Here is a 230,686-nt window from a genome sequence, read left to right as displayed (position 1 = left end):
CTCCGAAATTTACGTATAGAAGATTATAAAGAGTTGAAAAACTCTATGATGGAAGCCTACCATGAACTAGAAAACTCCTATTGGAAAGAACATCATATCGAAAAATTATTGACTATTTTCCCCGAAGGTCAGTTGGTAATTTTAGTAGATGATAAGGTTGTGGGTTCTGCACTCTCATTAATAGTAAATGAAGATACTGCCAATAGTAATCACAATTATGCTGAAATCACAGGAAATTATACTTTTTCTACTCATGATCCTTTGGGTGATGTTTTGTATGGCATTGACGTTTTTATTCACCCAAAATACAGAGGTTTACGTCTTGGAAGACGATTATACGATACTCGAAAAGAATTATGTGAACAATTAAATCTTAAGGCCATAGTGTTTGCAGGAAGAATTCCGAATTATACCCAATATCATAATGAAATTTCACCAAAAATATACATAGATAAAGTTCGTCAGAAAGAAATTTACGATCCTGTACTTTCTTTTCAATTGAGCAATGATTTTCACGTGATAAAAGTGATGCAAAATTATCTTGAAGGCGACAAAAGTTCAAAAGAATATGCTGTTTTATTGGAGTGGAATAATATTTACTACGATAAAAGTCCAAAGTTAATTAACGCCCGAAAATCAGTAATCCGAATAGGTTTAGTGCAATGGCAAATGCGTCCATTGGCTAATTTGGAAGCGCTTTTTGAACAATCCGAATTTTTTATTGATGTGGTTTCGGGTTACGGTAGCGATTTTGCTCTTTTTCCAGAATTATTTATAGCGCCATTAATGGCCGATTTCAACCATCTTTCCGAAGCAAATGCCATAAGAGAAATTGCCAATTACAGCGAACCTATTCGGAAAAAATTTCTTGAATTTGCCATTTCCTATAACATCAATATCATTACGGGAAGTATGCCACATCTTGAAAATGGCGTTTTATACAACGTGGGATATTTGTGCAAACGAGATGGAACTTTTGAGATGTATACCAAAATTCACATTACACCAAATGAAGTTCAATATTGGGGAATGAAAGGCGGATCTGAAATTAAAACCTTTGATACCGATTGTGGGAAAATTGGAATTATGATTTGCTACGATGTCGAATTCCCTGAACTTTCCAGATTAATGTCTGATCAAGGCATGGAGATTTTATTTGTGCCTTTTCTAACCGATACACAAAACGGTTACACTCGAGTAAAACTTTGTGCGCAAGCTCGCGCTATTGAAAACGAATGTTATGTTGCTATTGCAGGATGTGTTGGTAATTTACCAAAAGTAAATAATATGGATATCCAATATGCACAAACTGCTGTTTTTACACCATCCGATTTTGCTTTTCCTAGTAATGGTGTAAAGGCTGAAGCAACGCCCAATACAGAGATGACATTGATTGTTGATGTTGATTTGGATTTATTAAAAAAACTTCACGAACATGGTAGTGTCCGAATTCTAAAAGACCGAAGACACGATTTGTATCAAATAAAAAAACTGAAATAAATTACTAATTTAAGGACTGTAATTATGGATAAATCCTGTTTAGAATGTGGCGAAAAAATTGTGGGTCGCGAAGACAAAAAGTTCTGTAGCGATGGTTGTCGCAATGCCTACAACAACAAAATCAATAAAGACAGTACCAATTATATGCGTAATGTGAACAACAAGTTGCGCAAAAATTATCGAATTTTATCAGAATTGAACACGGAAGGAAAATCAAAAACAACCAAAGCCAAACTCTTGAGCAAAGGGTTTGATTTTGAATTTTTCACCAATATTTTGAATACAAATACGGGAAACACTTATCATTTTATTTACGATCAAGGATATCGTTTTTTGGAAAATGATTATTATATGTTAGTAAAAAAAGAATAGTAACTTTATGGTCATGAAAAACAACAACACTTCTTTATATTCTATTTTAGTTTTGATTGCCATTCTTTTTGGTGTTTTCTATTTCATGATGCCTCAAAGTTATGACGAAACCGAAGCACCACTTTCTGAATTTTCTACTAAACGAGCTTTGGAAAAGGTAAAAGAAATTACAAAAAAACCACATTTTGTAGGTTCAAAAAATCACGAAGTCGTAGCACAATTTCTTAAAAAGGAATTAGAAAACTTAGGTTTAGAAACTTCATTTCAAGAAGGTTTTACCATGACTGAAAAAGGAACTCTGGTGTATTCTAAAAATATTATAGCACGTATAAAAGGTTCGGCAAATACTAAAGCATTGCTTTTGCTTTCTCATTATGATAGTGCGCCTCATTCATCGTCACTTGGTGCCAGCGATGATGCTTCGGGCGTAGCGACAATTCTAGAAAGTGTTAGAGCTTTTTTACACAATAAAACAGCTCATAAAAATGACATCATTATTCTTTTTACTGATGCCGAAGAATTGGGATTAAACGGTGCAACACTTTTTGTGACACAACACAAATGGGCAAAAGAAATAGGTTTGGCACTCAATTTTGAAGCTCGCGGAACTTCTGGACCAAGTTATATGCTGATGGAAACCAATGAAGGTAATGCCAAAATGGTGGATGCTTATAGTAATGGAAATGTACAATATCCAGTTTCAAATTCATTGATGTATAGTATATACAAGATGTTGCCCAATGATACCGATTTGACAGTTTTTAGAGTAAATGGAAAAATTCAAGGATTTAATTTTGCTTTTATCGACAGCCATTATAATTATCACACTGCCCAAGATAATTTTCAAAACCTAGACCCAAAATCTTTGGCACATCAAGGTTCGTATTTATTTCCGTTGTTGAATTATTATTCTAATGCCGATTTAAAAAACCTGAATTCCAAAGAAGACAAAGTGTATTTCAATGTGCCATTTGCATTTTTGAGTTATCCTTTTGGTTGGATTGTTCCGATGATTTTAATTGGTTTCGGATTACTTTTCTTGTTCCTTTTTATCGGAATGGGAAAACACGTTTTACGAATGGATGAAGTTATTAAAGGATTTATTCCATTATTTGGTTCGCTCATCACCGCTGGTTTGGCAACCTACATTGGTTGGAAATTACTATTGAACTTTTATCCTCAATATCAAGATATCCTTCACGGATTTACCTATAATGGACATGATTATATTTATGCGTTTGTGAGTTTGTCCTTGGCAATTTGTTTTTTGTTTTACAAAAATAAATTAAAACACAATCCCGAAATGAACCAAACGATAGCGCCATTATTGATTTGGTTGTTACTCAATATTGGGATTGCTTTAAAATTAAAAGGCGCTGGTTTTTTAATAATTCCTGTAATTTCTAGCACATTAATGCTTGGATTTTTTGTGCTTACGCAAAAATCAAACTGGTTTATCAATTGTTTACTAGCCATTCCAACTTTAATTATTCTAGTACCATTTATTCAAATGTTTCCTGTTGGATTAGGGTTGAAAATCTTATTTGGAAGTGCCGTTTTAACCGTATTAACTTTTGCATTATTGTTTCCTATTTTTGGTACTTTCAAAAGAAAAGGGATTTGGTCATTGTTGTTCTTTATTATATCTATTGGCTTTTTTGTTAAAGCACACTTGACCTCTGATTATTCGAATTCAAAAGCAAAACCAAATAGTTTAATTTATATTTTGGATGGTGACACTAACAAAGCCAATTGGACAACCTATGATGTCAATTTGGATGAATGGACAAAAGGATATTTAGGTGATAATCCAAAAAGTGGTACTACTTTAAACACTAATAAATTATATAGTAAATATGGTTCTTCCTATACTTTTATGAGTGACGCACCAGTTAAGAATATTGCTAAACCAACTATCGAGTTTTTGCGCGATACCATTAAGGGAAACCAACATTTGTATCGCATAAAAATTAGCCCAAATAGAAGGGTAAATCGTTACGATATTTTTAATACTAATGATGTTCAAATTAATAATTTTAGCGCTAATGGCGTAAAATCATTAAATTTTGAAAGTAATATTTCCTCCAAAACCGTTGGAAAATTATTGACGTATTATGTGGTGGACAATCAACCTTTGGAAATGGATTTTTCTATTCCTGCTAATCAAAAATTAGACTTGAACCTAGTTGAAAGTTCTTTTGATTTGATGAGTAATCCACTATTTACTATAACGAAAAGAAAATCTTGGATGATTCCTACACCATTTGTTTTAAACGATGCTGTAATTCTTCGTCAAAAAATAAAACCTTCGCCAAAGGTTATTGAAGCCAAACCAACTTACAGAAGATTTTCTACAAAAGACACCCTAACTGTTGCTATTGATAGTTTACGATAATGAAAAAAATTAGCCTATTAGGTTGTGGTTGGTTGGGTTTACCATTAGCAAAATCTTTGATAGAAAAAGGATTTTTGGTTAAAGGTTCCACAACTTCTTCAGCGAAAATTTCAATACTGGAAAAAGCAGGAATTGAACCTTTTTTATTGGAACTTTCAGAAACTGGAATTAATGGAGACATAAGTTCATTTCTTGAAAATTCTGAATTCTTAATACTCGACATTCCTCCGAAATTACGTGGCTTACAAAAAGAAAACTTTGTTACTAAAATTGAAAATCTAATTCCATATATCGAAAAATCATCCATTGGAAAAGTCCTTTTCGTAAGTTCAACCTCGGTTTATTCAGATACTAATTCTGTAAAATTGATAACCGAAGAAACCATACCATATCCTGAAACAGAGAGTGGAAAACAACTTTTGGAAGCAGAACAACTTTTGCAGAACAATACAAGCTTCAAAACTACCGTAGTTCGCTTTGGTGGATTAATTGGTGAAAATCGTCATCCTATTCACTTTTTAGTGGGAAGGCAACATATTGAAAATCCCGATTCACCAATTAATTTAATTCATCAATTGGATTGTATTGTAATAATCCAAGCAATTTTGATGAAAAATTATTTTGGTGAAATTGTAAATGCTGTTGCTCCTTTTCATCCAAACAGAGCAACATATTACACACAAAAAGCTATCGAATTAAATTTACCTTTACCAGAGTTTGACCAAAGCAAACCTTCTTTTGGGAAAACAATATCTTCTGAAAAAATAGAACGTGTTTTAAATTATACGTTTCAAAAACCACAACTATGAATTATAACGATACCATAGCAACAATAGGAGTTGGATTAATTCTCTTGGCCTATTTCTTCAATATTTTTTCCATCATCAAAAAAGATGGAAGTTTATATTTTACACTCAATATTTTGGGTGCAGGTTTGGCTGGTTATGCTTCTTATTTAATAGATTTCATTCCGTTTGTAATTCTTGAAACTACTTGGGTATTGGTGAGTGTAATTGGCTTATTAAAAAGCATAAAAAAACCTCAGAATAACTGAGGTTTTTGAAGTTTATTACCAAATAATAACTCGCTTGTCTGGAGTAACATACATTCCGTCTCCTGGTTTGATATCAAATGCTTGGTAGAACGTTTCCAAGTTTAATAAAGGAACATAAGCACGATACATTCCTGGTGAATGTGGATCGGTTTTCACTTGATTTTTCAATGCTTCATCACGCATTTTACTTCTCCAAATGGTTGCCCATGAAATAAACAAACGTTGCTCTGGTGTGTAACCATCAATCAATCCTGGGTTTTTATTTTCTTTCAAATACAACTGCAATCCATCATAAGCAGCGTTTATTCCGCCTAAATCTCCAATGTTTTCTCCTAAAGTAAATTTACCATCTACTTTAACTCCTGGTAATGGTTCCAATGCGGAATATTGATCGGCCAATGCACCACCAAGTGCTGTAAATTGTTTCAAATCTTCAGCTGTCCACCAATCAACAAGATTTCCATCGCCATTGTATCGTGCTCCAGAGTCGTCAAAACCATGTGAAATTTCATGACCAATGACAGCGCCTATTCCACCATAATTCACCGCTTCATCGGCTTGATAATTGTAAAAAGGTGGTTGCAAAATAGCCGCAGGGAAAACAATTTCATTATAAGAAGGACTGTAATACGCATTCACCGTTTGTGGTGACATTCCCCACTCTGTTTTGTCTACTGGTTTTTGAAGTTTGTCAATATCTTTTTTGAAATTCCATTTTGAAATAGCCAAAGAATTTTCAAAATAACTTCCGCCTTCGGCTGGACTTTTAATCGTCAGTGCCGAATAATCTTTCCATTTATCAGGATAGCCAATTTTAACATTCATTTTTTTCAATTTTTGAATGGCACTTTTTTTAGTTTCTGGTGACATCCAAGTCAAATTGTTTATTCTGTTTTCATAAGCTCTTACCACATTTTTTATCATGTTTTCTGCTTTGGTTTTAGCTTCGGCTGGAAATTTTTTCTCCACATACAATTTACCCAATGCTTCTCCAGTTGCACCGTTTATCGTTTGCAACGCTCTTTCATCTAAAGGTCTTTGTTTTACTGCTCCAGTCAAAGTTTTGCCATAAAAATCAAAATTAGCTGCGCCAATTTCTGTACTCAACATTCCTGCAGAGCGATTTAATAATGTCCATCTCATATAGGCTTTCCAATCGGCTACTTTATTTTCTGAGAAAATAGTTTGCAATGCCTCCATGTATCTTGGTTGAGAAACAATTACGGTATCTTGATTTGGCAATCCAATTTCTGATAAATAGTTTTCCCAATTAATGGTAGGCGTCAATTTTTGAAGTTGAGCAACCGTCATCGGATTGTAAGTTTTACGTCTGTCTCTTCGCTCTACTCTATCCAATCTTGGTTTTGACATAGCAATTTCTAATGCCAATATTTTTTCCGCATCAATTTTTGCTTGCTCTGGTTTAATCTTCAAAAATGAAAACATTCGGGCAACGTGTGCTACATATTTTGCTCTTTTCTCTTTTGAGTCTGCATCTTCAGAAACATAATAATCTCTATCTGGTAATCCTAAAGAACCTAACCCAACATTCACAATATTTCGGTTACTGTTTTTAGAATCTGTTCCAACGCCAACGCCCATAAAACCAATTCCGCCTATTGGCTCCATTTCAATCATCAATTTTTGTAAATCTTTGATGTTTTTTACAGCATCAATTTTGGCCAAATAAGGTTTGATTGGATTAATCCCTTGTTTGTTTCTCGACACCGTATCCATAATGGATTTGTAAAGATTGATAGCTTTACCTTGATCGGTATTTGATTGGTATTTTGGATTATTTGCTGCTTCATTTAAAATGGCCAAAGCATCTTTATCAGTTCTTTGACGCAACTCATCAAAACTTCCCCAACGAGTCTTGTCGGCAGGAATTTCGGTGTTTTTTAACCAAGTTCCATTCACAAATTGGAAGAAATTGTCTTTGGGACTTACTGATTTATCCATTAAGGAAGTATCTATTCCGGGTGTTTTTTGTTGTGCGTTTGCTTGGAAAATTCCAGCAAATACAAACGCTACGAGTAGCGATTTGGAGTTAGTAATCTTCTTCATTTTTAATTTTTATTTTGTTAGTTATTACAAATTTATTGATTAAACCGAAAGATATGTTTTTTTAACAAAAATATAAGTCTTTATGAAGTTGTTTGTCATACAAGTAAAAGGTTGCTTTTGTATTTTTGCAAAAAAAGAATGAATCCCTTTATAAAAAAATATAGAATTTTCATTGGAACTTTTATCGTATTTTCCATCGTTACGGTTTCGTTGTTTTATAATGTTTTAAAACCTGCTAAAACATTACCCATTTATAATCCTGCTGACGTAAATCCAGAATTGGTTGATAGTACTGTTCAATATATTGCCAGAGAACATAAAATTGCAGACTTCTCTTTTGTAAACCAAAACGGAAAAACAATTACCCAAAAAGACTATGAAGGGAAGATTTATGTTGCCGATTTCTTCTTTACAACTTGTGGTTCTATTTGTCCCATAATGACCACTAACATGGTGGACATTCAAAAAGCATTTTTAAACAATCCGAAAGTAATGCTGCTTTCTCACACCGTAACTCCTGAAATTGACATTGTACCGATTTTAAAAAAATATGCCATAGAAAAAGGTGTTGTAGACTCAAAATGGAATTTGGTAACTGGCGATAAAAAAGAAATTTATAGCATGGCCAGAAAATCTTATTTGGCAGTAAAACTTGGCAAACCATCCGAACTGTATGATATGGTTCATACCGAAAATTTTGTGCTTATTGACTCTCAAAAAAGAGTTCGTGGATTTTATGACGGAACGAATAAAGAGGAAATAAAAAAACTTATTGAAGATATCAATTGGTTGTGTGAAAACGATAAAAATTAGTTAAACTGATAATTGTCATCTTACTTTCTTTTTTTATCGCTATTTTTGCAATCTTAATTCAATCTAAATAAGCATTGAAAACCACCGTTGATTTATTACAAATTGGAGACAAAGCCACTATTACCTATGTCGATTTGGATAAAATTCCTCTGAAGCTACTAGAAATGGGCTGTTTACCTGGAAACGAATTGGAAGTAATTCAAATTGCTCCTTTTGGTGATCCTATTTATTTGAATGTAAATAATGGTTCTCATTTAGCTATTAGGATGGAAACTGCTCACGAGATTGAAGTTGAATTCCTTTCTAAATAATCAAAACTGAGCATGCAAAATATTAATGTTGCTTTAATAGGAAACCCAAATACAGGAAAAACGTCGGTGTTCAACCAGCTTACGGGATTGAACCAACAAGTGGGAAACTATCCTGGAATTACGGTTGAAAAAAAGATGGGTTTTTGCAAACTGCCTAATAATTTTAAAGCCAACATTCTCGATTTGCCAGGAACATATAGCTTAAACGCTAGTTCTATTGATGAAAATGTGGTTATTGAATTGTTGCTCAATAAAAACGATAAACTGTATCCTGATGTTGTCCTTTTAATCACTGATGTCGAAAATCTAAAAAGAAATCTTCTCCTTTTTACACAAATAAAAGATTTAGAAATTCCAACCATTTTGGTGATTAACATGTCGGACAGGATGAAATCAAAAGGTATTTCTCTCGACATTCCGTATCTTGAAGAACATCTCAAAACAAAAATAGCTCTTGTTAGTTCTCGTAAAAGTTTAGGAATAAATGAACTGAAAAATCTAATTGTAAATTACAAATCCATTTCTACTGAACCGTGTTTAAATGCCTCTTCTATTGATGTAGAATATTTCGATAAACTGCGCGCTACTTTCCCAAACCAATTATTGTATAAGCTGTGGTTGGTGATTACTCAAGATGTGAATTTTTTAAATCTGGAACGAAACGAAATTTTGAATTCTTTTACCAAATCGCATTCCGATTTGAAAAGATTACAGCAAAAAGAAACTATAAAACGCTATCAATTTATTAATGACGTTTTAAAGAATGGTTTAAAAATTGACACCACAATTGCCACCGATTTTAGAAGTAAATTAGACAAGGTTTTAACCCATAAAATTTGGGGTTACGTCATCTTTTTTATCATCTTATTTGCCATATTTCAATCTATTTTTGAATGGTCAAAAGTCCCGATGGATTTTATTGACAGCTCTTTTGCTACTTTCAGTGCCTTGGCCGATGAAAATCTTCCTGCTGGTGTTTTAACCAATTTAATTTCTCAAGGAATCATTCCAGGAATTGGCGGCATTCTGATTTTTATTCCTCAAATAGCTTTTCTGTTCCTTTTCATTTCCATTCTTGAAGAAAGTGGCTACATGAGCCGTGTTGTTTTTTTGATGGACAAAATCATGCGAAAATTTGGGCTTTCGGGGAAAAGTGTTGTGCCTTTAATTTCTGGAACTGCCTGCGCTATTCCGGCTATTATGGCAACAAGAAATATCGAAAACTGGAAAGAAAGATTAATTACTATATTGGTAACTCCTTTTACCACTTGTTCCGCTCGACTTCCCGTTTATGCTATAATAATTGGACTAGTAATTCCTGACGAACGCATTTTTGGAATTTTAAATATGCAAGGTTTAACCTTGATGTTTTTGTATCTTTTAGGTTTTAGTTCTGCTATTTTCTCAGCTTATCTTTTAAATATAATTCTAAAGGTAAAAGGCAAATCATACTTTGTGGTAGAAATGCCCAATTATAAATTACCACTGTTTAAAAACGTAGCGATAAATGTTATTGAAAAGACAAAATCGTTTGTTTTTGGAGCTGGTAAAATAATCTTAGCGATATCTATTGTATTATGGTTTTTAGCTTCAAATGGTCCAGGACAAAATTTTGAAAATGCTGAAGCAATAATAACTCAAAAAAACAATGTTACTTCTCAAAAAAATGGGAGCGAAAATTTAGAAAACCAAATCAATGCCTATAAATTAGAGAATTCTTATATAGGTATTTTAGGAAAAACTATTGAGCCAGTAATTCAACCTTTAGGTTATGATTGGAAAATTGGCATAGCAGTTATCAGTTCATTTGCAGCAAGAGAAGTTTTTGTGGGAACATTGGCCACCATTTACAGCGTTGGTGGAAGCGACAATGAAAATACCATTAAAAACAAAATGAAAGCTGAAATTAACCCGATAACTGGAGAAAAAGTTTTCAATTTTGCCTCTGGTATTTCATTATTACTGTTTTATGCATTTGCCATGCAGTGTGCTAGTACATTGGCAATTACAAAAAAAGAAACCAACACTTGGAAATGGCCAATAGCTCAATTAATCTTTATGAGTAGCTTGGCCTATTTCGTGGCATTGATTGCTTATCAAGCATTTAAATAATTCATTTTATTAGATTTTAAATTTTTTCAAAATTTCTTTATTTATAATTTGTCTAAATAAAAATAAAGATTATTTTTGCTGCGTAGAATTAATCTAAATAAGAAATGAAATACCTCTTTATTGCCCCATTATTCTTCTTTTTTTCTAACTCCATTATTGCTCAAGATAAATTTGATGTAGAAGAAAATGATACTATCAAAAAATTGAGAACTGTTGTTATTACTGCCAAACAACAAAGTCCTGAAAGAATGCCTGAGACTAAAGACAATGTCTTATTTTCGGGAAAAAAGAATGAGGTTTTAAAATTGTCCAATATCAATGGAAATTTAACCAATAACAATGCGCGAGAAATTTTTGCAAGAATTCCAGGAGTAACGGTTTGGGAAAATGAAGGTTCTGGTTTGCAAATCAATGTCGGAGTAAGAGGTTTAAGTCCAAACAGAAGTTGGGAATTAAATACCCGACAAAATGGTGTTGATATTTCTGCCGATGTTTTTGGTTATCCTGAAGCATATTATAATCCACCATTAGAAGCCGTAGAAACTATTCAAATGGTTCGTGGTGGTGCTTCATTGCAATTTGGCCCACAATTTGGTGGTATGCTAAACTACGTTTTAAAATGCGAAAAAGAAAAACCGTTTACATTTGAAACTCAAAACACCGTTGGTAGTTATGGATTGTTAAGTTCGTTTAATGCTATTGGTGGAAAATATAAAAAATGGTCCTACTATTTATATAATCATTCCCGTAGTGCAAAAGGTTGGAGAGAAAACAACCGTTTTAATGCTAGAAACACGCATGCTTTTATTGAATATAGATTTACAGAGAATACAAAAATTAGCGCTGAATACACCAACTCTGATTATGAAATGCAACAACCTGGCGGTTTAACCGATGAACAATTTGCTGCAAACCCAAGACAATCTTTTAGAGAACGAAACTGGTTTGGTGTGCCGTGGAATATTTTTTCGGTAAATTTTGATACCAAAGTCAATGCAAATTTTGATATGAATGTAAAAGCATTTGGACTTATCGGTGAACGAAATAGCGTAGGTTTTACTGCAGCTGCTAATGTTGAAGATGCTATAAATCCTGTAACAAATCAATATACAAACAGAAGAGTTGATAGTGATCACTATAAAAATTTAGGTGTTGAAAACCGCAATTTATACCGATACAAATTGGGAAAGACTACACAGAACCTTGCTTTTGGTTTACGATTATATCTAGCCAATACGGAACGTTACCAAAAAGGCAAAGGCACAACAGGAAGTGATTTTGACATGTCAACAGACGGAAAGTACCCAACTTCATTAGAATATACCACAAAAAATGTAGCGCTATTTGCTGAAAATCAATTTAAAGTTACGGATAGATTCAGCGTAACACCTGGAGTTCGTTACGAATACATAAATTCAACCGCCGAAGGAAGAATGGATATTATTTCTGGTAATGACATCCTAATCGAAAATCAAAATATTGTTAGAAACCAACCTCTTTTTGGACTAGGTTTAGAATACAAATGGATGAAAACAAACTTTTATGCGAATATTTCGCAGGCGTTTCGCCCAGTTTTGTTTAGTGATTTAACTCCTTCGGCGGTAATAGATGTAGTTGATCCAAATTTAAAAGATGCTAGTGGTTACAATGCCGATTTGGGTTATCGAGGTGTTTACAAAGGATTTATAAACTTTGATGTTAGTGTTTTCTATTTGAGCTACAATAATCGTGTTGGCGGAATTAGACAATATATTAATAACGACCCAACACAAGGCACTTATTTGTTTAGAACTAATTTGGGAGAAACACGTAACAAAGGAATTGAAAGTTTTGTTGATGTAAACATTACTAAAATGTTTGGTGTTGAAAAACCATATGGCAATTTAAACCTTTTTGCCTCGATGTCATTTATAGACAGTCGCTATGTAGATTTTACTACAACTACTGTATCAGGAACTGCTCCGAATATTGTGATAACAGAAACAAACTTATCTGGAAACAGAGTTGAAAATGCACCACGCTACATTCACAATTTTGGAATGTCTTGGAGTAATAATGAGTTTTCGGCAACAGTACAATACAAAATGTCTGGTGAGATTTTTACAGATGCTAATAATACTGTTGAGCCTTCTGCCAATGGACAAACTGGAATTTTAGAAGGTTATGAATTATTTGATTTTTCTTCTGAATACAAGTTTTTGAAAAACTTTAATGTTCGTGCGGGAATTAACAATTTACTAGATAAAAGTTATGCTACTCGCCGTTCCGGAGGATATCCTGGACCAGGAATTTTACCAGGAGAAGGCAGAACTTTTTACATTTCTATCGGTGCCAAATTTTAATAAAAATTTCATAAAAGGTTCTTAAAAACAAGAGAACCTTTTTACTTTTGTACTATGAACTTTCAAGAAATATTGGTTTATGTCCTTGTAATTGTTGCGCTTGGTTTCCTTGCTCGAAAATTTATTTGGAAGCCCAAGTCAAAGAAAAATTGTGGTAAAGATGATTGTGGTTGTCATTAACCCAAAGCCACATCTAATGTCATCATCACTATAAATCCTCCAATTAATCCTAGAGTGGCAATATCCGTATTTTTGTCTTGTTGGGTTTCAGGAATTACTTCTTCCACTACTACAAATATCATAGCACCAGCAGCAAATGCCAATGCATATGGTAAAATAGGTATAAAAAATATTACGGCAACAGCTCCTAAAACTCCTGCGATAGGTTCTACCAAAGCCGATGATTGTCCGTACATAAAACTTTTCCAGCGACTCATTCCCATTCTGCGCAATGGCATAGAAACAGCAATTCCCTCTGGGAAATTCTGAATACCAATTCCGATAGCCAATGTTACTGCGCCAGCAATCGATGCCTCGGGAATTCCTGCAGCAACACCACCAAAAAGTACTCCAACCGCCAAACCTTCTGGAATATTATGCAATGTTATCGCTAAAACTAATAATGTCGTTCGTTGCCAAGGCGATTTTACTCCTTCAGTTTCTTTAAAATTAATATGTAAATGGGGAAGAAGTTTATCCAACCCAAAAATAAATAAAGCGCCCAAAGCAAATCCAACAGCCGCTGGAATTACTTTTACAAAACCTTCGCCTTCACTCATTTCAATTGCTGGCGATAATAAACTCCAAAAACTAGCCGCAATCATGACGCCACCAGTAAAACCTAACATTCCATCAAGAACTACTCGATTCATATTCTTAAAAAAGAAGACAAATGAAGCCCCAAATGCTGTTAAAAACCAGGTAAATAATGTGGCATATAAAGCCGCCAAAATAGGGTTAATACTTTCGAAATAATCTATAATAAATTGAAACATAATTATTGAACGTATAAATTAGTAGCTATTTTATTTGATATGGTTATCTCTTTGTAATTGACTTCTACCAATAAAGTATCATCAAAGCTTTCTTTTTCTTTGACCAAAAAAGTAGAACCCAAAGCAATTTTTTGTTTATCCAAATACTTTAAAAAATCTGAAGACGAATCTTTAACACCAATACACCGATATTCTTTGTTTAATTCAGCTTCCGAAAGCAATAATTTATTGATTTTTTTCATTTCGCCATCAGCATTGGGAATTGGATCACCATGTGGGTCAAAATCGGGAAATCCTAAAAAACTATCCAACTTATTAATTAAAGATTCTGATTTAATATGTTCTAATTCTTCGGCAATATCATGCACTTCATCCCAAGAAAATTGCAACTTTTCGACCAAAAAAACTTCCCACAAACGGTGTTTTCTAACAATCATTTTTGCTGAATGAAATCCTTTAGGCGTCAACGTTACACCTTGATACTTTTGATAAGAAACTAGTTCTTTTTCTGAAAGCTTCTTCAACATATCAGTAACCGAAGATGCTTTAGTGTCCAACATTCCAGCAATAGCATTAGTATTTACTCCTTTGGGAGAAACAAGTGATAAATGATAGATAACTTTTAGATAATTTTCTTCAGAGGTTGTCATTAATAGAAAGTTAATTTTCACAAAGAAAAGAAATTATTACTTAGTAATTAAAATTTATTTTTAGTTTTGTCTAAATTTTTATTTTATAAATGAAAAAAATAATACTCTTACTATTCTGTTTCGTTCAATATACTATCGCTCAAACAAAAACCGACACGCTATCTGAAACAGAAAAAAAAGAATTGCAACTAGATGAAGTAGTTGTTTCGGGAACTTTAAAAGCAGTAAAACGATTAGAAACGCCAGTTCCTGTTGAGGTAATTACGTCTACTTTTTTAAAACAAAATCCTACCAGTAATGTTTTTGATGCTCTGCAAAATGTAAATGGCTTGCGTCCTCAAAATAACTGTAATGTTTGCAACACAGGCGACATCAGAATAAATGGCCTTGACGGACCATATACTATGGTAACCATTGATGGAATGCCTATTGTTAGTGCGCTCGGAACTGTATATGGTTTGTCGGGAATTCCCAATTCGATGATTGATAGAATAGAAGTAGTAAAAGGTGCAGCTTCCACGCTTTATGGTAGCGAAGCTGTTGGCGGATTGATTAACATTATTACAAAAAAAACAAAAACCGCCTATTTATTTACTGCCGATATGTTTTCTACTTCTTGGCTAGAAAATAATATTGATCTGGGTTATAAAGCAACCTTTGGTAAAAAAGTGGATGCGCTTTTTGGTGTCAATTATTTCTATTACAATAATCCTATCGACAACAATAACGATAATTTTACTGATATGGCGCTACAAAACCGAATTTCTGTTTTTAGTAAATGGAATATCAACCGGAAATCGGAAAAAGAATTTAGCATTGTAACTCGCTATTTGTATGAAGATCGTTGGGGTGGCGAAATGCAATGGAACAAGAGTTTTCGCGGTGGCGAAGAAGTGTATGGAGAAAGTATTTACACCTCGCGATATGAACTTTTAGGAAAATACCAATTACCTGTTGAAGAAAAAATGTACCTCCAATTTTCTTTGATTAGCCATGAACAAAATTCGGTTTATGGCAATTCTTTTTATTTAGCCAATCAAAAAATTGGGTTCGGACAATTCCTTTGGGATAAGAATATAAAAAATCATTCGCTCCTTTTTGGAAGTGCTTTTAGGTATCAATTTTATAACGACAACACACCAGCAACTGCAACTTCTGACCATTCCAAAATTTATAGCCTTTTTGTGCAAGACGATATAAAATTCTCAGAAAAAACAGGCCTTCTTCTGGGTTCACGCTACGATTATAACTCTGCTCATGGTTCAATTTTTACGCCACGAGTTGCATTTAAATGGAAGCCAACACAAAATGATATTTTGCGATTGAATTTTGGAACTGGTTTTAGAGTTGTCAATCTTTTTACTGAAGACCATCAAGCATTATCTGGTGCAAGAGAAGTTGTTTTAGTCGATAATTTAGAACCGGAAACATCGTATAATATCAATTTAAATTACTTGAAAAAATATAAGTTAGAGAATTTAGGAATAATAAATTTAGAAATGTCCTCTTGGTATACGTATTTTACCAATCGCATATTTGCGAATTATGACCTCAACCCCAATCAGATTGTTTATGATAATTTGAATGGTTATTCCAAAATCTTTGGATTGAGTGCCAATGCCGATTGGATATCGCCTTTTGGTTTAAAAGCTACGATTGGCGCCAGTTATTTTGACCCATTCACTGAGCAAGATGGCGTATCTTTTATCCCTTTGTTTACTGAAAAATATTCCTTGAATTGGGCAATTAATTATGAAATTCCTGAATGGTTTTTGTCTTTTGATTATACCGGAAATCTTACTGGTCCAATGCGTTTGCCTTTGTTAAGTGAACTTGACCCACGACGCGAATATTCGCTTCCTTTTAGTATTCAAAATATTCAGTTTACCTATAAAAAATTTCATAATCTTGAAATCTATTCGGGCGTAAAAAATCTTTTTAACTGGACACCAAATAAAGGCAATCCCTTTTTGATTGCACGTGCCAATGATCCATTTGATCAAAATGTGCAGTTTGATGGAAATGGAAACGCAATTCCAACTGCCGAAAATCCATATGGTTTAACATTTGACCCAACATATGCTTATGGACCAAATCAAGGAATTCGCTTTTTCTTAGGATTGAGATACCATATTGATTAACATCTGTTTGGTTTTTTATAAGGTATAGAATCATTACTTTTGAACCATGCAACACTATGATTACATTTTTACTGGCTCAGGTTTATCAGCATTGATGACGGTTTATGAGATGATTTTATCTGGAAAATTTAATGATAAAACCATTTTGTTATTGGATGAAAACCCAAAAAAAAGTAACGACAGAACTTGGTGTTTTTGGGATGACGGAGATTTAATGGAACCAATTATTTCAAAAAAATGGAACTCAGCACTTTTTGCAGATAAAAATTTTAGAAGAAATTTAGATTTAAAGCCGTATCAATATAAAATGATTGAAGGTTTAGATTTTTATAATCAAGTTTTTGATTTAATTTCTAAACATTCAACTATTCGTTTTGTAAATCAAAAAGTAATTTATTTTTCAGCATTAGAAAATCATTGTGTTGTTAAAACTGAAACTGAAAGTTATACTTGCAACCAAATTTTCAACTCTATATTCAACCCTGATTTAGTTAAAAATCAATCAAAATATCCTTTTTTACATCAGCATTTCATCGGTTGGTTTATCAAAAGTAAGGAAGCTGTTTTCAATCCTGATTCTGCTACTTTCATGGATTTTTCAGTAGAACAAAAAGGAAACACCAGATTCATGTATGTTTTGCCAACGTCGAAAACCGAAGCTTTACTAGAATATACTTTATTTTCGAAGGATTTACTTTCCAAAGATGAATATGAAAACGAAATTCAAAAATACATCCAAAAACTTGGAATTACAGAATACGAAATCATCAAAAAAGAACAAGGTAATATTCCTATGACCTGTTATCCTTTCTGGAAACACAACTCAAAAAACATTCTTAATATTGGTTCTGCTGGAGGTTGGACAAAAGCTAGTACAGGTTTTACTTTTGCAAATACTATCAAGAAATCAAAAGCTTTGGTTCAATTTCTTTTAAAAGAAACAGACCTGAGAAAATTCCATAAATCGGACAAATTTTGGTTCTATGATTTATTACTGCTAGATATTTTGGATAAAAAAAATGAATTGGGCTCAACCATTTTTTCATCCATGTTTGAAAAAGGAAATACAACCGTAATCTTTAAATTTCTAGATGAAGAAACCTCCTTTTGGGAAGATTTACATGTCATTTGGAAATGTCCAACACTTCCTTTTGTAAAAGCATTATTCCTTAGATTGTTTAAATAAATCTACTTACACAAATGTTAAACTTTGTAAAAAGTAACTAAATAGTTAAAAGTTATGTCTAAGTTTGCCTCAACAAAATAAAACAATGAACACATTTTTTTCACAAATCCATCATCATCATTCTTGCAAACAGGCGAGTTAATGATGTATTGTATATACTTATAATTAAAAACCGTCTGAGTGTACTTAGACGGTTTTTTGTTTTTCAGCCATCCGCAGTACATTCAGATTTTATCCAAATCTAAAATGAATACTTTAAAAATTGCGGTTCAAAAAAGTGGCCGACTGAGTGAAAAATCACTCCAACTTCTAGAAGAATGTGGTATCAAAATTTCTAACGGTGAGCGAAAATTAAAAGCGGTTGCTCAAAATTTCCCTATTGAAATTCTATTCCTACGCGATGATGATATCCCGCAATATGTAGAACAAGGTGTTGCCGATATTGGAATTCTCGGTGAAAACGAAGTTTGGGAAAAAGACAAACTCGTTACAATTATCCAACAATTGGGTTTTGCGGGTTGCAGAATGTCTTTGGCAATTCCAAAAGATGAAAATTATACCGATTTAAATTATTTTCAAGGAAAACGTATCGCTACAAGTTATCCTAAAATTCTAACCGATTTTTTTACTAAAAACAACATTACTGTTTTCGTTGAAGAAATTAGCGGAAGCGTTGAAATCGCAACCAGTATTGGTTTAGCCGATGCCGTTTTTGACATCGTCAGCACTGGAAGTACACTATTAATGAACGGTTTGAAAGAAGTGGCAACCGTAACAAAAAGCGAAGCTGTTTTAATCTCCAATCCCAATCTGACGGCAGAAAATCAAGCTATTTTAAATAAATTATTATTCAGAATGCAAGCCGTTCGGGAAGGAAAACAAAACAAATATATTTTGTTAAACGCACCAAATTCTGCTATCGAACGCATTTGTTCATTACTACCCGGAATGAAATCGCCAACTATTCTTCCTCTTGTAGATAAAGATTGGAGCAGTTTACACTCGGTAATTCAGGAAGACGATTATTGGGAAATTATAGAACAACTCAAAAATCTTGGTGCAGAGGGAATTTTGATTATTCCGATAGAAAAAATGATACGATAAAATAGAAGAAAACATGAAAACATACCTAAATCCAAACCCTGAACAATGGACTGAATTGGCACAACGCAAAACCGTTGCAACAGCCGATTTGAACGAAACAATGAGAGCTATTTTTAATGATATCCAAAAAAACGGAAGCAATGCGGTGAAAAAATACACTAATTATTTTAATGGTGTTTCCATCGAAAATTGCGCAGTTTCACCAATTGAAATTGAAAAAGCTATGGCATCAATTTCAGCTGAATTAAAAAAAGCCATACAAATGGCAGCCGAAAATATTTCCAAATTTCACAGTGCTCAAAAAGAAATTCCAACTAAAATTGAAACCACCTCGGGCGTATTTTGTTGGAGAGAAAACCGTGCTATTGATACCATCGGGATTTATATTCCTGGCGGAACAGCACCGCTTTTTTCAACGGTTTTGATGTTGGCAATTCCAGCAAAAATTGCGGGTTGCAAGAACATTATTTTATGTTCGCCACCAGACAAAAACGGCAACATCAATCCTGCCATTTTATATGCTGCACAATTGACTGGCGTAACACAAATGTATAAAGTTGGAGGCATTCAAGCCATAGCTGCTATGACTTTTGGAACTGATGAAATTCCAAAAGTTCTAAAAATCTTCGGGCCAGGAAATCAATACGTAACAGCTGCTAAACAATATGCACAACAACTAGGAGTAGCCATTGATATGCCTGCTGGACCAAGTGAATTATTAGTAATTGCCGATGCAACTTGTGACCCAGAATTCGTGGCTTCCGACTTGCTTTCCCAAGCCGAACACGGCGATGACAGCCAAGTGATTCTAGTTACCAATTCCGAAGAAATTGTAACGAAAGTTGTTGCTACAATCGAAAGTCAAAAAGCCATTTTACCAAGACAATCGGTTGTAGAAAAAGCACTAGAAAACAGTCGCGCTTTGGTTTTTGAAAACATTCAAACCGGAATTAAATTCAGTAATTTTTACGCCCCAGAACATTTGATTTTAGCTATCGAAAATGCAGAAGATAAAATCAAATTCATTGAAAACGCAGGTTCCGTTTTCATTGGAAATTACAGTTGCGAAAGTGCTGGAGATTATGCCAGCGGAACCAATCATACGTTGCCAACTAATGGGTATGCGAAGAATTACAGTGGCGTTTCGTTAGACAGTTTTGTGAAAAAAATTACTTTCCAAAAACTCACATCACAAGGCATTCAAAACCTTGGACCAACTATAGAAATTATGGCGGCAGCAGAACAGTTAGACGCACACAAAAACGCGGTTTCCATCCGATTAAAAAAATTACAAAATGGTTAATATCACTAATTTAATTCGAAAAAATATTCTCTCACTCACACCTTATTCGAGTGCGCGCGATGAGTACAAAAGCAATCTGGGTATTTTTTTAGATGCCAATGAAAATCCGTTTGGGAATCTAAACCGCTATCCTGATCCTTACCAATGGCGTTTGAAACAAATGGTAAGCAGTCAGAAGAAAGTTGGAATTGAAAATATCTTAATTGGCAACGGAAGCGATGAAATCATCGATTTGGTACAACGTGTTTTTTGTGAACCCAATGAAGATAAAATAATCATTTGTCCGCCAACGTATGGTATGTATGAAGTTTATGGAAATATTAATAACCTAGAAATTATTTCAATTCCATTAACCGAAGATTTTCAGTTGAATACCGAAACCATTTTAGCTACAAAGGCCAAAATTTTATATTTGTGTTCACCTAACAATCCGACTGGAAATTCGTTAGAAAATCTAGAATATATTATCGAAAATTTCAAGGGAATTGTGTTTTTAGACGAAGCTTATATCGACTTTAGTGAGCAACCTTCGTTGGTTTCAAAAATCAAGCAATTTCCTAATTTAATTGTGTCACAAACGTTCAGCAAAGCGAGAGGTTTAGCGGCAGTTCGAGTTGGAGTTGCTTTTGCCAATGAAACTATTATTTCTGTCATGAATAAAGTAAAACCACCTTATAATATTAGCCAGTTAAACCAAGAAGCCGCGGTGCAATCGCTTGCCGACGAAGCCAATTTCAAATCGAATGTGCAACTTATAAAATCGGAACGGGAATTGCTGAAACAATCACTTTTAACATTGGATTTTGTTACTAAAATTTATCCTTCAGAAGCCAATTTTTTATTGGTGGAAATGGAAAATGCCAACGCCATTTATAACAGTTTGATTGAACAACAAATCATCACACGCAACCGTAGTTCGGTGGTCGAAAATTCCATTCGAATTACTATTGGAACACCTAGAGAAAATCAACAATTATTGTATGCTTTAAATTTAGTTATGTCATGAAAAAAGTATTATTTATAGACCGTGACGGCACGTTAATTATCGAACCGCCAACAGATTTTCAAGTCGATAGTTTGGAAAAATTGGAGTTTTATCCAGAAGTTTTTCAGTATTTATCACGCATTGCCAAAGAACTCGATTATGAATTGGTGATGGTGACCAATCAAGACGGAATGGGAACGGATTCGTTTCCAGAAAACACCTTTTGGCCAGCACAAAATAAGATGCTAAAAGCGTTTGAAAACGAAGGCATTCGATTTTCGGATGTGATTATTGATGTGTCGTTTGCGGCACAAAATTTGCCTACACGAAAACCCGGAACAGCTCTATTGCAACAATACATCAAAGGTAATTATGATTTGAAAAACTCTTTCGTAATAGGCGATAGAGTTACCGATATACAGCTAGCAGAAAATTTAGGAAGTCAGGCGATATTTATTTCGGCTACAACCAATGAACGAGCAATTTTATCGACTACTTCTTGGGAAACAATTTATCTATTTCTGAAGGAACAACCTCGTACTGCTCAATTAATTCGCAAGACAAAAGAAACCGAAATTGCTATCGAAATCAATTTGGATGGCAGCGGAAAAAGCAATATCAACACTGGTTTAGGCTTTTTTGACCACATGCTCGACCAAATTGCCAAACACGGAAATATCGATTTAAACATCAATGTAAAAGGCGATTTATATGTGGACGAACACCACACAATTGAAGATGTAGGTATTGCATTGGGCGATGTTTTTTCACAAGCTTTGGGTTCAAAAAAAGGAATTACACGTTATGGTTTTTTATTGCCAATGGACGATTGTTTATCGCAAGTGGCAATTGATTTTGGCGGTCGTTCTTGGTTGGTTTTTGATGCTAAATTCAACAGAGAAAAAATTGGTGAAATGCCAACTGAAATGTTCTCTCACTTTTTTAAATCGTTTTGTGATGGTGCCAAATGCAATTTGAACATCAAAAGTGAAGGCGAAAACGAACACCACAAAATAGAATCCATTTTTAAAGCATTTGCGAAAGCAATAAAAATGGCAGTTCAAAAAGATGGTACCAATGGCATTCCAAGCACTAAAGGAATTTTATGATAGCAATAGTGAAATATAACGCAGGCAACATCACTTCGGTGAAAAATGCCGTCGAACGATTGGGTTATTCTTGTATCGTGACCGATGATGAAACGATTTTGAAACAAGCCCAAAAAGTAATTTTTCCAGGTGTTGGCGAAGCTAGTTCGGCGATGCAATATTTGAAAGAAAAAGGGTTGGATGAGGTGATTAAAAACCTAACGCAACCCGTTTTGGGAATTTGCCTTGGTCAACAGTTGATGTGTCAATTTTCGGAGGAAGGAAATACAAACTGTTTAGGAATTTTTGACGCAACGGTAAAGAAATTTGAACCCAAATTGAAAGTACCACACATGGGTTGGAATACTATTTCAAAATTGAATTCTGAATTGTATAACGGAATCTCATCCGACGAAGATTTCTATTTTGTACACAGCTATTATGCCGAAATAAGCAACGAAACTTCAGCAATTTGTGATTATATCGTTCCGTTTAGTGCATCCATGCAAAAGGATAATTTCTATGCCACACAATTTCATCCCGAAAAATCATCTAATGTTGGCGAGCAACTTTTATTAAATTTTTTGAAATTATGAGAATCATTCCAGCTATAGACATCATCAACGGAAAATGCGTCCGATTGACAAAAGGCGATTATGCCACACAAAAAATATATAACGAAAATCCGTTGGAAGTTGCTAAATATTTTGAAGACAACGGTATCGAATATTTGCATTTAGTAGATTTAGACGGAGCCAAATCACAGCAAATTGTCAACCATAAAGTGTTGTATCAAATTGCTAGCAAAACCAAATTGAAAATCGATTTTGGCGGCGGATTAAAACAACGGAAAGACCTCGAAATAGCTTTTGAAAATGGAGCCAATCAAATTACTGGAGGAAGCATTGCGGCAAAAACCCCAAGTGAGTTTTTAAACTGGCTAACTGAATTTGGAAGCGAAAAAATAATTTTGGGTGCTGATTGTTTGAACCGAAAAATTGCTACTCAAGGTTGGCTCGAAAATTCAGAATTGGATGTTATTGATTTCATTTCTGACTATGTTTCAAAAGGAATTTCAACTGTAATTTGTACGGATATTGCAAAAGACGGCATGCTACAAGGAACTTCTAATGAATTATATGCTACAATTTTAGAAAAAACAAAAGTCAATTTAATTGCCAGCGGTGGCGTGACTACAATTTCCGATTTGGAACTATTGAAAACCATCGGATGTGAAGGTGCCATCATCGGGAAAGCATTGTATGAAGGCACTATAAAAATCGAAAATCTACGCGAATTATGTTAAAGAAAAGAATTATTCCGTGTTTGGATATTAAAGACGGACGCGTGGTAAAAGGCGTTCAATTTTTGGAACTAAAAGACGCCGGAAATCCAGTGGAGTTAGCTTCATTCTACTCTAAAAACGGAGCAGACGAACTAGTGTTTTTAGACATCAGTGCAACTTTAGAAAAAAGAAAAACGTTAGCCGAAATGGTGACGCAATTATCCAAAGAAATCAACATTCCGTTTACGGTTGGCGGTGGTATTCAATCGGTTGATGATGCTAGACTGTTGTTGCAATCTGGTGCCGATAAAGTGAGTATTAATTCGGCAGCAGTTTTGAATCCAGAATTGATTTCGAAAATTTCAGACGCTTTTGGAAGTCAGAGTTTGGTTGTTGCTATTGATATCAAAAAAGTTGAAAATGAATGGTTTGTTTTTATCAAAGGCGGAACAGAATCAACTGGAATTTTAGCTATTGATTGGGCAAAAAAAGTGGAACAACTTGGTGCTGGAGAAATTTTATTGACTTCAATGAACAATGATGGATCAAAAAACGGATTTGCAGTAAAAATAACCGATGCGATTTGCAAATCAGTTTCTATACCAGTAATTGCTTCTGGTGGCGCAGGAAACGCGCAGCATTTTATAGAATTATTCACCCAAACAGAAGTCAGTGCTGGATTAGCAGCGAGTATTTTCCATTTTAATGAAGTGCCGATTACCCAATTAAAAAACGTTTTAAAAAATAAAAATATTCCTATCAGATGAATGTAGATTTCTCAAAAAACAACGGATTACTTCCTGTAATTATTCAAAATAACGAAACGCAACAAGTTTTAATGTTGGGTTATATGAACGAAGAAGCGTTGCAAAAAACGCAAGATGAACACGTTGTGACTTTTTTCAGTAGAAGTAAAAATAGGTTGTGGACCAAAGGTGAATCTTCGGGGAATTTCTTAAAAGTAGTTTCTATAAAAGAAGACTGCGACCAAGATGCATTGTTGATTCAAGTCAATCCCAACGGACCAACATGCCACAACGGAACGACTTCTTGTTTTGCCAATGAAGCCAAAATTTCATTTCTAAATGAACTAGAGAATATTATCGATGATCGCATTTCAAATCCAAATTCAGAATCTTATGTAGCGTCTTTATTTCAAAAAGGAATTAATAAAATCGCCCAAAAGGTAGGGGAAGAAGCGGTTGAATTAGTTATTGAAGCCAAAGATGATGACCAAGATTTATTTTTGGGCGAAGCTGCCGATTTGCTGTTTCATTATTTGATTTTACTGAAAGCCAAAGGATTATGTTTGAAAGATGTTGAAAATGTATTGAAAAGTCGAATGAAGAACAGAAAATAAGACTTATTCCACCGAATCATCTATTTTAAAATGCTTTATTATTTTACTGATAATTGTAGTGAACATTATAAAAGTTAAAAAAGCCATATCACGAAAAGCTTCTGTCATTTGAGCAAGTGCTTCGTTGTTTTTTTGCAAATGGTATAGCAATCTTTTTTTATTTTCTAAATCTGAAATTTCATAAGGATATCCTGGGAAAATATGTATAATAGAAGTGGAAATCAATAAAATACCAATACCATAGGAAAGTAATAAGTACTGCAACGTAAATTTTAAATCTTTTTTACGTTGAATAATTAAATACCCAATAAAAAAAATAATCAACAATCCTATTTTCAAATAAAAACTATCTAGTCCTTCTAAAAAATCCATAAAATTAATTTTTGAAATGTAAACATAACAAATCTTTATGAACTCTTTAAAAGTTCCCTCTAGATTTCTCATTATCTTTGCAATGGATTTTTTAAATCTAAAATTTTATATCTAAAATCTAATATTTGTAATTATGTATCCAGAAGAAATGGTATTACCAATGCGTGCCGAGTTGGCGGAAGTTGGTTTTCAAGAGTTATACACTGCGGCTGACGTAGAAAATGCAATTAAAGCAGAAGGAACAACGCTTGTAGTTGTTAACTCGGTTTGTGGTTGTGCGGCAAGAAATGCACGTCCAGGAGCAAGAATGAGTTTGGATGGCGCTAAAAAACCAGACCATTTAGTAACTGTTTTTGCAGGTGTCGATAAAGATGCAGTTGATGCAGCGCGTCAACATATGTTTCCTTTTCCTCCTTCATCGCCTAGTATGGCTTTGTTCAAAAACGGCGAATTGGTTCACATGCTAGAACGTCACCACATTGAAGGTCGTCCAGCAGAAATGATTGCAGAAAACTTGAAAGATGCTTACGCTGAATTTTGTTAAATAAAAAACCACCAAAAGGTGGTTTTTTTATGTCTTCTTTTATATTTCAATTACTACCAACCTCCACCTAAAGCTTTGTAAAGTTGCATTACTGAAGATAATTTCTTTTCTGATAAAAGAGATAAATTCAACTCAGAATCAAATAAAGAGCGTTCAGCATCTAATACTTCTAAGTAGGAAGTATATCCGTTATCATATCTTGATTGAGATAATTTTAAATACGTTCTAGCAGATTCAGTTTGTCTGTAAGCCGCATTCCATTCTTCATTATAAGTATCTACTGCTACCAAGGAATTTTCAACTTCGGCAACGGCAGCCAAGATGGCCTTTTTATAATTTAATTTAGTTTCCTCAGCAATTTGTTTGTTCAAAACCACTCTTTGTTTGTTTTTTCCAAAATTGAAAATTGGACCAAATACACCTCCGCCAACATTTTGAATATAGGAACCGCTGTCAAAAACTTTAGAAATTTCAGGACTTGCAAATCCAGCAAAAGCAGCAATATTAAAAGACGGAAATCTCATTGCTTGAGCCACTCCAATACGCTCATTTGCGGCGATATAATCTAGCTCTGAACGTTTGACATCTGGTCTGTTTTCAAGTAATGTTGAAGGTAAAGCTACTGGAATTTGAGTATTAACTGTTTGTTCATAATTCCATTTTCCGCGTGGAATTGTTCCTGGCATTTGACCCGTTAAAACATTTAATGAATTTTCTAATAGCGTAATTGCTCTTTTAATTTGTTGTAGTGTTCCTTCAGCGATAGCCACTTGTTGTTCCACTTGTACTTTATCCAGTTGAGAAACATATCCCTTTTCAAAGCGTTGCCCTATAATTTCATCTGATTTCTTTCTTGATTCAATAGTTCTTTGAACAATGATTAATCGATTATCATAATCTCTGAGCTGAAAATAAGTAGCCGCTATTTCTGCTACTAAATTAGACACAATTACTTTTCTGGATTCTTCTGATGCCAATAATTCACTTCTTAAAGCACCTGTTTCATGTCTTATTTTGCCCCAAAAATCAAGTTCCCAAGACATCGTAGCCACCAAACTTGTATTTAAAGCTACTGTTTCCTTACTGTTAATTTGGCCACTGTATCCAACATTTGGAAGCAAATCGGCTTTCGTTATTCCAAGAACGGCTTTTGATTGCTCAATTCTAGCTAGTGCAATTTTCAAATCGTAATTATTATCAAGTCCGCTTTGAATTAAATCTTTTAAAACTGGATCATCAAAAATATCAAACCATTTTACATTGGCAACAGAGTCATTTATTTTAGCATTAGCTCCTTGATTTTGATATTTTAAAGGGTTATTCGCCATGTCTGGGCGATCATACTTGGGTCCAACTTTACAACCCATAGGAAGTAAAGCGAGAATCAATATGACAATTAGTATTTTATAATTCTTAATCATGATTTGTAGTATTAGATTCTATACTATTTTCGGCTTCAATTATTTCATTTTTCTTGCTTCCAATTTTTTCAATCATTACATATAAACCAGGAACAATTAATACTCCTAAAACTGTAGCGATTAACATCCCACTAAATACTGCCATTCCCATTACAATACGAGCTTGAGAACCAGCACCAGTAGCAGTTAATAAAGGAACTACTCCTAATATAAAGGCAAAAGCAGTCATTAATATTGGACGAAAACGAAGTTTAGCGGCAACCATTGCAGCTTCGTATAATGGTTTTCCTTTTTCATATTCTTCTTTAGCAAACTCAACAATAAGGATGGCATTTTTTGCCACCAATCCAATGAGTAATACCAATCCAATTTGGGCAAACACATTATTTACATAAGCATCACTTGTAAATCGTGCTAAAAATAATCCTAAAAACGCTCCAAAAACAGCTAGTGGCGCACCCAATAATACACTAAATGGTAATTTCCAACTTTCATATTGTGCAGCAAGAATTAAAAATACAAATACTAACGCCATTAAAAACACCGTACCGCCACTTGGAGAATTTTTTTCTTGGTAAGAAAGGTTTATATAATCATAACTCATATCGGCAGGTAAAGTTGCAGCAGCTACTTCTTCTAAGGCATCTAAAGCTTGTGCGCTACTGTAGCCATCATTTGGACTTCCTCCAATTTCTGCTGCCCTAAATAAATTAAGTCGATTAGTAAAATCTGGTCCGGCAACTTTTGTCGCAGTAACCAAAGTGGATATAGGCAACATTTCGCCTTTGTTATTTTTTATATAAATCAAATTTAGGTTTTCTGGTTTAACACGATCTGTCGCTTCACCTTGTAAATACACTTTATACTGTCGTCCAAAACGATTAAAATCATTTACATAAGTTCCACCCAAAAAAGCACCTAATGCTTCGGTAACTTTTGAAACTGGAACGCCTAATTTCATCGCTTTATCATTATCAATCTCTAATTTTATTTGAGGTGATCCAGCATTGAAAGTAGTATAAATTCTTTTTATCTCGGGTCTTTTTTGTGCCGCGGCAATAAAAGCTTGTGTTTGTTGAGCTAAATACTGTGGAGAATTTCCTCCTCTATCTTGTAACATTAAACTAAACCCAGCAGAAGCACCTAAACCTTGAATTGCTGGTGGGCCAAAAGCAAAAGCGGTTGCGTTTGTTATTTGGGTTGCTAGTTTTTTATTTAACCTATCCACTAATTGTTTCGCTGTTTCAGTTCTTTCTTCCCATGGTTTTAAAGAGATAAATATAAACGCATTATTAGGCTGATACGAATTTGTCAACATACTAAATCCATTGATTGTAGTATACGAAAGTATGGACTCTTCTTCTTTTAAAAAACCATCCACTTTTCTTGAAATTTCGTCAGTACGTTGTAATGAAGATGCTGGTGGCAATGCAATATTAATCAAAACATAACCTTGATCTTCTTCTGGAATAAATCCTAATGGAATTTTTTTACCTAACAAAGCAACAGCACTAATTACTACTGCTAATAAAACCACAATTCGAAATCCTTTTTTAGCAAAAAAAGTAGCTCCTTTTAAATAACCTCCTGTTACTTTCTCAAAAATTCTATTGAATCCTGCAAAAAATTTAGACAACCAACCCGTTTGTTCTTCAACAGGTTTTGTTGGTTTTAATAACATGGCACAGAGAGCAGGACTCAAGGACAAAGCACTAAATGCAGAGAATGCCACCGATACCGCAATCGTTATGGCGAATTGTTGGTAAAAACGGCCTGTAATTCCTGGTGTCATCGCTACTGGAATAAATACCGCACACAAAATCAATGCGATAGCAATTACAGGTCCTGAAACTTCTTTCATGGCTTGTATAGTTGCTTCTTTTGGTGTTTTCCCTTTTTCAATATGATGCACCACAGCTTCAACCACCACAATCGCATCATCAACCACAATTCCAATGGCTAACACTAATCCTAATAAAGATAAAGTGTTAATTGAAAATCCTAATAATGGGAAAACAGCAATAGTTCCTATCAATGAAACAGGAACTGTTATCAACGGAATTAATGTTGCACGCCAGTTTTGAAGGAATATAAAAACAACTAAAATAACGAGAATAATCGCTTCAAAAAGTGTGTGTACTATATCATCAACTCCAGCAGTAATAGCAAGTGTAGTATCTAATGATTCTTGGTAAGCAATGTCTTTAGGAAATTTTTTTGACATTTCTTTCATGGCTTTCTTTGCGGTTTCTGCCACTTCCAATGCATTACTTCCCGGCATTTGATACATCGTGATTGCAGCACTTGCCGAACCATTTCTTCGGGCAGAGGAACTATAATTCTCTGTTCCTAATTCAATTCGAGAGATGTCACTTAACAAAACTTGAGCTCCATCTTCTTTGCTTCGAACAACTATACTTGAAAATTGTTTTTCAGTAACCAAACGATCTTGAAGTGTAACTCCATAGGTGAATTCGGTTCCAAGTGGCGCGGGTTCTGCTCCAAATTTTCCTCCAGGACTGATCATGTTTTGAGCGTTCAATGCATTCTTTACATCTTCAACTGTAACACCAAGCTTACTCATTACATCGGCTTTCAACCAAATCCTCATGGAGTAATCACTTCCTCCAAATAGGGCAACTTCTCCAACTCCTTTTATACGAGCTAATTGATCTACAATATTGATACTCGCATAGTTATTCAAAAACTTGGCATCATATTTTGGATTGGATGATGTGAGGGTAAATAACATCATTGGAAAAGACAATGATTTTTTAACTACTACACCTTGTTGTTTTACACTCGAAGGCATAAAAGGTGAGGATTGATTTTGCCGGTTTTGCGTAAGCATGTTGGCATTATCTAAATTAGTTCCTACATCAAAAGTTACTTCAATAGTACAAGCTCCATCAGATGTATTGATAGACTTCATGTACAACATATTCTCTACACCATTCACTTTTTGTTCAATAGGAGTTGCAACTGCTTGCTCTACGTTCAAAGCATTAGCTCCTGTAAAACTAGTGGTGATTTTTACAACTGGAGGATTAATATCTGGATATTGTGATATTGGTGTTTTCTGAAGCGCTAACAATCCTAATATCACAATAATGATACTGATTACCATCGCTACAATCGGTCTTCTAACAAAAAATTCTCCCATGATAATGTTTCTAAATTATTTAGTTAGCGCTGATTATTTTTCTATTTTTCCTGGAGACCATTCTGTCAACTTCGGTGTAATGACACTTCCGTTTTTCAATAAGGAAGTTCCTCCCATTGCCACTTTATCATCAGCAGTTAATCCATCAATAACAACATACGAATCTTTGTATGCTGGACCAACTTGTATAATTTTCATTTCAACTTTATTATCTTTATCTAAAACATAAACCTGAAATATTCCTTGCATTTCAATTACAGAACGCTGAGGAATTAGCAGTGCATTTTTTCGGATATCTGTCACTACTCCTATTTTTACATATTGACCTGGTCTAATTAATCTGTCAGGATTTGCAAATCCAGCTTCAAAAGTAACAGCACCAGTTGTGGGATCTATTTGTCTATCGGCAAAACTAATTTTACCCGTTTCTGAATAAAGTGAACCGTCTGACAATGTTAAGGAAACGGTTTTTCCAGCACCTTTTAGACTAGAGTCTTTTTTACTAACTTCTCTAAATATTCGAAGATATTCTTGTTCGCTCATAGTAAAACGAACCCTAACATCTCCCAAATCTGAAATTGTATTTAAAACGGATGTTGCTCCTGGTCGAACATAATCACCTTGTCTAACTTTAGATATTCCTATCAATCCAGAAATTGGTGCTACAATTCTACAATATCCTAATTCAATCCTTGCGTTATCTAAATTTGCTTTGGATGCTTTTAAAGACGCTAACGAAGCATTGTATGACGATTTTGCCGCTATTAATTCTCTTTGACTTACCGCATTCATTTTGGCTAAAGGAACCATCATATCATAATCTGACTTGGTTTTTGCCAATCTTGCTTCTACCTCAGCCAAAGCTCCTTCAGCTTGGCTTAATTTGGCTTGATAAGGTAATGGATCAATCGTGTATAACAACTCTCCTTTAGTGACGACACTTCCCTCTTTAAAATTCAAGCTTTCAATCACTCCGTCAACTCGAGGATTAATTTGTATATCCGATTGTCCAAAAGTTTGTCCCGTATACTCTGACTCAAGATTTACATCTTGTTGCAAAACTTGTACAACTGAAACTTCTAGGGGTTTTGCTTCTGGGGCAACTTCCTTTTTGCATGAAACAAAGAAAGCGGAGAAAGCGGTAACAAAAAATAAAATCTTAATATTGTTTATTGTATTCATAGGGTTGGTGTTGTTAAAATTATAGTATAAAGTTAATAAATTAATTTTAAGATTTTATTAAGATTTTAAAAAAATACTTAAGAAAAATAATACTTGGCACTTAGTTGCTCACACCAGTATTAATTTCATTTTTCATTACATTTGTTTTGTTTGTCAGTTCTTTACGCTATTTTTTCTCATAGAAAAATAAATATCAATCAAAGTGGTAACAACATTTAATTTTAAAATTTATGACGAAAACTAATATTTAGATTTAGCTTCCCATCATTAATGTAAGTTTTCAAAAACTATTATTGAAACCGAAACAAAAAAACCCAGTACTGTAAATACACCAGCCAATTTTCCTCCGTGTTCATAGGACTCTGGTATCATAGAATTGGCAAGCATCATCAGAATTGCTCCACCAGCAAAAGCTTGAATAAAAGAAAGCCATTCGTTTGATGCACCACTGAAAAGAGAGAAACCTGCAACTGTAGACAAGGCACAAAACAATGAAATAAATAACCACAAAAACAATATTTTTTTCTTGCTCCATCCACCTTCTTTCATCCCTTTTGATCCTGCAATAGCTTCTGGTAAATTCGAAATAAAAACCGCTACAAGCATAGCCATACTTACTTTTCCTCCTTCAAAAATTCCTAAACCAATAACAATAGACTCAGGAATTCCATCAAGAATAATAGCTAACACCATGGGAATTATTAAACTCGAACTATTGGAATGTACATCCTTGTTATTGTTTTTGTTTCCTAAATTTCCAATTAATTTATCCGCCAAAAAAAATGTTGCTGCTCCAGCAAAAAAACCATAAGCAGTATATCCTGAACCGACACTCATTTTTACTGCTTCAAAAATTAATTCATAGGATACGGCAGAAATTAATGTTCCTGCACCAAAACCCAAAATCATTCCAATGGCACGATTACTTAATGAAAAACGAATGGCTATTATTCCTCCTAAGACTAGTGATGAAGTGGCTAATAGTCCTATTAAAAAAGCATTTAACATAGTAACACTTTTAAGTTGTTTACATACAAATTTAACCTTATTTATGTTAAAATAAATAGTTACTAATCTCTATTTTTAATCCATTTGGAAGAAGCCGTAATCTAAATTGATTGAGGTGGTTTTTTAAAAGAGATATATTTTCCAACCAACATGGATATAATAACCGCAACATAAAGTTGTCCAGAAACACTAATGAGAACTGCCAATGATTTTGATAATGGATGAGTTGGTGTAATATCACCATATCCTGTAGTAGTATATGTCGAAAAAGTGTAATAAATGTTATTTTGTATAGTCAATACAAATCCAGAATTAAAATCACTAACATGACTAATATTATAAGCATTTGGAATGTTTAATGAAATAAATGTTACCATTAAAGAGAAAGCAAATCCTAATAATAAATACGCAGTTATTGAGTCAACTAACACCTTAAATGTAACAGTGCCCGTTGATGACACTTGTTTTATTAAACTAAAAACAAGAAATAAAAAGAAAAAGAAATTCACAAATCGAAAACCTGTTCTGATAAACTCAAGATCAACAAAATAAGCAACCCAAATAAAAGTTGTAGTAAAAACAGCAAAGCCCTTAATTATTTTACTGTTTTTTTTAAGAGATAAAACAGAAAAGATAATAATTCCCATCACTGAACAAGTATACAGTAAATTGAAGTGTTCATTAGGTAAAACTGGAATGACAAAAATACTAATCACAGTCATTAATAAAAGCATTCCATCTGCAATTGCAGACTTGGTTTTTCTTCCATCTGATGAAAACATGGTTCTAAACTTGTATAAAAATGATTGCTTCATTTATTAATCACAATTTTGTATTTTATTTCAAATATAATTAAATCTACTTTGAATTTTCGTTTTTCTAAAAGATAAAAATATATTCTCGCTGTTTTAAATCCTAAAAATAAAGGCTAAATTTGCACCGAATTCTTCCATTTAGAATTCAAAAAATATTTCTCACTTAAACGTTTATAGCATGCAACTGTATAACACCTTAAGCGCAGAAGAAAGAGCCGAGCTGATTGACCAAGCCGGCAAACAAAGACTGACTTTATCTTTCTATGCGTATGCCAAAATTGAAGATCCCAAAAAATTTCGCGACGATTTATTTATCGAATGGAACAAACTCGATGCTCTTGGTCGAACCTATGTTGCCAAAGAAGGGATTAATGCTCAAATGAGTATTCCTGCCGAAAATATGGAAGCTTTTCGTGACACTTTAGAAGCCTACGATTTTATGCGAGGCATTCGATTAAATGTAGCCGTTGAACAAGATGACCATTCTTTTTTGAAATTGACTATAAAAGTGCGTGACAAAATTGTAGCCGATGGTTTGAACGACGAAACCTTTGATGTAACCAACATTGGCGTTCATTTGAAGGCCAACGAATTCAATCAGATTTTAGAAGATCCAAACACGATTGTAGTCGATTTTAGAAATCATTACGAAAGTGAAATTGGGCATTTCAAAGGAGCGATAACTCCCGATGTGGAAACTTTTAGAGAAAGTTTGCCCATTATCAACGAACAATTAAAAGATTTTAAAGAAGATAAAAACTTGGTAATGTATTGCACCGGAGGAATTCGTTGTGAGAAAGCGTCAGCCTATTTTAAACATCAAGGTTTTAAAAATGTATTCCAATTAGAAGGTGGAATTATCAATTATGCCAAACAAATCAAGGAAGAAAATATCGAAAGTAAATTCATTGGAAAGAACTTCGTTTTCGACCATCGTTTAGGGGAAAGAATTACTGATGATATTGTTTCGCAATGCCATCAATGCGGAAAACCTTGCGATAATCACACCAATTGTTTGAATGACGGTTGTCATTTATTATTTATTCAATGTGATGATTGCAAAGCAGCAATGGAAAATTGTTGCTCAACAGAATGTTTAGAAATTACGCATTTACCATTAGCCGAACAGGTTAAACTTCGTAGAGGAAAACAAGTTGGAAATAAGGTATTCAGAAAAGGAAAATCAGATAAGTTACTGTTCAAACATTCGGGTGAATTGGGCGATAAATCATTGGCTACAGCCAAAAAAACAACCGATATCCGTCAAAAAATAAAAATTAAAAAAGTCCTTATTGGTAAAGCCGAACATTACTACGTGAAAGCTGAAGTGGGTCTTTTTATCATAGAAAATAACGAATTGAATGTTGGTGATAAAATCTTAATTTCTGGACCAACAACAGGAAATGAAGAAATATTGATTGAAAAAATGTTTGTCAACGGGAAAGAGTCAAATCATGCCACCATTGGAGATAAAGTCACGATGCATTTGCCTTTCAGAATTCGATTATCGGATAAATTATTCAAAATAATAGCTTAGTAAATTTCTAAAACTTTTTTCAAAACCTATTTCAATCGGAATAGGTTTTTTTATTTAACATTAGTTGCAAAAAATCCTCTTGAAACTTTAAATGAAAAAATACTATCTTTACGCTCTAAACGTTTTGTCTAGTAGTTCTAATTAAAAGTTGGGACGATCAATATATACTCAAATTATGGCATGTGGAAGTTGTTCAACATCTGATGGTAGCGCACCAAAAGGATGCAAAAATAATGGGACTTGCGGCACCGATAGCTGCAACAAATTAACGGTTTTCGATTGGCTTTCCAATATGAGTTTGCCCAATGGTGAAACTCCTTTTGACTGTGTTGAAGTACGCTTCAAAAACGGTAGAAAAGAATTTTATCGCAACACCGAAAAACTTACCTTAAGTATTGGCGATGTAGTGGCTACAGAAGCTTCTCCAGGTCATGATGTTGGAATTGTTACCCTTACAGGTGAATTGGTAAAAATTCAAATGAAGAAAAAAGGAGTAAATCATACTAGCAATGAAATTCCAAAAATATACCGAAAAGCGTCTCAAAGAGACATTGATATTTGGAGCGACTCTCGAGATAAAGAAGAGCCTATGAAGGTCAAAGCCCGCGAACTGGCTATTGCTCACAAACTCGAAATGAAAATTTCTGATATTGAATTTCAAGGTGATGGTTCAAAAGTAACGTTCTATTACACGGCAAACGATAGAGTAGATTTTAGATTGTTAATCAAAGATTACGCTCGCGAATTCAGCACTAGAATCGAGATGAAACAAGTAGGTTTCCGTCAAGAAGCATCACGTCTTGGTGGAATTGGTTCTTGCGGAAGAGAATTGTGTTGTTCTACCTGGTTAACTGATTTTAGAAGTGTGAATACCTCTGCAGCTCGATACCAACAATTGTCTTTAAATCCACAAAAATTAGCAGGACAATGTGGTAAATTAAAGTGTTGTTTAAACTATGAGTTAGACACTTATATGGATGCTTTAAAAGGTTTTCCAGATTTTGAAACCAAATTAAAAACCGAGAAAGGCGATGCTGTTTGTCAAAAACAAGATATTTTCAAAGGGCTAATGTGGTTTGCTTATTTTGATAATTTTGCCAATTGGCATGTATTAAAAATAGAGCAAGTAAAAGAAATTGTAGCCCAAAACAAGCAAGGCATAAAAGTGAGTTCTCTGGAAGATTTTGCTATTGAAATTGTTGCTGAACCTGAAAAAGATTTCAATAATGCGATGGGACAAGAGAGTTTAACTCGATTCGACCAACCAAGAAAAAGCAAAAATAAAAACAGAAATAAAAATAAGGCTAAAACCCATAATCAGAATTCTGAACAAAATAAAGGTCAGAACCAAAAGCCTCAAGATAAAAGACCTATAATTGTTAAAAAGAATGAAAATAACAAATAGCATCCTTCTTGTTTTACTATTGCTTTTGGTTACCTCTTGTGACAAAAAGAGAGTTTTTGACGAATACAAATCTGTTGGGAAATCTTGGCACAAAGACAGTATTGTTACCTTTGAATTGCCAAAATTAGACCCCAAAAAAATGTATAATTTGTATGTTAATATAAGAGATAATGATGATTATCCGTTTAACAATTTGTTTCTAATTGTTTCTTTAGAACAACCCAATAAAAAAATAAAAGTAGATACTTTAGAATACCAAATGACCAATCCTGATGGCACGCTTCTTGGAGATGGATTTACAGACATCAAAGAAAGTAAACTGTTTTATAAAGATAAAGTGAGTTTCACTCAAAAAGGAATTTATAAAATTCACATTAAACACGCAGTGAGACAAACCGGCAAAATAGCAGGTGTAGCATCATTAGATGGTGTTTCTGATGTAGGTTTCAGAATAGAATCTGTAGAATAAAAATTATGGCACATAAAAAGAATACAACCATCAAAGATATCAACTACTACAAAAATAAATTTTGGAAGTTGTTTTTGTATGGATTTGGAATAATGATTTTATTTTTCACTTTAGCTTCATGGGGATTTTTTGGCAGTATGCCTTCCTTTGAAGATTTAGAAAATCCTGAATCAAATTTGGCCACCGAAGTTATTTCTTCTGATGGTGTAACGATTGGGAAATTCTATAACGAAAATAGAACCCCAATTAAATTTGAAGATTTACCACCAAGTATTATAAAAGCATTAGTAGCCACAGAAGACGAGCGCTTTTACGAACACTCAGGAATTGATGCACGAAGAACTTTTGGTGCTGCTTTAAGATTAGGCGCTAATGGTGGTGCAAGTACCTTGACCCAACAATTAGCTAAATTATTGTTTCATGGCGAAGGTTCTAGTTTCAAGCCTTTTCGTATTATTCAAAAAGTTAAAGAGTGGATTATTGCTATCAAACTAGAGAGACAATATACCAAAAACGAAATCATAGCTATGTACCTCAACAAAGCTGATTTTGTAAATACGGCTGTTGGAATTCGTTCTGCAGCCAAAGTCTATTTTGGTAAAGAGCCACGCGATTTATCCATTGATGAAGCAGCTATGTTTGTTGGTATGCTAAAAAATCCATCGCTTTACAATCCTTTGCGTCGATTAGAAAAAGTTCGTTTAAGAAGAAATACGGTTTTAGGTCAAATGGTTAGAAACGGTGCTTTGAGCGAAGAAGCAAAAGACACTTTAGAAAAACAACCCATTATTTTACACTTTCATCCCGAGAGTCATAAAGAAGGAACGGCAACCTATTTTCGGGAATTTCTTCGAGAATACATGAAGAATTGGGTAAAAGAAAATAAAAAATCAGATGGTGGTGATTATGATATATACAGTGATGGATTGAAAATCTACACGACCATAGATTCTAAAATTCAAGAACATGCTGAAGAAGCAGTTCAAGCGCACATGAAAAATTTACAGCAAGAGTTTTTCAATGAACAAAAAACCAATAAGAACGCGCCATTTGTCAATATTACCGATGCTGAAACAAAAAGCATTATGGACAAAGCCATGAAAAACTCTGAAAGATGGAGAGTAATGAAAGATTTGGACAAAACGGATGAAGAAATTATAGCTTCGTTTAGTGTAAAAACCAAAATGAAAATCTTCTCATGGAAAGGTGAAATAGATACTACAATGACACCGATTGACTCAATAAGGTATTACAAACACTTCTTGCAAGCCGGATTAATGTCAATGGAACCACAAACAGGACACATCAAAGCTTGGGTTGGTGGAATTGATTATAAATACTTTCAGTATGACCACGTTGGACAAGGTGCACGACAAGTAGGTTCTACTTTTAAACCATTTGTTTACGCTACAGCAATAGAACAATTAGGAATGTCTCCATGCGACTCAATTATCGATAGTCCGTTTATGATTCACAAAGGAAGACATAATGTAACCGAAGATTGGGAACCAAAAAACTCTGATAGACAATACAGAGGAATGGTAACTTTAAAACGTGCCTTAGCACTTTCCATCAACACGGTTTCGGCTAAATTAATTGATAAAACTGGTCCAGAAGCCGTGGTTACTATGACCAAAAAATTGGGTGTGAAATCTGAAATTCCAGCACAGCCATCAATAGCATTAGGTGCCGTTGATATTACGGTTGAAGATATGGTTGCCGCCTACAGTACATTTGCCAATCAAGGCGTGTATATCAAACCACAGTTTATTAGCAGAATTGAAGATAAAAATGGCGTTGTGCTCTATGAACCCGTTCCAGAGTCGCATGATGTGTTAAATAAAGATATTGCCTATGCGGTGATTAAATTATTAGAAGGAGTAACCGAAACTGGTTCTGGTGTAAGACTACGAACACAAGGTGGTGGAAGTGGTGATAACCGATGGACAGGTTATCCTTATATGTTTACCAATCCAATTGCGGGTAAAACAGGAACTTCTCAAAATCAATCCGATGGATGGTTTATAGGGATGGTTCCAAATCTTGTAACTGGCGTTTGGGTTGGTTGTGAGGATCGTTCTGCACGTTTCAAAGGAATAACTTATGGTCAAGGTGCAACAGCCGCTTTACCAATTTGGGGTTATATGATGAAGAAATGTTATGAAGACAAGGACTTGCAAGTTTCCAAAGATCCATTCCAAAGACCCGATAATCTTTCTATAAAAGTAGACTGCTACGAGCGCAAAAGAGATACCATTCCAGATTCAACTGCTGTTCCTATAGAAGAAGAACAAAACACCGAAGAATTTGGATTATAAAATTTAGAGCTGATTCCCGTCTCGTCCAAAAGACGAGAGGCTAAAAATTAACTAATGATAAACAAAAAAGTAAACTCTGTACAAGAAGCATTGCAAGGCATAGAGGACAACATGACCATTATGCTTGGTGGTTTTGGGCTTTGTGGTATTCCCGAAAATAGCATTGCCGAATTGGTAAAAAAAGGGACAACTGGCTTAACCTGTATTTCAAATAATGCTGGTGTTGATGATTTTGGATTGGGCTTATTACTCCAAAAAAGACAAATTAAGAAAATGATTTCATCTTATGTGGGTGAAAACGCTGAATTCGAACGTCAAATGCTTTCGGGCGAATTGGATGTAGAATTAACACCTCAAGGAACTTTAGCAGAAAAATGTAGAGCGGCGCAAGCTGGAATTCCAGCTTTTTTTACACCTGCAGGTTATGGAACTGAAGTTGCCGAAGGCAAAGAAGTACGCGAATTCAATGGAAAAATGCACATCATGGAATTGGCCTACAAAGCTGATTTTTCCATAGTAAAAGCTTGGAAAGGTGACGAAGCAGGGAATCTTATTTTCAAAGGAACCGCTCGAAATTTTAACGCATGTATGGCTGGCGCTGGAAAAATAACTATAGCCGAAGTAGAAGAATTATTACCAGTTGGTTCACTTGATCCCAATCAAATTCATATTCCGGGAATTATGGTGCAACGCATCTTCAAAGGAGAGAAATTTGAGAAAAGAATTGAGCAACGAACTACTAGAAAAAGAGAATAATCATGGCTTTAGATAAAAATGACATTGCAAAACGAATAGCCAAAGAAGTAAAAGATGGTTATTATGTTAATCTTGGAATAGGAATTCCAACCTTAGTGGCCAACTATGTTCGTAACGATATTTCAGTTGAATTTCAAAGTGAAAATGGAGTTCTCGGAATGGGACCATTCCCTTTTGAAGGTGAAGAAGATGCCGATATTATTAACGCTGGAAAACAAACTATAACTACTTTACCTGGAGCTAGTTTTTTCGATTCGGCATTTAGTTTTGGCATGATACGAAGTCAAAAAGTAGATTTAACAATTCTTGGCGCTATGGAAGTTTCTGAAAACGGTGATATTGCCAATTGGAAAATTCCAGGAAAAATGGTAAAAGGAATGGGCGGCGCGATGGATTTAGTAGCATCAGCTGAAAACATTATCGTTGCCATGATGCATGTTAACAAAGCAGGAGAAAGTAAAATTTTAAAAAAATGCAGTTTACCTTTAACTGGAGTTGGCTGCGTTAAAAAAGTGGTTACTGAATTAGCTGTACTTGAAATCACTCCAAAAGGATTTAAACTACTAGAGCGCGCACCAGGAGTTTCTGTGGAACATATCATTGCTTCTACAGAAGCTGATTTAATTGTTGAAGGAGAAATTCCAGAGATGGTTATTGATTAAGATATTCTAACAAAACTTCCGAAGCATTCCCGAAGGTATTTACTTTCTCTGTAATACTTACTGCTCGTTTTTTATTCAGTTTATAGGTCAAATCAAATTCAGTGGTAAATAAAATTGCAGACAGGAACGGATTATTGATATAATTCACCAAAACATCTCTAGCGTTATCAATAGTATGGATTTCAACTTTTTCTTCTTGTTGAAATTTATATTTAAGCTCCAGTTGCAAAATACCATTTTCCACTATAGGACGAACATAAATATTCATCAAATCAGTATTTCCAATGGTTTTTGCCAAGGTTAATTTAGCAAAAGTACCGTCAGCTAAGCTAGCTTTAACTTGGTTATAAAAATCGGTAAAGGTTTCAGTGAAAGACATATCTATTTGGTATTAAAGCCAAGAATTATTAATAGTATAAAGATTATTATTATAAATCCTAGTTTGGAATTATCTTTTTCAGCAATCTCATCAATAGATTTTTTGCCGAAATTGCACAGCCACAAAAAGCTATTCCCAACAAAATGACATATTAAATTTTCAAATAACATTTTTCTATTTTAAAAAAACCAACTAGCCACAAAAATCGCTGTAATCACACAAATCACATCAACTAAAAGCATCGTTCCCAAAGCGTATCGGGTGTTTTTTATATTAACTGACCCAAAGTAAACCGCAATCACATAAAAAGTGCTTTCGGCGCTACATTGAAAAATACTACTTAATCTTCCTGTCATGGAATCGGCTCCAAAAGTATTCATTGAATCAATCAAAAACCCACGTGATCCTGCAGAACTAAAAGGTCTAAGTAATGCAACTGGCAAAGCATCGGTGATTTGTTTACTGACTCCCATATTTGAGAAAGCAAAAGCAATCCAATTGCTGATAATTTCAAATAAACCACTATTGCGGAACAAGGAAATTGCCACTAACATCCCCAAAACATAGGGAAAAATAGTAACTCCTGTTTTTACTCCATTATTGGCGCCAGCCACAAAGGCTTCGTAAACTGTAGTGTTTGCTTCTCCAAATTTCTTCTCTTTAATAAATGAAAAAATCAAAGTAAAAATAATAATCCCTACTAATATTAAAGCTGAAAGATTCGTAGTAAAATAGTTTTTGCCAATTAAATCTAAATGGTTGACGTACATCAACAGTCCAACAATAGCAGCAATTAAAACCATTAATCCCACAACTAAAGAGGTGCTTTTGAAATTAATTTTTTGTTTTACACCAACTATCAAAAAAGCAGCAATTGTACCAATAAAAGAGGTAATAATACAAGGCAACATAACATCTGCTGGATTGCTGGCATTAGCAGCGGCTCTATAACCAATAATTGAAGTGGCAATTAAGGTAAGTCCCGAAGCATGCAGACACATAAACATGATTTGCGCATCACTTGCCTTGTCTTTATCGGGATTTATTTCTTGTAAACTCTGCATTGCCTTTAATCCAAATGGAGTAGCCGCTGAATCCAATCCTAAAAAATTTGCTGAAAAGTTTAAGGTCATATAAGAAATCGAAGGGTGATTTTGGGGAATACTTGGAAACACTTTTACAAATACTGGACTCAACACTTTTGCTAATTTATCTGATGCTCCAGATATGATTAAAAGTTCCATTAAGCCACAGAAAAAAGCTAAATAAGCTATAAGTGGTAAAATCAAATCCAATAATGTATTTTTGCAAGTTGGCAATAATCCATCCGATTTTTGAACACCACTATATATTTTTACCGTTTTGTTTTTATAAACATAGGTTGTGTCGGCATTTGTAGTGTTGCGATTAATAACAAAAGTTTTCTCATCGTTTTTAGTAATACTATCTTGGATAAACTTTGGAACTTCATTTATGTATTTCTCAGAAATTAAAATTGGATCATCTTTTTTTCCGTTCAATACATTGTCAATAGTATAGCTATTTCCAGAAAACAAACTAAAGAGTACAAAAGCAATAGAGGAAATAAAAATAACGAGCCAAAATCTACTTAACACCATAATCAGTTTTTTTGTAAATATACTATTTATCAAATTTGATTAGAAATATTTTTTTGTTTGAACTTATTAAAAAATTTACTGGCTCAATTAAAATAAATCTCACGTTATTTATTTGACTGCCAGAAATTAAACAAATTATAAAATTTAGTGTTAAATTGTTAACATATCATCCAAATTAACTCAGTATTTATATATTTGCTTCCTATTGATTTAAAAAACTATTTACACACACAAACCAACATGAAAAAGAACTCCTTATTCCTTTTTTTTATAACACTTGTTTCATTTTCCTTGTTTGCACAAACACAAGAGGATATTAAAAAAATCACTGCCAATTATGATTTAGTGAAACTTAAAGAAAAAGAAAACTATTACAAAACAAAATCACAAGCAGATAAACAAAAAGCAATTGCTAAAGCATTACAAAATAACTGGCCTATTCGCATTGAAAAACCAGATGGAACTATTACGGAATTAATGAGAATTTCACGTGAAGGTTTCCCTATTTATTACACAACTGATAACGTAAATGCTGCTCGTAGTACAAGGGTAAATCATTTAAATAGTGGTGGTTCACTTGGTTTGAACTTGAACGGTCAAGGCATGACTGCCAGAGTTTGGGATGGCGGAAATGTTAGAACTACTCACAATGCATTTGGTGGTAGAGTTCAAGTAGTTGATGATCCAACCAATACGACATCTATACTTCATGGAACACACGTAACAGGAACCATGGTTGCAAGTGCAAATCCAGCAACTGTAAAAGGAATGGCACCAGAAGCAAATGCTAGAACATTTAACTGGACGGATGATTTAGGAGAAGTTTATGCAGAGACACAATTAGGAATGTTGATTTCTAATCATTCATATGGTGTGCCTATTTCTGGTTCGGGAACGCCTTTACCATCTTGGTACATAGGTGGCTATTTTAATGAGTCTTATGAATGGGACGAAGTTGCTTATAATGCCCCTTATTATCTAGCTGTAATGTCAGCAGGTAACGAAGGAGATAATAATGCTAACACAGACCCAATAGCATTTGGCTATGACAAACTAACAGGAGAAAAAGGAGCAAAAAATAATCTGACTGTTGCTAATTGTCAAGATGTAACCATTGCTACTAACGGCACTGTTAGTGGAACAATTACTATTAATTCTTCAAGTAGTCAAGGACCAACTGATGATTTCAGAGTAAAACCAGATATTACAGGAAACGGAACAAATCTAACCTCAACAAGTAATGCTAGTAATACTGCAACAGCGGCGCTTACTGGAACATCAATGGCATCACCTAATGTGGCTGGAAGTTTGCTTTTGTTACAACAACATTATAAAAATTTGACAAATAGTTTTATGCGTGCCGCTACACTTAAAGGATTGGCATGTCATACGGCTGATGATGCAGGACTTATTGGTCCTGATGCTGTTTTTGGTTGGGGATTATTAAACACTAAAGCTGCTGCTGAAGCCATTACAAATAATGGTTTAGCATCATGGGTTTCAGAAGAAAATTTAAATAATAATCAAACCTTTAGTATGACTGTTAATGCTAGTGGAACATCTCCTTTAATAGCTTCTATCACTTGGACAGATTTACCTGGTGCGATAACTACTGATATTACTTCCCCAAATAATCCAACACCCGCATTAGTAAATGATTTAGATATAAGAATAACTAGAAACTCAACTATATATTCCCCATGGAAATTAACTAACGATCCTGCAAGTCCTGCTGTTAGAACTGGCGACAATAATGTTGATAATGTTGAACAAGTAAAGTTAGACAATCCTACTGCTGGACAATATACAATTACAGTTAAACACAAAGGAACTTTAGTTACTGGAAGTCAAAAATATTCTTTGGTGGTAACAGGTTTAAGTTCGTCTTTCTCTATAAATTCTACTTCAGACAACTTAACTGTTTGTTCTAATCAAAATGCTGTTTATACCTTTAATTATGTTCAAATAGGATCAGGAACAACTACATTTTCGGCTGTAGATTTACCAACAGGTGCTACGGCAACATTTTCTCCTGCATCGATGAGTTCAAACGGCGTTGTTACAATGACAATATCAAATTTGGGTAATATTACCCCAAATGAATATTTTGTAGGTATAAAAGGAACTAGTCCATCAGAAACTGAAACACGATATAAATCTTTAAGAGTTTTCAATGGTACTTTTCAACCTGTTACACTTCAAACACCAACTAATGGACAATCGGGATTATCAACAAGTACTACTTTAAAATGGAACAGCCAACCAAATGCTTTAACATATAAAGTTGAAGTGTCTGAAAATCCTAATTTCTCAAATTTATTGTTTGACGCACAAGTTAGTAATACACAATATAGTATTTCTGGATTGGGAGAAGCAACAAGATATTATTGGAGAGTTATACCTCAAAACAATTGTGGAACTGCAATTGCAAATAATGCAATAGTTTATTCCTTCGCAACAGGAAATTTAGTTTGTGATTTGACTTTTACGGCGGAAGATTATTCCAATGCTGTAATCGCTGATGTACCAAACTCAGAAGCTTCTGTTCCATTAACTATTTCTGGAGGATATAATATTGGCGACTTAAATGTCAATTTAGCAATTACCCACACATGGATTGGCGACATGATAATTACTCTTATTGGACCAGTTGCTATTGGAAGTCCGGTAATCACACTATTTGAAAATCCTTGTGGTGATAATCAAAATATAAATTGTACTATGGATGATGACGGAGTTTCACCAAGTTGTTCAGGCATTCCTGCAATCACAGGGCCAATTGCTCCTGTAACAGCTTTAAGCTCGTTAAACTCGTTACCAGCAGATGGAGTATGGACATTAAAAGTTGTTGACCCTTATAATCAAGATGGTGGAACTATTGATAGTTTTAGTATTGATTTGTGTAGAGTAGAACAAGCTTTGGCTGTAGTTACAAACCCAATCCTAAAAAGTAGTGTTTATCCAAACCCCACAAAAGGAATTGTAAATATTGATATACCGTCTTTAACAGATACGGCAACTATTAAATTATTTGATATTCAAGGAAGACAAATTTTATCAAAAGAAACCAATCAAGTGAGCACTAGTTTTAGTATAGAAAATCTTCAAGATGGAATATATTTAGTCAATATTGGAAATGACCAAGGGTCAATAACCAAGAAAATAATTTTAAGAAGAAACTAAAAAAATGGAGGTCAATTGACCTCCATTTTTTTATACATGTATAATTTCATCTTCTACTAATAAATCTTCTCTTCGCAATCGCAAGAAAATTTGTGCTACCGCTATTACATCCTTTTCACAATAGGTCACAATGCGGTCTATATCTTTATCCACATAATAAACTTGTGCCACTTGACTACCATCAATATCTCCTTTTGAGGAAGGAATATCTAAAATTTTAGTCAATAATTTTAATGAAGTGAAATGTTTATAATCACCAAATTTCCATAATTCCAAAGTGTCCAAATGTGGAATTTCCCATGGTTTTTTCCCAAATAAGTTTAATTTATTTGGAATGGCTATTTGATTAATTATCATTCTTCGAGCAATAAAAGGAATATCAAATTCTTTGGCATTATGACCACACAAAACATGCGATGCCAAATTAAAATGATTGTTTAATAAATTAGAAAAATCTTTTAAAATCTTTTTTTCTTCCCCAAAAAAGGATGTCACTCTGAAATTTCGAATATCGCCTTTATTGACAAAATAACCCACAGAAATGCACACAATTTTTCCAAACTCTGCCCAAATTCCGGCACGTTCATAAAAATCCTCAGGTGTATAATCATCCTTTCTTTGGTATTGCGTTTTGTGCTGCCAAAGTTCCTTCATTTCATCGTCTAACTCGTTATAATGTTCTTCTTGAGGAACAGTTTCAATATCGAGAAAAAGAATGTTATTGAGATTTATTTTTTCAATCATGGTAATTAATTTAAAATTACTGCTGTGAAAATTATAAAATCTATTTCAAATATGAAAGAAAAACTTTAAAAAAGTGTTTGTTGAGATGTTGGGCTTTCGTGTTCTAGTAACCATTTTTTTCGCCACAATCCTCCAGCGTATCCAGTCAAGGAACCATCTGTTCCAATAACGCGATGACAAGGAACTACTATCCAAAGTGGATTTTTACCATTGGCTGAAGCTACTGCACGAATGGCTTTTACATCGCCTAATTTTTTAGACAAATCTAGATACGATATAGTTTTTCCAAATGGAATGTTGAGCAATTCTTTCCAAACCCGTTGTTGAAATTCTGTTCCTTTTGGATTGAGTTTAAAATCGAAAGTGCTTCTTTTATTTAGAAAATACTCTTGAAGTTGTTGAACCACAACTTGCAAAATGGGTGGAATTGTTTTGGAAACTTCACCTTCATCGAGTACTGAAATTTCAGTTATTCCGTTTTCATCTCCAACAATTTTGGCAATGCCAATTGGCGTTTTGATGAAAGCAATTTCCATTTGTTTTAATTTGAAAAACTTAAAATATAAGCTTCTAATGCCTTTAATTGATCATCAGTCATTTCTTCGGTAATCGCAAAATTAGTTTTCATAATATCATACTTGCTTGGATCAATAATGGGTTCGCTTTCTTCTCTTAGAAATGAAACAATACTAGCATTCTTATCTTTATATATTTTTGCGATTTCTTGAATACTTGGGCCAATAATTTTTTGCTCGGCTTGATGACAAGCAATACAATTGCCTTCCCCTTCAAAAAGAGTTTTTCCATACTCAATAGCACTCTTATTCTTAACAAGACCTTGATTTTCTGGAATATTATTTTCCTCTTTTTTGCAGGAGATAAAAATTACAGCAGTAATAATTAAAATAATTTTTTTCATACTCTATGAAATTAATTTGATTACATCTTTGGCAAAATAACTCGCAATTAAATCCGCACCAGCGCGTTTTATAGCGGTAACTTGTTCCATCATCACGGCATCATGATCAATCCAACCTCTTTCTGCCGCAGCTTTTATCATGCAATATTCACCAGAAACTTGGTAAACAGCCACTGGAACTTCAGACATGTTTTTGATTTCGCGAACAATATCAAGATAAGCAATTCCTGGTTTTACCATCACAATATCGGCACCTTCTTCAATATCCATTCGAGTTTCACGAATGGATTCTAGGCGATTGTGATAATCCATTTGATATGTTTTTTTGTCTTTTGGAATATCCATCAAATCAACTGGTGCTGAGTCTAAAGCATCGCGAAACGGACCATAATGCGCCGAGGCGTATTTTGCAGAATATGCCAAAATCCCAGTATTAGTAAATCCTTCTTCTTCCAATGCTTCTCTGATTTCTAGAATTCTTCCGTCCATCATATCGCTTGGCGCGACAAAATCGGCTCCAGCTTGCGCGTGAGAAACACTCATTTCAGCCAAAAATAAACTTGTTTTATCATTCAGGATTTGTCCGTTTTCAATGATTCCGTCGTGACCATAAACTGAATAAGGGTCGAGAGCAACATCAGTCATAACAATCATTTCGGGAGCAATATTTTTTACCGTTTTGATAGCACGTTGCATCAAACCATTTGGATTAAGCGCTTCTTTTCCGGCATTATCTTTTAAATTATCTGGAACTTTTACAAATAACAAAACCGATTTTAAGTTTAGCTTTTGAAGTTCTTTAATCTCTTTTTCGAGATTGTCTAAACTCAAACGGAAGTAGTTTTGCATGGAAGGAATTTCTTCTCTAACGCCTTTTCCTTCTACAATGAAAAGTGGCACAATAAAATCATTCGGAGATAAAATTGTTTCACGAACTAAGGAACGGATGCTTTCGTTGGTTCTTAATCTTCGGTTTCTTCTTAGTGGGAACATAATATTTTATTTTTTTAACCATTAAGAGATTAAGTTTCATTAAGAGTTTGACTTAATTTTTCTTAATTTCTTAATGGTTTAATTTATATCCAATTTTTTGGTTTTTCTAATACTTTAATTAATTTTTCTTCTTCACTTCCTTTTTCTGGATGATGGTCATAAACCCATTGCACGTGTGGCGGTAAACTCATCAAAATACTTTCAATTCTTCCGTTGGTTTTTAAGCCAAATAAAGTGCCTTTATCGTGTACTAAATTAAACTCAACATAACGACCACGACGGATTTCTTGCCAAGTTTTTTGTTCAGCTGAATAGGGTAAACTTTTTCTTCTTTCCACGATTGGAACATACGCTTCGAGGAAACTATTCCCAACTTCAGTGACGAAATTGAACCAATCTTCCATTGACATTTGTTCATCTGCTTTGCAATAATCAAAGAACAATCCGCCAATTCCACGAGCTTCGTTGCGATGTGCATTCCAAAAATAATTGTCACATTGTTTTTTATATTTTGGATAAAATTCTGGATTGTGTTTGTCGCAAGCGGTTTTACACGTTTGATGAAAATGTTTTCCGTCTTCTTCAAATAAATAATAAGGTGTTAAATCTTGTCCACCACCAAACCAACTATTAATTATATTTCCGTTATCATCATACATTTCAAAATACCGCCAATTGGCATGAACCGTTGGCGCCATTGGGCTTTTTGGATGAATAACCAAACTCAATCCGCACGCAAAAAAATCAGCTTCACCAACGTTGAATAGTTTCTGCATCGAATCGGGTAATTTGCCATGAACGGCTGAAATATTTACACCGCCTTTTTCAAAAACTTTTCCGTTTTCTATAACTCTAGTTCTTCCACCACCACCTTCTGGTCGTTCCCAAATGTCCTCGCGGAATTTGGCAACTCCATCAACTTCTTCTAGTTTGGAAGTGATTTGGTTTTGGAGGTTTTGGATGTAGGTGTAGAATTTATTTCTCATTTTTCTCTTTGTACATTTTTGTTAAAATCCATACTATAAAAGTCAGACTGATAACATTTGGTAATATTCCGATAAGCCATTCTCCTATATTTCCATCGCCAAAAAGAACTCTTTCCCAAGCACCTTTTGTTCCAACGTAAGAAATAAATAAAATATTACCAAGTAATCCAGATCCTAATAACATTAAATTTAACTTGTAATAACGCTTTTGTAATCCTCGTAACATTGATAACAAACCCAAATAGCCACAAATACCTAAAGAAAAACAAAATAATATTGGAATTTCATCTAACAAATTGGATAGATTTATTTCCGATAAAGTAAGCCAACCAAAAAGTAAAGTTAAAAATAACCAATACGTTGCGGGAATAAGTCCCAATAAAACAAACAATATATAGAACTTTTTATTCATCATTTTTGGTACTCTTTCACCGCTTCTACAAAAGCCTTCGCGTGATCTACTGGAATGTTTGGTAAAATTCCGTGACCAAGGTTTACGATGTAATTGTCTTTGCCAAATTCATTTATCATTTGGTGTACCATTTTTTTAATGGTTGGAATTGGGGAAAGTAAACGACTTGGGTCGAAGTTTCCTTGTAAGGTGATTTTTCCGCCTGTTAGATATCTTGCATTTCTTGCTGAACATGTCCAATCTACTCCAATTGCTGATGCTTTTGATTTTGCCATGTCGCCAAGAGCAAACCAACATCCTTTTCCGAATAAAATTACTTTGGTGTCTTCGGCTAATGCTTCCACTATTTGGTTAATGTATTGCCATGAAAATTCTTGATAATCAACTGGCGAAAGCATTCCTCCCCAAGAATCGAAAATCTGAATGGCATTACAGCCTGCTTTTACTTTTTCTTTTAAATATAAGATTGTTGTATCGGTGATTTTTTGTAATAAGGTGTGCGCTGCCACTGGATTAGAGAAACAAAATCCTTTGGCGGTATCAAAACTTTTTGACCCTTTTCCTTCCACTACGTAGCAAAAAATTGTCCATGGTGAACCCGCAAAACCAATTAAAGGAACCTCATCGTTTAGCATTTCTTTAGTTAATTTGATGGCATCAAAAACATAGCCTAACGTTTCATGAACATCGGGAACAATAACTTGATTTACTTGTTCCATCGTACGGATTGGGTTTGGGATTATTGGTCCCAAATTGTCTTTTAATTCCACATGAATTCCCATAGCTCTTGGCACTACTAAAATATCAGAAAATAAAATAGCCGCATCTGGTTTTACAATTCTTATGGGTTGAACTGTAATTTCTGCTGCTAATTCAGGAGTTTCGCAACGCGTGAAGAAATCATATTTATCGCGCAACGCTCTGAATTCTGGTAAATATCTTCCCGCTTGACGCATCATCCAAACTGGTGGACGTTCAACGGTTTCATTATTTAAGGCTCTTAAAAATAGGTCGTTCTTTAACATTGTTTATCTTTTTTGCCACGAATTTCACGAATTATCACGAATTATTTCTCGCAAAGTCGCAAAGCCGCGAAGTTTTAATTGTTGTAATATTCTATGACTTCATCAATCACATTTTCAACTGATGGTTTGTCTGCAATTATGATGTTTTTTATTTTCTTATTTTCTAATGCTTCTGCTGTGGTTTCGCCTATGCAAAAACAAGTTTCGTCTTTTATGGTATTCAATTTCAAATAACTTTCGACAGCTGATGGACTGAAAAATAATATTCCATCTACTTTACTTTTTATTTTTTTTGAAGTTATGTTGGTTTCATAAACTTCGATTTCATTAAAAGTGATGCCGTTTTCTTTTAATGTGTTTGGTAAAACATCTCTACGCAAATTTCCGCTAAAAAAGGTATAACTTTCTTTGTTGTAAATCAATGAAATTATCTCAGCCAAATCAGCTGCATAACCTGTGTAGGCAATAACATTAAACCCATTTTCAGTTAATAAATCCTTAGTTTTCATTCCAACTGCAAAAACATTTTTGCTTTTTAATTCATTCCATTTTGGGTGTTGTAAAATACTTTGAACAGCGTTTTGACTTGTGAAAATTAGAGCCTCCCCTAACCCCTCCAAAGGAGGGGAAAGAAATGTAGTTTTTATAAAATCTTCTTCAATAAGATGAATATTGGCGTCGAATAAATATTGCTTTTGATTGGGTAAAAGCTTTTTGGTGGATAGTATGTTGATTTGTTTTGTCATTGTTTGTTTTTAAACCATTTAGATAGTTAAGAAAATTAAGTGTAAAAACTTAATGAAACTTAATCTCTTGATGGTTTATTTTACTTCTTCAACTGTTGTTTAATTTCTTTCATTAATTCTGTTCCGCCATTGTTTAAAATTTCTTGAGCAACATTGAAACCTAGTTTTTTCCATTCAGATATGTCAACTGTTTTTTCAATTTCTAATTTTTGTTTGCCGTCGATTGATAGTAAAACTCCATTAAAATTTATGGTGTCCTCATTCTCGTTATATTTTGCTAAAGCTCCAATTGGTGCTGTACAACCGCCTTCTAGAGTTTTTAAAAATTGTCTTTCGATGTAAGTACAAATCTCGGTTTCAATATCATTTAATTGAGCAACTGCATCTATAGTATAATTATCATTTCCCATCGCTAAAACTACCATTGCACCTTGTGCTGGCGCTGGAATCATCCAATCGAGATTGATAAAATTTTCGGGTTTTAAATTAATTCGTTCTAATCCTGCTGCTGCAAAAACAGCTCCATTCCAATTGTTATCGTTTAGTTTATGCATTCTGGTATTCACGTTTCCACGTAAATCAACCACAGTATGATTGGGATATTTATTCCACCATTGTGCTTGACGGCGCAAACTTCCTGTAGCAATTGTAGCTTCTTTTTCTAGAAAACCGGTGTTTCCTTTGTGAACTAAAATGTCTAAAACATTGGCTCTTTCTAAAACGGCCGCTTGGATAATTCCTTGTGGCAAAGCTGTTGGCACGTCTTTCATAGAATGCACTGCAATATCCACTTGACCGTTAATCATGGCAATGTCTAATGTTTTGGTAAAAATTCCGGTGATTCCAAGTTCGTAAAGTGGCTTGTCAAGAATAATATCGCCTTGAGATTTTACGGCAATAATTTCGGTTTTATGTCCTAAATCGTTTAGTTTTTTTTCAACGGTTTTAGCTTGCCAAAGTGCTAGTTCGCTATCGCGAGTTCCTATTCTGATTGTTTTGGCCATTCTATTTTGAAGTGGTTTGTATCTGAAAAACTTTCTCAATCCATTCAATACTTTCATCCACCATGGTGTTATCATCTTTTAAATGATTGGCAAAATGATTAGTAATTTTTTGAATAATTCTGGCGCTTATTAGTTCGGCTTGTTCTTCATCAAAATTGGATATTTTTTTGCGTTGAACATTTAATTCACCTTCTTTGATGGTATTCAGTTTTTGTTTTAGCGCATGAATAGTTGGGGCAAATTTTCTTTGTTTGGTCCAAGCTATAAACTCATCTTTAATTTCCTCGATGATGGCTTCAGCAGCTGGAATATGTTTTTTTCGGTTTTCCAATGTTTCATCGGTCATTTGTGATAAATGATCCATGTGAATTAATGTTACACCTTCGATATCCTGAACATTTTCGTTTACATTTTTTGGAATCGATAAATCCAAAATCAATAATGGTTTTTTTAGATTTAAAATGGTTTTATCTACTGTTGGATTATGCGCTCCAGTTGCCACAACTAAAACATCAGCTTTTTGAATTTCGAGTTGCAAGTCGGAGTAATCTTTTACCACTACATCTAGTTTTCGTGCTAATTTTTCCGCTTTGTCTTTGGTGCGATTGATTAAGGTAATTTGCTCGTGTTTGGTATGTTTTACTAAATTTTCACAAGTGTTTCTTCCAATTTTTCCAGTGCCAAAAAGTAAAATATTTTTGTTGGCAATGTCTTCAACATTATTAAATATATAACGAACGGAAGCGAAGGAAACGGAGGTTGCGCCAGAAGAAATTTCGGTTTCATTTTTAATTTTTTTGCTTGTTTGGATCACGGCATTTACCAATCGCTCCATAAAAGCATTCACCAAATTCATCGATTTACTCTCAACAAAAGCCGATTTTATTTGGCTAATAATTTCAAAATCTCCTAAAATTTGACTGTCTAAACCGGTTCCAACACGAAACATATAAGTAACCGCTTCTTGGTTTTTATAAATGTAAGCCACTTTTTGGAAATCTTCCACAGTGCCGTTACTATTATCGCAAAGTAATTTGATTAATTGAAAAGGATGTTGAGCAAAACCATAGATTTCAGTACGGTTACACGTTGAAGTTACGATTAAGGATTCGATGCCTTCGCTTTGTGCTTGCGCCAAAACATTCCTTTTTCCGTTATCATCCAAGCTAAATTTGCCTCTTATATCGGCATCGGCTTTCTTGTAACTTAAGCCAACAGCGTAAAAAGTACTATGTTTTGAAATGTTTCCGTTTTCCATATTATGCTCTTTCCCTAAAAGACGAGCAAAGTTATTGTTAAGCTTATTACAAAAGTAACGCTAAAAGAACTTTTTGTGTCGCTGTGAGATATTTTTTAAGTCAATCGTATTTATATCGTTATTTCTTTTAATTTTGTGCTAAAATCAAGTAACTGATTTATTCTAATATAGATTTGTTCTAAATAATAACGAGTATTATTTGCTTTTTCTTTTTCAAAAAATATCGCTATGGGTTCTAAAGAAATAATAACAATTGAAAATGATTTTACCCTAATTCGTTTTCAAAATGATACTGATGAAGTTTCTACATTCCAAAGTCCTGTGACAATGGGGTTAATCCAATTTCATTTTGGATTAAAGGGATGTGCCAAGTTTATTTTTAATAATGGTAATTACACTTTAGATTTGAATGAGGAAAAATGTCTTCTGTTTTATAATCCAGAAAAAGAGTTGCCACTGAATGTTGAAATTGCTCCAAAATCGTGGTTGATTACCATATTGGTTTCTATCAAAAAATTTCATGGCCTTTTCACTACCGATGCCGAACATATTCCGTTTTTGAGTAAGGAAAATAAAGATAAAAAATATTATAACGAAAGTGATATCAGTCCATCGATGGCGATTGTTTTGAACCAAATGTTCCATTACAACCTAAATCCGTCGATAAAAAATTTGTATTACAAAGGCAAAGGATATGAGTTGCTGAGTTTATTTTTTAATAGAAATGAAGACCCAAATGCAGAACAATGCCCTTTTTTGATTGACGAAGAAAATGTATTGAAAATCAAAAAAGCGAAAGAAATTATTATTGCCAATATGGCTGAACCACCAAGTTTAGAGTCGTTAGCGAACCAAGTTGGGCTTACTTTGAAAAAACTTAAAATGGGTTTCAAACAAATATATGGCGATACCGTTTATGGTTTTCTTTTTGATTACAAAATGGATTACGCCCGACAATTATTAGACTCTGGTTCTTATAACGTGAATGAAGTAGGATTAAAAATTGGTTACAGCACAGGAAGTCATTTTATTGCCGCTTTCAAAAAGAAATTTGCTACAACACCAAAGAAATATTTGATGTCATTAAGTCAAAATAATTAAATAGATTAAAAATATCAGAATGATAAAAATATCTCTGCCAAAATTTAAATCTTTGACAGAGAGAAATCAAAAAAATGAAAACTATGAAAGGAGTATTATTAGTTAATTTAGGTTCACCCGAAAGTCCAACTGCTAAGGATGTTAAACCCTATTTAGACGAATTTTTAATGGACAAATACGTGATTGACGTGCCATTTTTACTTCGTGCATTATTAGTTCGGGGTATTATTTTGCAAACAAGACCAAAAAAATCAGCAGAAGCTTACAGTAGAATTTGGACCGATGAAGGTTCTCCTTTGATTGTGATTTCAAAAAAAATGCATCAAAAGGTTCAAAAACTAGTTAATATTCCAGTGGCTTTAGCGATGCGTTACGGAACGATGACTATCCAAAAAGGATTGCAAGAGTTAAAAGATAAAGGCGTAACCGAGGTAATGCTTTTCCCGTTGTATCCTCAACACGCTATGGCTTCAACAACGACTATTTTAGTTTTAGCAGAAGAATTGCGCCAGAAGTTTTTTCCTGAAATGAAGTTTACCATTGTTCCAGCATTTTATAATAAACCCGATTATATTCAGGCATTAGCCAATTCAATAAAAAAACATTTGGAAGGATTTGACTATGATCATTTATTGTTTTCCTATCATGGAATCCCAAAACGCCATATTCGCAAAACTGATGTTACCAAATCGCATTGTAAAATGGATCGCACTTGCTGTAACACACCTTCGCCAGCACACGAATTTTGTTATAGTCACCAATGTTATGAAACCACAAAACAAGTAGTCAAATTATTGGGAATACCAGAAGGAAAATACAGCCAAACCTTTCAATCACGCTTAGCCGGCGATAAATGGTTAACGCCTTACACTGATTTTGAAATCAACAAAATGCCAGAAAAAGGTATTAAAAAATTAGCTGTTGTAACGCCAGCTTTTGTTGCTGATTGTTTGGAAACTTTGGAGGAAATTGCCATGGAAGCCAACGAACAATTTTTGCACCATGGTGGTGAAGAATTTCTGGCCATTCCGTGTATGAATGATGAAGACGAATGGTGTGGTGTGGTTGCGAATTGGATTGAGGATTGGAAAAAATAAATTTCATATCGCTTTTAAATGATAAGATTTCTTGAAAAAATGACCGAAATAATTGGTTGGATGCAAATTATGATTTCGCCTTCATTAATTGGATTGGTGATTGGTTTTCTAGTGTATTATAATATTCCAAATACTATTGGATTTATAATATGCTGTTCAATAGCTTTATTAGGTATTTTTATAGGTGTTAAATTAGCTACTAAAAAATTCAAGACATCAGGTACCGTTGATTTTGTGTCAAGAGTTCATGCTTCACCAGAACTTGATGATATATCCGATATTCATAATAAATAATAAATGGAACTCTATAATTACATAAAATCACTTCACTTAATTTTTGTCATCACTTGGTTTGCGGGTTTGTTTTATATTGTTCGCCTATTTGTATATCAAATTGAAGCCAACGATAAACCTTCTCCTGAAAAAGAAATTCTGCAAAAGCAATACAAAATAATGACCTATAGATTGTGGTATATCATCACTTGGCCAAGTGCTATTTTAGCAACACTTTTCGCTATTTGGTTACTAATCTTGATGCCTGCTTGGTTACAAATGCCATGGATGCACGTGAAACTTGGGTTTGTCGTGTTGTTAATTGCTTATCAAATAAAATGTCATTTGATTTATACAGAATTGCAAAATGATGTGTTTAAGTATTCTTCAAATTTTATGCGACTGTGGAATGAAGGCGCAACGATTATCTTGTTTGCAGTGGTTTTTTTAGTAATTTTAAAAAATGCTTTCAACTGGATTTATGGTGTAGTAGGTATTGTTTTATTTTCAGTTTTAATAATGCTGGGATTCAAATTTTACAAAAGAATAAGAGAAAAAAACAAATCCTAAACTATGTTCAACGGATTTAAAATGTCAATGTTATCACTTCGAATTAGGATTTTCCTATCGATGATTATATTGATATTAATTGCTTCTATTTTGATGGCTTCCATTTCGATTATTCAATTTAAAAACGAAGCCAAAGATTACCATCAAGAGCGTTTAGACCGAAAAGAGTTTGCCATAAAAGAACACATTAATTATGTACTTTCTACCACAACTTATCCATTAACTCCAGATAATCTTCCGCTGATTTTCAAAGACAAAATTCACGAGTTAGCTGATATTCACAATCTCGAAATCAATATTTATTCACTTGAAGGAAAACTTGTTAAATCTTCTAAAGCTAAATTTTCGGTGGATAAAGTGGCACCGCCAATCCCAAATTACATATTGAAACTCGTTCAATCTTCGGTTGAAAAAAGATATGTCGATATTAAAAATATTGACGGTGTAAAAAACCGTTCTTCCTACAGTCAAATCAAAGACGACAAGTTCAAACCATTAGGTATTTTGAACATTCCTTATGTAGAAGACGATGGTTTTTATGAAACCGAATTGCGTCAATTTTTGCTGCGATTAAGTCAAGTGTACTCTTTCATGTTGATTATTGCCTTTGCTTTAGCCTATTTTCTTTCGAGCTATATCACCAAATCCTTAAAAACCATTTCCGACAAAATCAATGAAACGAGTTTGAACCAAAAGAATGAAAAAATCGTTATTGAAGCCAATAGTCGTGAAATAAATTCCTTGATTAATGCCTACAATCAAATGGTGGACAAACTTGAGGAAAGTGCCACCATGTTAGCACAAAGTGAACGTGAACAAGCTTGGCGCGAAATGGCAAAACAAGTAGCGCATGAAATCAAAAATCCACTAACACCAATGCGATTAACGGTTCAAAGTTTTCAGCGAAAATTTGACCCCAACGATCCAAATTTGAAACAAAAACTCGACGATTATTCTAAGACATTAATACAGCAAATTGATACTATGAGTGCTGTGGCTTCTGCGTTTTCCAACTTTGCTTCGATGCCAGCACAACAAAATGAAAACCTCAACGTAGTAGATGTTGTAGAATTGGCATTAGATATTTTTAATGAAGATTTCATCATTTTTGAAAGTAATAAAGAAGAAATTATTTCAAAATTGGACAGAACACAATTGATTAGAATCATCACCAACTTGGTGAAAAATGCTATTCAATCAATTCCTGAAGAGCAAGACGAAAAAGAAATTTTAGTTTCTGTACAAGAGATGGATGACAATGTTATTATTAAGGTAAAAGACAATGGTATTGGGATTGAAACCGCAAATATTGAACACGTTTTTGAACCAAAATTCACCACCAAAACTAGCGGTATGGGATTGGGATTGGGAATAATAAAAAATATTATAGAAAATTATAAAGGAACCATTACTTTTGAAACAGAACTTGGAAAAGGTTCCACTTTCATTGTGTCGCTTCCTATTGTGAAATAAAAATTTAAACTATGAACTTCGAAAACATACTCGTAGCCGTTGAAAACGGCATTGGACAAATCACCATCAATCGCCCATCAAAATTGAATGCACTCAATGTAAAAACGATTCAAGAATTACATGATGCCTTTGAAAACCTTGAAAACACTAATGAGGTAAGAGTGATAATAATTACAGGCGAAGGTGAAAAAGCGTTTGTTGCTGGCGCAGATATTTCGGAATTTGCCAATTTTTCAGTAGAAGAAGGAGCACAATTAGCCGCACAAGGACAAGAATTATTATTTGATTTTGTCGAAAATTTGAAAACTCCAGTAATTGCCGCAGTCAATGGTTTTGCTCTTGGCGGTGGATTAGAATTAGCGATGTCATGCCATTTCCGAATTGCTTCAGATAACGCTAAAATGGGTTTGCCTGAGGTTTCTCTTGGGGTAATTCCGGGTTATGGTGGAACGCAACGTTTACCTCAATTAATTGGAAAAGGTCGCGCCATGGAAATGATTATGACTGCTGGAATGATTGATGCCGAAACCGCCAAAAACTATGGCTTAGTAAATCACGTTGTCCCTCAAGCTGAATTATTAGAATTTACTAAAAGCATTGCTGCTAAAATCATGCGAAATTCACCAATGGCAATAGGAAAAGCAATAAAAGCGGTAAATGCTAACTTCAAAGATGGTATAAACGGTTTTGAAACCGAAATTAGAAACTTTGGAAAATGCTTTGGTACGGAAGATTTTAAAGAAGGTACAACTGCATTTTTAGAAAAAAGAAAAGCTAGTTTTAATGGTAAATAAATACTAAAAAGAGATCCCGATTGGTTCTCTTTTTTATTTTTCACCTTCCCACTCAGCATAAAACTGCGAAAGGAAATTTTCCATATACTTATGTCGCTCTAAGGCGATTTTCTGTCCTGTTTCAGTATTCATTTTGTCTTTTAACAACAGTAGTTTTTCATAAAAATGGTTAAGCGTAGGCGAATCACTATTTTTATATTCTTCTTTGGTCATGTTCAAATTGGGAGCAATCGCAGGATTATAAAGTGCTCTATTCTTAAACCCACCATAATTGAATGTTCTAGCAATGCCAATAGCGCCAATCGCATCTAATCGGTCAGCATCTTGCACGATTTTTAATTCTTTTGTCCCGAAGTCTCGGGATAATTTTTTCTCGAAATTTCCTCCTTTAAAAGAAATGTTTTCAATGATATTGATAACATGATTAATGATTTTTTGATCAAGATTTTCATTTTCTAGAAAAGCACGAGCGGTTTTTGGTCCAATAGTTTCATCGCCATCGTGAAATTTACTATCGGCTATATCATGAAGTAAAGCGCTAAGTTTTACAACTGTCAAATCACAAACTTCCTCACGAGCAATTAGTAAAGCATTTTTATAAACACGTTCAATGTGAAACCAATCATGTCCACCTTCTGCATTTTCTAACTGTTGTTTTACAAAAAGAATGGTTTTATCTATTATTGACATTTATTATGATTTAAAAAATCCTTTCTTTTCGGAAAGGATTTAAAATTTGTCTTATTATGCAGGAACAACCCATTTGAATTTATAATTTTCCTCTGGAAGTACTAACCGTTCAGAAATCTTTGCCATTCTTCCAGGCAATTTCATTAAATAATCACGTGCTTTTTCGGCTTCATCATTTAGACCTGCAATTTTGTCTATTTCCCATTTGTCTAATAATTTTTGAAGAATTTCAACATAATCATTAGCGGTATAAACGCCTAATTTTTGAGCTGAATCTGAAAAATGATTAAAAGCGGAGCTGATTGTTTGTCCAGACTCTCTCAAGAAATGTGCTGGCATTGTAATTTTTTGTTTCATCATATATTGAAACGCCAACATCATTTCAGAAGGGTCAACTTTGAAAATCTGATTAATAAATTCTGAATAGGCATGATGATGACGCATTTCATCGCCTGCAATCATTTTACAAGCTTTTGATAATTTGGTGTCACCGTATTGTTTTGCTATTTGAGAAACTCTATTGTGAGAAACATAAGTAGCTAGTTCTTGAAAACTCGTGTAAACAAAGTTCTTATAAGGATCTTTTCCTGTACCAATATCAAAACCATCGTTAATTAAATGTTGTGTCGTAATTTCTACTTCACGCATGTTAATTCTTCCCGATAAGTACAAATATTTATTCAATAAATCGCCATGACGGTTCTCTTCTCCAGTCCATTGACGCACCCATTTTGACCAACCATTTCTACCTTCATTATTAACACCTTCCACTTCCATTAACCACGACTCGTAGGTAGGCAAAGCTTCTTCGGTTATAGTATCGCCAACCATCGCTACCCAAAAATCATAGGGTAAATCTTTGGCAATTTCTTGTAATTCTTTTACTTCTTCAAAGAAATTTTCACTTTGAGAATCGGGTAAAAAATCTGACGGTTGCCAAATTTTCTCCACAGGAATTAAAAATTGATCAACAAAACCATCAACCTTGTTTTCTAGAAATTGCATTACTTCTAGACGGATATTTTTTATAGACATTTTTATTTTAAAATTTTAGAATTGGGGTTTAGGATTAAATCTAAACACAAATTTTATTATACTTTAACTGAGTTTACTACTGCACTTTCTGTTTTTTGCATGATTTCTTCAAACGAAAAGTCGGCAACTGCAATTGGCTCATGAATGATAAATTGCAAATGATTTCCTAAACCCATCGGAAACGCACCAAATTTAACCATTTTCCATGAATTATTAATAGTTATTGGCACAACATAAGCAGATGGCGCATATTTACATAGAATTTTTAAACCACTTTGAGCAAACTCTTTCGGTTTCCCGTCTTTACTTCGTGTTCCTTCTGGAAAAATAACTGCCGAACGGTTGTGTTTTTCTATGTATTCTGACAATCCTTTGATTAACGGAATGGCTTGTTTTGGATCTTTTCTATCGATTAAAATTGAACCACCATGACGCAAATTATAAGAAACACTTGGAATGCCTTTTCCTAATTCTTTTTTGCTAACAAACTTAGCATGAAATCGTCGTAAATACCAAATAATTCCTATGATATCATACAAACTCTGATGATTGGCCACAAAAATTATTGGAGCATCTTTTGGAATTAATTCTTTGTTTTCAAAAGTATAAGTAGTTCCTAAAATATTAGTGCATTTGGTTAGAAAGAAATTCAAATAATCGACACTTTTTTTATGTGCTTGATACCCAAAAACGTTGAAACAAACCCATTGTATAGGATGAAAAATAACCAATGTCAATCCGAAACACAAATAATATAGGATCGAAATTGGATAGGATAGAAGTTTTTCCATGACTTGAAAATTGAAAGCAAAAATAGAAAATATATTTGTCTTATAGATTGTTTATAATTCTTAAAAAATTGAGTGAATACACATCAAAAAAAGCATTATTTTTATGCCACTAAATTTTAAAAAAATGAGTTCAGAAAAAGAAGCCAAATTAAAAGCATTACAACTTACGCTTGATAAATTAGACAAAGCTTACGGAAAAGGAACCGTAATGAAAATGGGTGATAAAGCGGTGGAAGAAGTAGAAGTTATACCTTCTGGTTCGCTTGGTCTCGATTTAGCATTAGGCGTAAACGGTTATCCAAGAGGAAGAGTTATAGAAATATATGGTCCAGAATCGTCTGGTAAAACAACGCTAACCTTACACGCCATTGCCGAAGCACAAAAAGCAGGTGGCATTGCTGCTTTTATTGATGCAGAACATGCTTTCGATAGAAATTATGCTCAAAAATTAGGAGTAGATATTGAAAATTTAATCATTTCTCAACCTGATAATGGAGAACAAGCACTTGAAATTGCAGAAAACCTTATCCGTTCTGGCGCAATTGATATCGTGGTGATTGACTCGGTTGCTGCCTTAACTCCTAAAAGCGAAATTGAAGGCGAAATGGGTGATTCTAAAATGGGATTGCACGCTCGTTTGATGTCACAAGCATTGAGAAAATTAACAGGAACTATTAGCAAAACACATTGTACGGTTTTCTTCATCAATCAGTTGAGAGAAAAAATAGGTGTAATGTTTGGAAATCCAGAAACAACAACTGGAGGAAATGCTTTGAAATTTTATGCTTCAGTTCGATTGGATATTCGTCGTTCTTCACAAATAAAAGATGGTGAAAATGTTATTGGAAACAGAACGAAAGTAAAAGTGGTAAAAAACAAAGTAGCGCCACCTTTTAAAACTGCCGAATTCGATATTATGTATGGAGAAGGTGTTTCTAAAACGGGTGAAATACTAGACTTAGCCGTAGAATTTGAAATTATTAAAAAAGCAGGTTCATGGTTTAGTTATGGTGAAACTAAATTAGGACAAGGAAGAGATGCTGTGAAAGCTTTAATAAAAGACAATCCAGAATTAGCCGATGAACTAGAACAAAAAATAAAAGATCTCATTAAGGAGAACAATGCTTAAACCTAAAACCCGTCTTGTAAAAAACTAGACGGGTTTTTTTTATTACCTTAACGCAACCTTTTACATTAAAATACATCTACAACTAAAATATTATGACTATTATGAAAAAATTAATTACCCTTTTATCCTTGTTTTTTTTATTCAATTCATGTACTCCAGATAATAACAACGATTATTTGTTCGAATTATTACCTGTACAAAGTGTAGAAATCCCAACAGAATTTACGCTTGGAGAAACATACCAAATAAAAATGTATTACATAAGACCAACATCATGTCATAGTTTCAGTTCCTATTATTATGATAAAGATTTAAATGTTAGGACAATTGCAATTGAAAGTGCTGTTTTACAAGGAAGTACATGTGAAGACACGCCAACAGATTTAGTGGAGTGCAGTTTCAACTTTTTAGTGACTAGTAATGGTTCTTATATTTTTAAATTTTACCAAGGACAAGACGCAAATGGAGAAAATATTTTCCTTGAATATGAAGTGCCCGTGACGAATTAATAACAATCAATTTTTGAAAATTGGAGATAAAACAACTCATCAATGATTGCAAAAACAATAATAGAAAAGCACAAGAACAGTTGTACCGATTATACGCGCCAAAACTGTTTGCTGTTTGCTTAAAATATTCACGCAGTTATAGTGAGGCACAAGACCATTTACAAGATGGATTTTTAATTATTTTCGATAAAATTGGTCAGTTTTCGTTCAAAGGTTCCTTTGATGGATGGTTAAAAAGAATAATGATAAACAATGTATTGCAACAATACAGGAGTGAAACTTTTTTAAGTTTAGTAAAAGAAGAGATTCCAGAAGAGATTGAAATTGAAATAGATGATGAAAATATATCTTTGGATTATTTACTAAAGATTATTCAGGAATTGCCCGATAGATATCGATTAGTATTTAATCTTTATGTACTTGATGGTTATTCACATCAAGAAATTGCAGAAATGCTAAATGTGAATATTGGAACATCAAAATCCAATTTGGCTCGAGCTAAAATGATTTTAAGAGAAAAAATAGAACACTATAAAAACGAAGAAAACAAAATATTTCCTTCAGCAAAATGAGTGATAAAAACAATATAGAACGTCTTTTTCAAGAAAAATTCAAAGATTTCGAAGCAAATCCTGCTGATAAAGTTTGGGGGAATATTGAAGCAAAACTAGAGGAAAAGAAGCGAAAAAGGGTTATTCCTTTTTGGTGGAAATTATCTGGCGTTGCCGCTGTCTTTATTATTGGTTTTTTTATTTCGAAAGCAGTTTTTACTGAAAATAGCAACGTTAATAATCCAATTAGTACCGAAAACCCAATTGTAACAGATGGAAATTCAAATCGCCAAAAAGAAAACACAATAAACAATAATTCTACTGAAAAGGCAACAGGTGTTAATTCAAGTACTAAAACTTCTACTGGTGCAGTTGTTACTAATTCATCAAATAAAAACACTACAAAACAAATTAATAAAAAAGGAAATTCAAGAACAATCACTACCAAAACGACTATTGCTGTTCTAAAAAATGAGAAAACACTTTCCTCTAAAAACAAATTGAATGGAAAGAAAAACAATACTTCAGTATCAGTAACTGAAACTATTCCTAGCAAAACCGAAAGTAATATAGCCGAAAATAAAGAAACCTATTCGGCTACAGATAAGACAATTGTTACAACTGAAATTTCACCAAACAAAACAAATTCAATACCGAATAGTAAAAGCATCAATCTTGATGAATTAAAAAATAATAACTCAATCGCTACTACAGAAATTGATAAAAAAGCTAACGATTCTGTTATAAAAAACAGTGTTGTTACCAATGCGTTGGAAGAATTGCTAAATGAAAAAGAAAGCAAAACAAAGCAGGAATCTAAAATAAATAGGTGGCAACTTACCTCAAATGTTGCCCCTGTTTTTTTAGGTTCAATTTCAAATGGCTCTCCTATCGACTCGATGCTTGTGAATAATTCAAAATCATATAATACTAGTGTTGGTTTTGGCCTTGGCGTGAGTTATGCCGTGAATTCAAAACTTTCGGTTAGAACAGGATTAAACAAACTCAACATGAGTTATAACACCAATGATATTTTATTTTTTGCTGGAATTGAATCTAAACCTTTAAAAAATGTTTCTCCCAAAGCTTCGAGTGCAATGATACAAGTGCAAAGCAATGTTACATCCAATAATCAAAATATTGCTAATTCAGAAACTGCCATGTTGCCTTTTGAAAATTCTATTGTAAGTAAACATGAAGGATACCTTAATCAAGAAATTGGTTATATAGAAATGCCCATGGAAATGACTTATGCTGTAGTTGATAAAAAATTTGGATTGAAAGTTATAGGAGGTTTTAGCACTTTATTCCTTCAGGATAATTCCATTACAATAGTTTCAGATAATGGAAACACGTTGTTAGGCGAAGCCAATAATTTGAACAACATCCATTTTAGTACAAATCTTGGAGTCGGAATGAAATATAGTTTTATGAAATCTTTTGAATTCAATATTGAACCAACTATTAAATATCAGTTAAATACTTTCAGCTCAAATGCAGGTGATTTCAAACCCTATATTTTTGGAATCTACAGTGGCGTTAGTTATAGATTTTAGTTTGTTAAGAGGTTAAAATTAGTTAAGTGGTGTTATTGCTTCCGAGTAATAACAGAAAAGAGTCTCAAAATTTTGGGACTCTTTTTATTTTAAATCGTTTTGTAATTCATTTAAAATTACATTTCGAACTGCTTCTTTTACTGTTTTTTTATATTCTGGTTCTTGATTTTTGGTTTCAAAAAAACGATGCACTTTAACCCGCATCAATCCTGGTCTTCCACTGAAAAAAGTATAGGAGAAAAGTTTTTTGTTGTCATAAAATGTCATTGGCACAATTGGGATTTCATGCTCAACAGCCAAACGAAATGCACCATCTTTGAAGGAATCTAAAAAAACACTTTCATCAGGAACGCCACCTTCGGGAAAAATACAGATACTCAATCCTTGGTTTAATCTATTTTGAGCACGTTCAAAAACCTGCATTCTACTTTTAGAACTGCTTCGGTCAACAAGAATACAAGTTCGTTTGTAAAAAAACCCAAATAAAGGAATTTTGGAAAGCTCTTTTTTCCCCACAAAAACAAAAGGATTTTCTATACAAGAAAGCATCAACATAATATCAGCCATCGAAGTATGATTAGCAACAAACATGTAGCTTTCTCCTTCTTTGGGTTTCTGTTCAAATTCAACTTTAGTTCTAAAACCCATGCCAAAGAGAATGAATTTTGCCCAAATTCGAGCCATGACAAAAAAGAAAGGATACCATTTTTCAGAAAGGATAGATATAAAAAGAAATGGGAACATAACGATTATAGGAATCGCCATCAAAATGTAGAACCAAACGCGATACAATATCCAAAAAACAATTTTCAATGCTCTCATAGTGTCAAATGTAATGAAAGGTATGCAATTTTTAATACAAAGGTTTAACTTTGCGATTAGAAAAATTTTGAAAATGTCAAAAATATTAACCGGAATTCAAAGTACAGGAACACCACATTTAGGGAATCTTTTAGGTGCAATCATCCCTGCCATTAAACTATCTGAAAATCCTAAAAACGAGTCGTTTCTTTTTATCGCTGATTTGCATTCGATTACGCAAATAAAAAACGGAGACGAACTTCGTCAAAACACTTATAGTACTGCTGCCGTATGGTTAGCTTGTGGTTTAGACGTCAGTAAAGTTATTTTTTATCGTCAAAGTGATGTGCCTCAAACTGCTGAATTATCTTGGTATTTGAGCTGTTTTTTTCCCTTTCAACGGTTGACATTAGCACATTCATTCAAAGACAAAGCAGATAGATTAGAAGATGTCAATGCAGGTTTGTTTTCCTATCCAATGTTAATGGCTGCAGATATTTTGTTATATGATGCTAATTTTGTTCCTGTGGGAAAAGATCAAATGCAACACATCGAAATCACTCGCGATGTAGCTTCACGTTTCAATCATCAAATGGGAGAAACTTTTGTAATTCCAGAAGGAAAAGTGCAGGAAGAAACCATGTATGTTCCCGGAACTGATGGTTTTAAAATGAGTAAATCTCGTGGCAATATCATCAACATTTTCTTGGATGATAAAGCTTTGCGTAAGCAAATCATGAGCATCGAAACCGATAGTACGCCACTAGAAGAACCAAAAAATCCTGAAACTTGTAAAATATTTGGCATCTATAAATTAGTTGCCAATGCAGAGCAAATTGCAGACATGAAAAATAAATATGCTAACGCGAATAGAGATTTTGGTTATGGTCATGCCAAGCAACTATTATTCGAATTAATCTTTGAAAAGTTCAAAACTGAAAGAGAAAAGTATAATTATTACATGAGTAATTTATCCGAAGTTGATGTTTTATTAAAACAAGGCGCTACAAAAGCTGGAGCAATTGCCGATGGTGTTTTGCAAAGAGTGAGAGAAAAATTAGGGTTCGAAAATTTTTAAACCGCTTCAAATAATTTCCCTGGCAAAGGACGAATAACACCTTTTAATTCCATATTCAATAGGATTGATGAAATTCTATAAATAGGAAAATCACATTCCAAGGCAACTATATCCAATAGTTGCTTTCCGTTTTTTTGGAGGTAATCGTAAATTTTTTGTTCGTCGATATCCAAGGAAACAAAGAGTTGTTTTTGAACAGGTTTGTTTGCTTTAGTTTCCAATTCCCAATTCAAACAATACACCAAATCGGCTGCGGAAGTCAATAAATTAGCCCGTTGTGTTTTGATTAAATCATTACATCCTTGACTGAATTTATCAGTAATTCTTCCTGGCACAGCAAACACATCACGACTGTAATCGTTAGCCAAATTTGCCGTGATCAACGAACCACCTTTCTCGGCACTTTCTATAACAATAGTAGCTTCACTCATTCCGGATACAATTCTATTTCGACGCACAAAATTTTCTTTATCTGGATTGGAATTACTCCAAAATTCGGTTAAAAATCCGCCGTTTTGTTCCATCTTGGCAACATACTTTTTATGTGTTTTAGGATAAATTTGGTTTAAACCATGAGCCAAAACACCAATAGTTTGCAAATTATTATCCATTGCCGCTTGATGTGCAATTATGTCAACACCATAAGCAAAACCGCTAACAATTATTGGGTTAAAAATGGCTAAATCTTCAATTAGTTTTTTACAAAATTCTGTTCCGTAAGAAGTGATTTGTCGTGTGCCGACAATGCTGATTAACTTTCTGTTTTCGAAATTGATATTCCCTGCTGAAAACAGTAAAATTGGTCCGTCAATACAATGTTTTAATTTATCAGGATAATTGTCATTTTGATAAAACAAAACATTATAATTTTCATTCTGAATAACTTGCAACTCCTGTTCTGCCTTTTCAAAAATGGTTTTATCTTTTAAATTTTTAATCAAAACCTCTCCTATTCCGTCAATGGCTTTTAATTGATTGGCTTTGGTATTGAAAATATTTTCAGCTGACCCACAATGATTTATGAGTTTTTTGGCCACAATATCGCCTACTCCTTCTACTCTTAATAATGCTAAAATATGAAATAACTCTGTTGAATTCATGTATTGAAATTACTACACAAATTACTAATTTTTTATTTGAATTGTTAATAAAATTTGTGAATATTTTTTTGATACTACTATTGTTTCTCTAAATTTGTTGATATGAAGATTGAACAATACATTTCCCAATTATTATACCGTTATCAGTGTGTTACCGTTCCTGGATTTGGTGCTTTTTTAACCGAATTCCAGTCAGCACAGTTGGATGAAAATTCCCATTCATTTTATCCACCAAAAAAAATGATTTCGTTCAATCCTTATCTAAAAAATAACGATGGATTATTGGCAAATCATTTGGCACAAGCCGAAAAAATGTCCTATGAAATTGCAGTAAATGCCATTCAAAATGAGGTGTCACATTGGAAAACCAAAATTCAGGAGTTTGGTCATTTTTCCGTTAAAAACATTGGTGATTTTTCTTTAAACGCCGAAAAAAATTTAGTTTTTGTTCCGGTTGATCAAATCAATTATTTGAAAGAATCCTTTGGATTGTCTTCCTTTGTTTCTCCATCAATAAAACGCGCAGAATACAAAGAACTCGTTGAAACGATGGAAGAGAAAGCGCCAATTGCTTTTACTCCAGAAAGACGAAGAAATTTTTCTGCATTGAAATATGCAGCAATTTTTACAGTTTCTTTAGGATTGATGGGTGTTTTAGGATATAAATTATACGAAAATTATTTAAACCAAATTGAACAAGAAACACTCATTGTACAGTCAAATGTTCAGAAAAAAATAAATCAAAAAATCCAAGAAGCAACTTTCTTTATTGACAATCCTCTACCAAGTGTGACGTTAACAGTTCCAAGTGAGAAAAGACCTTATCATGTTGTTGCTGGTGCATTTAGACTTGAAACCAATGCTGAAAATGCTTATAACTCACTATTGAAATTAGGATTTAAAGCCAAGAGATTACCTGCTAATAAGCATGGTTTATTCCCAGTTTTGTATGGCAGTTATTCCTCCTATTCCGAAGCTCGTGAAGCCATGAAAGACATTCAAAAACTAGACAATAAAGACGCTTGGTTATTGATACAAGAATAAAATTATCCCGATTTCTCGGGATTTTTTGTTTTCAGTAATTACCTTTGTGAAAAAATTGGAAATGAACCCAAAACATCCTTCAGAGTCTTTAACCATTTTAACCGATCTAGTTTTACCAAGTGAAACAAACCCTTTAAATAATCTTTTTGGTGGCGAATTACTAGCAAGAATGGACAGAGCAGCAAGTATTGCAGCACGAAGACATTCTCGTAGAATTGTAGTAACAGCTTCGGTAAATCATGTGGCTTTTAATAAAGCTATTCCGCTTGGAAGTGTGGTTACTGTAGAAGCCAAAGTATCGAGAGCTTTTACTTCTTCTATGGAAATTTATATAGATGTTTGGATTGAAGATAGAGAATCTGGTGTTAGAACCAAGGCAAATGAAGCTATTTATACTTTTGTGGCGGTAAACGAAACTGGAAGTCCAGTTACTGTTCCGCAAATAGTTCCCGAAACTGAATTGGAAAAATCGAGATATGATGCTGCTTTAAGAAGAAAACAATTGAGCTTGGTTTTAGCTGGTAAAATGAATCCTCACGATGCTACTGAATTAAAAGCATTGTTTTTATAATAAAAAATGCCCCAAATAGTTAAAAACTGTTTGGGGCATTTTAATTTTGCTGTTTTTATCTTCCAGATAACCAACTTGTAGGATTAAAATAAGTGGTGTTTTGTGAAACCATAAACTTGAGAATTGTTTTTCCATCGCCATCTGTTCTAATTTTTCCTAAACTTTGTTTTGCCGAAACTTTATCCCCAACTTGTACGTTTACAGAACTCAAGTTTTGATAAATGGTAAAAAAGTCTCCATGTTTTACAATAACCGCTTTTTTCAAAGGTGTAATTAATTGCACTTGCGTAACTTCTCCAGAAAATACTGCTCTCGCATTGGAACCACTTTCTGTAGAAATTTCTATACCGCTATTGTGCACCATTAATGTTTTAAAAATTGGATGTGGTTGATCTCCATAACCCAATGATATCGCTCCTTTTTCAACTGGCCAAGGTAAAGATCCTTTGTTTGATTTGAAATTATCAGAAACCAATTTTCCTTCTGGAGTTAAGACAATTTTTGTAGATGTTTCAATTGCTTTCTTTTCGGCGGCAGTAGCTTTTGGATTTGCTTTGGCATTGGCTGCTGCTGTTTTTTTATTGGCAGAAGCAATGGCTTCGCGAATTAATTTTTGAATTTGAGCATCAATTTTTTTGCTTTCCTGTTGTTTTTTCTTTATTTCTGCGGTAATTTTTCCTTTATCTTTCTTGATTTGATTGGCAATTTTTTCTTGTTCTTGCTTCTCTTTTACAAGTTCTTGTTTCTCTTTTTCGTTTTCAACAATCAGCTTTTCCTTTTCGCTTTTTTGAGCCCCAATTTTACTATTATACTCTACTAATTGGTTTGTTTTTCCTTTGATTTCCTCGCCTTGCATTTTTCTATAACTAGCATATTGTTTCATATACTGCGCTCTTTTATAAGCTTGTAGAAAATTTTGTGATGATAATAAAAACATAGCACGACTTTGCTCTGAGCGACTTTTATATGACTTTAGAATCATTTCGGCATAATCTTTCCTTAATTGGTCCAAATCGCGATTGAGTTGGTTTATTTTTAATTGATTTGTATAAATATCGTTACTCAAAAGTTTTGTTTGCTTCTCTGTGGTTTTAATCAATTTTTCTTTTAACCCAATTTTTTCTTTTTGAATCATTAACTGCGTGACAATCGATTTTTCTTTGCTCTTTACCGATTGTAACAATTGCTCTTTTTCTTGAATTTCCAGTTGAATCTTTGCCTTTCTTTCTTCAAGTTGTTCCTGTGTTGTCGGTTGACTCCACAAGGAAGATGTGGCGCACAAAAAGAGTAGTATTAAAAAGATTTTTGGCATAATAGGAAGTTTTTTTGGCACGTCTATTTTATAAAAATTCTATCATATCCGTCAGGAACACTGTAGGGAAATGAAAGTTCTTCATTAAATGTTATTGAATTATAATCTATTGAAATTTCTGTTTTTCCTTTCTTTTGCACTGCATTTATAAACAAACTTGAGGGTAAAAAGGCTGAAGTAAAATCTTGAAAATTAGAATAATTAACTTCAAACATTCTTTGTTTTTCGGCTTGTACTATTTGTTGTTGTTTTAGCAAATATTTTTCTGTTTCAAACGAAAATGATTTTTCAGTATTATCCTCTACATTATTCAATTTATAAAACTTGTCTATTGAAACAGTGGTATAGTTTCCTTTTGTCATATCATCAATAGGTTCACCAAGTAACATATTTTGTACTTTCTTAAAGTCTAAATCAGTTCCAAGCCATTGACTCAATGACTGGTAATCGCCTTCAAAATAGGTTCCGTTCATTTTTTCATAATACTTCACTTGGTTTGGGGTAATCAATGCCTTTGCCATAGTAATTCCAAGAAATCGTATGCTTACTAAAATCTTTTCGTCTTTCTTAATTTTGATTTCGGCAGATACGTTTTGGGATTGATTAACGTCTTTATATTTTGCGTTTGACCTAATGTATAACGTAGAAAACTCGTTTTTATTATTGTAATGATTCTGAATAATTTTATCAGAACTCATCATTTTCTCATTATTAGTTGCATTCTTTGAATCTTTTGCATCAGCAAGAACTGCTTTTGATTTGCACGATATCAATAGAATGACCGCCAACAAATAACTCCAGTTTTTCATTATTTTTTCTTCTTTTTTATAAGTTCATTGGCTTTAGTAAAATATTTTTCTTTTTTCTTCATATCGCCCAATCCATTGTAAGACTCGCCCAATTGAATATTGAAATTTATTTCTAAATCCAGATTATCTATTACAAAATCCAAGCCAGTTTCAAGAAACTCTGCGGCTTTCTTATAATTAGTCAACTGATTGTTTGCCAAACCTGCATAATAATAAAACTCTGGCTGTGTTGGGAAAAGTTGTGTCAATTCGTCTGCTTTCTTTGATAAAATATCAAACTGCAGCTTTTCGGTATATGCCTGAAGCAACAAAAGTTGGGTTTCAATATCTTCTGTTGCATTTTTTAAATGCATTTCAAAATACTTGATGGCTTTGTCCCAATTGGCTTTTAAATAATAAAACTTACCTATTTCTTTGGCCACTTTTACCTCTTTGTCGTCGTCAAAATAGGAAATGGCTTTGTCTAAATCTGGTTCGTATTTTGGATTGTTTTTGGTAAAGATTAAAAACTCATTCAGTATTCGATGTTTAATTTTTGGATCTATTTTTTTACTTGGTAAAACGATATTCATAGCTTTTACAGCATTGTCTCCATCATTATTATTCAAATGAAATTTAAACAAACTCACTTGTGCCCAATCGGAAGTTGGAATGGCAGCTTCTAATTTCTTGGCGATTTCTAGCGCTTTTTCTTCTTGATTGCTTTGTGAATACAAATAAATTAAGGCAACATAATTGGATTCTTCTTTTGGGTTTTTCTTTATTTGTTCCAATAAATTATTCTTTTCAGCCGTTTGATATTTGGCATCTTTTAGAATGTCGGCTTTGTATAATTCTCGTTTTTCTGATTTCCCTACTCTATCATTCAACTCATTAATTAATTCCAATGCTTTGTCAAACTGTTGTGTATTCATATAAAGTGAAACCAAGTCTTCTTTATAATCTTCTTTGAATTCAACCAACTTTTCTACCACTACTATTGCTTGATTGTAATCGTGTGTGGCATAGCAAACATCATACATTCCTACCCAAGCCCAACGGTTTTTGGGATCCATTTGGGTTACTTTTTCAAAATTGTCATAGGCGTCTTTATATTTTTTTTGAGACAAATAATTTTTACCTAATTCAAAATACACCACTGCATTATTGGGCTCCAATTCTTTGCATTGTTGTAACGCTTCGAGCGCTTTGTCATAATTTTCAATGCTTTTTTGTTTTAAAGACTCATAAAAATAATTTTGGAATTTATTATCGATAGTCGCCACGTCTTCTGGTTCTGTTTGAGCCATAAACGTATTTGGAATAAAAATTACTCCCAACATCAACCAATAAATTCTAAATTTTTTCATTTTTTTTATTCTAAAACGGAATAATCTCCTATGCTGATACTCGTAAAATCACCATCAAAACTAGCATGATTTCCTATCATGGCATTATCTAAATGAGCATTTTTTATGTGAGCGTGTGTTTGTACCAAACTGTTTTTAATTGTTGTGTTTTGAACATGACAACCATCGCCCAAAGACACGTTTGGACCTACAGTAGCATTTATTAAAACTACATCTTTCCCAATATAACACGGAGGAATTATGGTTGAATTCTCCAATTTTACATCATAATCAACCAAATGTTCTCCATCATTGTGTAAAAATCCTAACATTCTGCTATTGGTTTCTACCGTAACGTCTTTATTTCCACAATCCATCCACTCGTCTACTTTTCCTGGAACAAATTTCATGCCTTTTGCCATCATTTGCTTTATTCCATCGTTAATTTGGTATTCGCCACCGTGAATAATGTTGTTGTCTAAAACATATTGTAATTCATTCTTTAAAACGGCAACATCTTTAAAATAATAAATCCCAATAACCGCAAGGTCAGAAACAAATTCCTTTGGTTTCTCTACCAATTCCACTATTTCGTTGTTCTCGTTCAAGTTGATAACCCCAAATGCTTCTGGATGATCCACTTGTTTTACCCAAATAACACTATCGGCAGAAGTATCTAAATCAAAATCGGCACGAATTAATGTATCAGCATAAGCAATAACGGCTGGTCCATCTAATGAGTCTTTAGCGCACATAATAGCATGTCCTGTACCTAAAGCTTCGTTTTGATAATAAATAGTTCCTCTTGCTCCTAACTTTTGAGCTATAGCAATGAGTTCTTCTTCTACTTTTTTGCCAAAACTTTCATGAATAATAAAAGCTATTTCTTCAATATCTTGATTTAAAACACCAGCAATATCTTCGACTAAACGGTGAACTATTGGTTTTCCTGCAACAGGAATTAAGGGTTTTGGAATAGTTAAAGTGTGCGGGCGAAGACGGGATCCGCGTCCTGCCATTGGTACTATTATTTTCATTTGTTTTTCTATTAATTATTTCACTCCTGTACTTCCAAAACCTCCTTCGCCACGTGATGTTTCAGATAATTCTTCAACTGAAATCCATTCAGCTCTTTCGTGTTTTGCAATGATTAATTGTGCAATTCGCTCTCCATTTTCAATCACAAAATCTTCATGGGATAAATTTACTAAAATCACACCGATTTCTCCGCGATAATCGGCATCAACTGTTCCTGGAGAATTGAGAACAGTTATTCCCTTTTTGGCTGCTAATCCACTTCTTGGTCTCACTTGTGCTTCATAACCTATTGGTAATTCTATAAAAAGACCTGTTTTCACAATAGTTCTTTCTAATGCTTTTAATGTAATAGGTTCGGATAAATTAGCTCTTAAATCCATTCCTGCCGAAGCAATGGTTTCGTAATTGGGCAATTCGTGTTGTGATTTATTAATGATTCTGATGGTCATTTTATTTTGCTTTTCTTTTTATAATTCGAAGTAAGGTTTCTTTTTCGTTGTGATAAATAAAGTATAAAAATAGTGATAGTAAAACTATCTTCACTAAATAATTTTCTCTTAAGATTGGGATATAAAAAGAAACCGCTGAGAATACTATAGTCAATCCTAAATAACTGAGAATTTTATTCATATCATAAGGAATCGGATAGTTTTTTTGACCTAACTGATAGGATATAATCATCATACTGCCATAAGCCGAAATAGTTGCAATTGCTGAACCGTAATATCCTATTTTTGGAATTAAGATAAAATTCAAAGCTAAGGTTACAATTGCTCCAACGATGGAAATATAAGCACCCACTTTTGTTCTGTCTATAATTTTATACCAAACGGAAAGATTGGTATAAATTCCCAAAAAGAAATTGGCCAAAACTATCAATGGAATCACTTTATCAGCTTCCCAATAACTTGCAGTAGGAACCAAAAATCGTTTTAATAGATCGGCAAAGACAATGACAAACAAACAAATAAAGGAACCAAAAATGACAAAATATTTAGTTATTGTAGCATACGTTTGTTGTGCATTTTCATTGCTGGCGTGACTAAAAAAGAACGGTTCAATTCCTAAAGTATAAGCCGTTCTGAAAAGTACCATAAACATTCCTACTTTGTAACAAGCAGAATAAGCTCCAATATCAGCTTTGGAAACATGCAATTTTTCTAATAAAATTTTATCAAAATGTTCGTTAATGGCAAATGCAAGACCAGCTATTAAAATCGGGAAAGCATAGCTAATCATTCGCTTCCAAAGTTTGAAATCAAACTTCCAATTGATTTTCAAATAATCTGGTGAAAGGATGACAAAAGTTAGTAAACTAGCAATTAAATTGGCCACAAAAATGTAACCAACTTGAAAGTTTTCAAAATAAATTGTGTTGAAAAAACCATCGGGATTGGCACTTGCCAAAATAGGTAATAACAATAGGAAAAACAGGTTTAAAAGCACATTAATGACAACACTACCTATTTTAATAATGGCATATACCATTGGCCTTTTTGTTGCTCTTAATCTTGAAAATGGAATAATTGCCAAAGCGTCTAATACTAAAATCCAAATAGTGTATGTGACATACTCTATTTTTACACCAGACCATATTGAGAGTGTGTTTCTGAACAATAAAGCCAACCCTAAAAACGCAATTGAAGTCCAAAATATAGAAACCGTAGAAGTAGAAATTACCTTTTTCTTATTGTCTTCGGTGTTATAAAATCGGAAAAAAGCGGTTTCCATTCCATAAGACAAAATCACGTTGAAAAAAACCAACCAAGCAAATACGATAGACACATCCGCAAATTCTTGTTTAGGTAATTGGTCAACATACAAAGGATTAAGCAAAAAACTTATCATCCTCGGTAAAACCGTGGCTAAACCATAAATGGCTGTTTGCTTAAAAAGATTTTTATATAAACTCAAGGTGCTTTTTAGTTAATAAAACAAAAATAGGTTTTTATTAGATTATGAAAATCCATTTTTGTTAATAGTTTTAATAAAATGAAACCCTCGAGGTTCATATCCTTGATTGTAATAAAATCGGTGTGCTGGAAAATTTCCTGTAAAGGCATCAAGAACGATGCAGGTACAATTTAATTCGGTTGCTTTATCATCAATATAATTAGAAATTAGTTTGCCTATTCCTCTTTTTCGATAATCGGGATGTACTATAAAATTGTCAATTTCGATATATTTTCCAGTCCATAATTTGGTTCCAAACCAATATCCCGTCAAACCCATACATTTTCCATTTTCAAAAAAAGCTACTTGCTTGTAGTTATTGGGTAACATATCTTCTAGAAATGATTTATAGCGTTCAATAGTCATCTTTGGGTAGAGAAATTGTATCGTTTCAAACTGTTTTAAAATTTCTTCAATAGATGTAAGTTCTTTAATTTCCATTTTGGGAATTTTTATTTTAAAAGTAATAAAAAAGAGCCAACGATTGTTGGCTCTTTTTGAAAATATTATAAATTTAAAATTATCCTTTCAAAGCTTCAGCTCCACCAACAATCTCAAGGATTTCGTTAGTAATAGCTGCTTGACGCGCTTTATTGTAAGTTAATTTCAATTGGTTTCTTAATTCAGTGGCATTGTCTGTTGCTTTGTGCATAGCTGTCATACGCGCACCATGTTCAGAGGCAAAAGAATCTCTGATTGATTTATACAATTGTGTTTTTAACGATTTTGGAATTAACGTTAATACAATTTCTTCTTTTGTAGGCTCAAAAATATAATCACCGGTTGAAACTGGCTTGTCTGATTGAACTGGTGCAAGTGGCAAAAATTGTTCGGTTTGAACGATTTGTGTCGCAGCATTCTTGAACTGATTGTATACAATTTCGATTTTGTCATATTCACCAGAAATAAATTTCTCTGTCAATAAATCCGCAATTACGGCAACATTATCAAATGTAAGATGATCAAATATTTCGCTTTTATTTTCAACTACCGTATTTGTTTTTCTTAAAACATCATTTCCTTTTTTACCGATAGCAAAAATATCAACTTGTTTTCCTGCATATCCTTCTGCAACTACTTTTGCTTGTTTTATTACATTGGTATTAAATGCACCGCATAAACCACGGTTTGATGTTATAGCTACAATCAATACTTTGTTGATTTGACGTTGTGTAGTGTATTCTCCACCAGCATCACCATCTAAAGTAGCACTAACGCTTTGCAATAATTCCGTTAATTTTTCGGCATAAGGTCGCATTGCTGTAATAGCATCTTGTGCTTTTTTCAACTTTGCAGCAGAAACCATTTTCATCGCCGATGTTATTTGCATCGTTGACTGAACGGAAGTAATTCTATTACGGATTTCCTTTAAGTTTGCCATATAAAAGTTAGAGGTTAGAAGTTAGAGGTTAGAAGTTAGAAGAAGGAAGGTAACTTCCCACTTCTAACTTCCCACTTCCCACTTAGTTGTATTTTGCTGAAATTTCTGTTGCTGCTTTTACTAAAACATCAGTGATGTTGTCGTCTAACTTACCTGCTTTTAAAGCATCCAAAGTATCTCTGTGTTTGTTGTTCAAGTATTCGATATAATCTCTTTCGAATTCTTTTACTTTGTTTACAGGAACGTTTCTCAACAAGTTTTTAGAACCTACATAGATAATCGCTACTTGGTCTTCTACTGTGTAAGGATCGTTAACTGCTTGTTTCAAAATTTCAACGTTTCTTTTTCCTTTTTCAATTACGTTTAAAGTTACTGCATCCAAATCAGAACCAAATTTTGCAAACGCTTCCAATTCACGGAATTGTGCTTGGTCTAATTTCAAAGTTCCAGCTACTTTTTTCATTGATTTAATCTGTGCATTACCTCCAACACGAGATACCGAAATACCTACGTTGATTGCTGGACGAACTCCAGAGTTAAATAAATCTACATCCAAGAAAATTTGTCCGTCAGTAATCGAAATTACGTTTGTTGGGATATACGCAGAGACGTCACCAGCTTGTGTTTCGATAATTGGTAAAGCGGTTAATGAACCACCACCTTTTACGATTGGTTTTAACGAATCTGGTAAATCGTTCATGTTTTTGGCAATATCATCATCAGCAATAACTTTTGCTGCTCTTTCTAATAATCTTGAGTGAAGATAGAAAACGTCTCCAGGATATGCTTCACGACCTGGTGGTCTTCTTAATAATAAAGAAACCTCACGATATGCTACAGCTTGTTTTGATAAATCATCATAGATAATCAAAGCAGGACGACCTGAATCTCTAAAATATTCTCCAATAGCAGCACCAGCGAATGGAGCATAAACTTGCATCGGAGCAGGATCAGAAGCATTAGCAGCAACTATTGTTGTATAAGCCATAGCTCCTTTTTCTTCTAATGTTTTGGCAATGTTCGCTACTGTTGACGCTTTTTGACCAATAGCAACATAGATACAAAATACTGGTTGACCAGCATCATAGAATTCTTTTTGGTTCAAGATAGTGTCAATACAAACCGTAGTTTTACCTGTTTGACGGTCACCAATTACTAACTCACGTTGTCCACGTCCAACTGGAATCATCGCATCGATAGATTTGATACCTGTTTGTAATGGTTCAGTTACTGGTTGACGGAAGATAACTCCAGGAGCTTTTCTTTCTAATGGCATTTCGAATAATTCACCTCCAATTGGTCCTTTACCGTCGATTGGCTCACCTAAAGTATTCACAACACGACCAACGATTTGTTCACCTACTTTTAAGGAAGCAATACGTTGTGTTCTTTTTACTGTTGATCCTTCTCTAACTCCAGTTGATGGTCCCAAAAGTACAACTCCTACGTTGTCTTCTTCTAAGTTCAAAACGATAGCTTCTAATCCGTTGTCGAATTGTACTAACTCACCGTATTGAGCATTAGATAAACCATAAACAAGAGCGATACCATCACCTACTTGAAGTACGGTACCAACTTCTTCTAATGTAGCTCCAGATTGAAATCCTTCTACTTGTTTCTTTAATATTGCTGAAATCTCAGCAGCTTTAATTTCCGCCATTTTGATATATCTTTAATGGTAATTTAATTACTAAACTCTCTTTTTAATTCTTGCAATCTGTTTGCCACAGAAGCATTGTATTGCTTATCGCCTATTCTTAAAATAAATCCACCAATAATTTTTGGATCTACTATGTTTTCAATAGTTATTTTTTTATCTGAAATTGTAGCAATTTTGGCTAATACTTTACTTTCTAAATCGGCTGTGATTGGAAAAGCTGTAGTAACTTTTGCAACCTCAACGTTATTCATTTGATCAAACAAAGTATTGAACTGTGATGCAATTTCAGCTAAAATTTCAAATCTTTTGTTTTCGTGTAACAATCTGAAAAGTGATTTGGTTTCGGATTGAACAGCAACAAAAACTTCTGAAAGTGCATTCATTTTCACTTCAGATGAAATAATTGGACTTGATAAAAAATCTATCAGTTCTGCGCTACCAGCAATTGAAGCAACGATAGATACCATATCTTCGTTTACTTTATTTGCATTCCCATTGGAAACGGAAATTTCTAAAATTGCTTTCGCGTATCTAATCGCAGCTCTTGACATACCGATTAATTTAATTTAACATCACCTAACATTTTCTCAACCAATTTGGTTTGAGATTCTTTGTTAGATAATTCGTCTTTTAATAATTTTTCTGCGATGTCTAGTGACAAAGTTGAAACTTGAGCTTTCAATTCAGCCATAGCAGCATTTTTTTCGCTTTGGATTGAAGCTTTTGCTTGCTCAATCATTTTTTGTCCTGCTGTTTGTGCTTCTGTTTTGGCATCGTTAATCATTTTATCTTTGATTTCACGAGCTTCTTTCATCATACTATCGCGCTCTAATCTTGCATCAGCCAATAATTTTTCATTGTCTGATTTCAAGTTTTGCATTTCTCTCTTTGCATTTTCTGCCGAAAGTAAAGCATCTTTTATACCTTCTTCTCTTTCGTTAACGGCATCAAGAATTGGTTTCCAAGCAAATTTTTTCAATAGGAAAACAAGTGCAAGAAACAAAACTGTTTGCATGATAAACAAACCTAATGAAAACTGTCCAAATAATTCTTCCATTATATTATATCTTAAATTAAAATTCTGTTTAATAGTAAACAAAAGCTACAACCAACCGTTATAGCTTTTGTTAAAAATTTTTGATTAAACTGCAAATAAAGCAGCGAAACCAATACCTTCAATAAGCGCAGCAGCAATAAGCATAGCTGTTTGGATTTTTCCAGTAGCTTCTGGTTGACGAGCAATAGCATCCATTGCAGAACCACCGATTCTACCAATACCAATACCTGCTCCGATAACTACTAATCCAGCTCCAATAATTTTAGGAATTTCCATAATGTATATATATATTTAATTAAACATTCAATTTATTGTAGATTGAAGATTAATGATTTAAGAATTTAATATTTGCATTCTCAAATCAGCCATTTACAATCTTAAATCTTAGTGATGAGCTTCCTCATGGTGATGTTCTTCAACAGCCGAACCAAAATATAGTGCTGCTAACATCGTGAAAATATAGGCTTGTAACAAGGCAACTAAAACTTCAAGTAATGACAATACAAACGCTAAGAAGAACGATAATGGACTTCCAATTGGGCTGTTAAATGTGTACATCAAAGCAATTAAACTCATTAATACAATATGTCCAGCTACCATATTTGCATACAAACGAATCATTAATGAAAATGGTTTAATAATAGTTCCCAATAATTCTATTGGAGCTAGAATAAATTTCATTGGAACTGGCACTCCTGGCATCCAGAAAATGTGTCCCCAATAATCTTTCTTTGCTGTAAAGGTTGTAATCAAATAAGTTATGATAGCTAATGCAGCTGTAAAAGCAATGTTACCTGTAACGTTTACTCCTAGCGGCGTTAATCCGAACATATTTAAAAACCAAATAAAGAAAAAAGTGGTCAATAAAAAGCTCATGTATTTTTTATAATGCTTCTCTCCAATATTTGGGATAGCAATATCGTCTCTGATGTATAAAATAATTGGTTCGAAAAATCTTCCAGCGCCTTTAGCAATAGAACCATTTTTCTTGTATGATTTCCCTAAACCTGCAAATAAGGATAACATTATCAAACCAACGATAAGTATCATTAAAACGTTTTTAGTGATTGAAAAGTCAAGTGGTTTTGCATTGGTCACATGTCCTTTTTCATCTTCAGTAAAAGTTCCTGCTGAGTCTGTTTTATAAACTTTTCCGTCGTGGTGATTTATTTTGTAGAAGTTTCCGTTTGACTCAGCAACTGCTTCGCCGTGTTCAAATTTTGAAGAAGAGAAGAAATGAATACCATTATCCCATAGAATTACTGGTAATGAAAAACCAACATGTGTTAAATGCTCTTCTTCTTTGCCATAAGTGAAAAAAGTGAAGTCGTGAGAGTCTAACAAGTGATGTTTCACATAATTTTTACGCTCTAACGCGGCTTTTTCTTCTTCAGATAAATTTTGAGGAACTTCATGCGTTTCTTTAGTTTTTACTTCTGTTTCGGTAGAAACTTTTACAGTATCAACAGTTGGGTTAGCAAAACTAAATAAAGGCAAACACGCAACTAAAGTTGCTACAATAAAGTGGAGTGGTTTTTTTGAAATCACCATATCTGACAATTAACTTAAATTAACTTTTTTCAAATTTGGTGCAAAAGTACAATATTAATTAATATTAAAAAGTATATGTTTTATTTTTTTTGACAGAATTATCAATTTAAGAACGATTTATTGCTTATTATTTAAAATTCTGATGGTTACCAACGTTTCTATTGTCAAAAAGTAAATAAATATAATAAAAAAACTCATTTTTTCTGTTGGTGTTTTAGGAAGATTTAAATTCAAAATGGGTCTTAAAAAAACATACGCTAAAACCATCTTTAATGAAGTGATCAGTAAAAAAGTATATCCCACCGAATTGATGTTGTTTTGTTTGACTTTATCTAAAATTAAAATAAGCAATGTAGAAAAGAAAAAGAAGAACAAATACAGCAAAGAAATTGAGTAAACGAAATCTACTTCATATTTTTCGAGAGCAAAAAAATGAAACAATAATTTGTGAATTATAAAACCTATTATCCCTAATATTAAAAGAGTGAAAATGGTTTTGAATTTTTCTAAGTTCATACTATTCGTTATCTGATTTGTTAATTTCTTTCAACTGACGGTTGATGTTGTAGAAAGCTATAGCTACGCCAAGAAGGGTTAAAGTTTTGACATATAATCGGTGAGGATTGGAATATTTCTCGTCAAGCCATCGGCCAAAATAGGCAAACAAAAAAACTATAACTCCCATTTGGATTGGAATGTTTATGAGAGTCAACCATTTGTTACGCTGTTTTTTCTTCTGTGGATTGTTCATTGGTAATCATGTTTTTTACATGAGGTTTCATCACACAAGAAGCGCTAAATTCAGCACCTGGTTCTACTGAAAGTTTGCCACAAATTACTTCACCTTGAATGTGAGCTTTTGACTTTATGTTTAGTATTTCCTGAACTTGAATTTTACCATGAAACTTACCTTCGATATCGGCATTTTTGCAAATAATATCACCTGTTACACTGCCTGCAGGACCAATCACTATTTTCCCTTTCGAATGAAAATTTCCAACTAAATGGCCATCTAAACGAAAATCTGCAGGAGAAACAATATCTCCTTTTATAGAAGTTCCTTCAACAATTCTGTTTGTTTTACCTAATAAATCGGTATAGGATTTTGGGCTTTTTTCAAACATGATTTATCATTTTTTACCAGGTTTATCCATTTGAGGTGATGGTGGTAAACCGAATTGACTATCGTTTTCTTCCATCCCTTTTTGTGGATTTTTTGGTTGATTAATATCTTGTTTTTTTGAATTATTAGCTGGTGTTTGCTCTTGGTTTTGTGCTGGTTTTTCTTGTTGAGCAACAGGTGCTTTTTCAATAGTGCCATCCCAGTTTGGTGGTGGCGGATTGTCTGCTAAATTACCGGCTAAGAATTCGTCTAAATTCTTTTTGATTTGAACAATTGTATAATTTTCCGCTGAAATAATTATGGCTTTTTCTTGCACTTTATAATCCTTGTAGTCTTTTAATATTGAAACAATTCCTTTGGCCAAATCTTCTGAATTTATTCCGTGAATAACCACAAAATTGTCCGTCATGGTATAAATATCAAGGGATACGGAAAGTTTATTTAAACTTCTATCGGCAATGAATTTTTTGATTTTATCACGGAGAATTTTAGTGTTTTTGTCCTCAAAATCTTTTGTGCTGTAAAGAATTTTCCAATTTTTAGAATCGTTTTTTGATAATTGCAAAGCCATTAGTTTTGGAATATCAACATTCAGTTGTTTTTCGGCTCTTTTACCTTCTTCGCTGTTTGGATAATTGAGCGAAACAAAATTTAATGCTTTGGCATATTCGTCAAGTCCGCTTAATTTTCCAACAACATTAGCTTTAAGCAATTCAAATTTTGGCACAATTTCATCACCCGCAAATCTATCAATTGCTTGTTCTGTTGCTGTTAATACTTCTTTGAATTCGCCATTTTGATATTTCTTATAGGTGCTTTCATAAACTGCTTTTGGGGAATCACTTGAGTCTGCAATTTCATTTTCTGGATTGTTCAAAATCTGAGCGTATCTCGAATTTGGATATTCTGAAATGATTCTTGATTTCATTTCTTCCGCTTTGCCTTTATCAATAATTTCATAAATCTTATACAAGTTATACATTGAAGGCAAAACCAATCGTTCTTCTGGATTGAAATCCAATAATCGTTCTAATTTATTAGCCGCTAGTTGGTATTCTTTGAACTTCTCTTTGTAAATAACACCCAGTTGATAATAGGCAAAATTTCTTTCTTTGCTCAAACTATCGATTACGGTTTGAGAAGTCGGAATTTGACTGATATAAAAGTCGGCAGAAAATCTTTCGTCAACAACTACTGAGTCCTTTTCTGTTTTTCCTCCTTTTTTGTCTTCTTGTTCAAAAGCTATGTCTTCATTTGTTTTGCTAGACATTGACGAAACCCTCCAATTATCTTGTAATGAACGTTTTCCCCAGTTTTTCAAGAATTCTTTTTTTCCGTAGGCAACTGTGGTTGGATTGTAAAAATAAAAATCTCCTCCACTTCCCGAAGACGGTTTGCTAACTGGTGGTAATGTTGTATTAGGTTTGTTTTTGCTGGAACTAATATTCGAGTCTATTTGACCATCGTTTTTTTCTTGATTTTCTTTTATAATAGCTTCTTTTTCGGCTATCATTTGAAGTTTTTCTTCTTGCTGTTTTAAGTCTAAAATATAGTTTTCAAAATATATTCTTTTGGCACTATCTGACATGCCATACAAAGAAATAATACTGTCATTTCTTTGCGCAATTCCTTCGTATTTGATGACATCTTCAAGATTTTCTCTTTTCTTTTTTATTAAATTATATTCTCGAGTTCTTGGTTTTAATTGCACCAAAGTGCTATCATAATATTTCCCGGCAGTAACATATTCTGCAGAATTGAAATGTATATCGGCTAAGTTTCTATAATTAGAAGCCACGAGATATGGATCTCTAGATTTATCTCCTAAAGAATAATTATAAAATGCCTTTGCTTCTTTGTAGTTTTTCTTTCTGTCATAAAACAATGCCATCTGGTGATCTAAAACATCAAGGAATGGTCTGTTCTCTCTATCTTTTAAAAGTTCATTGTATTTGTTAATAAAAGCTAATGTATCGCCATGCTCATAATCAAAATATTCTGCACGACGAATATGGGAATGGATCACATATTCTCTTCCTGCTTTTCGTTTCATATCAATTATTGATTGATACATTGCCAAAGCACTATCTTTTTGTTTTAACTCTTCAAAAAGTTGTCCCAGAATAAATTTATATCTCGATTTTTCTTCGTTTGATTTAGTATATTCAATAGCGATTTTTAGTTTGGAAACAGCACTGTCTTTTTCTTCAAGATTTAAAAAAGCTTGTGCTAAAGTAGCATTGGCATCGGCAAAAATTTGATCTTTAAATTTTATTTCTTTCAATAATTTAGTAAGATTATTAACGGCTATGGCATCATTTTCAAGGCGCATATTGGTTTTTTCTCTCCAAATTTTAACTTCATAAATTTTATCGCTACTTGGATATTTGTAAAGTACATAATTGAATGCCTCAAGCGCAGGCACAAATCGTTGGTCATAATATCTAGATTTTCCTAAAAGTAAATGCGCTTCGTCCATTTGAGGATTTTTTTCTGATCCCTCAATGTACATGGAGTGTTTTTGGATTGCTTTGGTTGCCTTGGTTTCGGCTCTTTCAAAATTGGCATTTTTAGTATCGCCAGGCAACATTACATCTTCTTTTATTTGCATTCTTTCTACTGGAAGACGTTCCCAAAAATTATCAATATTTCCTAGTTTTACGTCTTCAATTCCTTTGTCTAGCGCCATTCCTCCATTATACAAAATATTGTCCTTGGTACTCAATGCATGAGAATTTCTAGACAGAAATGTGTTTTTCTTGGTAGAACAGGCTATCAAAAAAACAAGTAATCCCGTAAAAATTAAATATTTAATAGTATTGGTTTTCAAAGCAAAACGTTTTTATAATAACGTGAAAAAGTTATAAATAGTATAACTAACGGGTAAAAATACGTTTCTTTTTGATATGGCAAAAAATTACACGGCAAAAAATGCTTCCAATTCTTTTAATGTTTCTGGTGATGTTTGAATATCTTTCACTACTTCACCAAGATGCAATGCTACAATACGATTACAAACCTCAACTGTGTGCACTAAATCGTGGCTAGAAACTAAAACGGTAACCTCAGGATTATCGGCTAATTCTTTGATGATTTTTTTCAATCTGTTCACTGTAGTTGGATCTAAATTAGCAAATGGTTCGTCGAGGATTATCACTTCTGGATTTCCTATTAAAGTAGCGATGATGCCTACTTTTTTCATATTTCCTTTGGATAAATCACGAAGGTATTTTTTGCTGTTTAAAATTTCACCGTTGAAAAACTCTACGTGCTTATTAAGTAAAGCATCTACGTCGGCTTTGTTTTGTCCGCGTAATTCACCTATGAAATAAAAATATTCTTCGGCAGTTAAATAACCAATCAAAAAGCTCTCATCAATAAAAGCGGCAGTGAAAGGTTTCCAAGCTTCGCTTGTATTTACTTGAATAGTGTTATTAATAATATGTCCAGTACTTGGTTGAATTAAATCTAAAAGTAAGCTGAAAAAAGTAGTCTTTCCAGCGCCATTATTTCCTACCAACCCAAAACTTTGTCCTTTTGGAATTTCTAAGTTAGCAATGTTAAGCACTTTTTTGCCTGCTGTATATGTTTTTGAAAGGTTGTTGACTTGTATCATTTTTAGAGTAATTAGTAGTTTTTGAATAGTAATTAGCTTTTTTGTTTGTAAGCAGCAATAGTTGCGTATTTTTCGGATTTGTAGATTTTTTCGATTTTAGTAAAAACATAATTTCTAAAGGCAAAACCCAAAACTCCCGCAGCAGCTACAAATAGTAATCCAACATTTGGTGAAAATAAGAAATAACCAAGAGCATACAATGCCATAGGTAAAAGCATTTTTGGAATAGCAATCAGCATGGTTTTTACATTAAACGCTTGCTTGTCGCCAAAAGCTTGTTTGCTTGTGGTTAAATCAATTGGTGTTTTTACAAACGCACCGCCAAGCATAACCAAATGTGAATTGACACCAATATTGAAAATAGCAGCAACCACAATGATTAAATAGGTATGCAATCCAAAATACAAATAAAATGAAGCTAATAGTGTGGAAATTACTGTGCCAATTACCATCAACCACCATTTTGAACTGATGTATTCACGGTATTGAATGTTTTGGCTCATCATCAATTGGTAATAAGCACTATCCCAACTTGGGATAAACTGACCAAAAGTGAATAAAAATCCACCTGAAACAAAGATGCCAGCAAAAACTTTCATCGCAGGATTGTCATAAGCTTCTATTGAACTTGTGAAAAACAATAAGCCATAAAAAATGAAAACCACACTCATAATAACTGTTGTTCTAGAGCGTTTGTTTCTTTTTAATAAACGAATGTCGTTTTTAAGAAATGTTCCCAAACTACCAAATTGGTCAAGCCAAGTATAATTTTCGGTTTTGGCTTCTTCGCTTTTCTTAGCCAATCCTTCATCAAGGTTTAAATTATTTTTAAAATATTGGAATGAAAAATAATAGGCCGCAATCATTAAAATAACTGGGATTAAAAACAAATAATTGGTAGTATAAAGTCCTTGAAAAAAAGGTTGTGTATAAATAGTAATGTCAAAAATAGTATAATATTGTGTCAATCCCAATCCAACAAAAATGGTTAAAACGGCGTAAAAAACAACATTTTTATTGTTGACAAGAACATTGATGAAATTATTAAAATAAAACAATGAAAACATGGCAATATGCCATAATATGGCTTGATAACCGTACCCTTTCATCAACAAAACAACGGTAAAAGGAAGAAAGAAAAAAGCATGTGTCCAATTAAAAAATGATAACGCCGTTTTTCCTAATGAAAAATGAACGATAGTACTTTTTTTTATGGGCAATGTCAATAATGGTCTGATGTTCATTACTGGCATTTTTTGGAGAAAATAGCGAATAAGTAAATCGACTACTAAATAATAAATCATAAACTTATTTACAGTTTCTAATGGTTCATATCCTTCATCTTTCAAGATAAAGAAAACTGCAGTTCCTAATATTGCAAAACAAGCAATGAAATATAAAGCTGCCAAACCCATGACGATTTTCAAAGCGAGGTTTGACCCAAAAGAAGCTGAGCGTAAAAATGATTTCCACTCAAGCATAATGAAATGTTTAAACATAGTGCGTTTTTTTTGGTTGATGAATTAGTTTCTAAAAGTAGAAAAATGTTACACGTTATTTTACAAATTCATATTCTGGATAGGTTTCTTTTAAATAGTCAGAAGCCTTGGATGGAATTAAAATCAAGACAATATATGAGGTCAAAAACAACACCACAAAAAGTAAACTAAAAACTGCCAAAAACCATTCAGGATAATGATTCCCACTTAATCGACAAGCAAATTGAACCACTATATTCAGCACACCAGAAACGGAACTGTACCCAAAAATAATATCTTTCAGCAACCATCGTTTCCCAGTCTTGACGGTTTCCATTTTTTGCTTTTTTAACAAAAAGACTATTCCAATAATAAAACTAACAATCAAAAATCCTATCAGCCACTGCATTATTTCATATCCTTCTTGAAAAAATTTCAGTAAATAATAAAGAATTCCGATGCTTGAAAAAGTACCTATTATTTTGGGTAAGCTAAAAAAGGATTTCAGCTCTTTTAATACCATTTTGTTGTATTTGCTGTGCAAAGCTCCTTTTCTTTTGTCCACCACTTCCATAAAACCGAAAACCCCAAATTTTTTAAATTCTAATTGCAACGCTTGTTCAAAAGAGAGTTTCGGATTTTCTTGCCATTGTTCTTCAATAGCATTAGCCAAATGATCGACTAACTCGGTTTGTAAATCATAATATTCAACATAATGCTGGCGCGTGAAAACGTATAGTTTTTCTATTTGATCTTTACTTAATTTCATATTAAAAACTTAATTTAGGATTCACAATACTTTGCATATTCTTAATAAATTCTTCCAATTCTGCTAATCGGTTAACGGTTTCGGTAGTGCCTTTTTCGGTGAGTTTATAATATTTTCTCAAACGATTATCTACGTTTTCTATTTCTACTTCCAGTACACCTTCGGCTTCTAGTTTATGCAACGCAGGATACAATGCTCCTTCGGTTATTTTCAATTCACCCTTAGTAATATCCTTTACTTTTTGGGTGATTTCATAACCATACATTCTGCCATTTTCTTCCAATAGTTTCATTACTATCGTAGTTAAACTTCCTTTGTATAATTGAGAGTTTTTCATGTCATCATCATTTTGAAAAACAAATATACATAAGTTTTCTATATACCTAATATTCTTATGTAATAAATTTTATTTTTCTTTAAAAGTGATTCGTTTGTTACCTTTGCAAAAAATATCATTTCATGTCAGCCTTTTATAAATTACACATCAAAGAAGTAAAACACGAAACACCCAATGCGGTTTCTATTGCTTTTACCATTCCTAGTGAATTAAAATCAGTTTATCAGTTCATCGCAGGTCAATACATCAACTTAAAATTGACGCTAGACGGACAAGAAATTCGTCGTGCGTATTCCATTTGTTCTTCGCCTAATAGTGATGAACTGCGCATTGCCATCAAGTCTGTAAAAAATGGTCATTTCTCTAAATTTGCCAACGAAAATATAAAAGTGGGTGACATTCTAGAAGTAAGTCCGCCAGAAGGAAGATTTACCTTTGAACCCAACAGTGAAAGACAAAAAAACTATGCGGCTTTTGCAGCTGGTAGCGGAATAACTCCAATAATGTCTATTCTAAAATCGGTTTTAGAAAGCGAACCAAAAAGCACTTTTGTATTGGTTTATAGCAATAAATCTGTCGAGGAAACCATTTTTCATAACGAATTACATGACTTGCAACTGAAATATGTTGGACGCTTTTTTGTGCATTATGTTTATAGTCAAGTAAAAATAGAAAACGACCTTTTTGGCAGAATTGATAAGTCGGTTGTTAACTTTGTTTTGAATAACAAACACAAAGAAATAACGTTTGATAAATTCTATTTGTGTGGACCAGAAGAAATGATAAATCTCGTTTCCAATGTTTTAAAAGAACATAACGTTGCCGATAAAAACATCAAATTTGAGTTGTTCTCGACTTCAACAAAAGAAAATACCAGTGCAAGTTCACAAGAAGGACATACCAAGATCACGATAATGGTGGATGATGAAGAAACCACTTTTGAAATGTCACAAAAACAAACCGTTCTCGAAGCTGCTTTAAAACAAGGTATTGATGCGCCTTATTCTTGTCAAGGTGGTATTTGTAGTTCTTGTTTGGCTCGAATTACAAACGGTTCAGCCGAAATGAAAAAGAATTCTATTTTAACCGATGGTGAAATTGCAGAAGGATTAATTTTAACCTGTCAAGCTCATCCAACATCTTCTGAGATTTATGTAGATTATGATGATGTTTAGATTGAAGATTGTTGATTGACGATTTTTGATTTTCAGATTTTAAAATTGATTTTGATTATTGTAATTGAAAATGCGAAACAAGCTCGAAATATTTAAAAAAGCTCCTGACCTTTTGGATGAACCCGAAGTTCAGGAGCTTTTGGATTATTGTGAACGATTGGAAGACGAGTTAATTGACTTGAAATTTGAAAAAGAAAAAAGCAAAGAACTCATTATGCTCGACATGATTAAAGAAGTTATAAAAGGTTGCAATGCTATTGAAAAAGAGCAATTGGAACACGAGCGATTTGGTTATGAAGCACCCAATTATCAAGCTACAATTTCCAATTTAAAAAGTTATATTTTAGAAATTTGCAGAATAAATAAAATTTATTTGTGATTATTTTAAACCATTAAGAAATTCAGAAAAGTAAAGGCAAAACTTAATGAAACTTTAGTTCTTAATGGTTCAAAACTAAATCAATCTTATCCACAACACTTTCCACAGAAATACTTCGAATAGCATCTTCATAACCTGCAACTGTTTTATTCCCATAAACCGAAGTTGGCAATAATGGATACTTTTCTCTATCGGCAGTTAAACAATTTTCCAAAGGTTGGTTGAAAGGTACAAATCCGGCAAAAGGATGTGTTGCGCCCCAAAGCGTAATGACTTTTGTTCCAAGCATCGCAGCAATATGAGCATTTCCACTATCCATGGAAAGCATCACATCGAGATTAGAAATTAAATCCAATTCTTTTGAGAAAGTGAGTTTGCCTGGAACATTTATGGCATTATCCTTTCCTTTTGCTAAAAAATTTAGAATTTCTATTTCTTGGTTTCCACCACCAAAAAGGAAGATTTTATACTTATTGTTTTCTGCTAATTCATCTATTACTTTTTTCATTAAATCAAGCGGATAGACTTTACCTGGATATTGAGCAAAAGGTGCAATTCCAATCCATTTATCATCCTGTTTTTCTCCAGAAAGTTGAATGATTTCATTGGATAAAACTGCTTTCTCAGGAAATTTTGGATTAGAAATGTCAACAGAAAAACCAAGTTGTTTAAACGTATCAACATGTCTCTCGACCATTGATTTTAAGGGTTGAAAGATTTTGTTTTCGGCACGAGTTAAGGCTTTTTTTTCAACTCTGCCTTTGTCTGTAAACGCCACTTCCTTTCCACTCGAAGTAAATAGAGTTCGCACAATTTTCGAACGCAAAACATCATGTAAATCGGCAACAGCATCAATGTTTAACTGCTTTAAATCAGAATGTAATTTCAACAAACCCAAAAAACCTTTGTGTCTTCCGTTCACATCAAAAGTAAAAAAATCCACATTGGGAATTCCATCAAAAAAAGGTTGGAAAAAAGGACGTGAAACCATCGTGATTTTTACACTTGGGTTTTGTTGCACAAATGCTCTAATTACTGGAACCGTCATTGCAACGTCGCCCATGGCGGACAATCGGATAACGGCTATATGTTTGATTTTGTTTGACAATAGATTTTCGGAATTATTTTTTATTCTGATACAACACCGGATTCAAATCGTCATCGTTGTACATTTTCATTTGCTTGTACACTTTCATGAATTTGTCTCCGTTTTCGATATCGGTTAATAAGTCGTTGATGGAAATAAACATATCGTTTTTTTGGTCCAACAATACATTTAATTTTTCTTGACATTTGGCTCTGTGTTCTGCCGAAGCCTCAGCACGATTGGCTTCTTCACTCATATGGTAAATTTTCAAAGCCAAAATTGACAAACGATCAATTGCCCAAGCAGGACTTTCGGTATTGATTTTAGCATTTGGTTTTATTTGAACATCCTTGTGTTTTTGAAGAAAATAACTGTCAATATATTCCACCATATCTGTACGAACTTGGTTTGAAGCATCGATTTTTCTTTTTAAAACCAAAGCGGCAACTGGATCAATATTAGGGTCACGAATGATGTCTTCATAATGCCATTGAACTGTGTCTACCCAGTTTTTGGCATACAATAAATATTCAATAGTTCCTTTTTCATAAGGATTTAAGGTTGGTTGATATACGTCATCTATAACGTGATAATCCTTAATGCTTTGTTCAAAAATTGGAAAGGCAAACTGTGAAAACATAATAGTAAAATTTTATTGCAAAGATAGTTTTTATACTTTTACCCAAACATACAAATTTTTTGGCTTTATGCACATTCATTATATTTCAGAACAAAATAGTATTCTAAATCAGTTTTTAGCAGAAATTCGCGATGTTACCATTCAAAAAGACAGTATGCGTTTCAGAAAAAACATTGAACGTATCGGCGAGATAATGGCGTATGAATTGAGTAAAACCTTGGATTACAAAAAAATTGAGGTTCAAACACCACTTGGAATAAAAAAAACAACCACTATTTCGGAACCTGTTGTTTTGTGTTCTATTCTTCGTGCTGGATTAGCTTTACACACTGGATTTATGAACTTTTTTGATGATGCCGAAAACGGTTTTGTGTCTGCTTATCGTCATCATTATGATAATGATGATAAATTTGATATTTTGGTTGAATACCAAGCAGCACCATCGTTTGAAGGAAAAAATTTGATTTTAATTGATCCCATGTTAGCCACAGGGCAATCGATTGTAGCTGTTTTACACAAATTACATTTGGAACAAAAACCAAAAGAAATTCACATTGCTGTAGTAATTGCAGCGCCAGAAGGCATAGCCTTTTTAGAAAAGAATCTTCCTGAAAACTGTCATCTTTGGGTTGCTGCACTAGACGAAAAACTTAACGAAAAAAACTATATTATTCCTGGTCTTGGTGATGCTGGCGACTTGGCTTATGGCATCAAGCTATAATTGCGCAAAAAAGACAAAAAAACTTCCCACAATTACTGATAACAATACTATTTCCTGATATATTTTGTTTTGAGCGTATTCGATATTGTTTGTTCCCATCACGGCTAATGGAAAAAAGGTGAAAAGCAAGATAGAATTATCTTTTTCTGGCGAAATTAAGAATACGACTACTCCAATCAAAAATCCAAAAATCATTTTCTTATAGGATGCCTGAAGGATTAAAGGTCTATTAGTAATAGAAAAAATCATTGAAAAGACAAAATAGACAGCAATAATAGCATAAAAAGACAACGCTAGATTCTGAAAATTATTGGTGAAATAATCAAGTTGAAAATTGGTTTGTGTTTGTTTTACAATGTAACCAATCCATGATGGGTCAAAAATTAAGGCAACAAAAACAAATATTACCGATGTGGCAAAAAAAGCAACAAATGGTAATAACCAATTTCTGTAATCTCTAGAGGCATGAAAAATTATAGATACATACACTAAAACAATAAAAAGAATACACCAAAAATGAAATAAGCTGGCGATGAAAATCCATATAGAAGCGTCAAATATTTTCTCTTTTGGCGATTTTAGAGTTTGTAATGATATCATTCTTCTGATAGCTAAAAGCAAAAAGAAATTAGCAAATAATAGGCTTGAATTATTAAAAACTGAAGGAAAAAGTATTAGAAATAAGAAAAAAAGAAATATGGCATAACTGCTGTTCTTTGTTAATCCGTTTTTTTTAACAATAAAATTGACAAAGAAAAAAGAAGCTACTAAAAGTATGGCTAATAAAGTGTTTTGTGAAAAGCTATTCGTAGCTTTTACAGCATCCGAATGGCTTGACTGATAAAGGAAAAAAAACAATAATAGTAAAACTACAACTAAAGAATAGTTTATAATAGTTGATTTTTTAAAAATGCTTGTAATCATGAGGATATTTTATACATTTGTGCTGTAAATATAACATTTTATAAAATGAAAGCATTTTTTGAAGGCATTCAAACGTTATTTGTAGATTTCTTGTTCATACCGCTTGACCTTTTGCGTCAATTAGAATTAAGCAATTGGTGGTTAGCAAACATGGTAAGTTGGACATTAATGATTGTATGTTCCTATTATATTGTGTATTGGTGTAAACAATTACAATCTCACCAAGACAATAACGAAGAAAACCAAGATACAACGGCTCATTCTTTTTTAAAATAAAACACCTTAATCCCATAAGGGAAAAAGCAAAGTTATTTTAAATCATTGCCAATATCTTTTCTAAAATACATCTTATCAAAATGTAGTTTATCTATATTTTGGTAAGATTTTTTTATGGCTTCTTTAAAATTATCTCCATAAGAAGTGACTGCTAAAACTCTACCGCCATTACTCACAATTTGTCCGTTTTCCATTTTTGTTCCTGCATGAAAAACTATTGAATCTTCTATGTTTTCTATTCCTGAAATAACTTTCCCTTTTTCATACTCTTCAGGATAACCGCCAGAAACTACCATTATCGTTGTGGCACTTCTTTCATCAATTTCCAGAGTTACTTCATTCAATTTTTCATCGGCAACCGCTTGAAACAATTCCACCAAATCCGATTTTATCCTTGGCATTACCACTTCTGTTTCTGGATCACCCATTCTAACATTATATTCTATAACAATTGGCTCACCTTTTACGTTGATTAAACCAATAAAAACAAACCCTTTGTATTCAATTCCGTCTTTTTGCAAACCGTCAATCGTTGGTTTTACAATTCGGTTTTCAATTTTATCCAATAAAATTTTATCTGCAAAAGGCACTGGAGAAACTGCTCCCATTCCACCAGTATTCAATCCTGTATCGCCTTCACCAATTCGTTTATAATCTTTGGCAGTTGGAAGAATTTTATAATTTTTGCCATCAGTCAAAACAAAACAACTCAGTTCAATTCCGTCTAGAAATTCTTCAATAACCACTTTAGCGCTTGCAGTTCCAAATTTGGAATGAACCAACATGTTTCGTAATTCCGTTTTTGCTTCTTCTAAATCCTGAATAATCAAAACTCCTTTTCCTGCAGCTAATCCATCCGCTTTTAAAACATATGGAGGTTGTAATGTTTCTAAAAACTGGCACCCTTTTTCAACTGTTTCTTTTGTAAAACTATCATACGCAGCTGTTGGAATTGCATGTCTTACTAAAAATTCTTTGGCAAATTCTTTACTACCTTCCAATTGTGCGCCTTTTTGGGATGGACCAATTACTGGAATATGGTTTAATTCAGAATCATTTTTGAAGAAATCATAAATTCCATGTACTAATGGGTCTTCAGGTCCAACAACAACCATTTCAATTCGCTCTTGAAGAACTGTTTTTTTAATAGCTTCAAAATCTAAAATATTTAGGTCAAAATTGGTTGCAATAGTTTCAGTTCCAGCATTTCCAGGAGCTACAAAAAGCTTCGTGCAGAGTGAACTTTGAAGCATTTTCCATGCTAAAGCATGTTCTCTTCCTCCAGAACCAAGTAGTAAAATTGTCATTTTATATTTTTTAAGAATACAAAAGTAGTAGTATTCTATTTTATAATGAATTTTATTTTACTTTTGTAAATAAACAAATATCTAATAATTATGAAAAAACTATTACTTTCTTTTTCCCTTCTATTTCTTGGCTTTTCTTCAAACTCTCAAACTTGGACATCTCAAGCAACTGGATTTAGTGATGTGAGCAGAGGAATTTCAGAAATTAAAATCGTTGATGCAACAACGGTATGGGCTTTGGCTTTTGATGGATCAGCTGCGGCTGCAAATGTTCAAGAATTCACATTAACTACTGATGGTGGTGCCACGTGGAACCCAGGAACGATTAATGTTGGAGATACTGCGCTAGGAATAAACGGAATATCTCCTGTAAACGCAACTACTGCATGGGTAAGTGCTGTAAATGGAACAACAGGACTTGGTAGTGTTATTTATAAAACTTCAGATGGTGGTTCGAGTTGGCAAAGACAAAATGCTGCTGGATTCACTTCTGGAACATCATTTGTTAACTTCGTGCATTTTTTTGATGCTAATAATGGTTTTGCAGCTGGAGATCCAGCAGCTGGAGAATTTGAAATTTATAGATCTGTGAATGGTGGTAGTAATTGGACTTTAGTTCCTGCTGCAAATATTCCAAATCCACAATCTGGAGAATATGGGTATAACGGTGGAAATGTAGTTATAGGTAATACTGTTTGGATGCCAACTAATAAAGGTAGAATTTTAAAATCTACCGATCAGGGTTTAACATGGACTGTTACTCAATCTCCTTTAACAGATTTTTCTGGAACAACTGAAAGTGGAAGAATGTTGTTCAGCGATGTAAACAATGGTTGTTTACTAAAAACGTCAGGTTCAACTTATACATTCTATACTACTTCAGACGGAGGTGCAACTTGGTCTACTGGTGTACCATTTACAGGAACATACAGATTGCTTAGCTATGTTCCAGGAACTACAATCCTTGTTGCAACAGGTGCAGGAGCTACTAGTGGTGGTTCTGGTTCTGCCTATAGTCTTAACAATGGAACAACTTGGACAACAATAGACTCAGGTGCACAAAGATTATCATCTTCTTTCCTTAATGCTACTACAGGTTGGTGTGGCGGATTTTCGTCTGATCCTTTTACAGATGGTATTTTCAAATTTACAGGTACTTTATCAAACAATCAGTTTAATGCTAATTCATTTAAAGTATATCCAAATCCATCGTCTTCATTTGTAACAATTTCTTCTGAACAACTAGATACTTTCAATGTAAAAGTTACTGATTTGACCGGAAAAGTAATGATGACTAAAGATTATAGCGGCGTTGAAAATACGGTTGATGTTTCAAGTTTTGCTACTGGGATTTATTTCTTCGAAATCAAATCTGACAATAAATCTGAAATTATAAAGATTATAAAAAATTAATACTAATAAAATAGTATTTTTAAGGGCTAACATTTGTTGGCCCTTTTTTTATGTTTACTTGTTTTCAAACAAATTTAGATTAAATGATAATACATTATATAAAATGGAAGTTTACACTAAAATATTAAAATTAATAATTCTTCCCATTAGTGAATTTATTTTTGGCATTCCATTGACAAAAGAAATAAGTGATTTAGATAAACAAACGCGATTGTCTGAAATTGAAATTGAAAAACTTCAAAAAGATAAACTGGCTAACGTATTAAACCATTCAGTAAAAAACTCAATTTATTACAGAAATTTAAATATTGAAATTGATGTTAATAATCCTATTGCTAGCTTAAAAAAATTTCCAATATTAACAAAATCTATATTAAAAACGGATACGGACTTACTATTAACACAACCAAAAGAAAAACTTTTAAAAAACGGTAGTAGCGGATCCACAGGCGAACAAACCATAATTTATTGGAGCAAAAAAGAACAAACTTTAAATAGAGCAACTCAATTATTGTGGTGGCATTGGGCTGGATATACTATTGGGGATAAATTAATTCAAACAGGGATAAATCCAAAGAGAATAGGATTAAAAAAATATAAAGATTTTTTTTTTAGAACAAAATACATTCCCTCTTTTTCTCACAATAAAGATGATATTATTAAGGTTTTAAAAAGCATAAATAAAAATGAAAACTATGTTTTAGCTGGATATGCCTCGTCATTGCATGTAATTGCCAAGATTGCAGAAGAAAATAACTTAAAAATTAAATGCAAATCGGCTATATCTTGGGGTGATAAATTATTTGATCATTATAAAAAAAGTATAAGTGAATCGTTTTTCTGCAAAACCTACGAAACCTATGGTTCTGCTGAAGGATTTATGATTGGTGGACAAAAAGATTTAGAATACATGTATTTAATGGCTACCAATGTTTTTATAGAAATACTAGATGATGAAGGCAATGAAGTAGAAGATGGGAATCTTGGAAATGTAATAATTACAAATTTAAATGGATATGCTATGCCTTTAATACGATATAAAATTGGAGATTTAGCAATACTTTTGCCCAAAGATAGTTACCCAAAAAAAAGAGAATTAAATCTACCTATCATCCAAAAAATTATAGGTCGAGATACCGACATTGTAAAAACCCCTTCTGGGAATTTTTTAGTTGTACATTCTTTTACGGGAATTTTTGAGCATATCCCTGAAATCAGGCAATTTTGTGTTATACAAAAAAATTTGTCTGGAATTGAAATTGAATTTATTAAAGATAAAGGATTTAATGCTAATATTTTAGATGAAATAATGACAAAAATTCAAAATAGTTTAAATGAGCCTTTTGAAATAAAATTTAAAGAAGTAGGTGAGATAAAATCTACAAATTCAGGAAAACCTCAATTAATTATTTCATATTTAAGGGATAACCAATGAAAATAACAATAATCGCAGGCGCAAGACCTAATTTTATAAAAATCGCACCCATTATTAAAGCGGTTCAAAAAAAACAATCCGAAGGGAAATCTATTTCTTTTCGATTGGTTCATACTGGGCAACATTATGACAAAAACTTGAGTGATACTTTTTTTGAGGAACTGAATATTCCACATCCAAACGCAAATTTAGAAGTGAAAAGTGGTTCGCAAGCAGAGCAAACTGCTGCAATTATGATTGCTTTTGAAAAAGATTTAGTTCAAAATCCGTGTGATTTAGTTTTGGTGGTTGGCGATGTCAATTCGACTATGGCATGTGCTATTGTTGCCAAAAAAATGAATACAAAAGTAGTTCATGTTGAGGCTGGAATTCGTTCTGGTGATATGACAATGCCTGAAGAAATCAATAGAATTGTGACCGATAGTATCACCGATTATTTCTTTACAACCTCAACTTCGGCATCAGAAAATTTGTTGAAATATGGCGTCGAATCTTCCAATGTTCATTTTGTTGGGAACGTAATGATTGATACACTATATCAAAATTTGGACAGAATTTCGGCGCCAAGTTTTTGGAATAATTTCAATTTAGAAACTGGAAATTATATCATCTTAACGTTGCATCGTCCATCCAATGTTGATGAAGAAAAATCGCTGATTGATTTATTGGAAGGTATTGATAAAATGGTTGAAAATAAAAAAGTGATTTTCCCTATTCATCCAAGAACGAAAGCCATTTTGGGAGAAACCAATTTGAATTTGAAAAACATTCTTTTTGTAGAGCCACAAGGGTATTTGAACTTTATGTTTTTGATTAAAAATAGTTTTGCAGTAATTACTGATTCTGGTGGGATTTCAGAAGAAACGACTGTTTTAGGAATTCCTTGCTTCACTATGAGAACAACAACAGAAAGACCAGAAACTATTGAAATTGGAACCAACACGTTGGTGGGAACATCGATTGAAAATTTAAAGGAACTATTTGGAGCATTTCTTAAAAGCGGACTAAGAAAAGCTGAGATTCCTGAATTATGGGACGGAAAAGCATCGGAAAGAATTATCGATATTTTGCTTTCAAAATAGATGGAAGATATTCTAATTATATCCAATTATTATCCGCCAGAAAAAGGTGCTGCTGCCAATAGAATTGAGCAGTTAGCACTGAAATTGCACCAAAATAATTATAATGTTTCGGTTGTTTGTCCTTTGGGAAATTATCCAAAAGGCGCATTATTCCCTGAATACAAAGGAAAATTTTCGGTGACGGAAAACAGAGAAAATATAACGGTGAAAAGGTTGTGGATTTATCCAAGTGTGAGCAAAAATATTTTCATTAGAATTCTATCAGTATTGTCTTTTTCGCTTAGTTTGTTTTTTTATTTATTGTTTAACAAAACACCTAAAAAAGTAGTAATTCAATCGCCGCCATTATTGCTTTCTTTTATTTCTGTTTTTGTACTTTCATTAAAAAACAAAAAGATAATTTTGAATGTTTCTGATTTGTGGCCATTAGCCGCTATTGAACTTAAAGCATTAAAAGAAAATTCGTTTTCGCATAAAATTTCATTGTTTCTTGAACGCTTTATTTATAAAAAGACAACTTTAATTTTAGGTCAATCCAACGAAATTATCTCTCATGTACATTCTATTTTTCCAGATAAGAAATTTTTTTTATATAGAAACTTTCCAGATCATCAAGTTTTGACAATGGAATTGAAAACCGTCGAAAAACAACCAATTAAAATCTTTTATGCTGGACTTTTAGGAATTGCCCAAGGAGTTTTGGAATTGTGTAAAAAAATCAAATTAGAAGGATTGAATATAGAGTTTCACATCTTTGGAGATGGTGTAGAAAAAAATCAAATAGAAGCTCTAATTTCATTACAAACAGAGCAAAAAGTATTCTTTCATGGAATGTTAGACCGCAAAGAATTGCATGAAAAGCTTAAAACCTTTGACATTGCCATTGTTCCCTTGAAAACTAGAATTTATGGTTCCGTTCCTTCTAAAATATTTGAATATGGTTCGCTTGGATTTCCAATAGTATACTTTGGTGGTGGCGAAGGAGAAAATATTGTGGAAGAAAACAATCTAGGTTGGGTTGTAGAAGTGCAGAATTATAAAGATTTAAACAAAAAGCTTCTTGATATTTCTAAGTTGACCAAAGCAGAGTTGGATGTAATGAAAAAAAGAATTTTTAACCAATCACAAAAAACTTTTGATTTGAATAATCAAGTAAAGAACTTAATTGAAAAGGAAGTTTTTTAATATGCCTTTTCTTCTCCTTTGAAAATATTGATTACCGTCTGTAAAATGATTTTTAAGTCCATAATCATTGACCAGTTCTCGATATAAAAAACATCTAACTTGATACGATTTACCATATCTTCTTCTGTTTCTATTTCGCCTCTAAATCCTTTTACTTGTGCTAAACCTGTAATACCGGGTTTTACATAATGACGCACCATGTACTTTTTAATTTTACTGGCATACGCTTTATTTTGCGACCACAAGTGAGGTCTTGGTCCAACAACAGACATGTCACCGAGTAAAACATTGAAGAATTGAGGCAATTCATCCATACTTGTTTTTCTCATAAATTTTCCCATTTTAGTAACTCTTGGGTCATTTTTGGAAGCTTCTTTCTCTGTAAATCCGTTAAGTTGCATCGAACGAAACTTGTAGCAGAAAAATTCTTCTTCATCCAAACCTGGTCTTCCTTGTTTAAAAAAAACAGGTCCTTTTGATTCCAATTTTATTAATATTGAAAGCAATGGGATTAACCATGATAACAGTAAAACGATAACAAGTAATGAAAAAATAATGTCAAATGCTCTTTTAATCCCTTTTATAACTGGATTGTGCAATTGTGTTTTTTGAAGTGATAATACAGGGAATAATTCGTAATAATCAACTTTGAGGTTTTTTGAAAAAATTTCTTTAGAATCTGGAATGAATTTTATAGCTTTTTTGTTATCATCGGCAAATTCAACTAATTCTTTCAGTTTTTCATTTGAAATTTCATTTAACGAACAATAAATTTCATCAATTTTATTCTCTAGTGTAAACTTTTCAATGTCTTCTATTTTTCCTAAAATTTCAGGATTTTGTTTTTTGTCTGAAAAAAATCCAAAGAACCGATAACCATAATCTTTTCTGTTTTCAAAAACTTCTTTTAGCCGAATAGCTTCTGGTGTATAGCCAATTATCACAGCATTTCTGAAATTAGACCCCGTTACAATTCTATATTTTTTTAGATAAAAAAAGAGAAAATATTTAAAACCAACAATGATTATAAAACTCAATGTTAAGTAAATTGCTATGGCTTTACCACTAAAAATAGCTGTTTTTGCAAAAGGGAAAAAGGCGATTACAATGAGCAAAAAAAGGCTAAATTGTTTTACCAATTTTGTGATAATTTCAACTGGAGTTGTAAATCTAAAAACTTCGTAATATTTAACTATGATTGCAATAAAAAGCCAGGTAACCGTTTGATAGGTCAAATAATAAAACAGATTAAGTTTTAGTTCTCTAAAGAAATATAAACTTAATGCCGTAATAATAATTAGATCAAATAAAATGTTAATTGGTCTAATGTATTTTGAATATCTTCCTGTTTGCTGTGCAACCATAAAATACTAGTGAATATATCCTTTAAAATCTTTATGTTCTTCTTTTAAAAGCTCTTCAGATGAAAGAGATTTGAAATAAGCATAGGTCAATTTCATTCCTTCTTCTCTTTTTACTTTTGCTTCCCAACCTAGTATTTCTTTTGCTTTAGTAGTATCGGGTTTGCGTTGCATTGGATCATTTACTGGTAAATCGTGGTATACTACTTTTTGATTTGTTCCCGTTAATTTGATGATTTCATCTGCAAAATCTTTGATAGTAATTTCATCTGGATTTCCAATATTTACAGGATACACGTAATCAGAATGTAGTAATCTGAAAATTCCTTCTACTTGATCTGTTACATAACAAAACGAACGCGTTTGACTTCCATCGCCAAAAATTGTTAAATCCTCACCACGCAATGCTTGTCCGATAAAAGCTGGAATAACACGACCATCGTTGAGACGCATTCTTGGTCCATAGGTATTGAAAATTCTAACTATTCTAGTTTCAACACCATGAAAAGTGTGGTATGCCATGGTTATTGATTCTTGAAAACGCTTGGCTTCGTCATAAACACCTCTTGGTCCAATGGTGTTCACGTTTCCATAATATTCTTCGGTTTGTGGATGAATTAATGGATCACCATAAACTTCTGATGTGGATGCAATAAGAATTCTTGCTTTTTTGACTCTCGCTAATCCCAAAAGATTATGTGTTCCCAATGAACCAACTTTCAAGGTTTGAATTGGAATTTTTAAGTAATCTATTGGACTTGCGGGTGATGCAAAGTGAAGAATATAATCTAATTTTCCTGGAACATGAACAAACTTTGTAACATCATGATGATAAAACTCAAAGTTTTTAAGTTTAAATAAATGTTCAATGTTTTTTAAATCTCCGGTAATCAAGTTATCCATTCCAATAACAAAATATCCTTCTGCTATAAATCGATCACAAAGATGAGAACCTAAAAAACCTGCTGCTCCAGTAATTAATATTCTTTTCATATAATTTTTTATGCTACTTTGGGATTACTTTTAATAATTCCTGAATTAAAAAGACAATACAATAGAGTGAAAAAAACCACACCTCTCTGTCTCCAAAGGAATGACTCGGTCAAAAATAAACTTATCATTAGAATTGCGAAAGCAAAATGCACAAAATCTTTTGATTTAAATGCGTTTTTTAGGTTAACAACTAACATAATCACTAAAAGGATAAATCCAAAAACACCTAATTCGGCAAAAACTTGAACATACTGATTATGAAAGTTTTTATTTTGATAACCATCTTCGCCATTTTTCCCCATGTAAAGGTTATAAAATTTGGCTTTTTCTTCAATCTTTGGATAAGAAGCGTTTAATCCAAAACCTTTAAAAAAAGCATTATTTTCTTTTACTAATTCCATGAAAATTCTAAATTGATAGACTCTAAAAGCAGTACCATTAAAATAATCATTTGGAGTAAACATTTCATTTGTCCATGCTTCTTTAATGCTCACATAATGAACTCCATCGGGAATTCCTTCAATAACATTGGTGCTTAAACTTTTATCGGTATTTGTCTGAAACTCAACCTGAAATCGGTGTTTGATTCTGCCTATTGAAAAAATTATTCCTAGTAATAAGCCAAAAACAATTAAATTTCTTAACCTCATTTTGTGTGCCGATTTCGAAAAAAAGAAACTATAAAGTAAGACCAATACGATTACAGCCAACACTATATTTTTTGATGAAAGCAATATTAAAAAGCCAAAAAGAAGCACTGAAATTATAGTGTCTGCTTTGGTTTTTATTTCCTTGGTAAAAAAATGAAAAAACGCAACTGCCACAAATACGGATACATGAATGGCATTCAATAATTTGGGAACTAAGCCATAATCATCAAAATCTTCACCATGGTAAAAGAAAACTCTTGTATCATTTAGAATAAAAAACCGAATTATTGCTCTTAGAGAAAAATAGGAAACCAAAATAACAACTGCATAACTATAGTAAGAAATCAGCTTTTGTTTTTGAGCTACCGAAAAATCTTGAATAGATAAAAATGCTAATGGGATAATTAACAGAGGGATTTCTTTTGACAAAGCTGCTAAAGTACTATCCTTGTCTATAGACCAAAAAAAAGAAACCGCCATTAAAAAATATAAAGCAATGGGTAAAACCAAATTACTTTGAAGTACAAAATTCCCTTTTTTGAAAGTTAAAATTGCCACTAATAAAAATAAAGCTAACACCATATTATTAATAGCAAAAGATAACGGAATGGTAATTAAAACTAAAAGTGTAGGAATAAAAGAACTATGGCTTTTGTTTTCTTTTATCAGATTTTGAAAAACATGCTTCAAAGAGTTGTAAGTATTCCCCATTTATTTTCTCCCAATTAAATTCATTGACAATGGCGTCAAAATTGTTTTGAACTAATTGCAAGTTATCATTTTTTTTGATAGTATTTAGAATATTTTTTACTTCGTTTGGTGTTGAAAAATAATAGCTGTTTTCTTTTAGAATTCCCTTGTTGAAATCATTGTTATGTGCTATCACTAAAGCTCTAGATGCCATAGCTTCTAATAGTGACGGATTTGTTCCGCCAACAGAATGTCCGTGGAAATATAAATTTGAAAAATAACGAAGATTGTTCAAGTGTTCCAAGTTATAAATTCCGCCCATAAAACGAATGTTGGAATGGTCTTTATACTTATTTTTTAAATACTCACCATACTTTGTTTGGTGCTTTCCAATAACTAAAATTGGCGTTTTATCTTCATTCATCGCTACGCCTTCAAGAACCAAATCCAAATTATTTTCAGGTTCAAAACGAGCCATAATCATATTATACTTTTCTTTTTCGACCTTATATTCATGTAGTACATTTTCATTTGGATTTGAAAAAGGATAAGCACCATAAGCAATATAAGTAGAGTCTTTTTTATATTTCTCTTTTAAGAATTTTTGAATTCCGAGAGAATCTGAAACTAAAAAATCACTACTGTTTGCTGCTAACCTTTCGGCAAATTTCAAGAATTGCTGCACAGGTTTAGAATATTTGGTTCTTTTCCATTCCAATCCATCCATATTGGTGATGATAATTGATTTTTTGGGTAAAAGAAAATGCCAAATAGAATTACTAGTATAACCTAGTTGCAAAATAATATCGAAATCTCTTTTACGCGAATCCATGATACAATTGTAATCATAAATAAACTGGCCAAAAGTTCCCAGTTTGTATTCTGGATCGTATTGATGGATGATATTTACGCCGTGAAAATCTTTTTCTTGATACGGATGGTCATGAGAATTGTAGCAATAAACGTCATGACCTTTCTCTGCAAGATACACCGAAAAAAATTCGGCAAACTGTTCAAAACCACCGTAATAATTTGGGACACCACGAGTTCCAAGTATTGCTATTTTCATGATTTTTATTACGGTTTGCTGTTTATTGTCTTTCACTGCAAACATAACAAATAGATTTGATTTTTTTGTTTTAAGAAATAGCTTTTTTGAATTGTTCAGCAGCTTGTTTCCAACTAAATTTGACTGACATTGCTTCTTTTTTTTGGACTATTTTTGTGTCTTTTAATCCTATTTCTATTTTATCTTTTAGATCTTCTAAATCTAATGGATCAAAAAGACAATCGTCAAAAAACTGAAAATCTGCCATTGCGGTTGTATTTGAACAAATTGTTGGAACATTTGCCGCTAACGACTCTAATGGAGGAATCCCGAAACCTTCAGCTATTGAAGGGTAAATTGACAAATCTGCTCCACGAACTAATAAAAGTAAATCTCGAAAATTAAGTTTATGGAATGAAAATATGGTAACTTTTATTGATGGTGACAACGAATCATAATAGTCATTATATTCTTTATTTTCTATAGCTTTATCTCCTATAAAGACTAAAGTGTGATTTTTATAATACTCTTTTTCTACAAAAACTTTTAAAAGTCTGTGGTGATTTTTTCTTGGTTCCCATCGACTGACATATAAAAAATAATTTGTGGCTTTAAACTTTTTCGCAACTTGCTCTTTACAATTTTCCTTATCATAAGTTTCAAAATAAACTGGATCAATTGCATTTGGTGTAACAGTAACCGTTTTAATTTCAAAATGCTTTTGGATTTGCATTTTGGAATATTCTGAAACACTCAAAACTATATCGGAACATTTTGCGCTTCTTTTGAAGAGAAATTTATTTTTTATTCTATACAATAAAGGAAAGTATTGTGGGAAATCCAGGAACAAAACATCGTGGATGGTAACAATGTGTTTACAGTTTTTTATAGGTGGAACAACATATTGAAAATGTGCATAATCTATTTTATTTGCTTTTATGATAGCAGGAATATCAAATAGTAATCTGTAAAATTTATTCTTTGCTTTATACTTTATGAATGTCACATTTTCATGAGTTCCAAAAATATTTTTTACGATATCAATATTTGATGCGCCAAAAAAAATACGATAATTTTTGTCCTTTATTAACTCAATATAAAGACCTTTTAGATAAGTCGTTGTGCCTTGAAAATTTCCATCAAAGACATGACAATCAACAAAGATTCTTTTGATTTTCATATCATTCTATACTATTAATTGCTCTGTTTTTGTTGTTTGTTTTTATGTAGATTTCTCTAAAACAGATCAATAATCCTATTAATATAGATTTATTGTCGGATAGATTATAAACTCCCATAAAAACCCAATTAGAAAAAATTAGAAAAACTCCTGTTCCGAGTAGAAGTAAATTTATGTTTTGAATAATTGGATGTGATTCGGTTGCTTTTTTAAAAAGCAAATAAATAGAAATGAAATAAATAAATAAACCAAGTAAACCTGTCTTTAAAAAGATAGTCATAAATCCATTATGAAGAATAGATATATACCTTAAGTTCATATCTCCTAGCCACACTTCTTGCTTTAAATCTACTTTTGACCCAAGACCTTGCCCAAAAATAATAGGATAGATTCCTTCTCTCGAAACCTGTCTGACCGTCATAATATTCTCGTAAGAGCGATAATTATCGTTGAATTCTTTCCAGTCGTCTCTATTAATCTTAGTTTTGAAAGCTTCTTCGGGAATGATTTTAATCTTATAAAGAAAGGCTTCCATTCCTGGTCCGTTTCTTTTTGGATTAATAAGTAAAATGGAGGAATATCCTATTACTGCTATAATTAAAACTGAAACTACAACAGTTATTGATTTTTTATTTACTTGGAAATATCCTTTAATTGCCAAAAACAAAATAACAAACTGAATAAAATTTGTCCTTGCCAAATACATAAATACTGAAAATGCTATGACAGTTGTAAAAAGTAATATTCTCTTTTTAGAAAAATTTAATTCAAACTTATTGTGAAAAAGAACTACTATCAAGGCATAAACTTCAAAATCACTAAAAAAACCTCCAAAGAAACGAATATCATTAACCGTAGTTGCTTTGTAAAAAGCGAGTGCCCAAAAAATTAAACAAAGATGAATTATTGCAATAAAAAAACTAGTATAAACAATCGTCTGAAAAACCTTTTTTGGAAATTTTTTACACAATTGATAACCAATTAACAACCCTAAAATTGGCTTGATTAAATAGGTAAAATCCCTTATAATAAAATACAACTGATACTCTTTAAAGAACATTACAATGATTGCCAATACTAAAATAAAAGTAAAACAGAGTAGCTGTTTTAAAATACCAAGCGAATAGGTATTAGTAATAGTAATTATTGCAGAAAAGGACCAAACTGCAAATGTCAATTCATAATTATCCAAATATGGGATATAGATACAAATGGCAAAAAGTAATTGATACAGAAATGCTTTATTAATTGTTGTTGCCATTTATTGAATCGTTTTTAAAACTTTAGCAGGAATACCGCCAATAACAACATTGTCTGGGAAAACACCATTAACTACAGCTCCAGCTGCCACAACGGAATTATTTCCAACTACACAACCATCAAGAAAAGTAACTTTAGCTCCAACCCAAATATTATTTCCGAGTTTAATTCCTTTTGAAGTTACTCCTTGTTCTCTAATCAATTTTGATGTATCTGAAAAATTGTGATTTTCTGAATGGAAAGAAATATAGGAACCCATAATTACATCGTTGCCAATTTCAATTCCGCCTGCAGCTCCAAAATGAGTATAATCTCCAATAGCAGAATTGTTTCCCATTTTTAAACCTATTCCATATTTAGAAAAATGACTGGTTGAGTTTAAATTAGAAAACGCTCCTATTTTAACACAATCACCCAAGATTATTTTCTCTGAGGCATATCCATCTATGATAGTGTGGTTATCAATGGTTACGCTTTTTCCAAAAATAATATTATTTGAGTTAAGAATTTTTGTTTGTTTTCCAACAAATACTTTTTTACCTGTTTTAAAGAAACCTCTAACCAACATAAATCCTCTTTTAGTTAAAGTTTGAAAAAAAAGTTTGTTGGGAATTCTTGGGTCTATTTGATAATTTTTCCCTGATTTTAATAATAATTTTTGAAATATGCCTTTTATCATTAGAGGAGTTTTATCGCTATAATTATCAAAAATACAATTGTTTTTTAACTTGCGCTATTAAATAATTTATTTTTAATGATGATGAAATACATAGTAATTACTAGTGTTTCGGAAATGATGAGAGACACAATGACTCCATAAACGTTAAGAATAGGCGTGAGTACAATGATTAACAACAAAGTTACTGGCGTTGCTACCATTGTTGTACTAATATATTGCTTTTGCTTATCCCATCCTAGCACTAGTTGTTTGAAAGGTAAAGCAATACTTTGAAGTAAAGGAATAATCAACGCTATTTTTAATAAATCACTAATAAAAATTACTTCTTTCGGATTAAAATAATCTACAATTTGAAAAGCGAATAAAGCAATGAAAAGCAATAATGAGAAGACAAATAGAAAATTAATTCCATTTACTTTTTTCCAAAAAAACATTCCTTCTTCCTTACTTTTGTCTAACAAATAACAAACTCTCGGGAAAACAAAGTTGAAAAACAAAATAATATAGGTTCTAAAAATTACAATGATTTGTTCTATTATTTTAAATTGTCCCGCCATAATATTGTTGCCAAACAAACTAATTAATACTATGGGGGAATACATTTGAAGCGAGACAAAAATTTGAGAAGAGAACATTGAGAAATTAGATTTGATATATGTTTTCACACCATACATCTTTGTTTTTTTAAATGAAAATGAAAATTGTTTCACAACATAAATAAAAACAAAACTGTTCGCGATAATCATTCCTAAACCCCAGAAAAGATTGTTATAAATATAATCTTCTGGACTATGAATAAACATAAATACCCCTAGAACATAAATAACTTTTGAAATGATATTTAAAATCGTTATCCATTTGAAATTCTCAATTCCTTGTAAAAACCAAGTTGGATTAATAAATTGACCAACAAGAATGAGTAAGCTTAAAAAAAAGAGCGCTTTTTCTTTAATAAAATAAGGAATGATAATAATGATAAAACTTGCGATTACAAGAACTAAAAATAATAATATGAGTTTAGCCGTATAAATAGTGATAAATAATTTTTCGAGGTTTTTGGGGTTTTCTCTATTTATCGAAACTTCTTTTACCCCCAAAATATCTGAGCCATAATCAATAAAAACCATAAGAAAAAAAGCAATTGCTAGTCCAACGCCAATTTTTCCATAACCGTCTTCGCTACAAACGGAAACAAGATGTGGTACTACAAGTATTGGGGTAACCAAATTAAAAAACTGTCCAACACCATAGGTAAAAAAGTTGTTGAGTTGTTTTTGTTTTTTAATAAAGTCAATACTTGATTTAAGCATTTGATTTTTTTATATAAATCAAAAAGCTACAAACAAAGTAAAGAGTACTTCATTTGTAGCTTTTTCTATTTTGTTTTTTATTATTGTTTACCTAGTTTAACTAATTCTGGACCTAAAACAGATTGGTGTGGATATATTGACGGATGTTCTGCTTTTCCATTTTTTACAACCGGAACAACTGCTCCTGTTGTTGGATCAAATTTACAATGATTTTCATCAGCTCTAAAAAAATTTCCTAACTGCTGTCCTACAATATCAAACTTTTTACCATTGTAATCAAAATGCAAGCTTTTCAAATAAATGGTGTCTGTTTCGGTCTGTTTTAATCCTAAATCTAAACGAATTTGAGTTGGGTAAACCTCTTTAGGGAAATAAAAATCAACTTTTTGCTCCTCCTTATTTCCAGGAACAGGAACCCAAATTACACTTTCTCCAAAATTAGTTGTACCGTCTTCAGTATAAAGCAAACAAAAGTCGTCGGTAGTTTTAGATATTACATTTGCTGTTACTTTGAAACCATATTTTTCTTGTGGTTGAGCAGTTTCTGTTTCCACATTTTCATCCTTAATTTTACAGCTTATCAAAATTATGCTTGAAATAAGCAAATAAATTATTTTTTTCATATCATTTTTTTAAATTAAAACTATGCCGTAAAATAACGATTTATTATAATAACTAACAAATAAATTTCTACTTTTACTGACCTATAAAAAACAACAATCTATTTTATGACAACTGAAACCCAAAATAAACAATTCTTACTATATGTTTTTTCTATTCTTGTAGCATTTGTTGCTTATGGTTTTGCCCTTACAAATTTTACACTTACCGTTGATAGCGAAAGCCCTATTTATCCTCATTCTTCGTTAGAATTAGGACGATGGGGAACAAATCTTGTGCGTTACCATTTGATGAATGGTTTGTATCCATTTTTTACCTTATTATTCGGGCTTGTTTTTTTGGCGATTACCGCCGTTGAAGTAACTAAAATACTCAACATAAAAGGAGTTTTTAGCTTTATTTTTTGTTTGTTATTTTTAAGTTTTCCACAACACGCATATCATTTAGTGTTTACAATGCAAGCCGATGCAATTCCACTGGGCTATTTTCTGGGAACGGTTGGGGTTGCGTTTTATTTAAAAGAAAGTAAAACTAAAATCTGGAAAATTATCAATTTGGTTTTGTCAGTTGTATTTATGGTTTGTGCAATTGCTACATACCAAATCTTAGTTTTTATCCCAGTAATATTATATATGATTTACTTTTTTACTCAAATTGACAAGCCGGAAGCCAATATAAAAGAGGAATTTAAAAAAGCATTTATTTTCATTGGATTGTTATTGATAAGTGTAATCATTTATTTATTAAGCGTAAAATTATTTATTAAAACTGCAAGCAGTTCGTATCTTGGAGGATATGCATCTGGAAATTTAAACAATCCGTTTGTAGCCTTTTATAATCTTTTAGTAGATAATATATACGGAAATTTTTATTATGGAGAAAAACCTTTTCTAGTAACATCGCTATGCGTTTTGTTAAGTATTATATTCTTTATAAAAGATAAAACCAATACTTTACTGAAAATTTTAATCTTTTTAGCATTGCTAATTGTTCCATTTTCAATGTCCTTTTTTATTAGAAATGGTTATCATCCACCACGTTTATATGTTGGTTCTACATTAGCATTCGCTTTCATAATTGTATTTGTATTACAAAAAATTCCAAAACAATTTTACAACCAAATACTTTTTGCGGGTGTTTTGTTATATTTATGGAATGTTTTTTTTGTTACCAATTTGTTTTACACCCAAAACAAAATATTTAAACACGATCTTGAAATTGCAAAAGACATCAAGCAAAAAATCAATCAATTTGAGGATTTTAACCCTGATAATGATTATGTTTATTTTTATGGCAGTTTACCCGAAAGTAATCACATTAAATTAGCTTTGCCCAATTCGGAAGTTTTTGCAGGTTCCCTTTTTCGTTGGGGCGAAGGCGATAACTGGCGAATGATTAACTTTTTTAGATTTGAAGATCTTGCTTACTACCGCTTTATGGATGACGAAACCTCGTTTAATAAAGTAAAAGATAAATTTTTAGCTATGCCTGTATATCCCGAAAAAGGTTCGATCCAAAAAATTGAAAATGTAGTTGTTATAAAACTTTCACAAAAAAAGGGGTTTTCAAGATATGAATGGGAAAAATAATATGAATGTTCCAATAATAGGAATAGTATCGCCATGTTACAATGAAGAATTAGTGTTGAATGAAACTTCATTTCAATTGAATTCTATTCTATCCGATTTGGTAGAAAGAAATTGTATCTCTGAAAAAAGTTTTGCCGTTTTTGTTGATGATGGAAGTAAGGATAAAACATGGCTTCGAATAGAAGAAAATGCCAAACAATTTAAACACATTAAAGGATTAAAACTTGCTGGAAATGTTGGTCATCAAAAAGCATTATTAGCCGGATTACTTACTTTTAAAGATGATGCTGATGCATTAATTTCAATTGATGCCGATTTACAAGATGATGTTCGAGTAATAGAAGAAATGATACAAAAGTTTACTTCGGGTGTAGATGTAGTTTATGGCGTTAGAAAAGAGAGAAAAACAGATACTTTTTTTAAAAAAAACACTGCTTTGCTTTTTTATAATTTGATGAAGAAAATGAAAGTAAATATAATTCACAATCATGCTGACTATAGATTGTGTAGTCAAAGGGTTTTAAATGCATTATCGGAATTTGGTGAAGTGAATTTGTTTTTAAGAGGGATTATTCCTTCTATTGGTTTTAGTAATGATGTTGTTTACTATGATCGTTTAGAGCGATTTGCTGGTGAGTCCAAATATCCTTTCCGTAAAATGGCCGCTTTTGCCTGGAATGGCGTTACTTCATTTAGTAATTATCCTTTAAAATTGGTAACCATAATAGGCTTCTTAATCTTTTTCTTTTGTTTAATTATGACTGGTTATGCTCTTTTCGCTTTATATGCTGGAGATGTAGTTCCAGGATGGCTATCAACTGTTTTGCCAATGTATTTCTTGGGTGGTATTCAATTGTTCTGTTTCGGAATCATTGGAGAATATATTGGTAAAATTTATTCTGAAGTGAAACAGAGACCAAGGTATTTTATTGATAAACGAATAGAATAAAAATGAAAGAAGATTTTGAAAAAAAATACCATGATGTAGAAACAGCTCATTGGTGGTTTACGTCGAGAAGAAAATACTTATTAGATTTGCTAAAAGATGCTCCAAAAAGCAGTAAAATACTAGACATTGGATGTTCATCAGGTATTTTCTTGAAGGATTTGGAAGCGTTAGGATTTACTGCTAAAAATCTATTTGGAATTGATATAAGTGATAAAGCCATTACTAATTGCAAAGCCAACGGCATAGACAATGCTTTTGTAATGGACGCTCAAAATATTACCTTAAATGAGAAATTTGACATCATCATTGCTTCGGATTGTTTAGAACATTTAGAAGATGATGCAAAAGCGCTGAAAAATTGGAACGATTTATTGAAAATTGGCGGGAAAATGTATGTTTTTGTTCCTGCTTTTCAATCTCTGTGGAGTTATCATGACGAAATTAACATGCACTACAGACGTTATAGAAAAGCTGAATTACAATCAAAATTAATGGACGAAAACCTTGAAATTATAAAATCTAGTTATTGGAATTTTTTTCTGTTTTTACCCGTGTATTTGTTTCGTACAATTACTTCAAGTTTTCAAAAAAATAAAACAGGAGAAGGAGATATCACTATTGGAAATCATTTAGTAAATAAAGCATTACTAAACCTCATCATTTTTGAAAATAAACTATTGAAAATTATAAACTTCCCTTTTGGAGTAAGTGCTTTTTGTATCGCTAAAAAAGTTAAATAAGTTTTAAACTTTCCTCCCAATTTTTGATTTCTAAACCAAAAGTGTTTTTGATTTTTGATTTATCCAAAACACTAAACGCTGGTCTTTTGGCAGGAGTTGGAAAAGCTGTTGTTGGTATTGGAAGTAAATTTATACTTATATTGTTGATTTCAAATATTTTTTTAGCAAAATCATACCAGGAACATTGTCCTTCGTTGCTGAAATTGTAAATTCCGAAGTTGGAAGTTGCGAGTTGCGAGTTGCGAGTTTTTAAAATTATCTTAATTAGTACTTGAGCTAAATCAACTGCGTTTGTTGGTGTTCCGACTTGGTCGTTTACCACAGAAATCGTGTCTCGTTCTGAAGCCAAACGCAACATGGTTTTCATAAAATTATTGCCAAATTGTGAATACACCCAAGACGTTCTAACAATGAAATGTTTCTCCCATGTTTTCTGAATTTCGATTTCACCTTCCAATTTGGTTTTACCGTAAATTCCTGTTGGATTGGGTAAATCTTCTTCATTGTAAGGCGTTTGCTTGTTGCCATCAAAAACAAAATCTGTGGAGATATGAAGTAAAATTGTGTTGTGTTCTTTGCAAACTAGCGCTACGTTTTTAGCTCCAATTACATTAATTAAATACGCTTTTTCAGGTTCGCTCTCGGCTTTGTCGACAGCTGTGTAAGCTGCAGCATTGATGCAGAAATGAGGTTCAAATTGTTTAAAAATTTGTTTAACATTGTTTAAATTGGAAATGTCTAAAGTTGACGAATTACAAAAAACAAACTCAATTTGCGGATAATTTTGCGCAATAAATTGCAAACTTTGACCTAACTGTCCGGCACTTCCTGTGACTAAAACTACCATGCTTTTTTGGCGTTTACTATGGTTGGTTGTACTTTGTCTTTTTCAGAAATAATTAATTTTTCTAACGGAAATTCCCAATCAATATTGATGGATTTATCGTTATAAATAATGCCGCCTTCGCTTTCTTTGTTATAAAAATTATCGCATTTATAAAAAAAAGTGGCTGTATCACTCAAGACTAAAAAACCGTGAGCAAAACCTCTTGGCACAAAAAATTGTTTTTGATTTTCACCTGACAAAACCACTGATTCGTATTGTCCGAATGTTGGAGAATTGGGTCTAATGTCAACCGCAACATCAAGTACTTCGCCTTGCAAAACACGAACTAATTTAGCTTGAGCATGTTCCCCAGTTTGATAATGCAATCCGCGCAATACACCTTTAGATGAAAAGGATTGGTTGTCTTGAACAAAATGTATCTTTTGCCCTATTCCGTTTTGAAAGGTGTTTTCATTGAAACTTTCCATAAAATAACCTCTTTCGTCTTGAATGACTTTGGGTTCAATAACGAAACAACCTTCTAATTTTGTTGGGATAAAATTCATTTAAATCAAACTTAATAAATGTTTTCCATAACCACTTTTAAGTAATGGTTCGGCTATTTTTTTTAATTGAACGGCATCAATGTATCCCATTTTAAAAGCAGCTTCTTCAATAGAACCAATTTTTAATCCTTGGCGTTCTTCTATAACTTGCACAAATTGTGATGCCTGCATTAATGAATTGAAAGTACCCGTATCAAACCAAGCTGTTCCTCTGTCTAGAATACTTACCTTAAGTTTTCCTCTTTTTAGATATTCTTTATTAACATCGGTAATTTCAATTTCTCCGCGGTGACTTGGCTTTATATTGGCCGCAATTTCTACCACATCGTTATCATAAAAATAAACTCCAGGAACTGCATAATTTGATTTTGGGTTTACCGGTTTTTCTTCTATAGAAAGTACTTTCCCGCTTGCATCAAAATCGACAACACCATAACGTTCTGGATCATTAACATGATAAGCATATATAATTCCTCCATCGGGATTGTTATTGGCTTGCAATAAATCAGCTAAACCTGTACCATAAAAAATATTGTCGCCAAGCACTAATGCTACTTTGTCATTCCCAATGAATTCTTTTCCGATGATAAATGCTTCTGCTAAACCATTAGGATGTTCTTGTACGGCATATTCAAAACGGCAACCCAAACGCGAACCATCGCCTAATAATTGTCTAAACAAAGGCAAATCGTGTGGCGTTGAAATAATTAATATTTCACGAATTCCTGACCACATTAAGGTAGACAAAGGATAATAAATCATCGGTTTGTCATAAATAGGCATTAATTGCTTACTTACTGCCAACGTTAACGGATGTAATCTTGTTCCCGAACCACCAGCTAAAATAATTCCTTTCATAAATTAACTATTTAGTTTAGCCATTTGTCTTCTGTAATACGATTTTAAAAATCCTACTAAAATAAAAAGAGCTATCAAGAAAAACGGTATCACTATTTTCATTTTTCCGTTTACTGCTTTATTATTTTTAATGTTTAGAGTCGAACTGTTTTCTTTAATAATAGTATCAAGATTAACCAATTCTAATCGGTGTGTTCCTTGTTCATAAACTAATTGATCTTTTGTTTTAATGATAGCGTCTAGCTGAGTGTTTTCGTTGTAATAAACCAGTTTATCACTTTTTTGTGCGCTATTTACTGTTCCTGAAAAGGAATTTAAAACATCATTAATTTGAGAAATTATTGTGTCATTTTGAACCATTTTAATTTTGATATTATTCAAATACTCTTTTTGTATTACTTTGTAATAATCTGAGTTATTAAAATAATTCATAAGAGGTTTCAGTGTCTCTTCATCAGAAGTAGCTTTTGACGTTGTAAATGAAATTAAATGATAAGGATAATTTTTACTTGTTAAACTTTCATTAACAATTTTCTTAATATCACCATCTTCGGCAAGTAATTTTATCATTTCAAAGTTTTGCTCTTTGTTATCAATGAATTTATACACATCTGTAATAGGTGTGATGTTTATAGCCTTGAATTTTTTTGGTTTTTTAATTCCTACAACTTCTTTTAAAAATAAAGTGTCTCCTTCTGAAATTTTAGAATTAATCAATGCAATCTTAGCATATAAATAATCGGTTGAGCCAAAATTTGGGCACACAATTATTTCGTTGTCATATACTTTTGTTGTTTTGTCGAGATAAATCCCAATTCCTACACCGAGCAGAAATAATATTCCAATCCAGATTATATTTCTTTTTAAGAAAAGAAACCCTCGAAAAATTGACGTGGAAATACTTTCGAAAAAATTACCAATCTTTTTAGAAATCTGGGTTAAGTCAATTTCTTGATTGTCTGCGTTGTTTTGAGGTGTTGCACTCATAAAAAAATTATTTTGAGTTAAAAATTTGTTCTAATATTTTAATAGTAATTAAATATGTTGGCTTTACACCTGTTGTACCTAATCCACCTGAAGCTAACGTGCTTCCGGTTTCTAATGGATTATCTGAAGCATAATAGGCATAACGAACTTTCACATTTGGGTTTATGCTTTTTCTAATTTTTGAAGCCGATTGAATAGCTTTTTGATAATAGGCGCCTTCCATTTCAAGACCTATAACACCCCAAGTTGACTCGTGGAAAAACTTCAATAAATCTTTATTCTGAAGTGATGTTCCCAAAACGGTAATCATTGGTCCAGAAAAAACAGGAATATTATTTCCTTCAAACATTTTAGCGTTTAGTTCATTCTCAAATGGATAATTGTCTGCTGTTCCTTCGTTGATGTGTGCCGAAGGTATCATGATGTCTCCTTTTCCTCCTTCAAGAATTCCTGCTTTTCCCATAATAGAAACCGACTCTACATTTAAAAATGTTTTGTTTTTATTTTCTTTATACGGTTTCAATAATTCGTCAATAGTTTCAAAAGCTTGTTCTCCAAAAGCATAATCCATAACGATTAAAACTGGACTTTTCTTCCCGATTTTAGCATTTGGAAAACTTGATTTTGCCCAATCAATTTTGGCTGTATCAAAAATTTGAACATCAATATTAGTTCCCGATTGGTCTGGAATAGAAATCATTCCGTGTTTTAAAGCAAATTCAACTACTTTATTTCTAACAGGATCAGCGCCAGTTTTACTCAATTCTTCATAAATAAAGAAATCGGTTTTATCCTTGTATTTTGGTTGCAAAACCGTTGTAGCAAAAATTGAATTCATCACACTGTGCATGTTCGCACTGATAATATGAATGGGTCTTTCTAGTAAATTGTTTTCTTTTAAAACTTGTTTAATGGTTGTTGCCCAAATTTCTCCATGAATATGATGTCCTAATCTTTCTCTCAAAATTGGACTAAACGTGATCGTTCTTTTGTTGTTGTTTATAATTTCTTCTATGGCTAATTTTCCTAACCAATAAATAATATGTAAAAAACGATCTGGCTTATCTGCCGTTCCAAAAGAAGCATAAACATCTAAAACTTCCGAAAAACTTCTTCCTAAAACATTAGCTGCATGCGAAATAGCTCTTTCTTTTTCTATTTGGGTAAGTTTCTTGTTCTGTTTAACAACTTCTTCTAATTTTTCCCAATCACGTGTAACCTCCAAATCGATGTCATCCAATAAAACTCTGTCTTTTATTTTATGAGACTCAATAAAAATAAAGGTCAAATGCGTTAAAATATCATAAATGTCCGAACGACCACGGGTGATTTCCACGTTCATTTGTTCGTCGTCAATGCGGTAACAATTTCTTCTTCTTTTTGGTGGAACAATGGCCTGAAAATGTGATTTTGAATAGCCTTCGTCTGATGTCAAGTTGATGAAACGACATTCTTCAATGCCTACCGGAAGTCGCTCAATTACATACAGTAAACCATTAAGTTCTACTTTTTCTTCTGCAATGCTTCCATAAATTTCTGGTCTTAGAGAAAGTAATGCTTCTCTTAAAGTTTCTCCCGAAACACCCATTGGTTTATAAAAACCTCTGTTAAATAAATGTCTCATGGTAATGTACAATCGTTCGATAGCTGCCGACGATTCTTGCGCTCTTGAGCGCGAAATGTTTTTAATTTCTTTCATTAAATTGTTTTTTCTAACCTGCAAATATAGGGTTTTTGTGTTTCTTTACTTCACAATATAAATTTCCATAGTTGGAGCCATTTTATTTTCTGATTTTAATTCCCAATTCCCTTTTGTATATCTGTAAATAAGCCCATCAAAATTTACAGTATTAAAACCTGGTTCTGTAGTTTTATATTCTTTGCCTTCATGCGAAATAGTGAATGCGTTTTCTGGTAAAGAAAGTATTTCAAAAGCAACAAAAAATCCCTTATTGGTAACTTGTAAATTATATTGTCTTATGTCAAAAAAATCATTGTCAGTAAATTTTACCTTATTTTGATTAGTACTAGAAAAAGGTAAAATAGAATGATTTACAGTAATAATTATGGGTTCTTGTGTTATTTCTTTTCCGGGTTTATTTTCCTTATTTTCGAAAACTCTAAACTTATAAATGATATTTTTTTCAGAATTTTTGATCGCTCCTATCCTAATTTTTGATAAAAAACTATTTTCATTACAGTCATCACAATTTATTAAATAGGCTTTTAAAATTGTTCCTGAAGCTGATGTTACCTTTTTTAACCTATCCTCTTCTTTACTATTCTTATAAACCAATTTCTCATTTGTTCTATCGCACGGAATAGTTTTTATTACAGATTTCGAAAGAAAAATATCTTTTGTTTTCTTATTTATTTTAAATGGACTGCTCTCATATCCTGTGGTGAAACTTACAAATTCATCATTCGTGAATTCATCACCAATTATGACTTGTCCTTTTTCATTAGAAGTTACTGCATAATCGCTATTTAGCGACCATATTCCAGCATAAGGAATTGGCTTTCCGGTTGTGCTTTCTTTTAAAACAAGCTTAATTTGAGAAGAAACCGAAAGACTTGTTAAGAGTAAAAAATAGATGCCTTTTTTCATTAGTTGGTTAGAATTAGCGTTATTGCGGGTTCGTATCTTCCTGTTTTATTATCATCGTTGCGTATCCATTTTCCGCTAAGAAAAGTAAATCCCACAGGGTTTTGAACATAATTATACAACACAAATGGGTAAAACAGTTTTTGAGTAATCGTTTGATTTGTATTTCGATCTACAGTCGTTCGTTCTAGTTTGTTGTTTTCAATCATTAGCTTTTCAAAACCTACAAAAATTCCTTTTTTTGGCATTATTAAATTAAAATCAGAAACGTCTATTTTAGTACTTTTTCCGCCTTTTTTAATATTGACTATCAGGTCTTTTTTTAATAATTCTGAACCCGGAAATCCATTTTCGTCTACGGCAAAAAAATGAAGTTTTATGGTTGCCGTTTCAATCTTGCTATCTGTTGAGATTTTTACTTGTTTTATATATTTGGTTTTACTGTATTTTGGGTTGTAGGGGAAAAACTTAATGTCGTTTTTGGGTCCATTATCAAAAGCCTGAAAAATGGTGTTCTCTACAATTCCTATTTGGATTTCTTTAGTTTCTTTTTTGTTAAAAATCACCACTTCATCTAACTCGTTTGTAATGGAATGCAAAACCACTTTTGACGCCAGTGCGACTTTTACTGTTTTCTTTTCAAAACCAATAATCGAGAAAAATAAATTTTTGTTTTTATCATTAGTATCGATGCTAAAACTTCCATCTTCTTCAGATGTTGTACCGATATTCTCGTTTTCGACCCAAATGTTTACATACGGAATAGGTTTGTCGTATTCATCAACCACTATTCCTTTGGTTTGACAAAAACTCAAAAAAGTACTCAAAAAAGCTAGAACGATAAAAATCCTTTTATCTATCATCTGTCTATTCTGTTTTTAACATGTCAGCAATTTTTCTATCGTTGCTCAATCGAGGTAATTTATTTTGTCCGCCTAGTTTTCCAATAGATTTCATGTAGTCTTGAAATCCGTTTTTGACAACTTTAGTAATGACAAGTGTTCGCAAAACTTTTCCAACAATCAAATCGTCATAATATACATTTTGTTTGCGCATGGCGTAATCCATTTTTAGTGCAAATTCATCCATGTTTTCTGGTTCATTTTGAAATTCAATAAACCATTCGTGATAGGGTAATCCTGATTTTGGACCTATTTGTGGCGCAACGGTAAACTCATTTACACGAACATCTGTATTTTCCATAGCTTCTTGTAAAGCACATTCCACTTCTTTTCCAATAACATGTTCACCAAAAGCAGAAATATAATGTTTAATCCTTCCCGAAACGATTACTCTGTAGGGTTTCAAACTAGTAAATTGTACTGTGTCGCCAATATTATAGGCCCAAAGTCCAGCATTAGTAGAAATAATCAAAACATAATTCACATTCAATTCGACTTCACCAATTGTATAACGTCTTAGTTTTTCGGTGAAAAATTCATCGGCTTTAACAAATTCATAAAAAATACCCAAATTCAAAAGCAACAACATGCCTTTATCTTTTTGTGAATCCTGATAGGCAAAAAAGCCTTCAGATGCCGGAAATAATTCTATAGAATCTACTTTTCGCCCAATTAAGTTTTCAAATTTAGCGCGATAGGGTTCATAATTCACACCGCCATAAATAAAGAGATTGAAGTTTTTGAAAATTTCACCAACAGACTTGTTTCCTTTTTGTTGCAATTTTTCAAAATACATTTGAACCCAAGAAGGAATTCCCGATATCACCGTCATGTTTTCGTTGAATGTTTCTTCAACAATGGCATCCACTTTGGTTTCCCAATCTTCTATGCAATTGGTTTCCCAACTTGGCATTCTGTTTTTTTGTAAATATTTTGGAACAAAATGCGCCACGATTCCAGACAATCTTCCTAATTTAATTCCGTTTTTTTCTTCCAAAATTGGACTGCCTTGCAAGAAAATCATCTTTCCATCTACAAAATCGGCTTTACCTGTTTCGTGAATATAATTCAAAATGGCGTTTCGTGCCGCTTCAATATGCGTTGGCATCGATTCTTTGGTCAATGGAATGTATTTTGCACCCGAGGTTGTTCCTGAGGTTTTCGCAAAATAAAGAGGTTTTCCTTTCCAAAGTATGTTTTCTTCCCCTTTTACAACTTTATCAACATAAGGTTTTAGTTCTTCATAATCTCTAATTGGAACTTGGGCGGCAAAATGGTCAAACGTTTTGATTTTGGCAAAATTATGGTCTTTACCAAACTGAGTTTCTTTGGCTTGATACAATAAATCTAGAAAAACCTTTTGCTGGGATTCAATAGGTTGTTGAATCCATTTTTGTTCTTTGATGTGAATATAGTGTGCAAAAAGTTTTGCAAACGAAGCTTTTATTGACATTTTTATTGATTTGGAAAATTCTTTTTTAATGCTTTTTCTGTTGAAACAATCAGATAAACTACAACCAATACTACGAAACCTAAACTTAATCCTAATTCAAAATCAACCGAAAGAGAGAATGCCAATTTCAAAAATGAAATCAGAACCAAAAATAATCCTCCTTCAATCATTCTGAGACTAGAAAATTTTTGCGCAAAATCCCATCTCTCTTGGTTTTTCATTGAATTTGGTGTTCTATAACCATAAAAAGAATTAATTTTTTTGGGTGGAAATTGATACAAAACCAAGGCAACAAAAAAGAAAATTGCACCAACAAAAAAGGGCATTTCCATTAAATTCTCAGCTATTGTGTTGACTGTTTCCATATTATTCAAAATCTATAAAAATAGTTGGATCGATCGGATAACCGTCTTTCCATAATTCAAAATGCAAATGTATTCCCGTTGACTCTTGACCTGTTGAACCCGCAAGAGCAATAACTTCGCCAGACCTTACTTTGTCTCCTTGAGAAACCGTTAATGAAGCAGCATGTTTATAGGCAGAAATAAATCCATTATTATGTCTGATGATTACCACGTTTCCTGTGGTTGGCGTCCAATCAGCAAAAATAACTGTTCCGCTTAAAATTGATTTTATTGGCGTATTCTTTGCCACAGCAACATCTATGGCATAATGTTTCAGTTTTGGATTAAACTTTTCCGTTACCATTCCTTTTATAGGAGGAAATAGAACGATGCCTGATTTTGGCTTTGCTTTTTCAAAAAGATTGAATTTATCTTCTCTTGCCACTTCTTCGCGTAATTTTAAATCTGCTTTTGACGGTTTTAAATCTTCCTCCGAAACAGTAACTAATTCAGATGATGTGATAGAATCTTTGCTAAATTTAGCATAGTCCAAATCGCCAGTCAACACCTTTTTGATAGAAGCAATATAGGCTTCATTTTTATTTAAAGCGTTTGCCAATGAGTCTGATTTCAAGGCCAATTCTGTGGCGTCTTTTTTTAATTTTGTAGAGGCGTAACCAGGAATATATTCGCGCAATGGCGTAAAAGCAATAATGTAGGTAGTTACAAAAATTATTAAAACAGCACCAATGGTTGCCACCACAAAAACATTCATCAATGTTAATCGTAAAGAAAACACTTCTTCAAAAGTATCTTCATTCAAAATAACCAAGCGGTTTTTTGTGAATAATTTTTTCTTTAAAATTTTGCGCTTAAGCCGTTTTTCCGACATAGAAATTGAATATACCACAAATATAGAAAATTATATCTGCTTTAGATTTTATTAACTTTAACGTTCTTTAACGCCAAATAGTATCCTGCTATTGATTTATTTTTTACATTTGCCCAATATTTAATTAATACATAGCAATCATGAACTTTTTAATGATATTCTTGGGAGAAATTGGAATGCCTCAAATCTTACTGATTTTAGCGATTGTTTTACTTCTTTTTGGTGGTAAAAAAATTCCAGAATTAATGAAAGGATTGGGTAGTGGCGTTAAAGAATTTAAAAACGCGGCTAAAGACGATACTCCTGCAACTAAAAAAGAAGAAGAAACTAAAGAATAAATAATCAATAAAAAAACAACCATGAACTTTTTAACGATTTCTCTTGGCACAATTGAATTCCCACAAATGATGTTGATTCTAGCGGTTATTTTATTGCTTTTTGGTGGTAAAAAAATTCCAGAATTAATGAAAGGTCTTGGAAGTGGCGTGAAAGAATTTAAAAACGCTGCTAAAGACGATACTCCTGCAACTAAAAAAGAGGAAGATAAAAAAGAATAACTTTTTTAAATTCCAAAATGATAAATCCCAAATTCCAATCTATATAATTGGAATTTGGGATTTGTCTTTTTTGACTGTTACAATTTAATTACTTCTTCGATGATTTTTTGCTTACAAGTTTCCCAGTTGAAATCTTTGAACATAATGGTTTGTGGCTGTGCATCTGCTTCGGCAAAGTAGGTTAGGCTTTTATGAAGTAAAAAAACAGAACCATCAGTAAATTTTTTATTGTAGAAATTTATCATTTCTTTTAAAGAAAAATCTTGTAACAAAAAATACAAATCAATAAAATCCTTTCTACTTCCTCTTCCTAAAATAGCGTTTAGTTTCATTGCCGCAATATCTTTTTTTGAAGCTAATCGAATGCCTTCTATTTCAGAATGTTTCTCTAATAATGGATATTGATAATTTACAAAGTCAACTTTAATATCATTTATTGTGCTTATAAAAATATTTCTAGATGCTTGACTAATTTCTACATTGCCAAATTCTTTGAGTTTATCTAAGAAAATTTCTTGAATAATATTCTGATTTCCAAATAAATCGATATCTATTGAATTTCTATGTCCAATTTGTAATGCTAATGATGTTCCTCCAACTAAAATAAAGTTCTTAAAAAATTCATCATCCATTAATTTTTTTAAGAGTTCCAGTAATTCTGGACTAGTTGTTTGTGTTTGTAACATCTAAATTCTTCTTTTTTTATATTGAAAATTGTAGCAATATAAGATAGTGAAACAGCATCTAAAGTTCTAAATTCAAGTGCTAACTTTTTTATTTTTTCTAATCCGTAAAGCTTCTTTAATAAATTCCAATCTTCTAATTTGCCATACTCGATTACTCGTTGAGCAAAAAAACCAGCATGTTTTTCAAAATCAAAATCATTCAAATCCACATCCCAAAAAAGATGTTTCGAAAAGTCGTTGATGGTAATTTCTAGGTTCATAATTACAAAGGTAAGTTTTTTTACAAAATCATCGTCAACTGAATTCTCTTTCTATCTTCATCAACCTCAACCACTTTTACTTGGACGTGTTGGTGTAGTTTTACAACTTCATTTACATCCGATACAAATCCTGCTTTGAGTTGTGAAATGTGAACCAAACCGCTTTCTTTAATTCCGATATCGACAAAACAACCAAAAGCGGTAATGTTGTTGACAATTCCGGGTAAAATCATTCCGGATTTAACGTTTTTAATAGAAGTAACATTGGGGTCAAATTCGAAAACTTTAGCCGCTTTTCTTGGATCTAAACCAGGTTTTTCTAATTCTTTAACAATGTCTTTTAACGACAGAATTCCAATTTCTTTGGTGATGTAATCTTCTAGTTTTATTTTGGAAATTTTTTCTTTATTGGCAATTAAATCATTGGTTTTTAATCCTAAATCTTTTGCCATTTTCTCCACAATTTCGTATGCTTCTGGATGAACAGCTGAATTATCCAACGGATTTTTTCCATCTTTAATTCTGATAAATGCTGCAGCTTGTTGGTATGCTTTTTCACCCAATCTTGGCACTTTTTTAAGTTGCTTTCTGTCTTCAAAAGCGCCATTTTCTTGACGATAAGCTACAATATTTTCCGCCATTTTTTCGCCAATTCCCGATACATAACTCAACAACGATTTACTAGCTGTGTTAATATTTATTCCCACTGAATTCACACAACGCACCACAACGGTATCTAACTCTTCTTTGAGTTTTGTTTGGTCAACGTCATGCTGGTATTGTCCAACACCGATGGATTTTGCATCGATTTTTACCAATTCGGCCAACGGATCAGAAAGTCGTCTTCCAATAGAAACCGAACCACGAACGGTTACATCATAATTTGGAAATTCATCTCTCGCTATTTTACTCGCCGAATAAACTGATGCACCAGCTTCTGAAACTACAAAAACTTGAACTGGCTTATCAAAAGCAATTTTCTTTATGAAGAATTCTGTTTCTCGAGATGCAGTTCCGTTACCAATGGAAATCGCTTCAATATTATAAGCGTTTACCATCGAACGGATTTTTTTCATCGCCATTGCACTTTCATTTTGTGGAGCGTGCGGATAAATAGTTTCGTTATATAATAAATCTCCTTTTTCGTCGAGACAAACTACTTTACAACCACTTCGAAATCCTGGATCGATGGCTAAAATTCGTTTTTCTCCCAATGGTGGCGCGAGCAAAAGTTGGCCAAGATTATTGGCAAATACATCGATGGCTGTCTTATCGGCTTTGGCTTTGGCTTCTTGTAACGTTTCGTTTGAAATAGCTGGTTCCAACAATCGTTTATAACTGTCTTTTATCGCTAATTCCAAATGCGATTTTGCCTCTGAACGATTGTTTTTTATGATATTTTCTTCTATGAAGTCAATTGCTTCTTCTTTCTCAATTTCTACATTTAGTTTTACAAAACCTTCAGCCTCGGCACGCAACATAGCTAATAATCTGTGTGATGGCGCTTTAGAAATGGGTTCGGACCAATCGAAATATTGTGAAAATTTTTGAGCGTTTTCTTCTTCGGCTTTCTTTTTTACAACCTTCGTTTCTATAACAGCCTTTCGTTGAAATAATCGTCTTAAATTTTTTCTAATGAATATATTTTCGTTAATCCATTCGGCAATGATATCTCTTGCGCCTTGCAAAGCTTCGTCTTCGTTGGCAACATTTTTATTTAGATATTTTGAAGAAATAAAATCGATGTCTTCATTTCCTTGAGACATGATGATTTTTGCCAGAGGTTCCAATCCGTTTTCACGAGCGACATCGGCTTTGGTTTTTTTCTTCTTTTTATATGGCAAATACAAATCTTCAATTTCTTGTAAATCGAAACTGTTGGAAATTTTAGCTTTTAATTCGGGCGACAATTGTCCTTGTTCTTCTATCGTTTTTAAAATACTTTCTTTACGTTTTACAATTTCTTCATATTGCTTCGAAAGTTTGGCAATTTGCTCAATAACCACTTCATCCAAATTTCCAGTTTGGTCTTTTCGATAGCGAGAAATAAAGGGAATAGTGCAATCTTCTGAAAGTAATTTTAAGGTAGCTTCAATGCTTTTTGGCGAAGCCGTAACTTGGCTTTGAATGAAATTTATGTTGGTCATTTTAAAAATTTATTTTTGAATTTGCTGGAAAGCATAACCAAGATTATCGATAACATCAGTTATCAACATGCTTTCTTCGCTTTGTGTTTTTAAGGTAATATCAGCAGCCAATCCGTGAAGGTAAACACCAAGAATAGCGGCATTTATTGGTTCATATCTTTGTGCTAAAAACGCCGTAATAATTCCTGTCAACGCGTCGCCCGAACCACCTTTTGCTAAGCCTGCATTTCCTGTTGTGTTTTCAAAAGATTGAATACCATCGGTAATAAAAGTTTGATGTCCTTTCAAAACAATAATACAATTATACTCGGTTGCTTTCGTTTCGGCTGTTGTTTTTCTTTCAGAATCTGATTGATGATGTCCAAAAAGTCGGTCAAATTCTTTGACGTGTGGCGTTAAAATAGATTTAGCAGGAATTTTTTTGAGTAAATTTTGGCTTTTGGCCAAGATATTTAAAGAATCGGCATCAAAAACACATGGCGATTTTAAGTTTTCCAATAATAATTCTGTTTTTCTTTCGGCTGATTTATCCGTTCCAAAACCTGGACCAATAGCAAAAGCATTGTATTTATCCCAATCGTTTTTTTCTTCCCTAAATTCTACCATAGCTTCGGGAATGGGAGTAAAAATTGAAGTTCTTTCTTTCTTTGGAATATTTATAGTAACCAAACCTACTCCAGCTCTTAAACAAGCTTTTGTGGTTATAATTGCTGCACCCATTTTTGTTTTGCTTCCGGCAAATAGTAAAGCATGACCATGATTCCCTTTATGAGAATTAGGCAATCGGTTTATGAAGATTTTTTTAATATAATTTTGGTCTAAAAGGATCATAATATAAAGTTAGGGTTTTTAATCCTGAACGATAAAATCTTTTGGGTCTTCTTTTTTAAATTCGGGTTGAATATTGATGTGGTTGATATGGAATTTTTGAAAAAGTATTTGTTCAACTTCGTGTAGCAAAATATTGAATTCACTCATTTTTATATCTTCTGAACAATCGAGATGCGCTTCGAGATGTAATTCTTCATCATTCAAATGCCAAACATGAATGTGGTGCAATTTATTCACTCCAGGAATTTTATGTACTTCGCGCACTATTTCTTTGATGTCAATATAATCTGGCGTGAACAGCATCAACATTTTGGTAGAAGTAATTAATAATTTTACCCCTACAACGATTAGATAAATAGCAATAGCAATAGTCATTACACTGTCAACCCAAAACCAACCATAAAAATTCATTAACAAACCACCTACTAAAACCGCTACAGAAGCCATCATATCCGTCAATAAATGCAAATAAGCCGATTTCATATTAATATTATGTTCGGCATCTTTTTGTAATAATAAAACTGAAAAACCATTGACAACGATACCCAAAATAGCCAACCAAATTACCAATCCCGACTGAATTGGATGTGGATTAAAAAAGCGTTCTATTGCGCCATAAACAAGAATTAAGGCAACAATAACAAGTGTGGAAGCGTTTACAAAAGCAGCAATTAATTCAGCTCGTTTGTATCCAAATGTATAATCAATAGAAGCTTTTCTTCTGGATAATTTATTGGCTATCAAACTAAAAACCAAGGATAACACATCAGAAAAATTGTGTAAAGCATCAGAAATCAATGCTAAACTTCCCGATATTATTCCGCCTACGATTTGAGCAATCGTTATTAAAAGGTTTAATAAAATAGAATAGACAAGGTTTTTACTTTTTACTTCATGTTTATGAATATGTATTTCACTCATTGTTAATTATTTAAAATAACTCCATAAACTTCAAAACCTATCTGAAGAAACAAATAACCAATTGGAACGTTAAGAAACATTAGAAATAGAGTTACTAAAATAGATTTTCTATCCTTTTTATTTTTAAGAAACAATGAGATTAAAATTATAGAAAGTGACGTATTCAAAACAAAAAAAGTAATCATAAAAAACAGACTAATATAAATCATTCCGCTGTAAGCTGTTAAATAATATAGCGCTAAAATAAATCCTCCTAGCAAAAAAGTGAGTAATGCTACTTTTCTACTCAAACTGTTATAATCACTTACTGAACTTAGGTTTTGAAGCATATTTATTTTTTATTTACAGGCTATTTTGTTTACGCGAGTGGCGTGTCTTCCGCCTTCGAATGCTGTATTTAAAAAAGTATCTACCATTTCAACAGCTTGTTGAATGGAAGTAAATCGAGCTGGAATACTGATAATATTAGCATCATTATGTTGACGAGCTAAAGCGGCAATTTCTTTAGTCCAACATAATGCAGACCGAATTCCTTGATGTTTATTTACAGTCATGTTAATTCCGTTTCCTGAACCACAAATAACAATTCCAAAATCAGCTTTTCCTGTTTCAACGTCCATAGCTACAAGATGACCAAAATCAGGATAATCCACACTGTCAAAAGTATCTGTTCCGTGATTGAATATTTCATATCTTTTTGCTTGTAAAAAAACAACAATAGCTTTTTTATAATCTGGTCCTGCGTGATCGTTTCCGATGGAGATTTTCATCTTATTTAAATATTAATTTCCACAAAAATACTAAAGAATGTAAAATGTCGTAGTTTAAAATTTAAATACTTGATGTTTTATAAATATAATTACTATTTTTATTAAAAAAACTTAAAATCAATGCTATGAAAAAGAGTTTGTTTTTTATTTTCCTTCCTTTTTTGTGTTTTGCTCAAATTCAAATAGGTGCTGACATAAATGGAGAATCTGCTGGAGATTTATCAGGAACAAGTGTTGCTATATCAAAAGACGGAACTATTGTAGCGATAGGAGCTCCAAATAACGTCGGAAATAATCCAAATTCTGGCCATGTTCGTGTGTATCGAAACATATCAGGTACTTGGAATCAAATAGGAGCAGATATTAATGGAGATGCATCTGAAGATTTTAGCGGTTTTAAAGTTGCTCTTTCTTCTAATGGTTCTATAGTGGCTATTGGAGCAATTTCAAATGATGTAAATGGCTCTAATTCTGGCCAAGTTAAGGTTTTTCAAAATGTTAATGAGATTTGGACTCAAATTGGTTCTGATATAAATGGAGAATCTCAAGGTAATAATTTTGGATATAGTTTAGCTCTTTCTGATATCGGAAACATTCTTGCTATTGGTGCTAGTCATAGTAATGGTTATGTAAAGGTATACAAGAATATAAATGGTTTTTGGACGCAAATTGGTAATAATATAGTTGGAGAAGCTACCAATGACCGTTGCGGTACTAGTGTGGATCTTTCTAAAGATGGAACTGTTTTAGCGGTTGGTGCTATGTTTAATGATGGAAACGGATTTAATTCTGGTAATATTCGTGTTTTTAAAAATATTAATAATGTTTGGACTCAAATTGGTTCTGATATCGATGGTTTAGAAGCTGGTGACCAAACGGGTTTTAGTGTTTCCCTTTCTGATGACGGAATGACTATTGCAACACAAGGATACAATTTTAACGGGGTTTCTGGTGGTTCTGGTTATGTTCGTGTTTTTAGAAATATAAATGGAAGTTGGTCTCAAATAGGAAGTACAATTTATGGAAATACAAACACTGATAGTCTTGGTTATGTTGTTTCATTATCAGATAATGGAACAATTTTAGCAGTATCTGCCATTTATAACGATCAAAATGGTATAGATTCTGGACAGGTACAAGTTTATCGAATTTCAAATGGTGTTATGACACAAATTGGTGTAAATATTAATGGTGAAGCTGCTTTTGACACAAGTGGTTGGGGAATGGCTTTATCGGGAGACGGAACAACAATAGCTATTGGTGCAAGAGGAAATGACGATAACGGAAATAATTCTGGACATGTAAGAGTATTTGATTTATCATCCATTTTAAATATAGATGATTTTACAATAAATAATTTTATTATATTTCCTAATCCAGTAAAACAAGAATTGAACATAAAAATGGAGAATAATTCTATTTTAGAAAAAGTCAATTTATACAATCTGCTAGGTCAAAAGATTTATGAAACAAATAGTGCTTTTTTAGATGTGAGTCCATTTCAGAAAGGGTGCTATTTAATTGAAGTGATTACTGGAAATGGAAGGATAATTAAAAAGGTGGTTTTTGAATAAACAGTCATAATAAAAGAGAAAAAAGGAGTGTTATAAAACACTCTTTTTTGTATATGTAAGTCTTTGATAATTAATACATAATAATTTTATTTTTTCTATAACTATTTAAAAATCAATATATAGTATTCAATAAAAATGTTAAAATTATAGAATGTTAATAGTAATTTGCAATTCGTTGATAATCAGTTAACCTTAAATTAACATTAAATGTTAACAACTTTGGATAGAAAATTAGAAGTTTTTTAAGGAAGTAAAAGAAATTTTTCTAATCAAAAATTGAAACAAGAAAATCAAATTTAGTTTGGACTTTTTTTAGACAATTTATCAGCATTTAAAAGAGAGTTTTTAACAACAAGAGAGTATAAAACTTATTAAAAAAATTACTTCTTTTTATAATACTAACAACTGTTAATAAAAACTAAAATTTTACTCATTTTTAAGACTTTAGAATGTAATACAATTGTTAATTTCTCTGTATAAGTTAACATAACTTTTAAAAGATGTTTTTAAATAAAAAGTTATTCTAACTATTAACACGCTATAATAACCATCATAAATTTAAATTTAATTAAATCTTTTTTTTAATGATTCTAATGATTGTTGAAAACTCTAATTTTTTTATAAAAATAATAAATGTTATTTTTTCTATAAATCTTAATACTTGATACATTAATCTTAATACTATTTTGTAATTTTCAGCATTAAAAGTAAAGATACAATGAGTAAGAAACCTAAAAAGTTCGGAAAAAATGAAAAGACATTTTCCGAGAAGATATTTAAAATATTATCCAAAAATGCCAATAAACCTTTCAATTACAAACAAATAGCCGCTATACTTGAACTTGATGATACTAAAAGCAGAAACGAAATAATAAAAGATTTAAAGATACTTGCCGCACAAAAATTAATTATCGAGTCAGAACCTGGAAAATATCTAGTAAAAGCAGCTAGTCAAGAATATTACGAAGGTACTATTGATATGACTTCTCGCAAGACAGCTTATTTTGTTTGTGATGAATTAGAACATGATGTTTTTGTTCCTTTTGTAAATTTAAATCATGCTTTGGATAATGACAAAGTAAAAGTTTATGTATACAACAGACGAAGTTCTAGAAAACCAGAAGCCGAAGTTTTAGAAATTTTAGAAAGAGCCAAAGAAGAATTTGTTGGAGTAATTGATATTCAAAAGAATTTCGGATTTGTTACTACTGCAAATGCTAAAATGTACACTGATATTTTTATTCCAAAAAATAAATTGGGTGATGCTGAACATGGAGATGTCGTTTTAGTAAAATTAGAAGATTGGCCAGCTAAAGCTGATTCTCCTTTTGGTTCAGTGATAAAAGTACTTGGAAAACCTGGAGAACACAATACAGAAATTCACGCCATACTTGCAGAATATGGTTTACCTTATGATTTTCCGATAGAAGTAGAAGCTTATGCTAATAAACTTGATACTTCTATAACACAAGATGAAATCAATAAACGAAGAGATATGCGAAAAGTGCTCACGTTTACTATTGATCCAAAAGATGCCAAAGATTTTGATGACGCACTTTCTTTTCAAGTTTTAGATAATGGAAATTATGAAATTGGCGTTCATATTGCCGATGTTTCCCATTATTTAAAAGAAGGTACAATACTGGATGATGAAGCTTATAAACGTGCCACTTCTGTTTATTTAGTTGACAGAGTTGTACCAATGTTACCAGAAGTATTATCAAATTTTGCCTGTTCGCTTCGACCTCACGAAGAAAAATATACCTTCTCAGCAATTTTTCAATTGAATTCTAAAGCTGAAGTTTTAGATTCTTGGTTTGGAAGAACGGTAATTTATTCAGACCAACGTTTTTCATATGAAGAAGCACAAAGTATTATCGAAACAAAATCTGATGTAATTCCAGCTGAAATTTCATTGACAGGAAAGGAGTATAAAGTGCCAGCGGAAATTGTAGCAGCCACATTAAAACAAGATGAATTAGCTAAAATTCTTCGAAGAAAAAGAATGGCTGAAGGTGCTATTTCTTTTGATAAAGTAGAAGTAAAATTTAATTTAGATGAAAATGCAGAACCGGTTGGAGTTTTCTTTAAAATATCCAAAGATGCCAATCATTTGATTGAAGAATTTATGTTGTTAGCCAACCGAAAAGTGGCTGAATTTATTGGAAAACAAAAGAAAACCTTTGTTTATAGAATCCACGATGAGCCTAATGAAGACAAATTAATTAATCTTCAAACAGTAATTTCAAAATTTGGTTATTCTATCAATATGAAATCCAAACAAGATATTTCTAAATCATTGAATAATTTACTAAATGAAGTAAACGGTAAAAAAGAACAAAATTTAGTAGATACTTTAACTATACGAAGTATGAGTAAAGCTAAATATTCTACGGAAAATATTGGACATTACGGATTAGCTTTTGATTTTTATAGTCATTTTACTTCTCCAATTCGTCGTTATCCTGATGTGATGGTACATCGATTATTGCAATTTTATTTAGATGGTGGGAAATCAGCCGATGCTGATATTTATGAAGAAAAATGCGCTCATTCTAGTGATATGGAAGGTTTAGCAGCACAAGCCGAAAGAGATTCGGTAAAATACATGCAAGTAAAATACATGCAAGACCATAAAGATCAAGAATTTCTTGGTGTAATTTCCGGAGTTACCGAATGGGGAATTTATGTAGAAATCATCGAGAATAAATGTGAAGGAATGGTTCGTATTCGTGAAATAAAAGAAGATTATTATACGTTTGATGAAAAGCAATATGCACTTGTAGGTGAAATATCAAAAGGTTTATTACAATTAGGTGACGAAGTTTTTGTAAAAGTAAAAAATGCCGATTTAGTAAAGAAACAATTGGATTTCCATTTTATTAGAAGAAATGAGTAATTAGTATTCAGTTATTAGTGTTCCTTATAAATTTAAGAATAATGAAAAAGATACTTTATAGTTTATTAGCAGTTAGTTCGATGGCTTTTGGACAAATAGAAAAAGAAGTAGGTGATTTTAACAAAGTTACTTCCTTTGACCAAATTGATATTTTCTTGATTAAAAGTACTGAAAACAAAGTGATTATCGATGGAAAAGAATCAGATGAAGTAGAATTAGTTAATAAAAATGGTGAATTAAAAATCAGAATGCCGTTAACCAAATTACTAAAAGGAGATAATATTTCGGTTACTGTTTATTTTAAAAACATTGATGCTGTTGAAGCTAACGAGGGTTCAAGAATATCTTGTGGAGATAGTATTGAAGCTACTATTTTTACTATAATAGCCAAAGAAGGATCAGAAGTAAAATTAATCCTTGATGTATCAAAGTTGAATGTAAAAGTTTCAGACGGTTCTATAGTTAAATTAGAAGGAGATTCCGAAAATCAGGATATTGTAGTAAACTCTGGAGGAATTTTTGAGGCAGAAAAAGTTAAGACAAAACAAACAATAATTACCGTAAATGCTGGAGGTGAAGCAACTATTTTTGCAACTGATTTAGTTGAAGCTAAAGTTCGCGCTGGAGGAGAAATTTCCATTTATGGAAACCCAAAACAAGTCAATAAAAAAATTATTGCAGGCGGAACTATTGAGTTAGCAAAATAGAATTTATTTTAAAAAATTAAATTTTAAATTCTAACTTGCAATTCTAAATTTTAAAAAAGAATGATTAACGATATTTTATCAGCAATTCCACTTGGATTTTTTCTAAGTTTTATGATTGGACCTGTGTTTTTTGTTTTGCTAGAAACCAGTGTTGTCAAAGGATTTAGAGCTGCTATCATATTTGATTTGGGTGTTGTTTTAGCGGATATAATTTTTATTATAATAGCTTTTTTTAGTAGTTACCGATTAATACAAAGTATAAAAAACGATCCTGCTTTATTTATTTTTGGAGGATTAGTAATGCTCACTTATGGTATAATCTCTTTTGTAAAAAACAAAAAAGAATCTAAAAAAAGCATCGATGAAATTGACCCAAAAGAACTAGCAAAAACCAATTATTTATCTTTATTTATCAAAGGTTTTTTCTTGAACTTCATCAATATTGGTGTGCTTGGTTTTTGGTTAGCTATCTTGATAACTGTAGGTCCACAACTAGAATTACAAACCTCTAGAATGTTGACTTTTTTTTCCACTTTAATAGTTACTTATTTTATAACTGACATTTTTAAAATTCTATTAGCTAAACAATTACGTAATAAACTGAACCCAAAAAATATTCTTTTGATCAAGAAAGTTATTAGTATTATTCTAATTGTTTGTGGTGTTTTTTTACTTTCACAAGCTTGGTTTCCCAAAGAACAAAAAATAGTGAATTCTGCTATTGAGCAATTAGAAAATGAGAAGTAAATTCCATTATATGAAAAGAATAATTATCTACTTCTCTTTATTTTTTTCAGTTTCATTTTATGGGCAAAATGATTTCATACTTACCATTAAAGGAATTGATGCAAGTAAACCTATTAAGTTTAAAAAAGAAGCGTTAAAAAATGCTGTAATTGAATTTAAGGATAATAAGTTAATAAAGTTTAATATTATTGGTTTCAAAATTAAAATTCCTGGAGTTCAAGCTGAGGAAATAAAAGGAAATAAAATAGATGAAAGAATCTATAATAAAATATTTCGAATTGTATCTAAAGGAGATATTATTGTTATTTCTGATATTAAAACAAATACTTTTATAGAAGAAAAAGGTCCATACCCTGATCCAATGTTTCCTATAGTAATTGAAATTTTTTAATTTATAAAAAAATTATCCATAAAAAAAGAGCTACTATTTCTAGTAACTCTTTGAGGCATCGTCCGGGTTCGAACCGGAGTAGTCGGTTTTGCAGACCGGTGCCTAGCCGCTCGGCCACGATGCCAGTTGGACAGCAAATATAGAATAAAAATAACAAATTCCAAATTCCAAATTCTAAATCAAAATAAACTTGGTAGTAGCAAATTGGATTTTGGAATTTGAAAAATAGGAATTTAACTCCTATATTCTTCCAATTCAATAGTAACAGCTTCAACATCACCACCAATAGGAGGATTGAGTTTTGATACCGCCACAACTATTCTAGATACAGCAGGAATTTCTCCAAAAATTCTAGTCACTATTCGGTGACCTACATGTTCCAATAATTTGGAACGAATAGCCATTTCCTCTACCACAATTTGGTTTAAAAGCACATAATCAACAGTATCTTTTAAATCATCGGTTATTGAAGATTTTCTTAAATCAGTTTTTATTTCTAAATCTACACGATAGTCTGAGCCAATCTTTGCTTCTTCTGCTAAGCAACCGTGAAAAGAATAAGTTCTAATATTTTGGAGTTTTATTGTTCCCATTTTAAAGGTTTATGGTTTTTAGTTTTGAGTTCATAGTTTTTAAAAACAGTTTTCAGAAGAAAACTATAAACCATAAACCATAAACTCTAAACTTTTTTATCTTTGCTAAAATTACAAAAATAATGTCTACAGAAGAGAAGTCACTTAATTTCATTGAACAAATTATAGAGGAAGATTTAAAAAACGGTTTGTCCAACGATAAATTGCGCTTTCGTTTTCCACCTGAACCAAATGGATATCTTCACGTAGGTCATGCCAGTGCTATTTGTTTAAATTTTGGTTTAGGAATTGATTATCAAGCGCCTGTAAATTTGCGTTTCGATGATACTAATCCAGCCAAAGAAGAGCAAGAGTATGTTGATGCTATCAAAAGAGATATCGAATGGCTTGGTTTTCAATGGGATAAAGAATGTTATGCTTCTGATTATTTCCAACAGTTATACGATTGGGCTGTTGAATTTATCAAAAAAGGAAAAGCTTATGTTGACAGTCAATCCTCTGAAGACATGGCTAAACAAAAAGGAACTCCAACACAAGTCGGAACTGATTCGCCTTTCAGAAACCGTTCGGTTGAAGAAAATTTAGACTTATTGGAGCGCATGAAAAACGGTGAATTTCCAAATGGAACACATATTCTTCGTGCTAAAATCGATATGTCACACAATAACATGTTGATGCGTGATCCTATTATGTACAGAATTTTACATTCTCACCATCATAGAACTGGTGATACATGGTGTATTTATCCAATGTATGATTGGGCACATGGCGAAAGTGATTATTTAGAACAAATTTCTCATTCGTTTTGTACACTCGAGTTTTTGCCTCATCGTGAATTGTATGATTGGTTTTTAGATCAAGTGTATGATGAAACCAAAGTGCGCCCAAAACAAAGAGAGTTTGCCCGAAGAAATCTTTCTCATACTGTTGTTTCTAAACGAAAATTATTGCAATTAGTAGAAGAAAATCATGTGACTGGTTGGGATGATCCAAGAATGAGTACGATTTCTGGAATGCGTCGTCGAGGTTATCCGCCAATGGCAATTCGGAATTTTGCAAATACTATTGGAATCGCAAAAAGAACAAATCTGATTGACGTATCACTTTTAGAATTTTGTGTTCGCGAAGTTTTAAACAAAACAGCACCAAGAGTAATGGCGGTTTTAAACCCAGTGAAGTTGTTGATTACCAATTATCCTGAAGGAAAAGAAGAAATTCTTGATGCTGAAAATAGTCAAGAAGACGAAAGCTTAGGCTTTAGAAAAGTTCCTTTTTCTAAGGAATTATTCATCGAGAGAGAAGATTTTCAGGAAGAAGCCAATAAGAAATTTTTCCGATTGACATTAGGAACAGAAGTTCGTTTAAAAAATGCGTACATCATTAAAGGTGAAAGCGTTATAAAAGACGAAAACGGAAATATTATCGAAATTCATTGTTCCTACGACACCGATTCTCGAAGCGGAAGTGGAACAGAAGCCAGCCAACGAAAAGTAAAAGGAACCATTCATTGGGTTTCTATAGCACATGCAATTCCGGCAGAAGTTCGTATTTATGACCGATTGTTTTCTCATGAAAGTCCTGATGGAAACAAAGAAATTGACTTTAAGGAATTCATCAATCCCAATTCATTAGAAGTAATTACAGGTTATGTAGAACCAAGTTTGCAATCAGCAAAAAATTTAGACCAATTCCAATTTCAGCGTTTAGGATATTTTTGTGTTGATAAAGACTCATCTTTACAAAAATTAGTTTTTAACAAAACAGTTGGTTTGCGAGATACCTGGGCAAAAGTGGAAAGTAAAGAATAAAAAAAGAATATAGATTTTATTGATGAAAGCCCTAATTTATTAGGGTTTTTTCTATTATTAGAAATTATTATAGTTTGTTTAAAAGTGATTTAATAAAACTATTAAAAACGGCTTTCATAAATCACTTTTATTCCTCTTTTAAAATCTTTGGGAGCTAATTTATACCTAGACCAACAATCGTCTTTAAAATTGCTTTAAAATAAGTTAATGGTTTTTGAACAACAAATCTATATTTTTCGTAACTTTATACTATTAAATTTTAGAAATCATGTCAAATTTAAACAGTAATAGCATTTTAGCACTTCTAGCTGGAGCAGCAATTGGTGCTGGCTTAGGAATTTTATTTGCTCCCGATAAAGGTTCAAAAACCAGAGAAAAAATTAAAGGCGGTTTTGATGATTTAAAAGACCAAGCAAAATCAAAATGGACTTCTCTTGAAACGGAAGCGAAACAAAAGTTTACAAGTACTAAAGACGAATTGAAAGATTCGATAGATACTTTACTTTCTGATACAAGTTACAAAACCGAAGAAGCAATCGTTTTTTTGGAAGAGAAATTAGCCGAGCTAAAAAAACAAAACGCAAAACTTCATAAATAATGGCATTTGAAGAATTAAAAGAAAATGTCGAAGCGGTACAAGAAAACACCAAAGCATATATAGAAACCAGTTTGGCTTACTATAAGCTTTGGGGTTTTAAAGTGGCTATGAAGTCAACTACATTAATGGTTAAGTTTTTCTTAATTGCATTCTGTTTGATGATAGTTTTGCTTTTTTTGTCAATTGCGGGCGCATTTGTTTTTGGTGAGATGTTAAATAGTTATCCTTTAGGTTTTTTGTGTGTGGCAGGAATATATTTGGTTTTGGCTTTACTTTTATTCTTAGTTAAAGACAAAATAGTAGAAGGACCAATTTTAGAAAAATTCTCAGAAATATTTTTTAACGACTAATCATGGAAAACAAAAAATATTCATCCTACGCAGAAATTGAGCTCGAGTTACAAATCCTAAAAATCGAAAGGGAAATTCATTACCAAAGAATACTTTTAGGGATTGAAAAAACCAAGGAAAGTGTGGTTCCTACCAAGGCAATTTCTTTACTCGGCAATATATATGATAAAGTGTTTTCGGGCGCTTATGGTATTATTATCAAAACAGCAATTCCAATTTTTATCAATTGGTATATAAACAGAAAAAGAGGCGATTAAGCCTCTTTTTTGTTGGTAGAACAATATTAAACCTCACTCTCAGGATTTGAAGTATCCGAAGGATTGTAATCTGTTGAAGTGGTATCATTTTTTGTTTTTACTCTTTTTGGCTGATGTTTCATGGTTTCACCAATTTGGTTACTTGCAGTAAAACTTGCCACCATATTATTCAGCATATCGCTTCCAGCTTGAGGTGAATTTGGCAACAAAATCAAGTTTGAATTAGTATCAGCACCAATAGCTTGTAAAGTATCATAATGTTGAGTAACTACAATTAACGCCGAAGCTTCTTGCGAGTTAATTCCAACTTGGTTCAATACTTCCACACTTTCTACCAAACCGCGAGCAATTTCTCTTCGTTGATCGGCAATACCTTGACCTTGTAATTTTTTACTTTCGGCCTCCGCTTTTGCTTTGGCTACAATTCTAATTCTTTGTGCTTCAGACTCGAATTCAGCAGCCGTTTTTTCTCTATCAGCAGCGTTAATTCTATTCATGGCATTTTTTACTTGAATATCTGGATCAATATCAGTTACCAAAGTATTGATAATATCATATCCATATGTAGTCATAGCTTCATTTAATTCTCTTTTTACTGCAATAGCAATATCATCTTTTCTAACAAAAACATCATCCAAAATAAGCTTTGGAACTTCAGCACGAACTACGTCAAAAACGTAAGCCGTGATTTGATCATGAGGGTATTCTAATTTATAAAAAGCTTCATACACTTTGTCCTGTATCACTTTAAACTGAACCGAAACTTTCATTTTGATAAATACGTTATCTTTCGTTTTGGTTTCAATCAAAACATCCAATTGTTGAATACGAAGGTTCACTCTTCCAGCAATTCTGTCGATTACAGGAATCTTAAGTTGTAAACCTGAGTTTCGAATACTAGTAAATTTCCCAAAGCGCTCAATGACTACAGCAGTTTGTTGTTTAACAGTAAAGAAAGAAGATAACAATACAAATAGTCCGAAGACCAGAAAGGCAATTAAAAAAACATCCATTATTTTATATTTAAATTGTTAGTATAGTCTTTATACGAAAAATATGTATGTTTGTTACAAATTATAGAATAGCATTTCATGAACAAAAAAATCACGTTCCTTTTATTGATGTTTTCATCATTTGGATTTGCGCAATATGGTTACAGAGATGGAAACAGAATTGGAATTTCGGCTGGTGTTTCACAAACTTCTTTATTTACGAGTAACTTTAATTCTTCACCAGAAACTGGTTTTGCAGGCGGACTTTCTGTTAGAGGAAATTATTATAACAATTGGAGCATGATTTATGGCATGCAGTTTTTTTCTAATAATTTTTCACTTGAAGCTAATTTTGACCAAAAAGTAAAATACAATATTCAAGGAGTTCAAATAAGAATATTGTTCAGCTATAATATTGTTGAAGATCATGTTTCGCTAGATTTTGGACCTACACTTCAAATAAATGGTAAACTTCAAATTGCCGACTCTGATGAAAGTAAAATTTTAAAAGACACCTCTTTGCGCGCTGACCAAATTTTGGATGTTTCAACAGTTAGTGGTAATTTTTATTTGGGCGTTTCTGCAGGAAGTAGAACGGTTCGTGCACTTATTTTTTACGAATATGGATTTACCAACCTTTTTAGTAAACTCAACAAAGATGAAGAGTTAAAACCACTTTACAATGGTGATCTCAAAGGTAATTTGGGAACCATAAATGGTCAAGTTGTTTTTTACTTATAAAAAGTAAAACCGCAAATTCACAAATTATCATTATGACTTAGTTTGTGAATTTGCGGTTAATCTATTCTTTAGCTAGTTACAAACTAGTAATCGCTTTTTCTAATCGTTTGATAGTTTCTACTTTTCCAATCAATTCCACAATATCAAAAAGATGTGGTCCTTTCAAAGCACCAACCAAACTTAAACGAAATGGTTGCATTACTTTCCCCATTCCAATTTCATTTTGTGTCATCCAATCTTTCACAATTGTTTCGATGTTTACAGAAGTAAAATCTTCAATAGTTGATAATACATTAATCAATTGTTTCATTAATTCTGGCGTTTCCTCTTTCCAATTTTTTGCTGCTTTTTCATCGTAAGATGTTGGCGCTACAAAGAAATAATCTGCTAAATCCCAAAATTCAGAAACAAAATTGGCTCGCTCTTTTATAGAGGAAACAATTTTAATTAATTTACCATTTTCAACCGAGATGCCTTTTTCATTTAAAATAGAAGCAAAGGTTTTCGCCAAACTTTCATCACTCTGCTTTTGCAAATACTGATGATTGAACCATTTGTTTTTCTCAGGATCAAATTTGGCTCCCGCTTTGTGAACTCTATTCAAATCAAATTTTTCAGCCAATTCTTTTAAAGAAAATATTTCTTGGTCTGTTCCGTCATTCCAACCCAATAACGCTAAAAAATTAATGACAGCTTCTGGGAAAAATCCGTTTTCTCTATAACCTGATGAAATGCCTTCTTCCGTTTTCCATTCTAGTGGAAATACTGGAAATCCCATTTTATCACCATCGCGTTTGGATAATTTTCCGTTACCGACAGGTTTTAAAATCAACGGTAAATGAGCAAATTCTGGTGCTTCCCAACCAAAAGCTTTGTATAATAATACGTGTAAAGGCATTGATGGCAACCATTCTTCACCTCGAATAACATGAGATGTTTCCATTAAATGGTCATCTACAATATTTGCTAAATGATACGTTGGCATACCATCGCTTTTAAATAAAACTTTATCGTCTAATAAATTCGTTTCAAAGTTGATTTCACCACGAATAATGTCATGCAAATGCAACGTTTCATTTACAGGTGTTTTAAATCGTATTACATAAGTTACACCAGATGCAATTCTTTTTTCAGTTTCTTCTTTTGAGATTACTAACGAAGTATCTAGCTTCTCACGATTGTGCCAATTGTAAATAAACGTTTTTCCTTGTTCTTCGTGTTGCTTTCTATGCGCATCTAAAGATTCTGCAGTGTCAAATGCATAATATGCCCAACCAGAATTAATCAATTGTTCAGCATATTGTTTGTACAATTCTTTTCTTTCGGATTGACGGTAAGGACCAAATTTTTCATTCTTTCCAACGGTTTCACTAGGCGCAATTCCCAACCATTCCAATGCTTCCATGATGTATTCTTCAGCTCCAGGAACAAAACGATTTTGGTCGGTGTCTTCAATTCTTAAATAGAAAACACCTTTATGTTTTTTTGCGAAAAGATAATTGAAAAGCGCCGTTCTCACTCCGCCAATATGTAATGGTCCAGTTGGACTTGGTGCAAAACGCACACGAACTTGTTTAGACATTTTTATAAAGTAATTTTATTGAGGTTATTTTAAGACATGTATAAAGAGTTATTTTTTATTAATACTTGCTTTTGTAACAATTATTATAACTCCATTTTTCCCTTTTTCGCCATATTTCTCAACGGCGCTTTCTTTCAAAACCGTAACAGTTTCAATATCTTCTGCATTGAATTTCTTTAGTTCTTCTTTATTCACTTCTTTTCCATCAATTACATATAAAGGAGAATCCTCTTTTTCTTTAAGGTATTTGTAACAGTTGGAAACAATATCTACACCTTCAATTTTTTTTGTAATATAATAAGCTTTATCAATTGGATATCTTGGCTCTTTACTTTTATCAATAGCAACATAAAAATAAATTTTGTCGTCATTTAAACTCCAAAAATCTGAACATCCTCTAGAAATCCAAGTATCTAATTTTGAATATTTTTCAATAACAATTTTAGCAGTCAATTCATTGATATTGATATATGTTCCGTCAGGAAGATATCCTTTAAATTCTTTTGTTAATCTTATTTTACTAATATAATATCCATAAGAGTCTTTTTGAAATATTACATTAGGATATAATGAGGAAACATATCCTTTTCTGTTTTCAAACCTACTATCTTCGACAAAACCATCAGAACACAAATCCATTTCAACAACTTCAACTTCTTTTAGATTTTCATCTTGTTTTTTTAAATCTGATAATTTGAGTTCACAAAGTTTTATTTCAGAAAGGAGAATAAGTTTTTCATCTTTATTTTGAGCAAATGTTGAAGATGTTAAAAAAAATAAAATAAAAAAATTTGCTCTAATCATTTTTTATTGCATTATGAATTAATTTAATGTATGCTCTGCAAAGATACAATTAAGACTTCATTTCCAAAGGAATTCTTTTATTCATGACAGCAAACCAAAGCGGAGGGAAAAAGGACAAAACCATGGATGTTGGATAGCCATAAGGCATTTTAGGAGAAACATCATGGTATTCTAATATTTGATATTTCTTTTGAGATTTAAAGTGATGATCGCTGTGTCGCGTTAATTCATAAAGCATAATTCTGCCTAGGATATGATTTGAATTCCAAGAATGTTTTTCGGTTACACGTTCGTATCTTCCTGAGGCAAGTTGGTTTCTTTTCAAACCATAATGTTCAATATAGTTGATGGTTTCTAATAATAAAAAACCAACAATTCCAGAAAACAGCGCTACGATTAAACCAGTTTTTCCAAAGAAATAAAAAATCAAAACCAGATAACTAATTTGAATAATGGTGAACCAAAACATATCGTTTTTTATTGAAAACCATGAACGATTTTCAATTTGATTTAATTTCTTCTGAATTTGCCATGCTTTGCTATACGTTCCCGTTATGGTTTGATACCAAAAAGCATATAAATTCTGATTGTATTTTGCCGTTGACGGATCTTCAGGAGTGGAAACATGTAAATGGTGTCCGTGATTGTGTTCGATAAAAAAATGAGTGTAATGTGATGGAATTAAAAGTAATTTTCCAAGAATTCTCTCGAATAACTTTTCTCGATGTCCTAATTCATGAGCTACATTTATTCCGTTAGCGCCAAGAATAATACCCAAACTAATGGTCATGCCTATTATTTCAAAAAGTGACAAATTTATACTAGTAATTTTGTGCAGCGTAAACCAAATTGACCCATATACAATTATCACATTAAGGTATAATAACACATCAAATAGTTTGTTTTTCAATCTGTTTTGAATTTCAGTTTCAGTATAATTATCAGCATCAATAGGTAATAGTAATTCCAAAACGGGTAATAATACAAATGTAAATAGCAACCCAGCGTATGACCAAATGCCTCCAAAATATATTCCTAGAATTCCAACTAAAGGAATACTGTAAGCTAATAAATATTTCATTTTCAGTTTGTTTTGAGTTTAAAATTAACTAAGAATTAGGTAATCTACAAGCTTTTTTCTTTGACATTTTTTTAACGCTTTCTTATTTAATTTAAATTGTACATTTATCGGTTATAAATCAGCATTACAAAAATTGGAGAAATCAAATATCATTTATCAAAAATTAGAAGACTTTATTAAAAAGTTTTATACCAACGAATTGTTGCGAGGCACCATTTTCTTTGTTGGATTGGGATTGCTGTATTTTATTTTCACGCTTTTTGTAGAGTATTTTCTTTGGCTAAAACCTACAGCGAGAACAATTTTGTTTTCCCTATTCATTTTGGTAGAATTGTTTTTGTTGCTTCGTTTTATTTTGTTCCCCATTTTTAAATTGTTTAAACTTCAGAAAGGAATTGACTATCAAGAAGCTTCAAATATTATTGGAAATCATTTTAACGAAGTAGGCGATAAGCTGACTAACTTTTTACAACTTTCGCAAGACCAAAATAAATCGGAATTATTACTAGCATCTATTGACCAAAAAGCAAATACGTTACAACCAATTCCTTTTGGAAATGCCATAAACTTTAGCAAAAACAAAAAATATTTACCGCTTGCTATTATACCAGTTTTGTTTTGTTTGTTTTTTATGATTTCGGGCAAGAGCGACATTCTATCTCAAAGTTTTAATAGAGTGGTCAATTTTAAGCAGCAATTTCTTCCTCCAGCACCTTTTGAATTTAAGGTTTTAAATAATAATCTTCAAACCGAACAGAACAAGGATTTTTTGTTAAAAGTGAAGACCATAGGTAATGTCGTTCCAGAAAACGCGATGATTTTTATAGGCGATGAAAGTTATTTTATGGAAAGTAACAAAGCGGGAGAATTTGAATTTATTATCCCAAAACCATCTGAAGACATTGAATTTCATATTGAGGCCAATGATGTTTCCTCTCATGATTATGAATTAAAAATCGTAACCGTGCCTTCGATTGCAAATTTCGAAATGGTATTAAACTTTCCGGGCTATTTAAATAAAAAAACTGAAATTATAAAAGGAACTGGAAATGCTATTATTCCAGAAGGAACACGAGTAACTTGGAGAATGAATACTTTGGCTACTCAAAAAGTAGAATGGGTAAACCAAAACAATCTTTTTGCTTTTTCTAAACAAGAAAATACTTTTCTACTTTCTAAAAATATTCTTCAAAATGTTGATTATCAAATTTTAACATCAAACAATAAGGTTCAGAATTATGAAAAATTAAATTATCAGATTTCTGTAATTAAGGATCAATTTCCAACGATTACCGTTAACAATGCTCCAGATAGTTTAAAAGTGAATACTAATTTTGTTCTCGGACAAGTTTCCGACGATTATGGACTTTCTAGACTTCAAATAGTCTATTATCCTAAAGACACACCAAATAGTGCTAAACGAGCTTCTATTGCTGTAAAGAAAGACATTTACGACCAGTTTGTGTTTTCTTTTCCTAGCAATCTTCCGGTGGAAGAAGGAGTTTCGTATGAGTACTATTTTGAGATTTTTGACAACGATGCCATCCATAATTTCAAAAGCAGTAAATCGTCTGTTTTTAGTAACCGAATTGCCACCGAAGTTGAAAAAGAAGATCAAATGTTGCAACAACAAAATGACAACATTAATTCATTGGCAAAATCATTGAAAGCCCAAGACAAGCAATTATCTGAAATGGATAAATTACAAAAAATGGGCAAGGAAAAAGAAAGTCTTGAATATAAAGAACAACAAAAGATTGATAATTTTCTAGAGCGTCAAAAACAACAAGATGAGTTGATGAAAGAGTTCTCAGAAAAGATGAAAGACAATCTCGACAAATTCCAAACTGAAAAGAAAGATGAGAAAAAAGAGTTACTCCAAGAAAGACTAGAAAAAACACAAAAGGATTTAGAGAAAAACCAAAAACTTTTGGACGAACTAAAGAAACTCAACGAAAAAATAAGCAAGGAAGAGTTTTTCGAAAAAATGGAAAAATTCAAACAAAACAGTAAAAACCAGACTAAAAGTTTGGAACAACTTGTGGAGTTAACTAAGAAATATTATGTAGAAAAGAAAGCAGAACAGCTAGCAGATAAACTTGATAAATTGGCTGAAAAGCAAGATAAACTTGCAGATAAAAACGATGAGAATAATGCCGAAAAGCAAGAAGAAATCAATAAGGAATTTGATAAACTTCAGGAAGAATTAAAAGAATTAGACAAAGAAAACCAGGAACTAAAAAGTCCAATGGATTTACCAAAAACAGAGGAGAAAGAAAAAAGTATTGATGAAGATTTAAAAAACGCTAAAGAACAACTACAAAAGCAACAAAAAGACAAAGCAAAGCCAAAGCAAAAAAGCGCTTCTAAAAAAATGAAGCAAATGAGTCAACAGATGCAAGAACAAATGGCTTCGGCAGAAATGGAACAAATGGATGAAGATGTTGCTATGCTTCGACAAATTCTGGACAATCTGTTGGCCTATTCTTTTTCACAGGAAGACGTCATGAAACAGTTTAAAAATTTAAATCGCGGTGCGCCATCTTTTAATAAAAATTTAAAAACGCAACAAGATTTAAAACAACAATTTAAACATGTCGATGATAGTTTATTTGCCTTGTCTTTGCGTAATCCAAAAATTGCAGAAGACATTACCAAAGAGATAGGTAACGTTCAATATAATGTTGATAAAGCATTAGAGAATTTGGCCGAAGCTAATATTCCAAAGGGAAATTCACACCAACAATATGCAGTATCTGCTTCCAATAAACTAGCAGATATGTTAAGTGATATTTTGAATGGTATGCAAATGCAAATGTCTGGTGCAGGACAAGGAAAACCAAAACCTGGAAAAGGTGAAGGTTCAGGAATGCAGCTTCCAGATATTATTAAAAAGCAAGAAGGTTTGGGTGAAAAAATGAAAAAGGGAATGAAAAAAGGAGACAAACCAGGAGAAGGAAAAGAAGGCAAAGATGGAGAATCTGAAGGCGGAACCGAAGGAAAAAAAGAAGGCAAAGATGGAGAATCTGAAGGCGGAACCGAAGGAAAAAAAGAAGGTAAAGATGGTAAAGAAGGAAGCGGCAAAAACAGTAAGAACGGCAAAAACGGTCAAGGTGGCGGAAATGGAAATTCACAAGGCAATAAAGATGGTGAAAACGGTGAAGATGGAGAAGGAGATGCCAAAGCTATAATGGAAATTTATAAAGAGCAACAACAATTGAGAGAAGCGTTAGAAAAAGAATTAAAAAAACAAGGTGTTGGTGGAAATGGACAAAATGCTATTGACCAAATGAAACAAATAGAGAAGCAATTGTTGAATAAAGGTTTTAATAATGAAACACTTCAAAAAGCATTGAATCTAAAATACGAGTTATTAAAATTAGAAAAAGCAATACAACAACAAGGTGAAGATAAAAAGCGACAATCAGAAACCAATAAGAAAGAATTTAACAATCAGGCGAATGCATTACCGGCAAGGCTTCAAGAATATTTAAATAGTATTGAAATTTTAAATAGACAAAGCTTACCTTTGCGCTCCAATTTTAACCAAAAGGTTCAAGAATATTTCAAAACCAATGATTAGTTTTAACTACGAATTTGACTTTCAATTAGAGGATGAGTCTTTATATTCTGAATGGCTTTCAAGAGTAATTCTTTCGGAAAAGAAGAATGAAGGAGAGATTAATTATATCTTTTGTGATGACGATTATTTAGTTGAAATCAACCAACAATATCTCAAGCATGACACTTTAACGGATATCATCAGTTTTGATTATTCTATAGGAAATGAATTACACGGAGATATTTTCGTTTCTGTTGAAAGAGTTCGCGAAAACGCCATTGATTTTAATGTTTCTTTTGAAGAAGAACTAAAGAGAGTTTTGGTTCATGGAGTTTTACACTACTGTGGTTATAAAGACAAGAGCGAGAAAGACGAAATGCTAATGCGTCAAAAAGAGGAAGAGAAAATGGTAATGTTCCACGTGAAACAAAACTAATATGTTTTTAGAAAAATACGATACAATTGTTGTTGGAGCAGGACATGCAGGTTGTGAAGCTGCAGCAGCATCAGCAAACATGGGTTGTTCAACTTTGTTGGTGACTATGAGTTTACAAAATATTGCTCAAATGTCTTGTAATCCTGCCATGGGTGGAATTGCTAAGGGACAAATTGTTCGTGAGATTGATGCGCTTGGAGGATATTCTGGAATTGTTTCTGATAAAACAGCTGTACAATTCAAAATGCTGAATAAGTCAAAAGGACCAGCGATGTGGTCGCCAAGAGTTCAAAGCGATAGAATGCGTTTCTCAGAAGAGTGGCGCTTGATGTTAGAAAGAACTCCTAATCTAGATTTTTACCAAGAAATGGTAAAAGGGCTTTTGATTACCAATAATAAAATCGAAGGAATTGTTACCTCTCTCGGAATTGAAATAAAAGCCAAAACAGTTGTGTTAACCAATGGTACTTTTCTAAATGGGTTAATTCATATAGGCGACAAACAATTTGGTGGTGGAAGAGCAGGAGAAAGTGCAGCTTATGGAATTACTGATGATTTAGTAAAGGTTGGATTTGAAGCTGGAAGAATGAAAACAGGAACACCACCAAGAGTTGATGGGCGTTCTCTGGATTATTCTAAAATGAAAGAAGAACTAGGAGATTTAGTTCCTGATAAATTCTCTTATTCAGATGAAACGAAACCATTATCACATCAAAAGTCCTGTCACATGACTTATACTTCAAACGAAGTGCATAACATTTTGCGTGAAGGTTTTGATCGTTCACCCATGTTTAATGGAAGGATAAAAAGTATAGGACCACGTTATTGTCCGTCTATTGAGGATAAAATTAATCGTTTTGCCGACAAAGAACGTCACCAGCTTTTTGTTGAACCCGAAGGATGGAATACAGTTGAAGTATATGTAAACGGATTTTCTACTTCCTTACCCGAAGATATTCAATTTAAAGCGCTGCGTTCTGTTGAAGGATTTGAAAAAGTTAAATTTTTCCGTCCTGGTTATGCAATAGAATACGATTATTTTCCACCAACACAATTAAAGCATACTTTAGAAACAAAGCTAGTAGAAGGTTTGTACTTTGCTGGACAAATTAATGGAACAACAGGTTACGAAGAAGCAGCTTCTCAAGGAATGATGGCCGGAATAAATGCTGCTTTGAAAGTGAAAGAACAAACGCCAATGATTTTACGTCGTGATGAAGCTTATATTGGGGTTTTAATAGATGATTTAATTACAAAAGGCACAGAAGAACCATACAGAATGTTTACTTCTCGTGCAGAATACAGAACATTATTGCGCCAAGATAATGCTGATTTTCGTTTAACAGCAAAGTCACATGAAATAGGTTTGGCCTCAGAAAAGAGATTGAAACGAATGGAGTATAAGTTCAACGAAAGTGAAAAAATGGTGAATTTCTTCAAAGAAACTAGTGTTACTCAAGAAGAGGCAAATCCAATTTTAGTTGAAAAAGAAAGTTCTCCAATGGTGCAATCTGATAAAATGTTTAAAGTTTTCTCTCGTCCACAAATTGACTTGGACGATATATTAAAATTTGAAAAGGTACAACAGTACATTCAAGATAATGATTTGGATAAAGAAATTATAGAACAAGCCGAAATACAAGTTAAATATTCTGGGTATATCGAAAAAGAAAGAAACAATGCTGAAAAGCTTATTCGATTGGAAGACATCAAAATCCCTGAAAATTTTGACTACAATAAAATCAAATCCATGTCTATTGAAGCCAAACAAAAACTAAGTAAAATTCGGCCAGTTACCATTTCTCAAGCATCAAGAATCAGCGGCGTTTCCCCAAGTGACATTTCAGTTTTATTAATCTATATGGGAAGATAGAATATTAAACTTTAGATTTAAAATATTAAATATCAAAAATTAAAATTATTACACATCTTAAATTTAATATCTAATATTTAAAATTTAATATGACTTTGTTCCACGTGAAACTAAGCTTGCCAAGCACTATAAATAAAGAGTTTATGAGTTTTCAAAACAATATTTTTTTTCAAAAAGTTAGAGATTATTCCGTTTCAAAAGAAATTTTTGAATTGCATCACAATCCTGAATATGATATATTGATAACATTTCCAAAGCCAAGTTTGGAAAAATTACCAAGCTATTATGAAAGCGACGATTATATTTCTCATACTGATGGAAAGCGTTCTTTGTTTGAAAGAGCCTATCAATTAATAAAAGGAATTGCACTGAAAAATAAACTAAAATTAATCAATGCACAATCTCAAAAAGGAAAAATTTTAGACATTGGAGCTGGAACAGGAGATTTTTTAGTGGTTTCAAAAAATGACGGTTGGGATACAATAGGAATTGAACCAAGTGAAAAAGCAAAAGGAATTGCACTTAACAAAGGAGTTAAATTTGCAGAAAGTTTATCCTCGTTAGAAAACAATTCTTTTGATGTGATTACAATGTGGCATGTATTGGAACACGTTCCTAATCTTGATGAATATATAGTTGAATTAAAAAGATTGCTCAAACCAACAGGAACTATTATTATTGCTGTTCCTAATTTTAAATCTTTCGATGCCAATTATTATGGTAAATTTTGGGCTGCTTACGATGTACCGAGACACATTTGGCATTTCTCAAAAACAGCCATTGAAAAGTTGTTTTCCGAAAAGGGAATGAAATTGACAGAAGTACTTCCAATGAAATTTGATAGTTTTTATGTGAGTTTGCTTTCTGAAAAATATAAATCTGGAAAAATGAATTTTATAAGGGCATTTTTTGTGGGATTGAAATCAAATTTTAGCGGAAAGCAAACAAATGAGTATTCTTCACACATTTACATTATAAAAAACCAGTAAAAATCGTTTTAACGCATTATTTTTAAATAAAATAAGCAAAGAAAATAATTTGCTTTTCCAAAAATAGAAATGCCTTTAAAAGGCTTTATTTAAAGCCAAAATCAATAATTAAAAAATATCATAAAACCACAAACCATAAGAATAACCTATGTCATAAAAACATAAAAATTCAACTTTAGATTATTGAATTTTATTTTTATACTTTTGACACCGAAATTAAATTTATCAAATCATGATCAAAAAAACAATTTTCCTTTTTGCATTGGCAATTTCTATTATTTCATGCAACAAAACCACAGAGACAAAAGAATTTAAAACGGCTTATATTGATACTTCTAAATTAATGGAAGAGTCAACAGAAGCTAAAGATATTGAAGCCAAGTATAAAGACAAATCTAAAGTAATGGGAAACCAGTTAGAGGCTGAAGTTGCTCGTTTCAAAGCAGAAGCAGCAAGCTTTAAGCAAAATGCCATGGCAAACGGTCAAGCTTGGGCGCAACAAAAAGGTGCTGAATTACAACAAAGAGAGCAACAATTGAGTTATGCGCAACAAGCTATGTTAAGACAGTTACAAGAAGAAAGCGGAACTGAAATGGACACGTTAGTTAAAGCATATAAAAAAATAATCAAAGATTATGGTAAAGAAAAAGGGTATGATTACATCTATGGAACAGGTGATGCACAATCTGTTTTGTATGCAAAAGACAGTTATGATTTAACTAAGGACATTATAAAAATTGTAAACGACAAGTATAAAGCCGCTGGTAAAAAAGAGGAAAATACTGAAACAAAAAAAGAAGAAAAGAAAAAATAACCTTCTTCAAAAAATATAAAATTAAACGCTATCTAATGGATGGCGTTTTTTTATGGTATCAAATTTCGGGATTGATTAACAATGTTTTATATTTGTTTTATAAAATATACGCCATGGAAAATTTATCAACAGAAGCTAATTATGTACTGCAATTTATCAATCAAACCAACCGATCCATTTTTCTAACTGGAAAAGCGGGAACAGGAAAAACCACTCTTCTCAAAGAAATTATAAAATCCACTCACAAAAATACTGTAGTGGTGGCGCCAACAGGAATTGCGGCATTAAATGCTGGTGGCGTAACGATTCACTCCATGTTTCAGTTGCCTTTTGGCGGATTTATCCCTGATAATTCTACACCTCAATTTACAGAAAACTCTAAGTTTGAAACCCGTGCCACTTTGCGTAGGCATTTCAGGATGAGCGGATTAAAGAAAGCAGTTATTCAAAATATGGAATTGCTCATCATTGATGAAGTGAGTATGCTGCGTGCTGATTTAATGGACGCTATTGATTTTATGTTGCAATCAGTTCGTAAAAAAAAATATCCTTTTGGTGGTGTTCAAGTACTTTTTATTGGAGATTTATTGCAATTGCCACCTATAATCCGTGATGAAGAATGGCGAACTTTGCGAAATTATTACAAAGGAAAATTCTTTTTTCATTCGCATGTAATTCAATACAATCCACCGTTATATATTGAATTGTCAAAGATTTTCCGTCAAACAGATGAACAGTTTATAGCGGTTTTAAATAATTTAAGAAACAATCAAATTTCTCAAAGCGATATTCAAATTCTCAATCAATTTGTGCAACCAAATTTTGATTTGAAAGCCAACAAAGGGTATATCACTTTGACTACACATAATGCTAAAGCGGATACCATAAATTCACAATCATTATCCGATTTAGAAGGAAAAACCAAAGTCTACAAAGCATTAGTAGTAGACGATTTTCCTGATAAAATTTATCCGTTAGACGAAAAATTAGAATTAAAAGTTGGGGCGCAAGTCATGTTTATCAAAAACGATTTGTCTTTTGATAAGAATTATTTCAACGGAAAAATGGGAATTATTAAATCGCTTTCCGAGGAAGAAATTCTAGTTCATTTTCCCGAAGAAAATAAAACCATCGAAGTTGAACGCTACGAATGGGAAAACATTCGTTACACCGTAAATGAAAACACCAAAGAGATAGAAGAAGAAGTTTTGGGAACATTTAGTCATTATCCCATAAAATTAGCTTGGGCAATAACCGTTCATAAAAGTCAAGGATTAACCTTTGACAAAGCGGCGCTCGATGTTTCGCAAGTTTTTCTTCCAGGACAAGCCTACGTTGCACTTTCGCGTTTACGCTCATTAAACGGCTTGGTTTTGCTTTCTCCGTTGCAAATGAATGGTATTTCTAGTGATCAAGATGTGATGGAATATGCAGAAAACAAAGCTACTGAAGCACTTTTAGAAAATTCATTGAAACAAGAAACCAAAAACTTTATTCATAATTATTTGAACACTACTTTTGATTGGACAGATTTAGCGCAAGAATGGCGTAATCATCAATACAGTTACAACGAAAATTCAGAACTATCCGCAAAATCAAAATACTCAACTTGGGCAAAAAACCAAACGGAAACCATTGAAAATCTATTAGAACCATCCAGAAAATTTGTGGCACAATTAAATAAACTTTTCAGTGAAGAGGAAGTTGATTTTAACTTCGTTTCGGAAAGAGTTCAAGCAGCGTACAATTATTTTTTAAAACCACTAGATGCTTTAGTTTATGAAATCCTTTGGAAATTGGAAGAAGTAATTCGAATGAAAAAAGCAAAAGCATTCAATGACGAATTACTAGTTTTGGAAGAATTACAAATCAAAGCTGTTTTGCGATTGATGAAAGCTAAGTTGCTCGTTCAAACCATTGCAAATGGAGAAACAATTTCTAAAGAAAAATTAACTTCAGACGAAATTAAGTACTACAAAATCAATAAACTAGAAATTATTCGTGAGGAATTTAGGAAGGTAAACATTACCTTGGTTGAAGATGAAGTTAACTTAGAACGATATTCAAAAAAGAGTAAAAAAAGTAAGACCGATTCTTCTGTAACAACACTGAAAAAAACAACAGTTCAAGAAACATACGAATTGTGGTTACAAAAAAACTCAATAAAAGAAATTGCAGCTATAAGAAAACTAACCCCGCAAACTATTGGCGGACATTTAGCCAAGTTAATTGAAACTGAAACTATTGCTATTACAGATGTATTGCCAGAAGATAAAATTCAGGAATTAGCCCAAGCTTTTAAAGGCTATAAAGAAGAAACACTCAACGGCTTGAAGGAACAATATGGCGATAAATTCACTTGGGACGAATTGAAAATGTTTAAGGCGAGTTTGTAATTAACTCAACCACCAAACCGCTAAAATTGAAGGAACGAAATAGATGGCAATTGTTCTTGCGCCATCATAATCCTTTGCTAACCGTTGTCCTAACAATAAGAAAATCAAAGTAATACTTGAAAAAACCGCGCCATAAAAGCCGAATGTTTTTCCACCGTTTACAAATAATTCTACACAACCTACGAGTGTTAAAACACCGGTTATTAGTTCTAAAATTAAAATGATAAACAAGGCAAACGGTACATTTTTTTTCAAAATAGTTTGAGCGAAGTGACTTTTGAGCCAATCAACATTTCCTTGCCACGCAAAAACTTTATCATAAGCTGATTGTATAAACGTAACAGCTAAAAAAATTAAAACTAAAATGGAAGCAGTGTTATTCATAAGTGTTAATTTTTGTGGATTAAACGAGTTAGTTTTATAGATAAATCGGTTAAAATTATTTTTGCATTTCCGTTTCTTTCAATATGATAAATAGCATCTGAAAGTTCGTTAAAAATAGCATTTATATTATTTCCGTTTACAAACGGGGCAAATTTTTCTAAACTAAATTTTTCAACAGTTGGTTCTAAATAAACTAGGTTTTTGGTTTCGTAATTGAGCAATAAAGCTTGACGAAACATCACGATGCAATAATTTAAAAATTGTTTTTGTCCTTCTCTACCCAAAGAGGCAATTTCTTCACTCCACGAAATCAAATCCTGGATAGCAGCTGCATTTCCTTTGGCTCTAAAAGCAGCCCGAACCCAATCTACAAACCATTTTTCAAAAGGCAAATCATCAGTGTCATTATTCAAAATATGAAGTGCTTTGTTGTAATTTCCTTGTGCCTGATGCGCTACTTTTGACGCCGAAGTGGCATCTAAAAAATATTTTTCTCTCAATGTTTTTGCTATAATAGCTTCTGGCAAAGCACCGAAATGTAAAACTTGACAACGAGAACGAATGGTTTGAATAATATCTTCTTCGTTTTCTGAAATTAAAATAAAAAGTGTTTTTTCTGGCGGTTCTTCTAACAATTTTAGCAATTTATTGGAAGCGGCAATGTTCATTTTATCTGCCATCCAAACTATCATAATTTTATAACCGCCTTCATAAGATTTCAACGCCAAAGATTTCAAAATATCTTGTGCATCTTCCACCCGAATTTCCCCTTGTTTGTTCTGCACACCAAGATGTTTGTACCAATCAAACAAACTACCATAAGGATTTTGCAATACAAATGCTCTCCAATCTGTAATAAAATCAGCGCTTTTGGGTTTTGATTTTATATCTTCATTGGTCACATTTGGATACACAAAATGCAAATCGGGATGTGTCAAAGATTGAAATTTCAAATTACAAGAATCATTTCCTCCAGCATTTTCGTTCGCTACATTGTTACACAAAACAAATTGTGCATAAGCAATAGCCATTGCTAAAGTGCCACAACCTTCTGGTCCAACAAACAATTGTGCATGCGGAATTCTGCCCGATAACGCGCTTTTTGTTAAATGATTTTTGATGTACTCTTGCCCTAAAATTTCTGAAAACTGCATAAAGCAAATATAAGTTAAAAATCCACTTTCTACAGTATAAAATCCATTTCGAATAGATTTTCAATGAAGCAAAAAGCAACCAATAAAATCGGCAAGAATTTGATTTCAAAATAATTACATCTTAAATTTAACTTAAATAAACATCGATAAAAGCACAAAAAACACCGATGAAATTAAAATTTATTATATTTGCAATTACTAAAACAATTTTTTTACTAGATGAAAACCCTTCAAGATTTTAATTTCAATGCCAAAAAAGCTATAATCAGAGTTGATTTCAACGTTCCTTTGGATGAAGATTTTAATGTAACTGATGCTAATAGAATTGAAGCGGCAAAGCCAACTATAGATAAAATCTTGGCAGATGGCGGAAGTGTAATTTTGATGTCTCATCTTGGCAGACCAAAAGGAAAAGAAGATCAATTTTCGTTACGACATATTGTGGCAAAAGTTTCGGAAGTATTAGGTGTTGAGGTTCTTTTTGCATCAGATTGTAGAGGCGAAGTAGCTACGAATGCTGCAAAAAACCTCAAACAAGGAGAAGTATTGTTATTAGAAAATCTTCGTTTTTATAAAGAAGAAGAAGCTGGCGATGAAGGTTTTGCAAAAGAATTAGCTTCTCTAGGTGATATTTATGTGAATGATGCTTTTGGAACAGCACACAGAGCACATGCTTCGACAACTATTATTGCTCAGTTTTTTCCAAATCACAAATGTTTTGGAATGCTTTTAGCCAAAGAAATCGAAAGTTTAAATCGTGTTTTAAAGAATTCCGTAAAACCAGTAACAGCAGTTCTTGGAGGTTCAAAAGTATCTTCAAAAATTACTGTTATCGAAAATATTTTGGATAAAGTAGATCATATGATTATTGGTGGCGGAATGACATTTACTTTTATAAAAGCATTGGGTGGAAAAATTGGGAATTCAATTTGTGAAGACGATAAGCAAGAATTGGCATTGCAAATTTTGCATTTGGCCAAAGAAAAAAATGTTCATATTCACATTCCGGTTGATGTTGTTGCAGCAAATGCATTTTCAAATGATGCTGAAACTCAAATAGTAGATGTTCGTGAAATTCCTGATGGATGGCAAGGTTTAGACGCAGGACCAAAATCATTAGAAAACTTCAGAGATGTAATAATGAATTCAAAAACAATTCTTTGGAATGGTCCATTGGGTGTTTTTGAAATGGAATCATTTGCCAAAGGAACTATTGCTTTAGGAAATTATATTGCAGAATCTACAGCAAATGGCGCTTTTTCTTTAGTTGGTGGTGGCGATTCTGTAGCTGCAGTGAAACAATTTGGACTCGAAGATAAGATGAGTTACGTTTCCACAGGCGGCGGTGCTATGTTAGAAATGTTAGAAGGAAGAGTGTTACCAGGAATAGCAGCTATTTTGGATTAAATAAAAGCAACACAATAAAAAACAACAATTTGCGTTATTAATAACATGTTATTAATAAAACACAGTATTGAAAAATAATACTTTATAAAAATAAAGTTATGACTATAAAAAAAATAACAACGTTGGCTCTACTTCTTGCATCCACAGCAATTTTTGCTCAGGATGATTTAAGTATTACTCCGTTTAAAAAACCACAAACTAAGAAAGAAGTACTCGATTCTATCAAAGGCACTTTTGTTCATGATAATATTGCCACTTGCATTGATAGCATGTGGATGAAAGAATTGGCTAGCTTAGATTTGTATGATGAATTGGCACTTGACATTAAAAATATTAATGTTGACGAAAAAGTAGATTATGAATTGCCTACAGAATTGTTGAAAGAACGGTTGAAGAAACTAGACGAAAAATCACCTTTCAATATTGAGTACAACGTTGGTTTAGAAAATGTTATTAAGTCATTCTTAAAATACAGAAAAAAAGGATTTGAAAGATTAATGGGAATTTCTCAGTTTTATTTCCCCATTTTTGAAGAAGCACTAGCGGCACAAAACATTCCTTTGGAAATAAAATATTTAGCGGTAGTTGAGTCTGCTCTAAATCCAAGAGCTGTTTCAAGAGTTGGCGCAACAGGTTTGTGGCAATTTATGTATCAAACAGGAAAGCAATACGATTTAAAAGTTGACACTTATGTTGACGAAAGAAGTGATCCATTAAAAGCGAGTAAAGCTGCCACACAATACATGAAAAACATGTATAGTATTTTTGGCGATTGGGATTTAGTATTGGCTTCTTATAATACTGGTCCAGGAAATGTGGCAAAAGCCATTCGCCGATCAGGAGGAAAACAAAACTATTGGAACATTAGACCTTATTTGCATAAAGAAACCCAAGGATATCTTCCTGCATTTTTAGCCACAATGTATATTTTTGAATACCACAAGGAACACGGAATTGTTCCAAATAAAGCCGTGGCAAATCATTTTGCTACCGACACAGTTTTAGTAAAAAGAGCTTTAACGTTTAAACAAATTTCAGATTTATTAGATGTTTCTGTGGCTGAATTACAGTTTTTGAATCCTTCCTATAAGAGAGAAGTTATTCCACACATTACTGGAAATGATTATTTTCTGAAATTACCATTGGATAAAATTGCTTTGTTTACTTCAAACGAAGAAAGAATTTATGCTTACGCTAACTATGAAGATAGTTTAAGAGAAAAGCCATATTCAAGTGCATATGCTTCAAACAATGCTTCAGAATCTAGTAATTCTTCCAATGTTAAATATCACAAAGTAAGAAGAGGTGAAAGTTTGAGTAAAATTTCAAGTCGATATGGCATTACGATGTCAGAATTAAAGAAGTGGAATCATTTGCGAAGCAACAAAGCACCATTGGGAAGAAGTTTAAAAATTTATACTTCAGATGAATCTATTGCATCAAACGATAAAATCCAAACCAAATCAGATACCACTGCTGTGAAAGAAACATCAGCTTTGGCATCAAATACTAACAAGGTATTTAAAGAGGAAAAAGTAGTTACTTATAAAGATGTTGTAAAATATCACAAAGTAAAAAAAGGAGATAATCTTGGTGAAGTAGCAGATAAATATGGCGTTTCAGTTGCTGAAGTTAAAAAATGGAATCACCTCAAAGGAAGTAATATTGCATTAGGCGCAAATTTAAAAATCATTAAAAACGAAAGAGTGGTTACTACTGTTAGAAAAGAAGTGAAAACAGACAAAACAACATTGGATACTAAACCACAAACAGCTCTTGCATCTAACGATACAAATACTGATGAAAATCAAAACCATGCAACTGTCTATGAAGTTCAAAAAGGAGACAACCTTTTTTCAATTGCTAAAAAATTCAATGTTAGTTTGGAAGACTTAAAAAAATGGAATAATCTTGACGATTTAAATGTGCAACAAGGTTCGAAATTAGCTTTAGCCAATACTACAGAAAATGTTAAAGAAGAAGAGCCAAAAGAAACTAAAATTGTAGAATATAAAGTTAAAAAAGGCGACAATCTTGGAAGTATTGCTCATAAATACAATGTATCGGTTGCAGAACTAAAAGACTGGAATGAACTAGAAGACAATAATGTTAAACTTGGTGCAACATTAATTGTTTCTAAATCAGAAGTGGCGGTAAACGAAACAAAATCTTCTAAAAATACAGTAGCTTCAAGCGAAAGAGATGAAGTTAAATTGTATTACGTTAAAAAAGGAGATTCATTATTTAGCATTGCCAAAAAATATCCAGGTGTTTCTATTTCTGATATTAAAAAATGGAATGGTATAAAAAACGAAAGTTTAAAACCAGGGATGAAATTAAAAATTAGCGGTTAATCCGAAAATCTTATATAAATTTGGGTTTTATTTCTATTATGAATAAAACCCTTTTTTTATGGCTTTTTCTCGCTGGTTTTTTAGGTTCTTGTTCTTTTAAAAAAGACAAGTTACCAGGAGATTCTGTCGCAACAATAAATACTATTGCGGTGATTATCGATGATCAACTTTGGAAAGGAGAAGTTGGCGATAGTATTAGAAATAAATTTGCTTCACCCGTTTTAGGACTACCACAAGAAGAGCCGTTGTTTACCATCAATCAATATCCAGTGAAACTTTTTGAAGGATTCTCAACCGACACACGAAATATTATTATTGTCAAAAAAGATACCGAAAACAAATTTGAAATTAAAGAGAATGAATTTACAACTCCTCAAAATGCGTTTCATATTTCGGGGAAAACAGCTTTTGAAATCCTGCAAATTTTAGAGAAAAACAGCTCTAGTATTATTCAAAAAATGAGAGCTACAGAAATTACTCAAAATCAAGAAATTTTCAAGGATTCTCTTTTGGATATCCAAAAAATTCAAAAAAAATTTAACATCAATGTTTTGATTCCTTCCAAATATGAATACGTCATGCGAAGACGAAATTTCATTTGGCTCAAAAGCGAAATTATTAGCGGTAATACCAGTTTATTACTCTATCAAATCCCTTTAAAAAGTATTCACGCTAATAATGCGGTTAACGACATTGTGAGAACAAGAGATTCTATAGGGAAACTTTACATTCACGGTTCAGACAGAGGAACACAAATGGTTACTGAAGAAGCGTATTCTCCTTACTTTTTAGAAACAACTCTTGCCGGAAAAAAAACATTTGAAACAAAAGGCACCTGGCAAATGAAAAACGATTTTATGTCAGGACCTTTTATTAACTACGCTATTTTTGACAAAGAAAATAATAGAGTATTGGTGCTCGAAGGGTTTTGTTATGCACCATCAAAAGAAAAGCGCGATTTAATGTTTGAATTAGAATCAATTATTAAATCCATTCAATTTATAAAAAAGCCAACTAAATGAATCTAGAATGGAAAATAAAGCGTTTTGAAGCACTTTCTACACAAGAGCTTTATAATTTGCTTCAACTGCGAAGTGAAGTCTTTGTGGTGGAGCAAAATTGCGTTTATCAGGACATTGATGGCAAAGATCAAAAAGCTTTGCACTTGATAGGGGAAGATAATGGCAAAATTGTGGCTTATGCTCGGCTTTTTAAACCCAATGATTATTTTGAACAAGCGTCAATAGGAAGAGTAATTGTCAAAGAAACTTCAAGAGCGATGAAACTTGGTCATATTCTAATGAGAGAAGCTATTCAGGTGATAGAAACTCATTTTGAGGCAACAAAAATCACGATTTCTGCACAATTGTATTTAAAAAAATTCTACGAAAGTCACGGATTTGTTCAAACGAGTGAGATGTATCTTGAAGATGATATTCCGCATATTGAGATGAAGAAGGGATAATTACACTTTTGAAATCACAATTTCCACTCTTCTGTCATATTCTGCCCCTTTTCCCAGCGGAACCGTGTTGCCATATCCTTTGAAAGTCATTCTGGTTTTAGGTATTTTTTTAAATAGTAAATATTTATACACCGTTTCTGCCCTATTGGTTGAGAGTTGTCTTTTTTTGGTCTCTTTATCAATGGCTTCTTTTTGGTATGGTGGCGTACAACACACATGCCCTTGGATTTCAAAATTATAATTTTTGTATTTCATCAAAAGTTTGGCAATTTTATCCAGCTCTGTTTTGGATTTAAAAGTTAGCTTACTACTTCCTCTTTCAAACAAAACATTGTCTAAATAGACGTGATCGCCTACAATATGATTTTTTTGAATGGTGTTATAAAACCCAGGAATTACAATTTTGGGTAATGGTCTAAGGTTGATTACTACATCAACGCGACGGTTTTTTGAACGTTTCTCAGGCAGGTTTTCTACAATATCATCGTCTATAAGAATTCTACCTTTTCCCTCAATGGTTACAATGATTTTACTTTTTATTCCGCTTGCAATGATTTTATTTTGAATGGTTGTGGCACGATTGGTTGAAAGTTTGAAGTTATACGCTTCTTTTCCCACATCATCAGTATACCCAAAAATCTGAATAGATTCTATTCTTGTTGAATCGGTTTTTCGGATAAAATCAACTACTTCATTTCCTTGTTTTTCATTTAAGGTATATTTATCAAATTCAAAGTAAACCGAGTGTACTACTTCTTCCTGAGCTTGAAGAAAACCAAAAAAGAGAAGCGGTAAATATTTTAGTAATTTCATCTTAAATTTTTAAAATCTTGTTGTATTCTGCCGTGTTATTTAAAACGCCAATTGCTTTTTTGATTTCTAAATTGTTTTTTACATAATATTGATACAACCCTTCTTTATATTGGTAACGCTTGATAATCTCATCCAATAATAAGTTTTTAATTTCCTTTTGATTTTTATCAATCATAGTGGATTCACTTCTTTGCAAAGCAGCCAAAAGTTGTTCGTATTCTGTTTTTATTGCGGTATCAATATTTTCCTTTTTAGCTTTTTCCAAAGTATTTTTTAGCGCAATTTCTGTTTCTGTATTAATGTCTGTTTTTTCACGTTTTAGGAACGCTTTGAAATCAGCAAAATCAGCATCAGTTATCGTTGGGATTTTATCACCTAGAGTTGGATTTTTGTAATAATAGTAGGTTACATAATTAAAAATTCCATCGTTTTTTTGCAAAGCATCAGCAATTAAACTTGTTTTGGTTTCTTCCATTTCAACATCGGGCAACACACCACCACCATCAAATACAGGTCTTCCTTTTTTGGTTTTGAATGCGTTATAGTTTTTCTCTTCCGTCTTAGTGGCTTTTCCGTTTTTATCTTTTTTGTTGTAATTCAAAGCTTGAATACATCTTCCAGAAGGCGTGTAATATCTAGAAATTGTCACTTTTACTTGAGTTCCGTAGGTCATATCAATAGGACGTTGCACCAATCCTTTTCCAAAACTTCGACTTCCTAAAATGACAGCGCGGTCTAAATCCTGTAATGCTCCAGAAACAATTTCGGAGGCAGAAGCACTTTTGCCATCAACAATGATGACCAACGGAATTGCTGTATCAATTGGCTCTCGATTGGTTTTATAAATGTTGTTGTATTTTTCGTTTTTAGATTTTGTAGTTACAATGATTTCTCCTTTTGGAACAAATAAATTACAAATGTTTACCGCTTCATTCAACAGTCCACCAGGATTTCCTCTCAAGTCAAGAATTATTTGTGTTGCGCCATCAGCTTTAAGTTTTTCTAACGCTTCTTTGGTTTGTGATGAGGCTTTTTGGGTGAATTGAGATAAAACGATATAACCTGTTTTATCGTCTACTTTTCCGAAGAAAGGAACTGCTTTTACTTCTACTTCATCCAAAATTAATTGGGTTGTCATTGGTTTTCCTTGACGCAAGTATTTGATTTCGATTTTAGTGTTTTTTACGCCTTTCAATAATTGAGAAGCATCGTCTTTAAAATCAGAAAGCAAAACATCACCTATTTGAGTGATTTCGTCACCGGCTTTTAATCCGGCTTTGTCAGCAGGAAATCCTTTATAAGGTTCTTTGATGATGAGTTTGTCTTCTTTTCGGGTAATAACCGCTCCTATTCCTGTGTATTCTCCTGTGTTATTGATTTTGAATTTTATAACATCTTGTTCGTTAAAATAGTTGGTGTAAGGATCTAAATCCGCCAACATACTTTTAATGGCTTTGTCCATCAATTCTGCCGGATTGGTTTCGTCAACATAGTTTTGATTGATAGTTTTAAAAAGTGTCGTAAAAATTTCTATTTGTTTAGAAATTTCGAAAAAATCGTCTTTAAAACTTACGCCCACAAAGAGAAATACACTCAAAATGGCAGGAATGAAATATTTTTTTTTAATGCTGGAGAACATAGTTTTATTTTTAAACAAGTTAACTAATAAATTCAATTACTATAAATGAATTTCGGTTCATTTTTAGGAAATACTTTTTTCTTCTTTTATTGCTTTTCTAAATTTTTCGAAAAGCAGTTTTGTTTTTTCTTCAATTTCCTGATAGGATAGTTTTTCGCTCGTTTGATAGAAAAACATAATACAATATTTTTTTTCCAAATGGTTTGTCAACAATGACTTATTCAATCGGTAACACTCTCTCAAAACGCGTTTAAAATAATTGCGGTCAACGGCTTTTTTAAAATGTTTTTTGGAAACTGAAACTCCCATTTTTAAAGGCACATTTTCTTCAAAATCATGAGCAACATATACTAATCGCAATGGATATTTACTCACTGATTTGCCTTCAGAAAATAACAAATCAATAATTTTTTTACTTTTAATTTTTTCGGCTACTGGATAGGAAAAATCCATTGTTATTTTGAGTAGATATTGTAAACAAATTTCACTTCATTGTAAGTGATGTAAAACTGCACTCTATTATTTTCCTTTTTCTTCGTAATGATTAAGATATTACACTTTGAAAACTTATTGTCAACACATTCAAACGGTACAATATTTACCTCATCATTATCTGTAATTTCACCATAAGCTTTGATTTTGAATGACTGTACCTCAGAGGAATTAATTGTAATTAAATCTTTCTTAGCATCAACGGTTATCAATACTTTAGCATCAGCAAAATCAGACCATTCGTTCCATTGACCATTATCTTTTTTGTCTGTAAAACTTACACTGCTTGCTTGAAAACGAATAGGTTGTGCCAAAGCAACACTTCCAAAATTCAAAAAAAGGTAAACGATAAGAAGTTGAATAGCTTTCATTTTGTTAATTTTTTTTATTGTGGTAAAACTACAAATTCTATTCCAAAACAGAGGAATTAAAAATTTGGACACTTTATGATTTGGAGTTTACAAACACATTATTTTCTCTTTTCACATCAGCCATTAAATCACTTGAATCTAAAGTGATTTTTTTGATGGAAGTAAGCGGTTTTAGAATACTAAACTCATAGTTAGGCATTGCCCAAGCCCAATCATTCAAAACAGTTCTTTTTATTTCGGGCGTTGGATTTGTTTTTTGAAAATTCATCATCCGCAGCGGAATATAATAACTCTCTTTTGTTCCGTCTGTATATTCTACTAAAACATCCATTGGCATTGGCATTCTTCCAACTCTTTCTAATGAAATTGAAGTTGTATTGTCTTTTTCGGCTACTTTTTTAACGCTATAATCAATCGTATTTGTAGTTTGTGTCCAATCTGTTAAATACCAATCAAGATTTGCTCCCGAAACTCGTTCAGCGGTTCTTTTAATATCATTTGGCGTTGGGTGTTTGAATTGAAATTCTTTGTAATAACGCTTCATTGTTTTTTCCAAATTTTCTTTTCCTATCAAATAAATTAATTGGGTAAGAAACAATTCTCCTTTGCTGTAGGATGAAACGCTATATAACTTGTTGAGGTCAAAACGATCACCTTGTGTAGAAAGTGGTTGTTCTTTTCCAGAATTGGCCATATTGATGTAACTAACATAAGCACCTAAAAATGGATTTTCTTGTTTTTTCTCAGCAATTGCATTTACGCCCAAATCTTCTAAATAAGAAACAAATCCTTCATCCATCCACGGATTTTTACTTTCGTTGGAAGCCAACACGTGTTGAAACCAAGAATGTCCCATTTCATGAGCAATTAAACCCACAAAACCATTTAATTTCCCTTCACCTAAAACTAAAGTACACATGGCATATTCCATTCCACCATCGCCACCTTGAATTACAGAATATTGTTTGTAGGGATAATTTCCGATAGTTTTATTAAAAAACTGCATTAATTCAGCGGTTTTGGGTTGTGCTTTTTTCCAGACATCAATAATCTCTGGATTGTTTTTGTATAAAAAATGAAGTGTCACACCATTTTCGGCAGGATATTTATCATGGATGTAATCTTTGTCTGCAGCCCAAGTAAAATCATGTACGTTTGGTGCATAAAAATGCCAAGTCAACGTTTTTTGTTTTTTGGGAATAGTGACTTCTACTCCAGTTTCTTGATAGTTGTAGCCAATTTCGTTTGGGTTTTGTAAATAGCCTGATCCGCCTAAAATATAATTTTTATCGATGGTAATTTTTACATCAAAATTGCCCCAAACACCATAAAATTCTCTTCCTAAATAATGATCAGCATGCCAACCTTCAAAATCAAATTCGGCTATTTTTGGATACCATTGCGCCATAGAAAGTGCAACACCTTCGCTATTATTCCTGCCCGAACGGCGAATTTGGAGCGGAACTTGTCCATCAAAGTCTAAGGTAAATAAAGTGGATTTTCCTGGTAAAATAGGTTTTGCTAAATCAACCTCCAAAATTGTTCCTACTTCTTTTGCTGTAGCGGAAACTCCATCTTGTTTAAAATTTGATATTTTTAAATAGCCAATTTCATTAGGCAATAATTTTGAAATGCGACTTTCATTAACTTCTTTTCCGTCAGTAGTTTTAATTTTGTCGACCATTCTTGGGTCAGGATCAGCAATATTTTGATTTCTGAAATCCATTTCGCTTCCCGGTTGAAAAGCATTATTGTATAAATGATAAAAAACTCTTTTTAAGGTGTCTGGTGAATTATTTATGTACAACAACTCTTGTTTTCCTTTGTATTGATAGGATTTAACATCCATGGTTACATCCATTTTATAGTCAACATGTTGTTGCCAGTAGTCTTTTGATTGTGCTTTACAAAAAAGCATTGCAAACAAAAAACCAAAAAGAAGTATTTTTTTCATTTGTATTAATTATGTTTATTTTTTTTGATTTTTTGATACTTCTTCTGCCATTTTTAATGCATTGTAGGCATTAACCATTTTGCCTGAAACTGATGCTTCAGAAAAATTTCTTTTTTCAGCCTCTTCTCCAACTTTTACCACCATATCTATTGGAGTTCCAGATTGCATTATAATTTCTTTTACTTGGTGAGCTTTTAAATTTGGATAATAAGAACGGATTAATGCTGCCACACCAGCAGCATTTGGAGATGCCATTGATGTTCCTTCAAGATATTTGAATTTGTTGTTGGGAAGTGTTGCATATATTTTCACTCCTGGCGCATAAATGTCTACGTTTTTTGAACCATAATTAGAGAAATCAGCGATGATTTTTTCACCATACTCATAGTTCAACGCACCGATTTGCAGAAAGTTGGTAACAAATTCTGTTTTTTTGTCTTTCGTATCAGTTGGAAAATTCTCTTCAATATCCACATCTTTTCCGTCATTTCCTGCGGCATGAACAAATAAAACGTCTTTACTTTCGGCATATTTTATAGCATCCCAAACCCATTCGGCATGAGGAGAAAAATCTTTACCAAAACTTCCATTAATGATTTTTGCACCATTGTCTGCCGCATACCGAATGGCTAGTGCAATATCTTTGTCATATTCATCGCCATTTGGTACTGCGCGAAGAACCATTATCTGCACATTTTGCGCCACACCATCACCACCTATTTTATTGTTTCTTTGCTGAGCAATAATTCCTGCTACATGTGTGCCATGTTCAGTTTCTTCTTTATTTGGCCCAAATACTTTATTGTTTCCATATTTTTTATCATCAAAATTATCTGGATTATCGCCTACAATTTTTCGTCCGTCAAATTCGGTGTTAAGGTTATAATTGAGCTTATCATAAACTTGATTTTTTGCTGAAATTAATTCTTCTCTAAAGTTTGTTCCTGCATCAGCAGCAAAAGCAAGCATAACCGTTTTGCTTTGATACAGCTTGTATTTTACTGAAGACACATTGTTTAATTCCTCAAGTGTATAATCATCTTTTTTTAATTCCTCGCGTATCGCTTTATCGGCTTCATATAAAAAATCAATCGATTCTTTATAGCTCATCATTTTCTTTTGCTCTTTTTTAAAATCAGCCAATGCTTTTTTATACACTTCTGAACCATCATCGCCTTTTTTCAAAATTCTTGTCATTTCAAGTGTTTCATTGTAAGAGTCACCTAGAAAATTCCAGCCATGAATGTCGTCAACATACCCGTTTTTATCATCATCCTTTTTGTTATTAGGAATTTCTTTTGGATTTGTCCAAATAGTGCCTTTTAAATCGGGATGATCAATGTCAACTCCAGAGTCAATTACGGCAACAATGACTTTAGCTCCTTTTTTATTTTTTAAAAGTTCAGCGTAGGCTTTATCAACACTCATTCCTGGAATTGTATCTTTTTCTAAATCAAGATGACTCCAGCGTTTTAGTTCTTGTTCTGTAAGTGGTGCTTTTTTTGTGTAAAGTGTTTGAGCTTCTTGTCCAAAACTCAATAATGGCAATAAAAAAATCAAAAATTTCAACTTTGTTTTCATAACAAATATTATTTAAGCAAGTAAAAGTAAATTCTTTTGTAAAATTCCAAAAACGATTAACATTACATTAGTATATCATTGGTTTTATAAACTTCTTTTACTCTGATGCCTTTTTCTGTTTTTTCGACGGTAATGATTTCATTGTGTGCATCATGCTCTAACCATAAATAGTAATTGTTTTCGGCTGCTGCGGTAAGAAATTTAGATTTTTCAGGCATCGTTAAAAGTGGTCTTGTGTCATAACCCATAACATAGGGCAAAGGCAAATGACCAGCTGTTGGAATTAAATCAGCACAAAACACAATCGTTTTATCTTGGTATTTGATATGCGGAATCATCATTTTTTCGGTGTGACCATCTACATAAAAAATATCAAAATCTAATTCTTTAGAAAACCCAAAATCTCCATCGGGTCTTTGAACAAAATTTAATTGTCCGCTTTCTTGCATTGGTAAAATATTTTCTGAAAGAAAAGATGCTTTTTCACGGGCATTGGGTTTTGTTGCCCATTCCCAATGATTGTCATTAGTCCAAAACTTGGCGTTTTTAAACGCAACTTCATATCCTGTTTTGTCAGCATTCCAATTTACGCTTCCACCACAATGATCAAAATGCAAATGGGTCATAAAAACATCGGTTATATCGTCTCGATGAAAACCATGTTTAGTCAAGGATTTATCCAAAGAGTCATTTCCCCAAAGCGAATAATAACTAAAGAATTTTTCGGATTGTTTGTTGCCCATTCCGGTGTCAATTAAAATTAATCGATTTCCGTTTTCAATAAGCATACATCGTGCCGCAATATCAATTAAATTATTTTCATCTGCCGGATTGGTTTTGTTCCAAATAGTTTTAGGAACAACACCAAACATAGCGCCACCATCCAATTTAAAATTCCCCGATTCTATAGAATAAAGTTTCATTACTATTAACGTTTTAAAATCGGTGCAAAATACTAATTATGTTTGTTTTGAGTGTCTCAAAATCAATTTTTTCTATCTCTGAATTAGTTATAAAAATGTTACAGTTTGCAGAGAAAAGCAGATTATTAGTTATATTTGCCCTTTATTTAGACAAAATCAAAATAAGCTATGATCAAAGTATCTGATACAGCAAGCAAAAAAATCATCGACATGATGAAAGATGACGGTTTTGACGCTTCCAAAGATTACGTTCGCGTGGGTGTAAAAAGTGGAGGTTGTTCGGGTTTGTCATATGAATTAAAATTTGACAAAGAATTACATGAAAACGACAAAGTTTTTGAAGATAATCATGTAAAAATAGCCGTTGAAAAAAAATCATTTTTATACTTAGCCGGAACTATTCTAGAATTTTCCGGAGGATTAAACGGAAAAGGATTTGTTTTCAATAATCCAAACGCAAGCAGGACTTGTGGATGTGGAGAATCATTTTCACTTTAGATAAAATATATGTCAAAATATACAGAAGAAGACTTAAAAGTCGAATTAGAAAATAAGGAATATGAATATGGTTTTTACACCGATTTAGACTCTGAAACTTTTCCAATTGGACTAAACGAAGATATCGTCCGTGCTATTTCTTTGAAAAAAGAAGAGCCACAATGGATGACTGATTGGCGTATTGAATCGTTTCGAGCTTGGCAAGAAATGGTAGAACCAGAATGGGCAAATGTGCATTATGAAAAACCTGATTTTCAAGCTATTTCGTATTACTCAGCTCCCAAAAAAGCGGATCCTAATAAAACTCTAGACGATGTTGATCCTGAACTTTTAGATATGTACAAAAAGTTAGGAATTTCTATCGACGAGCAAAAGAAATTGAACAATGTTGCAATGGATATTGTAGTCGATTCGGTTTCGGTGGCAACTACTTTCAAGAAAACTTTAGCTGAAAAAGGCATCATTTTCATGAGTATTTCTGAAGCTATTCGCGAATATCCAGAATTGGTTCAGAAATATTTAGGAACTGTAGTGCCACAAAGAGATAATTTTTATGCCGCATTAAATTCGGCTGTTTTCTCGGATGGCAGTTTTTGTTACATTCCAAAAGGCGTTAAATGTCCAATGGAATTATCCACTTATTTTAGGATTAATCAAGCTGGAACCGGACAATTTGAAAGAACGCTTTTAATTGCTGATGAAGGCAGTTATGTTTCTTATCTTGAAGGTTGTACCGCACCAAGTCGTGACGAAAATCAATTGCACGCAGCTGTTGTAGAATTAATAGCATTAGATAATGCCGAAATAAAATATTCAACCGTTCAAAACTGGTATCCGGGAAATAAAGAAGGAAAAGGTGGTGTTTATAATTTTGTAACTAAGAGAGGAATTTGCGAAAAAAACGCAAAAATTTCCTGGACACAAGTGGAAACTGGTTCGGCAATTACATGGAAATATCCATCGGTGGTTTTAAAAGGTGATAATTCAATAGGAGAATTTTATTCAATAGCTGTTACCAATAATTTCCAACAAGCTGATACGGGAACAAAAATGGTTCATTTGGGTAAAAATACTAAGTCAACGATTATTTCCAAAGGAATTTCTGCTGGAAAATCACAAAATAGTTACCGTGGTTTGGTTCGAATTAGTGCCAATGCTGATAATGCTCGCAATTTTTCTCAATGTGATTCGTTGCTGATGGGCAATAATTGTGGCGCTCACACATTCCCTTATATCGAAAGTAAAAATTCATCTGCTATAATTGAACACGAAGCCACGACATCCAAAATTGGAGAAGACCAAGTTTTCTATTGCAATCAAAGAGGCATTCCAACCGAAAAGGCGATTGCATTAATCGTTAACGGTTTCAGTAAAGATGTTTTAAATAAGTTGCCAATGGAATTTGCTGTAGAAGCACAAAAATTATTAGAAATTTCATTAGAAGGTTCAGTAGGTTAATCATAAATCAGAATAAAACACATTTAAACAATGTTATCAATAACAAATTTACACGCTTCAGTTGAAGACAAAGAAATATTAAAAGGTATCAATCTTCAAATTAATGCCGGAGAAGTTCATGCCATTATGGGACCAAATGGAGCAGGGAAAAGTACACTTTCTTCCATCATTGCCGGAAATGAAAATTATATTGTAACTGAGGGAGAAATTCTTTTGGAAGGAGAAGACATTTCAGAATTAGCGCCAGAAGAAAGAGCACATAAAGGAGTTTTCTTGTCGTTCCAATATCCAGTAGAAATTCCAGGTGTTTCGGTGACCAACTTCATGAAAACCGCCATCAACGAGAGCCGAAAAGCCAATGGAAAAGAAGAAATGCCAGCGAATGAAATGCTGAAATTAATTCGTGAAAAATCAGAGTTGTTAGAAATAGACCGTAAGTTTTTATCACGTTCGTTAAACGAAGGTTTTTCGGGTGGAGAAAAAAAACGTAACGAGATTTTCCAAATGGCAATGTTAGAACCAAAATTGGCTATTCTTGACGAAACTGATTCAGGATTGGATATCGATGCACTTCGAATCGTGGCTAATGGGGTTAATAAGCTTAAAAACGAAAATAATGCAGTGTTAGTCATCACGCACTACCAACGTTTATTGGATTATATTGTTCCTGACTTCGTTCACGTTTTAATGGATGGAAAAATTGTAAAATCAGGCGGAAAAGAACTGGCTTACGAGTTGGAAGAAAAAGGGTACGATTGGATTAAAGCTGAATTGGTTTAAAATGGAATTGAAAGAAAAATTAATCTCATCCTTCATGGCTTTTGAAGAGCAAATCGATGTTCATTCTGAACTTTACGACGTGCGAACATCAGCTATTAAAAACTTTGAAAACAAAGGTTTTCCAACCAAGAAAGAGGAAGCTTGGAAATATACATCGCTGAATACCATTTTAAAAAATGATTATTCCGTTTTTCCTAAACACGAAAATGCCATCGAATTTAAAGATGTAAAGAAGTTTTTCCTTCACGAAATTGACACTCATAAAGTTATTTTTGTAGACGGGAAATTCAGTTCTTTTTTATCAGCAACGACTCATGACGGTTTGGATGTTTGCTTAATGTCTTCGGCATTAAATAAGCCAAAATACAAAATGATTATTGATGAGTATTTCAATAAAATAGCTAGTAAAGACGAGAGTTTAACTTCATTAAATACGGCTTTTGCCAATGAAGGAGCGTATATCAACGTCCCAAAAAGTAAGGTAGTTGAAAAACCAATCGAGATTATTTATTTCTCTACAGGAGTTGAAAGTGCTTTGATGTTACAACCAAGAAATTTAGTAATTGTTGGCGAAAACGCTCATGTTCAAATCATAGAAAGACATCAATCTTTGAATGAAAATCCAGTGTTGACCAATTCGGTGACCGAGATTTTTGCTCAAAAACGCGCTATTGTTGATTACTATAAAATTCAAAACGATTTGCAAACTGCAAGTTTGATTGATAATACTTATATTTCTCAAAAACAAGAAAGCAGAGTTTCCGTTCACACGTTTTCATTTGGTGGAAACATCACAAGAAACAACTTGAATTTTTATCATTTTGGGGAAAGAATTGACAGTACTTTAAAAGGAATTACCATTATTGGCGACAAACAACATGTAGATCATTACACTTTAGTAAACCACGCTACACCAAATTGTGAAAGTCATCAAAACTATAAAACCATTTTAGCAGGAAGTTCAACTGGAGTTTTCAACGGAAAAATTTACGTAGAAAAAGAAGCGCAAAAAACTGATGCTTTTCAGCAGAACAACAACATTCTAATTGGCGATAAAGCCACGATAAATGCTAAACCTCAATTAGAAATTTTTGCTGATGACGTAAAATGTTCCCATGGTTGTACTATTGGTCAATTAGATGAAAGAGCCATGTTTTATATGCAACAACGTGGTATTCCAAAAAAAGAAGCCAAAGCTTTATTGATGTACGCCTTCTCGAATGAAGTAATTGAAAGCATCAAAATCCCAGAACTCAAAAAACGAATTACGCAGATTATTGCTACTAAATTAGGTGTGAATTTAGGATTTGATTTATAAAATGAAGGTTGTCGAAAGACAACCTTTTTTGCTTTTACAAACATTTTGCCTGCTTTACAAATATTTAGCTATATTTGATTATTATCACATTATCACATGGCAGCAGAATATAATGAATTCACTAAAAAGCTATATGCAAAAAAACTATTAAACGATTCACAGTTAGAATCGATAAAAGAGTATGATGCCAAAGGTATTTTTTCCTTGCACAATGAACTTCGTTTTTTGCTTTACTTAGGTGTATTACTCTTTACTTCAGGAATTGGAACTCTGATATATAAAAATATTGACAGTATTGGTCATGCCGCTGTGCTTGGATTGTTGTTTTTGTTAATTAGTATTGGATTTTATTTTTGTTTTAAAAAAGCCAAAGGATTTCATAAAGATGAGGTGTTATTTGACAATCCGGTTTATGATTATATTGTGCTTTTGTGTACCATCTTGAGTTGTATTTTTATTGGATATTTGCAATACCAATATGCTGTTTTTGGGTATGAATTATCAAGTTTGGTTTGCAGTTTAGTGGGTTTTGCATGTGCCTATTATTTTGATAACAAAAGCGCTCTTTCCATAGGAATTACTGGTTTAGCGACATTTATAGGAATTACAATTACACCGAAAACCTTATTGAATAATGAAATTTACAGCAACCCATCACTTACCTATTATGGCATTGCACTTGGTGGAATTTTGCTTGTTTGGGAAGCTTATTCAAATAGAATTTCATTGAAAAAACACTTTCAATTAGTGTTTTTAACTTTTGCATTACAATTAATCGGTGTTTGTGGAATTGCAGGATTGATAGAATCTTATTATTTTATTTTTGTCTTCTTACTAGCGGTTTTGTTGTATTATTTTTATAAAAAAAGTTATGAAATAGGTTCAACATTTCTGTTTGTTTTTACCATACTTTATGGCTACATCGGATTAAACATTCTACTGTTTAAGCTAATTGATCATATTGATGTTTCTTCAATTGGTCAGCTTGTAATAATTTTGGCGCCAGTGTATTTTATGGGTTCAATATTTGGGTTTATAAAATTGATTCAACATTTTAACAAACAAAAGGCATGATTGTATTTCAGAAAGAACTTCTCGAGAACACTTTTTTATATACTGAAGCAAAACGGCTCAACAGTCAAAAATTTATTTCTGACAATCAATTGAAAGACATTAAAGGGCAACTGCCAATATTGAAAAGCAACACTAATTTGTTGATTCGGACAGGCTTTTTTCTTTTGGGAAGTTTTTTATATTCCTCAATCATTGGTGTGTTTTCATTGTTTACTATCAATCTCATTGACTCTCATGTTGGGTTAATTATGTTTATTTACACTATTGTAGGCATTGTTGCTAGTGAATTCTTAGCAAGAGAACAACTGCATTACGGATTTGGTGTTGATGATGCTTTCATTTTAGGATTTCAGGGATTTTTTTGTGCTGCAATTAGTATAACGTTTGAAAGTCCTTTGGTTGCTTTTATTGCATTAGGAGTTATAGGATTTGCAGCCTGTGTTCGTTATCTTCATACATTTTCAGCTTTGTTAAGTTTGATAGGTTTCATTGGAGCGATTTGTTACCTTGTTATTGAAAAGAATGTGATTGACACCTCATTTTTGCCGTTTATACTTTTTTTTCTGGCAGTAATTTTTTATGCTATTTATACCAAAATCAGCACATCAATCAAGTTACTATATTACGAAAATTCAATTATGGTACTTCAAGGAGTGAGTTTGTTGTTGGGTTATTTTTCTATGAATTACCTAGTAGTTCGTGAACTTTCAGAAAGTTTACTCGGATTGACGATTGCTAAAGGAGAAGATATTCCATTTGCGTTTGTGTTTTATGGTTTTACGTTCTTAATTCCCTTGTTTTATATAGTATATTCGCTTTACAGCAAAGATAAATTAATGCTATTAATTGGGTTTTTCACGCTGGGATTTTCTGTTTTCACCATTCGTTATTATTATCAAGTATTACCTATTGAATTGGCTTTGATGATTGGAGGAGTATTGATTTTTATAATTGCCTATTTCGGAATTAGAATGTTAAAAGACAAAGAAACAGGCATCACTTTTAAGCCAGCTCGTAGCTCTGATATTGATTTGTTAACTAATCTTGAAGCACTGGTCGTGAATTCTCAAGATGATTTAAAACCAATGGATTCTCAAAGCAAAATGCCTTTTGGAGGTGGCGGTTTTAGTGGTGGCGGTTCAGGAGAAAGTTTTTAAAATCGATTTTTATTAGTTTTATTATTCCAAAAGGGATTATTACGACTTCAAAACCATAATAAGCAATCATATAACAAAGAGCGCAAAATAATATTAAATTTTGCGCTCTTTGCAGTTAGGATTATCTTGTTAAGACTCGTCTTTTGTAGTTTTGACCAAACCAATACCCGAAATGAAGAATACAACTCCTAAAATTCCATATATAATCAGTGATTTGATATCGCGTTCGCTTCCTGAAGTGTTAGCAAATACTACAGCCGTATAAATAAGACCTCCAATTCCAAGTAGCGTAAGTATTCCGCCAAAAATTCTTTTGATATTCATATTTTATCTTTTTAAATTTAGTGTGAATTAAACGATTTAATCCATTTTAAACCTAACAAAGATAGAATCACTTCAAAGTCACTGTTTTATATAATTTTATAAAAAACTTATATTTTTATTTATGACTTAAAGTTTTAAACTTCCCAGAATATTCAACCCATCCTTTCGATAGTGCAATTTTTTTTGAATGAGAATACTTTTATTTATTATTAAGGTTTATTTTTTTTATAACTTAGAAACAAAAAACTACACATAACCAAATGATAATTTTTTTTAAAAAGCTATTATTGCTTTCTTGCTTCTTCAGTTCTCTAATGATTTTTTCACAAGAAGATTTCAAACGAGACAGTATTCCTGCTTTTCAAATAAAATTATTGAATATTAATTTTAGAGATTTTGTCATTATAGATAAGTTGGTTTATGCTGTTACTAATGATGACCGATTAATTATCTTAAATATTGAAAACAAAAAATTCATAGATACTAAACAAACTTTTGCATCTATTGCTTTAAATTCAAAGAATAAAATCATAGGAGTAACAAGAGATGGTATTGTTAAGGAACAAATCAATAAAAATAAATATGTTACAAGAGATAAGGTTGATGGGAAAGTATATAAAATTTTAGTTGATAAAAACGATGATTTTATTGTAATAACAGATGAATATGTTAGATATAAAAAAGAAAATTTTATACCTGAAAAAGATTCTCCAATGTATAGAAAAGCAGGAAGATTGAATAATGGAAATAGATCCTTAATCCCTATTGATGTTTATTATTTAGATGACGAAAATAGAGTTTGGTTTGGATATGATGCTGGCGAATGGGGTGGAGACGTATGTTTTTTCGATTTAAATAAAAAACAATTATTTTCTGAAGACTATATTGATATGTCAGTTCCAAATGAAAATTATACAGAAGAGAAAACGGATAAATGGAATCCTAAAACTAGAACGAAAACAAAAGCTGAAGCATTAAAAGATTATCCAGATAAAGTAAAAGTTGTTAATGGTGATACAATTTTAAAGTTTCCTTCAAACCTATATATTTCCAATATAAAAGGTGTTACTCAAAATGAAAAGGGACATTATTATATTGCTACAAGTATGATGCATTTTTATGTAAGTTCTGGATTATCTAAAAAAATCAAAACTACCGAAAAAGATTACTATAAAGACATTGATATTTCAGATGTTTTAGAATACAAGGTTTATCGAAAAAAAAAAGAAAAATATATTGATACTGATGGTAAGGTAAAAGAAAGTATCATTCAAGAGTGGAAAGAATCTTTGGAATATTTGGGTGGAATTACATTCAATCCTTTTGATAAAAAAGTTTATTATTATACCAATAACGGATTTTGGAAGCTTTTAGAAAATAATAATCTAACCTCTAAAGAATTTATCTTCAAACCTTGGATTTATTGGAAAGCAGGTTTGCCCGATGCGGTTGGTTATCAAATGAATGTGACAAAGTTTGAATTTATAAGTGAAAAGGAAATTATTTTTCTAACTACAATGAATGGAATTGGTTATTTTGATGGAAAAACAGTTACCTATTTTAAATGATTTAATTCCTAATACTCCCAACAACGCCACTCAATAAACCATTAAAATCAAATTCTTCACTCAATCCCATGCGCACAATAACTAAATCGTGGCTTGGGAATATTACCACCATTTGTCCTTGATAGCCACTAGCATAATACATGTCTTTTGGAGCGTTTGGAAATCTTCCTCCAGCGTTTAACCAAAATTGTCCGCCATATTTTCCATTAGAAGTATTGGTTGGTGTGGCTACATATTTCGCCCAACTTTCATCAAAGATTTGTTCGCCGTTCCAATTGCCTTTGTGTAAATATAATAAGCCAAATTTTCCCCAATCACGAGTTGTTGCCCATCCGTATGAAGAACCAACAAAATTTCCAGCCATATCAACTTCAACTAGAGCAGAATTCATCCCAATTTTATCAAACAAACTATTGTACCAAAAGTCTAAATACTCTTGATGGGTTTTGAATTGTTTTCTCAAAATTCCACTCAATAAATTGGTGGTTCCAGAAGAGTAATTCCAAGAGTTATTGGGTTTTCCAACAAACGGTTTATTGATTTGCGATTTTGTCATGTCCTCTTCTATAAAAAGCATTTTGGTTGCATCACAGATTTTATCATATTTCTCTTCCCATTCCAAACCAGAGTTCATGTGCAGCAAATCGTTAATGGTGATTTTTTTACGCTCATCGTTTTGCCATTCATCAATTGGTGCAGGCTTCATAATGTCTATTTTGCCTTGTTTTTGTAAAATTCCAAAATAAGTTGCAGTAATACTTTTGGTCATCGACCAGCCCAAAATTTTGGAGTTTTTGTCAATTCCATTCGCATATTTTTCGGCAATGATTTTGTCTTTATAAATTACGATTACAGAACGAGTGCGTTTATTCTTTTCTCCTTTTTTATCAAAAGCATTGGCAACAGCAGCATTTAGTTTAGCATAATCAATATTGGCAAACACAGTATCATTTTGTTCCTTATCTCCATAAGGAAAAGGCAAATCGGTTTTAATAAAATTCCTTTTTGGAAATTCATACGGTTTTGTAGTATCAAAATCATTATTGATTAATGTTACACCCAATCCTTCGCGATATATTGCCTTGCGATCTTTTAATCCGTGAACATTTGAAGTTACAAATTTCCCCGAATCGTCGATAGTATTTGTTGCCCAATCTATTTTATCAATATCATTGTCGTTTTTCTGAATGATTTCCAAACTTCTTCCATCAATAAAATGTCCAGAAGCCACACTTTTTGCCGAAAAACCCGATATTAAATCGAGTTGAGGATAAATAGCTAATCGTAAATAAACAAGTAAAATAAGTAGTAATACACCGAAAATCTTGAGAAACTTTTTCATAAAAATAAATTTAAAGCAATTTATAAAAATATACGCTGCATAACTACAAACAATTCATAAATATTCGTGAATTCATGGCGTTTTCCACTTCACTTTTTTTACTTTTGTATTTAGAAAAATTCTAAATAAAGAAATGCTAGACATACAAAAAATTAGAGCCGATTTTCCAATACTTTCTCAGAAAGTAAACGGCAAACCGCTTGTTTATTTTGATAACGGTGCCACTTCGCAAAAACCACAAGTAGTTATTGATGCGATATCAAAATATTACCAAGAAATCAATGCTAATATTCATCGTGGTGTTCACACTTTAAGTCAATTGGCGACTGATGCTTATGAAGTTTCTCGTGGTAAAATCCAAAGTCATATCAATGCAAAATTGCCGTATGAAGTAATTTTTACCTCAGGAACAACACATGCCATTAATGCTGTTGCCAATGGTTTTGCTTCATTATTAAAAGCTGGCGATGAGGTTTTAGTTTCTGCTTTGGAACATCATAGTAATATTGTGCCCTGGCAAATGCTTTGCGAAAAAACAGGTGCAACTTTACGAGTTATTCCAATGAATGACAAAGGTGAATTAATCCTATCTGAATATGATAAATTGCTTTCGAATAAAACAAAAATTGTAACCGTAAACCATATTTCTAATGCTTTGGGAACTATCAATCCTATCAAATACATGATTGACAAAGCACACGGAGTTGGTGCTGCTGTTTTAATTGATGGTGCTCAAGCTGTTCCACATTTAAAACCTGATGTTCAGGCATTAGATTGTGATTTTTATGTGTTTTCGGGACATAAAATTTGTGGTCCAACCGGTGTTGGAATTTTATATGGAAAAGAAGAATGGCTTAACAAATTGCCGCCATATCAAGGTGGTGGCGAAATGATTGCCACGGTTTCTTTTGAAAAAACTACGTATGCTGATTTGCCACATAAATTTGAAGCAGGAACGCCCAATATTGAAGGTGGAATTGTGCTTGGAACCGCTATTGATTATATGAATGAAATAGGTTTTGATAACATTGCACAATACGAGAATGAATTACTGGAATACGCTACAGAAAAATTGTTGCAAATTGAAGGATTGAAAATTTTTGGTCCAGATATATCTGGATTAAACAAAACATCTGTAATTTCGTTTAACATTGATGGCATTCATCCATACGACATTGGTACGATTATCGATAAGATGGGAATAGCAGTGCGAACTGGGCATCATTGTGCACAACCTATAATGGATTTTTTTAAAATTCCAGGTACGATAAGAGCAAGTTTCGCTTTTTACAACACCAAAGAAGAAATTGATTTGATGGTAGAAGCTTTGAAAAAAGCCAAAATGATGTTATCTTAAAACAAAAAATTATGAAAGTTATAACAGTATTCTTATTGACAGTTTTTTTAGGGAAAAGTTGCAGCAATGAAGCGCAAAACGATATTGCCAACACCACTATTCAATACACCGCTACCACACGTGGGTTTTATCAAAGAATTATTATTATAAATCAAAAAGCGACCATTTCAAAAGACAGAAATGAGAAGGAAATACCAACAGAAATACCAATTTCTGATGCAGATTGGAAGGAATTGGTAGGTTATTTTCAAAAGATTAATTTGGAAGACATTCCAAAATTAAAAGATCCAACACAAAAACGTTTTTACGATGGCGCAGCAATTGCCAATTTAAAAATAAGGTATCAAGATAAAAATTATGAAACAACAGATTTTGACCATGAATTTCCACCTGTAGAAATAAAAAAATTAGTCGATAAAATTGTCGAATTAGCTAAAGAAAAAGAATGAAAATAAAAGAAATACAAGACGAAATTGTTGATGAGTTTTCAATATTTGATGAATGGGAAGATCGTTATCAATATGTTATTGATTTAGGAAAATCTCTTCCTTTAATTGATGAAAAACATAAAACGGATGAAAATTTAATTAGAGGTTGTCAGTCCAAAGTGTGGCTTTATGCAGAGCAAAAAGACAACAAAATTATTTATACCGCAGACAGTGATGCTTCTACAACCAAAGGAATAATTGCTATTTTAATAAGAGCGTTTTCTAATCAAAATCCAACAGCTATTTTAGAAGCAAATACCAATTTTATAGATGAAATTGGTTTGAAAGAACACCTTTCGCCAACACGAGCAAACGGTTTGGTCTCGATGATAAAACAAATTAAAATGTATGCTTTGGCATTCAGCTCAAAAAATTAATAAGATGGAAGAATTTAAAGATGATATCAACTTAGGAGAAAATGTGGTGAAAACCCTGAAAGGCATTTACGACCCAGAAATTCCTGTAGATATCTACGAATTAGGATTAATCTACGATGTGATGATTAATGAGGATAATGAAGTAAAAGTCTTGATGACGTTAACTTCACCAAACTGTCCTGTGGCAGAAACATTACCACGAGAAGTAGAAGAAAAAATAAAAAAAATTGATACCGTTAAATCTTGTGAAGTAGAAATCACTTTTGATCCACCTTGGAGTAAAGATTTGATGAGTGAAGAGGCAAAGTTAGAACTAGGAATGTTATAAAGGTTGTTTCAAGTTTAATGTTTCAAGTTCCAGAAATGTTAAACCTGAAACCTGAAACTTGAAACCTTAAAAAATGGACGAAATTATAAATAAAGTAGCTAACTCAGTACTCGAAGTTTTCGATTTGGAAGATTATTATCCAAGTGGTATTCGAACACAAATTGATATTTCGCAATGGCTTTTGGAAGGATTTTTATTAAAAGAAATGGACTTTCGTGAAGCTTTAAAAACACATGATTGGAAACAATATGAAAATCATTTTGTTGCCATTCATTGTTCAACCGACGCTATTGTTCCCGCTTGGGCTACGATTTTAGTAACAACTTATGTTTCACCATTTGCCAAAAAAGTTGTTCTTGGAACAATATATGATCTAGAAACAGTACTTTATCAGGAAATATTACTTGCACTAGACTACACAAAATACCAAGATAAGCCATTAATTTTAAAAGGATGTTCTAAAAAGCCTGTTCCCGAAAGTGCTTATATTGTGGCCGTACAACAACTTCAAAAAGTAGCCAAAAGCATTATGTATGGCGAAGCTTGTTCTGCCGTTCCTTTATACAAAAAAGCCAAGTAATTTATACATTTTCAATTGTTTAGTGTTTGTTTTCATTTGCATAAGTGAAATCAATTTTTATCTTTGTGGCCAAAATATTAAATTTAGGAACGATGAATAAAATTTTACTATCAATTTCATTATTATTTTGCGTAAATATTATTTTTTCTCAGGATAACGACAAAGAAAGATTAAAGAAAACAGAGGAAGTTATTGCTAAAATAGTGGAAGAAAAACCAAACGGATGGATAAAGAAAGGAACATTCACTTTCTTGGCTAATCAAGCATCTTTTACCAATTGGCAAGCTGGAGGACAAAGCAGTATTTCTGGAAATGTTGGGCTAGATTACGATATAAATTATAAAAGTGTTAATTGGAGTTGGGATAATAAATTTATTGCTAATTATGGTTTATCAAAAATAAGCGGACAGGAACTTCAAAAAACAGATGACAGAGTTGGATTTAATTCTCTTTTAGGAAGAAAAGCCAAAGGATATTGGTATTATTCAGCTTTTTTCAGTTTCAAAACTCAATTTGACTCAGGTTTTGATCCAGCAAATTTGGATGTTAAAATTTCTCATTTCTTTTCTCCAGCCTTTTTTCAACTTGGGCCAGGTATCATGTGGAAAAAAAGTGATGATTTCAAATTTAATTTTGCACCAGCAACTTCAAAATTAATCATAGTTCATCCACATTTTACCGAATTTGGTTCGTCATTCGGTGTAGAACAAGGAGACTCATCGCGTTTTGAGTTTGGAGCGTCTTTTATTGGTTATTATAAATTCAAATTAATGGAAAATGTAATTGCAGAAAACATTTTAAATTTATACACGAACTACCTAGAAGATATACAAAACGTAGATCTTGATTACACGCTTAACATTGTTATGAAAATCAATAAGACTTTGACAGCAAATATTGCCTTCCAAACGATTTATGACGACAATGCTTTTAGAGGATTCCAAGTGCGTCAAGTGATTGGATTAGGAGTGAATTATGGTTTCTAATAAAATTAATTTATAAAAAAGAGCCGATTCAACTCAATGAATCGGCTCTTTTTAATTTTACTAATCTCAAAGCAATATTGAATACTGACTTTTAGATTTCATTTCAGGATAAGTTACTTCTTAAAGCGTTTGTTATTCATTGAATTTACTGCTTTTCCTTTATACGTACTAGCATAACCATTAGAATGTGTTTTCGAAGTAGTTTTAGACTTACTTACAGTGCTAAACCTTGAACCTGAACCTCTTGAACTCTCTTCATTTGGTAGTTTTGTAAAAGCAATAGCTTTTGCGCTGAAAAGGATTAACAGAAATAGCAACAGCTTGAAGGCATCTTTGGTAGTAATTGTTTTCATTTGGGGAGATTTTAAAATTAAACAATTCAAACTTATAAAATGTTTTTAAAAAATCGCCAAAAGAACTAAAATTATCGATGAAATACACTTTTATAAAATAAAAGTAAGCATTTAATTATAAAAATTAAAAACTTTTGTTCTTAACTACACGTCAATTATTACCTAAACGCTTGTTCCAAATCTGCCAATAAATCATCAATATCTTCGACACCAACGCTTAAACGAACTAAATCATCGGTAATACCAACTTCCAATCGTTTGTCTTCTGGAATAGAAGCATGTGTCATCAAGGCAGGATGATTGGCCAAGCTTTCAACACCGCCAAGAGACTCAGCAAGCGTGAAGACTTTTAGTTTCTCTAAAAATGAAATTGAGTCTTCCTTTTTCCCCGATTTGAAAGTAAAAGAAACCATTCCACCAAAACCGCTCATTTGTTTTTTGGCAATGTCATGAAACGGATGACTTGGTAATCCTGGATAGAAAACTTTCTCAACATTAGGATGAGAATTTAAAAAAGCTGCCACTTTTTCTCCGTTTTCACAATGACGTTGTACACGTAAATGCAAGGTCTTAATACCTCGTAAAACCAAGAAACTATCCATTGGACCCAAAGTTCCACCAGTAGCAAATTGTTTAAAGTGCAATTCGTCACCCAAAACTTTATCTTTAATAACCAAAGCGCCAGCAATAACATCACTGTGTCCGCCAAGATATTTCGTAGCCGAATGCATCACAACATCAGCACCTAAATCCAATGGTTTTTGCAAATAAGGCGTTGCAAAAGTATTATCAACCGCTAAAAGAATTGTGTGCTTTTTTGTGATTTTGGCGATTGCAGCAATATCGGCTAATTTCATCAAAGGATTTGTTGGTGTTTCCACCCAAACTAACTTAGTGTTTTCGTTGATGCAAGATTGTAATTTATCCAAATCAGTCATGTCTACAAAGTGAAATTTGATGCCACTGTCTTTGTACAAACGGGTAAACAAACGATATGTTCCACCATATAAATCGTCCATCGCGATGATTTCATCACCAGCTTTAAACAATCGCAATAAACAATCGGTAGCAGCCAATCCAGAAGCAAAAGCCAATCCACGAGCGCCATTTTCTATAGAAGCCAAAGCATCTTCAAGGGCTTGACGAGTTGGGTTTGCAGCACGAGAATATTCATAATCGCCAACTGGTTTTCCTGGTGAAGTTTGTGCATAGGTTGAGGTTTGAAAAACTGGTGGCATAACTGCGCCAGTTACTTCTTCATGATGTTGATTGCCGTGAATGACTTTGGTATTGAATTTCATGGAATTAAATTTTTTACAAAAATAGCGAGTTTTTTGTTTTTTAAACCATTAAGAAAGTTAAGTTCATTAAGAAAAAAACAAAACTTAATTTTCTTAAATATCTTAATGGTTTAAATCTATGATATGAATTCAAAATCTTACTTTTGCAAAAAGAAATTATATGACCAATACAATATACTATCTCGCATCGTGTGACACGTGTCGAAAAATTATAAAATCACTTCCTAATTCAGATAAATTAATGTTTCATGACATTCGTCAAAATCCAATAACTGAAAAAGAATTGGAAGAAATGTACCAACTTTCGGGAAGTTATGAAGCACTTTTTAGCAAAAAAGCACAATTATACAAATCGATGGATTTGAAAAACAAATCATTAACAGAGAAAGATTATAAAAAGTATTTACTAGAACATTACACTTTTTTGAGTCGACCGGTTTTTATTATTGATGATAAAATTTATATTGGAAACAGCCAAAAAAACATCATTGACGTTATTAAAGCATTGAGCTAATGTCAAAAAGAACTTGGGCGTTACTTGCCGCTACAATGGTTTCGGTAATTTATGGTGTTTCGTTTACGATTGCCAAAGACGTGATGCCTACTTACGTCAAACCATTTGGTTTTATTTTATTGAGAGTTTTTGGTGCCACAATCTTATTTTGGTTCGTTTCTTTTTTTGGGCCAAAAGAAAAATTACAATTAAACGATTTTCCACGAATAATTGCTGCCGCTTTTTTTGGCGTCGCATTGAATATGCTCACTTTTTTCAAAGGATTGAGTTTTACTTCACCTATTTCGGCAGCAGTAATTATGGTAACCACACCCATAATAGTGCTGATTTTATCGGCCATTATTATGAAAGAAAAAATGATAAAGCGAAAGATTTTCGGAATAGTGTTAGGTCTTTTCGGAACAGCTTTTTTAATTCTATATGGTAAATCTGTAGGTAATGCAAGCAATGCTTCGTGGGGTAATTTTTTGGTTTTTATCAATGCCTTTTCCTATGCTTTTTATCTCATTGTGGTCAAAAAATTAATGGGGAAATACAATGCTTTTACTTTCGTAAAATGGATTTATACGTTCGGGTTGTTGATGGTCATTCCTTTTGGATGGAGCGAATATCAGGAAATACATTGGCATACAATTCCGTCGCCAATCCTTTGGGAAATAGGTTTTGTGGTTTTGTTCACTACGTTTTTCACCTATTTGTTTAACTTACTTTCCATGCGTGAATTAAAACCAACTACTGTGGCTGTTTTTATTTATCTGCAACCACTTTTTGCTACTATTTTTGCTATCAGTTTAGGAAAAGACGAATTAACATGGGTTAAAATAATTTCAGCAATTTTAATATTTGTTGGGGTTTATTTGGTAACGATGAAAAAAAGTTTTCAGTCTCAGTAAACAGTCAAAGTAGAAACTGTAAACTGCAACTGCTAACTTTTAATTATATTTGAAGTCAATAAAATAATCGAATGATACAATCAATGACGGGTTTTGGGAAAGCCACTTTGCAATTACCAACCAAAAAGATTACCGTAGAAATCAAATCACTAAATAGTAAAGGTTTGGATTTAAACACGCGTATGCCATCTGTTTTTAGAGAAATGGAATTGGGCTTGCGCAATCAACTCTCGCAACGACTAGAACGAGGAAAAATCGATTTTTCGTTGTATGTTGAGGTGACAGGCGAAGAAACTTCGTCTAAAATCAATGTGCCAATTGTAAAAGGATATATTGCCCAAATGAAAGCTGTAATTCCGAATGCTGATGAAACCGAATTGATGAAAATGGCAGTGAGAATGCCAGATGCACTAAAAACAGAACGCGACGAAATTGACGAAAACGAGTGGAAACAAATACAAACCGTGATTGATGAAGCACTGAACAATATGGTTCAGTTTAGGATTGACGAAGGTGTTTCTTTGGAAAAAGAATTTTTACATCGTATTGCTAATATCATGACATTAATGAATAACGCGGTTTCATATGATGCTGAACGAGTAACAACAGTAAAAACTAGATTGAGAACTGCGCTTGATGAATTAAAAGAAAATGTTGACGAAAATCGTTTTGAGCAAGAATTGATTTTTTACCTCGAAAAATATGACATCACCGAAGAAAAAGTGCGATTGGAAAACCATTTAAACTATTTCATCGAAACCATAGCAGGAACAGAAGCTAACGGAAGAAAACTAGGTTTCATTACGCAAGAAATGGGTCGAGAAATCAATACTATGGGTTCAAAATCCAACCATTCCGAAATGCAAAAATTGGTTGTGATGATGAAAGATGAGTTGGAGAAAATTAAGGAACAGGTTTTGAATGTTTTGTAAAACTTAGCCACGAATTACACAAATTTTCACAAATTAATTCGTGCTAATTTGTGTAATTCGTGGCAAAAAAAATAAGAATGAATAAAGGAAAATTATTAGTATTCTCAGCACCATCAGGATCCGGAAAAACTACCATCGTTAGGCATTTATTGGCACAACCCGAATTGAATTTGGAGTTTTCCATTTCGGCTGCAACACGTGAGCCACGTGGTGAAGAAATTGATGGGAAAGATTATTATTTCATGTCGATTGCTGATTTTAAAAAACACATCAAAGCCGAAGATTTTATAGAATGGGAAGAAGTGTATCGAGATAATTTTTATGGCACATTGAAAAGTGAAGTAGAGCGAATTTGGGCCAAAGGCAAAAATGTAATTTTTGATATTGATGTAGCTGGCGGATTACGGATCAAGCATAAATTCCCTGAAGAAACCTTAGCTGTTTTTGTAAAACCACCAAGTGTTGATGAACTAAAACGTCGCTTGAAAGAACGTTCCACAGAAACCGATGATAAAATCAATATGCGTATCGCAAAAGCTCATGTTGAATTAGCAACTGCACCACAATTTGACACGATTATTAAGAATTATGATTTGGATGTAGCTAAGGCAGAAGCGTATGAGTTGGTGAAAGAATTTATTTCTAAATAAAATTATAGCACAAAGTCGTTCAAAGTTTTTCACAAAGTCACACAAAACTTCGTGAAACGTTGTGAAAAACTCTGTGAAACATTGTGAAACAAAAAAATGAAAATCGGTCTATATTTCGGCACATTTAATCCCATTCATGTTGGACATTTGATTATTGCTAATCATATGGCTGAGCATTCTGATTTGGAGCAAATTTGGATGGTTGTAACGCCTCACAATCCTCATAAACAAAAGAATACTTTGTTAGATGATTATCAGCGCTTGCATTTAGTTAATCTAGCTACTGAAGACTATCCAAAAATTAAACCTTCGGACATTGAATTCAAATTACCACAGCCTAATTATACTGTAAATACGTTAGCACATTTACTCGAAAAATATCCGCAACATGTGTTTTCTCTAATCATGGGTGAAGACAATTTGAAATCGTTCCACAAATGGAAAAACTACGATTACATTTTACAACACCACGATATTTATATTTATCCTAGGGTTTCTGAAGAAGCCGAAAATTTGGATTTAAATAATCATCCTCGCATTCACAAAATCGATGCGCCAATAGTAGAGATTTCTTCCACTTTCATTCGTGAAAACATTAAAAACAAAAAAAATATTCGTCCGTTATTACCAAATAATGTTTGGGAATATGTAGATCATAATAATTTATACAGGAGGTAAATCCTATTATTTTAAAAATATTTTATAAATTTGATTAAACTTTTGATAATATGAGTGTTGCTGCAAAAAAATCGGAACTAATTAATTGGATTTCTTCAATAGAAGACAAAACATTAATTGATCAAATTGATAATTTTAGAAAAACTCACAACTCTTTTAATTTCAAAAAAGAAATTAAATCCGCCATTTCTTCCGAAGAGTTTAAACAAAGAACTACGGAATTCATTAAATCTTTAGAATGGAAGAAATAAAAATCTTCTATAAAATTGAAGTAGAAAATTTTTTAAACAATTTAATTTACATTCTTTACAAAGAAGATTATTTCAGTTATGTAGAAAATGCTATTGAATACAAAGACAACATAATTGATTTTATTGACCAAAACATTCAATCATTTCCTCATAAATTAACTCCTTTACCTTTATTTCATTTAGGTTCTTACTATATTTTTTACAAAAGTAATTCAAGAACAACTTGGTACATTTTCTTCGAAAAAGAAGAAAATCAATATCTGATTACTTGCATATCAAATAATCATACAGAAATAGCAAAGTTTTTCAAATAACAACAACTTAACATTACTTTACCAATTGTACCAGTAACTGTTTTGTAAATTTGTGTTCTAAAACAAAATCACCATGTTAAATTTCGAATTATACAATCCTACCAACTATATTTTTGGCAAAGGACAAACAGAAAAACTAGCTACATTAGTTCCAAAAGAAGCGAAAGTTTTATTGGCTTATGGAGGCGGAAGTATCTTTAAAAATGGCGTTCACGAAGCAGTAACTACAGCTTTAAAAGGATACGATATCATTGAATTTGGCGGCATCGAACCCAATCCACGTTTTGAAACCTTGATGAAAGCGGTTCAAATTATTCGTGACCAAAAGATTGATTTTATATTGGCTGTTGGTGGCGGAAGTGTGATTGACGGAGTAAAATTTATTTCAGGCGCGGTGCATTATGAAGGCGATGCAATTGATATTTTAAAAAAGAAAATTTTATTTAAAGATAAATCAAAAGTTATTCCGTTTGGAACTGTGTTGACATTGCCGGCTACAGGTTCCGAAATGAATTCGGGTGCTGTGGTTACTATTGAAGCAACGCAAGAAAAACTAACACTTGGTGGAAGCGCTTTGTTCCCCATTTTTTCCATTGTTGACCCAACGGTGATTGTTTCGTTACCAAAAAGACAAATTCAAAACGGAATTATTGATGCCTTTACCCATGTTATGGAGCAATATTTGACATATCCTCACGATGCCATGCTTCAAGACCGAATAGCAGAAGGTATTTTGCAAACCCTAATTGAAGTTGGTCCAGCAGTTGTTGAAAATCCTAGTGATTACAAATTGGCTTCAAATTACGTTTGGTGCGCTACTATGGCGCTAAATGGATTAATTCAAAAAGGTGTTCCATCCGATTGGGCAACTCACATGATTGGCCACGAATTAACCGCTTTATACGAAATTGATCATGCCAGAACTTTGGCAATTATTGCACCAAGTTTATATAAAGTAATGTTTGAAACTAAAAAAGAAAAATTGGCTCAATATGGTGAAAGAGTTTGGCAAATTACCGGAAATTCAATCGATGAGAAAGCCGAGAAAGCCATTGAAAAAACAGTCGATTTCTTTCATACTATGGGAATGAAAACTAAACTTTCAGAAAACACAAATGACTATACCAACACGGCAGATTTTATTGTCAATCGTTTCACAGAAAGAGGTTGGAAAGCATTAGGCGAAAAACAAAACATCACTTTAGAAAAAGTTAGAGAAATAGTAGAATTGAGTTATTAATAATTCCAGATAAGAGAAATAGAAATAGCGTTCGAAATTGATTTTTGGACGCTTTTTTTTATTTCCAACTTTAAACCATCAAAAAATCAGTATTTTTGATTTCTCAAACAAACATACAATGAACGATTCCCCTAAGTTTGCAGTTATTGGCGGTGGAAGTTGGGCTACAGCAATTGCCAAAATGCTTTGCGTAAATTTACCCGAGATTGCCTGGTATATGCGAAATGAAGATGCCGTTGAGCATATCAAAACACATCATCATAATCCAAATTATTTAAGCTCAGTTGAATTTGATGTAAAAAAGTTAAAACTAACCTCAGACATTAATGAAGCGGTAGCTTATGCTGATTATCTCATTTTTGCCATTCCTTCGGCGTTTTTAAGTGCTGAATTAGCAAAACTTACAGAAAGCTTGAAAGACAAAGTAATTTTCTCTGCTATAAAAGGTATTGTTCCCGAAACATTCCTAATTGTTGGTGAACATTTCAATAAAAAATTTGATATTCCTTTTGAAAATATTGGTGTAATAACTGGTCCATGTCATGCAGAAGAAGTAGCTTTAGAACGACTTTCCTATTTAACAATTGCTTGTGGCGATTCAAATAAAGCAAAAATAATGGCCAAAGTATTGGCAGGAAATTATATCAAAACCAAAATTTCAGATGATATTATCGGAACCGAATATGCCGCGATGTTAAAAAATATTTATGCTATTGCTGCCGGAATTGCTCACGGATTGGGTTATGGAGATAACTTTCAATCCGTGATTATGAGTAATGCCATTCGTGAGATGAAAAAGTTCATTCGCAAAGTGCATAAGATGAAGCGAAATATTAATAATTCAGCTTATTTAGGCGATTTATTAGTAACGGGCTATTCTGTTTTTTCTAGAAATCGAATGTTTGGAAATATGATTGGAAAAGGATATACCGTTCAATCAGCACAAATGGAAATGAGCATGATTGCGGAAGGGTATTATGCCGTAAAAAGCGCGTATAAGTTAAACCAAGAATACAAAGCTAATACGCCCATTATTGATGCCGTTTATGCCATTTTGTATGAAGGGAAAGACGCAAAAGCGGTATTTAAGAAATTAACTGAGAAATTGGATTAAGATGAGTGAAAGGTGGAAATATCAGTTAAAAACAGGTGGGTTTTGGGGTTTGTTCATGACCATTTTCAGTGTTTTGTTTGAGCTTAATGAAAAATCTTTTTTGACACAAATAACTAACCCGAATTTTTTAATTAAAGTTACTGGATATATAGTTGTTGGAATTTTTGTTTTAGGGTATTTTAATTGGAAAGCTAAAATAAAAAAGGAACAAAACAATCAATAATCACCTAACAATTACACCATCTACAAATAAAATTGGGACTTCTTCCACATAATCAGGAGTGATGGATTGTGCTTTGAAAATGAATTTTTTATCATACAAAGTGCTACCTATGAAATACGTTACCATAAACTCGTTGTTCAAACGTAACACATCGTTTTCTAGTAATTCTATTTTTTCTACAGAAACAGCAGGAATTTTAAAGAAAGCGTGACGCAAGAGCGACGTTTTTTTCATTTCGCCATCTAGAGTGCCAAAAGCTTTGGAAACGACCATTACGCTCTCTAAATCATAGTCAGAATCGTTCACCAGATAAACATACCAAACCTTTTCCATAAAATCATCGCTCCATTCTTGAACGGCAGCAAGGAAAACGTTTTCTACTTTTGGGATTTGGATATCTTTTTTCATTATTTTAAGTGAAAAGGGTTTAGAAATAAGGGATAAGAAATTAGCTTTTAACTTTTCCCTTATCCCTTTTTAACCTTATCTATATACTCGATTTAAATTGCTCTAAGAAACGCACATCGTTTTCATAAAACATTCTAATATCTCCAATTTGATATAACAACATAGCTATTCTCTCAATTCCCATTCCAAAGGCAAAACCGTTGTACTCTTCTGGATTGATACCACAGTTTTTCAAAACATTTGGGTCAACCATTCCGCAACCCATGATTTCCAACCAACCTGTTCCTTTGGTAATTCTGTAATCGGTTTCGGTTTTTAATCCCCAATATATATCTACTTCAGCACTTGGTTCTGTAAAAGGGAAATAACTTGGACGTAATCGGATTTTGGATTTACCAAACATTTCTTTGGTAAAATATAAAAGTGTTTGCTTCAAATCGGCAAACGAAACATCTTTGTCAATATACAACCCTTCAACTTGGTGAAAAATACAATGTGAACGCGATGAAACCGCTTCATTACGGAAAACTCTACCTGGAGAAATTGTACGAATTGGAGGTTTGTTGTTTTCCATATAACGCACTTGCACTGATGAAGTATGCGTGCGCAATAACACATCAGGATTGGTTTGGATGAAAAAAGTATCCTGCATATCTCTTGCAGGATGATATTCGGGTAAGTTTAAGGCAGTGAAATTATGCCAATCGTCTTCAATTTCTGGACCTTCAGAAACGTTAAACCCGATGGTGGAAAAAATATCGATTATTTGATTTTTTACTAACGAAATAGGATGACGAGAACCAATAGTTACAGGTTCAGAAGGTCGCGTTAAATCGCCGTAAACACCAATACTTTCGACTTTACTTTCTAAAGATTCTAGAATGGTTTTTACTTTTTCCTCGCAAGTATTTTTAAGCGTATTAATCACTTGTCCAAATTCCTTTTTTTGGTCATTTGGCACGTTTTTAAATTCGGCAAACAAATCTTTTAGCAAGCCTTTGCTGCCCAAATATTTGATACGAAATTGCTCTAAATCGGCTGCGTTATCCGATTGAAAAGCATCGGCTTCGGCTATATATTCTTTAATCTTGTCTATCATGGTCATTTTTGTAAAGGTGCAAATTTAGGGAAAAGTTCTGATTTTTGAATGATGATTAGCGATTGCTGATAGCTGATTTAAAAAAAACTTCTAAAATCTTCCTTCGTTAATCTTAAATCATCAATCTATCACTTCTCTTTCTAGAAAATAATTTACAATTGCTTCTTTCATCAAAACCGATTGTTCCCCTGCTTTTAGCGGTGGCAATTCCTCTTTTACATTGTAATGAGGCCAACCTTCTTTATCTATATAATCAAATTCGTAGTAACCATAAGGTTCGAGTAAACGGCAAATGGCAATGTGCATCAGGTTGAGTTTTTCGTCTTTTTTGAAAGTTTGGTGTACTTTCCCCAATTCTTGTACTCCGATTAAATATATAATGGCGTCTAAATCCAAAATATCTCCTTCAGCAAACTGATTGGAAAGGATTTCAACGACTTTGTTCCAGCGGTTTTTTAATTGTTCGTCTCTTGACACGTGAATTATGATTGTTGATTAACGATTTAAGATTTTTGAAGGATTAAATCGATATCAAAATTAGTTTGCAAAGATAACGATACTGAACACTAATTACTGAACACTGAACATTAATTAATTCTTAATCTCCTTAATGGCACTTTCTTCAATCCAACCTGTAGTTTCATCAGTAAGAGCTACTTTTTTCCAATTGGCTATGCTTTCTAGAACGTACACTTTGGTTCCTTCGTGAAGCACAAAAGCATCGGTGCTTGAATTTTTTGGTTCGCTTTTTACAGGCGCAGTTTCTGCAAAAACGATGGCTGGTTTTTCATTTTCATTTCTACTTTTTTCATAAAATCCAGAAGCTGAACTTAGGAAAACTCCAAATAACCATAGGAACATTCCAAAAAAGAATATACGTTTCATAACTGTTCTTTGTGAAAAATAATAACCTGCAAAAAAAGCTAAAAACAAGAAGGCAAAAACCACCGCTATCCAAGCCCAAGTATCATAATAATATTTTGAGGTAAAATCGGCTAGGAGTTTGTCGAAACCTACTTTGGGAACGACTTTGATATCATCGATTGCCATTTTACGGGCAAAATCAAGATTTGTTTTTATTTCAGAATCATTTGGACTAAGCAATAATGCTTTTTCATAATTGTAAATGGCTGGTGCTACTTTATGTAATTTGTAATAGCAATTTCCCAAATTAAAATAGACTTCAGCCGATTGTTTTCCTGAGTTTATGATACTTTCAAAACTCGAAATCGCTGCTTGATAATTTTCTTTTTGGTAGTATTGATTACCTTGTTCAAAAGCAGTTTGTGCCCAAAATACTTTGGAAACGAATAATAATAATAGGAACATTTTTTTCATGATGGCGTATTATTTTATTTGCTTTTCTAATGCAGAAATTATAGTTACTGCTTTGTCAAAATCCTGCTGAATTGCCGTTTCAGATGATGGCGCATAACGGGCAAATTCGCAGTTTTCGGTTAGCATTATAAATTCAGAAATAGTATCTAATTGTGCATTTCTAGCTTGTAATATTTCGGATATTTTTTCTTTACTCATTTCTGAGGTTTCAATATGTATTTTAGCTTTCAAGAAATTGTGCATTGCTTTTTCAAGAGCAATGTAAAAAGGTTCTTTGTTGCCCAAATGTTTTTTGGCTTCCGATAAATATTTTTTGGCTAAAGCATTTGACTTTTTGATTTTGTTTCCAAAAACGTCATTGTCAGACGCTTCTTTACGTCGTTTCCCAATTATTAAAAATGGAATGGCTAAAAACGGTAAAAACACCAGTGAATAGAACAATCCCGAACCAATGAAATCTTCTTTTTCCATTGATTTCAATACGGTTTTTTGTTTGTTGTAGGCAAATGTTTTGGTAATTTCTACTTCGGTTTTTGTGGAAGCATTTGGATTTGTTTTTTCGGAACTCGCTATACTTGGTCCATCCATAACGTTGATTGTTACGGGTTGAGAAGTTATGGTTTTATAACTATTTGAGCTTAAATCAAAATAGGTAAATCGCAATGGTTTTATTTGATAATTGCCTTTATATTGAGGGATTATAGTGTATTTATCAGAAATTTTTCCAGTCATTCCGGTTAATGGTGTTGACACATTTTCATCATGCACTGGATCATACATCTCCAAAGCCGCAGGTAAAACTGGTTTTGGTAAGGTGAATAATTTTAGGTTTCCTGTTCCCGTTACACTTACATTTAAATCTAGTGATTCACCATTTTTCAAAACTGTTTTGGAGGGAATTACTTTAAAATCAAAACGTCCTACAGCACCCGAAAAATCTTCAGGTTTGCCAGACTCTGGTAACGGTTTAACATTAATAACTTTGCTTCCAGCTGAAACCCGTTTGTTATCTTCAGTCATCACAGCTTGTCCCCAAAAATTTCTTCTGTTGGTTGGAACTTGGCAATCAATATCCAATGTCAGCGGTTCGATTTCTAGCTTACCCGATTTTTGTGGATATAAAACCGTTTTTCGCAACACTACATAACGGTAACGTTCTCCTTTGAACATACCTTCTTGCGCTACGAGTTGTTTGATGTCGATATTTTGGCTCCAAAAGTCATTGTATTTGGGTTTATTTAGCTCACGCCAATTGGAAATTCCGATGTTAAAACTAAAATAGAGTTTGTAAACTACCGTAATTGGTTCGTTGAGATAAGGATTTGATTTTGATATATCGGCTACTAAATAAATGTTGTCGTCCGCACTGATAGCAGGCATTTCATTGGGATCTTTTGGCAATTCAACAGCATTAGTAACATTTATTTTAACGGGCATTGTTTTATATATCTGTCCATTAATTTCAATAGCTGCTTGTTTGATGGTTAAAGCGCCTTTTTGTGTTGGCAGTAAAATGTAGATATAGGATTTATTGAACGTACTTTTTCCGTTGATCCAAGATTGACTTACCGATTGACTTGGTCCGCCAACCACTTTAAAACCGCTTTGTTCAAAATTTGGTGGACTAAAATTATCGCCATCAGCATTCATGGTGAATTCTATTCGAAGTCTTTCATTTAACCCCAAAGTATTCTTACTCACTTTGGCCTCAAACTGAACTTGAGCCAAGAGAGAACTTCCAAATAATAGCAGCAGTAAAACAATTACTTTTTTCATAATTTCTTTTCAAATTGTTTATTCTAAAACATTACCAATCTTTTTCTGCTTTTTTAGGATTGGCTTGCACTTTTTGTTTATTTACCTTGTCCTGAACTTTTTTCTCTTCATTGTTCACAGCATCAAGTAAATTTTGTAATCTTTCTTTGGAAACGCCACCAGGTTGAGGTTGTGGCTTTCCTTGATTTTGGTCTTTGTTGTCTTTTTTATCGTTTTTCCCGTCTTGGTTGTCTTTTTCTTTTTGTTCTTTGTCTTTGTCCTTGTCTTTTCCTTTGTCTTTATCGTCTTTCTTTTTTTGGTCTTCTTTTTGATTTTTCTTGTCTTTGCCTTTATCGTCGTTTTTCTTTGGCGGATTTTCTTTCAGCATTTTTTTTGCCAAAGCATAGTTGTATCTTGTTTGCTCGTCTTCGGGATTATTTCGCAAGGCATTTTTATAGGCTTCAACTGCATTAGAATAATCTTTGTCTTTCATAAATGTATTTCCAATGTTGTGAAAGGCATTGTGTTTTTCATCTCTTTTTTTGGCCGTTTTTAATGCTTTCGCATAATGATATTTAGCTTCACTCGTTTGATTTTGTCTGTAAATAGCATTTCCTAAATTATAGGAAGCAATCGCTTTTTTCGGATTTTTAGATTCCGAAATTCGATATTCGGCTTCGGCATCATCGTATTTTTTTTCTTCAAAGGAGTCGTTTCCTTTTGGCAAATTTTTATCCTTTACTTGAGCATTTAATGCAAAAGAAAGCAAAATAAAACTATATAAAAGTATCTTTTTCATTTATTCTTTTTCGTTAAATAGGTTCATTTTCTTCACCCATTTTGTTTTTCTTTCCAAAAGGAAAATATCTAAAAATAAAAGGAAAAAACCAAAGCCCAAAAACCATTGAAATTGCGATTTAAAATCGGCCATTTGTGTGCTTTCAAATTCTGTTTTTTGAATATTATCCAACGCATTTTTTACATAATCCAAAACGGTTTTTGTTGAATTACCGTCTACATAGCCACCATTGGCACTTTTGGCAATTGTTTTTAAAACTTCTGCATTTCTTTTGGTGATTACCACTTCTTCGTTTTGGTCTCTTTGAAATGTTTCTACAACGCCATTTCTTTTTAATGGAATTGGTCCACCTTTTTCTGTTCCAACACCTATTGTTAGAATTTTTAAACCTAATTTTTTTGCTTCTTCAGCGGCATCTTGAGAACTTTCTGAATGGTCTTCACCGTCAGTAATGATGATGAGCAATTTATTCGTTTTGTCTTTTTTATCAATAAATGTAGTGGCTAAAGTAATGGCTTGGTCAATTGATGTTCCTTGTGCTGAAATCATACCGGGATTCATGCTTTGCAAAAACATTTTTGCCACACCATAATCAGATGTAATGGGTAAAACAGGAAATGCACTACCAGAATAGGCAATAATTCCTATTCGGTCACTGCCTAATTGATTGATAATTTGTGAAACCAGTTGTTTGCCTTTTTCCAATCTACTTGGTGCAACATCTTCTGCCAACATACTTTTTGAAACGTCAAGGGCAAAAATAATATCTATTCCTTCTCGTTTCACAGTTTCTAATTTGGTTCCCATTTTTGGATTTACCAATCCAATGATTAGAAAAGTTAACCCCAAAAGAATTACCACTAATTTTAAAACTTGTTTAAATACTGATTTCTCTGGGCTTAATTTTTTTAATAATTCTAAATCGCCAAATTCCTTTTGTTTTTTTCCTTTCCAATATTGTACATACAAGAAAAGCATTGCCAATATTGGAATGACAATCAAGAAATATAAATACCCTTTTTCTTCTAACTCGTACATAATTATTTTATATAAAACTTCTGTAAATAGTATTTCTTAAACCAAATTCTATTAAAACCAATCCTAATGCAAACCATACAAAGGGCCTGAATTTTTCTTCATAATCATAGAATTTTAATTCTTCGATTTCTGTTGTTTCTAGCTTATTGATTTCGTTGTATATAGATTCTAATTTATCATTACTATTGGCTCGGTAATATTTTCCGCCTGTATTTCGAGCAATCGCTTGCAATAAATTAACGTCAATTTCAACCGGCATCATTTTGAACAGAAAACCTCCATTTGGCGCATAAGCATAAGGAAACATGGCGTTTCCATTGGTTCCAATTCCAATGGTGTAAACCTTTATTCCGTATTCTTTAGCAATTTGCGAAGCCGTTTCAGGTTCAATAAATCCAGCATTGTTAACACCGTCTGTTAAGAGAATAATCACTTTACTTTTGGCCTTACTGTCTTTCAATCGATTTACGGCTGTAGTCAAACCCATTCCAATTCCAGTTCCATCTTGGATTACATTGTCATATTTTATGCTTTGTAACGCTTCTTGAACCACAGCTTTATCGCTTGTTACTGGAGTTTTTGTATAAGCTTCCGCAGCATAAACCACAATTCCAATTCTATCATTTGGTCTTCCTTCAACAAATGTTGCGGCTACTTTTTTTAGCGCTTCCATTCGGTTTGGTTTTAAATCTTTGGCAAGCATACTTCCCGAAACGTCCATCGCCATAACTATATCAATTCCTTTGGTCGATTTTGTTTGGCTGCTAATGTCCACTTTTCTTGGTCTTGCCATTGCGATTATTAATGAGCTTAAAGCTAATAATCGCAACACAAAAAGATAGGGTTTTAATTTAGCGGCTAATGATTTTTGTGCTTTAAAACCTTTTACTGAACTGATTTTTAAAGTTGCGGATTGGTGTTTTCTTTTCAAAAAATGCCAAACAATAGCTGCCGGAAGTAAAAGAAACAACCAGAAAAATTCAGGATTTAAAAAACTCACTTCTTTAAACATTATTGCGCTAATTTTAATTCAACTGAATTCAACATTCTTTCCCCAATTTGTTGCCCATATTTATCATCTTCTCGATGTAAAATTAGAATTTGTTGCAACCCATTATTTTGACCAAAAAGTAATAATTCGTAGTACATTTTTGTTGATTTGCCTTTAATTTTATCTAAAACGGTCATTGTGCCATAGGCCTTTTTTCCTTTGATGCCTTGTTGCGTATCAAAGTCTTCGGTTTTTACAATTATGTTTTGTGCGCCTTGACTTTCCAATGATTTTAGAAATGCTTCTGCTCCTTTATCCAAATCTAGTTGCACTTCTTGTTTGTAACTTAACGTAGAAACATTAATAAAAAAATCATCTAAAATACTTCCATATTCAAAAAGTTGCATGTCTTTGATTAGAGCTGCGGCATCTTTTGGAAGTGTTTTAGAAGCGTCCATTCTTTTCAAAACTTTTGGTGTTTCAATTTTTATACCCGGATTTCCGTATTCGCTATAAACCCATTCGCCTTCTGCTAATTCTTTGGTTGGATGACCAAGGAAGTTGTCTTTTACATAATCAAAACCTTTGAAATAAATTAGTCCCAAAACAAAAATCATCAGCATTCCCAGAACAACTCCAATGGTTGTAATTATTCTAACACGTTTCTGTTTTTTTAGTTTTTGTAAACGTGCTAATTCTTTTTGTTGTTCATTCCATTGTACTAACTCATCGTTCTCTTCTACAACTTCAGGAATTGATTTGTGAATGGTTACTATAGTGTTTGATATGCGTTTTTTATCCTCTTCAATTTCATAATCAAGAGGTTTTACTTTGGCAAATTTTACTAAATCGGCTTGTTTTAAAACCTTTTCAAGATTGTCTACGGTTTCGTTGGTAAGTTTTAGTTTCTTTTGCTTGGCAGCTTTTCGCAACCCTTCAATCAACTCCGAAGTGGTACTTTCCATAGCAGGAATGTGTATTTCTTCTTCAATATAATTTCTAGCAATATCTGTTAATTCCGAATAATAGCTTTTGATTTCGCCTTTCTGCCATAGCTCTTTACTTTCTAGTTGGAGTAACAATGTTGTGGCTTTTTCTATTGGTGTTTTGAAAACAATTTCGGCTGGTTTTTCCTGATTTTGTCTTTTCTTAATGAATTTGTAAACGTAATAGCCAATAACGCCAATAGCTATCAAAACTAAAAGATATATCCACCAATTTCCTAGCGGACTTTCAACAACAGCAATGTCTTTGATGTCGTACATTTTCTGTTTTAGGGTATCGACTTTTACATCATTTACTTCCACTTTTATGCTATCAGAAAAGGAAGGTTTGCCGTTGATTAAAATAGGGATTCTTGGAATGGTATATTTTCCACTATCAAATTGAGTTAATCCATATTTTTTTATCAGTTCATAGCGAGCGCCATTTCTAACGGTGTCTATTTTATAAGATTGGATTACTTCTAAAGCACCAAAAAACTTCGCATTAGGAAATTTTACTTTGGAAAAAGTATCAACATCTGTTTTTAAAGTCAGTTTGAATTCTGCCCCAATTTTCTTCTTGGTAGAATCAATAGACGTCGTTACTTTTTGAGCAAAAAGCGAGGTTGATAATAGAAGAAATAATATGTATAATTTAATTTTCATTTGCTTTAATTCTAACCCTTTCAGGGTTCAAAACCCTGAAAGGGTTTGCTTAGCGTGATTTAAAATAACTTAATAATTTTGTCACATAACTTTCGTCAACACGTGTATTTACAGTTCCTGAGCCACATTTTGAAAAAATGTCCTTAAAATAATTTACTTTGTTTTGGTATTCTTTTTCGTAACTCAAACGCGCTTTTTTGGAACTCGTATTGACTACCAATATCTCACCGGTTTCTGCATCTTCCATTTCGACCATTCCAATGTTTGGTATTTTTTCTTCGCGAATATCATATACTCGAATTCCGGTTACATCGTGTTTTTTAGAAGCAATTTTCAATGTTTTCTCATAATCGTCTTCGACCATAAAATCTGAAATTACAAACACTATCGCTTTCTTTTTTTGTGTTCCCGATAAAAATTTCAAAGCTTGCGACAAATCGGTTTTGTTACTTTTCGGTTGAAATTCTATTAGTTCACGAATGATTCGCAATACATGAGATTTTCCTTTTTTGGGTGGAATGTATAATTCGATTTGGTCCGAAAATAATATCAAACCAATTTTATCATTGTTTTGCGTGGCAGAAAAAGCCATTGTTGCGGCTATTTCAGTAACAATTTCACTTTTCAACTGGTTTTTGGTTCCAAAACTTTCTGAACCCGAAATATCTACCATCAACATCATGGTTAATTCGCGTTCTTCTTCAAAAACTTTTACATGTGCTTCATTATAACGCGCGGTTACGTTCCAATCGATGGCACGAATATCATCGCCATATTGGTATTGACGCACTTCTGAGAAAGTCATTCCACGACCTTTAAAGGAAGTATGATATTCGCCCGAGAAGATATGATCACTCAATCTACGAGTTTTGATTTCTATTTTTCGAACTTTTTTGAGAAGGTCTTTTGTTTCCATTGGATTGTTGATTGTTGATTAACGATTGTTGATTTCAGATCTTAAATCTAAAATCAGCCATCAAAAATCTAAAATCTTTAAGGTACTTCAATTTCATTTACAATTTTGTTGATGATGTCAACGGAAGTAATGTTTTCGGCTTCGGCTTCATAAGTAATTCCTATTCTGTGACGCAATACATCATGAACCACGGCACGAACATCTTCTGGAATTACATAACCACGACGTTTGATAAACGCATAGCATTTGGCAGCATTGGCTAAATTGATACTTCCACGAGGCGAAGCACCAAAACCAATTAGTGGTTTCAAACTTTCTAATTTGTATTTTTCAGGGAAACGTGTGGCAAAAACGATATCCAAAATATATTTTTCAATTTTTTCATCCATATACACTTCTCGAACCGCTTCTTGAGCGCGGAGAATTTGGTCTACAGAAACAACTTGGTTTACTTTTTCGTAAGCGCCTTTTAAATTTTGACGAATAACCATTCGCTCTTCATCCATTTTTGGATAATCAATCACGGTTTTTAGCATAAAACGGTCTACTTGCGCTTCTGGTAAAGGATATGTTCCTTCTTGCTCAATAGGGTTTTGAGTGGCAAGAACTAAAAAGGGCTTATCTAATTTGAAAGTAGTATCGCCAATAGTTACTTGTTTTTCCTGCATCGCTTCCAAAAGTGCTGATTGTACTTTGGCTGGAGCACGATTTATCTCATCGGCAAGAACGAAATTGGCGAAAATTGGTCCTTTTTTTATGGAAAATTCGTTGGCTTTAATGTTGTAAATCATTGTTCCTACAACATCGGCAGGCAATAAATCGGGCGTAAACTGAATACGACTGAAACTTCCGTGAACTGCTTGCGATAAAGTGTTTATGGCTAAAGTTTTTGCCAAACCCGGAACTCCTTCAAGAAGAATATGTCCTTGACCCAAAAGCCCAATTAATAAACGTTCAATCATGTGTTTTTGACCGACGATTACTTTATTCATTTCCATAGTCAATAAATCGATAAAAGCACTTTCTCTTTCGATTTTTTCATTGATTGCTCTTATGTCAATAGCAGTACTATTTTCTTCCATAATTTTATTTTTACGATGTACAATTAAGTTCAAAATTTTAACATTTCAAAAATCAAAATTTAATCCCTTAGAAGATGTTAATAATCCGTTAAAACTTTATAAAACATCCTAATTTTAAGGATGATTTATGATTTTCTTTTTATAATTTTAAGACCGAAATTGATTTTGCGCTTTTTTCTAAAATAAAGAGTATTTCTCTCAAAAATTCAAAATCTAAAAACACCAGAAATTCACCATTAAAAAAACAACAAAATGCAAACAAAACTTTCACCTATAATTGCCGGAACGATGAACTGGGGAATGTGGGATAAAAAATTGAATACTTACGAAATGGCTCACATAATTAATGTGTGTGTTGAGAATAAAATAACCACTTTTGACCATGCTGATATTTATGGAAATTACACTACCGAAGCCGATTTTGGAAAAGCGTTTGTCCAAAGTAAAATAGCAAGAGAAAAAATACAGTTCGTTTCAAAATGTGGTATTCAGAATATAGGTGCACGAAATAATACCATCAAGCATTATGATTATTCAAAAAACTACATCATTTGGTCGGTGGAAAATTCACTAAAGAACTTGCAAACCGATTTTTTAGATGTTTTGCTTTTACATCGTCCAAGCCCATTGATGGTAGCAGATGAAATTGCAGAAGCAGTGGAAAAATTAAAAAAAGAAGGTAAAATTATTGATTTTGGAGTATCGAATTTTACAGCATCTCAAACCGAACTACTTCGTCAAAAAACCGAAATTAGTTATAACCAAGTGCAGTTTTCAGCAACTCATCATGAACCGATGTTGGACGGCAGTTTTGATTACATGCAATTGCACAATATTCGTCCCATGTCGTGGAATCCATTGGGAACCGTTTTTAGAGAAGACATTGAACAAACACGTCGCTTGAAAAAACTATTAGTTCAGTTGGTTGAAAAATACCATTTAGGATCTGATACTATTTTATTGGCTTGGATTTTAAAACATCCGTCAAAAGTAATTCCTGTGGCAGGAACAGTAAATATTGCCCGAATTCAATCGTTGATGAAAGCAGTAGAATTAAATTTGGAACAAGTAGATTGGTTCGCTATTTGGACAGAAAGTATGGGTAATAAAGTGCCTTAAATTTACGAGGTTAGAGGTATGAAGTACGAAGTTATTGCTTTACTTCGTATTTTGTACTTCGTAAATCGTACTTATTATGATAAACAAACGTCTTCTCATCAAAAACTTACTGGCTCACAATGATGAGTGTAGTTTTTATGATAAGAAACGGCAATTGAATTTACATTCTAAGGAAGGCAAAGCCAAGTTTTTGAAACACATTTGTGCCTTGTCAAATTCTAATCCTTCTAATAATTCCTATATTGTTGTGGGTGTTGAAGATCAAGACAATGAAATTGTGGGCGATGATTTTTTTGACGATAGCCGAATACAGAATTTGGTGAATGCTTATCTAGAAAATCCTCCAAAAATACAATATGAAAACGTGCCATTTCCTAATTTGCCTAAAGACAGAGTAGTAGGTTTGGTATCTATTAAACCCAAACACAAGACTTCCTATTTTAAGAAAAACATCCATACCATTTTAGCAAAAACAGTTTTTGTTAGAGTTGGAAGTAATTCGATGCCTACCGAAGATAAAATTCCGCATTCCAAACAAAATATTGAAACGGTAATCAGTATTGAAAACAATTCTCGAAACAGCATTGCTTATACACTCGATGGCGTTATTGATTTTATGAATAATCGCCACAAAGACATGACTTCAAAATACAAGGTTTTTAAAGAACTTTTTGTGATTTGTTGGGCAGGAACACCCAAAAAAATAAGAGAAACAACTTATCTTTCCCGAGTTGATATTGAATTGATAAACGAGCAAGTAAAATTATTTTATTCTGCTCAAGATGTTGTGACCATTAGTTATGACGATGAAAGCTTTACTATCGTTGAACATATTCCGCTTGGGTTGAATGACAAAACAAGTTATTATCCATTAGAAAAAGTAACGATACATTTTTTTGATAATGGATATTATAAAATGGAAACCCAAATGCTATTTGAACCGCCAGCATTTAACAAAAAAATGTTGCATCATATTTATAATTCAAATATTGCATTGCTCAAAAAAATGGAAAAAGGATTTCCAATTTCTGAAAGAGAAGAAAAAGATTTGGAGAATTTATCCTCTACTTTGATGATTTGTTATCTCAACGGATTTGACGACGCCAAACAAAAATTAATAGAAGCAAAACCTTTTTTAAAAGTGCATAAGAGTCCAACGGTTTATTCTAGTTTTAAAGAAGCAATGCGAGTTTTAAGAAAAATGAAATACAACAATAACAATGCATAGAAAATTAGTAATTGGCGACATTCACGGCGGATTAAGAGCATTGCATCAAATCATGGATAGAGCCAAAGTAACGACAGATGACACTTTGATTTTCCTAGGAGATTATGTTGACGGTTGGAGCGAATCGCCTCAGGTTTTGGATTTTTTAATAGATAAAAGCAAAAAACAAGAATGTATTTTCATTCGAGGAAATCATGATCAACTATTATTACAATGGTTGGATGAAAGTAAAGATAACCTACAATGGTATCAACATGGAGGTGAGTCAACCGTTTTGGCCTATTCAAAAGTTAATTCTGCAACGAAACAAAAACACATTTCTTTTCTAAGAAATTTACAAAACTATTATCTCGATGAGCACAACCGTTTGTTTATTCATGCCGGTTTTACAAATTTGAATGGAATAGAATATGAATATTTTCCAAGACTATTTTATTGGGATAGAACGCTTTGGGAAACTGCTTTGGCATTGGACACATCAATTCCTAGAGATAGTTTTTTATACCCAAAACGATTAAAATTATACAAGGAAATATACATTGGCCATACTCCAGTCACTAAAATTGAACAAACCATTCCAATTCAAAAAGCATGTGTTTGGAATATAGATACTGGCGCAGCTTTCAATGGACCATTAACTATTTTGGATATTGACACCAAAGAGTTTTGGCAAAGCGAGCCTTTAAACGAGTTGTATTTTAATGAAAAAGGCAGAAATTGAATTTAATAGTTACTTTTGCAAAAATTTAATATTAAAAAAATGAAAAAGGTAATTACAATTTTGGCTATTGTTATAGCAAGTTATGCAAATGCACAAGCTTACAAAGGGAAAGGTGATATTAAATTCCAAGTGGGTTTAAACGCCCAAGACGGCGGAACAGGAATTAACCTTTCTACTGATTTTGGTATTGGTGAAAACATGTCTTATGGATTTGTTGCTTCCTATTTACTTTCAGTTAATGAACCAACTGGAACTAGTGCAAGTTTTGAAGACAGAGCCGATGCAAAAGTTCGTTTTAATGCTAACTTGGGAAGCGTTTTAAAATTTGACAAAGCCATGGATATTTATCCAGGATTGAATTTGGGAACTAGAAATTTTGGAGCACATCTTGGTTTTAGATATTTCTTTTCGGAAGGATTTGGTTTATATGCTGAAGGCGGAATTCCTATAGCAAAATACGACAGTAACATTCAAGGATTTGATGAATATAACAACCAATTTGTATTCCAAATTGGGGCATCTTTTAATTTATAGTAAAGTGAGTATAGTTACCGAGAAAAGATTAAAAGACAGAAGCGGTTCCAAATGTGAAATCAGTGGAAGCGAGGAAAATTTAGTGGTGTATTTAGTATCACCAAAAACAGAAGCTATTCCTGAGAATTGTATATTAATTACAAAATCATTAAAAGATCAGATAGAAAATCCAGAAACTACCAATGCTAATGATTGGCGAGGGTTAAGCGATAGTATGTGGAATGAAAATTTGCCTGTACAAATTGTATCTTGGAGAATGTTGGCGCGTTTAAAAAATCATGATTTATTAGAAATGATGTATCTAGAAGAAGACGCTTTAGAATGGGCAAAAGCAACAGGAGAAGATCAAGATGATGAAGGCAAAATCATTCACAAAGACAGCAATGGAAATATTTTGTTTGATGGTGACTCGGTGGTTTTAATCAAAGATTTGGATGTAAAAGGAGCCAATTTCACTGCAAAACGTGGAGCAGCAGTTCATAACATTAAATTAGTTTTTGACAACGCCGAACAAATTGAAGGAAGAGTTGAAGGACAACATATTGTTATTTTGACACAATATGTTAAGAAAACGAAGTAATATAACTTTAACCAAAATAAAAAAGTCCCTATAATTTAGGGACTTTTTTGTCAATATTCTTTTCTCTTTGTTCTGTTTTCTTAGATTATAAATCAAATTCCCATTGATAAATTTCCTTTATTATTATTTTCCACTTAAACGATTCATTCCTTCGATTAACGAGTGCCATCCGTAAATAAGTGTAACTCGAAAACTATCCATTTTTAAATCTGTGGTATTGTTATCATCTACAGTTGATGAATAGGAAAGGTTTAATTGCATATTATCATTTATATGATAACCTAATGTGCCACCAACTCCAACGTTGCTCAATTGATTTCCTTCAACTCCATCAATCGTTGCTTTTCCGCCACTGTATGAAATCACATCCAATGAACCCCAAAGACGCTCCATAAAATCTCGAGTAAGATGCCCTTCTAATTGAAACATGGGTTCGGTTTGCATTGTTTTGCCAACATAATCTGTATTGTCAGAAAAAAGCCAAACAGCTGGTAAAAATTCCAAAGTGGTTCGTTTTCCTGGAACCCAAGGACCAATTTGCCAAACTATAGGTGTTCCAATTCTTCCGTACCAACGATTTTGGCCTAAGTTGATAGGAACAGAACTATCATATTCTCCTATCGGAACGGCTAAAGAGGCCAAAACATCCAAAGAAAATTTAGGTTGGTAACGAATTGCATCAGGGATATTCATCTGAGGCTTTGCACCTATTAAATTTACAGTTAACATTAACATAGGATCTCCAAAACCTCTCGCTGTCATGCTGTAGTCTAAACCATTTAAGGATACATCACTAGACAATCTTCCCATTGGCATAATTACCGAAACCATTGCAGATCGTTTAAAAAGAGGCAACATTTTTGCATATCCTGCCATTGTCATTGTTGCTTCAAAGGTAGAACCAGGAATAACAAATCGAGAAGGATCAAATGGGTTTGAATTGCCGCTCATTGATGAAGCAATTACAGGAACTCCATTCGTTCCCATTAGATTTTTCCAATAAAAACGAGCGCCGTCTCCTTGTGCCATAGTGGAAATCGATACACAAAGCATGACTATAACCAGTGCTATCGAAAAATTATTAGTACGCATGTTTACAAACTTTATATAGTTTTTCATGATTATATTTTTCTTTAGTTTTTCTTTATTTCTTTAGGATCGGCCATCATGTCTGCAGGCGGAACGAATTGTCTGATATAATTAAGCGGAGGATAACCATCCTGAACAGGAACCCTTGGCGGTAATTGATCTTCCAATGTTTCAAACAAAGTACGATCGGGCAGTATCACATTGTTTTCCTTCGCATACTTATCCCAAAGTACCAGCATTTCTTTTAACTTATCAGGGTTTTGGGCTGCTAAGTCATTTCTTTCGCCTGGATCTTGAGTGAGGTTAAATAATTCCCAATCCGACTTACCAACTGGTTTGATCTCCCAGCGTATTTTCCAGTCGCCTTGTCTTAAAGCGCGATTGCCGAAAACTTCCCAAGCGATGTAATCTTTATCCGTACGAGGAGAATCGGCTTGCCCATTCAGTACAGGAAGCCAGGATTTACCCGCTAATTTGGGTTGCGTCTTGCCGTTAAAGGTTTCGGGATATTTTGCGCCAGCAACTTCAAGCAGGGTCGGCAAAATGTCGGCCACGAACATAGTGCCATGGTTGATGCTGCCCTTTGGTAATTTGTTTATTGGACCACTTACTACCAATGCATTCCTTATTCCGCCCTCGGCTGTCCAGCCTTTGTATTGACTAAAAGGTGTCATAGAAACCTGTGCCCAGGGAGCACCATAACCAACGTAAGAGTTCGGTTCTCCCCAAGCATTGATATTATTGTTAGACCATTTTGTGGCAAAATATAGGTAATTGAGTGTGCCGGGTGTGCCACCTATCATGGCGCCCAGATCGGAGCCTTCTGCACCGTTGTCACCAAAAACTATAAAGATGGTGTTTTCATACTCTCCTATTTCTTTCAGATGGTCAATTAATCTTCCAATATGATAATCCACATTTTCAACTAAACCGGCATAGAGCTCCATTTTCCTGCCCATCACGGCGCGGGTTGCAGGTGCCAGAATGGAGGGTTCAGGAACGTACCACATCCGCTCTGCGAGTTGGGTATTTTCTGGAATGATGCCGAGTTCCTTTTGTTTTTTCAGTCTTTCTTTTCTGACCATGTCCCAACCTTTGTCATACTCACCCACATGGCGGTTTCTCCAATTTTTTGGCAGATGGTATGGATCGTGAGGCGCCTGATGAGACATATACGCGAAGAAGGGTTTACCATCTTTTTTTCCCTCATCAATGAAATTGATCAGCTTATCCGTATAAGTTTCAGTGGCATAATAGTTTTTAGGTAGTTTAGTCAGGTATTTTCCATCTTCTGTAAACACTGAAGTATGATTGAGTGCTGTCATATTGGTCATGTCCCAATAGCTACCCATTCCATCAAGGAGAGTAAAATCCCTTTCAAAGCCACGAGCGGCAGGAATCTTATCAGGTGCTTTACCCAAGTGCCACTTGCCAACCATATAAGTGTGATAGCCTGCATCTTTCAATAATTGAGGCATAGTTACCAAGCTAGTGCTCACATTCCCTTCATACCCTTCTTTCCCCATCTGGTTGGGCGCTGTCCACTCATCCATGGCACCTAAACCATTGATGTGCGTATCTTGCCCCGTTAATAGCATAGACCTTGTGGGAGAGCAACTGGCCTGTGTGTAGTAATTGGTGAAGCGTGTTCCATTAGCAGCCAATGCATCTAAGTTGGGCGTTTTTATTTCACTTCCAAACATTCCCATATCCGAATAACCCATGTCATCTGCAAGAATAATAACGATGTTTGGTTTCTTGCCTTCGGTTTTTGAAGGAGATTGAGCAAAAGCATAATGAACTGTCAAAAACAGTATCGGTGTGATAAGAAGTTTTCTACTCATACTAATTGGTATTTAAAGTTATTAAAGGAAAAAGGAACTTGAATTTTTAATACAGATTACTTATTGTTACGATGGTATTAATTCATACAAATTTATATATTTTCACAAATAAATATTAAAATCAAGTTTAATTTATTTTAAATAGAGTTAATTTATAACAATCCAAAATAACAACTAAAAAGCCCTGCACAATATTACAAATAGTGCAGGGCTTATTTTTCCTATATGTTTTTTAAAATTTACAAATCAAATTTGATTCCTTGTGCTAACGGTAAACTCGTGGTATAATTGATCGTATTTGTTTGTCTTCTCATATACACTTTCCAGGCATCAGAACCACTTTCTCTTCCACCACCAGTTTCTTTTTCACCACCAAAAGCACCACCAATTTCAGCTCCAGAAGTTCCAATGTTTACATTGGCAATTCCACAATCAGAACCAGCAACAGATAAAAAGGCTTCGGCTTCACGCAAATTGTTAGTCATAATGGCTGAAGACAATCCTTGAGCTACGCCATTTTGAATAGCAATCGCATCATGCACATCACCAGAATATTTTAGTAAATATAAAACAGGCGCAAAAGTTTCATGCTGCACAATTTCGAATGAATTGTCTGCTTCAGCGATAGCTGGTTTTACATAACAACCACTTTCGTAACCTGTTCCAGATAGTACGCCACCTTCAACTAATATTTTTCCACCTTCAGCAACCACTTTTTCTAATGCTTTGTTGTACATTTCTACGGCATGTGTATCGATAAGTGGTCCAACGTGATTGTTTTGATCTAATGGATTTCCAATTTTTAATTGACCATAAGCCGAAACGATTGCATCACGTACTTTATCATAAATACTTTCGTGGATAATTAATCGTCGTGTTGAAGTACAACGTTGACCTGCAGTTCCAACCGCGCCAAAAACCGCTCCGATTACGGTCATTTTAATATCAGCATCTGGGGTTACAATAATAGCATTGTTTCCACCTAATTCTAATAATGATTTTCCTAAACGAGCGGCAACAGTTTGTGCTACAATTTTACCCATTCGAGTGGAACCTGTTGCGGAAATTAGCGGTACTCTTTTATCGGAAGTTAATAATTCTCCAATTTTATAATCGCCATTGATTAAACAAGAAATTCCTTCTGGAAGGTTGTTTTCTTTCAATACTTCGGCGATGATATTTTGACATGCAATACCACACAAAGGTGTTTTTTCGGATGGTTTCCAAACGCAAACATCACCACAAATCCATGCTAATGCGGTGTTCCAAGCCCAAACAGCTACTGGAAAATTGAATGCCGAAATAATCCCGACAATTCCAAGCGGATGATATTGCTCATACATTCTGTGTCCAGGACGTTCGGAATGCATTGTTAAACCATGCAATTGTCGGGAAAGACCAACAGCAAAATCACAGATGTCTATCATTTCCTGAACTTCTCCATAACCTTCTTGTAACGATTTCCCCATTTCATAAGAAACTAATTTTCCAAGAGCTTCTTTGTTCTTGCGTAATTTTTCTCCAAACTGACGCACAATTTCACCACGTTGAGGTGCAGGCATTAGTTTAAAGATTTTAAAAGCTTCCGTTGCGGTTTGCATTACTTTTTCGTAATCAGCAGCGGTTGTAGTTTTTACTTTTCCAATAAGTTGTCCGTCTACTGGAGAGTAACTTTCTAAGATATCTCCGCTAGAAAAATGATTATTTCCAGTTGATGTTCCTTCGTTTACGGCTTTTACACCTAATACTTCTAGTGCTTCGGTCATACCGAATTGTTGCGCAATTGTTGACATTATAGTTGTTTTTTTATTTTAAATTTTAGCAAAAGTAAATGATTTTCGGTATTATTTAGTCACAAATCTCGGGTCAGAATCCATTACAGTACCACAAGCTGTACATGTTCTTAATGTTTCTGAATTGTAAAAATGGTTGAAGTGTTTTAAAAAATCATTTTCTATATCATGAAGTTCAAAATAGACTTCATATAATTTGTGATTGCAGTTTTCGCAGTACCAAAGTAAGCCGTCGGGTATGTTCTTGCCTTCTCTTTTTCGTTCCACTACTAAACCTATCGAATTTTCGGTTCGAGATGGAGAATGCGGCACTTTTGCAGGCAATAAAAACAGGTCGCCAGCGGAAAGTTTCATGGCTTTTTTTACGCCATCTTCTTGTATGTAAACGGTTATTTCGCCTTCGAGTTGATAGAATAATTCTTCGGTTTCGTTATAATGGAAATCCTTACGTGCGTTTGGACCAGCAACAATCATTACTATATAATCTCCAGAATTTACATAAAGATTTTTATTTCCAACAGGCGGTTTTAGTAGATGACGGTTTTCGTCTATCCATTTATTGAGATTGAAAGGTGCTGCAATAGCCATAAAATATTTTTTTACGAAATTACTAAAATAAAAAAGGTTAGCGTTAACTAACCTTTTATTCTATTATTATTTTATTTCTTTTAGCAGATAAATGTATACTGGGAAGTGGTCGCTAAACCCAATTTCATTCATGCCATGTCTTAAAGGATATCCTTTGTATTGCCCCGTTGTTTGTATCATGTAGGGTTTGTTATAAATACCAGCTTTCCAATATTCAAAAGAAGAATAATCATTCTTAACTAACGCTTCTGAAACCATGATTTGGTCAAAAATATCTCCTGCGTCACGATAGAATAAGGTAGCATTTCCTTTATAAAACATTTCTTCAAAAGGGTTGTAAATGTCAAATTGTTTCAGTTCTTCTTTTTTTCGTTTGGCGCCGATACCTTCTTTCACACTTTTGTTATAACTCCCATCATTCAAATCACCCATAGTGATTATTTTAGCATTTGGATTTATTTTGTAAATTGAATCCATAATTTGTCTGTTTAATCTTCCTGCGGCTTCTCTAAAAGGAGAACTTTTCTTTTCACCACCAGAACGAGAAGGCCAGTGATTAACTATAATGTTAATTTCTTCACCATCAAGAAAACCTGTAACTAATAGTTGATCACGGGTGTAAACTCGGTCTAAGTCCTTATCAATTTCTGATTTATCATCGGATGCATCATCCGTTACATTTTTATCTTTTGCAGAAGTTTTTAGTTGGTTTTTATATATCAATAAAGGAATGTTTTTGTAGCTCGTGGGTTTAAAATGACTTTTTTGATATAACAATGCCACGTCAATACCTCTTTTATCAGGCGAATCGAAATGTACAATTCCATATCCTTTATTTATTAGCGCTGGTTCTTTAACCAAATCTTCAAGAACGCCTCTGTTTTCAATTTCGCAACCGCCAATAAGTGTTGGGGAATTATTAGGATTATCTGTAGTTCCAATTTCAGAAATTACTCTGGCTAAATTGTGTAATTTTTTCTTATATTTTTTTGAAGTCCAGTTCTGAGCACCATTTGGCAACCACTCTTCATCATTGTTAGCTTGGTTTATGGTATCAAATAAATTTTCAAAATTGTAGAAAGCAACAGTATGCACAATGTATTTTTTTGCCTGCGCATTTGCACTAAAAATTGCGAAAAAAACAAAGCAAAGGGTAATAAAGTTTTTAATTCTCATAAAATGTATATTAATTTAATGTCAAGTTTTTTACAAACTTCGAGCCAAAAGTAGATAATATTATTAAAATATGTACATTTGTCGGCTTTAAGTTTTTATTAAGACTTAGCTAATAAAAATTAACATTATTTTATTTATGAAAAAACTTGTTATTAGTACTTTGTTTGTAATGCAAACTCTTTTTCTTTTTGCACAATCAAATACAGGATTTACAGGAAGAGTTTTAGACGCAAAGACACAAAAACCTCTTCAAAATGTTGTTGCAATAATCCAAAACACCAACTTAAAAACCCTTACAGATTTTAATGGTGCATTTACATTTTCAGATTCGCCAGCAGGCAATCAGTCACTACAAATTAAAAGTTTTGGTTATAAAGATTTGCTTATAGCTGTTGAAGTTGTTGAAGGTAAAATGCTTGATTTAGGTGTGGTAGTAATGGAAGAAGATGTTACTGCGGAACAACAGTTGAGTTTAATTACCATTACAGAAAATGATTTAGGTGATGATAATAGTGGCTCAGAAAGTACAGCTGGTTTATTACAAGCTTCAAGAGATGCATTTCAACAAGCGGCAGCTTTCAACTGGGGGCAATCTCGTTTTAGAGTTCGTGGTTTAGATAACGAATATGGAACAACCATGATTAATGGTGTTGTTGTTAATAAAATATATGACGGTAGAACACAATGGGGAAATTGGGGTGGATTAAATGACGCCACAAGAAACCAAGAGTTTACAGCAGGTACAGCGCCATCAGACTATACTTTTGGAGGAATTTTAGGAACTCAACAAATTTATACCAGAGCATCTATATATAGAAAAGGAACCAGAATATCTTTTTCGTCAACCAATACCAATTACAGTTGGAGAAACATGATCACTCATGCTTCTGGTATGGGAACAAACGGTTGGGCTTTTGTAGTTTCCGCTTCTGGACGTTGGGCAAAAGAAGGATATTTTGAAGGAACAGATTATGGCGCAAGATCATTATTTGCTAGTGTTGAAAAGAAATTAGGGGAACAACACTCTTTAAACTTTACTTCTATCTATGCTGAAAATAGCCGTGGTAGAAATTCTCCTAATACTAATGAAGTTACTGAATTGGCTGGAGTAAAATACAACTCTTATTGGGGATGGCAAGATGGTAAGAAAAGAAATTCTAGAGATAGAGATGTTGCCGAGCCAATATTAATGTTAACAGATTATTGGAAAATATCAGATAAAACAAATTTAAACACCACTGTAGCATACCAATTTGGTAAAATAGGTAATAGTCGTATTGACAATCAAGGTGCTGATAATCCTGATCCAACCTATTACAGAAATCTTCCTAGTTATTACACGTCTGCCTATAATCCTGATGACTACACTGATTTTCAAGGAGACGATCCAGCAAACGTTGCTAACGGAATACTTGCTAGAGACAACTTTTTAGCGAACAAACAAATCAACTGGAATGCTTTGTACCAAGCCAATCAAACTTCTGATGGTCACAGTGCTTACATATTATATGAAGACAGAACAGATGATAAAGTTTGGACTGCCAACACCATTTTAAATTCTCAACTAGCAGATAATATCAATATGAATGCTGCGGTTAATTTTAAAAAGTTAAAATCTCATAATTTTGCCAATTTATTGGATTTATTAGGTGGACAATTTTACCAAGATTATGACAACTTCCAATCGGGTTCTGAACAACAATCTGATTTAAATAATCCAAATAGAAATGTTGGGGTAGGTGATACTTTTGCCTACAATTATAATTTATTGGCCAATACTATTGATGCGTTTACACAATTTAAATTCACTTATAGAAAAGTTGACTTTTATGTAGCACAAACCTATGTTAGAACACAATATCAAAGAGAAGGATTATACAAAAATGGATTGTATCCAACCAACTCATTCGGGAAAAGTGATAAATACAATTTTGAAAACTTTGGTTTCAAAGGAGGATTAACCTATAAAATTACCGGAAAGCAATTTCTTGCTTTTAACTCAGCATACATGACTAAAGCACCTTCTTTGAGAAATGTTTTTCCTAACGCAAGGTTAAATGACAATATACCAGCTGGACTTGAATCAGAAAATGTTACTAGTGCTGATGCAAGTTACATCATCAAAGCACCAAGATTCAAATCAAGATTAACGGCTTATTATTCTAATATTAAAAATGCAACCGAAACTTCTTTCTTCTTTGGGGAAGGTATTTTTGAAGATGATAATGGTGATGGTGGAGATGCTTTTGTGGCAGAAACCGTTACAAATATTGAAAAACAAAATATCGGTTTAGAATTAGGAATGGAATACCAAATAACTTCTACTATTAAATTAATGCTGTCAGGAGCTTATGGAGAATATACTTATAACGACAATCCTAACGTTACTTTGAATAATGATAATTTAGCTTCAGATACCAATACTAATCCAGTAACGGATTTTGGAATAGCAAAATTAAAAGGATACAGAGTGTCAGGTGGACCACAAACAGCTGCTTCTTTTGGAATGGAATATAGAGATCCAAAATTCTGGTGGGTTGGTGCGAATATAAATTATCTGGCTGACAACTATATTGATGTTTCGTCTTTATTAAGAACAGATAATTTCTTTAGAAACCCTCAAGATTTAGAAGGATTAGGATTTCCTGAAGCTACGCCTGAGAGAGCAAGTGAATTATTGAAACAAGAAAAATTTGATGATTTCATGCTGTTAAACTTAACAGGAGGAAAATCATGGAAAATCAAAAATACTACCTTTGGTTTCTTTGCATCGATAAACAACTTGCTTGATGTTGTATACAAAACGGGTGGTTTTGAACAAACAAGAAATGCTAACTTTAGAGAAGTAAATCAAGATGTATCAAGTGGTACTCCTGCATTTGCGCCAAAATATTTCTACGGATTTGGTAGAACATATTTTGTAAATTTGTATATTAATTTATAAAAAATACAGCTATGAAAAATTATAAAAAAATAGTATTAGTACTGATTGCATTTCTACCATTCACAGGATGTTCTCCTGAAGATGATATTGCAATTCCCGAATTGACGGATTACGCTTTTTATGAAGAGTTCTTAACAAACACCACAGACGGTGATGATATAAACATTGAAGGCTGGACAAATTTTGCCGAGGTTGGTACTGTAAAATGGAAACAAGGAATATACAGTGGATCCAAATATGCTGAATTTACATCTTATCAATCAGGTCAAGCAACCAATGTAGCTTGGTTAATTTCTCCTGCAATAAATATGGATACTCGTGATAATGAAACACTAGTTTTTGATGTTGCTCAAGCGTATGTTTCTTCAACATCTAATTCTATTGAATTATTCATCTCTACAAATTATAACGGAACTGATGTATTGAGTGCCACTTGGACACCTTTAACATTCAACAGACCACCTTTAAATTTTGACACTAATTTTGATTTCTTTAGTTCAGGTTTAATTGATTTGTCTAGCTATACAGGAAATATTTATCTTGCTTTTAAGTGTAAAGGTTCAGGAACCAATTTTTCATTGGACGGAACATATGAAGTAGATAACATAAGAATTTTTGATAAAAAATAAATTTTAAATATGAAAAAGATAATTTTAAAATCAGCTTTATTACTGTCAATGACCATTGGGTTATTTTTTGGTTGTGCCCCTGATGATTATTACACAACACCAGAGAATACTCTTGAAACATTTGAGTTAACACCTACTACTACTGTAGCTGCAGTTAGAGCTAGTGCGCCTATCGTTTCTTCAACGGTTTTACCCGTTGAAATAACAACAGAAGATATTATAGAAGCTTATGTAACTTCAAGCGATGAAAAAGGGACTTTTTATAAGTCTATTTCTTTCCAAACGATTCCTACAGATGGTTCAAATCCAATTGGATTTAGTGTTCCATTAAATGTGACTACTTTATACGGAAAAGGATTTACTCCGGGAAGAAAAGTGTATATAAAACTTAATGGTTTATATGCTGGAATTGTTTATGGTTCTCTTCAAATAGGATCATTATTTGAAGGAACAGTAGGTAGAATTTCAGAGTTTGAATGGCAAAATCATTTATTCCCATCGGCAACAATAGAACCAGAAAGTGCAATGGTTAGAACATTAAGTCTAAACGCAGCTTACAATGATGACAATCAAAATACACTAGTTGAACTTGATGCAGTACAGTTTTCTGAAGGTTCAATCAACAGAACTTATTACGATATCGACTCTGGTGGTGGTGCTACTAATCACACCTTAATTTCGGCTGCTGGTGGTGCAGAACAAATCATTCGTTTCAGTAGTTTTTGCCCATTTTCAGGGAATCCAGTACCATCTCAAAGCGGTAAAATAAGAGGTGTTTTATCAAAATACGATACCGATTTTCAATTTATTGTTCGTTATGAAAGCGACATTAAGTTAACGTTACCACGTTTTGATGTTAGTCCACCAGTTGGAGGAACCGCAATTACTTATGATGCTACTTTAAACGAACCATTTACTTCTTATGCAACTAATGCTTCTGTATTTCCAAAATACATAAACGATCCAGCGGTTGGAAGTAGATATTGGCAAGTAAAAACATTCAGTAACAATAAGTATATTCAAATGTCTTCTTTTGGTGGAACGCCAGAGGCAAATAGAACGTTGTTTTTCGTTCCGGTAGATTTAACGGCAGCCAACACTTTTTCTTTCAAAACAAAAGCTGGTTTTGGTGACAGTGCTTGTTTAAAAGTATATTATTCTACGAATTATGTTCCTGGATCAGACGTGACAACAGCTACTTTGGTTGATATAACGGCAAGTTTTAGTTACTCACCAGGTTCATCTTCTGGATATCCAACTAATTTTACGAATAGCGGAAATTATGCTATTCCTGCTGCATTAACAGGAAATGGTTTCTTCATATTCGAATATGTTGGAAACGGAACAACAGGACCAACTACAACAATGCAAATTGATGACATCGTTATAAACTAGTTTTAAATGTTCATTTTATATAAGCCATCTCTTCTGAGGTGGCTTTTTTTGTAGATATAATTCACTATTTTTATCCTTTAATAAAATTAAATAATCATGAATAAACTATTTTTTCTAACTATTAGTATTATCAGTATGACAACCTCAGCACAACAAGTGTTATCACCCGAAACACTCTGGAAATTAAACCGAGTAACGGCACTTGGAATTTCGAAAGATGGAAAATCAATTGTATACAAAGTAGCAACGCCAGCTGTTGAGGATAATAAATCTAACAGTAAATTTTATACCATTCCACTTGCTGGTGGCATACCAACCGAAGTAAAAGATACCAAAGAAGTACTTGCTGATAAAAACGTTTCTCCCGATGGTAAATACATTTTGTCAAATCAAGAAGTCAAAACCGAAAAAGTCTTAGGAAAAGATTTTTATCCCGATTTGCAAAAAGCCGATGCTCAAATCTACAATGGTTTGGATTACCGTCATTGGGACACTTGGAATAACGGAACTCACAATCATGTTTTCTATGCCGATAACAAAGTACAAGCTACGCCAATTGATATCATGAAAGACGAACCTTTTGATAGTCCACAAAAGCCTTTTGGAGGCGATGAGGATCGCATTTGGTCACCTTCGGGAAATAGCATCATTTATGTTTGTAAAAAGAAATTTGGAACAGCTTACGCCATTTCTACCAACACCGATTTATATGAATACAATCTTTATACACAAACAACAAAAAATCTAACAGAAAGTAATTTAGGATACGATACAAATCCTGCTTTTTCACCTTCTGGCGATTTGTCTTGGTTACAAATGAAACGCGATGGATATGAAGCTGATAAAAACCACATCATCGTTCGTTTTAAAGGAATGAACATAAACCTGACTGCTGCTTGGGATGGTTCAGTAGAAAGCTTTAAATGGAGTGCAGATGGCAAGAAAGTATATTTCATAGCAGCCGTTGACGGAACTCAGCAACTATTCGAGGTAAACTTCCCAGGATTAACAAGAATCGCTGTTATAGTAAACCAAGTTACAACAGGCGATTTCGATGTACACGATATTGTTGATGTTTCATCAGAAAATTTTATTTTGACTAGAACTGATATGAATCATGCTTTGGAGATTTATTCTTATAACACTAAGAAAAAAACATGGCTACAATTGACTAAAACCAATGACGAAACCTATAACAAACTTTCGCTACCAAAATATGAAAGACGCTATGTCACCACCACCGATAACAAAAAAATGCTGGTTTGGGTTATCCTTCCGCCAAATTTTGATAAAACCAAAAAATACCCAACATTATTGTATTGTCAAGGTGGACCTCAATCTCCATTAACTCAAAGCTATTCCTTCCGTTGGAACTTCTCTTTAATGGCTTCTCAAGGATATATTATTGTAGCACCAAACCGCCGCGGAATGTATGGTCATGGACAAGCTTGGAACGAACAAATTTCCAAAGATTGGGGCGGACAAGTGATGGATGATTACTTATCAGCCATTGATGATGTGGCAAAAGAAAGTTATGTCGATACATCACGTTTGGGTTGTATTGGGGCAAGCTATGGTGGCTATTCGGTGTTATATTTAGCAGGAATACACAACAATCGTTTCAAAACATTCATTGCCCATGATGGTGTTTTCAATACCCAAAGTATGTTTGGAACTACCGAAGAAGTGTTTTTTAATCAATGGGATTTTGGTGGCGCTTATTGGGAAAAAGACAATGCAGCAGCACAAAAATCATACACGCAGTTTAACCCAATAAACTTTGTGGACAAATGGAACACCCCAATTCTTATCATACAAGGCGGATTGGATTTTCGTGTACCAATTGGTCAAGCACAAGAAGCCTTCCAAGCCGCACAACTTAGAGGAATAAAAAGCCGTTTGCTCTACTTCCCCGAAGAAAACCACTGGGTACTAAAACCACAAAACGGTTTAGTATGGCAACGAGAGTTTTATAAATGGTTGAAAGAAACGTTGTAACTAAAGAAACGTCATTTCGAGTGTCCCGATTTTCAATCGGGATGTATCGAGAACCCTAATGAAAAACCCAACTTGATAAAGTTGGGTTTGTTATTTTAAATAGGAGCGAATCGCTTGCGCATTCTTGCCTTCCATTTTCCCGCTGTCCGTTACTCTCGTCCCAAAAGACGAGACCACTCCCATCGGGGCTAAATAACATTCCATTTTCTCACTTGTTTTCTATGTTTTCATTCAAGACTTTACCGAGTATAAAAAAAGGCAAACTAGATGGTTTGCCTTTTTCTTTTCTTTATTTTAAATGTCTACTCTTTCACAACCTTTGCCACACCATTTACTCCATTTCCCTCAAACTTCAAAAGATAAACTCCTTTGGAAAGATTACTTAAGTCAAAAGAGGCATTGTCTCCCTGAGCGCAGTCGAAGGGCTTCACAACCTCTTGCCCCAAGTAATTATAAACACTAACTTTTTCATACATGCTTTCACTATTATCAAAAAACACCACACCACTCGCTGGGTTTGGATATATCTTTACTTTTTCTTTCGACTCAATCTCATTGATATTTAATAATCCTGAATTAAATCTGACTATTACCGCATAGGCATCATTACCTATTTGAGTCCACCCTGTAGCTATTAATTTACCATCTTGTTGTAATAATACAGAGTTGAAAAAATTATTATTCTCTCCAATGGATAACAGATTATAACCGTTATTGTTAAAAGTAGTATCCAACTCACCCAGATCAGTATATCTCGCAATAAAAAATCTACTTGTCGGTAGTGGAATATTCCCAACTACCACTATTTTATTGTCCGGCTGAATAAGTAGTGAATAAGAGAAACTTGAATTCCCAAAGGTAGTGCTCACCACTCCATTTGTTCCAAAAGTGGTATCTAAAGATCCGTTAGTTTCATAGCGGGCGATAATCATTGCTCCATCTGCTGCGCCAGTCACAACTATTTTCCCATCTTGTTGAATAGCTTGCGCACTTATCATGTCAGACACTGATGAGTTTAAATTCGTTAAAACCTTGCCATTTATACCAAAACCGGTATCAATATTTCCATTAATATCGTAACGAATTGTGCAAAAAGCGAGATTTACCGGATTTAAGTAAGCAAAACCTGAAACTACTATTTTCCCGTCACCTTGAATGTTTAGTGCATTTATTTGAGCTTGATAGGAGTTTAAAACAACTGTTGTGGTAACTAAACCATTAAACCCAAAATCCTCATCAATGGATCCATCTGAATTTAACCTCGCAACAGCAAATGCATTCCCACAATAACCACCCACAACAATTTTATTGTCGGATTGAATTTTTACTGATTTTGCATGCATGTTATTGTTAACTAATACTATTCCACTATTCCCGAAAGTGGTATCCAAACTACCGTTAGTATTGAATCGGATTACTAATAAATTTACGCTTGTTGCAGAGGTCTGAATATAGCCTGCAACAACTATTCTTCCATCAGGTTGTAACGTAATAGATTCTCCGAATGTAAAATTATTAACGTTAAGGATAACAAATCCGTTAGTACCAAAATTAGTGTCTATCGACCCATCTGTTTTGTGCCTACTCATCCCTATTCTATAAATCCCAGAAGAAACAAACTCATAGCCACCCATTAAAACAACATTGCCATCTTGTTGGATTACAGAAGCATCAGGTATAAATATCGCAGGACTATAATTTGTCAGCACAATACCATTGGTCGCAAAACTTGAATCCACGGTGCCTGCTTGAGAAAATCCTTTTATACATAATAGCAATACTAATAAAAAGTAGCTTTTCATGAATGAATTATTTTGTAATAATAGTTTTAGTGATGGCATAAAAATAAATAAAATAACCATACAAAAAAGCCCAATGAAATAAATCATTGAGCTTCTCCAAACAAAAAACCTAAAACCTAAAACCTACTTTACACCACCTTCTGCTTTTTTCTTCGTCGCTCTCATGCGCTGGATAACTTTAACCGAGGTATATTCATCTTGAGTAACAGTCCCTTTAAAAACCAACTTACCATTTCTAACAATCTTTTTAATCATTTTCAATAGCTCATCATAATGCACTTGGTTAGCATCCGTTAGTTGCTTACGGTTGTTAATAAGCTCATTTTGCTCATTGTTCTTCTGGGTCAAACTCACCTTATAGTCCGTCAATACATCGGGAAAATTAGTATTCATTCCCTGTTCCACAAGAACCGCTTGGTTACTAACAACAAACTGTTTAACACCCTCTATTTTCAAAATAGCACCTTCAATATTGCGGTTTAACAAATCATTTTTCAAACCAGTAACAATGGCAGTATTCAACGATGCATCAGCAAAATAAGCACTCAAAAAATTCAAGTCGCTATTCAATCTCTTTGCCTCTGCATACAAACTTTCAGTAACCCCCTTCTGGCTCTCAGTAAGAACCAAACTGCTCTCCAATTCCTTTACAAAATCAAGTTTTGCAATAAAACCATCTCTAAAAGCAGCATCCATTTTAGGAAAATTAGCTTTAATAGCATCAAAATCACGAGTATAACTCGTCAAAACAAAATCTCCATAAGGAGCAATTTCTTCAATTTTTACATTTGCATTCATAATTTAAATTTTTTAGGTGAAACAATTAATTAATAGAATAATAGCTCAAAAGCCATTAACCCAAAAATCACAAATCGTATGCCTAATAATTCAAAAAGTAAGATTTTAACCATTGTTTAACATTTGGCATTAGTAACAATTAAGCATCATATCTACATAAAAAATCTTTGAAATCAGTTTAATCCGTGGCAAAAAAACCTTCGCACACTTTGCGTAAACCTTTGCTATCATTGCGGTTAATAAACTCAACAAGGGTGATACCATCCTCAATTGGGGTTTTTCTCTACCCAGTAAGGGTGATAGAGCAACCAGTAAGGGTTTTTTTGTATCCAGTAGGGGTGATAGAGTAACCAGCAAGGGTTTTTTTGTATCCAGTTGGGGTGTTAGAGCAACCAGTAAGGGTTTTTCTGTATCCAGATGGGGTGATAGAGTATCCAGTAAGGGTTTTTTTGTAACCAGTAGGGGTAATAGAGTGATCAGTAAGGGTTATTAAATAGTAAGCTGGGGTAATAGTGAAGTTAACTAGTTTTTTCCTCAAATAAATAATAAAACAAAACCCAACTTTCTCAAGTTGGGCTTTCAATTTATTCTGGATCGTTCATTTTAAAAGTATCCATAAAAGCAGTGGTATAATTTCCGGCTACATAATCGGGTTCATCCATCAACTGTCTGTGGAAAGGAATAGTCGTTTTGATACCTTCAATCACAAATTCATCAAGTGCCCGTTTCATTTTATTAATAGCTTCTTCTCTAGTTTGCGCCGTTGTAATCAACTTAGCAATCATCGAGTCATAATTGGGCGGAATAGTATAACCAGCATAAACATGCGTGTCTAGTCTTACGCCGTGTCCTCCAGGCGCATGAAGCGTTGTTATCTTTCCTGGTGAAGGTCTAAAATCATTATAAGGATCTTCGGCATTAATACGACATTCAATAGCATGCAATTGAGGTAAATAATTTTTACCCGAAATAGGAACACCAGCAGCCACTAATATCTGCTCACGAATTAAATCATAATCAATAACTTGTTCCGTTATAGGATGCTCTACTTGTATACGCGTGTTCATTTCCATAAAATAGAAATTTCTATGCTTATCCACAAGGAATTCAACTGTTCCAGCACCTTCATATTTAATAAATTCGGCAGCTTTTACAGCAGCTTCACCCATTTTATTTCGCAAATCATCCGTCATAAAAGGCGAAGGAGTTTCTTCAGTTAATTTTTGATGACGACGTTGCACCGAACAATCTCTTTCAGACAAGTGACATGCTTTTCCGTATGAATCACCCACAACTTGAATTTCAATATGTCTTGGTTCTTCAATTAATTTCTCTAAATACATGCCATCATTTCCAAAAGCAGCAGCTGACTCTTGACGAGCACTTTCCCACGCTTTTAATAAATCTTCTTCTTTCCAAACGGCACGCATTCCTTTTCCACCACCACCAGCTGTAGCTTTTAGCATTACAGGGAATCCCATTTCTTTGGATAATTCAAGTGCTTGTTCATATGATTCTAATAAACCTTCTGAACCAGGCACACAAGGAACTCCAGCCGCTTTCATAGTAGCTTTTGCGGAAGCTTTATCTCCCATTCGGTCAATCATTTCGGGCGAAGCACCAATAAATTTGATACCATGCTCTTGACAAATTTTAGAAAACTTAGCATTTTCAGATAAGAAACCGTACCCAGGATGTATGGCATCAGCATTTGTGATTTCTGCAGCTGCAATAATATTTGACATTTTCAAGTAAGATAAATTACTTGGTGGTGGACCAATACAAACAGCTTCGTCAGCAAACTTTACATGTAAACTTTCTGCATCTGCAGTAGAATATACAGCTACTGTTTTGATGCCCATTTCGCGACAAGTTCTAATTACACGAAGCGCAATTTCACCTCTATTGGCAATTAATATTTTTTTAAACATCTTTTTAAAATTAGATAATTAGACAATTTGATACTGAATCAATTAAAAATTAGTTGTTAGAAAATAATTTCCAACTTCCAACTTCTAACTTCTAACTTTTTAAGATGGATCAACTAAGAATAATGGTTGGTCAAATTCAACAGGTGACATATCATCAACAAGAATTTTAACAATCTTACCAGTGATTTCAGCTTCAATTTCGTTGAATAACTTCATAGCTTCTACAACACATAGCACATCACCTTTAGAAATTGTATTTCCAACTTCTACAAAAACAGGCTTGTCTGGAGAAGGTTTGCGATAGAACGTTCCAATCATTGGAGATTTTATAGTAACATATTTTGCATTTTCGTCAGCGGCTGCAACTGGTGCGGCAGGTGTAGCTGCGGCAGGAATTGCGGCAACAGGTGCAGCAATAGCTTGTTGCATAGGCGCTTGTACATAAGTAATGTCAGACGAATTACCTTCTAACGTAGTTCGGATAGTGATTTTAATATCGCCGGTTTCTAACTTTACTTCAGCAACCCCAGAATTGGATACAAATTTGATTAGGTTTTGAATTTCTTTTAAATCCATAATTAGTTAGTTTTAGTGTTAGTTTATTGTTTGTTGTATGCCCATTTTAAATAGATAGAACCCCAAGTGAATCCTCCTCCAAATGCAGCAAAAATTAAGTTATCTCCTTTTTTAAATTTATCTTCAAAATCACTCAATAGCAAAGGTAATGTAGCGGAAGTAGTATTACCATATTTTTGAATATTGACTAATACTTTTTCTTCATCCAATCCCATTCTATTGGCAGTAGCGTCAATAATTCTTTTATTGGCTTGGTGAGCAATTAACCAGTTAACATTGTCTTTGGTTAAGTTATTGCGTTCCATGATTTTTTCGCTTACATCAGCCATTCCAGAAACAGCATATTTGAAAACTGTTTTTCCATCTTGAAAAACAAAATGCTGTCCGTTTTGAACAGTTTCAATTGATGGTGGAAGTATAGAACCGCCTGCATCAATTTTTAAATATTCTCTTCCTATTCCATCACTTCTTAAATATTCGTCTTGTAACCCGAGACCTTCATAATTTGGTTCAAATAAAACAGCTCCAGCACCATCTCCAAAAATAATACAAGTTGCTCTGTCAGTATAATCAATGATGGATGACATTTTATCAGCACCAATCAACAGTACTTTTTTGTATCTGCCAGATTCTATATAAGCAGCAGCATTTGACATTCCGTATAGAAAACTAGAGCATGCAGCTTGTAAGTCATAGGAAAAAGCATTCACAGCCCCAATTTGAGTTGCTACAAAAACACCAGTTGCCGCAACAGGCATATCTGGAGTTGTAGTTGCCATAATTACTAAGTCTATTTCTTTTGGGTCAATATTGGATTTAGCAATTAAATCTTTTGCAGCCTTAATTGCCATAAAAGAAGTGCCTTTGTGTTTTTCTTTTAAAAGTCTTCTTTCTTTAATTCCTGTGCGAGTAGTTATCCATTCATCATTGGTGTCAACCATTGATTCTAGAACTTGATTTGATAGTACAAATTCTGGGACATAAGCTCCAACTGCTGTAATTGCGGCTGTAATTTTATTCATAAAATACTATTTTTTCTTCCCAAAATTTCAAGTTGAAAAGTTGTGGAAATTACAAAAAAAAATTATACCTAAGGTCTTTAGGATTGGATATTTGTTGAAATTGATGAAAACAAAAAAAACTCCCACAAAGTGAGAGTTTGTTTTATAAAAAAACCTTAATTAAGCAACAGCTACTGATTTGTCAATAACTACTTGTCCTCTGTAGTACATTTTACCTTCGTGCCAGTAAGCTCTGTGGTATAAATGCGCTTCTCCAGTTACTGGACAAGTTGCGATTGTTGCAACAGTTGCTTTATAATGTGTTCTTCTCTTATCTCTTCTTGTTTTCGAGATTTTTCTCTTAGGATGTGCCATTGTACTATATTATTTATCCGTTAATAGTTGTTTTAATTTGTCCCAACGTGGGTCAATTTCTTCTTCTTTTTTTTCCTCTTCTTTAATTTCCTTAACTTGTAATTCTTTAAGTTTTTTTAATGCTTCTGTTTGCAATGTTCCATCTTTTACTCCGGGATGAACCCTTTTGTGAGGAACGGACAATACAATCATTTCATAAATATATTGTGATAAATCAACTTGATGTTCCCCATGAGGCAATACCAACAATTCATCATTATCATTATTGAATTCGTCTCCAAACTGAACTACCAATTTGATTTTTCCTTTGATAGGTAAATCAAATAACTCTCCAGTTAAATCACAAGGAACAGTAACTGTACCTTTGTGTTTGAAGTTGATTTCTAGCATGGTTGATTTTTTTTCTAAAACAACATTTACTGCCAAATCGCAACTTTCGAATTCATCAAAACTAAAATCGTCAAAGAACTTTTTGCTTATTTTGAAATCAAACTGATGTTTTCCTATTTTTAATCCTATGAAAGGAATTAAATATTCATTTGTAATTTTCATCTAAACAACAATTTGTGCCGACATTTCGGGAGTGCAAAGATATAAAATTATTGGAATTCCAATAACCTTATGAACATTTTTTTGTTTATAACTGTTTTTCTTTTGTTTTCAAGGGGTTTTTACTGATTTCTGCGTGCTGATTTCTGGAATGATAGATGTCTATTGCAGTATAAACGGCTTCTTTGAAGGAGTTAAAATCGGCAATTCCTTTTCCAGCAATTTCATAGGCTGTTCCATGATCGGGAGAAGTTCTAATTTTATTTAAGCCAGCAGTATAATTTACACCATTTCCAAATGACAAAGTTTTAAATGGAATTAATCCTTGATCGTGATAAGAGGCCAAAACGGCATCGTATTTTTCATATTGATTATTTCCAAAGAAACCATCTGCAGCATAGGGACCAAAAACTAAAGTTCCTTTTTCGAATAGTTTTTTTATAACTGGTTTTAGAATTTCATCATCTTCTTTACCAATAACACCATTGTCTCCAGCATGAGGATTTAGCGCAAGAACTGCAATTTTTGGTTTGTTAATACCAAAATCTTGTGTCAAAGCTAGTTTTATGGTTTCAATTTTTTGAATAATTAGTTTTTCGGTTAAATGTTTAGCCACTTCGTTCACAGGAATGTGATCAGTTAGCAAACCAACTCTTAAATTATCATGAACCATTAACATCAGAGCGTTTCCTTCTAATTCTTTATCTAAATAATCCGTATGACCTGGGAATTTAAAGTTTTCTGATTGAATATTGTATTTGTTGATTGGAGCAGTAACTAATACATCTATTTGATTTTCTTTTAAAGCTTTTGTGGCAGCCACAAATGATTGTATGGCATATTTACCTATGTTTTCATCATTTACACCAAAATTTATATCAACTCCTTCACGCCAAGTATTCAAAACATTTATTTTACCAGGAACCAATTGATCTAATTTATCAATTCCATGAAGTGGTGCAGTTAACTCCAATGTTTTTTTGATAAAAGAAAGCACTTTTACATTGGCAAAAATAACAGGTGTACACAACTCTAGCATTCTAGAATCTTCAAATGTCTTAAGGACAACTTCGCTTCCAATACCGTTTAAATCTCCAATGGATATCCCAACGATTATATTTTCTGCTTTTTTCATAGGAATGACAAGTTATTTATTGCTAATTTTGAAGTGCAAATTTAGTAAAATAAAACCATAATGTTTACAGGAATAATTGAAACCCTAGGAATTATAAAAGAAATAAAAAGAGAAAACGATAATCTTAACGTTACCGTTTCATCTTTGATAACAAAAGAATTAAAAATAGACCAAAGTGTCGCTCATAATGGGGTTTGTCTTACGGTTGTTGCCATAAACGAAGAGGAATATACGGTTACAGCTATAAAAGAAACTATTGAAAAAACCAATTTAGGTGATTGGAGCGTTGGTGATTTGTTGAATTTAGAACGCGCCATGAAACTCGGTGACCGATTAGATGGACATATTGTTCAAGGGCATGTGGATCAAATAGGGATTTGTAAATCTATTGAAGAAGCAAATGGAAGTTGGTATTACACTTTTGAATATGATAGTAAATTTAATAATATTACAATAGAAAAAGGATCAATTACAGTAAACGGAGTTAGTTTAACTGTTGTTAATTCAAAAGAAAATGAATTTAGTGTTGCTATTATACCATATACTTATGATCATACAAATTTTAAGAATTTTAAAATCGGAACAAAAATAAATTTGGAATTTGATGTTGTGGGAAAATACGTTGCTAGATTGTATGCGCTGAGGCAATAGCTTTAAAAATTCATGAATTTACAAAGTAAAAAGCATCCTTTTAAAGGGATGCTTTTTTTTTATTTAGTCTGTATGTTTTATAAAATGCGTACAACACACAAATAACTGTTAAAACAATTAAACCTCCGTCCAATGGCAGGCCTGGCGGTGGTGGCGGTGTAGATGGTGGTGGTGGATCAGGTGCTGCAATAACATTTGTCAAGGGCAACAAAAACACAACCAGAATAATTAAAATTTTATTCGGGACAATTCTCATAGTGCGTAAAAGTAAAAAAAAAATCCAATCTCCAAAATAAATTATTTATATAATCGACAAACTTAATGAAATGATAATTTTTAAAAGCCGAGTTTCAACATAAAATTAATAAATTTTCAAAAAAAAGACCTCAGAATTGAGGTCTTTTTTTTTGTGGTCCCACTTGGGCTCGAACCAAGGACCACCTGATTATGAGTCAGGTGCTCTAACCAACTGAGCTATAGGACCGGTTTACTTCACTGACTTTTATTGGTTTTGGAGTTCAGTGAATAAAGCCGTGGCTTTATTTAGAGGTTGCAATATTACTATTATTTTTTTTCCGTTGCAACTATTTTTATTGGATTTCTTGACAAAGTTCAATCAAAACACCGTTTGTTCCCTTAGGATGTAAAAAAACGACAAGTTTGTTGTCAGCTCCTTTTTTTGGAGTTTCATTTAGAATTGTAAATCCCTCATTTTTTAAACGGGTTACTTCTGTTACAATATTTTCAACATCAAAAGCGATATGATGAATGCCTTCTCCTTTCTTTTCGAGAAATTTTGCAATAGGGCTATCGGGATTTGTGGCTTCAAGAAGTTCAATTTTATTTGGACCGTTCATGAAAAAGGAAGTTTTCACGCCTTCACTAGCTACTTCTTCTTGTTTATAAGGTGGATTTCCAAATAGTTTTTCAAAAAGTAAATTGGATGTTTCCAAACTGTTTACGGCTATTCCGATATGTTCTATTTTTCTCATGACTGGATATTATGAATACAAAGTTAGCAAAAATTTAAATGCTTTTTCTTTTAGCCCTGATTGAAGTGGTCCCGTCTTTTGGGACGAGAGTAAAGGAAAGCAGGAAAATGGATGGCTAAAACGCCAAAACTCTCGCTTCTTTTAATTATAAAAATTTAAAATTGTATTTTTGCGCCATGGAAACAAACAGACAAAAGAAAATAGGCAGTGTGTTGCAAAAAGATTTAGTAGATATTCTTCAAGGCGAAGTGCGTAAAAATGGAATTACAAACTTGGTAATTTCGGTTTCAAAAGTTACCGTTACTACTGATTTATCTATTGCAAAGGTTTATTTAAGTGTTTTTCCTCAAGACAAAGCCAAAGATTTATTGGAAGCTATCAAAACAAATGCTCCTTTGATTAAGCATGATTTGTCGCAACGTGTGAAATTACAATTGCGTAAAGTGCCTAATCTTGCTTTTTATATCGACGACTCAT

Annotated in this window: 225 protein-coding genes, 2 tRNA genes and 1 pseudogene (2 of these 228 only partly in view); 107 read left to right on the top strand and 121 right to left on the bottom strand. The window is 33.0% G+C overall.

Going from position 1 to position 230,686, the window contains the following annotated elements; genetic code table 11:
* The 5 genes in view from ACSVH2_RS02930 to ACSVH2_RS02910 are tightly spaced (at most 24 nt apart) and all read left to right on the top strand, a layout consistent with a single transcriptional unit that may run on beyond the window.
* Positions 1–1,500 carry the 3' portion of a GNAT family N-acetyltransferase gene (locus ACSVH2_RS02930; protein WP_438091665.1) on the top strand. Its footprint begins 27 nt before the window's first position, so only the last 1,500 of its 1,527 coding nucleotides appear in the window; its start codon lies off the left edge, out of view; it ends in the stop codon at positions 1,498–1,500.
* A 24-nt stretch (positions 1,501–1,524) separates the two neighbouring features.
* Positions 1,525–1,872 (top strand): hypothetical protein, encoded by a 348-nt coding sequence (locus tag ACSVH2_RS02925; RefSeq protein ID WP_438091664.1) that lies wholly within the window; start codon positions 1,525–1,527, stop codon positions 1,870–1,872.
* A 13-nt stretch (positions 1,873–1,885) separates the two neighbouring features.
* Positions 1,886–4,267 carry a M20/M25/M40 family metallo-hydrolase gene (locus ACSVH2_RS02920; RefSeq protein ID WP_438091663.1) on the top strand — a complete coding sequence of 794 codons (2,382 nt, stop codon included), beginning with the start codon at positions 1,886–1,888 and terminating at the stop codon, positions 4,265–4,267.
* A complete protein-coding gene (locus ACSVH2_RS02915) occupies positions 4,267–5,076 on the top strand; it encodes an SDR family NAD(P)-dependent oxidoreductase (RefSeq protein ID WP_438091662.1) in 810 nt (269 codons plus the stop codon). Before ACSVH2_RS02920 ends, ACSVH2_RS02915 begins: the two co-directional genes overlap by 1 nt.
* Positions 5,073–5,321 (top strand): CBU_0592 family membrane protein, encoded by a 249-nt coding sequence (locus tag ACSVH2_RS02910; protein WP_438091661.1) that lies wholly within the window; start codon positions 5,073–5,075, stop codon positions 5,319–5,321. The genes ACSVH2_RS02915 and ACSVH2_RS02910 overlap by 4 nt, the downstream gene beginning before the upstream one ends.
* 15 nt (positions 5,322–5,336) lie before the next feature.
* On the opposite strand, the gene ACSVH2_RS02905 is transcribed toward ACSVH2_RS02910, so the two are convergent.
* On the bottom strand, positions 5,337–7,388 hold the full coding sequence (locus tag ACSVH2_RS02905; RefSeq protein WP_438091660.1) for a M13 family metallopeptidase: 2,052 nt from the start codon (positions 7,386–7,388) through the stop codon (positions 5,337–5,339).
* A gap of 138 nt (positions 7,389–7,526) precedes the next feature.
* Here ACSVH2_RS02905 and ACSVH2_RS02900 point away from each other — a divergent pair, with 138 nt between their 5' ends.
* The 5 genes from ACSVH2_RS02900 (at position 7,527) to ACSVH2_RS02880 (ending at position 13,146) form a co-directional block, all read left to right on the top strand.
* The gene (locus ACSVH2_RS02900; RefSeq protein WP_438091659.1) at positions 7,527–8,201 is read left to right on the top strand and encodes an SCO family protein; all 675 of its coding nucleotides are present in this window, start codon (positions 7,527–7,529) and stop codon (positions 8,199–8,201) included.
* A 74-nt stretch (positions 8,202–8,275) separates the two neighbouring features.
* Positions 8,276–8,512 carry a FeoA family protein gene (locus tag ACSVH2_RS02895; RefSeq protein ID WP_438091658.1) on the top strand — a complete coding sequence of 79 codons (237 nt, stop codon included), beginning with the start codon at positions 8,276–8,278 and terminating at the stop codon, positions 8,510–8,512.
* 6 nt (positions 8,513–8,518) lie between these two features.
* Complete coding sequence (gene feoB / locus ACSVH2_RS02890) at positions 8,519–10,624, top strand: ferrous iron transport protein B (protein WP_438092253.1); 2,106 nt, start codon at positions 8,519–8,521, stop codon at positions 10,622–10,624.
* 104 nt (positions 10,625–10,728) lie between these two features.
* Positions 10,729–12,966 (top strand): TonB-dependent receptor family protein, encoded by a 2,238-nt coding sequence (locus tag ACSVH2_RS02885; RefSeq protein WP_438091657.1) that lies wholly within the window; start codon positions 10,729–10,731, stop codon positions 12,964–12,966.
* Between the two features lie 54 nt (positions 12,967–13,020).
* Entirely contained in the window at positions 13,021–13,146 is a 126-nt protein-coding gene (locus ACSVH2_RS02880; RefSeq protein ID WP_438091656.1) for a FeoB-associated Cys-rich membrane protein, read from the top strand.
* On the opposite strand, the gene ACSVH2_RS02875 is transcribed toward ACSVH2_RS02880, so the two are convergent.
* Positions 13,143–13,961 (bottom strand): ZIP family metal transporter, encoded by an 819-nt coding sequence (locus ACSVH2_RS02875; protein WP_438091655.1) that lies wholly within the window; start codon positions 13,959–13,961, stop codon positions 13,143–13,145. The two genes, ACSVH2_RS02880 and ACSVH2_RS02875, sit on opposite strands and share 4 nt — an antisense overlap.
* A gap of 2 nt (positions 13,962–13,963) precedes the next feature.
* Positions 13,964–14,611 carry a metal-dependent transcriptional regulator gene (locus ACSVH2_RS02870; RefSeq protein ID WP_438091654.1) on the bottom strand — a complete coding sequence of 216 codons (648 nt, stop codon included), beginning with the start codon at positions 14,609–14,611 and terminating at the stop codon, positions 13,964–13,966.
* Positions 14,612–14,700: 89 nt separating this feature from the next.
* Between ACSVH2_RS02870 and ACSVH2_RS02865 the strand changes: the two genes are divergently transcribed.
* The 10 genes from ACSVH2_RS02865 (at position 14,701) to hisIE (ending at position 25,063) form a co-directional block, all read left to right on the top strand.
* On the top strand, positions 14,701–16,752 hold the full coding sequence (locus tag ACSVH2_RS02865; protein ID WP_438091653.1) for a TonB-dependent receptor plug domain-containing protein: 2,052 nt from the start codon (positions 14,701–14,703) through the stop codon (positions 16,750–16,752).
* 46 nt (positions 16,753–16,798) lie between these two features.
* Complete coding sequence (locus ACSVH2_RS02860) at positions 16,799–17,938, top strand: lycopene cyclase family protein (RefSeq protein WP_438091652.1); 1,140 nt, start codon at positions 16,799–16,801, stop codon at positions 17,936–17,938.
* 246 nt (positions 17,939–18,184) lie between these two features.
* Positions 18,185–19,042, top strand: coding sequence for an ATP phosphoribosyltransferase (gene hisG / locus ACSVH2_RS02855; RefSeq protein WP_438091651.1), 858 nt, complete (start codon positions 18,185–18,187; stop codon positions 19,040–19,042).
* Between the two features lie 13 nt (positions 19,043–19,055).
* The gene (hisD, locus tag ACSVH2_RS02850) at positions 19,056–20,345 is read left to right on the top strand and encodes a histidinol dehydrogenase (protein ID WP_438091650.1); all 1,290 of its coding nucleotides are present in this window, start codon (positions 19,056–19,058) and stop codon (positions 20,343–20,345) included.
* Positions 20,338–21,351, top strand: coding sequence for a histidinol-phosphate transaminase (gene hisC / locus ACSVH2_RS02845; protein ID WP_438091649.1), 1,014 nt, complete (start codon positions 20,338–20,340; stop codon positions 21,349–21,351). The genes hisD and hisC overlap by 8 nt, the downstream gene beginning before the upstream one ends.
* Positions 21,348–22,439: a bifunctional histidinol-phosphatase/imidazoleglycerol-phosphate dehydratase HisB gene (hisB, locus tag ACSVH2_RS02840; RefSeq protein WP_438091648.1), complete on the top strand. Its 1,092-nt coding sequence runs from the start codon at positions 21,348–21,350 to the stop codon at positions 22,437–22,439. The genes hisC and hisB overlap by 4 nt, the downstream gene beginning before the upstream one ends.
* A complete protein-coding gene (hisH, locus tag ACSVH2_RS02835; protein ID WP_438091647.1) occupies positions 22,436–23,014 on the top strand; it encodes an imidazole glycerol phosphate synthase subunit HisH in 579 nt (192 codons plus the stop codon). Before hisB ends, hisH begins: the two co-directional genes overlap by 4 nt.
* Positions 23,011–23,724: a 1-(5-phosphoribosyl)-5-[(5-phosphoribosylamino)methylideneamino]imidazole-4-carboxamide isomerase gene (gene hisA, locus ACSVH2_RS02830; RefSeq protein WP_438091646.1), complete on the top strand. Its 714-nt coding sequence runs from the start codon at positions 23,011–23,013 to the stop codon at positions 23,722–23,724. Before hisH ends, hisA begins: the two co-directional genes overlap by 4 nt.
* Positions 23,718–24,470, top strand: a complete 753-nt coding sequence (gene hisF, locus ACSVH2_RS02825; RefSeq protein WP_438091645.1) for an imidazole glycerol phosphate synthase subunit HisF — start codon at positions 23,718–23,720, stop codon at positions 24,468–24,470. Before hisA ends, hisF begins: the two co-directional genes overlap by 7 nt.
* Positions 24,467–25,063, top strand: coding sequence for a bifunctional phosphoribosyl-AMP cyclohydrolase/phosphoribosyl-ATP diphosphatase HisIE (gene hisIE, locus ACSVH2_RS02820; RefSeq protein WP_438091644.1), 597 nt, complete (start codon positions 24,467–24,469; stop codon positions 25,061–25,063). The genes hisF and hisIE overlap by 4 nt, the downstream gene beginning before the upstream one ends.
* A 3-nt stretch (positions 25,064–25,066) precedes the next feature.
* Here the strand turns inward: hisIE and ACSVH2_RS02815 are convergent, their stop codons facing one another.
* Complete coding sequence (locus tag ACSVH2_RS02815) at positions 25,067–25,435, bottom strand: hypothetical protein (RefSeq protein WP_438091643.1); 369 nt, start codon at positions 25,433–25,435, stop codon at positions 25,067–25,069.
* Between the two features lie 133 nt (positions 25,436–25,568).
* Here ACSVH2_RS02815 and ACSVH2_RS02810 point away from each other — a divergent pair, with 133 nt between their 5' ends.
* Complete coding sequence (locus tag ACSVH2_RS02810; RefSeq protein ID WP_438091642.1) at positions 25,569–25,979, top strand: BrxA/BrxB family bacilliredoxin; 411 nt, start codon at positions 25,569–25,571, stop codon at positions 25,977–25,979.
* A 53-nt stretch (positions 25,980–26,032) separates the two neighbouring features.
* Here the strand turns inward: ACSVH2_RS02810 and ACSVH2_RS02805 are convergent, their stop codons facing one another.
* The 5 genes from ACSVH2_RS02805 to ACSVH2_RS02785 form a co-directional block, all read right to left on the bottom strand.
* Positions 26,033–27,400 (bottom strand): efflux transporter outer membrane subunit, encoded by a 1,368-nt coding sequence (locus ACSVH2_RS02805; RefSeq protein ID WP_438091641.1) that lies wholly within the window; start codon positions 27,398–27,400, stop codon positions 26,033–26,035.
* Positions 27,393–30,563, bottom strand: coding sequence for an efflux RND transporter permease subunit (locus ACSVH2_RS02800; protein WP_438091640.1), 3,171 nt, complete (start codon positions 30,561–30,563; stop codon positions 27,393–27,395). Before ACSVH2_RS02800 ends, ACSVH2_RS02805 begins: the two co-directional genes overlap by 8 nt.
* A gap of 33 nt (positions 30,564–30,596) precedes the next feature.
* Positions 30,597–31,745 (bottom strand): efflux RND transporter periplasmic adaptor subunit, encoded by a 1,149-nt coding sequence (locus ACSVH2_RS02795; RefSeq protein ID WP_438091639.1) that lies wholly within the window; start codon positions 31,743–31,745, stop codon positions 30,597–30,599.
* A gap of 267 nt (positions 31,746–32,012) precedes the next feature.
* Positions 32,013–32,753, bottom strand: a complete 741-nt coding sequence (locus tag ACSVH2_RS02790) for a ZIP family metal transporter (RefSeq protein WP_438091638.1) — start codon at positions 32,751–32,753, stop codon at positions 32,013–32,015.
* Between the two features lie 101 nt (positions 32,754–32,854).
* On the bottom strand, positions 32,855–33,568 hold the full coding sequence (locus tag ACSVH2_RS02785; RefSeq protein WP_438091637.1) for an ion channel: 714 nt from the start codon (positions 33,566–33,568) through the stop codon (positions 32,855–32,857).
* A gap of 178 nt (positions 33,569–33,746) precedes the next feature.
* Between ACSVH2_RS02785 and trhO the strand changes: the two genes are divergently transcribed.
* The 6 genes from trhO (at position 33,747) to ACSVH2_RS02755 (ending at position 40,715) form a co-directional block, all read left to right on the top strand.
* Positions 33,747–35,105: an oxygen-dependent tRNA uridine(34) hydroxylase TrhO gene (gene trhO, locus ACSVH2_RS02780; protein ID WP_438091636.1), complete on the top strand. Its 1,359-nt coding sequence runs from the start codon at positions 33,747–33,749 to the stop codon at positions 35,103–35,105.
* 175 nt (positions 35,106–35,280) lie between these two features.
* Positions 35,281–36,510: a PSP1 domain-containing protein gene (locus ACSVH2_RS02775; RefSeq protein ID WP_438092252.1), complete on the top strand. Its 1,230-nt coding sequence runs from the start codon at positions 35,281–35,283 to the stop codon at positions 36,508–36,510.
* Positions 36,494–36,979, top strand: a complete 486-nt coding sequence (locus ACSVH2_RS02770) for a gliding motility lipoprotein GldH (protein ID WP_438091635.1) — start codon at positions 36,494–36,496, stop codon at positions 36,977–36,979. Before ACSVH2_RS02775 ends, ACSVH2_RS02770 begins: the two co-directional genes overlap by 17 nt.
* 5 nt (positions 36,980–36,984) lie before the next feature.
* Positions 36,985–39,297, top strand: a complete 2,313-nt coding sequence (locus ACSVH2_RS02765) for a penicillin-binding protein 1A (RefSeq protein ID WP_438091634.1) — start codon at positions 36,985–36,987, stop codon at positions 39,295–39,297.
* Positions 39,298–39,351: 54 nt separating this feature from the next.
* The gene (locus ACSVH2_RS02760) at positions 39,352–40,053 is read left to right on the top strand and encodes a CoA transferase subunit A (RefSeq protein WP_438091633.1); all 702 of its coding nucleotides are present in this window, start codon (positions 39,352–39,354) and stop codon (positions 40,051–40,053) included.
* A gap of 2 nt (positions 40,054–40,055) precedes the next feature.
* Positions 40,056–40,715, top strand: coding sequence for a CoA transferase subunit B (locus tag ACSVH2_RS02755; protein ID WP_438091632.1), 660 nt, complete (start codon positions 40,056–40,058; stop codon positions 40,713–40,715).
* Here ACSVH2_RS02755 and ACSVH2_RS02750 read toward each other — a convergent pair.
* A complete protein-coding gene (locus ACSVH2_RS02750) occupies positions 40,705–41,094 on the bottom strand; it encodes a hypothetical protein (RefSeq protein ID WP_438091631.1) in 390 nt (129 codons plus the stop codon). The genes ACSVH2_RS02755 and ACSVH2_RS02750 overlap by 11 nt on opposite strands.
* 179 nt (positions 41,095–41,273) lie before the next feature.
* Complete coding sequence (locus tag ACSVH2_RS02745) at positions 41,274–42,713, bottom strand: nucleoside recognition domain-containing protein (RefSeq protein WP_438091630.1); 1,440 nt, start codon at positions 42,711–42,713, stop codon at positions 41,274–41,276.
* 240 nt (positions 42,714–42,953) lie between these two features.
* On the opposite strand from ACSVH2_RS02745, the gene ACSVH2_RS02740 reads away from it, so the two are divergent.
* Positions 42,954–45,896 carry a S8 family serine peptidase gene (locus tag ACSVH2_RS02740; protein WP_438091629.1) on the top strand — a complete coding sequence of 981 codons (2,943 nt, stop codon included), beginning with the start codon at positions 42,954–42,956 and terminating at the stop codon, positions 45,894–45,896.
* A 30-nt stretch (positions 45,897–45,926) separates the two neighbouring features.
* Here ACSVH2_RS02740 and ACSVH2_RS02735 read toward each other — a convergent pair whose 3' ends face one another.
* The 10 genes from ACSVH2_RS02735 to hemA all read right to left on the bottom strand — a co-directional run bounded on the left by ACSVH2_RS02735 (position 45,927) and on the right by hemA (position 53,983).
* Complete coding sequence (locus tag ACSVH2_RS02735) at positions 45,927–46,640, bottom strand: 3'-5' exonuclease (RefSeq protein WP_438091628.1); 714 nt, start codon at positions 46,638–46,640, stop codon at positions 45,927–45,929.
* A 65-nt stretch (positions 46,641–46,705) separates the two neighbouring features.
* Positions 46,706–47,176 (bottom strand): methylated-DNA--[protein]-cysteine S-methyltransferase, encoded by a 471-nt coding sequence (locus ACSVH2_RS02730; RefSeq protein ID WP_438091627.1) that lies wholly within the window; start codon positions 47,174–47,176, stop codon positions 46,706–46,708.
* 5 nt (positions 47,177–47,181) lie between these two features.
* Positions 47,182–47,559: a c-type cytochrome gene (locus ACSVH2_RS02725; protein WP_438091626.1), complete on the bottom strand. Its 378-nt coding sequence runs from the start codon at positions 47,557–47,559 to the stop codon at positions 47,182–47,184.
* Positions 47,560–47,562: 3 nt separating this feature from the next.
* Entirely contained in the window at positions 47,563–48,552 is a 990-nt protein-coding gene (hemB, locus tag ACSVH2_RS02720; protein WP_438091625.1) for a porphobilinogen synthase, read from the bottom strand.
* A gap of 83 nt (positions 48,553–48,635) precedes the next feature.
* Positions 48,636–49,538 (bottom strand): oxygen-dependent coproporphyrinogen oxidase, encoded by a 903-nt coding sequence (hemF, locus tag ACSVH2_RS02715; protein WP_438091624.1) that lies wholly within the window; start codon positions 49,536–49,538, stop codon positions 48,636–48,638.
* Positions 49,528–49,953 carry a hypothetical protein gene (locus ACSVH2_RS02710; protein ID WP_438091623.1) on the bottom strand — a complete coding sequence of 142 codons (426 nt, stop codon included), beginning with the start codon at positions 49,951–49,953 and terminating at the stop codon, positions 49,528–49,530. The genes hemF and ACSVH2_RS02710 overlap by 11 nt, the downstream gene beginning before the upstream one ends.
* A complete protein-coding gene (hemE, locus tag ACSVH2_RS02705; RefSeq protein ID WP_438091622.1) occupies positions 49,950–50,975 on the bottom strand; it encodes a uroporphyrinogen decarboxylase in 1,026 nt (341 codons plus the stop codon). The genes ACSVH2_RS02710 and hemE overlap by 4 nt, the downstream gene beginning before the upstream one ends.
* A gap of 74 nt (positions 50,976–51,049) precedes the next feature.
* On the bottom strand, positions 51,050–51,721 hold the full coding sequence (locus tag ACSVH2_RS02700) for a uroporphyrinogen-III synthase (RefSeq protein WP_438091621.1): 672 nt from the start codon (positions 51,719–51,721) through the stop codon (positions 51,050–51,052).
* Positions 51,722–51,801: 80 nt separating this feature from the next.
* Positions 51,802–52,725, bottom strand: a complete 924-nt coding sequence (gene hemC / locus ACSVH2_RS02695) for a hydroxymethylbilane synthase (protein WP_438092251.1) — start codon at positions 52,723–52,725, stop codon at positions 51,802–51,804.
* A 1-nt stretch (position 52,726) separates the two neighbouring features.
* Positions 52,727–53,983, bottom strand: coding sequence for a glutamyl-tRNA reductase (gene hemA, locus ACSVH2_RS02690; protein WP_438091620.1), 1,257 nt, complete (start codon positions 53,981–53,983; stop codon positions 52,727–52,729).
* Between the two features lie 228 nt (positions 53,984–54,211).
* On the opposite strand from hemA, the gene ACSVH2_RS02685 reads away from it, so the two are divergent.
* The 6 genes from ACSVH2_RS02685 (at position 54,212) to ACSVH2_RS02660 (ending at position 59,291) form a co-directional block, all read left to right on the top strand.
* A complete protein-coding gene (locus ACSVH2_RS02685) occupies positions 54,212–55,084 on the top strand; it encodes a helix-turn-helix transcriptional regulator (RefSeq protein WP_438091619.1) in 873 nt (290 codons plus the stop codon).
* Positions 55,085–55,167: 83 nt separating this feature from the next.
* A complete protein-coding gene (gene hemH / locus ACSVH2_RS02680; protein ID WP_438091618.1) occupies positions 55,168–56,181 on the top strand; it encodes a ferrochelatase in 1,014 nt (337 codons plus the stop codon).
* A 39-nt stretch (positions 56,182–56,220) separates the two neighbouring features.
* Complete coding sequence (locus ACSVH2_RS02675) at positions 56,221–56,475, top strand: hypothetical protein (protein WP_438091617.1); 255 nt, start codon at positions 56,221–56,223, stop codon at positions 56,473–56,475.
* A 3-nt stretch (positions 56,476–56,478) separates the two neighbouring features.
* Positions 56,479–57,024 (top strand): CopD family protein, encoded by a 546-nt coding sequence (locus ACSVH2_RS02670; RefSeq protein ID WP_438091616.1) that lies wholly within the window; start codon positions 56,479–56,481, stop codon positions 57,022–57,024.
* 60 nt (positions 57,025–57,084) lie between these two features.
* On the top strand, positions 57,085–58,497 hold the full coding sequence (locus ACSVH2_RS02665; protein ID WP_438092250.1) for a sensor histidine kinase: 1,413 nt from the start codon (positions 57,085–57,087) through the stop codon (positions 58,495–58,497).
* An 11-nt stretch (positions 58,498–58,508) separates the two neighbouring features.
* A complete protein-coding gene (locus tag ACSVH2_RS02660) occupies positions 58,509–59,291 on the top strand; it encodes an enoyl-CoA hydratase/isomerase family protein (RefSeq protein WP_438091615.1) in 783 nt (260 codons plus the stop codon).
* A 33-nt stretch (positions 59,292–59,324) separates the two neighbouring features.
* On the opposite strand, the gene ACSVH2_RS02655 is transcribed toward ACSVH2_RS02660, so the two are convergent.
* From ACSVH2_RS02655 to ACSVH2_RS02645, 3 genes are read right to left on the bottom strand one after another with little or no spacing between them, the layout of a single operon-like run.
* Entirely contained in the window at positions 59,325–59,981 is a 657-nt protein-coding gene (locus tag ACSVH2_RS02655) for an HD domain-containing protein (RefSeq protein ID WP_438091614.1), read from the bottom strand.
* Positions 59,982–60,035: 54 nt separating this feature from the next.
* The gene (locus ACSVH2_RS02650) at positions 60,036–61,016 is read right to left on the bottom strand and encodes an acyl-ACP desaturase (RefSeq protein ID WP_438091613.1); all 981 of its coding nucleotides are present in this window, start codon (positions 61,014–61,016) and stop codon (positions 60,036–60,038) included.
* Positions 61,017–61,072: 56 nt separating this feature from the next.
* A complete protein-coding gene (locus ACSVH2_RS02645; protein ID WP_438091612.1) occupies positions 61,073–61,807 on the bottom strand; it encodes a lysophospholipid acyltransferase family protein in 735 nt (244 codons plus the stop codon).
* A gap of 124 nt (positions 61,808–61,931) precedes the next feature.
* Here ACSVH2_RS02645 and recA point away from each other — a divergent pair, with 124 nt between their 5' ends.
* From recA to ACSVH2_RS02625, 4 genes are all read left to right on the top strand, one after another.
* Positions 61,932–62,936 carry a recombinase RecA gene (gene recA, locus ACSVH2_RS02640; protein ID WP_438091611.1) on the top strand — a complete coding sequence of 335 codons (1,005 nt, stop codon included), beginning with the start codon at positions 61,932–61,934 and terminating at the stop codon, positions 62,934–62,936.
* 101 nt (positions 62,937–63,037) lie between these two features.
* Positions 63,038–63,445, top strand: coding sequence for a hypothetical protein (locus ACSVH2_RS02635; RefSeq protein WP_438091610.1), 408 nt, complete (start codon positions 63,038–63,040; stop codon positions 63,443–63,445).
* Positions 63,446–63,465: 20 nt separating this feature from the next.
* On the top strand, positions 63,466–64,017 hold the full coding sequence (locus ACSVH2_RS02630; protein WP_438091609.1) for an RNA polymerase sigma factor: 552 nt from the start codon (positions 63,466–63,468) through the stop codon (positions 64,015–64,017).
* Positions 64,014–65,552: a hypothetical protein gene (locus ACSVH2_RS02625; protein ID WP_438091608.1), complete on the top strand. Its 1,539-nt coding sequence runs from the start codon at positions 64,014–64,016 to the stop codon at positions 65,550–65,552. Before ACSVH2_RS02630 ends, ACSVH2_RS02625 begins: the two co-directional genes overlap by 4 nt.
* An 84-nt stretch (positions 65,553–65,636) precedes the next feature.
* Here the strand turns inward: ACSVH2_RS02625 and ACSVH2_RS02620 are convergent, their stop codons facing one another.
* Entirely contained in the window at positions 65,637–66,374 is a 738-nt protein-coding gene (locus ACSVH2_RS02620) for a lysophospholipid acyltransferase family protein (RefSeq protein ID WP_438091607.1), read from the bottom strand.
* Positions 66,375–66,447: 73 nt separating this feature from the next.
* On the opposite strand from ACSVH2_RS02620, the gene trpS reads away from it, so the two are divergent.
* Complete coding sequence (trpS, locus tag ACSVH2_RS02615) at positions 66,448–67,431, top strand: tryptophan--tRNA ligase (protein ID WP_438091606.1); 984 nt, start codon at positions 66,448–66,450, stop codon at positions 67,429–67,431.
* On the opposite strand, the gene dprA is transcribed toward trpS, so the two are convergent.
* Complete coding sequence (gene dprA / locus ACSVH2_RS02610; protein ID WP_438091605.1) at positions 67,428–68,531, bottom strand: DNA-processing protein DprA; 1,104 nt, start codon at positions 68,529–68,531, stop codon at positions 67,428–67,430. The two genes, trpS and dprA, sit on opposite strands and share 4 nt — an antisense overlap.
* A 102-nt stretch (positions 68,532–68,633) precedes the next feature.
* Here dprA and ACSVH2_RS02605 point away from each other — a divergent pair, with 102 nt between their 5' ends.
* Positions 68,634–69,575, top strand: a complete 942-nt coding sequence (locus ACSVH2_RS02605; RefSeq protein ID WP_438091604.1) for an SPOR domain-containing protein — start codon at positions 68,634–68,636, stop codon at positions 69,573–69,575.
* Between the two features lie 61 nt (positions 69,576–69,636).
* Complete coding sequence (locus ACSVH2_RS02600; protein ID WP_438091603.1) at positions 69,637–70,146, top strand: acyl-CoA thioesterase; 510 nt, start codon at positions 69,637–69,639, stop codon at positions 70,144–70,146.
* 55 nt (positions 70,147–70,201) lie between these two features.
* Here the strand turns inward: ACSVH2_RS02600 and ACSVH2_RS02595 are convergent, their stop codons facing one another.
* The 20 genes from ACSVH2_RS02595 to ACSVH2_RS02500 form a co-directional block, all read right to left on the bottom strand.
* Positions 70,202–71,458: a murein hydrolase activator EnvC family protein gene (locus ACSVH2_RS02595; RefSeq protein WP_438091602.1), complete on the bottom strand. Its 1,257-nt coding sequence runs from the start codon at positions 71,456–71,458 to the stop codon at positions 70,202–70,204.
* Between the two features lie 23 nt (positions 71,459–71,481).
* A complete protein-coding gene (locus ACSVH2_RS02590) occupies positions 71,482–72,267 on the bottom strand; it encodes a DUF4292 domain-containing protein (protein ID WP_438091601.1) in 786 nt (261 codons plus the stop codon).
* Positions 72,267–73,616: a tetratricopeptide repeat protein gene (locus tag ACSVH2_RS02585; protein WP_438091600.1), complete on the bottom strand. Its 1,350-nt coding sequence runs from the start codon at positions 73,614–73,616 to the stop codon at positions 72,267–72,269. Before ACSVH2_RS02585 ends, ACSVH2_RS02590 begins: the two co-directional genes overlap by 1 nt.
* A 5-nt stretch (positions 73,617–73,621) precedes the next feature.
* Positions 73,622–74,632: a sugar phosphate nucleotidyltransferase gene (locus tag ACSVH2_RS02580; protein ID WP_438091599.1), complete on the bottom strand. Its 1,011-nt coding sequence runs from the start codon at positions 74,630–74,632 to the stop codon at positions 73,622–73,624.
* Between the two features lie 15 nt (positions 74,633–74,647).
* The gene (dut, locus tag ACSVH2_RS02575) at positions 74,648–75,082 is read right to left on the bottom strand and encodes a dUTP diphosphatase (protein ID WP_438091598.1); all 435 of its coding nucleotides are present in this window, start codon (positions 75,080–75,082) and stop codon (positions 74,648–74,650) included.
* Position 75,083: 1 nt separating this feature from the next.
* Complete coding sequence (locus tag ACSVH2_RS02570) at positions 75,084–76,547, bottom strand: lipopolysaccharide biosynthesis protein (protein WP_438091597.1); 1,464 nt, start codon at positions 76,545–76,547, stop codon at positions 75,084–75,086.
* Positions 76,548–76,589: 42 nt separating this feature from the next.
* Positions 76,590–77,027 carry a GNAT family N-acetyltransferase gene (locus ACSVH2_RS02565; protein WP_438091596.1) on the bottom strand — a complete coding sequence of 146 codons (438 nt, stop codon included), beginning with the start codon at positions 77,025–77,027 and terminating at the stop codon, positions 76,590–76,592.
* Between the two features lie 79 nt (positions 77,028–77,106).
* Entirely contained in the window at positions 77,107–77,967 is an 861-nt protein-coding gene (atpG, locus tag ACSVH2_RS02560) for an ATP synthase F1 subunit gamma (protein WP_438091595.1), read from the bottom strand.
* An 82-nt stretch (positions 77,968–78,049) separates the two neighbouring features.
* A complete protein-coding gene (gene atpA, locus ACSVH2_RS02555; protein ID WP_438091594.1) occupies positions 78,050–79,627 on the bottom strand; it encodes a F0F1 ATP synthase subunit alpha in 1,578 nt (525 codons plus the stop codon).
* Positions 79,628–79,650: 23 nt separating this feature from the next.
* Entirely contained in the window at positions 79,651–80,184 is a 534-nt protein-coding gene (atpH, locus tag ACSVH2_RS02550) for an ATP synthase F1 subunit delta (RefSeq protein ID WP_438092249.1), read from the bottom strand.
* Entirely contained in the window at positions 80,184–80,684 is a 501-nt protein-coding gene (locus tag ACSVH2_RS02545) for a F0F1 ATP synthase subunit B (protein ID WP_438091593.1), read from the bottom strand. Before ACSVH2_RS02545 ends, atpH begins: the two co-directional genes overlap by 1 nt.
* 84 nt (positions 80,685–80,768) lie before the next feature.
* Positions 80,769–80,960 (bottom strand): ATP synthase F0 subunit C, encoded by a 192-nt coding sequence (gene atpE, locus ACSVH2_RS02540; RefSeq protein ID WP_171221220.1) that lies wholly within the window; start codon positions 80,958–80,960, stop codon positions 80,769–80,771.
* A 108-nt stretch (positions 80,961–81,068) separates the two neighbouring features.
* Positions 81,069–82,235 (bottom strand): F0F1 ATP synthase subunit A, encoded by a 1,167-nt coding sequence (gene atpB, locus ACSVH2_RS02535; RefSeq protein WP_438091592.1) that lies wholly within the window; start codon positions 82,233–82,235, stop codon positions 81,069–81,071.
* Positions 82,236–82,752: 517 nt separating this feature from the next.
* Positions 82,753–82,986, bottom strand: coding sequence for an AtpZ/AtpI family protein (locus ACSVH2_RS02530; protein ID WP_438091591.1), 234 nt, complete (start codon positions 82,984–82,986; stop codon positions 82,753–82,755).
* Entirely contained in the window at positions 82,955–83,359 is a 405-nt protein-coding gene (locus tag ACSVH2_RS02525) for a bactofilin family protein (protein WP_438091590.1), read from the bottom strand. The genes ACSVH2_RS02530 and ACSVH2_RS02525 overlap by 32 nt, the downstream gene beginning before the upstream one ends.
* Before the next feature lie 6 nt (positions 83,360–83,365).
* Entirely contained in the window at positions 83,366–86,188 is a 2,823-nt protein-coding gene (locus tag ACSVH2_RS02520) for a tetratricopeptide repeat protein (RefSeq protein WP_438091589.1), read from the bottom strand.
* 87 nt (positions 86,189–86,275) lie between these two features.
* Positions 86,276–86,974 carry an ABC transporter ATP-binding protein gene (locus ACSVH2_RS02515; RefSeq protein WP_438091588.1) on the bottom strand — a complete coding sequence of 233 codons (699 nt, stop codon included), beginning with the start codon at positions 86,972–86,974 and terminating at the stop codon, positions 86,276–86,278.
* A 32-nt stretch (positions 86,975–87,006) separates the two neighbouring features.
* Positions 87,007–88,473 (bottom strand): DUF5687 family protein, encoded by a 1,467-nt coding sequence (locus ACSVH2_RS02510; protein ID WP_438091587.1) that lies wholly within the window; start codon positions 88,471–88,473, stop codon positions 87,007–87,009.
* Between the two features lie 55 nt (positions 88,474–88,528).
* Positions 88,529–89,221 carry a hypothetical protein gene (locus ACSVH2_RS02505; RefSeq protein WP_438091586.1) on the bottom strand — a complete coding sequence of 231 codons (693 nt, stop codon included), beginning with the start codon at positions 89,219–89,221 and terminating at the stop codon, positions 88,529–88,531.
* Between the two features lies 1 nt (position 89,222).
* On the bottom strand, positions 89,223–89,558 hold the full coding sequence (locus tag ACSVH2_RS02500) for a PadR family transcriptional regulator (protein ID WP_438091585.1): 336 nt from the start codon (positions 89,556–89,558) through the stop codon (positions 89,223–89,225).
* Between the two features lie 122 nt (positions 89,559–89,680).
* Between ACSVH2_RS02500 and ACSVH2_RS02495 the strand changes: the two genes are divergently transcribed.
* Together ACSVH2_RS02495 and ACSVH2_RS02490 are read left to right on the top strand one after the other, a co-directional pair.
* On the top strand, positions 89,681–90,733 hold the full coding sequence (locus tag ACSVH2_RS02495) for a 2Fe-2S iron-sulfur cluster-binding protein (protein ID WP_438091584.1): 1,053 nt from the start codon (positions 89,681–89,683) through the stop codon (positions 90,731–90,733).
* 70 nt (positions 90,734–90,803) lie between these two features.
* Positions 90,804–91,112, top strand: coding sequence for a hypothetical protein (locus tag ACSVH2_RS02490; protein WP_438091583.1), 309 nt, complete (start codon positions 90,804–90,806; stop codon positions 91,110–91,112).
* Positions 91,113–91,173: 61 nt separating this feature from the next.
* Here ACSVH2_RS02490 and ACSVH2_RS02485 read toward each other — a convergent pair whose 3' ends face one another.
* Together ACSVH2_RS02485 and ACSVH2_RS02480 are read right to left on the bottom strand one after the other, a co-directional pair.
* Complete coding sequence (locus ACSVH2_RS02485; protein ID WP_438092248.1) at positions 91,174–92,175, bottom strand: glycosyltransferase family 9 protein; 1,002 nt, start codon at positions 92,173–92,175, stop codon at positions 91,174–91,176.
* A gap of 58 nt (positions 92,176–92,233) precedes the next feature.
* Positions 92,234–92,839, bottom strand: coding sequence for a DUF4254 domain-containing protein (locus tag ACSVH2_RS02480; protein WP_438091582.1), 606 nt, complete (start codon positions 92,837–92,839; stop codon positions 92,234–92,236).
* A gap of 67 nt (positions 92,840–92,906) precedes the next feature.
* On the opposite strand from ACSVH2_RS02480, the gene upp reads away from it, so the two are divergent.
* A complete protein-coding gene (upp, locus tag ACSVH2_RS02475; RefSeq protein ID WP_438091581.1) occupies positions 92,907–93,560 on the top strand; it encodes a uracil phosphoribosyltransferase in 654 nt (217 codons plus the stop codon).
* On the opposite strand, the gene ACSVH2_RS02470 is transcribed toward upp, so the two are convergent.
* Positions 93,555–94,484, bottom strand: coding sequence for a DUF6427 family protein (locus tag ACSVH2_RS02470; protein ID WP_438091580.1), 930 nt, complete (start codon positions 94,482–94,484; stop codon positions 93,555–93,557). The genes upp and ACSVH2_RS02470 overlap by 6 nt on opposite strands.
* Positions 94,485–94,529: 45 nt before the next feature.
* On the opposite strand from ACSVH2_RS02470, the gene ACSVH2_RS02465 reads away from it, so the two are divergent.
* Positions 94,530–94,760: a DUF6341 family protein gene (locus tag ACSVH2_RS02465; protein WP_438091579.1), complete on the top strand. Its 231-nt coding sequence runs from the start codon at positions 94,530–94,532 to the stop codon at positions 94,758–94,760.
* A gap of 32 nt (positions 94,761–94,792) precedes the next feature.
* Here ACSVH2_RS02465 and purD read toward each other — a convergent pair whose 3' ends face one another.
* The gene (gene purD, locus ACSVH2_RS02460; protein WP_438091578.1) at positions 94,793–96,067 is read right to left on the bottom strand and encodes a phosphoribosylamine--glycine ligase; all 1,275 of its coding nucleotides are present in this window, start codon (positions 96,065–96,067) and stop codon (positions 94,793–94,795) included.
* A 90-nt stretch (positions 96,068–96,157) separates the two neighbouring features.
* Here purD and ACSVH2_RS02455 point away from each other — a divergent pair, with 90 nt between their 5' ends.
* The 4 genes from ACSVH2_RS02455 to ACSVH2_RS02440 all read left to right on the top strand — a co-directional run bounded on the left by ACSVH2_RS02455 (position 96,158) and on the right by ACSVH2_RS02440 (position 101,182).
* Complete coding sequence (locus tag ACSVH2_RS02455) at positions 96,158–97,480, top strand: T9SS type A sorting domain-containing protein (protein ID WP_438091577.1); 1,323 nt, start codon at positions 96,158–96,160, stop codon at positions 97,478–97,480.
* Between the two features lie 103 nt (positions 97,481–97,583).
* On the top strand, positions 97,584–98,915 hold the full coding sequence (locus tag ACSVH2_RS02450) for a hypothetical protein (RefSeq protein ID WP_438091576.1): 1,332 nt from the start codon (positions 97,584–97,586) through the stop codon (positions 98,913–98,915).
* Positions 98,912–99,997, top strand: coding sequence for a non-hydrolyzing UDP-N-acetylglucosamine 2-epimerase (wecB, locus tag ACSVH2_RS02445; RefSeq protein WP_438091575.1), 1,086 nt, complete (start codon positions 98,912–98,914; stop codon positions 99,995–99,997). The genes ACSVH2_RS02450 and wecB overlap by 4 nt, the downstream gene beginning before the upstream one ends.
* Positions 99,998–101,182, top strand: coding sequence for a glycosyltransferase family 4 protein (locus tag ACSVH2_RS02440; protein WP_438091574.1), 1,185 nt, complete (start codon positions 99,998–100,000; stop codon positions 101,180–101,182).
* Here the strand turns inward: ACSVH2_RS02440 and ACSVH2_RS02435 are convergent.
* From ACSVH2_RS02435 to ACSVH2_RS02395, 9 genes are all read right to left on the bottom strand, one after another.
* Complete coding sequence (locus tag ACSVH2_RS02435) at positions 101,179–102,546, bottom strand: undecaprenyl-phosphate glucose phosphotransferase (RefSeq protein WP_438091573.1); 1,368 nt, start codon at positions 102,544–102,546, stop codon at positions 101,179–101,181. The two genes, ACSVH2_RS02440 and ACSVH2_RS02435, sit on opposite strands and share 4 nt — an antisense overlap.
* A gap of 6 nt (positions 102,547–102,552) precedes the next feature.
* Positions 102,553–103,536 carry a UDP-glucuronic acid decarboxylase family protein gene (locus ACSVH2_RS02430; RefSeq protein ID WP_438091572.1) on the bottom strand — a complete coding sequence of 328 codons (984 nt, stop codon included), beginning with the start codon at positions 103,534–103,536 and terminating at the stop codon, positions 102,553–102,555.
* An 8-nt stretch (positions 103,537–103,544) separates the two neighbouring features.
* A complete protein-coding gene (locus ACSVH2_RS02425) occupies positions 103,545–104,897 on the bottom strand; it encodes an O-antigen ligase family protein (RefSeq protein ID WP_438091571.1) in 1,353 nt (450 codons plus the stop codon).
* A complete protein-coding gene (locus ACSVH2_RS02420; RefSeq protein WP_438091570.1) occupies positions 104,830–105,945 on the bottom strand; it encodes a DUF1972 domain-containing protein in 1,116 nt (371 codons plus the stop codon). The genes ACSVH2_RS02425 and ACSVH2_RS02420 overlap by 68 nt, the downstream gene beginning before the upstream one ends.
* 70 nt (positions 105,946–106,015) lie before the next feature.
* Positions 106,016–107,104 carry a glycosyltransferase family 4 protein gene (locus ACSVH2_RS02415; protein ID WP_438091569.1) on the bottom strand — a complete coding sequence of 363 codons (1,089 nt, stop codon included), beginning with the start codon at positions 107,102–107,104 and terminating at the stop codon, positions 106,016–106,018.
* Between the two features lies 1 nt (position 107,105).
* A complete protein-coding gene (locus ACSVH2_RS02410; protein WP_438091568.1) occupies positions 107,106–108,365 on the bottom strand; it encodes a hypothetical protein in 1,260 nt (419 codons plus the stop codon).
* A complete protein-coding gene (locus ACSVH2_RS02405; RefSeq protein ID WP_438091567.1) occupies positions 108,366–109,043 on the bottom strand; it encodes an acyltransferase in 678 nt (225 codons plus the stop codon). It abuts the gene before it with no gap.
* 44 nt (positions 109,044–109,087) lie between these two features.
* Positions 109,088–110,353, bottom strand: coding sequence for an oligosaccharide flippase family protein (locus tag ACSVH2_RS02400; RefSeq protein WP_438091566.1), 1,266 nt, complete (start codon positions 110,351–110,353; stop codon positions 109,088–109,090).
* A gap of 80 nt (positions 110,354–110,433) precedes the next feature.
* A complete protein-coding gene (locus ACSVH2_RS02395; protein WP_438091565.1) occupies positions 110,434–110,976 on the bottom strand; it encodes a hypothetical protein in 543 nt (180 codons plus the stop codon).
* Positions 110,977–111,081: 105 nt separating this feature from the next.
* On the opposite strand from ACSVH2_RS02395, the gene ACSVH2_RS02390 reads away from it, so the two are divergent.
* Genes ACSVH2_RS02390 through ACSVH2_RS02380 form a run of 3 tightly spaced genes read left to right on the top strand, consistent with a single transcriptional unit; the run spans position 111,082 to position 114,252 of the window.
* Positions 111,082–112,563 (top strand): glucosyltransferase domain-containing protein, encoded by a 1,482-nt coding sequence (locus tag ACSVH2_RS02390; RefSeq protein WP_438091564.1) that lies wholly within the window; start codon positions 111,082–111,084, stop codon positions 112,561–112,563.
* Entirely contained in the window at positions 112,547–113,512 is a 966-nt protein-coding gene (locus ACSVH2_RS02385) for a glycosyltransferase family 2 protein (protein ID WP_438091563.1), read from the top strand. Before ACSVH2_RS02390 ends, ACSVH2_RS02385 begins: the two co-directional genes overlap by 17 nt.
* A 2-nt stretch (positions 113,513–113,514) precedes the next feature.
* Positions 113,515–114,252: a class I SAM-dependent methyltransferase gene (locus tag ACSVH2_RS02380; protein WP_438091562.1), complete on the top strand. Its 738-nt coding sequence runs from the start codon at positions 113,515–113,517 to the stop codon at positions 114,250–114,252.
* Here the strand turns inward: ACSVH2_RS02380 and rfbD are convergent.
* From rfbD to ACSVH2_RS02330, 10 genes are read right to left on the bottom strand one after another with little or no spacing between them, the layout of a single operon-like run.
* A complete protein-coding gene (gene rfbD / locus ACSVH2_RS02375; protein ID WP_438091561.1) occupies positions 114,245–115,099 on the bottom strand; it encodes a dTDP-4-dehydrorhamnose reductase in 855 nt (284 codons plus the stop codon). The two genes, ACSVH2_RS02380 and rfbD, sit on opposite strands and share 8 nt — an antisense overlap.
* Positions 115,093–115,644 carry a dTDP-4-dehydrorhamnose 3,5-epimerase gene (rfbC, locus tag ACSVH2_RS02370; protein WP_438091560.1) on the bottom strand — a complete coding sequence of 184 codons (552 nt, stop codon included), beginning with the start codon at positions 115,642–115,644 and terminating at the stop codon, positions 115,093–115,095. Before rfbC ends, rfbD begins: the two co-directional genes overlap by 7 nt.
* Entirely contained in the window at positions 115,645–116,502 is an 858-nt protein-coding gene (gene rfbA, locus ACSVH2_RS02365) for a glucose-1-phosphate thymidylyltransferase RfbA (RefSeq protein WP_438091559.1), read from the bottom strand.
* A gap of 3 nt (positions 116,503–116,505) precedes the next feature.
* Positions 116,506–117,489 (bottom strand): hypothetical protein, encoded by a 984-nt coding sequence (locus tag ACSVH2_RS02360; RefSeq protein WP_438091558.1) that lies wholly within the window; start codon positions 117,487–117,489, stop codon positions 116,506–116,508.
* Between the two features lie 7 nt (positions 117,490–117,496).
* Positions 117,497–119,188, bottom strand: a complete 1,692-nt coding sequence (locus tag ACSVH2_RS02355; protein ID WP_438091557.1) for a DUF6909 family protein — start codon at positions 119,186–119,188, stop codon at positions 117,497–117,499.
* A gap of 45 nt (positions 119,189–119,233) precedes the next feature.
* Positions 119,234–120,097, bottom strand: coding sequence for a hypothetical protein (locus ACSVH2_RS02350; RefSeq protein WP_438091556.1), 864 nt, complete (start codon positions 120,095–120,097; stop codon positions 119,234–119,236).
* On the bottom strand, positions 120,097–120,957 hold the full coding sequence (locus ACSVH2_RS02345; RefSeq protein ID WP_438091555.1) for a carboxypeptidase-like regulatory domain-containing protein: 861 nt from the start codon (positions 120,955–120,957) through the stop codon (positions 120,097–120,099). Before ACSVH2_RS02345 ends, ACSVH2_RS02350 begins: the two co-directional genes overlap by 1 nt.
* A gap of 4 nt (positions 120,958–120,961) precedes the next feature.
* Complete coding sequence (locus tag ACSVH2_RS02340; RefSeq protein WP_438091554.1) at positions 120,962–122,449, bottom strand: GH3 family domain-containing protein; 1,488 nt, start codon at positions 122,447–122,449, stop codon at positions 120,962–120,964.
* A 2-nt stretch (positions 122,450–122,451) separates the two neighbouring features.
* Positions 122,452–122,814, bottom strand: a complete 363-nt coding sequence (locus tag ACSVH2_RS02335; protein ID WP_438091553.1) for an SdpI family protein — start codon at positions 122,812–122,814, stop codon at positions 122,452–122,454.
* 1 nt (position 122,815) lies between these two features.
* On the bottom strand, positions 122,816–123,616 hold the full coding sequence (locus ACSVH2_RS02330; protein WP_438091552.1) for a M23 family metallopeptidase: 801 nt from the start codon (positions 123,614–123,616) through the stop codon (positions 122,816–122,818).
* Between the two features lie 209 nt (positions 123,617–123,825).
* On the opposite strand from ACSVH2_RS02330, the gene ACSVH2_RS02325 reads away from it, so the two are divergent.
* A complete protein-coding gene (locus tag ACSVH2_RS02325; RefSeq protein ID WP_438091551.1) occupies positions 123,826–124,023 on the top strand; it encodes a Sec-independent protein translocase subunit TatA/TatB in 198 nt (65 codons plus the stop codon).
* A 21-nt stretch (positions 124,024–124,044) separates the two neighbouring features.
* Positions 124,045–124,242 (top strand): Sec-independent protein translocase subunit TatA/TatB, encoded by a 198-nt coding sequence (locus ACSVH2_RS02320; RefSeq protein ID WP_438091550.1) that lies wholly within the window; start codon positions 124,045–124,047, stop codon positions 124,240–124,242.
* Between the two features lie 77 nt (positions 124,243–124,319).
* Here the strand turns inward: ACSVH2_RS02320 and ACSVH2_RS02315 are convergent, their stop codons facing one another.
* The 7 genes from ACSVH2_RS02315 to rpiB are packed head-to-tail and all read right to left on the bottom strand — an operon-like array spanning position 124,320 to position 129,857.
* Positions 124,320–124,928, bottom strand: coding sequence for a nucleotidyl transferase AbiEii/AbiGii toxin family protein (locus ACSVH2_RS02315; protein ID WP_438091549.1), 609 nt, complete (start codon positions 124,926–124,928; stop codon positions 124,320–124,322).
* Positions 124,883–125,188, bottom strand: coding sequence for a DUF6922 domain-containing protein (locus ACSVH2_RS02310; RefSeq protein ID WP_438091548.1), 306 nt, complete (start codon positions 125,186–125,188; stop codon positions 124,883–124,885). The genes ACSVH2_RS02315 and ACSVH2_RS02310 overlap by 46 nt, the downstream gene beginning before the upstream one ends.
* A gap of 20 nt (positions 125,189–125,208) precedes the next feature.
* Positions 125,209–127,335, bottom strand: a complete 2,127-nt coding sequence (locus tag ACSVH2_RS02305) for a Tex family protein (RefSeq protein ID WP_438091547.1) — start codon at positions 127,333–127,335, stop codon at positions 125,209–125,211.
* 9 nt (positions 127,336–127,344) lie between these two features.
* Positions 127,345–128,166, bottom strand: coding sequence for an NAD(P)H-hydrate dehydratase (locus ACSVH2_RS02300; protein ID WP_438091546.1), 822 nt, complete (start codon positions 128,164–128,166; stop codon positions 127,345–127,347).
* Between the two features lie 18 nt (positions 128,167–128,184).
* Positions 128,185–129,087, bottom strand: coding sequence for a cation diffusion facilitator family transporter (locus tag ACSVH2_RS02295; RefSeq protein ID WP_438091545.1), 903 nt, complete (start codon positions 129,085–129,087; stop codon positions 128,185–128,187).
* Between the two features lie 2 nt (positions 129,088–129,089).
* The gene (locus ACSVH2_RS02290) at positions 129,090–129,416 is read right to left on the bottom strand and encodes a hypothetical protein (protein ID WP_438091544.1); all 327 of its coding nucleotides are present in this window, start codon (positions 129,414–129,416) and stop codon (positions 129,090–129,092) included.
* Positions 129,417–129,425: 9 nt separating this feature from the next.
* On the bottom strand, positions 129,426–129,857 hold the full coding sequence (rpiB, locus tag ACSVH2_RS02285) for a ribose 5-phosphate isomerase B (protein ID WP_438091543.1): 432 nt from the start codon (positions 129,855–129,857) through the stop codon (positions 129,426–129,428).
* A 125-nt stretch (positions 129,858–129,982) separates the two neighbouring features.
* Here rpiB and ACSVH2_RS02280 point away from each other — a divergent pair, with 125 nt between their 5' ends.
* From ACSVH2_RS02280 to ACSVH2_RS02260, 5 genes are all read left to right on the top strand, one after another.
* Positions 129,983–131,431 (top strand): T9SS type A sorting domain-containing protein, encoded by a 1,449-nt coding sequence (locus tag ACSVH2_RS02280; RefSeq protein ID WP_438091542.1) that lies wholly within the window; start codon positions 129,983–129,985, stop codon positions 131,429–131,431.
* A gap of 718 nt (positions 131,432–132,149) precedes the next feature.
* Positions 132,150–134,330 carry a ribonuclease R gene (rnr, locus tag ACSVH2_RS02275; RefSeq protein WP_438091541.1) on the top strand — a complete coding sequence of 727 codons (2,181 nt, stop codon included), beginning with the start codon at positions 132,150–132,152 and terminating at the stop codon, positions 134,328–134,330.
* A 41-nt stretch (positions 134,331–134,371) separates the two neighbouring features.
* A complete protein-coding gene (locus ACSVH2_RS02270; RefSeq protein ID WP_438091540.1) occupies positions 134,372–135,037 on the top strand; it encodes a head GIN domain-containing protein in 666 nt (221 codons plus the stop codon).
* A gap of 60 nt (positions 135,038–135,097) precedes the next feature.
* The gene (locus tag ACSVH2_RS02265; protein WP_438091539.1) at positions 135,098–135,784 is read left to right on the top strand and encodes a LysE family translocator; all 687 of its coding nucleotides are present in this window, start codon (positions 135,098–135,100) and stop codon (positions 135,782–135,784) included.
* 10 nt (positions 135,785–135,794) lie between these two features.
* Entirely contained in the window at positions 135,795–136,175 is a 381-nt protein-coding gene (locus ACSVH2_RS02260; RefSeq protein WP_438091538.1) for a GldM family protein, read from the top strand.
* A 53-nt stretch (positions 136,176–136,228) separates the two neighbouring features.
* Here ACSVH2_RS02260 and ACSVH2_RS02255 read toward each other — a convergent pair.
* Both ACSVH2_RS02255 and folB read right to left on the bottom strand, forming a co-directional pair.
* Positions 136,229–136,299: transfer RNA gene (locus ACSVH2_RS02255), tRNA-Cys, on the bottom strand.
* 109 nt (positions 136,300–136,408) lie between these two features.
* Entirely contained in the window at positions 136,409–136,768 is a 360-nt protein-coding gene (gene folB / locus ACSVH2_RS02250) for a dihydroneopterin aldolase (RefSeq protein ID WP_438091537.1), read from the bottom strand.
* 122 nt (positions 136,769–136,890) lie between these two features.
* Between folB and ACSVH2_RS02245 the strand changes: the two genes are divergently transcribed.
* The 4 genes from ACSVH2_RS02245 to ACSVH2_RS02230 all read left to right on the top strand — a co-directional run bounded on the left by ACSVH2_RS02245 (position 136,891) and on the right by ACSVH2_RS02230 (position 139,781).
* Positions 136,891–138,576 carry a glutamine--tRNA ligase/YqeY domain fusion protein gene (locus ACSVH2_RS02245; protein WP_438091536.1) on the top strand — a complete coding sequence of 562 codons (1,686 nt, stop codon included), beginning with the start codon at positions 136,891–136,893 and terminating at the stop codon, positions 138,574–138,576.
* A gap of 268 nt (positions 138,577–138,844) precedes the next feature.
* Positions 138,845–139,174, top strand: coding sequence for a YtxH domain-containing protein (locus ACSVH2_RS02240; protein WP_438091535.1), 330 nt, complete (start codon positions 138,845–138,847; stop codon positions 139,172–139,174).
* Positions 139,174–139,524 (top strand): competence protein, encoded by a 351-nt coding sequence (locus ACSVH2_RS02235; protein WP_438091534.1) that lies wholly within the window; start codon positions 139,174–139,176, stop codon positions 139,522–139,524. Before ACSVH2_RS02240 ends, ACSVH2_RS02235 begins: the two co-directional genes overlap by 1 nt.
* A 2-nt stretch (positions 139,525–139,526) precedes the next feature.
* A complete protein-coding gene (locus ACSVH2_RS02230) occupies positions 139,527–139,781 on the top strand; it encodes a DUF6327 family protein (RefSeq protein WP_438091533.1) in 255 nt (84 codons plus the stop codon).
* A gap of 26 nt (positions 139,782–139,807) precedes the next feature.
* On the opposite strand, the gene ACSVH2_RS02225 is transcribed toward ACSVH2_RS02230, so the two are convergent.
* On the bottom strand, positions 139,808–140,794 hold the full coding sequence (locus ACSVH2_RS02225) for an SPFH domain-containing protein (protein ID WP_438091532.1): 987 nt from the start codon (positions 140,792–140,794) through the stop codon (positions 139,808–139,810).
* A gap of 78 nt (positions 140,795–140,872) precedes the next feature.
* On the opposite strand from ACSVH2_RS02225, the gene ACSVH2_RS02220 reads away from it, so the two are divergent.
* A complete protein-coding gene (locus ACSVH2_RS02220) occupies positions 140,873–141,514 on the top strand; it encodes an outer membrane beta-barrel protein (protein WP_438091531.1) in 642 nt (213 codons plus the stop codon).
* Positions 141,515–141,590: 76 nt separating this feature from the next.
* On the opposite strand, the gene gltX is transcribed toward ACSVH2_RS02220, so the two are convergent.
* From gltX to ACSVH2_RS02205, 3 genes are read right to left on the bottom strand one after another with little or no spacing between them, the layout of a single operon-like run.
* Positions 141,591–143,096 carry a glutamate--tRNA ligase gene (gene gltX, locus ACSVH2_RS02215; protein WP_438091530.1) on the bottom strand — a complete coding sequence of 502 codons (1,506 nt, stop codon included), beginning with the start codon at positions 143,094–143,096 and terminating at the stop codon, positions 141,591–141,593.
* Between the two features lie 48 nt (positions 143,097–143,144).
* Positions 143,145–143,900 carry a hypothetical protein gene (locus tag ACSVH2_RS02210; RefSeq protein WP_438091529.1) on the bottom strand — a complete coding sequence of 252 codons (756 nt, stop codon included), beginning with the start codon at positions 143,898–143,900 and terminating at the stop codon, positions 143,145–143,147.
* Positions 143,901–143,949: 49 nt separating this feature from the next.
* Complete coding sequence (locus ACSVH2_RS02205; RefSeq protein ID WP_438091528.1) at positions 143,950–144,981, bottom strand: alkane 1-monooxygenase; 1,032 nt, start codon at positions 144,979–144,981, stop codon at positions 143,950–143,952.
* A 133-nt stretch (positions 144,982–145,114) separates the two neighbouring features.
* Between ACSVH2_RS02205 and ACSVH2_RS02200 the strand changes: the two genes are divergently transcribed.
* From ACSVH2_RS02200 to ACSVH2_RS02175, 6 genes are all read left to right on the top strand, one after another.
* Positions 145,115–148,564, top strand: coding sequence for a hypothetical protein (locus ACSVH2_RS02200; protein ID WP_438091527.1), 3,450 nt, complete (start codon positions 145,115–145,117; stop codon positions 148,562–148,564).
* On the top strand, positions 148,557–148,979 hold the full coding sequence (gene ybeY, locus ACSVH2_RS02195; RefSeq protein ID WP_438091526.1) for an rRNA maturation RNase YbeY: 423 nt from the start codon (positions 148,557–148,559) through the stop codon (positions 148,977–148,979). The genes ACSVH2_RS02200 and ybeY overlap by 8 nt, the downstream gene beginning before the upstream one ends.
* Position 148,980: 1 nt before the next feature.
* Entirely contained in the window at positions 148,981–150,852 is a 1,872-nt protein-coding gene (mnmG, locus tag ACSVH2_RS02190; RefSeq protein ID WP_438091525.1) for a tRNA uridine-5-carboxymethylaminomethyl(34) synthesis enzyme MnmG, read from the top strand.
* 143 nt (positions 150,853–150,995) lie between these two features.
* Positions 150,996–151,841, top strand: coding sequence for a class I SAM-dependent methyltransferase (locus tag ACSVH2_RS02185; RefSeq protein WP_438091524.1), 846 nt, complete (start codon positions 150,996–150,998; stop codon positions 151,839–151,841).
* A 232-nt stretch (positions 151,842–152,073) separates the two neighbouring features.
* Complete coding sequence (locus tag ACSVH2_RS02180) at positions 152,074–152,655, top strand: OmpH family outer membrane protein (protein ID WP_438091523.1); 582 nt, start codon at positions 152,074–152,076, stop codon at positions 152,653–152,655.
* Between the two features lie 113 nt (positions 152,656–152,768).
* Positions 152,769–155,051 (top strand): helix-turn-helix domain-containing protein, encoded by a 2,283-nt coding sequence (locus ACSVH2_RS02175; RefSeq protein ID WP_438092247.1) that lies wholly within the window; start codon positions 152,769–152,771, stop codon positions 155,049–155,051.
* Here ACSVH2_RS02175 and ACSVH2_RS02170 read toward each other — a convergent pair whose 3' ends face one another.
* Complete coding sequence (locus tag ACSVH2_RS02170) at positions 155,052–155,435, bottom strand: DoxX family protein (RefSeq protein ID WP_438091522.1); 384 nt, start codon at positions 155,433–155,435, stop codon at positions 155,052–155,054.
* A 5-nt stretch (positions 155,436–155,440) separates the two neighbouring features.
* Positions 155,441–156,589 (bottom strand): ATP-binding protein, encoded by a 1,149-nt coding sequence (locus ACSVH2_RS02165; RefSeq protein WP_438091521.1) that lies wholly within the window; start codon positions 156,587–156,589, stop codon positions 155,441–155,443.
* 219 nt (positions 156,590–156,808) lie between these two features.
* Here ACSVH2_RS02165 and ACSVH2_RS02160 point away from each other — a divergent pair, with 219 nt between their 5' ends.
* The 4 genes from ACSVH2_RS02160 (at position 156,809) to ACSVH2_RS02145 (ending at position 161,815) form a co-directional block, all read left to right on the top strand.
* Positions 156,809–157,996 (top strand): phosphoglycerate kinase, encoded by a 1,188-nt coding sequence (locus tag ACSVH2_RS02160; RefSeq protein WP_438091520.1) that lies wholly within the window; start codon positions 156,809–156,811, stop codon positions 157,994–157,996.
* 98 nt (positions 157,997–158,094) lie between these two features.
* Complete coding sequence (locus tag ACSVH2_RS02155) at positions 158,095–160,350, top strand: LysM peptidoglycan-binding domain-containing protein (RefSeq protein ID WP_438091519.1); 2,256 nt, start codon at positions 158,095–158,097, stop codon at positions 160,348–160,350.
* Positions 160,351–160,388: 38 nt separating this feature from the next.
* Positions 160,389–161,372 (top strand): DUF4837 family protein, encoded by a 984-nt coding sequence (locus tag ACSVH2_RS02150; RefSeq protein WP_438091518.1) that lies wholly within the window; start codon positions 160,389–160,391, stop codon positions 161,370–161,372.
* Positions 161,369–161,815: a GNAT family N-acetyltransferase gene (locus tag ACSVH2_RS02145; RefSeq protein WP_438091517.1), complete on the top strand. Its 447-nt coding sequence runs from the start codon at positions 161,369–161,371 to the stop codon at positions 161,813–161,815. Before ACSVH2_RS02150 ends, ACSVH2_RS02145 begins: the two co-directional genes overlap by 4 nt.
* On the opposite strand, the gene ACSVH2_RS02140 is transcribed toward ACSVH2_RS02145, so the two are convergent.
* The 7 genes from ACSVH2_RS02140 to ACSVH2_RS02110 all read right to left on the bottom strand — a co-directional run bounded on the left by ACSVH2_RS02140 (position 161,816) and on the right by ACSVH2_RS02110 (position 169,588).
* Positions 161,816–162,628: an OmpA family protein gene (locus tag ACSVH2_RS02140; RefSeq protein WP_438091516.1), complete on the bottom strand. Its 813-nt coding sequence runs from the start codon at positions 162,626–162,628 to the stop codon at positions 161,816–161,818.
* Position 162,629: 1 nt separating this feature from the next.
* Positions 162,630–164,267: a S41 family peptidase gene (locus ACSVH2_RS02135; RefSeq protein WP_438091515.1), complete on the bottom strand. Its 1,638-nt coding sequence runs from the start codon at positions 164,265–164,267 to the stop codon at positions 162,630–162,632.
* Between the two features lie 63 nt (positions 164,268–164,330).
* Complete coding sequence (gene rnpA, locus ACSVH2_RS02130) at positions 164,331–164,720, bottom strand: ribonuclease P protein component (RefSeq protein WP_438091514.1); 390 nt, start codon at positions 164,718–164,720, stop codon at positions 164,331–164,333.
* Positions 164,721–164,722: 2 nt separating this feature from the next.
* Positions 164,723–165,130, bottom strand: coding sequence for a hypothetical protein (locus ACSVH2_RS02125; RefSeq protein ID WP_438091513.1), 408 nt, complete (start codon positions 165,128–165,130; stop codon positions 164,723–164,725).
* Between the two features lie 73 nt (positions 165,131–165,203).
* Entirely contained in the window at positions 165,204–167,084 is a 1,881-nt protein-coding gene (locus ACSVH2_RS02120; protein ID WP_438091512.1) for a M1 family metallopeptidase, read from the bottom strand.
* A gap of 15 nt (positions 167,085–167,099) precedes the next feature.
* Positions 167,100–168,665: a S8 family peptidase gene (locus ACSVH2_RS02115; protein ID WP_438091511.1), complete on the bottom strand. Its 1,566-nt coding sequence runs from the start codon at positions 168,663–168,665 to the stop codon at positions 167,100–167,102.
* Positions 168,666–168,727: 62 nt separating this feature from the next.
* Positions 168,728–169,588 (bottom strand): MBL fold metallo-hydrolase, encoded by an 861-nt coding sequence (locus tag ACSVH2_RS02110; RefSeq protein WP_438091510.1) that lies wholly within the window; start codon positions 169,586–169,588, stop codon positions 168,728–168,730.
* A gap of 168 nt (positions 169,589–169,756) precedes the next feature.
* Between ACSVH2_RS02110 and ACSVH2_RS02105 the strand changes: the two genes are divergently transcribed.
* The 6 genes from ACSVH2_RS02105 to ACSVH2_RS02080 all read left to right on the top strand — a co-directional run bounded on the left by ACSVH2_RS02105 (position 169,757) and on the right by ACSVH2_RS02080 (position 175,873).
* Positions 169,757–170,086, top strand: a complete 330-nt coding sequence (locus tag ACSVH2_RS02105) for a HesB/IscA family protein (RefSeq protein ID WP_438091509.1) — start codon at positions 169,757–169,759, stop codon at positions 170,084–170,086.
* Between the two features lie 9 nt (positions 170,087–170,095).
* Positions 170,096–171,544 carry a Fe-S cluster assembly protein SufB gene (sufB, locus tag ACSVH2_RS02100; RefSeq protein WP_438091508.1) on the top strand — a complete coding sequence of 483 codons (1,449 nt, stop codon included), beginning with the start codon at positions 170,096–170,098 and terminating at the stop codon, positions 171,542–171,544.
* A gap of 30 nt (positions 171,545–171,574) precedes the next feature.
* Positions 171,575–172,324, top strand: a complete 750-nt coding sequence (gene sufC, locus ACSVH2_RS02095; protein ID WP_438091507.1) for a Fe-S cluster assembly ATPase SufC — start codon at positions 171,575–171,577, stop codon at positions 172,322–172,324.
* Position 172,325: 1 nt separating this feature from the next.
* A complete protein-coding gene (gene sufD / locus ACSVH2_RS02090; RefSeq protein ID WP_438091506.1) occupies positions 172,326–173,642 on the top strand; it encodes a Fe-S cluster assembly protein SufD in 1,317 nt (438 codons plus the stop codon).
* Between the two features lie 96 nt (positions 173,643–173,738).
* Positions 173,739–174,716, top strand: a complete 978-nt coding sequence (locus ACSVH2_RS02085) for a DUF2157 domain-containing protein (RefSeq protein WP_438091505.1) — start codon at positions 173,739–173,741, stop codon at positions 174,714–174,716.
* Complete coding sequence (locus ACSVH2_RS02080; protein WP_438091504.1) at positions 174,713–175,873, top strand: hypothetical protein; 1,161 nt, start codon at positions 174,713–174,715, stop codon at positions 175,871–175,873. Before ACSVH2_RS02085 ends, ACSVH2_RS02080 begins: the two co-directional genes overlap by 4 nt.
* A gap of 129 nt (positions 175,874–176,002) precedes the next feature.
* On the opposite strand, the gene ACSVH2_RS02075 is transcribed toward ACSVH2_RS02080, so the two are convergent.
* On the bottom strand, positions 176,003–176,197 hold the full coding sequence (locus tag ACSVH2_RS02075; RefSeq protein ID WP_438091503.1) for a hypothetical protein: 195 nt from the start codon (positions 176,195–176,197) through the stop codon (positions 176,003–176,005).
* 260 nt (positions 176,198–176,457) lie between these two features.
* On the opposite strand from ACSVH2_RS02075, the gene ACSVH2_RS02070 reads away from it, so the two are divergent.
* A complete protein-coding gene (locus tag ACSVH2_RS02070) occupies positions 176,458–177,765 on the top strand; it encodes a hypothetical protein (RefSeq protein ID WP_438091502.1) in 1,308 nt (435 codons plus the stop codon).
* 1 nt (position 177,766) lies between these two features.
* On the opposite strand, the gene ACSVH2_RS02065 is transcribed toward ACSVH2_RS02070, so the two are convergent.
* The gene (locus ACSVH2_RS02065; RefSeq protein WP_438091501.1) at positions 177,767–179,107 is read right to left on the bottom strand and encodes a serine hydrolase domain-containing protein; all 1,341 of its coding nucleotides are present in this window, start codon (positions 179,105–179,107) and stop codon (positions 177,767–177,769) included.
* Positions 179,108–179,240: 133 nt separating this feature from the next.
* Between ACSVH2_RS02065 and ACSVH2_RS02060 the strand changes: the two genes are divergently transcribed.
* The 6 genes from ACSVH2_RS02060 to ACSVH2_RS02035 all read left to right on the top strand — a co-directional run bounded on the left by ACSVH2_RS02060 (position 179,241) and on the right by ACSVH2_RS02035 (position 183,223).
* Entirely contained in the window at positions 179,241–180,464 is a 1,224-nt protein-coding gene (locus tag ACSVH2_RS02060) for an aminotransferase class V-fold PLP-dependent enzyme (protein ID WP_438091500.1), read from the top strand.
* A gap of 11 nt (positions 180,465–180,475) precedes the next feature.
* On the top strand, positions 180,476–180,913 hold the full coding sequence (locus ACSVH2_RS02055; protein ID WP_438091499.1) for a hypothetical protein: 438 nt from the start codon (positions 180,476–180,478) through the stop codon (positions 180,911–180,913).
* The gene (locus ACSVH2_RS02050) at positions 180,910–181,329 is read left to right on the top strand and encodes a SufE family protein (protein WP_438091498.1); all 420 of its coding nucleotides are present in this window, start codon (positions 180,910–180,912) and stop codon (positions 181,327–181,329) included. The genes ACSVH2_RS02055 and ACSVH2_RS02050 overlap by 4 nt, the downstream gene beginning before the upstream one ends.
* Positions 181,330–181,333: 4 nt before the next feature.
* Positions 181,334–181,657, top strand: coding sequence for an SUF system Fe-S cluster assembly protein (locus ACSVH2_RS02045; RefSeq protein ID WP_121314956.1), 324 nt, complete (start codon positions 181,334–181,336; stop codon positions 181,655–181,657).
* Positions 181,658–181,730: 73 nt separating this feature from the next.
* Entirely contained in the window at positions 181,731–182,237 is a 507-nt protein-coding gene (locus tag ACSVH2_RS02040; protein WP_438091497.1) for a DUF2480 family protein, read from the top strand.
* Between the two features lie 92 nt (positions 182,238–182,329).
* On the top strand, positions 182,330–183,223 hold the full coding sequence (locus ACSVH2_RS02035) for a DUF3078 domain-containing protein (protein WP_438091496.1): 894 nt from the start codon (positions 182,330–182,332) through the stop codon (positions 183,221–183,223).
* 113 nt (positions 183,224–183,336) lie between these two features.
* Here ACSVH2_RS02035 and ACSVH2_RS02030 read toward each other — a convergent pair whose 3' ends face one another.
* Positions 183,337–183,576, bottom strand: coding sequence for a hypothetical protein (locus tag ACSVH2_RS02030; RefSeq protein WP_438091495.1), 240 nt, complete (start codon positions 183,574–183,576; stop codon positions 183,337–183,339).
* A 158-nt stretch (positions 183,577–183,734) separates the two neighbouring features.
* Positions 183,735–184,880, bottom strand: a pseudogene (locus ACSVH2_RS02025) (cystathionine gamma-synthase); the annotation flags it as partial.
* A gap of 157 nt (positions 184,881–185,037) precedes the next feature.
* Here ACSVH2_RS02025 and ACSVH2_RS02020 point away from each other — a divergent pair.
* The 9 genes from ACSVH2_RS02020 to ACSVH2_RS01980 all read left to right on the top strand — a co-directional run bounded on the left by ACSVH2_RS02020 (position 185,038) and on the right by ACSVH2_RS01980 (position 191,463).
* Entirely contained in the window at positions 185,038–185,391 is a 354-nt protein-coding gene (locus ACSVH2_RS02020; RefSeq protein ID WP_438091494.1) for an arsenate reductase family protein, read from the top strand.
* Positions 185,391–186,284: a DMT family transporter gene (locus ACSVH2_RS02015; protein WP_438091493.1), complete on the top strand. Its 894-nt coding sequence runs from the start codon at positions 185,391–185,393 to the stop codon at positions 186,282–186,284. Before ACSVH2_RS02020 ends, ACSVH2_RS02015 begins: the two co-directional genes overlap by 1 nt.
* 71 nt (positions 186,285–186,355) lie before the next feature.
* Complete coding sequence (locus ACSVH2_RS02010; protein ID WP_438091492.1) at positions 186,356–187,216, top strand: YicC/YloC family endoribonuclease; 861 nt, start codon at positions 186,356–186,358, stop codon at positions 187,214–187,216.
* A gap of 77 nt (positions 187,217–187,293) precedes the next feature.
* Positions 187,294–187,866, top strand: a complete 573-nt coding sequence (gmk, locus tag ACSVH2_RS02005; protein ID WP_438091491.1) for a guanylate kinase — start codon at positions 187,294–187,296, stop codon at positions 187,864–187,866.
* Between the two features lie 96 nt (positions 187,867–187,962).
* Positions 187,963–188,544, top strand: a complete 582-nt coding sequence (gene nadD, locus ACSVH2_RS02000; protein ID WP_438091490.1) for a nicotinate (nicotinamide) nucleotide adenylyltransferase — start codon at positions 187,963–187,965, stop codon at positions 188,542–188,544.
* A gap of 50 nt (positions 188,545–188,594) precedes the next feature.
* The gene (locus tag ACSVH2_RS01995) at positions 188,595–188,795 is read left to right on the top strand and encodes a hypothetical protein (RefSeq protein WP_438091489.1); all 201 of its coding nucleotides are present in this window, start codon (positions 188,595–188,597) and stop codon (positions 188,793–188,795) included.
* Positions 188,783–189,109 (top strand): hypothetical protein, encoded by a 327-nt coding sequence (locus ACSVH2_RS01990; protein ID WP_438091488.1) that lies wholly within the window; start codon positions 188,783–188,785, stop codon positions 189,107–189,109. Before ACSVH2_RS01995 ends, ACSVH2_RS01990 begins: the two co-directional genes overlap by 13 nt.
* Before the next feature lie 73 nt (positions 189,110–189,182).
* Positions 189,183–190,349 (top strand): iron-containing alcohol dehydrogenase, encoded by a 1,167-nt coding sequence (locus tag ACSVH2_RS01985; protein WP_438091487.1) that lies wholly within the window; start codon positions 189,183–189,185, stop codon positions 190,347–190,349.
* Positions 190,350–190,467: 118 nt separating this feature from the next.
* Positions 190,468–191,463 (top strand): NAD(P)H-dependent glycerol-3-phosphate dehydrogenase, encoded by a 996-nt coding sequence (locus tag ACSVH2_RS01980; protein ID WP_438091486.1) that lies wholly within the window; start codon positions 190,468–190,470, stop codon positions 191,461–191,463.
* Positions 191,464–191,686: 223 nt separating this feature from the next.
* Here ACSVH2_RS01980 and ACSVH2_RS01975 read toward each other — a convergent pair whose 3' ends face one another.
* The 11 genes from ACSVH2_RS01975 to ACSVH2_RS01925 all read right to left on the bottom strand — a co-directional run bounded on the left by ACSVH2_RS01975 (position 191,687) and on the right by ACSVH2_RS01925 (position 202,761).
* The gene (locus tag ACSVH2_RS01975) at positions 191,687–192,094 is read right to left on the bottom strand and encodes a hypothetical protein (protein WP_438091485.1); all 408 of its coding nucleotides are present in this window, start codon (positions 192,092–192,094) and stop codon (positions 191,687–191,689) included.
* A 79-nt stretch (positions 192,095–192,173) separates the two neighbouring features.
* On the bottom strand, positions 192,174–193,193 hold the full coding sequence (pheS, locus tag ACSVH2_RS01970) for a phenylalanine--tRNA ligase subunit alpha (protein ID WP_438091484.1): 1,020 nt from the start codon (positions 193,191–193,193) through the stop codon (positions 192,174–192,176).
* Between the two features lie 120 nt (positions 193,194–193,313).
* The gene (locus ACSVH2_RS01965; protein WP_438091483.1) at positions 193,314–193,670 is read right to left on the bottom strand and encodes a hypothetical protein; all 357 of its coding nucleotides are present in this window, start codon (positions 193,668–193,670) and stop codon (positions 193,314–193,316) included.
* Positions 193,671–193,784: 114 nt separating this feature from the next.
* Entirely contained in the window at positions 193,785–194,531 is a 747-nt protein-coding gene (locus ACSVH2_RS01960; RefSeq protein ID WP_438091482.1) for a tetratricopeptide repeat protein, read from the bottom strand.
* 9 nt (positions 194,532–194,540) lie between these two features.
* Entirely contained in the window at positions 194,541–196,307 is a 1,767-nt protein-coding gene (locus ACSVH2_RS01955) for a BatD family protein (RefSeq protein ID WP_438091481.1), read from the bottom strand.
* Positions 196,308–196,338: 31 nt separating this feature from the next.
* Positions 196,339–197,085, bottom strand: coding sequence for a tetratricopeptide repeat protein (locus tag ACSVH2_RS01950; protein WP_438091480.1), 747 nt, complete (start codon positions 197,083–197,085; stop codon positions 196,339–196,341).
* The gene (locus ACSVH2_RS01945) at positions 197,086–198,123 is read right to left on the bottom strand and encodes a VWA domain-containing protein (protein WP_438091479.1); all 1,038 of its coding nucleotides are present in this window, start codon (positions 198,121–198,123) and stop codon (positions 197,086–197,088) included.
* 7 nt (positions 198,124–198,130) lie between these two features.
* The gene (locus tag ACSVH2_RS01940) at positions 198,131–199,135 is read right to left on the bottom strand and encodes a vWA domain-containing protein (protein WP_438091478.1); all 1,005 of its coding nucleotides are present in this window, start codon (positions 199,133–199,135) and stop codon (positions 198,131–198,133) included.
* Complete coding sequence (locus tag ACSVH2_RS01935; protein ID WP_438091477.1) at positions 199,135–200,763, bottom strand: hypothetical protein; 1,629 nt, start codon at positions 200,761–200,763, stop codon at positions 199,135–199,137. Before ACSVH2_RS01935 ends, ACSVH2_RS01940 begins: the two co-directional genes overlap by 1 nt.
* A 49-nt stretch (positions 200,764–200,812) precedes the next feature.
* Positions 200,813–201,679 carry a DUF58 domain-containing protein gene (locus ACSVH2_RS01930; protein ID WP_438091476.1) on the bottom strand — a complete coding sequence of 289 codons (867 nt, stop codon included), beginning with the start codon at positions 201,677–201,679 and terminating at the stop codon, positions 200,813–200,815.
* 77 nt (positions 201,680–201,756) lie between these two features.
* Positions 201,757–202,761, bottom strand: a complete 1,005-nt coding sequence (locus ACSVH2_RS01925) for an AAA family ATPase (protein ID WP_438091475.1) — start codon at positions 202,759–202,761, stop codon at positions 201,757–201,759.
* Between the two features lie 252 nt (positions 202,762–203,013).
* On the opposite strand from ACSVH2_RS01925, the gene ACSVH2_RS01920 reads away from it, so the two are divergent.
* The 5 genes from ACSVH2_RS01920 (at position 203,014) to ACSVH2_RS01900 (ending at position 206,943) form a co-directional block, all read left to right on the top strand.
* Positions 203,014–203,880, top strand: coding sequence for an aldo/keto reductase (locus ACSVH2_RS01920; protein ID WP_438091474.1), 867 nt, complete (start codon positions 203,014–203,016; stop codon positions 203,878–203,880).
* Between the two features lie 76 nt (positions 203,881–203,956).
* On the top strand, positions 203,957–205,108 hold the full coding sequence (locus ACSVH2_RS01915; RefSeq protein WP_438091473.1) for an ATP-binding protein: 1,152 nt from the start codon (positions 203,957–203,959) through the stop codon (positions 205,106–205,108).
* Complete coding sequence (locus ACSVH2_RS01910) at positions 205,101–205,829, top strand: metallophosphoesterase family protein (protein WP_438091472.1); 729 nt, start codon at positions 205,101–205,103, stop codon at positions 205,827–205,829. Before ACSVH2_RS01915 ends, ACSVH2_RS01910 begins: the two co-directional genes overlap by 8 nt.
* A 39-nt stretch (positions 205,830–205,868) precedes the next feature.
* Positions 205,869–206,363: a DUF6646 family protein gene (locus ACSVH2_RS01905; RefSeq protein ID WP_438091471.1), complete on the top strand. Its 495-nt coding sequence runs from the start codon at positions 205,869–205,871 to the stop codon at positions 206,361–206,363.
* A gap of 4 nt (positions 206,364–206,367) precedes the next feature.
* Positions 206,368–206,943 (top strand): PhnA domain-containing protein, encoded by a 576-nt coding sequence (locus ACSVH2_RS01900; protein ID WP_438091470.1) that lies wholly within the window; start codon positions 206,368–206,370, stop codon positions 206,941–206,943.
* Positions 206,944–207,066: 123 nt separating this feature from the next.
* On the opposite strand, the gene ACSVH2_RS01895 is transcribed toward ACSVH2_RS01900, so the two are convergent.
* The 5 genes from ACSVH2_RS01895 to ACSVH2_RS01875 all read right to left on the bottom strand — a co-directional run bounded on the left by ACSVH2_RS01895 (position 207,067) and on the right by ACSVH2_RS01875 (position 213,433).
* Positions 207,067–208,062, bottom strand: coding sequence for a transporter (locus ACSVH2_RS01895; protein ID WP_438091469.1), 996 nt, complete (start codon positions 208,060–208,062; stop codon positions 207,067–207,069).
* 14 nt (positions 208,063–208,076) lie between these two features.
* Complete coding sequence (locus tag ACSVH2_RS01890) at positions 208,077–209,876, bottom strand: arylsulfatase (RefSeq protein ID WP_438091468.1); 1,800 nt, start codon at positions 209,874–209,876, stop codon at positions 208,077–208,079.
* 239 nt (positions 209,877–210,115) lie between these two features.
* On the bottom strand, positions 210,116–211,669 hold the full coding sequence (amaB, locus tag ACSVH2_RS01885) for an L-piperidine-6-carboxylate dehydrogenase (RefSeq protein ID WP_438091467.1): 1,554 nt from the start codon (positions 211,667–211,669) through the stop codon (positions 210,116–210,118).
* A gap of 51 nt (positions 211,670–211,720) precedes the next feature.
* Complete coding sequence (locus tag ACSVH2_RS01880) at positions 211,721–212,257, bottom strand: 3-hydroxyanthranilate 3,4-dioxygenase (RefSeq protein WP_438091466.1); 537 nt, start codon at positions 212,255–212,257, stop codon at positions 211,721–211,723.
* Positions 212,258–212,323: 66 nt separating this feature from the next.
* Complete coding sequence (locus tag ACSVH2_RS01875; RefSeq protein ID WP_438091465.1) at positions 212,324–213,433, bottom strand: endonuclease/exonuclease/phosphatase family protein; 1,110 nt, start codon at positions 213,431–213,433, stop codon at positions 212,324–212,326.
* A 136-nt stretch (positions 213,434–213,569) separates the two neighbouring features.
* On the opposite strand from ACSVH2_RS01875, the gene ACSVH2_RS01870 reads away from it, so the two are divergent.
* The 4 genes from ACSVH2_RS01870 to ACSVH2_RS01855 all read left to right on the top strand — a co-directional run bounded on the left by ACSVH2_RS01870 (position 213,570) and on the right by ACSVH2_RS01855 (position 220,399).
* A complete protein-coding gene (locus ACSVH2_RS01870) occupies positions 213,570–216,377 on the top strand; it encodes a carboxypeptidase-like regulatory domain-containing protein (RefSeq protein ID WP_438091464.1) in 2,808 nt (935 codons plus the stop codon).
* Positions 216,378–216,388: 11 nt separating this feature from the next.
* A complete protein-coding gene (locus tag ACSVH2_RS01865) occupies positions 216,389–217,006 on the top strand; it encodes a choice-of-anchor J domain-containing protein (RefSeq protein ID WP_438091463.1) in 618 nt (205 codons plus the stop codon).
* A 9-nt stretch (positions 217,007–217,015) separates the two neighbouring features.
* Positions 217,016–218,401 (top strand): DUF5689 domain-containing protein, encoded by a 1,386-nt coding sequence (locus ACSVH2_RS01860; protein WP_438091462.1) that lies wholly within the window; start codon positions 217,016–217,018, stop codon positions 218,399–218,401.
* 96 nt (positions 218,402–218,497) lie between these two features.
* Positions 218,498–220,399 (top strand): alpha/beta fold hydrolase, encoded by a 1,902-nt coding sequence (locus ACSVH2_RS01855; protein WP_438091461.1) that lies wholly within the window; start codon positions 218,498–218,500, stop codon positions 220,397–220,399.
* Between the two features lie 302 nt (positions 220,400–220,701).
* Here the strand turns inward: ACSVH2_RS01855 and ACSVH2_RS01850 are convergent, their stop codons facing one another.
* From ACSVH2_RS01850 to pdxA, 8 genes are all read right to left on the bottom strand, one after another.
* Positions 220,702–222,201, bottom strand: coding sequence for a T9SS type A sorting domain-containing protein (locus ACSVH2_RS01850; protein WP_438091460.1), 1,500 nt, complete (start codon positions 222,199–222,201; stop codon positions 220,702–220,704).
* A gap of 123 nt (positions 222,202–222,324) precedes the next feature.
* On the bottom strand, positions 222,325–222,999 hold the full coding sequence (locus tag ACSVH2_RS01845) for a hypothetical protein (protein ID WP_438091459.1): 675 nt from the start codon (positions 222,997–222,999) through the stop codon (positions 222,325–222,327).
* Between the two features lie 584 nt (positions 223,000–223,583).
* Complete coding sequence (gene accC / locus ACSVH2_RS01840; RefSeq protein WP_438091458.1) at positions 223,584–224,930, bottom strand: acetyl-CoA carboxylase biotin carboxylase subunit; 1,347 nt, start codon at positions 224,928–224,930, stop codon at positions 223,584–223,586.
* Positions 224,931–225,029: 99 nt separating this feature from the next.
* Complete coding sequence (gene accB, locus ACSVH2_RS01835; RefSeq protein WP_438091457.1) at positions 225,030–225,506, bottom strand: acetyl-CoA carboxylase biotin carboxyl carrier protein; 477 nt, start codon at positions 225,504–225,506, stop codon at positions 225,030–225,032.
* Positions 225,507–225,529: 23 nt separating this feature from the next.
* Entirely contained in the window at positions 225,530–226,528 is a 999-nt protein-coding gene (locus ACSVH2_RS01830; protein WP_438091456.1) for a beta-ketoacyl-ACP synthase III, read from the bottom strand.
* Between the two features lie 159 nt (positions 226,529–226,687).
* The gene (gene rpmF / locus ACSVH2_RS01825; protein WP_342694841.1) at positions 226,688–226,882 is read right to left on the bottom strand and encodes a 50S ribosomal protein L32; all 195 of its coding nucleotides are present in this window, start codon (positions 226,880–226,882) and stop codon (positions 226,688–226,690) included.
* Positions 226,883–226,891: 9 nt separating this feature from the next.
* Positions 226,892–227,434 carry a YceD family protein gene (locus tag ACSVH2_RS01820; protein ID WP_438091455.1) on the bottom strand — a complete coding sequence of 181 codons (543 nt, stop codon included), beginning with the start codon at positions 227,432–227,434 and terminating at the stop codon, positions 226,892–226,894.
* An 85-nt stretch (positions 227,435–227,519) separates the two neighbouring features.
* Complete coding sequence (gene pdxA, locus ACSVH2_RS01815) at positions 227,520–228,566, bottom strand: 4-hydroxythreonine-4-phosphate dehydrogenase PdxA (protein WP_438091454.1); 1,047 nt, start codon at positions 228,564–228,566, stop codon at positions 227,520–227,522.
* A gap of 60 nt (positions 228,567–228,626) precedes the next feature.
* On the opposite strand from pdxA, the gene ACSVH2_RS01810 reads away from it, so the two are divergent.
* Positions 228,627–229,217 carry a riboflavin synthase gene (locus tag ACSVH2_RS01810; protein WP_438091453.1) on the top strand — a complete coding sequence of 197 codons (591 nt, stop codon included), beginning with the start codon at positions 228,627–228,629 and terminating at the stop codon, positions 229,215–229,217.
* Between the two features lie 410 nt (positions 229,218–229,627).
* Here ACSVH2_RS01810 and ACSVH2_RS01805 read toward each other — a convergent pair.
* Both ACSVH2_RS01805 and mce read right to left on the bottom strand, forming a co-directional pair.
* Positions 229,628–229,701 (bottom strand) — tRNA-Ile (locus ACSVH2_RS01805).
* A 106-nt stretch (positions 229,702–229,807) separates the two neighbouring features.
* Positions 229,808–230,209: a methylmalonyl-CoA epimerase gene (gene mce, locus ACSVH2_RS01800; protein ID WP_438091452.1), complete on the bottom strand. Its 402-nt coding sequence runs from the start codon at positions 230,207–230,209 to the stop codon at positions 229,808–229,810.
* 176 nt (positions 230,210–230,385) lie between these two features.
* On the opposite strand from mce, the gene rbfA reads away from it, so the two are divergent.
* Positions 230,386–230,686: the 5' portion of a 30S ribosome-binding factor RbfA gene (gene rbfA, locus ACSVH2_RS01795; RefSeq protein WP_438091451.1), read on the top strand. It continues 92 nt past the right edge of the window; only the first 301 of its 393 coding nucleotides appear in the window; it begins with the start codon at positions 230,386–230,388; its stop codon lies off the right edge, out of view.

This window comes from Flavobacterium sp. RSB2_4_14, from assembly GCF_051547085.1.
GTDB lineage: Bacteria > Bacteroidota > Bacteroidia > Flavobacteriales > Flavobacteriaceae > Flavobacterium.
The sequence above is the reverse complement of the archived record's forward strand: the minus strand, read 5'-3'. Positions and strand labels throughout refer to the sequence as shown.

Excerpts from the sequence above, each read along its gene's own strand:
- rpmF (WP_342694841.1), bottom strand. The coding sequence starts at position 226,882 with ATGGCACATCCTAAGAGAAAAATCTCGAAAACAAGAAGAGATAAGAGA.
- ACSVH2_RS02490 (WP_438091583.1), top strand. The coding sequence starts at position 90,804 with ATGCGAAACAAGCTCGAAATATTTAAAAAAGCTCCTGACCTTTTGGAT.
- ACSVH2_RS02245 (WP_438091536.1), top strand. The coding sequence starts at position 136,891 with ATGTCTACAGAAGAGAAGTCACTTAATTTCATTGAACAAATTATAGAG.
- ACSVH2_RS02565 (WP_438091596.1), bottom strand. The coding sequence starts at position 77,027 with ATGGAAATTAAAGAACTTACATCTATTGAAGAAATTTTAAAACAGTTT.
- ACSVH2_RS02350 (WP_438091556.1), bottom strand. The coding sequence starts at position 120,097 with ATGAAAAAAGGCATCTATTTTTTACTCTTAACAAGTCTTTCGGTTTCT.
- ACSVH2_RS02655 (WP_438091614.1), bottom strand. The coding sequence starts at position 59,981 with ATGTCAATAATAGATAAAACCATTCTTTTTGTAAAACAACAGTTAGAA.
- ACSVH2_RS01945 (WP_438091479.1), bottom strand. The coding sequence starts at position 198,123 with ATGTACGAGTTAGAAGAAAAAGGGTATTTATATTTCTTGATTGTCATT.
- gltX (WP_438091530.1), bottom strand. The coding sequence starts at position 143,096 with ATGTCTAAACAAGTTCGTGTGCGTTTTGCACCAAGTCCAACTGGACCA.
- amaB (WP_438091467.1), bottom strand. The coding sequence starts at position 211,669 with ATGTCAACAATTGCGCAACAATTCGGTATGACCGAAGCACTAGAAGTA.
- rfbD (WP_438091561.1), bottom strand. The coding sequence starts at position 115,099 with ATGGTAGTTTTAGTCACAGGAAGTGCCGGACAGTTAGGTCAAAGTTTG.
- gmk (WP_438091491.1), top strand. The coding sequence starts at position 187,294 with ATGAATAAAGGAAAATTATTAGTATTCTCAGCACCATCAGGATCCGGA.
- ACSVH2_RS02030 (WP_438091495.1), bottom strand. The coding sequence starts at position 183,576 with ATGAAAACAATTACTACCAAAGATGCCTTCAAGCTGTTGCTATTTCTG.
- ACSVH2_RS02310 (WP_438091548.1), bottom strand. The coding sequence starts at position 125,188 with ATGAACCTAGAAATTACCATCAACGACTTTTCGAAACATCTTTTTTGG.
- ACSVH2_RS02875 (WP_438091655.1), bottom strand. The coding sequence starts at position 13,961 with ATGTTTCAATTTATTATAGATTATTTCGAAAGTATTAACCCTATTTTG.
- ACSVH2_RS02675 (WP_438091617.1), top strand. The coding sequence starts at position 56,221 with ATGACCGAAATAATTGGTTGGATGCAAATTATGATTTCGCCTTCATTA.
- ACSVH2_RS02140 (WP_438091516.1), bottom strand. The coding sequence starts at position 162,628 with ATGAAATTACTAAAATATTTACCGCTTCTCTTTTTTGGTTTTCTTCAA.
- ACSVH2_RS02805 (WP_438091641.1), bottom strand. The coding sequence starts at position 27,400 with ATGATTAAGAATTATAAAATACTAATTGTCATATTGATTCTCGCTTTA.
- ACSVH2_RS02430 (WP_438091572.1), bottom strand. The coding sequence starts at position 103,536 with ATGAAAAGAATATTAATTACTGGAGCAGCAGGTTTTTTAGGTTCTCAT.
- ACSVH2_RS02050 (WP_438091498.1), top strand. The coding sequence starts at position 180,910 with ATGAAAATAAAAGAAATACAAGACGAAATTGTTGATGAGTTTTCAATA.
- folB (WP_438091537.1), bottom strand. The coding sequence starts at position 136,768 with ATGGGAACAATAAAACTCCAAAATATTAGAACTTATTCTTTTCACGGT.
- ACSVH2_RS02745 (WP_438091630.1), bottom strand. The coding sequence starts at position 42,713 with ATGGTGTTAAGTAGATTTTGGCTCGTTATTTTTATTTCCTCTATTGCT.
- ACSVH2_RS02425 (WP_438091571.1), bottom strand. The coding sequence starts at position 104,897 with ATGGGGAATACTTACAACTCTTTGAAGCATGTTTTTCAAAATCTGATA.
- ACSVH2_RS02500 (WP_438091585.1), bottom strand. The coding sequence starts at position 89,558 with ATGAAAAACTCTCAATTATACAAAGGAAGTTTAACTACGATAGTAATG.
- ACSVH2_RS02920 (WP_438091663.1), top strand. The coding sequence starts at position 1,886 with ATGAAAAACAACAACACTTCTTTATATTCTATTTTAGTTTTGATTGCC.
- ACSVH2_RS01975 (WP_438091485.1), bottom strand. The coding sequence starts at position 192,094 with ATGAAAAAAGATATCCAAATCCCAAAAGTAGAAAACGTTTTCCTTGCT.
- ACSVH2_RS01995 (WP_438091489.1), top strand. The coding sequence starts at position 188,595 with ATGAGTGTTGCTGCAAAAAAATCGGAACTAATTAATTGGATTTCTTCA.
- ACSVH2_RS02300 (WP_438091546.1), bottom strand. The coding sequence starts at position 128,166 with ATGATCCTTTTAGACCAAAATTATATTAAAAAAATCTTCATAAACCGA.
- ACSVH2_RS02055 (WP_438091499.1), top strand. The coding sequence starts at position 180,476 with ATGAAAGTTATAACAGTATTCTTATTGACAGTTTTTTTAGGGAAAAGT.
- ACSVH2_RS02740 (WP_438091629.1), top strand. The coding sequence starts at position 42,954 with ATGAAAAAGAACTCCTTATTCCTTTTTTTTATAACACTTGTTTCATTT.
- ACSVH2_RS02650 (WP_438091613.1), bottom strand. The coding sequence starts at position 61,016 with ATGTCTATAAAAAATATCCGTCTAGAAGTAATGCAATTTCTAGAAAAC.
- ACSVH2_RS01895 (WP_438091469.1), bottom strand. The coding sequence starts at position 208,062 with ATGAAAAACTATATAAAGTTTGTAAACATGCGTACTAATAATTTTTCG.
- ACSVH2_RS02585 (WP_438091600.1), bottom strand. The coding sequence starts at position 73,616 with ATGAAAAAATTTAGAATTTATTGGTTGATGTTGGGAGTAATTTTTATT.
- ACSVH2_RS02545 (WP_438091593.1), bottom strand. The coding sequence starts at position 80,684 with ATGGAAGAATTATTTGGACAGTTTTCATTAGGTTTGTTTATCATGCAA.
- ACSVH2_RS02385 (WP_438091563.1), top strand. The coding sequence starts at position 112,547 with ATGAATGGGAAAAATAATATGAATGTTCCAATAATAGGAATAGTATCG.
- ACSVH2_RS02395 (WP_438091565.1), bottom strand. The coding sequence starts at position 110,976 with ATGAAAAAAATAATTTATTTGCTTATTTCAAGCATAATTTTGATAAGC.
- ACSVH2_RS02525 (WP_438091590.1), bottom strand. The coding sequence starts at position 83,359 with ATGTTTGAAAAAAGCCCAAAATCCTATACCGATTTATTAGGTAAAACA.
- ACSVH2_RS02795 (WP_438091639.1), bottom strand. The coding sequence starts at position 31,745 with ATGAATACAATAAACAATATTAAGATTTTATTTTTTGTTACCGCTTTC.
- ACSVH2_RS02125 (WP_438091513.1), bottom strand. The coding sequence starts at position 165,130 with ATGAAAGCTATTCAACTTCTTATCGTTTACCTTTTTTTGAATTTTGGA.
- ACSVH2_RS02315 (WP_438091549.1), bottom strand. The coding sequence starts at position 124,928 with ATGTTACAAACACAAACAACTAGTCCAGAATTACTGGAACTCTTAAAA.
- ACSVH2_RS02420 (WP_438091570.1), bottom strand. The coding sequence starts at position 105,945 with ATGAAAATAGCAATACTTGGAACTCGTGGTGTCCCAAATTATTACGGT.
- ACSVH2_RS02320 (WP_438091550.1), top strand. The coding sequence starts at position 124,045 with ATGAACTTTTTAACGATTTCTCTTGGCACAATTGAATTCCCACAAATG.
- ACSVH2_RS01985 (WP_438091487.1), top strand. The coding sequence starts at position 189,183 with ATGTTAAATTTCGAATTATACAATCCTACCAACTATATTTTTGGCAAA.
- ACSVH2_RS02015 (WP_438091493.1), top strand. The coding sequence starts at position 185,391 with ATGTCAAAAAGAACTTGGGCGTTACTTGCCGCTACAATGGTTTCGGTA.
- ACSVH2_RS01865 (WP_438091463.1), top strand. The coding sequence starts at position 216,389 with ATGAAAAATTATAAAAAAATAGTATTAGTACTGATTGCATTTCTACCA.
- ACSVH2_RS02595 (WP_438091602.1), bottom strand. The coding sequence starts at position 71,458 with ATGCCAAAAATCTTTTTAATACTACTCTTTTTGTGCGCCACATCTTCC.
- ACSVH2_RS01960 (WP_438091482.1), bottom strand. The coding sequence starts at position 194,531 with ATGAAAAAAATGTTCCTATTATTATTATTCGTTTCCAAAGTATTTTGG.
- ACSVH2_RS02165 (WP_438091521.1), bottom strand. The coding sequence starts at position 156,589 with ATGCAGTTTTCAGAAATTTTAGGGCAAGAGTACATCAAAAATCATTTA.
- ACSVH2_RS02790 (WP_438091638.1), bottom strand. The coding sequence starts at position 32,753 with ATGTTAAATGCTTTTTTAATAGGACTATTAGCCACTTCATCACTAGTC.
- ACSVH2_RS01980 (WP_438091486.1), top strand. The coding sequence starts at position 190,468 with ATGAACGATTCCCCTAAGTTTGCAGTTATTGGCGGTGGAAGTTGGGCT.
- atpA (WP_438091594.1), bottom strand. The coding sequence starts at position 79,627 with ATGGCGGAAATTAAAGCTGCTGAGATTTCAGCAATATTAAAGAAACAA.
- ACSVH2_RS02335 (WP_438091553.1), bottom strand. The coding sequence starts at position 122,814 with ATGGAAACAGTCAACACAATAGCTGAGAATTTAATGGAAATGCCCTTT.
- ACSVH2_RS02620 (WP_438091607.1), bottom strand. The coding sequence starts at position 66,374 with ATGAGAGCATTGAAAATTGTTTTTTGGATATTGTATCGCGTTTGGTTC.
- ACSVH2_RS01935 (WP_438091477.1), bottom strand. The coding sequence starts at position 200,763 with ATGAAAATTAAATTATACATATTATTTCTTCTATTATCAACCTCGCTT.
- ACSVH2_RS01940 (WP_438091478.1), bottom strand. The coding sequence starts at position 199,135 with ATGTTTAAAGAAGTGAGTTTTTTAAATCCTGAATTTTTCTGGTTGTTT.
- ACSVH2_RS02185 (WP_438091524.1), top strand. The coding sequence starts at position 150,996 with ATGAGTTTTCAAAACAATATTTTTTTTCAAAAAGTTAGAGATTATTCC.
- purD (WP_438091578.1), bottom strand. The coding sequence starts at position 96,067 with ATGACAATTTTACTACTTGGTTCTGGAGGAAGAGAACATGCTTTAGCA.
- ACSVH2_RS02060 (WP_438091500.1), top strand. The coding sequence starts at position 179,241 with ATGCTAGACATACAAAAAATTAGAGCCGATTTTCCAATACTTTCTCAG.
- ACSVH2_RS02340 (WP_438091554.1), bottom strand. The coding sequence starts at position 122,449 with ATGTCAATAAAAGCTTCGTTTGCAAAACTTTTTGCACACTATATTCAC.
- ACSVH2_RS02665 (WP_438092250.1), top strand. The coding sequence starts at position 57,085 with ATGATTATATTGATATTAATTGCTTCTATTTTGATGGCTTCCATTTCG.
- ACSVH2_RS02240 (WP_438091535.1), top strand. The coding sequence starts at position 138,845 with ATGTCAAATTTAAACAGTAATAGCATTTTAGCACTTCTAGCTGGAGCA.
- ACSVH2_RS02010 (WP_438091492.1), top strand. The coding sequence starts at position 186,356 with ATGATACAATCAATGACGGGTTTTGGGAAAGCCACTTTGCAATTACCA.
- ACSVH2_RS02510 (WP_438091587.1), bottom strand. The coding sequence starts at position 88,473 with ATGTTTAAACATTTCATTATGCTTGAGTGGAAATCATTTTTACGCTCA.
- ACSVH2_RS02380 (WP_438091562.1), top strand. The coding sequence starts at position 113,515 with ATGAAAGAAGATTTTGAAAAAAAATACCATGATGTAGAAACAGCTCAT.
- mnmG (WP_438091525.1), top strand. The coding sequence starts at position 148,981 with ATGTTTTTAGAAAAATACGATACAATTGTTGTTGGAGCAGGACATGCA.
- mce (WP_438091452.1), bottom strand. The coding sequence starts at position 230,209 with ATGAGAAAAATAGAACATATCGGAATAGCCGTAAACAGTTTGGAAACA.
- ACSVH2_RS02390 (WP_438091564.1), top strand. The coding sequence starts at position 111,082 with ATGACAACTGAAACCCAAAATAAACAATTCTTACTATATGTTTTTTCT.
- ACSVH2_RS02040 (WP_438091497.1), top strand. The coding sequence starts at position 181,731 with ATGGACGAAATTATAAATAAAGTAGCTAACTCAGTACTCGAAGTTTTC.
- ACSVH2_RS01920 (WP_438091474.1), top strand. The coding sequence starts at position 203,014 with ATGCAAACAAAACTTTCACCTATAATTGCCGGAACGATGAACTGGGGA.
- ACSVH2_RS01950 (WP_438091480.1), bottom strand. The coding sequence starts at position 197,085 with ATGAAAAAGATACTTTTATATAGTTTTATTTTGCTTTCTTTTGCATTA.
- ACSVH2_RS02865 (WP_438091653.1), top strand. The coding sequence starts at position 14,701 with ATGAAAAAAATAATACTCTTACTATTCTGTTTCGTTCAATATACTATC.
- ACSVH2_RS02915 (WP_438091662.1), top strand. The coding sequence starts at position 4,267 with ATGAAAAAAATTAGCCTATTAGGTTGTGGTTGGTTGGGTTTACCATTA.
- ACSVH2_RS02270 (WP_438091540.1), top strand. The coding sequence starts at position 134,372 with ATGAAAAAGATACTTTATAGTTTATTAGCAGTTAGTTCGATGGCTTTT.
- pdxA (WP_438091454.1), bottom strand. The coding sequence starts at position 228,566 with ATGAAAAAAGCAGAAAATATAATCGTTGGGATATCCATTGGAGATTTA.
- ACSVH2_RS02670 (WP_438091616.1), top strand. The coding sequence starts at position 56,479 with ATGGAACTCTATAATTACATAAAATCACTTCACTTAATTTTTGTCATC.
- ACSVH2_RS02800 (WP_438091640.1), bottom strand. The coding sequence starts at position 30,563 with ATGGGAGAATTTTTTGTTAGAAGACCGATTGTAGCGATGGTAATCAGT.
- ACSVH2_RS02415 (WP_438091569.1), bottom strand. The coding sequence starts at position 107,104 with ATGAAAATCAAAAGAATCTTTGTTGATTGTCATGTCTTTGATGGAAAT.
- ACSVH2_RS01830 (WP_438091456.1), bottom strand. The coding sequence starts at position 226,528 with ATGAATAAAATTACAGCCGCAATTACAGCAGTTGGAGCTTATGTCCCA.
- ACSVH2_RS02205 (WP_438091528.1), bottom strand. The coding sequence starts at position 144,981 with ATGAAATATTTATTAGCTTACAGTATTCCTTTAGTTGGAATTCTAGGA.
- ACSVH2_RS02175 (WP_438092247.1), top strand. The coding sequence starts at position 152,769 with ATGGAAAATTTATCAACAGAAGCTAATTATGTACTGCAATTTATCAAT.
- hemB (WP_438091625.1), bottom strand. The coding sequence starts at position 48,552 with ATGTTCCCACTAAGAAGAAACCGAAGATTAAGAACCAACGAAAGCATC.
- ACSVH2_RS02180 (WP_438091523.1), top strand. The coding sequence starts at position 152,074 with ATGATCAAAAAAACAATTTTCCTTTTTGCATTGGCAATTTCTATTATT.
- ACSVH2_RS02785 (WP_438091637.1), bottom strand. The coding sequence starts at position 33,568 with ATGAAGCAATCATTTTTATACAAGTTTAGAACCATGTTTTCATCAGAT.
- ACSVH2_RS01810 (WP_438091453.1), top strand. The coding sequence starts at position 228,627 with ATGTTTACAGGAATAATTGAAACCCTAGGAATTATAAAAGAAATAAAA.
- ACSVH2_RS02480 (WP_438091582.1), bottom strand. The coding sequence starts at position 92,839 with ATGTTTTCACAGTTTGCCTTTCCAATTTTTGAACAAAGCATTAAGGAT.
- ACSVH2_RS02580 (WP_438091599.1), bottom strand. The coding sequence starts at position 74,632 with ATGAAAATAATAGTACCAATGGCAGGACGCGGATCCCGTCTTCGCCCG.
- ACSVH2_RS02905 (WP_438091660.1), bottom strand. The coding sequence starts at position 7,388 with ATGAAGAAGATTACTAACTCCAAATCGCTACTCGTAGCGTTTGTATTT.
- ACSVH2_RS02260 (WP_438091538.1), top strand. The coding sequence starts at position 135,795 with ATGAAAAGAATAATTATCTACTTCTCTTTATTTTTTTCAGTTTCATTT.
- ACSVH2_RS02885 (WP_438091657.1), top strand. The coding sequence starts at position 10,729 with ATGAAATACCTCTTTATTGCCCCATTATTCTTCTTTTTTTCTAACTCC.
- ACSVH2_RS02815 (WP_438091643.1), bottom strand. The coding sequence starts at position 25,435 with ATGGATTTTTTAGAAGGACTAGATAGTTTTTATTTGAAAATAGGATTG.
- hisD (WP_438091650.1), top strand. The coding sequence starts at position 19,056 with ATGAAAACATACCTAAATCCAAACCCTGAACAATGGACTGAATTGGCA.
- hisB (WP_438091648.1), top strand. The coding sequence starts at position 21,348 with ATGAAAAAAGTATTATTTATAGACCGTGACGGCACGTTAATTATCGAA.
- nadD (WP_438091490.1), top strand. The coding sequence starts at position 187,963 with ATGAAAATCGGTCTATATTTCGGCACATTTAATCCCATTCATGTTGGA.
- ACSVH2_RS02730 (WP_438091627.1), bottom strand. The coding sequence starts at position 47,176 with ATGGAAATTGCTTTCATCAAAACGCCAATTGGCATTGCCAAAATTGTT.
- ACSVH2_RS01915 (WP_438091473.1), top strand. The coding sequence starts at position 203,957 with ATGATAAACAAACGTCTTCTCATCAAAAACTTACTGGCTCACAATGAT.
- ybeY (WP_438091526.1), top strand. The coding sequence starts at position 148,557 with ATGATTAGTTTTAACTACGAATTTGACTTTCAATTAGAGGATGAGTCT.
- ACSVH2_RS02590 (WP_438091601.1), bottom strand. The coding sequence starts at position 72,267 with ATGAAAAACTGGAGTTATTTGTTGGCGGTCATTCTATTGATATCGTGC.
- dut (WP_438091598.1), bottom strand. The coding sequence starts at position 75,082 with ATGACCATCAGAATCATTAATAAATCACAACACGAATTGCCCAATTAC.
- ACSVH2_RS02035 (WP_438091496.1), top strand. The coding sequence starts at position 182,330 with ATGAATAAAATTTTACTATCAATTTCATTATTATTTTGCGTAAATATT.
- ACSVH2_RS02220 (WP_438091531.1), top strand. The coding sequence starts at position 140,873 with ATGAACAAAAAAATCACGTTCCTTTTATTGATGTTTTCATCATTTGGA.
- ACSVH2_RS02600 (WP_438091603.1), top strand. The coding sequence starts at position 69,637 with ATGAACCCAAAACATCCTTCAGAGTCTTTAACCATTTTAACCGATCTA.
- pheS (WP_438091484.1), bottom strand. The coding sequence starts at position 193,193 with ATGATAGACAAGATTAAAGAATATATAGCCGAAGCCGATGCTTTTCAA.
- ACSVH2_RS02085 (WP_438091505.1), top strand. The coding sequence starts at position 173,739 with ATGGCAGCAGAATATAATGAATTCACTAAAAAGCTATATGCAAAAAAA.
- ACSVH2_RS02295 (WP_438091545.1), bottom strand. The coding sequence starts at position 129,087 with ATGAGTGAAATACATATTCATAAACATGAAGTAAAAAGTAAAAACCTT.
- ACSVH2_RS02045 (WP_121314956.1), top strand. The coding sequence starts at position 181,334 with ATGGAAGAATTTAAAGATGATATCAACTTAGGAGAAAATGTGGTGAAA.
- ACSVH2_RS02735 (WP_438091628.1), bottom strand. The coding sequence starts at position 46,640 with ATGATTGAAAAAATAAATCTCAATAACATTCTTTTTCTCGATATTGAA.
- ACSVH2_RS02115 (WP_438091511.1), bottom strand. The coding sequence starts at position 168,665 with ATGAAAACAAAGTTGAAATTTTTGATTTTTTTATTGCCATTATTGAGT.
- ACSVH2_RS02170 (WP_438091522.1), bottom strand. The coding sequence starts at position 155,435 with ATGAATAACACTGCTTCCATTTTAGTTTTAATTTTTTTAGCTGTTACG.
- ACSVH2_RS02325 (WP_438091551.1), top strand. The coding sequence starts at position 123,826 with ATGAACTTTTTAATGATATTCTTGGGAGAAATTGGAATGCCTCAAATC.
- hemF (WP_438091624.1), bottom strand. The coding sequence starts at position 49,538 with ATGAGAAATAAATTCTACACCTACATCCAAAACCTCCAAAACCAAATC.
- ACSVH2_RS02710 (WP_438091623.1), bottom strand. The coding sequence starts at position 49,953 with ATGATGAATAAAAAGTTCTATATATTGTTTGTTTTATTGGGACTTATT.
- ACSVH2_RS02290 (WP_438091544.1), bottom strand. The coding sequence starts at position 129,416 with ATGCTTCAAAACCTAAGTTCAGTAAGTGATTATAACAGTTTGAGTAGA.
- ACSVH2_RS02645 (WP_438091612.1), bottom strand. The coding sequence starts at position 61,807 with ATGGAAAAACTTCTATCCTATCCAATTTCGATCCTATATTATTTGTGT.
- hemC (WP_438092251.1), bottom strand. The coding sequence starts at position 52,725 with ATGGCCAAAACAATCAGAATAGGAACTCGCGATAGCGAACTAGCACTT.
- rnr (WP_438091541.1), top strand. The coding sequence starts at position 132,150 with ATGAGTAAGAAACCTAAAAAGTTCGGAAAAAATGAAAAGACATTTTCC.
- ACSVH2_RS02305 (WP_438091547.1), bottom strand. The coding sequence starts at position 127,335 with ATGACCAACATAAATTTCATTCAAAGCCAAGTTACGGCTTCGCCAAAA.
- ACSVH2_RS02065 (WP_438091501.1), bottom strand. The coding sequence starts at position 179,107 with ATGAAAAAGTTTCTCAAGATTTTCGGTGTATTACTACTTATTTTACTT.
- ACSVH2_RS02410 (WP_438091568.1), bottom strand. The coding sequence starts at position 108,365 with ATGGCAACAACAATTAATAAAGCATTTCTGTATCAATTACTTTTTGCC.
- ACSVH2_RS02210 (WP_438091529.1), bottom strand. The coding sequence starts at position 143,900 with ATGATTAGAGCAAATTTTTTTATTTTATTTTTTTTAACATCTTCAACA.
- ACSVH2_RS02900 (WP_438091659.1), top strand. The coding sequence starts at position 7,527 with ATGAATCCCTTTATAAAAAAATATAGAATTTTCATTGGAACTTTTATC.
- ACSVH2_RS02145 (WP_438091517.1), top strand. The coding sequence starts at position 161,369 with ATGAATCTAGAATGGAAAATAAAGCGTTTTGAAGCACTTTCTACACAA.
- ACSVH2_RS01855 (WP_438091461.1), top strand. The coding sequence starts at position 218,498 with ATGAATAAACTATTTTTTCTAACTATTAGTATTATCAGTATGACAACC.
- ACSVH2_RS02760 (WP_438091633.1), top strand. The coding sequence starts at position 39,352 with ATGATAAACAAAAAAGTAAACTCTGTACAAGAAGCATTGCAAGGCATA.
- trhO (WP_438091636.1), top strand. The coding sequence starts at position 33,747 with ATGCAACTGTATAACACCTTAAGCGCAGAAGAAAGAGCCGAGCTGATT.
- ACSVH2_RS02020 (WP_438091494.1), top strand. The coding sequence starts at position 185,038 with ATGACCAATACAATATACTATCTCGCATCGTGTGACACGTGTCGAAAA.
- ACSVH2_RS01870 (WP_438091464.1), top strand. The coding sequence starts at position 213,570 with ATGAAAAAACTTGTTATTAGTACTTTGTTTGTAATGCAAACTCTTTTT.
- hemH (WP_438091618.1), top strand. The coding sequence starts at position 55,168 with ATGAAAGGAGTATTATTAGTTAATTTAGGTTCACCCGAAAGTCCAACT.
- ACSVH2_RS02860 (WP_438091652.1), top strand. The coding sequence starts at position 16,799 with ATGCAACACTATGATTACATTTTTACTGGCTCAGGTTTATCAGCATTG.
- recA (WP_438091611.1), top strand. The coding sequence starts at position 61,932 with ATGAGTTCAGAAAAAGAAGCCAAATTAAAAGCATTACAACTTACGCTT.
- ACSVH2_RS02355 (WP_438091557.1), bottom strand. The coding sequence starts at position 119,188 with ATGAAAGAAATTAAAAACATTTCGCGCTCAAGAGCGCAAGAATCGTCG.
- ACSVH2_RS02880 (WP_438091656.1), top strand. The coding sequence starts at position 13,021 with ATGAACTTTCAAGAAATATTGGTTTATGTCCTTGTAATTGTTGCGCTT.
- ACSVH2_RS02450 (WP_438091576.1), top strand. The coding sequence starts at position 97,584 with ATGGAAGTTTACACTAAAATATTAAAATTAATAATTCTTCCCATTAGT.
- ACSVH2_RS02135 (WP_438091515.1), bottom strand. The coding sequence starts at position 164,267 with ATGTTCTCCAGCATTAAAAAAAAATATTTCATTCCTGCCATTTTGAGT.
- ACSVH2_RS02870 (WP_438091654.1), bottom strand. The coding sequence starts at position 14,611 with ATGACAACCTCTGAAGAAAATTATCTAAAAGTTATCTATCATTTATCA.
- ACSVH2_RS02110 (WP_438091510.1), bottom strand. The coding sequence starts at position 169,588 with ATGAAACTTTATTCTATAGAATCGGGGAATTTTAAATTGGATGGTGGC.
- ACSVH2_RS02230 (WP_438091533.1), top strand. The coding sequence starts at position 139,527 with ATGGAAAACAAAAAATATTCATCCTACGCAGAAATTGAGCTCGAGTTA.
- rnpA (WP_438091514.1), bottom strand. The coding sequence starts at position 164,720 with ATGGATTTTTCCTATCCAGTAGCCGAAAAAATTAAAAGTAAAAAAATT.
- ACSVH2_RS02750 (WP_438091631.1), bottom strand. The coding sequence starts at position 41,094 with ATGTCTTTCACTGAAACCTTTACCGATTTTTATAACCAAGTTAAAGCT.
- rfbA (WP_438091559.1), bottom strand. The coding sequence starts at position 116,502 with ATGAAAGGAATTATTTTAGCTGGTGGTTCGGGAACAAGATTACATCCG.
- hisG (WP_438091651.1), top strand. The coding sequence starts at position 18,185 with ATGAATACTTTAAAAATTGCGGTTCAAAAAAGTGGCCGACTGAGTGAA.
- rpiB (WP_438091543.1), bottom strand. The coding sequence starts at position 129,857 with ATGAAAATCTCCATCGGAAACGATCACGCAGGACCAGATTATAAAAAA.
- ACSVH2_RS01845 (WP_438091459.1), bottom strand. The coding sequence starts at position 222,999 with ATGAATGCAAATGTAAAAATTGAAGAAATTGCTCCTTATGGAGATTTT.
- ACSVH2_RS02470 (WP_438091580.1), bottom strand. The coding sequence starts at position 94,484 with ATGATTACAAGCATTTTTAAAAAATCAACTATTATAAACTATTCTTTA.
- ACSVH2_RS01860 (WP_438091462.1), top strand. The coding sequence starts at position 217,016 with ATGAAAAAGATAATTTTAAAATCAGCTTTATTACTGTCAATGACCATT.
- ACSVH2_RS02225 (WP_438091532.1), bottom strand. The coding sequence starts at position 140,794 with ATGGATGTTTTTTTAATTGCCTTTCTGGTCTTCGGACTATTTGTATTG.
- upp (WP_438091581.1), top strand. The coding sequence starts at position 92,907 with ATGCACATTCATTATATTTCAGAACAAAATAGTATTCTAAATCAGTTT.
- sufB (WP_438091508.1), top strand. The coding sequence starts at position 170,096 with ATGTCAAAATATACAGAAGAAGACTTAAAAGTCGAATTAGAAAATAAG.
- hisC (WP_438091649.1), top strand. The coding sequence starts at position 20,338 with ATGGTTAATATCACTAATTTAATTCGAAAAAATATTCTCTCACTCACA.
- ACSVH2_RS02405 (WP_438091567.1), bottom strand. The coding sequence starts at position 109,043 with ATGATAAAAGGCATATTTCAAAAATTATTATTAAAATCAGGGAAAAAT.
- ACSVH2_RS01955 (WP_438091481.1), bottom strand. The coding sequence starts at position 196,307 with ATGAAAAAAGTAATTGTTTTACTGCTGCTATTATTTGGAAGTTCTCTC.
- ACSVH2_RS02660 (WP_438091615.1), top strand. The coding sequence starts at position 58,509 with ATGAACTTCGAAAACATACTCGTAGCCGTTGAAAACGGCATTGGACAA.
- ACSVH2_RS02465 (WP_438091579.1), top strand. The coding sequence starts at position 94,530 with ATGAAAGCATTTTTTGAAGGCATTCAAACGTTATTTGTAGATTTCTTG.
- ACSVH2_RS01890 (WP_438091468.1), bottom strand. The coding sequence starts at position 209,876 with ATGAGTAGAAAACTTCTTATCACACCGATACTGTTTTTGACAGTTCAT.
- ACSVH2_RS01820 (WP_438091455.1), bottom strand. The coding sequence starts at position 227,434 with ATGAAAATTACAAATGAATATTTAATTCCTTTCATAGGATTAAAAATA.
- dprA (WP_438091605.1), bottom strand. The coding sequence starts at position 68,531 with ATGAATTCAACAGAGTTATTTCATATTTTAGCATTATTAAGAGTAGAA.
- ACSVH2_RS02765 (WP_438091634.1), top strand. The coding sequence starts at position 36,985 with ATGGCACATAAAAAGAATACAACCATCAAAGATATCAACTACTACAAA.
- ACSVH2_RS01905 (WP_438091471.1), top strand. The coding sequence starts at position 205,869 with ATGAAAAAGGTAATTACAATTTTGGCTATTGTTATAGCAAGTTATGCA.
- ACSVH2_RS02120 (WP_438091512.1), bottom strand. The coding sequence starts at position 167,084 with ATGAAAAAAATACTTCTTTTTGGTTTTTTGTTTGCAATGCTTTTTTGT.
- ACSVH2_RS02235 (WP_438091534.1), top strand. The coding sequence starts at position 139,174 with ATGGCATTTGAAGAATTAAAAGAAAATGTCGAAGCGGTACAAGAAAAC.
- ACSVH2_RS02435 (WP_438091573.1), bottom strand. The coding sequence starts at position 102,546 with ATGGTTGCACAGCAAACAGGAAGATATTCAAAATACATTAGACCAATT.
- ACSVH2_RS02075 (WP_438091503.1), bottom strand. The coding sequence starts at position 176,197 with ATGAATATCAAAAGAATTTTTGGCGGAATACTTACGCTACTTGGAATT.
- hemA (WP_438091620.1), bottom strand. The coding sequence starts at position 53,983 with ATGGAAAACGGAAACATTTCAAAACATAGTACTTTTTACGCTGTTGGC.
- ACSVH2_RS02725 (WP_438091626.1), bottom strand. The coding sequence starts at position 47,559 with ATGAAAAAAATTATTTTAATTATTACTGCTGTAATTTTTATCTCCTGC.
- ACSVH2_RS02150 (WP_438091518.1), top strand. The coding sequence starts at position 160,389 with ATGAATAAAACCCTTTTTTTATGGCTTTTTCTCGCTGGTTTTTTAGGT.
- accB (WP_438091457.1), bottom strand. The coding sequence starts at position 225,506 with ATGGATTTAAAAGAAATTCAAAACCTAATCAAATTTGTATCCAATTCT.
- ACSVH2_RS02495 (WP_438091584.1), top strand. The coding sequence starts at position 89,681 with ATGTCAGCCTTTTATAAATTACACATCAAAGAAGTAAAACACGAAACA.
- ACSVH2_RS02530 (WP_438091591.1), bottom strand. The coding sequence starts at position 82,986 with ATGAACAATCCACAGAAGAAAAAACAGCGTAACAAATGGTTGACTCTC.
- ACSVH2_RS02265 (WP_438091539.1), top strand. The coding sequence starts at position 135,098 with ATGATTAACGATATTTTATCAGCAATTCCACTTGGATTTTTTCTAAGT.
- ACSVH2_RS02700 (WP_438091621.1), bottom strand. The coding sequence starts at position 51,721 with ATGACAAAACAAATCAACATACTATCCACCAAAAAGCTTTTACCCAAT.
- hemE (WP_438091622.1), bottom strand. The coding sequence starts at position 50,975 with ATGTTAAAGAACGACCTATTTTTAAGAGCCTTAAATAATGAAACCGTT.
- sufC (WP_438091507.1), top strand. The coding sequence starts at position 171,575 with ATGTTATCAATAACAAATTTACACGCTTCAGTTGAAGACAAAGAAATA.
- ACSVH2_RS02755 (WP_438091632.1), top strand. The coding sequence starts at position 40,056 with ATGGCTTTAGATAAAAATGACATTGCAAAACGAATAGCCAAAGAAGTA.
- ACSVH2_RS02770 (WP_438091635.1), top strand. The coding sequence starts at position 36,494 with ATGAAAATAACAAATAGCATCCTTCTTGTTTTACTATTGCTTTTGGTT.
- ACSVH2_RS01875 (WP_438091465.1), bottom strand. The coding sequence starts at position 213,433 with ATGAGAATTAAAAACTTTATTACCCTTTGCTTTGTTTTTTTCGCAATT.
- ACSVH2_RS02455 (WP_438091577.1), top strand. The coding sequence starts at position 96,158 with ATGAAAAAACTATTACTTTCTTTTTCCCTTCTATTTCTTGGCTTTTCT.
- ACSVH2_RS02400 (WP_438091566.1), bottom strand. The coding sequence starts at position 110,353 with ATGCTTAAATCAAGTATTGACTTTATTAAAAAACAAAAACAACTCAAC.
- hisF (WP_438091645.1), top strand. The coding sequence starts at position 23,718 with ATGTTAAAGAAAAGAATTATTCCGTGTTTGGATATTAAAGACGGACGC.
- ACSVH2_RS02685 (WP_438091619.1), top strand. The coding sequence starts at position 54,212 with ATGGGTTCTAAAGAAATAATAACAATTGAAAATGATTTTACCCTAATT.
- hisIE (WP_438091644.1), top strand. The coding sequence starts at position 24,467 with ATGAATGTAGATTTCTCAAAAAACAACGGATTACTTCCTGTAATTATT.
- ACSVH2_RS01990 (WP_438091488.1), top strand. The coding sequence starts at position 188,783 with ATGGAAGAAATAAAAATCTTCTATAAAATTGAAGTAGAAAATTTTTTA.
- ACSVH2_RS02775 (WP_438092252.1), top strand. The coding sequence starts at position 35,281 with ATGGCATGTGGAAGTTGTTCAACATCTGATGGTAGCGCACCAAAAGGA.
- atpG (WP_438091595.1), bottom strand. The coding sequence starts at position 77,967 with ATGGCAAACTTAAAGGAAATCCGTAATAGAATTACTTCCGTTCAGTCA.
- ACSVH2_RS01930 (WP_438091476.1), bottom strand. The coding sequence starts at position 201,679 with ATGGAAACAAAAGACCTTCTCAAAAAAGTTCGAAAAATAGAAATCAAA.
- ACSVH2_RS02925 (WP_438091664.1), top strand. The coding sequence starts at position 1,525 with ATGGATAAATCCTGTTTAGAATGTGGCGAAAAAATTGTGGGTCGCGAA.
- ACSVH2_RS02440 (WP_438091574.1), top strand. The coding sequence starts at position 99,998 with ATGGAAGATATTCTAATTATATCCAATTATTATCCGCCAGAAAAAGGT.
- hisH (WP_438091647.1), top strand. The coding sequence starts at position 22,436 with ATGATAGCAATAGTGAAATATAACGCAGGCAACATCACTTCGGTGAAA.
- ACSVH2_RS02625 (WP_438091608.1), top strand. The coding sequence starts at position 64,014 with ATGAGTGATAAAAACAATATAGAACGTCTTTTTCAAGAAAAATTCAAA.
- rfbC (WP_438091560.1), bottom strand. The coding sequence starts at position 115,644 with ATGAATTTTATCCCAACAAAATTAGAAGGTTGTTTCGTTATTGAACCC.
- ACSVH2_RS02635 (WP_438091610.1), top strand. The coding sequence starts at position 63,038 with ATGAAAAAATTAATTACCCTTTTATCCTTGTTTTTTTTATTCAATTCA.
- sufD (WP_438091506.1), top strand. The coding sequence starts at position 172,326 with ATGGAATTGAAAGAAAAATTAATCTCATCCTTCATGGCTTTTGAAGAG.
- ACSVH2_RS02345 (WP_438091555.1), bottom strand. The coding sequence starts at position 120,957 with ATGATAGATAAAAGGATTTTTATCGTTCTAGCTTTTTTGAGTACTTTT.
- atpB (WP_438091592.1), bottom strand. The coding sequence starts at position 82,235 with ATGGTGATTTCAAAAAAACCACTCCACTTTATTGTAGCAACTTTAGTT.
- ACSVH2_RS01910 (WP_438091472.1), top strand. The coding sequence starts at position 205,101 with ATGCATAGAAAATTAGTAATTGGCGACATTCACGGCGGATTAAGAGCA.
- ACSVH2_RS01850 (WP_438091460.1), bottom strand. The coding sequence starts at position 222,201 with ATGAAAAGCTACTTTTTATTAGTATTGCTATTATGTATAAAAGGATTT.
- ACSVH2_RS02605 (WP_438091604.1), top strand. The coding sequence starts at position 68,634 with ATGAAGATTGAACAATACATTTCCCAATTATTATACCGTTATCAGTGT.
- ACSVH2_RS02280 (WP_438091542.1), top strand. The coding sequence starts at position 129,983 with ATGAAAAAGAGTTTGTTTTTTATTTTCCTTCCTTTTTTGTGTTTTGCT.
- trpS (WP_438091606.1), top strand. The coding sequence starts at position 66,448 with ATGTCAAAAATATTAACCGGAATTCAAAGTACAGGAACACCACATTTA.
- ACSVH2_RS01880 (WP_438091466.1), bottom strand. The coding sequence starts at position 212,257 with ATGGCTATTGCAGCACCTTTCAATCTCAATAAATGGATAGACGAAAAC.
- atpE (WP_171221220.1), bottom strand. The coding sequence starts at position 80,960 with ATGGAAATTCCTAAAATTATTGGAGCTGGATTAGTAGTTATCGGAGCA.
- ACSVH2_RS02505 (WP_438091586.1), bottom strand. The coding sequence starts at position 89,221 with ATGAAATTAAGTAAAGATCAAATAGAAAAACTATACGTTTTCACGCGC.
- ACSVH2_RS02070 (WP_438091502.1), top strand. The coding sequence starts at position 176,458 with ATGATAATTTTTTTTAAAAAGCTATTATTGCTTTCTTGCTTCTTCAGT.
- wecB (WP_438091575.1), top strand. The coding sequence starts at position 98,912 with ATGAAAATAACAATAATCGCAGGCGCAAGACCTAATTTTATAAAAATC.
- ACSVH2_RS02910 (WP_438091661.1), top strand. The coding sequence starts at position 5,073 with ATGAATTATAACGATACCATAGCAACAATAGGAGTTGGATTAATTCTC.
- ACSVH2_RS02105 (WP_438091509.1), top strand. The coding sequence starts at position 169,757 with ATGATCAAAGTATCTGATACAGCAAGCAAAAAAATCATCGACATGATG.
- ACSVH2_RS02810 (WP_438091642.1), top strand. The coding sequence starts at position 25,569 with ATGTATCCAGAAGAAATGGTATTACCAATGCGTGCCGAGTTGGCGGAA.
- hisA (WP_438091646.1), top strand. The coding sequence starts at position 23,011 with ATGAGAATCATTCCAGCTATAGACATCATCAACGGAAAATGCGTCCGA.
- ACSVH2_RS01925 (WP_438091475.1), bottom strand. The coding sequence starts at position 202,761 with ATGGAAGAAAATAGTACTGCTATTGACATAAGAGCAATCAATGAAAAA.
- ACSVH2_RS02155 (WP_438091519.1), top strand. The coding sequence starts at position 158,095 with ATGACTATAAAAAAAATAACAACGTTGGCTCTACTTCTTGCATCCACA.
- ACSVH2_RS02160 (WP_438091520.1), top strand. The coding sequence starts at position 156,809 with ATGAAAACCCTTCAAGATTTTAATTTCAATGCCAAAAAAGCTATAATC.
- ACSVH2_RS02080 (WP_438091504.1), top strand. The coding sequence starts at position 174,713 with ATGATTGTATTTCAGAAAGAACTTCTCGAGAACACTTTTTTATATACT.
- ACSVH2_RS02485 (WP_438092248.1), bottom strand. The coding sequence starts at position 92,175 with ATGGGCGACGTTGCAATGACGGTTCCAGTAATTAGAGCATTTGTGCAA.
- accC (WP_438091458.1), bottom strand. The coding sequence starts at position 224,930 with ATGTTTAAAAAAATATTAATTGCCAATAGAGGTGAAATTGCGCTTCGT.
- ACSVH2_RS02515 (WP_438091588.1), bottom strand. The coding sequence starts at position 86,974 with ATGATACAAGTCAACAACCTTTCAAAAACATATACAGCAGGCAAAAAA.
- ACSVH2_RS02360 (WP_438091558.1), bottom strand. The coding sequence starts at position 117,489 with ATGAGTGCAACACCTCAAAACAACGCAGACAATCAAGAAATTGACTTA.